Genomic DNA, 200740 nt, shown 5'->3' on the forward strand with positions numbered 1-200740 from the left:
AGGTCTAATTGGCTTGAAAACAGCAGGCATCGTCGTCGAAAACCCAGCAACTTTGGTTTCACTGGGTGACTTCACCAAACCAGAAGCTCTGCTCGCTGCTATTGCATTCTTGATCATTGCGGTTCTGAGTGAACGTAAAGTGTTTGGTGCGGTACTTATCGGTATTTTGAGTGTAACACTCGTCGGCATGATGCTTGGCTTAGTTCACTACGATGGCTTCTTCGCTGCACCACCAAGCCTAGCGCCTACCTTTATGGCAATGGATATCGCAGGTGCACTGAATGTATCCATGATCAGCGTTATCTTGGCTTTCCTTTTTGTAAACATGTTCGATACGGCTGGTACCTTGATGGGCGTAGCTGAGCGTGCAAACCTCACTAACCCTGAAACCGGCAAGATTGAAGGCCTGAGCAAAGCGCTCAAAGCCGATAGTATCTCAAGTGTTGCAGGTGCGTGTGTGGGTTGTCCGCCAGTAACCAGTTACGTAGAAAGTGCTGCTGGTGTTGCTGCAGGTGCTCGTACAGGTCTTTCAGCAATCGTAGTTGGCGCTTTGTTCTTAGCGGCGATTTTCCTATCACCGCTTGCAGGCATGATCCCCGCTTACGCAACGTCTGGCGCTCTTATCTATGTAGCATTCGTAATGATGAGCAGCATGCAGCACGTCGATTGGAAAGACTTTACCAATGGTGCTCCAGCTGCGATTACCGCACTGATGATGCCACTAACATTCTCTATCGCTAATGGTATCGCACTGGGTTTCATCACCTACACCGTGCTTAAGCTTGCGACAGGTAAAACGAAAGATGTCTCCATCTCGATGTACTTCCTAGCGGCTATCTTCATCGCCAAGCTAGTGTTCATCGGTTAATCCTATCTCTCCTGAATGGTTCGGCATGGAACGTTCAGAAACGTTGCTTGGCTCGCTCGCTAGCCAAGCAACGACAACATTTTTAAGAAAGCTAATTGCATTGATGACTCGAGAGCAGAGCTCCCAACGACTCGGTGCACCTTTTTTATGACCCTACGCAGTTTGTAGAAGTCATTATTTGACCGCCAACCGCCTGTAAACGGAAACGCAGGCAGAGGAATATCAAATGAAACTTCTGTACACCCTTAATGAAAGACCGCCCCATGGGCTAACCCTTCTACTCGCTCTACAACACATGCTCGCCTCGATTGGTGGCATTGTCGCTGTCCCCCTTATTGTCGGCGCTTCCATCGGCCTACCCAACACCGAGATCGTCTCACTGATCAATGCTGCGCTCTTGGCGTCAGGTATTGTGACCGTCGCGCAGTGTCTTGGTTTTGGTCCAGTGGGTATTCGACTGCCCGTGGTAATGGGCTCAAGCTTTGCCTTTTTAGGTGTGGCCATTTCGATCGGTAACGAAGGTGGCGTCGCTGCCATTATGGGCTCAGCGCTTATTGGCTCGTTCGTAGTGATTGGTGCCAGCTTTTATATGGACAAGGTCCGTAAATTGTTCCCAACCGTGGTAAGTGGTGTAGTGGTTACCCTAATCGGCTTAACCATTTTACCGGTTGCCATGAACTGGGTTGGCGACTCCCCTGCCAACACGGAACAATTCGCCACGCTACCTAAACTGTTTCTCGCACTGGTCTCTTTGGGGATCGTGATTGGCGTATCGGTTTATTGTAAAGGCGCGGTTGCGGCCTCCGCTATCGTGATCGGTTTAGCCGGCGGTTACATTGTGGCTTTATCACTTGGCATGGTTGACCTTGAGCAGATCGGCTCTGCGGCTTGGATTGGCGGTCCTGAACCTTTTAAATATGGCTTTACCTTTTCAATCAGTGCCATCATCAGTATGAGTTTGGTGTACATCGTGGTTATCGCTGAAGCCACAGGGGACTTCATGGCGTTGGGCAACAACTGTCAAACACAAGTCAGCGGTAAAGACCTAAAACGTGGGCTACTGGGTGATGGTATCGGCAGTACCTTATCGTCGATTCTCACTGCAATGCCACTCGCTTCATTCAGCCAAAACGTTGGTATTGTCGGTATCACAGGGGTAGCAAGTCGCTACGTGGTTGCCGCAACCGGTGGTTTACTAATTTTAGGCGGTTTATTCCCAAAATTAGCCGCTATTGCCGTCACGATCCCTAAACCCGTTTTGGGTGGTGTGGGCTTTGTGATGTTCGGAATGATTGCTTACGCGGGTATCCGCATGTTGATCAAAGCCGCAGACACCAAGCGAAATGCCTTGGTAATCTGTGTAGGTTTGGCATCTGGTTTGGCCGTTACCTTCGAACCAAGATTGCTGCAACACTTGCCACACGATTTAGCGAACTTCCTGCACTCTGGCATTACGACTGGCACCATCATGACGGTTGTTCTTAACCTTGTATTGCCTAAATCTTCACGCGCAGAAGAACAAGAAGCGTTAGCCGAAAGCCAAGCGCAAGTTGAGCTAGAAATGAGAGAACAAGCTGAAGAAGAACTACACTCAAACGAGCAGCTAGAGATTCAACAAGCAACAACAGAAACTGACGTTCAAACGGCATCAGATAACCCTGAGCCAAAAACGAACTAACTGATTCTTGAACTAGCGTAAAACCGATTTCCGTAGAATCACGGGCGTAATGAGAACACTGAATGTTTCATCGCCCTTGATTCGAATTTATCTTTTAACAACAAATACCAAATAAAGACCCTCTTCCCTGAAAAGGCTGAGATGGCTAAGGACTACTATGAATGGAAACCATCTGGATTAAGAATCCTCTCGCAATCTACACTGGCTCACTTGCTGATGCAGAAGGCGGCATTGTCATTAAAGGTAATAAAATCATTGAACTGGTTGGCAAACACAAAGAGCCGACCTCCCCCGTAGATTACAGCGTCGACGCCTCTCGTCATGTTGTGACTCCTGGGCTTATCAATGCGCACCACCACTTCTATCAAACCCTAACGCGAGCCTACCCCGGCGCACTCAATCAAGAACTCTTCCATTGGCTACAAAGCCTCTACCCGGTTTGGGCCAACCTCGATTCTGAGATGATGAGCCTTGCTACAGAGCTGGCGCTGGTCGAGTTAATGATGTCGGGCTGTACCACCGCCTCAGACCATCATTACTTGCTGCCAAACGGGCTAGAACACGCCATCGATTTACAAGTCGAAGCAGCAGAGAAGCTGGGAGTTAGAGCCATATTCACACGCGGTTCTATGAGCCTTGGGGAAGATGAAGGTGGGTTACCGCCACGACACACCATTCAAACCGAACAAACCATCATTGATGACAGCCAACGCTTGATTCGTGATTACCACCAGCGTGATGAAGGGGCGATGATTCAAATTGCACTCGCGCCTTGTTCGCCGTTCTCAGTCACCACTGATTTAATGAAAGAGACTGCCAAGATCAGTGAGCGTGAGAACGTGATGATGCACACGCACCTATGCGAAACGCTCGATGAAGAAGACTTCTGTATTGAGAAGTTTGGCCTACGCCCTGTCGATTATCTGGAAGATGTGGGCTGGCTCAACGAACGCACTTGGCTCGCTCATGGTATTCACTTCAATCCAGAAGAGATCAAGCGCTTAGGTAAAGCGGGCATTGGTATCAGCCACTGCCCAACTTCCAACATGATGTTGGCTTCTGGTATTTGTAAGAACAACGACCTTGAAGCAGCAGGCGTAAAAGTCGGGCTGGGGGTGGATGGTTCTGCCTCGAATGACGGTTCCAACATGATTGCCGAAGTGCGCATGGCGATGTATCTACAACGCCTGCAATATGGCTCGGCCAACGTTTCACACTTCGATGCACTGCGCTGGGCAACATCAGGCTCTGCTGCAGCAATGGGCAGAACCGACATTGGTACGCTAGAGGTCGGCAAACAAGCCGACATCGCGATGTTCAAGCTTGATGACATTCGTTTCTCTGGCAGCCACGATCCACTTGCAGCACTACTACTCTGCGGCGCTCAACAAGCAGATAAAGTGATGGTTGCAGGTAAGTGGCGAGTTAACGATGGCGCTGTGATTGGGGTAGACATGGAGCAGCTAATGCACCGTCACCACACCGCTGCGATGAAACTCGGAAAACTGGCAATGAATAATAACTAACGCCAATGCTTGTCCATCAAACAGTGTGTACCTCACTATGATGGGCAAGCTTCCTTACTACTAATAAAAATTCAATTCTGACTGTTAAATACGCCATCCTATTGGTTGTTCTCCCCCTAAATATTCAACCAAAATCCACTCTATAATTAACATCTCTAATTTAATAATTACTAATTTAAATGCAGCTAATTTAATTAAAGCTAAATATTAAACCTATTATTTATTTGGCACAGGTCAAATTTAAAACGCTCGTTCTAATTATATAAACATCAATTCAATCAACAGATTTAGTAATAATCACAACAATTATGATAATTACATTTCTATCACTTAACTCATTGATGAATAGAATAAAAACCTCCGACGCCTTTCTAGATATAGCCTGAAGAAAGAATAGAAACTAATGATTTAAATATCACTAAATTCAATAGATCAACAAACAAACAATATGGATTCAAATATGTGATCTAAATAGAACTTTTCATTATAAATTTGCTATAGATTGACCAAATCTTATAAAAACAAAAAACATATTAATGGAGAGTATATTTAAAACCCACAAAATAATTACAAGAATAGCAATATAAACAATTCAATAAACCCGCATAAATATATAGGAATACCATTTCATGGTAGGGGATTTTATTGTCTCTAGAAAAGCTAATAACAAATCTAACAGGGATAAAACATGAAAAAAATCACACGAACGCTGGTATTATCTTCGATCTCGATTGGACTGCTTTCCTCTTTTGCTTTCACTTCTCAAGCAGCGCCAATTCAAGTCAATCAAGCGTCAGCCGAACAGAACATACCTCAAATCACCTACGATACGATCACCGGTGAAAATGGCGTTTTTATCGATCTAGAAACCGACAATTTCATCCTCAAACAGCAAGAGTGGTATCAGATTCAAGCGTATGTCGAGGGAGCACTGGCACTGCCCGTCACAGAAGCCAGCATGAAATCGGCTTTTAGCATTCCTAACGACATCCCTTTTTCTAACTTCCAAGCTTTAGTTCAGCAATATTCCAATATCCATGACACCGCTTTCTACTGGAAAAAGGACCTGTATCCAAGCATCGTGAACCTCTCATTGAGCCTAGCGAACTACGTACAAATCAAAGACTACATGCTCAACCCTTTGAGCGACGCCCTTAATGAGATGTTGGCAAAAGCATTTTCACCCTTACCGGAAGATATCGAGGCTGTTGAACGCAACCGAAAAATGGCGATTGCTTATCTGAAAAGCCTGCAAAACTTTTCATTGAGATACCAGCAAGAGGTGTCCGATGTGGGTGACAACTTGTTGGACTTTTCTGCGCAACTAGACACGCAAAAGCTACAACTTGAAGTGTTGGAAGGGACTCATAACGGGTATCTAACGGATGATGGCAGCGTACTTCAACAGCAAGTGAACGATATCAATGCCCGAATCGCACAACTCAACAAAGACTACACGCACTATGTCACGGTTGCCTCTACTGCCGTCACCTACGCGTGGTTCCCTTTAGTAGCCGTACCAATTATGGGTGTCTACGGAGATAAAGCAGAGAAAGCGCGTAAGCTTCGCAACGAACTGCAAAATGAAGTTAAAGATTTAGAAGAACAATTGTCTTACACACAAAAGGTATATAACTCTTACCATCGCTCTTCAGAAAGCATTGATCTTATATCTCATCAAATTGAAGACGCTATCCCACATATTAATAAGCTGAAGTTAAATTGGCAGCAAATGAATACCGACTTCACATCACTGCTTGCTGCATTGGATGAAGCTCAAAACAATGCCGACATCATGAAAGACGACGCAATGCTTGGTGCTATCGGTGCATTAGCCAATACATCGGTTGCAGAAATGAACTGGAATAACATCAGCGAGAAAGCTAAGGCATTTGCAAATAATGCTTATATTCAAGAAATGGAGTAGTCCATACCCATCGACAAATAGCTCGGCAAAGCGAAGCCTCGCTATAAGTTAAACCAGTAAGACCAATAAAAACAAACTAACAACAGAACCCCACGCCTTATGAAAAATAAGGTGTTGGTTTCTGCTACCCAAAATTTGGCTAATACTCATTTCGACAGGACATTAATATGAGAATTCTACCGATTATTATTTCTCTTTCATTATCTCCACAAGCTTTTGCTAGTGACTGGCTAGAGCTTAATAACTTACCTAATTCCATCGAATACCCAACTTGGGTTCAGTCTGCCTATTCAGATGTCGATGTTCTCTCTCGCTCTACTTCGGATCTCCACATCAACCTCAGTGACTGGGTTGCAGAGCAGAACCTTTACGTGACTAAGCCCTCCAAGATCGTCGTTTTTGCCGATATCATTGAGGTTCCAGAAAACTTCAACTTAGTGGTGAATAACCAAAACATTCTCATATTTGCCCGTAAAATTGTCGGTCAAGGTGCACCAACTTTCGTTCTCGGGCAACAAGGCGCTGCGGCATCAGTGACTGTGATTGCAGGAGAGATCGAAACTCCGATTAATGTCCTTGCCTTCCAAAACGATGGTAGCATCACACGAGATGCCCTTTCTGCAGAAGACGGTGATGGAACCTCTGTAGTACTAGCAGGTGAACACTACCGCAGAACCACCATCGACTCGAACATTACTGGGCAAATGAAACTGGCGACTACACCTTTTACCGACATTGTTAACCGCTCTTTTGATATGGCTGCCAGCTTATTCGACACCAACCCAGAACTTAGCCTCGAACTGATTAACTGGATTGAGCAGAGTTTGCGTCACGCAGGCTCTGTGGTGGAAGATGACCCTATCCTTTCAGATCTATACCTCCAAACCGTAGCCTTCAAACAGTTCATTAGTTTCAGCACTAAAGAGAGCAACTATGTGCCTTATCTCGACAAGGTGCTCTACCAAGGCAAATACGAAGCGTACCTGAACGCAATGATCGCGTATCAAGCGCAATGGGATGTCATTCAAGACAGAAGTACGGTGATCGAAGACAAGATTGAAGCTGCGAAGTTAGCACTCGCTAACGTTGAAGACGTTCTCAGAGCGCAAAACTCGATCATCACTCAAACTCAATCCAATATAGACAAAATAGGCGACAGCCTGACCGAAATCGACAGCCAATACAAAGCTCAGGAGCTTGTGACACTGAGTGCAAGAACCACTTACTTGGTCGGCGTGGAAAACTGGAAAACTCAGCAAGAGCTCAATGCAGCGTTGGCTATCTTCAAAGCCATCGCAGAGATTGGCAGTGCCGTCAGTGGCGTATTCACAGGGAACCTATCTGGTGTGAACGACCTCACCGAGCAGTTGGCTAAAACGCCAGAAGCACTGGATAAAGCGAAAAACTTAGTCACCAATATCAAATCAGTCACGGGGATCATTGATAGCGTTACCAAGACCATTTCGGGCATCGCACAGCTCACCGCCGATGTGAAATCGACCATCAAACTTCATAAAATCTCCGAAGCGATGGATGGCTTTGACTTTAATATTCCGACTTTGAATGAGAGCAATCTAGCTTGGGATCTGATGATCACCGAGATCCGCAGTAATTTAAGGCTTGCTGATAGCTTGGGAATTAAAGGCGCAAGACAATATCTAGTCGAACTCGAAAAACAGGTGCTGTTAGGCAAAGCCATTAACACCACTCAACTTAACTTTGCGCAAGAGCAAGCTAAACTCGTCGACCTATTATTGACCAAAAACGTCACCGCTAATCAACAGCAAAGATTGAGTGATGCCATTGAGGGTTATCAGGTAGACAGTGGAAGTTTCGACTCCATCGAGCGTGAGCTTTCGCGAGTGCTAATGCACTTCAAACGTCCAATGTATGTGGCTTTGTCTAACTATGTTCAGGCATACGAATACTGGGCGTTAAAACCAAGTGAGATCACGCCTTCACTGAATAAAAGTTACTTGGACTACCAGTTTGACCTCGCGTCCATCGAAAGTGAGTATGTGAATGCGCTCTCTTCATTCCAGCCAGCACCACAAGATTTCACTATCGACAACTACACCATCTCTAGCCCAGAGCAGCTCGATAGCTTCGCAACCACTGGTGAGTTGAACTTCACTATTCCATTGGAACAGGCACAACTATGTTCATTCGACCGAGTCAGACTCTCTACAGTACGCGTGTTCTTAGAGGGGGAAAACTTACCTTATGGCAAGCAGCTCAACCTAAGAGTATCTAGCTCAGGTAACTATGCTGACCGATACCAGAATCAAGATTACCAATTCAGTTCTAACCCAGTCTCACGTGCGTTTTACTACCGCTTGGATGATCCTACCACCAATGACGTTAGCATCATCACCGATGGTGCAGTGGCGAATAAGTTCGAGTATGCGTACTTCCAACCCACTCCATTCTCGTCGTGGAATGTCACCCTCAACAACTTCGATGAGGCAGACCAAGCCAACAACCAATACCTAAAAGATATCGAACAAATTAGGGTTGAGTTCTTAGGCAGTGGTATCCCGAATGGCAACAGTTGTTCAAACTGAAATGAGAAATAACCAAGCTATCTAATAGCCAGAAAAAGGCCGACATCTTGTCGGCCTTTTTTGTTTTATTCGATTAACTACTTAGCGTTTGGAGTCTAATCCATCAAACTCTTAGACTTAATCGCCTTCTTAGACAGTTCTTTGGCAAACTCGGTAATGTCGGCTTCAAACTCATCGACGCTTTGACGAATCTCATCCAGTTGAACAGTTTGCATCACGCGGTTTTCCATCACGATTTGGCCGTTCACAATCGTCGTATCGATGTTGCTCGGGTTCGCTTGATAAACCAAGGTTGCGTATGGGTCATAGCTCGGCATCATGTTCGCTGACTGTGTTTCGACAATCACGATGTCCGCTTTCTTACCGACTTCCAGAGAACCAATTTGATCTTCCATGTGTAAGGCTTTCGCGCCACCTAATGTCGCCATCTCGATCACTTGCTCAGGAATCATGATGGTGCGATCTGAGTGCTTCAAACGTTGCATGTTCGCTGCGTAGCTTAGGGTACGCATGATATCGACTTGGTTCGAGCTCATAGGGCCGTCTGTTCCCAAACCGATTCGCATGTCAGCACGGTACATATCCCATGCTGGTGCGATGCCAGTTGCGCCTTTAGCGTTCGCCATTGGGTTGTATGAGATCCCTGCGTCAGCTTGCTTGAGAAGCTTTTGATCGTTCTCTGAAAGGTGGATACCGTGAGCAATGACTACACGCTCATCCAGCACACCAATTTCATCCATGTATTCGACTGGCGACGTAGCCTTAGTTTCATCTTTGATGCGCTTTTCTTCATTCGGGAATTCAGCAACGTGAATTAATACCGGCACATCGTATTGAGCAGACAGTTTGTTGATTTCTTGAAGCTTGTCTTTGCTCACTGTGTAGACCGCGTGTGGTGCATAAGCAGGTGTAATCAGCTCGTCGTTTTGGTATTGCTCAATAAAGCCTTTGGCATACTCGATGCCGCCATAAGGTTCTTTAGCGTCTACAACAGGAAACTTAATCACGGTTTCGCCGAGCACAGCGCGCAGGCCAACTTCTTTGGTCGCCTTGGCCATTTCATCCATGTGGTAATACATATCGGCATAAGTCGTGACACCACTTTGTGCCAGCTCGATACTGCCTAGCTTGGTCGCGTTATAAATCAGTTCACGGCTTAGCTTTTCGGCTTCAAGCGGGAAGAAATAAGCGAATAATCGATTGGAAATACCCTCTTCGCCTAAACCGCGAAACGCAATCATAGGAAGGTGGTTATGAGCATTGACCATACCAGGCATAACAATACCGTCTTGAGCATCAATCACCTTTTCAGCGCGATATTGAGTAATCAAATCCTCATTACCTACTGCGATGATCTGGTCGTTTTTAACGACGACAACACCATCTTCAATCACATCCATTTCAGAGTTGATAGTCAGGACTTGTCCATTAGTGATAATCAGATCGGCGTTGTATGTTTGAGTTGCCACTGTCGAACCACAGCCAGCCAGTAAAACTGCGCTAATGGTGCATGCCAAGCTTTTAAGCGTCATTGCTAAACCTATATGTTGTGCGTGTAATATTGTTAGAAGCTTCACTTTAGTGTTCTGCGCTATTCGCGCTTGAGAACGACAGTGCCGCTAATTTTCGCGACACTATAACCTGTTATTTAAATGAAATGGCATACCTAATCGAGCCAGATTCAAGATAAATATGTAATTGCACAACAGGTCACAAAAAGTGGCTTTACGCTTGTCGTCGCTCATGTGAAAAAACAAAAAGGCCTGCAATCGCAGACCTAAATAAACGTTCAAAAAACGTCAACTTTTCACACCACAGCCTTTAATCACCAGTTGAGTGATGAACTCAGCGGCATCGGCATAATCTTGATCATCGAGCTGTTCTTTTTGCATCACGCTACAAATTTGCCAGCCAAAATCGGCGTAGGTTTGAGTCGCTGCCCAGATGGTAAACATTAAATGGTGCGCAGGAACATCGTCCATTAAGCCTTGCGCCGACCATGTCGAGAACTTATCAAGAATCATCTGGGATTGCTTATACAGCTCGTCACCAATCTCTTTCGGCAATACTTTAGCGCCAGACATCACCTCATTGGCAAATACCTTAGAAGCATGTGGATGATCGCGAGAAATGATCAGCTTGGTTTGAATATACTGAGACAAGGCTTCAACAGGATCGCTGAGCTCTTCAATCGGACGAGATGCTTCTAGTAAGGGCTGAGTGACGGTTTCAAGCACAGCGTTGTAGAGCTTATCTTTAGAGCTGAAATAGTAGAATACGTTAGGTTTGGGAATGTCGGCCGCTTTTGCGATATCGGCCATTTTTGTTGCGGCATAACCATGAGTGGCGAATTGTTCACACGCGAATTCGATGATTAAATCTTGATTCTTTTGTCTGATCCTAGACATATTGCATCCTTTACAGCTCGTTACTGAAATCATAGTAATCAACGTGCTTCATTAGTCCAGAAGATAATTTCAGAACTCAAGGTCGCCGCATTGATAACAATAAAATGGCCGCTCTATTTGTTAAGAAGCGACCATTCCATACTGTGTTTTTGAACTGTTCACATTAAAGAATCAATATCGCGCGGAAGTCATTCACATTAGTCAGCGTTGGTCCCGTGGTAAGAAGCACATCAACTTGCTTGAAGAAGTTGTAACTGTTATTCGCATCGAGGTAGTCTTGCGCTTTAAGCGACAGTCTCGAACCTTGTTGCCATGTTTGAGGTGTGATCCACGCGCCCGCATTGTCTTCCACGCCATCAATGCCATCAGTATCAGCGGCTAAAGCGAATATGTTTTCCTGCCCTTTTAACTCGTTATACAAACTTAAAAGGAATTCACAATTACGCCCACCGCGACCATTGCCTTTCACGGTTACCGTGGTTTCGCCACCGGAAAGTATCACGCAAGGCGTCTCAAATGGGTGCTTATGATTAGCCACTTGCTTAGCCAGTGCAGCGTGAACTTTCGCGACATCTCGCGCTTCTCCCTCTATGCAATCACTCAACACATAAGCAGGAATGCCCAAGCCTTCTGCCTCCGCAGCAGCAGATTCCAATGCTGACATTGGGGTGGCGATAATATGGTGCTCGGCGTTTTTCCAGCACTCATCATCTGGTTTCACGGTTTCTGACTCAGGGTTGTTCAACCATTCAAATGCCGAAGGTGGTGTTTCAATTCGATAGCGTTCCAGTATTGCCATCGCATCAAAGCGTGTGGTGGTGTCTGGTACGGTCGGACCCGATGCAATCACACTGATGTCATCGCCCGGCACATCTGAAATCGCCAAAGAGACCACTCTTGCTGGGTAAGCAGCTTTCGCTAATCTCCCACCTTTGATCGAAGATAAATGCTTACGAACGCAGTTCATCTCATCAATAGCGGCGCCCGATTTAAGCAACGCTTTATTGATTTGTTGCTTCTCTGCCAAGCTGATGTCGCCACCGGGCAAGCTTAGTACTGCAGAGCCGCCGCCAGACAGTAGGCAAATCACTGTGTCGTCAGCACTCAAGCCACTCACCAATTGCAACATACGTTGGCTCACTTCTAAACCCATCGCGTCTGGCACGGGGTGCGCTGCTTCAATCACCTCAATATGTTCGCAAGGGGCAGTGTGCTCATAACGAGTCACCACTAAGCCTTCAAGGTCACGCAGTGCTAGGTCTTGTTGTTTCTTTGCCTGCCAAACCGCTTCAAGTTCTGCTGCCATTGACGCGGCCGCTTTTCCTGCTCCTATCACCACAGTACGCCCAGCTTGGTTAGCAGAGCGATAAAAAATGTCTTGAGGAAGAAAAGGTTCGATGTGATTTTTGGGTAGCGCCTGATTAACAGCACTTGAGAAAAGGGTTTGCAGAAACTGCTTAGCATCAATGTCCATCAGCCACTCCTTAGTTGACGGAGAAAAAAAGAACCCCGATACAAGGCCAAAGGGTGCCTGCTAAGATCAAGTTGGAAAGGAACAACTTCAACCTCTGCCTCGTATCAGGAACGCGTATAAAAGGAGACGAAACTACGCGATTTATAAACAAACTGTTTGAAACTGTTGGGCTACGAATCGATAGCAGCCCTAATTAATTAACGGATAATCGGTTGATTGATTAACCACTAAACGGACAAACCGTTAACTAGATTAACGAATCGAGTGATCAGAACGTTTCTCAATCGCTTGAATAAGCGCAGAGTGGTCCCAACCTTCACCGCCCATTTCCGCACACTCGCCAAACAGCTCTTGTGCATTTGCCGTGTTCGGTAGCGCGACACCCAATTCTTGAGCGCCCGTTAGCGCAAGGTTCAGGTCTTTCTGGTGAAGCGAGATTCTAAAACCGGGGTCGAATGTACCTTCAACCATACGCTCGCCGTGTACTTCCAAGATCTTAGAGTTAGCAAAACCGCCCAATAGAGCCTGACGAACTCGTGCTGGATCAGCGCCTGCTTTCGAAGCAAAGACTAACGCCTCAGACACGGCTTCGATATTCAGAGCAACAATGATCTGGTTCGCCACCTTACAGGTTTGACCCGCACCGTTGTCGCCCACCAGCGTAATATTCTTACCCATGATTTCGAAAAGAGGTCGTGCTTTATCAAAGGCGTCTTGCTCACCGCCGACCATGATAGTCAGCGCTGCATTGATAGCGCCTACTTCACCACCCGAAACCGGAGCGTCAAGGTATGACGCACCGCCTTCGTTAATTCGCGCTGCAATTGCTTTGGTCGCGATTGGCGAGATTGAACTCATATCGATCACCAGTTTTCCAGCAGCGCCACCTGCGTTGAGGCCTTGCTCGACGCCGTTATCACCAAACAGGACATCTTCAACTTGAGGTGTATTCGGCACCATTAGGATAATGACATCCGCCGCCGCCGCCGCTTCTGCTGGTGAGTGGCAGACCGTTGCGCCAGCGGCAACGAGATCAGCTGGTGCTGCATTAAAATGATCCGAAAGAATCAAATCGTGACCTGCTTTTTGAAGGTTACTCGCCATAGGTTTACCCATGATGCCAGTTCCGATAAATGCAATTTTAGACATGTTGTTCTCCTTAACGTTTGAGGGTTACCAGACGCAATTAACGGTACTGGTGTAGCCAACCGAGGCCTTCTGTCGTTGTTGTTTTCGGCTTGTATTCGCAGCCAACCCAACCTTGATAGCCAAGCTCATCAAGATAGTTGAGCACAAATGGGTAGTTGATTTCGCCAGTACCCGGTTCGTGTCGGCCTGGGTTATCAGCCAGTTGCACGTGTGTGATTTGGCCAATGTTCTGCTGCATGGTCGGCGTTAAATCGCCTTCCATAATTTGCATGTGATAGATATCGTATTGGATAGAAAGATTATCGCTCGCCACCTCTTTAATGATGGCCTTCGCTTGCTCTGTGGTGTTCAGGAAAAAGCCCGGAATATCGCGCGTGTTAATCGCTTCAATCACTAAGCTAATGCCTTCGGCAGCCAGAGCGTTTGCGGCGTAGTGAAGGTTAATTACAAAAGTTGCCTGAGCGTCTTGCGCAGTCACTCCCTGTGGGACAATGCCCGCCAAGCAGTTAACCTGTTTACAGCCCAGTTTCTTGGCATAAGCTATCGCTTTAGGCACGCCTGCTTGAAACTCTTCAATGCGCGTAGGGTCAACTGCAATACCACGATCGCCTGCATCCCAATCTCCAGCAGGCAAGTTAAATAGCACTTGCTCTAGATTATTAGCATCAAGCTTTTGTTTAATCTCATCCGCATCAAAGGCATATGGGAAAAGGTATTCGACGCCTTGAAAACCTGCCTCTGCGGCGGCTTCAAAACGGTCCATAAAATCAACTTCCGTGAATAACATTGACAAGTTTGCTGCAAATTTTGCCATGATTCTGTCCTTACTCTTTGTTTGATGAAGCTAATGTGGTTTGGTGAAGCCTCGCTCTATTGGAGGCTTTCCGTAGAGCTCAACCTCGCTCTACGGATACACATTACTTCGTGATTACTTGTACGCTAGCGCGGTTGGTGCATCGCTGCTGCTTTCCGCAAGCGGTTCAAATTCGTTGATGGCGTTGATCTCTACACCCATAGAGATATTGGTCACGCGCTCCAAAATCAGCTCAACAACCACAGGCACTTTGTGCTTGTTCATGAGTTCTTTAGCTTGCTCAAACGCAGCTGCAATTTGCTCTGGTTCACGAACTCGAATCGCCTTACAACCAAGGCCTTCAACAACAGCAACATGGTCAACACCGTAGCCCTCAAGTTCTGGCGCATTCTGGTTATCAAATGCCAGTTGCACACAGTAATCGATATCAAACTGACGCTGCGCTTGGCGAATCAAGCCTAGATAGGAGTTGTTCACCAGCACATGGATGTATGGCAGGTTGAATTGAGCACCTACCGCCAGTTCTTCAATCATGAATTGGAAGTCGTAGTCACCAGAGATAGCGACGATATCGCGGTCCGGATCCGCAGCTCGAACGCCCAGTGCAGCAGGTGTTGTCCAACCGAGCGGGCCAGCCTGACCACAGTTAATCCAATGTCGAGGCTTATACACATGAAGGAACTGCGCTGCGGCAATCTGCGACAAGCCGATAGTGCTGACGTAGCAAGTATCACGACCAAATGCTTTGTTCATCTCTTCATAAACGCGCATCGGTTTCATCGGTGCTTCATCGAAATTGGTTTTACGTAGCATGGTCGACTTACGCTCCTGACACTCGCCAACCCAGCCACTTCGGTTTGGTAATTTACCTGCATCGCGCCACTCTTTAGCGACCTCAACCATGAGCTCAAGTGCCGATTTTGCATCTGAAACAATGCCTAAATCAGGGCAGAACACACGACCAATTTGGGTTGGTTCAATATCGACATGAACAAACTTGCGACCTTCGGTGTAAACATCAACAGAGCCGGTATGGCGGTTAGCCCAACGGTTACCAACGCCAAATACAAAGTCAGAGTTCAGCATGGTTTCATTGCCGTAACGGTGAGAGGTTTGTAGACCCACCATGCCCGCCATTAACTCGTGGTCATCTGGGATAGAACCCCACCCCATCAAGGTTGGGATCACTGGCACACCTGTGATCTCAGCAAATTGCTGCAGCAGCTCAGATGCGCCTGCGTTGATAACACCACCACCGGAGACAATCAGAGGTTTTTCAGCTTGTGCCATCATGGTGAGTGCTTTCTCAACCTGTTCGCGCGTCGCTTTTGGTTTGTATGGTTCAAGCGGCTCGTAGGTATCAATATCGAACTCAATTTCGGCTAACTGTACATCTAGAGGTAGGTCAATCAGTACAGGGCCAGGACGTCCTGAACGCATCAAATGAAAGGCTTTTTGAAAAGCGCGTGGCACTTGCGCGGGCTCCAGTACCGTGGTTGCCCACTTAGTAACAGGCTTGGCAATGGATTCGATGTCGACCGCTTGAAAGTCTTCTTTATGAAGGCGAGCACGTGGAGCCTGACCAGTAATACATAGGATAGGAATCGAGTCAGCCGATGCCGAATAAAGGCCTGTGATCATATCCGTCCCAGCTGGACCTGAAGTACCAATACACACACCAATATTATCTTGGTTAGTACGTGTGTAGCCTTCAGCCATATGTGAGGCACCCTCTACATGTCGAGCTAAGACGTGATCGATCCCTCCGAGTTTTTTCATTGCTGCGTACATTGGGTTTATTGCTGCGCCGGGAACACCAAATGCGATGTCTACTCCTTCACGTTTAAGCACTTCAACCGCTGCTTCAATCGCTTTCATAATTGCCATTCGAACCTCCAGTTCAGATTGTATACAATTAAATTAACTTTTGTGTACTATGAATCATCCTCAGCATTTATCAAGCCCAATTTGAAACAATTTTGTTACATCAACCTATCCTATTGAACAGCAAACAAGCTGAAAACCTTACAATTCATTGCTTTACATAAAATATCTTTACGTAAAAATAAATTACAAAAAGATCAAATGATAAATAAATGTTAAATACCATTTGCTTGTTTACAATTTCTACAATATAAATACCGTTAAAAAGAACATTTTGTATACAAAATACCATCGTATTGTGTAAAGGAGACAAGCAATGATGAATGACGTGAAAGAAAGAGAAGAAACACTGTGTATGCAGGTACTTGGGAATATGGACAACCCCGAGTACAAAGAGATCTTGTCTAAAGATGCATTGAAGTTCTTAGAAGCTATCGTTAACAAGTTTGGAGATCGCCGTCATGCCCTGCTAAATGATCGCGACATAAAACAAGCGCAATATGATGACGGTGAGCTACCTAATTTTAGAAAGGACACTATCTCTATTCGTCAGAATAAAGAGTGGAAAGTCGCAACACCGCCACCAGAATTACTGGATCGTCGCGTAGAGATCACAGGCCCTATCGAGAGAAAGATGGTGATTAACGCATTAAACTCAGGTGCGAAAGTCTTCATGTGCTGTTTTGAGGATGCGTCTTCCCCAACTTGGGCCAACATGGTCGAAGGGCAAATTAACTTAAGAGATGCCAATTTAGGCACCATCAGCTATTTCGATGAGAAGAAACAAAAGAACTACCAGCTAAACAGCGACCCTGCGTTGTTAATCGCTCGCCCTCGTGGAATCCATCTCCCTGAACAATCGATTCAATTCAACAATCAGCCTATCGCGGGTTGTCTGATGGACTTTGCGTTGTACTTTTTCCACAACTATCAATCACGTGCACAGCAAGGCTTGGGCGTTTACTACTACATTCCAAAGCTTGAGAGCATGGAAGAAGCACAATGGTGGGACGACATTTTCAGTTTCACCGAGAATTACTTCAACGTAGCAAAAGGCACCATCCGTGCGACCGTATTGATTGAAACGCTGCCGGCCGTTTTCCAAATGGAAGAGATCTTGTACGCCATGCGCGATCACATCGTTGCGATGAACTGCGGCCGTTGGGATTACATTTTTAGCTACATCAAAACACTGAAAAATCATAAAGATCGTATCTTGCCAGACCGTCACGGGATCGGCATGGATCAAGAATTCCTGAACGCTTACAGCCAGTTGTTGGTGCGTACTTGTCACGCTCGTGGCGCACTAGCAATGGGTGGTATGTCAGCCTTCATTCCAGCAAAAGATCCGCAAGAGATGGAGCGTGTTACCGCCAAGGTTATTGAAGACAAACAGAGAGAATCGCAAAACGGCCACGATGGCACATGGGTCGCACACCCTGCCCTAGTCGACTTAGCGATGTCGATCTTCGACAAGCACCTTGATGGCAAAGTCAATCAAATGGATTTCCAAAGCCCAGAGCACACCATCAATGCCGACACCTTACTGAAACCATGTGAAGGCAGCCGCGACGAAGCCGGTGTGCGCACGAATATCCGTATTGCGCTGTATTACATCGAGGCTTGGATCCAAGGCTACGGCTGTGTACCTATCTACGGACTAATGGAAGACGCCGCCACCGCGGAGATCTCAAGAGCCAACATTTGGCAATGGATCCATCACGGCATCTCGCTAGATGACGGCCAAACCTTTACCAAACAACTGTTCCACTCTTGGCTTTACCAAGAGTTAAACACAATAAAACACGAAGTCGGTGACTCGCGCTACGCAGCAGGTCGATTTGAAGAGACAGCCGATCTTTTCTATCAACTTTCTACAGCCGAAGAGTTCGCTGCCTTCCTAACTTTACCCAGCTATGGGCTTTTGCAAGAATCCAGCTAGGCGTCTTGCGGCGATTCAAACAGACCACTAGCACTGATTAGTGCTCTGTTTGAATTAGCCAAGCCCCTGAAAATTAGGAGATAACATGGGAAGTTTGACTCTACAACAAGCGTTAACCATCATAGATGGCACCTTTAAAGCAGGCAAAAAGATTCACACAGAGCCCCTCACTGTTGCTGTGTTAGACAGCGGTGGCAAACTGATTTCTCTGCAACGTCAAGATGGCTCCAGCATGATGCGACCTGACATCGCCATTGCTAAAGCCTGGGGAGCACTCGCACTGGGCTGTTCCTCAAGAAAACTCGCCCAAGATGCTGACAACCGACCAGCATTTATCTCCGCCGTAAACGTACTCGCACACGGAAACATGGTACCAGTACCAGGGGGCTTACTGATTCGAGACAAAGATAAAACGGTACTCGGTGCCATTGGTGTCAGCGGCGACATATCAGACATCGATGAAAGCTGCGCCATCAACGGAATTGGCTGCGCAGAACTGTTTAGCGACGAGATGCTGCAAGCTTAATTCAGAAATAGAGATAACTTAAAAAAGAAAACCGAAGCATAAGGCTTCGGTTTTTTAATGAATCTAAAAAGAGATAAGTGAACCTACTCGTAGGCACTCAACCAAGTTTTTAAAAGTTGGTTAGTGTTTTTCTTCTGGCTAGCCGATAAAGACTTAACGAGCTTTTTCTGCATTTCGACATGCTCAGTCATCATCTCATCAATCAAAACTAAACCATCTTTGGTCAATTTCACGCTGACGCTGCGTCGGTCTTCTTTACTGTGCTCGCGGCTGATTAACCCTTTAGCTTCCAGTTTATCAAGACGATTAGTCATCGCACCTGATGTCAGCATCATTGACCCAATAAGCTCAGAGGGCGTTAGTCGGTATGGCTTGCCAGAGCGTCGCAAGGTCGCCAATACATCAAACTCACCCAATTTCATGTCGTATTTTTTATGAAGGTCGGCAACTTGCGTCTCCATATACTTGGCAATACGCATAATCCGGCCCATCATTGCCATAGGCTCAGTTTCTAATTCGGGCTTTTCCTTTGCCCATTGCTCTACAACGCGGTCGATAGCATCCATTTGCAATCTAGCTCCGTTATTAGTCTGATTACTTTAAACTAGTTTAACATAAAGATACTTTACAACCACTAGTTCTCAGTATACAGTTCACACAATAGTTATCTTAACGTAAAGATATTTTAGATGAACATATTATTAGCAATGATTCCCGCATTCTTTTGGGGAACAACTTATGCAGTGACGCAATTTACGCTACAGGAGTGGCCACCACTATTACTAGGTGCTTTGCGTGCATTACCTGCTGGTTTGTTATTGCTAGCGGTAAAACCGACACTGCCGAAAAAAGGCGAGTGGCAAATCATTTTCACTCTAGGCCTGATCAACATCGCGACCTTCTTTGGTTTGATCTTCGTGATGGCACTGACGCTACCTTCAGCGATTTCGGGCGTAGGTATGATCTCTGTGCCTGTGTTCGCGATGATCTTCCATTGGGTAGTGAAAAAGCAGCGCCCACATTTGATTCAAGCCTTGTCAGGTATCGGACTGGTCACCTTGGCATGGATTCTATTCAACCCAAGCCAAATCGCATTGAACCCTATCGGTTTAGGTGCCATGTTTGCCGCGATCATGTGTATCGTTATCGGCAGCAGCATTACCAAATCACTGGGTAATCGTATGCACTGGTGGAAGGTACTGACATGGCAGCTGATCTTGGGCGGTGTAATCTTGTCTGTCGCGTCTGGCGTTCATGCCTTCATCGACCCGCAGCCTTATGTGAATGCTGTGACTCATTTCGATACTCGCAACGCAATGGGCTTGGTTTGGGTGATTGGGCTAAACACAGCGCTGGGTTACGGCATGTATGTTTGGCTACTACAACGTATGACTGTGGTTGATTTTACCTTTGGTGGTATCGCCAACCCAGTAGCGGGCATCGTGACAGGTATGGTGTTAATGGGCGAATCCTTCACTGCAGTTCAATACTCGCTCATGACAGGCATGATCATTATGTCACTGCTACCACAACTGATTCTTGCAATCCGACAGTCCAAGACAGTCAAACCCGTTACGCAGTAAAAATCTAGATTACGACTCATAAGCCCGCCAAGTGCGGGCTTTGTTTTATCTATAGAACTAATTATTACAGCGTTTCCACACCGATCTGAGAGCCTCTTCCAACCCTTTAGGATTACTCCTCACTTTGAAACTCATTTTTGAGCCTACCGCGTATCAGATATGTTTTTTCGACTAACTTAAAGTAAGTGCATCGAAACGAAACTGAAAGGTGACATCATGATTAAGTCGAAGCTAAAAGCACTTGTGTTGGCGAGCAGTCTCTTTATCTCACATCAAGTACTGGCGACGGAAAACTACAATACTGAGATCCCGCCGAGCATTATGACGGCAGATACAGTCCAAACCAGCATCGGTGAGCTGAACTTTAAAGATGGTGCGCCAACGGCTGAAACCGCACAAAAACTGTATGACAACTTAGATACACTTCGTTCAACAGAGGTGTTCCTCAATGCAATTCCAATGGCTTCGGTTGAAGCACTGCGTGTAGGCCACGCCGAGATAGGTTCAACATCGTCAAACCAAGTGGTGGTATTCGATAACCTGATGGATTCGAATCCGCTATTTCTAACCGGTAACACCGACACGGTTTACGCTTCTGTTTTCCTAGACTTGGAGAAAGATGGCCCAACCGTCATTGAAGTACCTGAGGGTATGGGGCCAACTACGGTGAACGATGCGTTCTTCCGCTTTGTGACTGACCTAGGCATCGTAGGACCAGATAAAGGCAAAGGCGGTAAATACCTGATTTTACCTCCAGGTTATGAAGGCGAAGTGCCTGAAGGTTACTTTGTTTCACAGTCCACCAGCTATACCAACTGGTTTATCGCTCGCGGATTTCTGAAAGATGGTAAAACCGATGCTGCAGTGAAGGCATATAAAGAGAAACTAAAAATCTACCCATTAGCGAAGAAAGATGATCAACCGAAAATGGAGTTCATCTCGGGTAGTGGCAAATCGTTTAATACCATTCATGCGAACGACGAGCACTTCTACTCAGAAATTAAAACCGTGTTAGACAAAGAGCCGGTGTCATTCATCGACCCTGAACTGCGCGGGCTGATGTCGAGCATTGGTATTCAAAAGAACAAACCTTTTGCACCCGATGAGCGCATGAAGAAACTGATGAAAGACGGCGTCGCGATTGGTAACGCAACGGCAAGATCTCTGTACTTCCAGCCAAGAGACAAGAAGGCTTACATTTATGAAGATCGTCTATGGAAGACTGCATTTATTGGTGACGATTACCAATGGCTTGTTGACCAAGGTGAAGGCGGACGCAACCTAGATGCTCGTTCTTACTTCTTCTATGTTGCAACGGTGAATACTCCGGCTATGTCGCTAAAACTGATAGAAAAAGGCTCTAAATACGCATTACTTGATCAAGCGAAAGACGGTGAATATTTTGATGGCGGTAAGCACTATAAATTGAATATACCAGCGAATGTTCCAGCTAAGAATTTCTGGTCGATTGTGGCTTACGACACACAAACGCGTTCAGAGCTACAAACCAGTCAGCCGCTGCCAAGCAAGAACAACCAGCGTGATGATTTTATTGAAAATGAAGATGGCTCGGTTGATTTGTACTTTGGTCCAACAGCACCAAAAGGCAAAGAAGCGAACTGGATAGAAACGGTTCCGGGCAAAGGTTGGTTCACGATTCTAAGACTCTACGGTCCTCAAGAAGCTTGGTATGACCAAACATGGAAGCCAAGTGACATTGAAGAAGTTAAGCTGTAACACTCAGTAGGTTCAATTAGACACCTGCAGACAGTAACTAAAACGCGCCTTAATCGGCGCGTTTTTTGTTGTTGTCATCCATAAAATCAATAGCTTTCTAAGCTCTCACTTAAGATCTGTTCAATACGCTTCACTATAGGGTGCTGATAACAAGCGCGGTGATACTGAATACCTACATCAAAAGTCACCGCTTCTCCATTGAATAAAACAGGTCGTTTGCTCAGTCCACTTGGGATTGAAGCCAAATCCATATCAAAGCCAACGTAGACATACTGGCTGACTTGAACACATTCCAATGCGGAGGATACCGATGCAACAGTCAGTTTCTGTTGCAATACCAAGCCGGTGCGTTTTTTTAGGCGTTCGTAGTAGGAGTTAGCATCCAATGACCCCATCGAAACGCGCACTGTATCAAAGCTCTCTAGTTGGTTAAGGTCAATGGCTTCGTTTTTTGCTAAAGGGTGGGTATCCGCCACATAAGCAAACAATTCCAACGAACCCACTTTACGCTCCACAATGCGGTCGTTGAGTTCATTAGGATAACCCGACACACCAATCGCTAACGTGCCTGCCTTGGGAAACTCAACGCCATCCAAAGACCAGTCCATCATCGATATCTTGGGCTTTGACTCCTCATTAGTCAGCCCTTGCAACAAAGGGACCGTAAACAGTGTGCTCAGCGGGTTGGCTGCGTGAAAAACATATTCGATGTTCGAATCGTTACCGATAAACGACTGCGATATTTGCTGCGCTTGCTCTAGCTTTTCCAGCGGTTCTTTTACCACTAGCATCAATTGCGTAGTGAACAAAGTCGGCGTATAAGCACCTTTGGTTGCAATGAATAACTCATTAGCAAACAAGTCTCGACAATCGGAAAGATGACGATTAAACGTTGCGCGGCTGATATCCAGAATATGGCATACCTTCGCCTGAGATTGTTGCTCATAAAGCAGGTCCAAAAATCGATACAGATTTAAGTCGATTGTGTTCTTCAAATGCCCTACCTCATTTCCATACTATGTCGGTCTTTGTTCAGTATGAACGTGAACCAAATAAACCTTAAACACTTAATACGATAACTTTGCTGCTAGTAACGGTTTACCCAGAATGAGGCGTTAAGGAATCTTGCGAACCTTGGTCATCATCAACCCAAGGGCAGCCAACACTTGAGCCACGAAACAGCTGACAAAGAGTACCGGCAAACCAAACATTGTCACCAAGTATCCAGAAGCAGCCAGACCAAATGGCATCAAGAGTTTAAACAAAGACCCTGTAATTCCAGCAACACGACCAAGGTGCTTTTCCTCGAATGCTTCTTGACGATAGCTCCAAATACAAATGCTGCTATAGACGCCAATCGCACTCACCCATAAGAACGACATCATCAATACGCCTTTTTCAATGACAACCATGTGCGCTGAAGTCATACCTTGCAGTAAATAGCTTTGACTCAGCAATGCAGGGAACAAGAATCCAAACGCCTCTAATACAATAGACAAAATAAGTAGCACGCCAAGCCCAATGCGCTTTCGAACCTTATCCGCGGTAAAAGAACCTAATAAACCACCGACACCGGACGCCGCGATCAAGTAACCCACCTCGATATGACTGAGCGCTAATTCAGCTTTGGCAAAATAGATGGCTTGAATCCAGAAAATTGCACCCGTGGTATTGATCACCATCACGACCAAGGTGATGTGCCACATGTTTTTGTTCGCATATAAGATCAACCAACCCTCTTTAAGCGCGCTCAGCACCGACTGTTGAACCACGGGGGCTGATGGCTTGAATTCCAGTTTATTGAGCTGCCAAAATGCTAGCACATACATCCCCGCAATAAGCAAAAACACGTTATGTAACGCAGACAATAAAAGCAGCCCCCCAGACAAAACCGGGCCAACAGTTTCTAACAAACTGTACAAAGAACTCATTCTCGCGGTGGCGGTATTTTGCATGTGCTGAGGTAAAACATTTTTCATCATCCCAATACGCGCATTGTGGTAACCATAGTTAAACGCCATCATCAGGAATGCGCACGGAAACAGTGCGTACAAAGGGTTCGGCAACCATCTCACTGCAATATAAGAGACGACCAATACTGCTGCTTGCCCGATCAACATGCATTGTGACCACTGCTTTTTATTAAACCTATCAACCCAAACACCGATGAACAGAGCTAATAGTAGGTTGGGTAAAAACTCGACTGCTCTCATCCAACCCATCATCTCTGAAGACTCTGTCAACTCGTAAACCAACAAGGGCAAAGCAAGGTCATAAATCTTGGTACCAAAGGCAACAAAGAACGCTGTTGAGAACAAAACAATAAAGCTTGAGCTTTTCCAAATAGAGGGGGATACCTCTGCACCTTTTATACTTTCCATTTCTCATTCCTTTTAAAAACAATCGAATAACTCTATTATCGAGATTAAAAGATGAAGAAAAATAGAAAGATCAAACAAGGATTTCACCTTTATGCATTACTGGAAGGCTCTAGCATTTTTACGTTCTCGGGTACTCGTTAACCAACCGACCTCACTCTCTTTAACTGAAATAACGAATGCGCTAGGTTGTACCAAACGTAACGCTCAATTGGTGATCAAAAAGCTAGTCAGCGAAGGTTGGGTTGACTGGAAGTCGGGAGTTGGCAGAGGCAACCTACCCACACTCACGCTATTAAAAAGCTTGGACAGTGAGCTTGAGGTACGAATAGATGAATTGCTCTCTGAGAATAAAGTTGACCAAGCATTGGATCTGGTTGATGAATCACAACGGGATCAGTTTCTACTGGGTTATATCAGCCGCTATCAAAGCTTGCCTACTGAACTAGATATTCTGCAAATCCCTTTTTATCGAGGGACACACAGTCTGGACCCGATTGAAGTCACACGACGCACTGAAGCTCACATCACTAGCTACCTTTTTAGTAACTTACTACGTTTCAACAAGTCAACTCACTCGTTTGATGGTGATCTTGCCATTGATTGGTATCAAACAGAGCACCGTTGGCACTTCACGTTACGCAAAGGCTTAGTCTTTCATGACGGTTCACCGATTCTAGCGCAAGACGTCAAAGCACACTTTCAACGTCTGATAGGCAGCAGTCACCACAATAGTCAGCAATTTAAATGCATCTCCGCTATTACTGTTATCGATCCGCTCCACCTCTGTTTCGATATCAATGCCAACACAGGCTACCTTCCATCACTGCTATCGTGCTCCGCCGCAGGTGTTGCCAAAAAAGTAGGAGATAAAATCATTGGTAGCGGCAGCTTTAAATTAGTGGAACAGTCCGAATGGCTAACCAGACTCGAGGTTTTCAGCTCCTACCATGGGCACCGACCTTGGGTAGACGGTATCGAAATTTGGAATGTTGGTGATAAAGCCAAAGACTATGAAATGCACTGCGATATTGTTCACTCACACCCACATTACCAACACTCATCCATCTCAAACGAGCTTGCCGAGATAGAACAGTGGGAAAAGGGGTGCGAGTACGCTTTAATAAACCCACATCGACACACTTGGCTATCAAACCCACAACACCTTAAATCACTGAGTGAATTACTACGTTTGTTAGGGATCGCGAAAGACATACCTCTGGACACCGTCGGCTACGCCGAGGGGATGCTATCGACGTCCAATCAATCAACACAGCCAAAGATAGAAACGGCAAATAACCAAAGCCCATTACAAATGGCTCGACAATTCGCTGACCAGCATAGCAAGCCTAAACAACCGCTAAAGATCCTAACCTATCAGCTTTTTGACCACATAAAAATGGCTCGCCACTATTGTGATCGGTTAAATGAACTTGGTTTTATCTGCGAATATCAAGTGCTCGAGTTCCCTGAATTTTGTCAGCCAGATAACCTAAAAGATGCAGACATATTAATTAGCGGCGAAGTGTTTTCAGATAACCTCGATAGCAGTTGGATGGGGTGGCTACAAAGTTCTATCGCATTAGAAGTGTGCCTCACTGATGAGCAAAAACAGTGGCGAGATGAAAGCCTTGAACGCCTTTGGAAAATCACCGATTACCAGCAACGACAACCTGTCTTCCTAGACATAGAAGCGCAATTGATCGCATTCGGAATCTATCGACCAATTTTCCACGTTAAACAGCAGCTCAATTATGCCAAAACCGTGAACCCAGTGGAGCAGTTGGCGAACGGTTGGATTGATTTTAACCAAATCACTATGCGCCGCTAAATTGGTTAACTCTCAACCAAAACTAAACCTCACAAAGAATAATGACTTTATGAAAATATTAATTATTGAAAATATTTACTTCTTTATGGTTACATTAGAGATTTAATTTCTACATTTCATTTCAATTAGAGACAAAAAGACAATTTTTTTCTCCGACGACCTCCTTATACTGTGCCACGTCATTAAGGCGCTACAAGCCTATGATTTAAAATAATTATTAATGAGTAGTCACCATGAATTCGAAGTCGCTAACTATCTTGCTTTTTGTCTCTGTTTGCTTAATTTGGGGAACCACTTGGTTCGCTATGGAAGTAGCATTGCATTCTATCCCACCTATTTTTGCTACTGCGTTGCGCTTTTTACTTGCAGCACCTCTGCTTGCGGTATTGGCGAAAGTCTTCAACCAACCACTGCTGTTCCCTAAAGGTAAGCGCCAATGGCTGCTTATTGTTGCGCTGATGTATTTCGCGATTCCGTTTACGTTGATGATCTATGGTGAGCAATACATCTCTTCTGGTCTAGCGTCGATCATCTTCGCCAACATGCCCGTCGCTGTGATGCTGATGTCGGGTTTGTTCCTTGGGCTGCGCTTAGCAAGGCATCAAATATTCGGCCTAGTTACCGCGGTTATCAGCCTGTGTTTAATTCTTGGCAACGAAATGCAAATGGGCGGTGATGACTACTTTATCGGTACGGTTTGCCTAGGTCTTGCGGTTGCGATTCACGCGGTAATGTACGTGTTAGTTCAAAAACACTGTAAAGGTATCGAGGTGCTGACTTACAACGCTGTACCAAGTTTCATTGCTGCGATTTTCTTGTTTGCAGTATCGGCAGTAGGTGAGAACGTGAACGTAGAATCTTTCACTTGGGATTCTATCTCAGCGGTCGTGTACCTCGGTTTTGTAGCGAGTGTCGGCGGTATTGTGGCTTACTTCAAACTAGGTCAGGTTTCGACACCGTTCCAAGCATCCATTTGTTTCCTTATCTTCCCAGTGGTTGCGCTGCTGATCTCTTGCTACATCAATGGTGAAGTGCTATCGGAACAGTCTCTGCTTATGATGATCCCTCTGCTTTGTGGCATCTTGCTAACTAAAGCACCAAAGAGCATCTTCAAGCTACGTTCAACGCTTAAAACGGCAAGCAGTAACTAAGCAGCTAAATACTAAGATAAACCGCATTCAAACTGCCCCAGAAGCTCACCATATGCTCCTGGGGTTTTGTTTAGCCCCAACACGCCTTCACAATTTACTGCCCCTTTACAGCCAACCCCTTCTCATATTGAACCGCTTACCAAGCGAATGACTTAAACATCGCAATCAACTACATTAGACTCAGCCATTATTGCCAGCTCTGGTTAATACCCTTAGTTATCTCTCCACAAAGGAATGTCATGAGTAATCCCATCAAACACATGCGTCTTATCAAAGGTCAACCTTGTAGGGTTGAGGAACTGACGAATAACGACGATGCGTTCTTAGAACCGCACAGACATGAATACTGGGAGTTAGTATGGTGCGTGGATAACCATGGCAGTCAGAGCATTGATTTCGTTGACTACGATAATAAGATCGGCCGTATTTTCACCATTGCACCGGGCCAAGTACACCGCTCGGAGCTAGTCGGAGAAAGTGCTCGTTTACTGGTATTTACTCCTGGCTTTGTTAAAACCAATCACCGCAACACTCAGCTGGTCGATACTGTTTTTGCCATGCACCAAAGCCGCCCTCCCTATTTGGATTGCAGTGAAGAAGGCAACCGCTACCTGTTGCCTATTTTCGACATGCTGAAAGAAGAATGTGCACGAGAAGAAAGCGACTGGGACTTAGCAGAATCACTCATGAATAGCTTTTTGCGCTACATCCTGCGCTTTGCTAGCCAATCCTCATTGAAAGGTGAAGTACGCGATAGCCGAGTGAACAAGGTGGTTGATTTAATTGAGCAGCACTACGCCACCCATAAACATTGTGATTTTTATGCGCAAGCTCTGTCGATAACCAACAAACGCATTAACGAGATCGTCAAAGCTGAAAAAGGTAAAACCGTCACTCAATTGATCCACGATCGGATCATTTTAGAAGCGAATCGAGAACTGATCTTCTCAGCCAAGACCATCAAGACCATCGCTTTTGAACTCGGCTTCGAAGACCCGGCCTATTTCAGCCGTTTTTATCGCGGACAGATGAAAGAGTCACCAGCACAGTTTCGAGCTCGATGTGCAGATAGTGCAATATAATACGCAGATAATCCCTTTTTTAGCCTCCATTAAGTTCCGATAATGCTCCCTCTTTATTTCATCCGTTTTGGTACATCCAAATTGTTGGGAGCTTGTTCGAATGGCCATCAACCTAAAAACCGATCCAATATCTAAGTCTTTTTATCAATACCTATGGCCAGCGCTAACCGGCATGGTGATCAAGTCCCTTTTCATAATGGGAGACGCTTGGTTCGTTGGGCATGGTGTCGGTCCTGATGGCTTGGGCGCTATCGCTCTCACCATCCCTGCTTTCTCAATATTCACTGCAATTGCCATGATGGTTGGTATTGGTGGTGCGGCGCTGATGTCTATTGAAGTGGGCAAAGGCAACGTAACCTCTGGGCAAACTCTGTTTAATCAATCGATGTTGATCACCGCTCTATTTAGCACGGTGACCGTCAGCATTGCCCTGTATTGGCTCGATGAGATTATTGCGCTGATGGGGGCTTCTGGATACATGGCTGAGCTCACTCACGACTACCTATCGGTAATGCTGCAGTTCTTCGTGCTCTACTCGTTAGCTTGGGTTATGTCGTGTTTTGTGCGCAACGATACCAACCCAAAACTGGCGACTTACGCCATGTCGATTGGTGCTGTGGTCAACCTCGTATTAGATTACTTCTTTGTCCTAAAATGGGGCTGGGGCATGAAAGGGGCCGCCTACGGCACAGCCATCGCACAGGGTGTCATCGCGTGTATTTTATTGAGTCACTTTGTACGCAAACAAGGCACCTTAACGCTGAGTTTAAAAGGCATTGGTTTTGATAAACTGCCAAGTATCCTGAAGATTGGCACTCCAACTTTCTTCATTGAAGTCACAGCCGCGATGACGATCTTGCTGTTCAACTATGTACTGTTGGATCAGTTTGGTGAGAACCACATAATCGCTTATGGTTTAACAGCCAACATCGGGGTCTTTGCTCTATTTGTGATGGTCGGTATTGCTCAAGCTTGTCAGCCTATCATTAGCTTCAATCATGGTGCGAACCAGCCAAATCGCATCGAAGAAATCTTCCGCTTAGGATTAAAAAGTGCGGTCGGCAGTGGCCTAGTATTTATGGGGATTGTGTATCTGTTCGCACCTCAAATCGCAGCGCTTTATCTGGGAGCTTCAAGTGATTTAATTGGGCTATCCGCGACCGCACTCACTTTCTTTTTCTTTGGTGTGCCGCTGATGGGAATCAACTTGGTGATTGCCAACCTGTTTCAAGCGACAGCCAAACCTAAACAGGCAACACTAATATCTCTTGCTCGCGGTTTTGTGTTCGTAGCTTTGGGTATCATCATTCTGCCAAAGCTGTTCCCAGAACAAGGGATTTGGGCAAGTATTCTGTTCGCAGAAACTCTCACGGCAATCGTCAGCTTTAGCATGTTACGCAGTTATAAGAAGCGCTTTGCTGACTCCTTAGAGCAACAAATCGTTTAGACGAGCGAACAGCAGAAACTAAAAAGCTCCAATATCGCTATTGGAGCTTTTTATTTATCTCGCGTTAGGTGACCGTGACATTAACGCCAGCTAAACATTCGTACTTCGTTGCCCTCTTCTGGCTTCTTCGGAATATTCAAAGACAGCGCCAAAGAAACCGCCGCCATTGCTGCACCAATGTAGAACACAGTCGCAGGCGAAGAGAGCCAAATCACACCGAATACAACAGGAATAACAACTGCCGCAATATGATTGATAGTGAAAGACACACCCGCAGTGGAAGCCATATCAGCAGGGTCGGCAATTTTCTGGAAGTAGGTTTTGATTGCTAGAGCGAGAGCAAAGAATAGATGATCGATCACGTACAATGCTGCCGCCCATTCTGCACTTTGTACCAAGCCGTAACCGACAAACACACCAATCAAACCCACATACTCGAAGATAAGCGCTTTACGCTCACCCACTACACCAATGAACTTACCGATACGCTTAGCAAACAAGAAGTTAAACAGGTAATTAATTAAGAACAGTAGAGTAACGTCTGCCGCCGAGTAACCGAACTTCTCTACCATCAAAAAGCCTGCAAATACCGTGAATATCTGTCTTCTGGCACCACTCATAAATGTCAGCGCGTAGTAAAGCCAGTAACGCTTTCTCAGCACCAACTTCTTATTTTGCTGGGTCTTCGTTTGAAATTCAGGGAAGCCAAAAGTCATCACCAGTACCAGAACAAAACCTATGCCGCCAGTAATGCCATATACCCAAACGAAATCGAGCTTTAACTGCTCCAACATCACCCAGATAGAGCCGTAAGTAAGCAGAGATGCTAACGCACCAACCGAGATCATTTTACCTAGCATCTCTGGCGCTTCTTCTTTACTCAGCCATTGTAGGGATAAAGATTGCTTGAGGGTTTCAAAATAATGAAAGCCCGTCGACATCAAAATGGTGGTAAACAAAAGGCCAGTAAGTGAAGGGAACAAGCCAGTAATCGCCGTCCCGATAGTGAGCATAGCCAGCGATACCAACATGAAGCGCTGCTCGCGGATGAAAGCCAGCACAAACACCACAGTAAAAGCTAAAAAGCCCGGAATTTCACGAACACTTTGTAGTAAGCCGATATCGGCACCGTCAAAGTTCGCTTTCTCTATCACAAAGTTGTTCAACAGAGCCATCCAGCTCGAAAACGCGATAGGTACAACAATCGAAATCAATAATAAAAAGTTTTGCGGCGTTTTCCAGCTCGCCTTCGATGCACTCATAGCAGCCAAATCCTAAATAGTAATCCAGTATCATACTCCGGTTTTATGCCGAGTAACAAATGATTAACTTATTAGGATAAAAGCAACATTACATGACTTTCATCGTTTGCATAGGGGAGCGTGAAAACAGCAATCGACACCTTGAAATGATGAAACATTATGTTACATTTACATCCTACTTGATCACAACCAAGTGACGGGAATGACAACCCTGCGTAACACTCCTCTCTACTACGCGTATCCCAATATCAAAATTTCATTCTAAGCCTACCTGCACTTGCAGCGTCTGCGCTTCTGACTTTTATAATAATAACTCATTGGATTAACTATGTTTCCCATCTCTCATGAGGGGAAGTGGTTTCGATTTTTAATGGTATTCATATTCCTTGGTGCTGCCATGGAGACGGATATCTATCTACCCACATTTCCCGATATATTGAAGGACTTCAACACTGACGCGGTTATGGTGCAGCGCATTCTGAGCTATAACTTTATCGGCATCTGTATTGGTTCCTTACTCTATGGACCACTATCGGATCATTTTGGTCGCCGAAAGATACTAATGTTTGGTTTTAGTGTCTTCCTTGCTGCAAGTATCGGCTGCATTTTTGCTTCAAGTATCGAGCAATTATTAGCGTTTCGACTGCTCCAAGGCTTCGGTAGTTCAGCGTGCGTAATCGTTGGTACCGCAATGATCTTTGATCTGTTCGATGAAGAACCCGCCGCCAAACTGATTGCCGACCTCAACACTTTAGTGGTCAGCTTGATGGCTTTTGCACCTCTTATTGGCGGCTGGATAAGCCTCCATATGGGGTATAAAGCAAACTTTGTCTTTATCGCCATTTTAGTACTGCTGTCTGCGACCAAATGCTTCTTCTTCTTACCTGAATCTTTGAGTAGAGATAAACGGAAAAAGGTCGCGCCAAAGCGAATAGCAAGCGACTACAAAACCGTATTGTCTTCGTCTGCCTTTTGGTACAACACGCTAGTGACGAGCTTAATTCTTGCCGCCTATATGATTTATGTTTCCAACATGTCGTTATTGTATATAGAGCAATTAGACGTCAGCCCCGATCGCTTCCCGTTTTTCCAAATGGCAACACTGGGCACATTCGTCTTGGTGAGTCTGAATAACGCACGCTTAATCGACAGGTTTGGTATCGATAAGTTAAAAAGTACTGGGCTTGGCTTAATATTTACCACCACGCTCATCTTTTTCTTACTACCGTCTGAGCAACTCAACTCACCATTCATCCTAACAGGGACGATGTGCTTATTTTCAATAGGTGCAGGGTTATCGATTGGATTGTTCTTTGCTAAATCGATGCAAGTTTTTCCAGATCTAACAGGAATCGCAGCATCACTGGTGACGGCTATTCGCCTATTTATTGTTTCTGCAGCGATTGATTTAGGCAGTAATGCGTACGAAGGGACATCGGAGTCAGTCATACATGTGATGACCGCCGTCGTTATCTTTTTAGCGGCTATCTCCTCGCTCAATTACTGGCGTCAAAGCCGATTGAAACAGGCTGAGAATATGTAGTAAGTATCTGAGTAAAGAAGGGAGTTAGCCTCCCTTCTTTATTGATTGAATGCCTTTAAAGGGCTTTATAAAAGGTTAACCACTCGCCTCGTTCCAAGCCGCTAACGTTCACTCCAGTGATGCCACTCGAGGTTGTTGCGTTAGAAGGAGAGAATGAAAGGTTAACATTTTTGAATTTATCAGAAATGCTACTTTCTGTTCCTGTTTGAGAAAGAATGTAGCCCAAGTTAGTAGAGTTCCAGCTTGAGTTTCCACTGTCTTCCCATTTTTTTAGGAGCTCTTTTGTTACCAGTTGGCTGCCAACTTTAAGAGCTGGACCACTAATATTTCGGAATTGATAGTAATCTACTCCTGAAGAAGTCAGCGCAATCACTTTTTCAGCCAATACATACAAAGAGTTGATTGCCGAACTGCTCAACACCTCTTTCACTACCAAGGTTCTATTTGTGTTATCAACGATATAGAGAATGTTCGCTGTAGCAACCGCACTTATTTTGCCATCCTTCGATGTTGCTATCTTACTGATGGTGGAATCGACATCCAACTCCCCAAGTACCGTTTGCTGAATCGAGTTTGAAACCCATTCAAGCTTGTTACTGTCTAGCCCCAACAAAATTTGCTGGTTCGCTACAATATTGGCTGCTTTCAGGTTCAACTTATCAATCGTCATCTTGGTGGATAAGTTAGTTGTGTTAATAACCTCAGCCGCTAAATTGGCGCTCGAAAAATAATTCTTATAAACAATCAAAGCTTCACTTTGGTCGTAAGATGGCATGATCTGAGGCGAAGAGGACTTGAGTGCGTGGCGCCAATTATTCATCGCTAACTTGTCAGCACTTAGTAACCTAACCTCTTGCTGCGAGTAAATCGAACTACCAGTATTTTTAACTGCCAATAACGAGCCGCTTTGCAGCAGTGGAATCACTTTTGTAAAGTTATCGTTGATACATGATTGACTAGAATCAGGAGTTTCAGCAGGTTTAGGTTTCGGCGTAGGAATTGGCGGCAGCGTTCCTCCGCTTCGGCTACTGTAGGTATCAATCTTAAACGCCTTTGCACCACTATTATTATTGGTACTCGTTAGACTCGATAAGAATATGCCGTTGGCACCTTTATTATTACAAATATCACTCTCCGTCGGTGAGGCGTAAGACGTAGGCTTATAAACTTTATAGGCTTGGCTACCATTCAATGTAGGTACTAACTGAATGATTTCATTAGACTCTACCGGTATCTCTACGCCACCAGTTCCGCCTCCATGGTGGTCATCATCGTCGTCATCGTCATCGTCATCATGATCGTCGTAATCGTCGTCATGAGAACGAATACTAATCAAGCCAGAATTAGCTTGGGACGCCAAACCATTATCAAGAGTCACTGGCTTATTACGTGAAGAGCTATCGATTTGCATCACGACATCATTCGCCGTTAGAAACACTATCTGACTACTCGCTGGATTCAGAGCGATAGATTTGGCACCAGAGAATTCTGGCACCGATTGTGACCCGCGAACAACCAGAGCATCCTCTATTTGCAAGTGCCTTGAAGCAGTGCCAGCGACATCGACATCTGATAGGTCTAGCGTTTTATGCTCGATCATGAGGTCGAGAGCATGGGCAATATTTGTGTATGCAGCTTGCTTTCCGTCAGTTTGTGCTTTTTTCAGCGATTTTAGCAACACATTAGACTTATCTTTAGGTCCATACGTTGTGTCTAATGAGGCAAAATTCACACCGACATGATCACCTAATTTACTTTGAAGCGATGCTTTAGCCTTTTCTATATCGTTGCTAATCGTTGGATTAAACATCATCTCGCTATGAATCAAAGTAGTGAAAGGCGTCACCAGCTCCATACCAGGAGAAGCGGTTAAAATTGCACCATCATATTGCCTCTGTTGTGCATACCCGGAAACGTCTGTAATGAGTTTTTCTTGCTCACTGCATACACCATTCAGATCTGCATCAGCACATACTAATGAACTTTGAAAAGCATGGCCTGAAGTGGTCGCTCCAACTGGATTCTCTCCATCAGAACTCCCCCCACACCCTGCGACCATTAGGGCACTAGATATAGCTAGTGACAATTTGCATACTAAAAATTTATTGCGCATTTTTTCGACCGATTCACCTAATTTATTGTTGTATGAGTAGTATTTTATTTTGCTATTAAATCACTTAACCAAATAAAAGATCAAATGATATTGATAACTACTATCATTTAAATTAATATTCTCAGCCTTTCTAGCGGGTAATTTATAAATCTTTGGAGTTCAAGTGGTAAGGAATCCATACAAATTGGCGGGTATTTCACTCGTTTCTACAATGCTTGTTGCTTGTGGTGGTGCAGACTCAGATCCCAAGCTTAGCCAGTCACAAACTCAGCCAAAATCCTCGAATATTTCAGGTATAGCGTTAGATGGTTATTTGCACAAAGCCAAGGTCTGTTTAGACAAAAATGGCAATGCGATGTGTGATTCTGCCGATGGAGACATTGCGACAACGGACGCCAAAGGACAATTCCAACTTGATGTCGACGATGATCTGGCTCAATACAAAGTGCTGGTTGAAGCCGTAGCAGGCATAACCGTAGATATGGACTCCCCCAACCAAGCAATTGAGTCTGGGTTTACCTTAGAAGTACCAAGCAACAACTCGGACGTCGTAAGCCCGGTTACCTCACTGATTGCCAGTGTGTCAAAGACCAGCGGTATCAGTTTCGATGATGCAACTGAGCTTGTTGCTAACGACCTAGGGATCGACAAAAGCCTAGCATTGGGTGATTACTCTTCTTCAAATTCAGCAAAAAGCCGTGAAGTGCATATGTTTGCGCGCGGTGTGACTCGCGTACTGCAAGAAGCCCAAAAAGCTTCGGTAGACGCAGGTGTCGACCAAGTTAACGCCCGTAAAGGTGCAATGTATAAACTTGCTGATCTTGATTTGGTCGAGTTCAAAGCCAAAACAGATCGACTTTCACATGGTGCGTCTGGGACAGACAGTGCTCTAGAGCAACTCGGCAAGGAGTACCGAGAGCAGCTCAAAGTCTCGCAAGAAGATATCGACGGCAGTGAAATCGTGGTTAAGCCACCAGCGCCCAAGCACGGTAAAGTCAATGATGCATCAGATACTTTCAACTGGCAGTTTGTGCGTGGATTCAACCAAAACACAGATTACGAATATTCCTTAGATTCCGGTAGCACCTGGTCGACTGTCATTCGCAAACCGATCGTGGTTGGAGAACAGGCATTCGATAAAGGCGCTATTCAGGTTCGAGTCGCAGCCTCTAGTGCACGTAATACCCCGGCAGGTAAACCGCTTCTTTCAAACAAAGCATTTACGCTTACGACAGTCCCAGCAGCACCCGCTTGGGTCACCGTGGACAATGCGGGCAACGAATTCGATTGGGCGCTGGTCGATTCTTTTAATGAATTATCTCTTTACGAGTACTCTCTAGATAACGGTGCTAACTGGGTAAAAGCAACCGAAAAACCTCAACGCATTCAAGACTTAGATATTCCAGTTGGGCATCTAAAAGTACGTATCGCGAAGGACGACTCCCTAGGTCACCCGACCGGCTTAAGTGCTATGTCAGACAAACCGATGACAGTAACCCCGGCGCAACCAGTAAAACCTGTACTGGACTTTGCAAACGACAGCACTAATCAGATCAACTGGCTTTGGGTCTCTGGGTATGATGCGCCATCTTTCTACGAGATTAATCTAGGTAACGGTTGGAATACTGTCACTGAACTTCCCTATGTGGTTGGCAACGTTTCACTTCCGGCTAACAGCATCTCTATCCGTGTAAAATCCAATGTGCAAGATGCTCGCCCCGCAGGCAATCCACTAGTGATTGGTACGGCTTTCACTCGCTCAGAAAACCAGCCTGTTGCGCCAACCCTGCCGATTATTGATGATGCTGAAAACACGTTTGCGTGGACAGAAGTTACAGAGTTTGCAGGCAAAGACTTCTACGAATACTCACTAGACAGAGGTCTTACATTTAGCCCGGTAACTAGCAACCCACAAGCAATCCCAGATGAGACGTTTGCTAAGGGACAAGTCTGTGTGAGAGTGAAAGCAGGAACAGACCCTCAACATGATCCTGGTGAAACGCTATGCTCAGATAAGCCATATTCGGTGACACCTGACAAGCCATCGGCACCAACATCTCCAATCACTCACGATGGGTTAGACACATTTGATTGGGCATTCGTAACAGGCTTCTCAGAAGCTGCGGATTACGAGATCAATGTACTCAACACGGGTTGGGCAACGGTTACTCAGAAACCTTATCAATTAAACGATCAAGCTTACGCTATTGACTCAATTCAAGTGCGAGTCAAACGAGATCCAATTACCGGTCGTCCTAGTGGATCAGAGCTGACAAATGATGCTGCGTTTACCGTTCGTCCATCAGCACCCACTGCTCCAACGGGCCTAGTGGTGAACGATACAGACAACACGCTAGATTGGACATACTTTGGCGAATTCACACAACCAGAGCATTTCGAAATCACGCTCGACTCAGGTTCTACTTGGACTAAAGTCACCGCAAAACCGGTTGTGATCGGTAACGTCGACAAGAGTATCGGTGAGGTTCAATTGCGCGTCGCTCAAAACCCGACGAATGGCATGCCTCATGGCGTAGCAGCATTAACCGCACAAGCCTTCACCAAAGTGTTTGAGATTCCAGCACCAACATCGCCTGAGATAACCAACACTTTTACAGGCTCAAACCCAATCAAGACCAATGGTTTTGAATGGGACTACTTAACGGCTAACGTTGATGGTCAATCTGTTCGCTTTGATGAAGCCGAATACTATGAATTCACCAACGACAAAGGCCTGACCTGGCACCCTGCGGTTTCAAATCCACAGTTCATTGGCCCTGAAGCATATGACAAGGCTAATGTCGGTATCCGACTAAAAGCACATGCGAAAGAAGGTGTCGCAAACTCAACCAGCGACACGCTTTGGGCAACAGCAGCAAGCAGTCGCTTTACCGCCCTAAAATTCGTACCAATGAAAACCCGTTCACAAGCTGCTGATTTTGGTTACGGTGGATCATGGAATACGTACTCGCTCAATTGTATTGCTGAATACGATGATAAAGGGCAAGGGGAGCCGACGTTTTGGGCGGAGCGATTCTCTTCAGAAACCGATACCGCCTTCGATAAAGTCGCTCGACTGATTGCTTGTGATATCACTGGTTGGACGCTTCCAGATACTAGTGAAGTGATCACGTTATCGCAGAGAGATCCTGCAACACTGCCATCAAATCTAAGAAGTGGTTACTTGGTATCGAATCAGTCAGTGAATGTGCTAGCGGATAAAAATGGCGTCGCTGTCACTATCAACAAAGGCCAAGAATCTGTTGAGCAGTATTACTCCAAATACGCATACGCTAAATGGCAATTGCCATCAGGTGCAGAGTTACTCACTGGTGTAGATAGCGCTACGACTGAAATAGCCGCCTTTCTGAGTACACAAGATACGAAGATTAACGCTACGGAGCTTTATTTAGAAACCTGGCTAACCGCCAACCAATCTAAGAGCAAAGGTTACGCTGCATTAGAAACGGAAGCTAAAGCTAAAGTAGCAGAACTGCAGGCTTTGACCCAACCATGGTCAGATGATCTTAAGAATACGAAGCTAAAGCTAAAAGCTCTTGAATTTCAAGCATCTGTTGCTCAAAGCCGAACTGATGCTGAAAGCCTTGAATTCATTAACAAGGTCAAAGCGTATAAGGAGCAAGTCGCTAAATTAGAGCAAAACACCGTTGTACTAAGCGCATTAGTCTCTGGTTCTGAATTTGCTCAAAAGTTGGCGTTCATGCAGCAAAAGTCCGTAACTCTATCAAGCTCAACCAACGCACTAAGCTCAGCGTCATTGGCTAAGGATATTCACCAGGCAAGTTTAGACCTGTACAAGGCTATCTCAGACCTCGAGCATCAATATGGAATGGTTAATTCGTTCGTAAGCGAGCTGAATACATCAACACAAACGCTAGGCTCGGAGTTTGCCACCCTAAGTACATTGTTCCAGAAGTTTGTCACTGAGATGAACACGACGGCCACAATCCACAACCTAGTACAATCAAAAGTGCTAGCAAAAGATGGACTGAAACTAGCAAAAGACAATGGCTTTAGCGTTTCTCAAGCAGATGCGACCGTAAGCAGCCGCTTCGCTAAATTGGACGAATTAGGCAACTACCTACCAAAAAGCACTACCTACCAACAAGGCTGGCGTTGTGTTGAGGACACTAACATCACTGGCAAACGCCGAGTTTGGACACTGCTCAAAGACGGTCGACCAAAAGGTGCTGACGATCTTGCTTATGACGCTTCGGCCTCTGGTGTAGCGAGTGTATTAGGCAGTAACGGCCTGCTAGAAAGCACTAATGATGTGAACTTATGTGGCTTCAATGATTGGAAAGTACCAGCGCTGTCTCAGCTACTTTCACTACAAACTAAAGCAATCTCTAGCTCAAACTCGACCATCACAATCGATACCGATGCATTCCCTCATCACCGAGGGCTGGATCCTGAGTATGACAAATCTAGCTATTACGGTGGCGTGATTTTTTACTACTGGTCGAATCAAACAAAGGGCACCAAACAATACATCACAAACTACAGCTCTGAGCGCAACTACCAAGATGTCCGTCGTTCGGAAGTTGGTGGTACTGAAGATGCAGTCATCTTAGGACGTCTGGTTAGAGAAAAAGCGACAACATACCAGTACCTAGATATGCAAGGGCACGTAGTAGCCGATCGCCAAAATGCAATTTGCGCACAAGACACGGACAGTAAGCTCGTTTGGCAACTGTTTACCAACGGAGACAGCAGTCGTTTCAAGAAATACGTAGAGGTAACACCTTTAATTTCAACACGAAATACACAAAAGGTGTGTGGCAAAGCGAGCTGGCGCTACCCATCGAAAGCAGAGCTGTATGGATTACTTCCTATCAATACGGATGTCTTTGAGTTTAACGAAGTCACTGGTGGAGGTTATTCCAACCATAGCTCCTATATCACCAGCGATCCCGCTCCTTATGGTCGTGTCCTCGGTTTGAATATGACAACCATGGATGAGAGCCAAGTTGGTACTCAAAGTTACGACGGCCGCTACCTATACCGACTTGTTGCCAAATAAGCACTAAAACCTCTTTTTAATTACTACAACAGCCTCTGCTGAGGCTGTTTTCATCTAGGAAACAAGAAATGTTGAACAAGAAAAAGCAACGCGGTGCAGCCGCAATCGAATACGCCATTCTCGCAGCAGCAATGGCAGTTGTACTACTCAATTTTGTTGGCGGTGAGAACGGTGAGCTAACAGAAGCTATCAGTGACGCCTACGGTACTGTAGTCGAAAAACTAAAAGACGCACAACAAGCCTCAGAGTAAGCCCGTTTATTGCAAATTAAAGGAATAGTTATGACTGCCAAGCGACTCATGTTGCTGTCGTTATTTTGCTCGGTGCTCGGAATATCCGTTTTACTGTTGAGCCAAACCAATAGCGAGTCTGCGACCACTTCTTCTAAACAAGCCGTTAAGCAAACGGTCAAAGTGTTGGTTCCAACTCGCACGATAGAGATAGGTCAAGCCTACACACCAAACTCGTTCCGATGGAAAGAGGTTCCACAACAAGAGTTGGAAAACTACATCGACCATGTGACACCAGAAGATATTTCTGCTGATCACTCTATGTCGGGGCTTGCGCGTACCAAGCTTGTCAAAGACTCGATATTGTCGAAAGCGGATATTACCGAGCCAGAAGGCGGCTACTCGCTTTCATTAAAGCTACAACCAGGTTATCGCGCTATCTCAGTGCCTGTTGATCAGGTGACATCAAATTCGGGCTTTATTGAGCCGGGCGACCGCGTAGATATTCTCCTGCTCGGTTCACAAGATGGTGAGCTGCTTCGTTATGGCAATTCATCGCAGGGTTTGTATGTCACAACGATCGCTCATGATGTGAGAGTCTTGGCATTTAATGACAAGCAAACGGCTGAATCTTATCAAAAGGCCCGCGAATCTAATCATTATGAAAACGGTATCCCTGACGACAGCAGTGTCTCTTTAGAGGTAACACCCGAGCAAGCAAACCAAGTTGTTTTGGCTAAGCAATTGGGCAAGTTAACGCTTGTCTTACGCGGACAAAACGAAGACCCAAATCAAACTCAGCACGCAAATTCAGCGACGCTGAAAGCCATCTCACCAGACACAACTCAGGTATTGCCTGACGTTGGTTTGGTGGAATTTAGAGCCGACAACAAAACGATCAACAATAAAACCGGAGCTGATAACAATGGCTAGTACCTGTCGTTGGTGGGGGATTCTCCTGCTATCAAGCCTGTGCCTCTCTTTTGCGTCAGCAGCATCTGCGCTTGATGTGACAATCAATGAGGCAAAAATGATTCGCTTACCAGAAAAAGCGAAGTCGATTTTCATCTCTAGCACCCATATTGCGGATTACCAGACCTTAACCAACACCAAGGTAATGGTATTTGGTAAGCGAGCTGGTAGTGCCACTATCACTGTTTTGAACGAGCAAGAGCGAGTCATTTATACCAATAAGATTCGCGTGACTCACAACAGCCGCGAGTTCAATGACTTGGTCAAAAACAAGTTCCCAGAAGCGTCCGTAAACGCGGAATCTCTGGGTGGAAAGCTATGGCTAAAAGGGCAAGTGCCTTCACCTATGATGGCGCATAATATCGTGTCCTTAGCGAAAGGCTACCTGTCTCCTATTGTTGACCAAACCCAGCAACAAGAAAGCTCAAACACTCAAAACGGTGCAGGTAGTAGCAATACGACCACTAAAGATCAGCCAATGCTATCCAATGAAGATGAGCTGATCAATCAATTGGTTGTCACCATGCCAAACCAGGTCAACATTCGAGTGAAAATCGCTGAGGTATCGAGAAATGTTTCGAACAAATTGGGGATCAAGTGGGGCTCTATCGCAGGTGGTGTTGGACAGTTTTCATTCTCTAAACTGCCGAATGTCAGCAGCTGGGGTAAACCAAGCATTACCGCACTGATTGATGCATTAGCGACAAACGGCATGATGTCTGTACTGGCTGAGCCTAACTTGACGGCGATGTCCGGCGAAGACGCTGAGTTTCTGGTGGGTGGTCAGGTTCCATTGCCTTTGATCACTGCTGATACGACTCAAATCGAGTACAAAGACTTCGGGGTAAAACTCAACTTTACGCCAACGGTGCTCAGCCAAAATCGCATCAGTCTAAAGGTGAACCCAGAGGTCAGTAACGTCTCTATCGAAAACCAACAAGTGGTAAACGGAACTAACTTCCCCTCTTTTACTACCCGTAGTGCAGCGACCACCATCGAATTAGCCAGTGGACAGAGCTTTGCCTTGGGCGGCTTATTGAAGTCAGAAGACATTGAACAACTGCAAAAAGTGCCGCTTATCGCGGAGATACCTGTACTAGGAAGTCTGTTCCGCTCAACTGAATTCACTCGCCGAGAAACAGAGTTGATCATCATTGTCACGGCTTACCTAGTGCAACCAACTCGTTCAGATTCAATGCAGCTACCAACCGACGGTCTCATTCCACTAAGCGATGTAGAACGCCTTCTAGCGTGGCCAAGAATTCAACGTAAAAGAACACACGACCAAGACACATACACCGACAACCACAAGCCTCGCTTGCTGGGTGACAACGGGTTCTATTACTGAGGACATCATGAATAAATTATCTTTATTGCTCCCTGCCCTATTTGTGTTTGCGGGATGCGCACCTACGCCAACCACTCAGCAACCATCTGTCGATGTGGTGTCTGTGACTAACAAGTTCTCTCTAACGCTTGCCGGGAAAACACTGTCGGCTCAGGAAAAGGCGGATCTTTCTGACTTTATCGCTCGTCGAGGCAGCGCGAGTAGCTTGATGATCAAAATAGAAAAAACGACGCCGAAAGGTGAAAAACAGCTCGAGAAAGTAAGGCTTCACCTTATCGAATCAGGCCTCTATCCATCACAAATTTGGGTAGCAGACGAAGCAACAGAAGGTAAAGGCGACATCACTATTTTAGTCGAATCTTACCGCGCTAAAGTCACAGCCTGTGACGCGGGTAAAACGCCAAGAACCACGCTCAACGCCTACCGCACTCAGCGCAATTTTGGGTGTGCAAATGCCAACGCGCTTGCACAAATGGTCGCCAACCCTAAAGACCTAATCGTCGGTCAACCGATCAGTGGTTCTCAAGGGCAGAAAGCCGTGTCTAGTATCGATAACTACTTTGCTCCACCAGCCCAAAGCCAACAGACAAATAATGGTTCTTCGACGACCACGCAAGGAGGTTCGCTATGAATCAAGTACACCAGTTAACGGTACTGATCGCAGCGTCTGAGCAACTTGATACCCTAGCGCTTTCGCACACACTGAATGACTTTGGTATTCACAACATCACTGTCTCTTCAAATCAAGAAGACGACGTAGTGCGACACGTGCTGAAGCATGGCATCAAGACAGTATTTCTCGATGTGTTGAATTGTGAGCTGGCAGAGTCGAAACAAGCCGTGCAGCGCTTGATTAAGCGTACAGGTTGTCAAGTTATCGCTATTGGCCACTCAGATGAAATTTTCATCTACCGTGGCATGCTGGCATCAGGCGCGAGTGACTACCTAGTACCTCCTGTGACTCCACAAGATCTGGAACACGTTTCTTTCGCAGCTTTACAAAACAGCAGCGAAAAACGAAATGAAAAAGTCATCTCGGTTGTCAGTGCAAAAGGTGGTTCAGGCAGCAGCACCATTACTGCAACCCTTGCACAGCAACTTGCGGAGCTCAACAAGAAAGTGGCTTGTCTAGACCTAGACTTTTCAATGGGCGATTTAGATCTGCTACTTAATGTTGAGGGGAACTCAGCATTGATCGAGCTTTTACAATACCCAGAGAGACTAGACCCGTTAGTGTTCGAACGTAGTGGGATCAGCGTATCTGCAAAGCACACCCTCTTTACTGGCTATCTACCTTTAGATGCCACACCATTTTGGCCACAAAAGAGCGCTTTAGACCAATTTACCAAGTTTTGCCTACAAAACTCAGACTACCTATTAGTGGATATCCCAACTTACTCTTTGCGTGATCAAGTGGGCTTTGACGCACTGAAAAGTGCCGATATCCGAGTGATTGTCGTTGAACCTACACTCGGCTCTATCCGCAATGCCGGCCAGATCATCAAACGACTTCAGAATCAAACCGACTCCCAAACGCTTGTTGTGCTCAATCACACCAAGTCTGATTCAGGCTCAATGATTTCAGTTAACGATGTGAAAAAGTCGTTAGGTGTACCGGTAGACGTTGTCATTCCGTTCTCCCCAAACCACTTTTTGAGCAAGTCATCACTTGGTCAACCTGCCCACAAAGGCAACAGGAAAGTGAAAGTGGCATTCAATTCTTTGGTTGAATTAATCACAGGTGAATCGCAGCAAAGCAGCCGCCGTTTTTGGAAGCGAGGTGCATAATGTTTGGTCAAAAAGCAAACACGGTTGATCCGATTGAAGTCAACCAAGCTCGGTTGCATGAAACGTTAACATCCGCTCCTTCGCTACGTGATCATTATCATGTGATTCATGAAGAGATCATCAAGGCAATCGATCCATCAGCGGTTGTGAGTTTAAGTGCGTCCGATCTTGAAGCTCGAATTTCAGAAATGGTATCGGAAATTGTGGTCTCTAAGCAGCTACCACTCGGTCATCAGGATGTGACTCATTCTGTAGAACAGCTCTTAAATGAATTTCTAGGGTTGGGACCACTACAACCACTGATTGAAGACCAAACGGTCACTGACATCATGGTCAATGGTTACCGTGAAGTTTACGTCGAGCGTTCAGGCAAACTGCAAAAAACCACGGTCCAATTTCGTAATGAAGAGCAGCTTCTCAACTTAGCGCGACGCATCGTGAGCAAAGTGGGTCGACGAATCGATGAATCGAACCCATTAGTTGATGCAAGGCTAGACGACGGCAGCCGTGTCAATGTCATGATCCCACCGCTCGCGCTTGATGGAACCTACATCTCTATCCGTAAGTTCAATGAAAAGAAGCTGACACTGAGCCAATTGGCACAGTTTGGTGCGATGTCGAATTCGATGATTAAGCTTATTGATATTATCGTTCGCTCTCGTCTCAACGTTCTTGTCGCGGGTGGTACCGGTGCAGGTAAAACCACCCTGCTTAATGCGATGTCTTTCAGCATCTCGCCTCAAGAGCGAATCATCACCATTGAAGACACAGCTGAACTGCGCCTGCAACAACCCCATGTGGTGCGTGCAGAAACTCGCCCAGCCAATGCAGAAGGTTTAACGCCGATTACTCAAAGAGAGTTAGTACGAAATGCCCTACGTATGCGACCAGATCGCATCATTTTAGGCGAAGTTCGTGGCGATGAAGCCTTTGAGATGATGCAAGCAATGAACACAGGTCACGATGGTTCGCTGTGTACACTTCACGCCAACTCTGCAACGGATGCACTGGTGCGAATGGAAAACATGCTAATGATGAGCCAGGCAACGCTGCCTCTCTTTTCACTACGTCGCCAAATCGCCGACACCATTGATGTGGTTATCCAAGTAGAACGAATGCGTGATGGCAAAAGGCGCATTGTTTCAATAACCGAGGTACAAGGATTAGAGGGCGAGCAATACGTCACTCAAGAACTGTTCGCCTTTAAAACGCTATCGGAAGACCAGCAAGGCAACCTAATTGGTGAATATAAGAGTGCCAAGTGCGTACCAAGCTTCAACGAAAAAGCGAAATATCACCAGCTAGACGCTCAACTAAGGGTGGCAATGGAGCTTGAAGCCGGATGATTCTTGTTCTTACTATTTCTGCGCTACTGGCTACGGTTTGGTTAATAAAGCTCAACTCAAAACAAGCCATTGTTAATAAGCGCCTGTCCTTGGTATCTGGTTCATACAAAGCAAGCCCTGCAGACGTTTCTATCAAAAAGTCGAGCCATCAGCGCACCAACAAACTGCATGCGTTCTTCCTGCGAATCAATGCCTTGCTGCCTGTTTGGGATAAGTATTTCATCGCCTCAATGATTGTTGGCTTTCCAGTTGCTGGTTACCTGTTAGTACCAGAGCTTCCAGTACATCTTCGATTGATTGCAGCAGTTGGGCTGTGGCTCATATGTACCTGTGCCATAGTGTTTTATCGCAGAAAGAGACAAGTAGAAGAGTTTGAAAAAGACATCATCAACGTCCTTGGATTGATTTCTAGAGCGGTTTCAGCAGGGTTATCTATCCCACAAGCGATTGATCAAGTGGCACAAACGCAACCTGGTTTGTTAGGGCGCGAGTTCTCTTACCTTCGCGATAATCTCGCGCTTGGCCTTAGTCTTCGCCAGAGTCTCGATGATGCGTGCATTCGTCTTCCTTACAGCAGCTTTCGTTATTTCTCTGTTGCACTGATCCTTAACCAATCGAATGGTGGTCAACTGCGCGACATTCTTCATAGCTTAAGCCGAACCATGCATGACAACCGAGCGATGAGAAAGAAGGTGAAGAGCTTAACCTCAGAGCCTCGTATCACAGCGTTATTTCTCTCTGTCTTACCCATAGGGTTGCTAGGTGGCATCTATTTAATTGAGCCCTACATGATTAAGCAGCTGTTTAACACTGAACTGGGCCAACGAGTGCTGACCTATGCACTAATCAGCATCAGTATCGGCACCTTAATTTTGAATGCTCTGACTCGCAATAAGAGGTTCTCATCATGATGTATGTTGCCATGTTGCTGTTGGGATTCGCTCTGCTTCTCACGCTGATCGCACACCTATCTTCGTTCAAACGAGACGTGGTAGCTGAGCGACTGAATCACGTATCAAGCTATTCCTCAAAGTATAAAAACACGTCGAGTAAGTGGCGTTTCCAAGGTGAGAAATCTCGACGTCAAAAGCTAGTTCTGATTGGTTGGCTTAACCCAAATGCAGAGATGTACTTTTTAGGGCTTAGATTAATCACCATGACCGTAGGTGCTGTTACTTGGTACGCCACTCGCATTCCAGTGCTAACGATGAATTCGGCGGCAGAGTGTATTGCTATCGGCATCGTGGTCGGCATTCTATTCGATCGCATTCTTGAATGGCGAGTGAACCAAGTTCGAATGCAGATCAGCCGAGTAATACCCGATGCCGTCGACCTAATGGTGGTGTGTGTTGCATCTGGCTTAACACTCGAAGCGGTATTTCGCTGCGTTGGTGAAGAGATGCGTTCGATCTCCCCTGCCTTGTCACGAGAATGGCTGTTAACCGCAACTGAGATCTCTGTTCTCGATTCACCACAAACGGCACTCAACAACTTAGACAAACGTGTCCAACTGTCTGACATCAACAACGTTGTCACTACCATGAACCAAGCGCTGCAATACGGTACGCCTATCGCTGATGCCCTCAAACTGATCGCTTCAGATAGCCGTCAATACCACTTCTTAGAACTGGAAGAGTGGGTGGGGAAAATACCAGCCAAAATGTCATTCCCTTTGGTGGTTTTCATCATGCTACCTGTGGTGGGCATCATCGTCGTGCCAATCATGTTGTCTCTTACACAAACTCTGGGGGGCTTATGAGAACCATCCCGTTATTCTTTTTGTCGCTGATATTGTTCGGCTGTCAATCAACCAACCACGTTGAAAAAGATACCGCCGAAAACATGAAGGTGGCAGAAGTTGCGTTAATGAATGGTAAGCCAGAGAGCGCCATGGATCTCTACCGAAAAATGTTGGTATCGAAGCCCAATGACCCGCAGTTACTGCTGTTGATGGGCTCCGCAGCTAATCAAGCCAGTCGTTATGACGAAGCACTGCATTACTTAAAGCGTGGTATCGAGCTTAATCAATCCAATGCGATTTACCGTGAGTTAGGCCGTTCATGGTTAGCTTTAGGTGAGCTTGAACAAGCGACCTCGGCTCTTGAAGAGTCTGTTCGACTAGAAGCTTCCGATGACGTTGCTCAAAATAGCTTAGGAGTCAGTTACTCGCTCAATAAGCAGTATTCCAAAGCCAGAGAGTGTTACTCAAATGCGCTTAGCTTAATGCCTTCAAGCAACGAATACCGAAACAACCTCGCTATGGCTTGGATACTCGATGGTAAACCAGATCAAGGGATTCGTATTCTGCACCCGATCTTTGTCAGAGGTGAAGCTAGCGTAAAACTCCAGCTCAACCTTGCTTTGGCTTACGCACTTTCTGGTGACAGCGAGTCTGCAAAAGCAATCGCTCGTGAACACTTATCGCAACCGGAATACGCTAACAATAGCTTGTATTACCAAGCCCTAGCCGCTCACGCTGATCGAGGAGAACAATAATGCTCTCTCGTCAGAAAGGTGCGAATAGCGTTGAGTTTCTAATGATCACCCTACCGTTTCTATTGCTGATACTTGGGTTCTTTGAGATCTGCCGCTTGCTGCTAGTCAACATCATCTTCGATGTCGCCGTTCATGCTGGTGCTCGAGAAGTCAAAACTCAACCATTTGGTCCCATATCAAACCAAGTTTTCATCGACACTATCGACAGTTTCCCACTGATCGAACGCAGCAAGATCAAGTTGTCTCAACCTTTGTACGTTGAAAACCTACCGGACTTAGTTAACAGAAAAGCGGCACCGATAAGCAAAGCAGTATTGGGGGAATACACGGTGTCTTACGCATTTTCATTCGCTCTACTGCCTAGCCTTTCAACTCGTTTTTTAGAACGTACCGGCCAAATGACAACCTTGGAAAGAAAGGTATTGGTGAGTTATGACGGTTAATAACACACACACCAAAAAACAAGCGGGATCAGCAGCCGTGGAATTCCCATTTGTCGTACTCGCGATGATGATCATTCTGTGGGGGTTCGTTGCTGTCTACCGCTTATTCAGCCTGCAGACTCAGTTAGACAATGTTACCTACAACCTAGTGAATGCGATTTCTTCAACTCAACTCAAACCTGAGCAAGGTAAGAATGGTTTACCCGAGACTCTAAAAGGTCCATTGATCGTACTCGCTGAAAATTACCTGCCGAGTAGCATTGTCCGTGGCGATATTGGACTTTTACTTGAAAGTCGTGTCTTTGATATTGCTACTTCAACGTGGGAATACAAACATCTGTATGCGGGAAGCGACTGCCAAAGTGATCGATCGATTGAACAGCTTACGGACATGCTCATTGTGGGCAGCGGCGATCCTGCGTTGGATGGAAGACCGTCCACCTTGGTTCAGCTGACCTTATGCGTGGAGACACCATTTAGCTACGAACGGCTCACTCTTCCAAAAAGCTTAAAAAGCTCATCAGTAGTTGTAGGTAAGCACTATGGTTAACTCAATGTTTATCGGCCTGCCCCGTCAGCAAAAAGGTTCGATCACCCTTTCCTTCTTGGCACTGCTGACCCCTGCACTATTTATCGCCGTCGGCACTTTGATGATATCGGCGCAAGTGATGGTTTCTAATCGAGCCGCGCAAGCCGCTGACTCTGCCGCATTAGCTTGTGCTTTTGCTGATGAGGCGACTCTGAGAATGATGCGCGCATACCAAGATTACTATCACCCGACACTAAAAGGTGTAAGTGGATTAACACCGAAAAACCAAGAGTGTCGAATTAGCCTAGGTTACTCCGTTACACCGTTATTGCCTCATTTCAGTTATAGACGCGATGACCAAAAAGTGACTGCAACAGGTGGAGGCTTTAAGGGGGTGGTTGAAAGCAAACACTCTGCGATTCCAACAGAGTTGGTACTAGTGCTCGACGTATCTGGATCCATGGGCTCAAACATGTCGTCACTAAAATCTATTTTGTCCAAGGCATTGAATACGATTCAATCTCAGAGCAATAACGCTAACGATTTAGATTCAGTAAGTATTTCAATCGTTCCTTTCGATTCTGGAGTTGCAACACATCGCCCCCTTTGGTTATCCAAAGAAGCGGCCGGAATCTACTGTATCGATGGACTTAGCTATCGTAATGGCGATTTCTCTGCGGCGCTGACCGTAGATAACCTTGCGACGCTGCATTCAGAGCGACCTGTGAAGTTTACACCGCCAAGTAAGTGGTTAAGCGACTGCAATCAAGACTCACCAATGTTGCCCTTGACCAACGTCTTTTCCCGCGTCCAAAACTCGATAAACAGCCTAACTGCAAATGGCGGTACTCGCTCTTATCAAGGTTTGGTATGGGGAGTAAGACAGCTTATCCCAAGTTGGCAACAAGCATGGGGAATGAAGGTTAGCACTGTCCCCGAGACCAGAAGAAAACTGGTGTTATTCACCGATGGCGCTGACGAAGGAGACGCGTTCAATCAACTGGTAAACGCTGGGTTCTGCACGACGGCTATCAAGCAATACGGCATTGAAATGAATTTCATCGGCTATGGCGTCAGCCCATCTCGAATTACTCAATTCGAGAACTGTGCAGGAAATCCTTTACGCGTATTCAGTGCCACCAACACGACACAACTCGACAAGTACTTTTCCGACATTTTGGCGGTTGAATACTCGGCAAGCATCCGACTCACTCGCTAATTCAAACAAAGCGTTTGATTCAAAAGCATCGAATTTAAAACAGATAAATTAAAAACCATATGGAGAAACACATGTTTACACGAGCCCTAGCGTTATTGGCGCTGTGCCTTTCTTTACCTGCATTGGCTTATCAAGAAGGCGATGCTTTATCGCAAGACGTTATCAAGAAACTGCAACTCAACAACGAGGAGCTCACCATTGTCGACTTCTTTGCTGAGTGGTGCATTTCTTGCCGAGAAGAGCTTCCAGAAGTAAACCAACTCTACAAAGAACTTAAAGGCACCGGAGTGACATTCAAAGGCGTTGATGTCGATGAAGATGTTGAAGTTGGTCTTGAGTTTCAAAAGCAACTCGGATTGGAATTCCCAGTAGTCAACGATCCAGAGCAAGCATTGATCGCAGAGTTTAAACCTATCGGTATGCCTGCACTGTATTACATCTACCAAGGCAAGGTTATCAAGATTCGCTTTGGCGCAATCAACCACATTGGCGACGTCATTACTGATGACCTAGTGAAAATGGGAGTGCAATTGTGATGTTGATGAAAGCCACCCTTGTTGGATTGCTCGCTATTCCAATGACCACAAACGCCGCTCTTGAACTCGACCTGAGTGGTTTAGGAAAAAAGCCCGTTGAACAGCAAACCAGTAACAACAGCACTAATAGCGATGGTCCCATCGTAGAAGAAGAGATCATCTCGAGCACGGTTTACTCCAGTGGCGGCACACACTCAAACCAAACTACCAAGAGCGCAACAAGACGCAACATCGACATGGTTACGCCAAAGGCAAAGCAGCTGGTTATCAAAGAGAAAAAGCCAGAAGAGACTAACAAGCCTTCAGCGTTAGCGTTTGTCGATGAATTTCTTGGCATTGAGCCGGTAAAGCCTTGGGAGAAAGGAACGCTAGCTCAAAAAGAGATGAAACCGGGCGGCCCAGTGCCTGAATTCGATGTGTTCTCCGAAAAAGTCTTTGCCTACAAGCAAGGCTCTGTGGGTGGCAGCGGTGTTGGCGGTGGTGGCTGCGGCTGTAACTAACCATTAAATGGCCCCAAAAAACTCAATCGACAAAAAACACTCAATCAATAAAAAAATATTCAGTACTTCAAAAACAAAATAAGAACAAAATGAAAAAACTACCAATTACGCTGCTAAGTGCAGCGGCAGTGGCTAATGTGGCATTAGCTGAAGATCACGTCTCTGTGCATTACCTGAACTATGAAGAGTATGACGACAGAGTTTCAGCTAAGGACACCATGGTTTCGATTGAAAAAAGTATCGGCTTAGATTGGACCCTAAACGCAGAAATAAGCTACGACAGTGTTTCAGGTGCTTCTCCAGCGTGGGGCCCTACGACGCCTCCTGCTTCGGATGCCGACAAAATAAATCGCGCCCTGAAAACTCAGCAAGCTCAAGACAAAACTAACGAAGTCATCCGTGCGGGTTACGATCCTCACCGTGACAGTTATGAGGTTCAGAAAGTCGGTCTAGAAGACACAAGAAAAGCACTCAGCTTGAGTGCCACCTACCGTGACAGACTGCGTAATGAATGGACCTTTGGTGGCAATATATCTCAAGAAGAAGATTACGAGAGCATTGGTATCAATGGTAAAGGTTTGATTTATGCTGATAGCACTAAAAACCGTTCGTACAGCTTAGGGGGCTCTGCTCTTTTCGACCAAACTCAGGCATTTGGCAAATACGTTATTGGCTCTTCTAATAGCCAGAGCTGGGAAGACATCTTTACTGGCAGCTTAGAAGCGGGGTTATCTCAAACCTTTACACCAAATCTGTACAGCATTTTTACCGCTTATGCAGGCTACCGTAGCGGTTACTTGAGCAACCACTATTTAACGGTGCTTCGCGAAGTCGATATTAACGACGATGGCAAAATCGATGATGACGAAGTGTTCTTGGGGCAAGACTCTAGACCAGATACCCGAGTCTCTGGCGGTATTAATCTTCAGGCCTTTTACTCTTTGTCAGACAGTATAAAAGTCCGACCTCGATACAAATGGTTCATGGATGACTGGGGCGTTATGTCTCATCAGTTGGGCGGAAAATTATCTTGGCGTGTCAGTGAGTGGCTAACCCTTGCACCAGGTTACTTCTGGTATACGCAAGATGCGGCAGATTTCTATCGCGATCCTAGCAGCGCCGATCCTTCTTTTGCTTCGACAGGTTACGCGACTTCTGACCTTCGCCTAGGTAACTTCACTGCGAATGCTTATGAGCTTGGCGCAAGCGTTAAGGTCCATAAAACCGTGCGTTTAAATGCGCTTGCGGCTTACTACGAACAGAGCAACGGATTTGAAGCGCAGTGGTGGGCGGTTGGAGCAACTTATGAATTCTAAGCTGCCCTTTGTCCATCGCTTTCATGCCATGACAGTACCTTGCGAAATACAGATCTTATCGCTGGATTTGACCCACTTCCCAAAGGCGTGCGCAAAAAACATCGCTGATGAGATAGAGCAGAACACACATCGCTTAGAAGGCAAATATAACTTCTACAGCGATGATTCATGGCTAACGCGACATATCAATCAGCGTACAACCAGTGAAGTTGAGCTCGATTCAGAGTCTGCGGAAGTTTTTGAGCATCTCGACCGATTAAGCCAACTGACATTCGACACATTTGATACCACTGTTGGCAGCATCAAACACCTTTTACAACAGAAGCCGAAGATGTCACACAGCCATGCCTTTCAAGCCCTGTCTTCCGTGCTGGGTAAGCAGGCTTGGGAGCTAAAAGAGGCAATAGGTCTAGAAGATACAATGGATCGAGAAGGAACTGTCGATCTACAAAGTGAAGTCGACTTACAAAGGACAAGGCTACACATCCCAGATCCACGCACTCGCTTCGATTTTGGTGGCGTCATCAAAGAGTACGCGGTCGATCAAGCAGTAAAGATAGGCAAGCGACTTGGTGCAACTTCAATGTTGGTAAATTTTGGTGGCGATATCTATGCATTGGGTACAAAGCCAGATGGTTCACCATTCAATATTGCAGTTCTGGATCCAAGAGACAACAAGACGCCATTTTTTGCCGTTCCGATTACCGACGCGGCGCTGACCACATCAGCCCACAGTGAACGTCAGATGCAGTTCGGCGACAAAACCACGTCTCATATTTTGTCGAAACAAGACGTAGAAAAGAAGATTTTGTCTGTTACGGCAATAGCTTCTTCCACTTTGGAAGCGGGTGTACTTAGCACTTCCTTGACGCTCAACCCGAACATTTCAGTACCGGAAGAGAGTGCTGTTATTTACATCGACGATCAATTACACATTCACCAAAGCACGGAGTTTTTGCATTCATGAAAAACTACCTACTCACGTTAATTCTATTGTTTAGCAGCTTTTTGCATGCTCAAGACAGCGAGTTTCTTCCAGTTGAAGAAGCCTTCCCGGTTACATGGGAAGCCATAGACCAAGGCGCGGTTATCCGCTTTGATACACACCCGGGATACTATCTTTACCAATCACGATTCTCGTTTAAAGAAGAGTCCTCATTATCGACACAAGATCCTCAATACTCGCTGCCAGGTGAAGAAAAACAAGACCCTAACTTCGGCAATGTAGTGGTGTTTCACGAACCGCTTACGGTTACCGTGCCTTACACCGGAAGTGGCAAGCTCACCGTCCGCTATCAGGGCTGTGCAGACAAAGGGCTTTGCTACCTGCCACAAAAGCTAGTGTTGGATTTACCTACGCTCAAGGCATTGGCAGACGTCGCTCCTGAGAAGCCATCAAACTCTTTGGTTCAAACGCTAGGTGAGATAAGTGATGATACCAATGACTTGTCGTCGTTTCTCTCTCAAGCAGGCAAATTACAGGCACTACTTGTGTTCTTCTTGCTTGGCTTAGGCCTGTCTCTAACGCCGTGTGTGCTGCCTATGATTCCTATCTTAGCCAGCATCATAGGTGGTGAAAAAGCGATGACAGGCAAGAAAGGTGCAGCGCTTTCTAGCTCGTACGTTCTGGGTATGGCGACCAGTTATGCCATGACGGGAATTCTGGTCACCACATTAGCAAAAGGCATCAATTTACAAGCAGCTATGCAACAACCTTGGTTGCTCAGCATTTTTGCCGCCGTGTTCGTTTTACTAGCGTTAGCTATGTTCGGTTTCTATGAGCTTCAACTCCCTGCCGCACTGCAGCAGAAACTCAACAGTGGCTCAGACAAGTTGGGCGGCGGTAAAATTGCTAGCGTATTCGCGATGGGCGCGATATCTGCACTAGTGGTTTCACCTTGTGTTAGTGCACCACTAGCTGGTGCATTGCTTTATGTATCCACCACTCAAGACTGGATGTTTGGTGGTGCCACCCTGTTTGTCATGGCTCTGGGTATGGGTGTTCCTCTTATCGCGATCGGTGCTAGCGGCGGACGCTTACTGTTAAGAAGTGGCGCGTGGATGGTATCGGTTAAGCAAGTCTTTGGTGTACTGCTGCTCGCGGTGGCTATCGTCTTATTAAGCCGCTTCGTTGACCCATCAATCATTATGATTTTGTGGGCGCTCCTTGCTATTGGTACGGGTGTACACTTCGGCGCGCTAGAAGCGGCACAACCAGGCTGGGCACGCACTCGTAAGTTTTCTGCACTATTGCCACTGAGCTATGGCTTGATTCTATTTGTGGGTTATTTCCTAGGAAATTCCGATCCTCTCAACCCGCTTGCGAACCGAGAGTCCGCACAACCTATGGCCATCACGTCTTTTGAGAAAACCGATTCAGTCACTCACTTAGAGCAGCAATTACAAGCTGCAGCCAATGCTGAACAAAAGGTGCTAGTCGACCTTTATGCAGACTGGTGTGTCTCTTGTAAAGTGATTGAGACCAACGTGTTTAACGATCAACAAATCAGCCAAAAACTGAAAGAGTGGCAGACCATAAAACTGGATGTGACAGAAAGCTCGCCAGAACAAATGGCATGGCTCAACAATAAGAATGTGTTTGGCCCACCAGCTATTTTCTTTTACTCACCCGCTAACGGTGAGTTAGAACCAGCGCGAGTCATGGGGGATATCGACAAAGCTGGCTTTAACAATAAGCTCAAACTTGCTAATCAGCTTGTAGCAGCCCGTACAGCGGAACCCAGCAGCCTGACAAACTAGAGAGTCGTTCAATGATCAAAAACGCCCAATCAATGATTGGGCGTTTTTAAATTTGGTTTGCTGACTGAAGAGGCTTACTTAGACATTTCCAACTGCTGAACCACCGCTTGGGTCAGCTGCTCAGTATACGGGTTAATCTTCCAATGCTCTGGACTCCAGCCTTTTACGAAACGTTGGAAATCAGCCCACGCAACATAAAACAGTGGTCGCCATGCGCGTTCGACGTCTTCAAATGAGAGCTGAGGCTGATAGTGTGCAAGCGCCTCTTTTAAGTGTTGAAAATAAGTATCTAACACCTCATTTTCATACTCTTGGCAATCTCGAGGCCTAATCGCGCTGCTCATGAACAAGGCAACGTCTTTCATTGCACAACCATGACCAACGTATTGAAAATCGACTGCAGCCGCGTTTTCACTTTCAGGATCAAAACAGAAGTTCGCGAGCTTAGCATCGCCGTGCACTAAGGTTGGATACGGGCACTCTTTCAATAAACGATCGATACGTTGCGCTTGTCGTTTCAAAGGTAAGTCCGCCAAGGCACTTAGCTCATCAGGCCGTGTGTCTAAATGCCAGTATGTGCCTACTTGCCACAAGGATGCCAACTGAGCTTGACTGACATTGATGTGCTTTGCGTGAAAGTTAGCCAACCATTTTAAGCAAGCATTTCGCTGTTTAACCTCAACAAAGGTATAAGCATGATGCTGCTCGCCTGAGGCTGATTCATCAGAAGCGGCCAGTACATCAAACTGAGAGGTTAATGGGAAACCGCTATCGGCTAAGTCTTGCATCACGATAAGCCATTCGTTGTCAGCTAATTCGCATTGCAAACCCACAGGCACGGGGCAGCGCTCATCCCATTGTTGAGTGAACGATTGATACCACGCTGTCTCTACTTGATAGGAATGCACTTTACGCTGATGAGACAGCTTAGTGTTCCATCCTTTCGGGTGTTCAGTTTTATCGGGCAACGCGACATGTTTAACGATAACGCTGTTGAATCCAGCATCACCACTATCCGGGAAGACTAAGCGTACTAACTCGCCATAGCCGCCCCACAAGCGCTGAATCACGTGAATATCGAACCCTTGATGGCAACCGAGTGACGTGGCTATTTTTTGATAAAGCTCAGGAGATTGCTGACTGGAATTAACATCGGATTCGACAGACTGTTTTGAAGGTATTGATTGAGACATATAACTCGTTGCTACGCCTTATCAGCTAAAAGATGTGACCATTGTGGCTGTCTATTCATGTAATGAACAACATAACTGCATACCGGGATAATTGTGTAACCCGCACGCTCAATTTCAGGGAGTACCGACTCCATCATCACCTTACCAAAACCCTTGCCTTGCAGTTCATCAGGGATTCGAGTTGAGGTGATATGCAATACATCGCCATCCTTTTTATACTTAACTACCGCAAACTGATCTGGTTCTAACTCAACCGTGATCTGGTTCGCATCTTGATCCCATTTAACTGACTGCATTCTCAACTCCTGCAAATAATGGATACGACAAACAATTAAAGTTTGAAGTATGAATTCCTTGTAATAGACTAACGCAAGTGCATATAAAAAAACTAAGTACTTACAATCAAAGAAAATATTATTATAGCGTGTGGTTATAAATAAAATTCGAGCCAATTAAAAGCACTCTATAAATTGCGTTAGTACACCTACTAAATCTAGCACGTAATAACCCCTTGTTAGCAAGTTATCAATATCTAACAGACGCATGTTGGCACATGGAGAACCTATAATGAACGCACCACTGAAGAAGCCTTTGGAGCATAATCAGGCACTGCAAGACCCTCGAAATCGAACCGTCACCACTATTAATAGCACCGATGCGCTGGCTATGATTGAGCATGGCAGTGAGCTGACATTAAATGTATCGACACCTGTTGGCACCAAGTTTCTCGCTACCACCAAATTTATCGGCACTCACAGTGATAACTGTACCCTAATTGAGGTACCGGAAGTCTCTAGTGATGACCTGCGCTTCTTCTTTCAGGAAGGCTTCTGGATGACGGCACGCGCCTACTCTCTGCGAGGAGAAGGGGCTCTGATCCATTTTAGATCTCAGATTCACCACACCATTGGCGAACCCTTTCCTATCATCGTGCTTTCCACGCCAAGTACCATGCAAGTGACACAGCTGCGTAAAGAAACACGCTATGAAGTGAACCTCAGTTCTCGTGTGATCTTTGATGACCAACGAATGAACTGCGAGATCAGAGACCTCTCGAAAAGTGGCTGTCGCTTTGTCACATCGCCAACCTCTCGTCCAATTCAAGTTGCCGACCGAGTCTCTATCGAAATTACGCCCGAGAACTACAATGGTCCGCTGATTCCGCCACTTCGAGGGATTGTGTGTAATCTGCAAAGATCAACGCACTATGCGCGTTATGGTGTCGAATTTGATGATATCGGTAAGGCCAATGCCAAAAACCTGCTCAGTAAGCTGAAGTTCGACGGCACCAAACTTCGTTTGCGTAACGCTTAAGCGCTAGAGATTGTAAGAATCAAAAAAACAGCCATCGATAATATCGATGGCTGTTTCGTTTAAGGTTAACGGTTATTTAGCTAATCTACTTAAAGCATTAAGCTATTTACGCAGTGCGTTGAGTTTAGCCTGAGCGATACCAAAGATAGTATCGATTGGGTAACTGCCCTCATCACTCGGTTCACCAGCAGCTTTACCCGTGAACAGCTCAATCGCCTCTGTCACATGATCAATCGCCCAGATATTGAACTCGCCCTTTTCCACTGCTTTCACGATGTCGCTACGCAGCATCAGGTTATGAACATTAGAGCGCGGGATGATAACCCCTTGCTCATTAGAACGACCTTTGATTTCACATACATCAAAGAAGCCTTCAATCTTCTCGTTCACACCACCAATTGGCTGAGACTCACCGAACTGGTTCATCGAGCCAGTAATCGCAATGTCTTGACGGTTTGGCTGTTTAGAAAATGCAGATACAACGGCACAGAACTCCGCCATACTCGCACTATCGCCATCAACGCCACCATAAGACTGCTCGAAAGTGATGTTAGTAGTAAGCGGGACTTTAGCCGTCTTACCAAACACAGAAGAGAGATATGCCGACAAGATCATCACCCCTTTCGAGTGAATGCTGCCGCCAAGGTCTACGTTTCTTTCAATATCAATCACTTCACCGTCACCATAAGCGGTGGTTGCCGTGATTCGGTTTGGCGCACCAAACATGTGATCCGTTGTGCTCAATACCGACAGCGCATTGACCTGCCCTACAGCTTCACCATCGACATGAATCAGAGTTGTGCCGTTGGTAAAGGTTTCCATTACGCTGTCTTGCAGTCGTCCAACACGCATCTGTTGGTTAGATAACGCTTGGTCGACGTGCGATGCACGAATCAGATTCGATTTCGAACCTCTCGCCACGTAGTTAGATTCACGAAGCAGATTAGCAATGTGTGCTGAGTGCAGTGACAACTTACCTTGGTCACCCGCCTGACGAGAACTGTGTTCAATGATGCGAGCAATCGCCTTGCGGTCACAGTGGAGCATATTGTTGTCATGGACGATGCTCGAAATGAAGCGCGCATAATGCATTTCAGAATCAGCAGTACGCTTCATCTCATCTTCAAAGTCGGCCGTCACACGGAACAGCTCACCAAACTCTGCATCATAATGCTGCAGCAGTTGGTATGTGCGGTAATCACCAAACAAGATGATCTTAACGTCCAGAGGAATAGGTTCTGGGTCGAGCGACACCGCTCCCGTTAACGTCACCTCTTTCTCTAATGAAGTGAAGCTTAACTGACGAGAACGCAGCGCACGCTTCAGGCCTTCCCATACGTAAGGTTGCTCTAGCACTTTTACCGCGTCCATCAACAGCACGCCACCGTTCGCTCGATGTAAGCTACCTGCACGAATCAATGAGAAATCAGTAAATACAGTGCCTTTAAAGGTTGCCGTTTCTACATAACCAAACAGAGAGTGATAGTTCGGATTCTCCTCGACCACAATCGGTAGAGTGTCTTCCTTCTGGCTCACAATCACGTTCACTTTGTAACGACGCGGCATTTTCTTATCCAAAGAAGCCGTCGCAACTTCGGCCTGCTCAGTGCTCTCTTCTAAGAAAATATCAGCGTTATCGACAATGTCTTTACGCAGTGCAGTTAGATACTTTTTAATGTCTGGGTATTGGCTGTAATCCTTCTTCAATTGCTTGATGAAGTGCGTTATCACATCTCGCGCCGTATCATCATTAAGCTTTTGAATCTTTTCAGTATACGTCTCTTCAAGCTCCGTCAGTTCACGAGAAATGGTTCGCAGTCCAACTTCCAGCGCATCGATGGTTTTATCAAACTGATCTTGCTCTTCAGGTGACAGCAGGTCAAAGCTCTCTTCGGTATGAAGCTCGTCGCCGTTCATCGCCACAAATTGGTAATCACCTTGAGTGGTGATCGTCAGGTTCACGCCGTTCTTTTTTGCTTCTTGGCTGATCGCTTCTAACGCTGCTTGTTGCTTGGCTGCTAGCTGATTCTTTAATCGATCAGCACGGCTGAAGTACATCTCATTGTCGAACGCGAGTGGCATCGCTTTGATGAGTTTGCGCATCAGCTTTTCAATATCTTGCTTTAAACTACTGCCCACGCCACGCGGAAGTTTCAATACCTTAGGTGTGCGAATATCTTCGAAATTCGCGATGTAACACCAGTCAAAAAGCTCCTCAACTTCATGAGTGTGTCGGTTGAGATAACGCAAGATCATGGTGCGCTTGCCCAGACCATTGCGTCCTATCGCATAAATGTTGTAACCCTTTTCCTTAATTGACATCGCGAACTCAACGGCTTTTTGCGCACGTTCTTGCCCGACGATTTCGTCAATTGGAGCCAGTTCTTTGGTCGACTTGCATGGTAGCTTTTCGAGTTCTGCTACCTGATACAGTTGTTCTGTATTAAGTCTTTGAATCGCCATCGCCGCCTCCTTAGTCCTTTATTTCTTGGGTGTAGATAAATTCAGTGTAGATGTAATTGCCTATAAATTTAGTGACTTACGCTACATCGCTGTTCAACCGAACAAATAACACACAATTTAATGCAATTTTACGAATAACAAGCTATTTAATTCACCAAACCTAACATCTGAATGATTTTAATTTGCAATTGATAATAAATATCATTAACATTTTAAAATATTATAAATCGAGGATGTGGATATGGAAATTGAACGATGCTGGATGCACTACCTAAAAGCTGAACAGTTAATGGAGCAAGGTCACTGGCCAGAAGCACAGCGCCTTTATGGTGATGTTCTCAATTCTCTTCCTCACCACATTCAAGATGCGGCATACCAAAGCGATATCAAGCCTTGCCAATTTGCCTGTCTACTTGCGGGACTCAGAGATGCAAGCGTGGCTCAATCTGAGATTCTCAACCGTTTAGGGCAACACCAACAAGCCTTTGATACATTGAATCAGTCTTATGCGTTAATGCAATTTATCTCTCTTGAGAGCACAGAGCTGATTCAACGCACCCACGGGTTACTGGAAAAGCAGAGTGAAGATCTACTTAACCACTTAATCGCATTTTGTAGCGCGCAACGCAGTTCGCATTGGATGCTCGAACTAGAACAAATTCAACGTGCTCATCACCATTTTGGGCAACTTAAAACAACGTCAGAAGTTCAATCTTCACCAAACGTCTTAAATTGATAAGGATATATCATGTCGGACCGGGCTCTTCTTAAAGTCAATAACCTCTCCGTTAGCTTCAAAACCAACGATGGAATCGTTGATGCGGTGAAAAAGGTTAACTTTACCCTTAAATCCAGCGAAACCTTGGCCATTGTTGGTGAATCAGGTTCTGGTAAATCTGTCTCTTCTAACGCACTGATGCGTCTACTTCCAGACAACGCCATTATTGATCCGCAGTCTCAAATTGAGTTTGAAGGCGAGTCTGTTCTCGAAAAATCAGAGCGTGAAATGCAGTCGATTCGTGGCGACAGAATCGGCATGATCTTTCAAGAGCCGATGACATCTTTGAACCCATACCTGCGCGTCGGCATTCAAGTGGCAGAAGCCATTATGTGCCACCGTAAAGTGTCAAAGTCTCAAGCCAAACAGCGAGTTATTGAGCTGTTTAATCTTGTGCACTTGCCAATGCCAGAAAAGTCATACACCAAGTACCCTCACGAATTTTCGGGTGGTCAGCTGCAGCGCATCATGATCGCAATGGCGCTGATTAATGAACCGGATATCCTGATTGCGGATGAACCGACAACAGCACTCGATGTAACGGTTCAGGCTGAAGTGCTTTCTCTTATCAAAGAGATCCAAGGCAAGATGGGCATGGCAATTTTGTTCATCACCCATGACTTAGGTGTGGTGAAGCACTTCGCCGATCGCGTGCTAGTGATGTGTAAAGGTGAACTCGTAGAAGAAGGGATGACTCAATCTCTGTTCGATAGTCCTAAACATGACTACACACGAATGCTCATTAACTCGATACCTAAAGGGGTGAAAGATCCGGTAAGCGCCGCAGCGCCAGAGCTTCTGTCTGCTGAAGATATTCGCGTTAAGTTCTTGGTGAAACCGCACTTCATAAAGTCAAAAAATCAATACTTTGAAGCGGTGAAAGGCATCTCTTTGAACCTAAAACAAGGTGAAACTCTCGGTATTGTGGGTGAGTCTGGTTCTGGTAAATCAACCCTTGGACGTGCGTTAATCGGCTTATTGCCAAGCTCAGGTCGTATTGTTTATAAAGGACAAGACGTCAGCTTACTCAACGACAAGCAGCGTCATAACCTGAAAAAAGATGTTCAAATGGTATTCCAAGACCCTTATGGTTCTTTATCGCCACGTATGACGGTTGGGGAGATCATCACCGAAGGCTTAACGGTGCATCAACCTCACTTGTCAAAACAAGAACGTTTAGAAAGAGCTCGTAAAGCACTGATTGAGGTTCGTCTGGAGCCAAACTCAATCAACCGCTACCCGCATGAGTTCTCTGGCGGACAAAGACAACGTATCGCGATTGCTCGTGCGTTGATTCTTGAGCCCTCTTTCATACTATTGGATGAACCAACTTCAGCTCTCGATCGCTCAGTACAACTGACCGTGATTGACCTGCTCAAAGACATCCAAACTAAGCACAACATCGGCTTCCTATTCATCAGCCATGACCTTTCGGTCGTGAAGGCACTTTCAGATCGTGTACTTGTGATGCAGAAAGGTGAAGTGATGGAAGAAGGGTCTGCAGAAGAGATTTTTAATGCGCCGAAAAACGACTACACCAAGAAACTCATCGCAGCGTCATTCGACTTAGAAAATAATTCGGAAAAAAATGCCGCTTAAAGGGAACTAATCAAGATTAACAGCGTCTTATAAGTACATTCTGAATAATCTCCTAATGGATTGAAATCTAGAATGGATATAGCAAAACTGGTTTGGCCGCCAAAAGAGAAATGTCGCATGGATGCGACATTTTTCGTTTCTGGCGTATATGAAAAATCAACTCAGTGATTATGAAGGTTTGCTAAAATTGACGGACTTTAAACAGGGTTAGCTAGTAGTCGGGTCACAGTCGCCGAGCGGCTTCGCTCAACTCGTTTTTGGACAGAAGTTTGTTAGTAATTTTACTCTAATTTGTAATGCTCGAATGGGTAAAGTATGGAATGGGGGGGCGGGTGTAATCCTTCGTTTCCTTTCAATATCTGGAATACTGATTAGACAACCTGATGTGTGAAGGTTGTGATGAGTTAATAATTATCGCCACCCACGATACCACTCGAGAGAAGCACGAGGTGTTGCTTTTAATTCGTTCCCTCTGGTTACGTAATATTGCGGCCTTCATATCTCCCCCCGTTATCCAATATGCCAGCTCTTCAGAACGGATATCATGCCACATTGATGGCATGATTATATTAGAAGGAGTGAATATTAGTTATATTTAACTTAAAGTTACTTCACCAGATATCCATAAAGAAACTCACTCAATGCCTGATAATGTTCATTTGATTCAGGCGTACCAAAAGCGGCGGCGTAATCTCCATGAGACTGACCTTCATAGACATTCAGTTCTGCGGCTACACCTGTTCTTCTAAGTTCACGGTGTACTCGAACGGTATCACTCAATAACAAATCGCGAGTACCAGTAATTAGATATGTTGGCGGAAAGTTGTTAAAGCTACCGTTGATTACAGATACAACCGGATCGCTCGGCTCTATGTCCCCAACATATACGTCAACCATAGCCGAGGCCATTCCGCGCCAAGCTCCTAGGATATGATCGAGTCCTTCGTTAATATAGCGGCTGTCTCCTGCCATTGTCATATCAACACTTGGTGTTCCGACATATAGTGCGCTTGGTATCGGCAATGCTTGCTTATTCAGCTCTTGAGTTACTGCGAGAGTTAGTGAGCCGCCAGCAGACGAGCCTCCCATAACAATTGATTCAGCGGAATGACTTTTTAATAGCTCGTTCCAGACTGTAATGATGTCATTTCGTGCAGCTGGAGCAGGTGCGTCGATCGATTTAGTGTAATCGATAGCAATCACTGGTATTTGCATTTTCGCTGCAATAATAGATGCCTCTGCTGCAGAAGCTAAACCACTATTGAGCATGTAAGCCCCCCCTTGTATTGCCACAAACAGTTTATCTTTTAACTTTGGTGCTACTGTTTTTGGCGTAACCCAATAGACGTCAACACCTGCAATTGAAGCTTTCTCTATGGTGACTTCTAAAGTATGAGCAATAAACTCAGTTCGCTCTATGGCAGCTTTATCTCGTGATTCAACAACAGAACGCCACTCAGACTCAGTTTTAGGTAAGTTTTCTTGCAATGCTTCAACATTAGCTGCCGGAAAGTTTTTCGAAAACTCGTAAAACTCGGGGCTCACAGCCGTCGTTAAAGGTATTGGTTGAGAAGAGAGAGTTAGCGCATTTTTATCTGCGTTCGCCATTACACCTGCACTAAATAAGCTTGCTGCAATATAAGAAAGAATAAGATTTCGTGATTTCATGTTGTCACCTATACAGTTTGATATAAAAGCACTCCTTGCTGCGATGAACGTAATATAAATAAATTAATTGAACTACTGTATGAATTAGAGAAATTCATTTTTGAAAGATAAGCTCTTAATTGAAAGAGAGTAGCAACTCTCATTTTAGTAAAGAAACGAATTGGCTTTGGTGTTTCTCTGCTAATGTTTAGGACAGTAACAACATAAGGATGTGTGCTATTAATATCAAAGAGTTAGATCTAAATCTTCTTCGAATTTTACGTGCTGTAGTTGAAACTCAGAACTCACATGCCGCTGCAGAAAAACTAGGGATATCACAAACCAGTGTTAGCCGAGCAATGGCAAAGCTTAAAGAGAACTTTGGTGAACAGCTATTTATCCGAAAAGCACATGGAGTGGAGCCATCTGAGTTAGCAGTCATGCTAGCTGAAGCTTCTACTCAGATGCTGCATCCCGTTGAAAGAGTAATTGAAGATTATTCTGCCTTTGATCCCAAACAATATTCAGGAAGTGTCAATATATTAGCCAATACCTTCTTGCTAGAGTTCTTTGGACCACGATTGATTCTTGCATTGTATGCTGCTTTCCCTAACGCAACGTTCAACATATCTCAATGGCAAAAAGACTCACTCTATGAGGTATTACAAGGGAATATCGACTATGTGATTCAATTTGACTCCTATGATATGCCACAAGATATGTACTGTCGTAACCTTGCAACAATGGAAAACGTAATTTTAGCGAGAAAAGATCACCCCTCTCTTTCTCAAGGAAGTGAGTGGTGTTCTATCCATAATCTACCGATTGTTCGACTCTATCTTGACGGCATTAATCCTAGAAGAGGAATATTGGAGCGAGTATATGAGCAGCAAGGTTACCAAGCTAACTTTTTGCTGACCACACACAGTGTTAGGACGGTCGTAGAACTGGTTAAAAACAGTGATGCTATCATTTACTCGAGTGATTATGTTCGTCAAATTGCCCCAGAGCTTGCCTGTTACCCGCTCCCCCCGTTATCTCATCAATACAATGTACTCGACATCAATGGCGCTTACCTTCAAACTCGCCGAGGTAGTCCTTTTAGCCAATATTTGCATCAAACTGTCCAAACATTTTTTGATCAGACTTTATCTGCATAGTGAAACTAGTATGAAGAACAAACTGCAAGAGCTTGACTTAAACTTATTGAAACTGCTTAAAACTGTGGTGGAAACACGTAATACTCACGCCGCAGCAGACAAGCTAGGGATTTCACAAACCAGTGTGAGTCGTGGCCTAGCAAAGCTTCGTGATGTGTTTGGTGAACAGCTGTTTATTCGTAAAGCACATGGGGTTGAGCCTTCCGAATTAGCTGAGAAGTTGGCGGAAGCGAGCGACTTGATGTTAAGGCCGTTAATCAAGGTAGTCGAGTCTTACCAGAACTTTGATCCAGTGGAGTTTAATGGCGACGTTAAAATTGCCATGAATATTTTCTTTTTAGAGCTGCACGGAGAAGGTATTTTTAACGTGTTACGTGGTCAATTTCCAAATGCTAACTTCAGCATGGTTTACTGGCAGGAACACTCACTGGCAGAAGTGCTTAACGGTAGCATTGACTACTTAATTCACTTTGAAGGCTACCCGCTACCTCAGGAAATATACAGCCACACTCTAGAAGAAGTTGAGCTTTGTCTAGTAGCGAGAGAAAACCACCCGGTGCTGAGCAAAAGTTCAGAATGGGCATCAATTCACCATCTGCCATTGGCGCGAGTAATTATTGACGGAATAAACTCGAAGCGCTCTCCCGTTGAAGAAGTTTACCTTGCCAAAGGTTTTCAGCCACGAGTTTCCTTGACGACGCATAGTGTTCGCGTTCTAACCAATAAACTAAGCACGTCTGATGCAATTATGTTTGGTAGCCAGTATATGACTTCACTTGATCGGCGCTTGGCCAGCTACCCACTACCAGAGCTGCCTAAGCAAATGAGAAAGATCAGAGTGAGTGGCGGATATTTGCAATCAAAGCGTGGTTACCCACTCAATCAACACCTTCACCAAATCATCCAGTCTTACTTTGATAGTCTTGCACTCCCTGAGGTTTAAGCTAGATATGGCAAAAATGCATTTCTCTAATTCATAGTTAGCATGTATGAATAGGAATATACTTCTTATCAACTTATGGAATAGTCGTTTACGGATAGCCTGACCTAATAATGTTGATGAGAATGACCAATGAATAAGAAAACTCTTTGCCTTTTTGCCTTACTACCTATTTCTTTTAGCTCTGCTCATGCATTTGATACTTCACGCTTCAGTGGTGAGATCTCTTTAAACTCTGGCTTTAGCACTACCAACTCTAACTTTGATACCAATGGTCCAGAGCAAATCAATCATCTTGGTAAAGGTGAAAGTTCAGAGCAAGGGTTTATTGCCCCTCTAGGCAATCTTTACTACGCCCTAAACGAACAAAATAACCAGCGAGTCTACCTAGGTACTTCACGTGATGACTTAGCCGTTGGAACACTCGCCTTTGAACTTGGATATCAATATGACTACAAAAATGGGACTAGACTCGATATCGGCTACCTTCCGACTGTTGTTGCCGATGAGGTATGGAGCAACCCTTATCTAACCGGACAAAATCGAGCGACTACAGACCGAAAAGGTGACGCCTATCGTCTGAAGCTTTCAAATATTTGGAACAGCGGTGTGTCTTTTGATATGGCCTATGCGACGGCAGATATTGAAAATGAAGAAATTACCTCTTCAGCACTTTTGAGAGAGAGTGATACCTACTATATTAAAGGACAATATCGCTCTATGCTGAATGTGAATTCCGGTTATATAACAGCTTTCAGCTACACTAAACACGATGCAACAGGTGAGGCAAATACGTTTGATGCTTACAAAGGTGAGCTAAGCTATTTTTATGTCACACAAAACTACGGCCTCTCATTGACAGGCAGCTACGCATGGAGAGACTTTTCAGCAAACAACCCGATTTTCAATCAAACAAGAAGCGATGATGTATATCGCCTATTTTTGGCTTATGAGTATAAGAATATTCCGAGTTGGGATAACTGGAGTATCACGTCATTTGTTGGTAGTACGATTAACAGTTCCAACATCGACTTTTACACGAGTGACAGTTTACTGATGTCTATCGGTATGAACTACAAATTCTAACTGTGAAAGTTACAGTGTTGTCGAGCCCGCTTATGCAGCGGGCTTCTTGTAATGAATCCATAACAAATCGTTTTCCAGTAGGAGTAATTTGATGACACGGACACTTATTTGGGCACTGGGCCTATTGGTATTTCTCAGTGGCTGTGGTTCGTTAATCACACTTCAGTCAGACTTGCATCAAGCAGATAAGCTCTATCAAGAGTTTTCAATTGTTACTCCCGACTCTGACGAAAATGCTCGCTACCTCGTGCTGCAACTCTCAACAATAGATAAAAGTGGCGTACTGACCGCACACTCGATGTCGAGTAGCAACAAAACTCGCTTCCCTTCATTCTTCAACCTGACTGAATACATTGTCATTTTTGAAGATAGTAATTTAGATTTTATTTATCAAACTAACGAACCAAGCTATCTGTATCAAAAAACGTTGCTCGCTGACGATCAATTCATCCTTACTTCAAAGAATCGGATTTCAGATGGTATTCCCGCATTAGATGGCCTATTGGTTACTCCATATCTAGAATTCGAGGTAAAGCCAGAGCGAATTGGTAGAATTGTTGAATGGAATGACCCTGCGTTTTCCCATGAGGCAAAAGAAATGGGCATGTGGCAGCCTCTACAGTTTGTTGAGAGTGACTATGTGGGGCTATTTTTTCTTGAACCATACCAAGATGATAAAATCCCCGTCCTTTATATTCATGGAATGGGGGGAAGTGGAAGAGATTTTGAACAGATGATCGATGCGCTCGACCGGGACAAGTATCAACCGTGGATCATTAACTACCCCTCAGCCTTCTCGCATACACTGCTTTCACACTCGATCGCAGGCATTATGCGACAGCTACATCAAGAACACGATTATCAACCAATCCATATTGTGGCTCACAGTATGGGAGGCGTGTTAACTCAAAGATATCTGAATGTGTGTAGTGCTAGCAATCGCTGTGAACTCGTGCGCTCATTTACCTCGATAGCGTCTCCTTTTGGTGGGGTTTCTTCTGCGGAAGCAGGGGTCAAATACTCTCCAGTTGTCATGCCCTCGTGGCGAGATTTAACGCCAAATGGAAAAGCGATTCAAAACCTTTTTTCTCCCCAAGCGCAAAAGAATGTTCCCGCTCACTTGTTAATCTTTGCTTATCAAAAAAGTCCAACGACACGAGGAGAAAGTGGAGATGGAACCATATTGTTGAGTAGCCAATTACGAATAGAGTCGGTAAACCAAGCCCACTCACTTTACGGGGTGAATGAGGATCATATAAGTGTACTCCACAGTAGCGATGTGCAGAATAAAACCCTAACTTTCTGGGAGCTAATTGAAGAAGCAGAACTAGCTAATCGTTAGGAAAGTAACCATATGCATTTGGCCCTTACAAATACCCTAAAATATTGCCTTCAAAATAGTCGGTCTACTTTGGCATTAAAAAAAGGGAGTTTATCTACAAAGCATTGCTTATTTTCACATCTTCCGTTGAGGCTGAAGTTAAGGTAATTATCCAGTCCACAACCTATTGCCCCAAATAACGTTTTATCTCTATCTACACACATTGCGGGGCATTTCTGTGTTTCATACCCCATCAGCAAGCCTCTGGACTTAAGTTTTCCTTAGCATCGTTTCTTTAACGGTCACACAGAAGAGTAATTTTCCATCCACGAATGCAACTGCTGAGCTTTATTTAGAGCGATACTAATTTTTCCAATACTGAGTCAAAACTTTGTTCTGCGATTGATATTTCAGGTAATGGTGTTTCTATGTTTACTGATTTTCCCGACTTTATGATTCGATACCCACTACATTCCAAACCTTCAAATTGACTTTGATATCATCAAAGTTGTCTGCTTGACCTAGAAAATGCAACTTGATGACTTTGCCGTAGATCTGGTGAATGATTCGTATTTTTTTATTTATTGGATCGGGAAAGAAATGAATCCAGTCGCGCCCATTAACTCGGGGTTTTGATGGCTCGGGATTAAATTGAGGAAAATGTTCTGAGACATAAGCTAAGTATTTTGGTGCAAATTCTGTTGTTTTGGGGCAAACCGTCGCAAGGTAAACCATTATTTCTTTATATGAAATGGCAGCGTCGTACGGCTCAGCATTTCAAGCGATATATGCCTTTGGGGCAATGATACATGTTCTAACATCTTGCCAAAGACCATCTTCTAGACCTCTGTTCCCCCTAAGCCTGTATCTCCCTCCTTGTTGAGCCTGAGCTGAAGCATCAATCTTGTTTTCAATAAGTATTGCTTGTGAGGATAAGTCATCTGATTGATAGATATAGACTAAGTCTGACTCGCCTAGGTTAGTATCTACGACAGAGTGCCAAGCACCGAGCGTTTTCACTGAGGTTATTTCTTCTCGAACACGACAAACAAACCATTGAGCAAATGAGTCGGAAACATTAAACTCCTCTAGCACTAACAGAACAACATCACGCTCATTAACACTCTAAAATGTATTTAGTTCTTTCATTAGCCATAGCTTTCCTATAGTTGTTATCTGATAAGCGCCCACTTCCCTAGACATTACATAGATAAAAAAAAGTAGGTCAAATCACCTCACTATCATTTGAGAGGTTGAGCGCGGCTGGCAAGGAATAGGGCAGAAGTGTTTTAGCTTACCTGCCCCATGCCCTGCATTAACATCAATACGAATTATCACGGGCGCACCACCTTGATGCTTGTGTTGAAATTAACGATACAAAGACTTAGTCGACTCCCTGACGATTAAATCGATCGGTGGTAATCGCGCTTCATGCCTCTCACCAGATAACAAGTTCAAGATCGACTGAGCACACACCTCGCCAATCTCTTCAATTGGCTGCCTTAATGTTGTTAACGCGGGTGTGAAATACTTTGACGTTGGCAAGTCATCAAACCCAATCACAGACACATCTTCTGGCACTTTGTAACCGTGATCATGGAGCGCCTTAATCGCCCCATAAGCCGTTTGATCATTGGCGGCAAACAGGGCAGAAAAATGAATCTTAGATTCAATTAATTCCACGGTTTTCTCATAGCCAGTTTCACTACTGAAATCCCCTTGCTTGACGAGCTTTGGCATCACCTTAATGCCCGCTTCTTGAAGCGCTTTCTTATAGCCTTCAAAACGATTACCTGCGTCTGGCTGGCTTGAAAGCCCTTTGATATGAGCAATATTCACATGCCCCTGTTGGAGCAAGTGGAGGGTTGCCATGTAACCACCCAACACATTATCAATGTTAATTGAGCGAACATTATCTGCAACCATGTCATAGCCTACCGCAACCACCGGAATGTCTTGCGCATACTTCGCGATGTCTTCTTTGGTAATGCTGCCTGTCACAATGATCATGCCATCGACATTGCTCTTAGCCAGATACTCTAAAGCGTGTATCTCGAGCTTTTTTTGCCAATGCCCGGTTGCTATCACTAACGAATAGCCTTGAGCTATCAGGGTTTTCTCCATGTCGTTGAGGATACGACTGGTATAAGGGCTATCAGGATGTTGCACCAATACACCTATAGTGAGTGAACGGCGATTAATGTTTTCCTGCATCTGAAAATTGGGCTTGTAGCCGGTGTCTTTGATCGCCTGTTCGATATTCTGGCTTTTATCATCCGACACATAGGTTGTTCGATTAAGAAAACGAGAAACCGTGCTTGGCGAAACGCCAGCTAGCCTCGCTACATCGTATACGGTGGTTTTTTTAGTTTTAGTGCGCATCTCGATACCCTAATCCAGTGACATTTGGGGAGCCCTAGAGCTCCCCATCAGTTTCAACTCAACATTGCTCAAGTTGAAACTCATACTATTTAATTAATATAAGTAAGCGAAAATCATCCCCGGTCTGAAGTAACGACCAGCGGTATATTTCAACCCAGTGCTCAATAGCCATTTATGAAGAACCATCGCTTGATCAGCTGAAATTTCGCCTTGCAGCATACTAACAAATTTATCACTGTCTTTAGTCAGCTCTGGATTAACTCGACCGTCAGACAGCACACACTTTTGCAATTTAAGTGCAGTAAGCCACTTTTTCGCATCATTTTGTGACAATTCAAAAGATTCTGTAAGATCTTGCTCAGTGAAAGAGACAGAACAGTTGAACCCTTCTGGTGCGGCAAATGGAATTTTTGAATAGTCATACAACGCGGTATACACGGTATCCATCAATGTTTCTGCTTGCTGCGATTTACCCGCTAGGCTCAACGCAGTTGCGACACTAAACTGCACGCCGATCCACACGTCTTGCGCCTGAAAAGCCTCATGCGGCGAACCATCGGCGAGCGTCATGTTCGCTACCCCAAGTTTAGGGCTGTTAATCTCGAAGTTATGTTTATAAACATAGTCCAATGCACGCTGAATGCGCTGTTGCGGGAAAATACCCTCTAGGCCAATCAGTTTGAGATAGCTATCTGCAAGCAGTGCATCACCAAAGCTATTGTCTGAATCGGGTACTAGCTCTAGATACTCTTGAGTAAAGGCTTGAGGCGCTGTCTCACTCAATAAGCGTTTCTTAGAGACTCTTTGAGCTACCTTATTGATGTTTATTGAAGTATCGGTTTGGTTTAGATAGTCGTTAAGCATATTCTTATCGGCAATCGCATCACCCGTTAAAACTAGCCCCAGAGTTTCCAAAGCTTGATAACCTTCACCGGTAAGATGCTTGGCTTGGACAGGCGTCACAAAGAAGTGGTAATAACCTTCTTTCTCATCCCACAAGCTCTGCTCAACTGTTGCTAATGCCTTTTTCGAACGTGTTAGGTAACCCGCGCCTAGATCGTGTTCGCCCATCAACTTTGCAAGCTCACTTGCAGCTTGAAGGCCTGCAACCCAGAGGCTCGCACAGTAAATAGAGATACCATGAGAAGCGAGGTTATCGAAGGTGTCGTCTGTACCTCGGGTTAGCGGTAAATCGTCACCTTCAGCAATCAAGTTCGACAAGAAATCGATGCTCTCAGTCACAGCCTGCCAGCACTCTTTAACCACAGACATATCTTGTGTGTTTTGGTAGTGACGGTACACCATTAGAATGTATTTCGGTGCTAAGTCCTTCCATTCCTTAACATTATGCCAGCTATACGCGTCAGGCTGAATGTCGAACGGGCTACCCAAATCGTGGATTACTGCACCTCGAATTGCACGCACACCTTGGTACTTTTCATCAATCAATTCAGCATTCGGTGTCGCTTCGTATTCCCAGTAGCGGCGCTGAGTAAAGTCTTCAGCCAAAATCGCTTTTGAGAACTCTTTCATCACGCAGCCATCAAGCTCCGGCAGCAAGTAAAGCAGTGAAAACGAGCCGTAGAAATACACATCCAGAGAGTTAAAGAATGGGTAATCAACACACTCTTTCACTAGGAACTTATCTTCTTTATCCCATACCGTAGATTCGGCTAAAAACGACAGTGAGTTCATCGCCATCGTCGCATAGCGCAGCGCTGATTCAGGCTGTGATATTTTGCTTTGAGCTTGCTCTAGGAAAGCGGTCTGTTGCTCAATAATCTTCTGCTCAATCACCTCAAGCTTTGGCAAAACATCTTGTAACATCGGTAAGGCAGGATTTGCTTGTGGGTAGAATTGCGTGTAAGCCTTATCTGAGTGCCAGCCATTGAGCATAACTTTACTGTGTGCCATCACCTGTGCGAAACGCAGGTCAACGGATTCATCCGGCTCCAACTCAACCTGAACCACGACCAATGCACTCAAAGCTTCGCGCCCAGTGTAGATCCCAGTTTGGAATTCTGTATTAGTACGGCCTGTTTTCAGTGCGAACTCGGTTTGCTGGGCCACTTTCGAAGTATAAAGCGTTGGCTTAACAGACACCGATACCTTGCCAGATTTAGTCAAACGGTTTTCGGCTTGAACACCAAACACCACCTCACCCTCAATGTCACTTTGATAAGGGGACTGACTAGTGAGCTGAACACCGGTAAAACCGTGGCTTTCATCATTGACCTTCACCGCTTTATGCTGCTGAGCAATCGGGTTTTGAGATAAGGTACACGCCGAATCTTGAATCCCATCACGACCTTTTCGGTAGGTTGAACCAATCAAGTTTTGTAGAGGTTGAGCAAGAGTAATCACGCGTGTTTGCTGTGATTCATTAGTAATCTGGAAGTGGTTCCAGTGCATCGGCATAGAACAGAGGCGCTTATCGTCTTTAACGATCGGCGAGACTACCTTTCGCTTTATATTAATACCATCAAAACTATTATATTTATATTCAGCTAATGGATATAAAGCCTTATATTCGATATCGCTACCATTAACACTTTCTATATCACTATTATTTCCCGCAGTTAGTGATAGCTGTCTCGTTGTATCATTTATTAATAAACCATTAAAGAAATCTAAGGCTACATATAATTGACAATCAATCGACGATGAATCGGATTCAATTAATAATTGAGTCTTATTAGAAAGCTCGACATTCCACTTTATAAAGTTATCTTTATTTTCTTTATAGAAATTACCATTTTTTAATGCGGTACGAATGAGGTTAATCGCATTCGAAATATTTTCTTTATCTATCTTCTTTCCATCGAATAGCGCTGGGTAAAAATTCAGATGAACGCTAAGCTCTTGCTCGTTAAGAACCTGAAGCGTTTCAATGGTCGGCACATCCATCACTGACGCATAAAAATCATTAAAATTAACAACTTGTTCTGAACAATCGACAAATATTCCTGGAATAAAACTGAAGTTTGGCGTGTTACCATTTGGCGTCAGTGTAAAGGTATTACCGATACCACCGATCGCCATACCTGTATTTTCTGGTGTCGTAGAAATTGGCGTGTACCAAGGTTGAATAAATTCAACTGCGTCGCCCTTTTTACACAAGTGTTCTGAATTTCCTGAATAGCTTGAATATGGAATTTTATTATTCATGTTAAACCGCCATTGAATATTTTTTTCTTCTTGTTAATATCTTTCAAAAATGGAGACATCAACATGTTTAAAATTATAAATGAAAAATTTGGAAATATTGACTCTGTCACATTAATAAACCACCAGCATGGTATAGAACTTCAAATAATCAATGGATTTGGTGCTGTTATAAATAAATACATTGTAAATAACAGTCCATTCTCTTTTATTTGTGGTTATCAGAATTATGATGAACTGATCAACCAACATCCGTTCTTTTCCCGCAGTGCTAAATTATTTCCTTTTCCAAACCGTTTAAACTTAGGTCGTTACAGTTTCGACAACCAAAACCATCAACTCCCAGCTAACTTTCCTTGGTCTGATCACGCCGTACATGGCCTTCTCTATAACCAACCTTTTTCAATCGCAAACAGCGTAGCCAATGATCAGTCAGCCAGTGTGACGCTTGAGTATCAAACGTCGTCTTTACATCCAGGTTTTCCGTTTGCTTTTAACCTTGAAACTACCTTCACCATCGACACAACGGGTAAGCTCTCTTGCTCAACAACCGTCTCTAATTGTGGTGATTATGCCTTCCCATTCGGTGATGCTTGGCACCCTTATTTCTCGCTCGGCAATGACCTAGAACAGTGTGAACTGACCATGTCGCCTTGCGCTGAGGTCGTACACGAGAACGACCTCCCCAATGGTGACAAGCGTGCTTTTGATCGTTCCTCTCTGAGTGGAGGCCTGATGAATCAAAGCCTAAATCACTGCTTTGAATTTGAAGCGACTGCGACCAACCAACTGACTTTGACACGCTCAGATTCATCTGCCGCAATTCACTATCAACAAGACGCGAGCTACCCATTTGTTCAGCTGTATACTCCAACGAGTGAACAGAGCATTGCGATAGAGCCAATGACTTGCCCTGCCAATGCATTCAATAACCAGATGGGATTATTGACGCTTAGCCCAAACCAGTCTCAAACCTTCACTTGGCAATGCCAAGCCACCTATCAACCAAAATAACCAAACGAAAGAGCAATAAAGGGCGCATAAAGCGCCCTTCTCTTTGTTAACCTAAAACCACTTCTACCGTGTGCTCACCCGAAGTAAATACCGGTGCTTTGTTGCCTGAAATCAGGTCACCATTTACCTTCATCTCAACCACGCCCTTGCATACGTTATTCGGGTTCGTGACATGAATATGATAAGTCGCACCACGGAACTGACGACGGACTTTGAACTCTGGCCACTCAGCCGGAATACAAGGGTCCACCAGCAAGCCATCAATTTCAGGTCGAACCCCCAGAATCCACTGCGTACCTGCAACGTATGTCCAAGATGAAGTACCCGACAGCCATGCATTACGACCTAGACCGAACTGTTTATGTTCGTCGCCCAAGATGTTTTGCGGGTAGCAGTATGGCTCCGATTCGAAAGTATCAATATCGTCGTTCTTAGAAGCCGGATTAATTTGACGGTAGTACTCATAAGCACGCTCGCCGTTGCCCATTTTCGCTTCCGCGATCATCACCCATGGGTTTGAATGCAGGAAGATACCGCCGTTCTCTTTCGCACCCGGTGGATATGTCGAAACGCCACCAAGTTGTGGATCAAAGCCGTTGTAGCCTGGAGTTGAAAGCTTGATACCATTGGTCGTGTTCAGCTTGTTGTAAACCGAATCTAGCGCTTGTGTGGCACGTTCTTGTGTCGCGAAACCAGAAATCACAGGCCAGCTTTGACCGTTAGTGTAGATCTGCCCTTGTTCATTCTTGTGAGAACCAATTGGCAGGCCTTGCTCATCAAAGTAACGCACAAACCATTCGCCATCCCAACCGCACTCATTCACTGTGCTCTGCATTTGTTGGTATTGCTCTTTGAACTGAGCGGTCAGCTGCTCCTCACCGCGTAACTCACAGAGGTCCAACATATCGAGCAGAGCTTTACCGTACATGTTGGCTACCATCATCGACTCTGCACCTGTTGGCAGGTTCACCGTGTCATTCCAGTCTGCAAAACCTAATAACGGTAGGCCGTGCTCACCCGTATTGGTGTAGGTAAACTCGATCGCGCGGCACAAGTGATCCCAAACGGTGCCTATTTCCACAGGGTTGCCCGCTTTGTCTTTTTGATAGAACGGAATCACTTTGTTCAAGAAATCAGCATTGCCTGTCTCTTTCACATATTGAGTGACTGCGTAGATGATCCACAGATGATCGTCGCCGTAGTAATCCGGACGATCTTCCTCTTCACGTGAGTCACCCGCGTTCGCTTCCATGGTTGAAGGGAAGAACTGGTGCATTGCAGAACCATTGATGTTTTGCACTGATAGTAAGCGCTCAATGAACTCACGCGCCTCTTCTGGCATATGAGTAATCACGCCCAACGTATCTTGCGAAGAATCACGGAAACCGATGCCACGTGCGCCATAGCCAAGCTGGTACAGAGACAGGTAACGAGACCAGTTTTTGGTGGTGTGACACTGACGTGGGTTATGTACGTTAAGCATCGAGTTCATAGCAGGGTCTGGTGTTTCAACCTGAACCGCTTGTAGGTAACCATCCCAATGTTCAGCCAGTTCAGCGAAAGCTGAATCAACCACTTGATGGTCACGATATTTAGCCAGCAGAGGAAGTGCAGCTTCTAGGCTCTGTTCTTGCGCGATTTGTACAATCGTACGTTCTGTCTGCTCTGGAGATAACCAACCCAAACGCAGGTTAAGCGCGCCAATGTTGTCACCACGCAAACACTCAGTATTGCCAAGCTCATCGTTTTCTAACGCTTGCGGGGCAGCCCATGTGCCGTAACCAAATTGACCAAGGAATGATTGGCGGTCTCCGTCAAACGACGTCGCAGGGCGATCCGCTGTCATCAGATTTACCGCGTAGTCGCGCTTCATGAAGGCATACTGCTCAAGCACAGTATGACCCGACTCTTGCTGGTGCGCTTTCAGCGTCATGGTTTGTGGAACCCAATCCGCATTCAATAACTGCTTAAGTGCATCAAAGTGTGTGAATTCATACACAGGAACGACATCAACGTGTAGCGCTTTGTCTGAAATGTTGGTGACTTTGATGTCTTGAAGCAATACTTGGTCAGCTTTTGGTACGAAGAAGGTCGCTTCACAACGCACACCAAACGCTTCTGCAATGATGGTGGTGTAAGACAGACCTGTATGGTTTTCAAACTTGTCGAGCGGCTTGAGAGTGGGTGTGTAGAAAGGAGAGAACACCTCTACGTTGCCCGCTTCGTCACGTACCTTGAGGTACATTGTCGAACCTTTAAAATCTGAGTTTGGCAATTGTGCGATGTACTTGGTGATACGGTTAAGAGCAGGATCCCCTTTACACAACAACACGCCGCCGTTGCTATCGACAATGCCACCGAAATCTAATGTGCCAACATAGTTACACCATTTGATTGGTGTGCACGGCGTGGTTGCTACGTATTCTTTGTTTTTATCGTCAAAATATCCGAATTTCATCATCACTATCCCTAGCCCCTCCCAAATCAGGAGGAGCCAAAACAATTTGTCGTAAGTAGGTTGGTATCAGCTCGTTGGCTGACTTAAGTTGACCGGCTAGCTCGTAATTGACTAGCTCGCTAGCGAGTTCTCGCTCAATGCGTCAAACAGGTGGAAAGCATCCAAATCTAAGTAAAGTGTCAGTTCTTTCACATCCACTTCAGCAGCTTGAGTCTCAACCATCAGCGGTTGGCCGCCGATTTCTGTTTTCAGAAGAATGCTCGCACCCAGCAGTTCCTTGTCTTTGATTTTCACAGGGAATGGCAGCACACGGTCGTGGTCAACTTGCTCAGCACGCAGGTGGATGTCTGTTGGACGAACACCAAAGTGAAGCGCTAGGTTTTTAGACGCCAGAGACTTAAAACGCTCCGGCAGTGGAATATGAACATCACCAAGTTCAACGAAGTATTCACCTTCTTTTTCAATCAGCTTAGCTTCCAACATATTCATTGACGGGTTTCCAATGAATTGCGCGACAAACTTGTTAGCTGGGCGCTGGAACACCTCTGTTGGCGTACCTACTTGTGCAACATAACCATCTTTCAGAATCACGATGCGGTCTGCTAGTGTCATCGCTTCGATCTGGTCGTGTGTAACGTAGATCGTGGTTGTTTTCAGCTCGCGGTGTAGGTGTTTGATCTCTTCACGCATCACGCCACGAAGTTTTGCATCTAGGTTAGATAGCGGCTCATCAAACAAGAACACTTTCGGAGTACGAACCATCGCGCGGCCCATAGCTACACGTTGACGCTGACCACCAGAAAGCTCTTTTGGCTTACGATTTAGTAGTGGATCAAGCTCTAACATTTTTGCAGCTTTGCGTACTTCTACGTCAATCTCAGCCTTTGGCATGCCCTTCAGTTTTAGAGCGAAAGCGATGTTCTCGTAGACCGTCATGTGTGGGTACAGTGCGTAGCTTTGGAATACCATTGCTAAGTCACGGTCTTTTGCATCGACCTTGTTCATCACTTTGCCACCAACCACGATGTCACCAGAACTGATGCTTTCTAGGCCTGCAAGCATGCGAAGGGTAGTCGACTTACCACAGCCAGATGGGCCAAGGAAAACCACGAACTCACCGTCTTCAACCGTAAAATCAAACTCTTTAACTACTTCAACATCACCAAATGATTTCTTGATGTTTTTGAATTCTACTTTAGCCATTATCTGTTCTCCTCAGCGCGCTCTTGAAGCATGTTTCGGTACGCAATCGCGCTCTGTTTCAGTGTTCTTTCTTGGGTGGTGTAATCAACATGGACGATGCCAAAGCGTTGGCAGTAGCCGAATGCCCACTCAAAGTTATCCATCAGACTCCACGCGAAGTAACCATCGACTTTCACACCCGCTTCAACGGCGTTGTGCACCGCTTCGATGTGGCCTTGGAAGTAACGAACACGTTGGTCATCCATCACTTGTCCGTTAACACGCTCGTCGTTACCTGCTGCACCATTCTCTGTGATGTATATAGGCGGCATGTTTTCGTAACGCGCATCCAGTCTTACCAATAAATCGGTTAAACCTTGTGGGTTGATTTCCCAGCCGATGTAAGTGTGTTCTGCGTCAGTCTGTTTTACTGACTCAATGTCGCCATTCTCATTGAAGCGAGCAACATTGCGTGTGTAGTAGTTGATACCAATGTAATCAACCGGTGCACTGATGATGTCTAGATCGCCTTCTAAAATCATCGGCATGTTCATCGCTTGACGGTCGACTACTGGCTGTGGGTATTCACCTTTCAGTACAGGGTCGATGAACCAGTGGTAGTTCTCTGCTTCACAGTAGTCTGCAGCGCCTTGGTCTTGCGGTGTCAGTGGGTAAGCCGGAGTCGCGTTAAATACCACTCCATGCTTAGCATAAGGCGCATTCTTACGCAGAATCGGCATCGCCAAACCGTGTGCCAACATTAGGTGGTGAGACGCTAAGTAACCCTCTTTCTCACCCTTGATGCCTGGTGCGTGTTCGCCCCAACGGTAGCCTAGGAATGCAGACACAAACGGTTCGTTCAGCGTTGTGTAAACATCAATCTTGTCACCGAAGTAGTTACTCACCACTTCTGCGTATTCTGCGAACTTGTAAGACGTTTCACGATTCAGCCAACCACCTTTGTCTTCGAGGTATTGCGGCAGATCCCAGTGATACAGAGTTACGTAAACCTTCATGCCACGAGCATGACATTCATCGATGATCTGCTCATAAAACTCTAGGCCTTGCTGATTCACCACACCGTCTTGCGGCAGGATACGTGGCCAAGCAATGGACAGGCGGTAAGCATCAACACCTAAGCCTTGAATCATCTCGATATCTTGTTGCCACAGATGGTAGTGATCACACGCCACATCACCACTGTCGCCGTTATCTACCTTACCCGGCTTCTTACAAAACGTGTCCCAGATAGACGGTGTACGACCGCCTTCTTCAACGCCGCCTTCAATTTGGTATGAAGATGTCGCGACACCGAATACAAATTCCTTACTGCGTAACTTTGAATCACTTGGAAGTTGAAATTTATTCATTGTTATAACCCTTAAACCTAACCTTTAACTGCGCCGGACGTTAAACCACTGATCATCTGTTTCGATGCGAACAGGTATGTAATCACGAGTGGTAAAATAGAAATTGTGGTACCTAGCATTACCGCACCCCATGGCGTATTAGGAATGCCTTGAACACTTCGTAGTGCTTGTGTGATGACGTAATTATCTGGGTTGTTCAGCACCACTAGAGGCTGCATAAACATGTTCCAGAAGAAGACGAACTGCACGATAGCGAGTGTTGCTAGTGCTGGTTTCATCAGTGGCAGTACCACACTCCAGTACGTTCTAAACTCACCTGCGCCATCCAATTTCGCTGCTTCTAATAGCTCTTTAGGAATCGATGCAATCACGTGCTGACGCATCAAGAAGATGCCAAATGGCGTGGTTGTGAACGGTAGCCATACCGCCATGTGGTTATCCAGCAAGCCTAAGAATTTCACGATCATGAAGTAAGGGATCAAGCTAAGCACAGGCGGAATCGCCATTGAGCCAACCAGCATGCCGAACAACACGTTCTTTCCGCGGAACTTAAACACAGCAAATGCGTAGCCACCCATGCTACAAAACAGCAGCGAGATGGTGGTGCCTAAGAAAGCCACGTAAATCGAGTTAAACATCGCTTTCCAAAACGGCATGATTTCCAGCAGTTTTGCATAGTTCACCATCAGGCTGTCGCCAATCGCAAAGCTGATGCCTGAACCGAAGATCTCCGAACGGTCACGTGTTGAAAGCAGTGCTGACCACACAAACGGGAACACCGTAATGATTGCGGAAACAATCAGTAATATGCCGAGCATGACCATCAAGATCTTGGTCATGATGTACATGGTGCGTTCGCTTGGCATTAGGCCACTTAATGGTGAGGTATTTGTCTTAATTGATGTCGACATCTTAATGTTCCCCTAAGCCTTTCTTACCGAAGAATAAAAATTGAACCAAAGTACAAGACGCGATCAGTGCAAACAGAAGCCATGAAATTGCTGACGCTGTGCCCATTTCTAACCATTCCCAACCCACTTTGTAGAGGTACATAGAGATAGTTAAACCAGATTGCCCCGTACCACCTGTACCACGCGTTAGAACGAACGGTTCTTCAAACATTTGCAGGTTACCGATAATGGTCATGGTGATTGCAAAGAAGATAAATGGACGAATCATTGGTAGTGAGATGTTCCAGAAGCGGCGGAAGGCATTCGCACCATCCATACGTGCAGCTTCTAAAATGTCTTTAGGAATCGTCATTAAGCCTGTGGTGTAAAGGACGATGTTAAAACCGGTGTATTTCCAGAAAACCATGATCGCGATAGACGGCTTCACCATAGTGGCATCGTCTAACCAGCGGATTGGTTGAAAATCGTTAACCCAAGCAAATGCCCAACCAAACAGCGTGCTATCGGCCAATGCCATTAACGTTTGGTTGATAATTCCTGAGTTAGGAGAGTACATGTTGAAGAAAATCAGTGACGCTGCAACCGTTGATGTGATGAACGGTAGGAAGTACGCCGATGTTAGCCAGTGACGCATACGGTCACCCATTGAAACCAACATATAAGCCACTGGAATAGCGACTAAGTGCTGAGCAACACCCGATGTGATTGCTAGCCACAATGTGTTCTTTAATGAACGCCATAGCCATGGGTCAGTCAAGGCAATGTGATAGTTCTCAAAACCAACGAACTCCATTGCATCCATGCCCTGTACTGGGTTCCATTCGTGGAACGACAGATAAACAGAGAACAACAGCGGGAAGATCCCAAATACAGAAAAAATGATCAGAAACGGCAGAAGGAATCCATACGGTGTAAGCGCTTTCAAATTCAGGCGAGAAAAAAGGCTTTTGTCCGCAGGTTCTATCGTTGTGCTCGCTGTATGATTCATAGTAACGACCTCTTAAAAAAGGAAGCGCGTTATCCACGCTTCCTCACTTACTCAAAGTAATAACAAATTAAAGATTACGCGTACGACGCTTGATTAGACGCTCTGCCTCTTTCAATGCAGTCTCGATGTCCTTACCTTCATCAAGCACTTCCATCAATGCGTTCTCTAAAATTATAGAGCGTGCTACGTGGTCGCCTTGAGCTGGAGATACTGGCTTGATGTTCTGTGCCACTTCTGCAAATAGAAGACGTGCTTTCTGACCACCTAGGAACTCCATCTCTTCTTGGAATAACTCATCGTCATACGTCGTTACGTTCGCAGGGAAAGCCGCAATCGTTTCGAAGTGCTTAAGTTGAACATCACGGTCAGTCGTCATGTATTCAATCAGCGCCCAAGCTTCATCTGGGTTGTCAGATTGAGTTGGAATCGATAGGAATGAACCACCCCAGCTGCCGTAAATGCCATCAGGTAGGTTTTCTACTGCCCATTTACCTTTGGTTTCAGGAGCGATCCAGTTGTTTAGGTGACCAAGTAGCCAAGCGCCAGAAAGTTGAGTTGCAAATGTGCCGTTGCGAAAGCCCTCGTACCATTCGTTAGACCAAGCCAGAATGCGGCCGTCTAAGCCTTTGTCGCGAATCTCTTTTGCTACTTCAAAAGCGTGAACAAAACGCTCAGATGTCACAACTGGGTTGCCATCTTTATCGAAGTAAAGACCTTCTCCTTCAGGAACCGTTGTGAAGATGATCGCTTGTGCAACGTCGGCAGCTGAAGCGATAAGTTGTACGTTTTGCTCTTTCAGTTTTTCACCAGCAGCGATGTATGAATCCCAATCTTTGATTGCTTCTTCTACATTGATGCCCGCTTTTTCAAACACGTCGGTGCGGTAGTACATAACACCTGGACCAAGGTCGACAGGGATGCCGTACATGTCACCGTCAGCGCCTTTGCCTTGTGCCCACGCGTAAGGTGCGAATCGTTCTTCGTATTTATCTGCACCGTAGTTTTCAGACAGGTTAACTAGGCCGCCAGAGCCAACGAATGGACCGATTTTCTCTACGTCCACAACAATCACATCACCCGCACCTGAGCCTGTAGCTAGGTTAGTGGTTAGTTTTGTGTGGTGGTCACCGTGGTTGTTCATAAGGTAATCAACTTTGATCCCTGTTTCCTTTTCGAAATCAGGCAGTAATACCTTCAGGCTGCTATCGAAATCCGGGAAGCCGTCGAAACGAATCTCTTTGTCAGCAGCATTTACCGCTGTTGCACCTAGTCCTAAAGCAACCGCGCATGAAAGCGCTAAGGTCTTAAATTTCATGTTCTATCCTTAATATTTTTATAGGGTAACCAGTAAATCCGATACCGAGTTTCTAGTGACCAACGTCGGCAGCAATTTAAAGTTCACGTCATGTTTAATTTTCTTTAGCTTTTGCAGAGTGAGCTGTACTGCTTCAACGCTCATCTCTTCAATAGGGAAATTAATGGTGGTCAAACTAGGGGTCAGATAACGCGCGAAGATGGTGTTATCGAAGCCCACCAGTGATACATCTTTCGGAACTGACAGTCCCTCTTGATGCAGCACCTCAAAGGCGCCGAATGCCATGTGATCATTCGAAGCAAATACTGCTGTGAAATGACACTTACGATTCATCAGCTTTTTCATAGCGCTGATGCCCGTCTCTTCAGTAAAACCCGCTTCCGAGACTAAGGCTTCATCGTATGGCACACCCGCTTCTTCCAAGGCCTTTCGATACCCTTGCAAACGCCCCCTAGCGTCTGCTTTATCTAAAGGCCCGGTAATACACGCGATATCTGTATGTCCCTTTTGCAAAAGATATTGAGTAGCGAGTAGCCCCCCGACTTCGTTATCAATATCAATGCAACTCATCGCCATTTCTGGGATGAAGCGGTTAATTAAAACCACAGGGGTCCCCTGTTCTTCCAATTCAATTAAATAGTCATCACTGAGCAGTTGAGTATGAAGAATCAAAGCATCGACACGACGCCCCAACAGAAACTCCACCGACTCGCGCTGCCCTTGTTCGGTGTTCGAACCCGCTGTAACCACAGCGTGGTAACCGAAGCGGCGTAGGTTTTCCTCTATGCAGTGCAAGATGCCTGAATAGAAAGATCCGCCCAGTTCTGGAACAACAACACCTACACTTCCGGTACGACTTGAAGCCAAAGCTTGAGCGATAGAGTTCGGGCGATAACCCAATTCTTTGATCGCTTTTTCAACCTTTAACTTCTTGTCATGACTCACTCTGCTAGTGCCATTAATAACCCTAGACACTGTCGCCTGAGACACACCTGCATGTTCTGATACGTGTTTAATTGTCGCCACTCGAACCTCGATACTTCATTAGCTTGTAACCGCTTACAAAACGATTATTAAGAAATTACGTTTTAGTTGAAGTGAGTGTCATCACACTAAAGTTGGAGGTAAAAATGCCAGTTGTGGAAATCATGAAAGCGCTTACAGATTCACTTTACGCCATGAAACTGTTTCATGAGATTATTGTTTATATTATCAATATGACGTTCGATTACTTGCTCGTCAGATCAAAGAAGTACGCCAAAATTCATTTTTTAAAGCGTCATTTGATGATGAATCCGCAGCTGACGGCAATATACACGGGGAAAGTGACCTTGTTATTTCAATGGCCTTTCGAAATTGTATGAGAACATTTCCTCTCATGAGCACTCACATTAATGCTTCGTTGACCCGACACAAAAATGCCCAGCAAAAGCTGGGCATGGAAGAGGGTAGAGTCTCCTCTAAACCGTATTTTCTGATTGCTCGGCGAGCTTAAACTCTTGAGTTAGTGAGAATTGCTGCTGCGACATGGTTTCAAGCTGTTGACCATGAGAAAACAAAACCTGAGATCGTTGAGAGTTGTCCTCTGCCAAGGTGTGTATCTGACTGATGTTTTGTGTGACTTGAGAAGCAACCACTTGGTGTTCCGTGGTTGCAGTCGCGATTTGATGACTCCTTTGCTCAACCTCATTAAGCAGATCAGACACCGTTGAAATTGAATGATTCACTTCGCCCGTTTGCTCAACACATTGAACCATCCCCACCACACATTGATTGATTTGTTCCACCGCCAATTTAGAACTGGTTTGCAGCTGTTCAATCTTATTGTGTATCTCTTGCGTTGACGCATTGGTTTTGGCCGCTAACACGCGAACTTCATCAGCCACCACAGAGAAACCGCGCCCTTGTTCTCCCGCTCGAGCGGCTTCAATGGCGGCATTCAATGCCAACAAATTGGTTTGTTCGGAGATCCCAGATATCACATCCAAAATGGAGCCAATGCTGGCACTTTCGCTTTCGAGCTGGCCAATGGTCGCTGTTGATTCTGCCAACTTACGTTCTAAACTGCCCATCAACTCGACGCTTTTATCCATCGTCTTCTGGCCATCACTGGAACTCGACACCGCTTCGGTCACAAGCGTTAGCGTTTGATTCGCGGCTTGAGTTATTTCTGTCACCGAGCACTCGATCTGCTCCATAGCTGTTGCCACCATCACCGTTTGATTGGTTTGGTCTTGCATCGCCTCACTCAAAGAGCGGCTAGTGCTTTGGTTCTCTAAAGACGCCTCTTTTAAGCGTGTAGACGACTGACGCATGTTATCAATCATTTGAGTCAGGTGGCTGATCACTAAGTTGACCTTGTCGCTAACTGAACCGAACTCATTATTGGCTTGATATTGCACCACCGTGCTCAAGTCTTTATTGGCAACTTGGTCGAGTGCACTTTGCAGCAGCTTGCTTGGTTTACGGATCCCTTTGGCAATATTCAACCCAATCAACAGTGCAATAAGTACGGAAGAAAGTGCAATAACGCTCTGCATCACAAGGGCTTGCTGTGAAGAGTCCATCGACTCATGATACAAGCGCGTCGCAGTATCTTCAGCGTACGTAGACAGCTCATCAAAGTGACTTAGATGAACATCAATCGACTGTTCAATTTCCTGCTTTTGGAGGGAGATAGACTCATCGAGTTTAACGGTTTCTTTATGGGTAGATACTGAACCATTGGCTGAAAACGCATGTGAAGCGAGTAGTGATAAAGACTGTTTACTGCGGCGCAGCAAAGATGAATCTAGGTTGTCTAAATCTGCTACCGCTTGTTCGAGTCGCTCTTTGCGACTTTGCAGGCGGCGCTCAACACCGCGTACTTCCGATGACGTTTGCAGTGAAAACGCTTCATTGGCTTCCGATGCGATCAAACTCAATTGCACCAACAGAGCTTCGACTGCCTTTTGTGTCTGCTCCGAATCTGCACTCGCGAGTTGATTCACCAAGGTATTGTTAAGCTGCCCCACCACAGATTGAAATTGCGCCTGCTCCATCGAACCGAGATCTTTGCTATCCAAATACTCAACGTAAAGCTCCAATACCCGCTCTATCTTATCGATCGTCGACACGCCAGTTTGAGTGATGTTGTTGAGCATGACTTCCATTTGCGAACCAGCCTCACCCTTGCCTTCGAACCAGCTCAATTGCTGCTGATATTGCTTGATGTTGTTTAAGAAAGTTTGCTTCAGTGGCTCCAGTTCATCAACATAATTAGCGGACAAGTAGGGTGTGGTGCTGCGATTAATGTCCAGAAATCGGATGGTTAACGTGGAGGATTGAAGCATTAATGGCGCAGCTTGCTGGGTGATGTTTTCGATTCGAGTGGTGATGTCTTTATTGCTACTGATGCTTAACCATGCAGAACCCAGCATGATCACAATCAGTACGAAGAAACCTAAATAAACTCGAGACACGATGGAAGAAAGTCTCATAGTAAATCCCTGATCTAGTGGCGAAAAAAAGGGCACAAAAATGTGCCCAAGAATGGAGTTAATTGAAACGTGCCCTAATCAATCTGCCTTTAGGGCTAAAATGGACAGTATTTACGTACTATTGAAAAGCATGGATATTCGAAAGCATGGCTCTTTGAAAATATGCCGAATTCAAAGAGCCGCTCTTTCTATATCGGTGATTACCACCAAGCTTCAAACATTGCGCCGAACGACAATGTGTCAACATTCGTTGTCTTCACTGTGTTGCCTTTGGTTTCTACATCACCCACGGTTGTGTAGAAACGAAGCATTGGACGACTCCAAGGTAAGCCACCTAGAGAAACGTTTTGAGAAAGCGTTACTTTCCATGCGTTCTCTTCACCGTCGTCATCGTAATCAACCATGCCGTAGCCCGCTTCTAACCATGTAGAATGAACATCATCCCATTGGTACTGTGGACGAACGATACCTGCGTATTCCGTGTTCTCGCGGTCTAGATCAGAACCGGAGTTGTCTTTGTACGACACTAAGTAATCGATGATGAAGTTGTCTGATGCTGCGTAGCTACCTTCAACACTTGCGTACAAAGTTTGGTAATCACCTTTTAGGTCAAATACTGATGAATCCGCACCGTCACCATACTTAACAACCAACTTGTTAGACTCACCCAAGCCTAAGGTTGCACCTACCAGGTATGCCGTTTCGTCACTGACTTTTGGAGCACCCGCTACGTCAGAGTCTGCTTCATCTGAAGCAAAACCATAGTTCGCATATAGGTCTAGTTGGCCGATACCCGCATTAATAGAGTGCAACTTAGAAGTAATTGCGTATCGACCGTTGTCGTTCACTAGGCCGCCTTTCACTTGGCCTACGAAGCCCATGTCTAGCTTGGCACCGCCGAAATCTAGGTTGTTAAAACCAGCACCTTGACCATCGTGTGTCATCCAGAAGTAATCGTTCAAACCTTGTTGCGGACGTTGATGGAAGTCACGACCAGCCCACATGTAAAGCTCAGGCTGGCTTTCAAATACATTGGTTACACCAGCGTACATTTTTTTCATGCTCAGGCCACCGTCATCAGCCCATGCGTCTGCTTCCCAGTGGTCAGCCATGAATACGATGTCCCAGATAGCGCCGTTGTCAGCTTGGAAAAGCTTAGCTAACTGAACTTCACCACCATTCGCTTCGTTACCTAAACGACCAACTGAGCGGCCTGTTGTACCGATGTCTACGTAGCGCTCATCACCACTTTTGTAGTGAGCGCCGTAGCGAGCGTAACCAGAGAAGACGATACCGTCTGGCACAGTTGTTTCTGAAGTTAGAACCGCTTGTTGCTGATCATCAACATACTTGATGTCCCCAACTTGAGATTCCAACTCTTGGATTCGTTGCTCGAGAGCAGCAAGATCCGTTTCTGCAGCAAAAGAAGAGAGTGAAGCAAGCGAAGCCGCCACTGCGACCGTTATTGGCAAAAGCTTAAATTTTTGCATTGTAATTCCCTATTATTTTTTTGAGTTTTCATCGAACAGGGAAATATTAAGCAATGAAAGCGTTGAAAAGTTGGTCGCTGTTCACACTGATAAATTAGGTCGAGAGCCATGAAACTTTTAGAAAAGTCATACCCAAAACTATTAATTTAATATCAGAAACTTAGGACGGGAAACGCGTGAAATATCAGCTTGAAATCGCTTTCATTTCATCAATAATGGCGGGGTCTATCACGGAAAAGTGTATGTAAAAATGAAGGAAATATGGTGCAGTTTTGATAAGTTTTCATATATATGAAAAGCCTCAAAATCTAAGGTCGATTTTGAGGCTATTTGGTCTGAGTCAAACACCCAATTATCTAGAATCAAGCATTATCTAAAACGAATCTAGAGATTCAACGCCCATATTAAACAGCGTAAACGCATAGATATCGGCAGTGAGATCGATCGCTTTACTCAGTGGCATTCCGGCGCCATGGCCCGCATTTACGTCGATACGAATCATCACAGGCGCACCACCTTCATGCTTATCTTGCAGCTCTGCGATAAACTTATAAGAGTGTGCTGGCACCACGCGGTCATCATGATCCGCTGTCGTAACCAAAGTTGCTGGGTAGTCGACACCGCGCACAACGTTGTGAACCGGAGAGTAACCAAGCAGGTATTCAAACATCTCTTTGCTTTGCGCGGAGGTACCATAGTCGTACGCCCAGCCTTCGCCAGACGTAAAGGTATGGTAACGCAGCATGTCTAGCACCCCAACAGCAGGTAGAGCCACTTGGAAAAGCTCCGGCCTCTGTGTCATACACGTACCCACCAGCAATCCACCGTTAGAGCCGCCACGAATCGCCAACTTGTCACTACTGGTATAGTTCTCGGCGATTAAGAACTCCGCAGCAGCAATGAAGTCATCAAACACATTCTGCTTTTGCTGCTGAGTACCCGCTTTATGCCACGCCTTACCGTACTCACCGCCGCCTCTCAGGTTGGGAACTGCGTACACGCCACCCAATTCTAACCAACTGCCCACCGTCCCCGAGAAAGAAGGCGTTAGGCTGACATTAAAGCCGCCATAGGCGTACAACATGGTTGGGTTATTACCGTCCAGTTTTAGTCCCTTCTTATAAGAGATAAGCATCGGAACCTGAGTGCCATCTTTTGAGGTATAAAAGACCTGTTTAGACTCAAACTTATCCGATTCAAACGGTGACTCAGAGCGCTGATAAACTTCTGAACTGCCCGACTCAATATCAAAAGAGAAAATGGTTGGCGGCGTAACATAGTTGGTAAAGGTGTAATAAAGCTGAGTTTGCTCTTTCTTACCACCTAAGCCACTGGCCGTTCCCAACCCAGGTAAATGGATTTCCCGAACTAGGTTGCCTTGGTAATCCAGCTGCTCAATTTTCGACACCACATCCACCATGTAGTGGGCAAACAAGTATCCGCCGCCAGTACTGATGTCTAATGGCTGTGGCTTTTCTGAGATGATATCTCTCCACTGCTCAGTGCCGCTATCAAAGCTCACAATCTTGCCATTCGGCGCATCAAGGTTGGTGTATAGAATGAAGTTCTCACCTTGATTATCGATGAGATACGTATCGCTATCCACATGATCAATCAGTGTGTTCAAAGACTGCTCTGATGATTTTAAATCGATATAGAACAGTCGATTACCTGATGTCGACTCCTTGCCGAGGATGATCAAGTATCGATCGTCTTCGGTGGTGTAGCCGGATACATAGCGGTGTTGCTCATCGTTGCTTTCGCCAAAGATCACCTTGTCGCTAGCTTGCTCTGTGCCCAACTCATGGAAGTACAGCTTGTGTTGTTCTGTACGAGCTGAAAGTTCACTACCGTCAGGCTTATCGTAACTGGAGTAGTAAAAACCGCGATTGCCTAACCAAGAAATGCCAGTAAATTTGGCGTCGGTAATTTCCGTTTCGAGCTGCTGCTTAGTCTCAGTTTCAATCACGAAGATCTTACGCCAGTCACTGCCACCCTCAGAAATACTGTACGCCACTAAGCTATAGTCTTTCGAAAACGACACCGAGCCCAGAGACGTCGTGCCATCTTCCGAGAAAGTGTTCGGGTCTAAGAATACTTCAACCGACTGTCCCTCTCTCTGACGATAGAGAATGCTGTGGTTCTGCAAGCCATCATTCTTATAGAAGTAGGTGTAGTCGCCTCGGACAAACGGCTGCGAGCTCTTTTTGTAGTCTTGCGCTTTTGCCAAACGCTCTCGCAGCTCTGCGCGATAGGGAATTTGAGCAAGGTAATCGAACGTGACTGCATTCTGGCTCGCTACCCACTCTGCAGTTTGGTCACTTCTATCATCTTCTAACCAGCGGTATGGGTCTTCGATTATCTGACCAAAATAGTCATCGCTGACGATCTGCTTATTGGTGATTGGATATTGATACTCTTTTAAATAGCTCATCGTGATCCTTATTAAAAATAGTGTGAAATCGTCAGATAACGAGTTCTGATGTGTTCAATCAATAACTTAATCTTGTTGGGCGGCTGGCGCGTAAAAGGGTACACCGCATAAATACCGAGCTTCTTACCCACTAAGTCAGGGAAGATATCCACCAGCTGACCGTTACGAATATCGTGATAAACCAGACAACGCGGCACGTACGCAACGCCATGTCCACCCAGCGCAGCTTTTCTTAATGCAGTCGCGTTGTCTGTCGAGAAAGAGCCCGAAACACGCACGATATATTTGTCGTTGTCTGTACAACCGTCTTTGCTATGCAGAAACTGCCACTCACTCGCCCCTGTGGTTTGATAGGCGTATTGCAAGCAGTTGTGCTCAATTAAGTCTTTGGGCTGCATCGGTTTACCGTTCTTAGCAATGTACGAGGGCGAGGCACACACCACCCATTGTGAATCCAATATATGTCGCGCAATCAAGCTGGAATCTTCTAGGTAACCGGTACGAATCACCAAGTCCAAACCATCTTCTACTAAGTCAACAAAGCGATTATCCAGTGACATATCGACCGTTAAACCTGGGTGCATATTACAAAACTCGGCAACGGCGTCTGCCAGAATCAAATCTCCAGAGATAGTGGGCACTGACATTTTGATGTGACCGCTGACATTTTCACCAAAGCCTGAAACTGCATCCATAGCCTCTTGGGTTGCCTGCTTCACATTTTTGGCTCCATGCAGTATCGCCTTACCTGCCTCTGTCAGCGTTAATTTACGCGTTGTGCGATATAATAATTGAACCCCTATCTCTTCCTCTAAACGAGCAATTCTTTTACTAACTACCGAATTTGTAAGGTTATTTTGCTCTGCTACCTTACTGAAACTGCCCAGTTCTACTACCTGTGAAAACAGGATCAAATCATCTGCTCGCATCTGATTATGCCAATTTTGGAATTAATTATTTTCATTATTTCCCTATATCAATAAAAAATAAAGGGGTAAATTCACGCCAAATTAACAAAACAATTACAAAAGAGTCATTCCAATTACAAGATTCGCACCCAAATGGTTCCCGCTTAGAGGCCAATAGCGAATCAAAAATGACAACCCATAACGTGTTATCTACTTCAAACATGAACGTTTGAAAACAGTACGAGGAAGTACCCATGAGTGAAACTCTACTAGCTCTATTGGCCTTTTCACCAATAGTTGTTGCAGCGATTCTGCTGGTCGGCCTGAACTGGCCTGCGAAAAAAGCGATGCCAGTGGCATTTGCATTAACCGTTGCTATTGCCCTATTTGCTTGGGATATGTCTGGCACTCGCGTGCTGGCTTCTGTATTTCAAGGCTTCGGCATTACCGTGTCGGTTCTCTGGATTGTGTTCGGCGCCATCTTCTTATTAAACACTTTGAAACACACCGGAGCTATCACCACCATCCGCAACGGCTTCACGGACATATCCGCTGACCGTCGTGTTCAGGCGATCATCATCGCTTGGTGTTTCGGCTCCTTCATTGAGGGCGCATCTGGCTTCGGCACACCTGCAGCTATTGCAGCACCGTTACTGGTTGCGATCGGCTTCCCTGCGCTTGCTGCGGTACTGATGGGCATGATGATCCAATCGACACCAGTATCGTTCGGTGCGGTTGGCACTCCAATTATCGTTGGTGTGAACAAAGGTTTGGACACGCACAACATCGGTGAAAGCCTGATTGCTCACGGTTCTACTTGGGACGCTTACCTGCAACAAATCACCTCAAGTGTGGCACTGATTCACGCCTCTGTGGGTGTGATGATGCCAGTACTAATGGCAATGATGCTGACTCGCTTCTTCGGTAAGAACAAAAGTTGGACAGAAGGTCTAGACATTCTACCGTTCGCACTGTTTGCTGGTGCAGCGTTCACCATCCCTTACGCACTAACAGGTGTCTTCCTAGGTGCTGAGTTCCCGTCTCTAATTGGTGGTCTAGTCGGCCTAGCAATTGTGGTTACTGCAGCAAAACGTGGCTTCCTCGTTCCAAAATCAAAATGGGATTTCGAGAGCGAAGAGAAGTGGCCAGCAGAATGGTTAGGTTCTCTGAAAATCGACCTTGATGACAACAATCAAAGCCATAAGAAAATGAGCATGGCGATGGCATGGGCACCATACGTGCTGCTAGCGGTGACCTTGGTTGCTAGCCGTGTGAGCCCTGAGTTCAAAGGCCTACTGAAGAGCGTTAGCCTTTCATTCAGCAACATCCTTGGTGAGACTGGCGTAAGCACAGCGATTCAACCTCTTTATCTGCCGGGCGGTATCCTAGTATTTGTTGCGCTGGTTGCTGTTCTGATTCAAGGCCGCAGCGCAGCGCCACTAGCGAAAGCATTCGGTGAATCAAGTAAAACACTGATTGGTGCAGGTTTCGTACTGGTATTCACCATCCCTATGGTTCGTATCTTCATCAACTCTGGTGTGAACGCAGCTGACCTAGCGAGTATGCCTGTAACAACAGCCAACTTTGCAGCTGACCTAGTTGGCAGCGCATTCCCAGCATTGAGTGCCACTGTTGGAGCGTTAGGTGCCTTCATTGCAGGTTCGAACACCGTTTCCAACATGATGTTCAGCCAGTTCCAATTCGAAGTAGCGCAGACCTTGACTATCTCGAGTGCAGTCGTCGTTGCCCTACAAGCCGTTGGTGCAGCAGCCGGTAACATGATTGCGATTCACAACGTGGTAGCCGCTTCGGCAACGGTAGGCCTACTAGGACGTGAAGGTGCAACACTACGTAAAACCGTTATCCCTACGTTCTATTACTTGGTGATGACGGGCATCATCGGCCTAGTGGTTATCTACGGTTTCAATATGACAGACGCACTTATGTAGACCATAAGTCGTTACAAAAGCACTTGGCGTTAATACTCAATTCCCCGACAGCGACACCGTCTAATAAGACAGTTGATGAGTTCCGGGATGGATACTAGAACACATCAACACCCACGGGTATTAACGCCATTTTCCCGAATTAAAGCAGCCCAAACCAAGCTCTCAAAGAAGAGCAACATCCCAAGAATTTAGGACTGAAATTATGATCATATCCGCATCGACTGATTACCGCGCCGCAGCAAAAGCGAAATTACCACCGTTTCTTTTTCACTATATTGATGGTGGCTCTTACGGAGAACATACCCTACGCCGCAACACGGCTGACCTTGCTGAGATTGCGCTAAAACAACGCGTACTCAACGACATGTCGGACCTAAATTTAGAAACCGAGTTATTTGGCGAGAAGCTAGCGATGCCAATTGCACTGGCGCCTGTTGGTTTAACGGGTATGTATGCAAGACGCGGTGAAGTACAAGCCGCCAAAGCCGCAGACAACAAAGGCATTCCGTTTACCATGTCGACCGTGTCAGTGTGCCCGATTGAAGAAGTAGCCCCTAAGATTGAACGCCCAATGTGGTTCCAACTTTACGTGCTCAAAGATCGTGGCTTCATGAAGAACGTACTAGAGCGTGCAAAAGCGGCAGGCGTGACCACACTGGTTTTCACGGTTGATATGCCCGTACCCGGCGCTCGCTACCGTGACATGCATTCCGGAATGAGTGGACCAAATGCAGCAGTACGCCGCGTATTCCAATCTATGCGTCATCCTAGTTGGGCAGTTGATGTCGGCTTGCTGGGTAAACCACACGACCTAGGCAACATCTCTACTTACCGTGGCTCTCCTACCAAGCTGGAAGACTACATCGGTTGGTTAGGTGACAACTTCGATCCGTCGATTTCATGGAAAGACCTAGAGTGGATTCGTGATTTCTGGGACGGCCCAATGGTCATCAAAGGTATTCTCGACGAAGAAGATGCAAAAGACGCGGTGAGATTTGGCGCAGACGGTATCGTCGTTTCAAACCACGGTGGTCGTCAGCTTGACGGCGTTCTATCAAGTGCCAAAGCGCTGCCATCGATTGCTGATGCAGTGAAAGGCGATACCAAGATTCTGGTCGACTCTGGCATTCGAACTGGCTTAGATGTGGTTCGCATGATGGCACTTGGCGCAGACTGCACCTTGCTTGGCCGTTCTTTCGTATACGCATTAGCAGCTCAAGGACAAGCCGGCGTTGAGAACCTACTCGACCTTTACGACAAAGAGATGCGCGTTGCCATGACATTAACTGGCGCAAAGACAATCAAAGACTTAACTCGTGAATCTTTGGTGGGGTTAGAGTAAGCCCGTTGATTCACTGTAATGCTTGGGTCTACTTAGACTGAAGTTCAATCGATGTCACAGCAATTCCACTGCCGTTGTGACACCGTTTAAGCACTGGAAAATAAAATAAAAAGCTAGGGCGTGTTGATCTTTCGAGCTGATTTTTGCAGCGAGTTGCTGGGTGTTTATACAAGGCAGAGGCGTCGATGTGTAGCTAGCCTACATGAGAAGCCGATAACGTAGTAGAAATGACCAGCAAACGCTGCCCGAAGGGTTCGGCTAAAAGCGTTTTACTCTTTGTTGAGGGAGATTTGCTTAGAATACTAGGTTACTTCCCCCTCGCCGCGATTAAAACGCTTTTATCTCGAACAAAATTTAACCACGAAAGGTCAACACGCCCTGATCAGTGCCAAATAAGAAGCACAAGGAAGCAAAGATGGAGACAAACACATCCCATGAGCGAGTAGTTGACGCCAAAGCTTATCAGCAGCTTGAGGCGATACTGGCTCAGAAAATAGAAACGGAACGCATTGTCACGCAAGAGGCAAAGCGATTGGCTTACGGCACCGATGCGAGTTTTTATCGCTTGGTGCCGAAAATGGTTCTAAGACTTAAAAACTTAGAGGAAGTGATATTCACGATTCAAAGCTGTCGTGAACTGGGCATTCATTTTACCTTTCGCGCGGCCGGTACCAGTCTTTCAGGACAAGCGGTTTCAGATTCAGTACTTATCACTCTGACCGACGATTGGCGTGGCCATGAGATTGTCGATAACGGCAATCAAATCATTCTTCAACCCGGTGTAATTGGCGCTGATGCCAATAAATACCTTGCCCCGTTCCAACGTAAAATAGGCCCAGATCCAGCCTCTATCAACACCTGTAAGATTGGTGGTATTGCAGCGAACAACGCCAGTGGCATGTGTTGTGGTACTGCGCAGAACTCCTATCGCACGGTCGAAAGCATGAAAGTCGTATTGAGCGATGGCACCCTGCTCGATACCGCAGACAGTGCTAGCGTTGAATCATTCAAGCAGTCACACAAAACGCTGTTTGATGGTATTGCTGAATTACACCGTCAAACCAGCTCAAATCAAGAACTCGCCGACAGAATCCGCCACAAGTATCGCCTTAAAAACACCACGGGCTACGCACTCAATGCATTAGTCGATTACCACGACCCAATCGAAATCATTAAACACCTGATGATCGGTTCAGAGGGCACGCTAGGCTTCATCGCTGAGATCACTTACAACACAGTGATTGAACACCCGAACAAAGCCTCTGCTCTGTTGGTGTTTGCCGATATCGAGCAAGCCAGTAAGGCTGTGACTACGCTATCCAAAACTCCGGTTGCTGCTGTTGAGTTAATGGACGGTAGAGCGCTACGTTCTGTCGCGGATAAACCGGGTATGCCTGCGTTCATGCCAAGCCTAGATCTAGAAGCTGCAGCTATTTTGGTGGAATCACACGCCAGCTCCCAGCAGGACTTAGATTTACAATGTAAATCAATTTTGGATGCATTAGCTGATTACACGATTGTCGAATCTGTCCCTTTCACGTCCGATCCTAAGACTGTCGCTACCCTGTGGGGCATCCGTAAAGGCATGTTCCCGGCCGTTGGCGCAGTGCGTGAAGTCGGCACGACGGTCATCATTGAAGATGTTGCTTTCCCAGTCGAAAATCTTGCAAATGGCATTCGAGAGCTGCAAGAGCTGTTCGATAAATACGACTACAGCGAGGCGATCATTTTTGGCCACGCTCTGGAAGGCAACCTGCACTTTGTGTTTACCCAAGGTTTTGATAGCCAAGAAGAGATCGACCGTTACGGTGGTTTCATGGATGACGTAGCCGAGCTTGTCGCCGTGAAATATCAAGGATCTCTGAAAGCGGAACACGGCACAGGCCGTAACATGGCACCTTACGTGGAGTTGGAATGGGGCAAAGATGGTTACGCCTTGATGCAACAGATCAAAGCGCTGTTCGACCCAGAAAGGTTGCTCAACCCTGGCGTTATCATCAACGACAACCCAAACTCCCACATCACAGACTTAAAGCCAATGCCAGCTGCCGACGATCTTGTCGACCGCTGTATTGAGTGTGGATTCTGTGAGCCAGTCTGCCCGTCTCGCACACTGACCTTGTCACCTCGCCAACGTATTGTGCTGTACCGAGAACTGCAACGCCGACGAGCAGCAGGTGAAGAGATAGAAGCCAGCGAACTAGAAAAAACCTTCGAATACCAAGGCATCGATACCTGCGCGGCAACAGGTCTGTGTGCCGAACGCTGTCCAGTAGGCATTAATACGGGTGACTTGGTGAAGAAGCTTCGTGTTGCCAAGTATGAGAAGTTCACACCAATCGCCAAATGGACAGCGGATCATTTCTCGACCACCACGAAGCTGACCAAAGCCGGCCTCAAAACCAATCAAGTAGCGAGTAAGGTCTTGGGGGCAAACACGGTCGGTAAGCTTACCAATGGCCTGCGCTCAGTGACCAAAGGCGTAACGCCTGTTTGGATGCCTGAGATGCCGCAGTCCAACAGTTACTCTCTCACGGCTTCACCAATGACAGCCGAAACTTCTAATGACGCAAAGAAAGTGGTTTACCTCCCGTCGTGTGCTAGCCGAACCATGGGGCAACAGAGTGATGCGGGCGACCAACGTCCTCTAACGGAAGTGACCATGTCTTTACTTAACAAAGCCGGATTTGAGGTTATTCTTCCGAAGAAGCTAGATGACCAATGTTGTGGCATGCCTTACGACAGCAAAGGAATGAGCGATTTAGCCCAATCTAAAGCGCAACAACTCGAAGAAGTGTTGTGGCAAGCGAGTCGTCAGGGTGAATACCCAGTATTGATGGACACCAGCCCGTGTGCCAAACGCAGTATTGAGCAGTTCACTAAGCCGTTAGAAGTGCTAGAACCGACAGGATTTGTGAACCAATACTTGCTAGAACACCTGACGCTTGAACCACTTAAAGAGACCGTGATGCTGCATGTCACTTGTAGCTCTCGCCGAATGGGCTTAGAAGGGGCGATGTTAAACCTTGCTAAAGCGTGTACTGAAGAAGTGATTGTTCCAGAGCATATTCAATGTTGTGGCTGGGCGGGTGACAAAGGCTTCACTACGCCAGAACTGAATGAAGCAGCGGTGCACCCACTTAAGGAACAAGTACCGAGCAACTGTACTCGTGGATTCAGTAACAGCCGAACTTGTGAGATCGGTTTGTCACATCACAGTGGCATTCCATATCAATCAATCTTGTACTTGGTGGACGAAGTTGCACAGTAGCTTCACTCTCATTACTAGTGACGAGCTCTAGCTTAAAACGAAAAATGGCAGCCTAATCAGGCTGCCATTTCTTTATTCGATTTAAAACGTGCTAATGAGCTAACAGTTAGAGAGCTAAACGCATCAACTCTTCTGGCGAGTAGTGTTCTGCTTCTGCACCTTTGGCAATTAAGTCGATCACTCGGAACGCACTCATATCACCAAATTCTTTGGTCAAGTAATCACGAAACGCTTTTTCGTTCGGCCATTTTCCTCGCACGATATAACCCTCTTCTTTGTCGAAGTCTTCCGTCTCAAAGAAAGAAAAATCAGTCATACCAATGTTGTGGCAATACAAAACGAGATACATGTTGAATCCTTTACACTTAACTAGGGTCTATTGAACTTTCGAGCAGTTCTAAAAGCAGACCTAAGATTACAACATAAATAGCCAACCGAAAACTTAAGCCCCTTGCTGATTCGTTAGTCGTCAAACATCATGTTGATGGCAGCACCCAACAGAATGAGCCCAATAATTGGTCCCATCACAGCCAATGGCGCGCGCTCAATGTATGGCAAGTTCTCTGCAATCATTAAACCCCATTCAGGTGTTGGTGGTTTTGCCCCTAACCCGATGAAACTCAGTGATGTCAGGCTTAGCGTGATGACTGGCAACCTCAACAACGCGTGTCTTAGTAGCGGCGGTAACACATAAGGAAGCAAGTAGAAGCGGAAGATGCTCAGCTTGCTAGTACCCCACAATGGCGCGAGGTGCGTATAAGGCTGAGCCTTAGCTTCCACAATTAAACTTGAACAGTGCGCCGCTAATGGCGCCCAAGATACCAGTACAATCGCGATTAATGCGCTGTTCGGGTTCATCCCAGTTAAGCCCGCAACCAACAGGCCAGCAATGATGTAAGGGATGCCCTTAGTGATCTCGATAAGGCCTTGGCTAAAACGTGTGTTGAAGCCCATGATGATGCCCGTCACCAAGCTCAAGAAGGTTGCCAAGATACCCGCTTGGAAGGTCTCGACCATACCAGAACCGATTCTCGCTAACAGGTCTCTCCCAATGCCATCGGCCCCCAAAGGTGCTTGCCAGCTCGGTGATGCCAAACGTGCAAACTGGCTGGTGTATGGGTCTCGGAATACCGCCCATACCACGATAGCAATTAGGAATGAGAAGATCGCAAAAGCAGTGACACGCTTGGCGCGGCTCTGGGTAAAGCGAAACGAAGAGTGACTACTAATTAGCTTGCCGCTTTTCAGGCTATGACCCAGAATCAACTGCTGAACAAATAAGCTGATGCTGCTTACTGCAATCGAAAACAGCAGCAATACTAATAAGCCGCCTTGCAGCATAGGTAGATCTTGCGCCTTAGCAGCACCAAGAATCATGCGCCCGATCCCCGGAATCGAGAAGATAAGCTCAACTGCGACCGCGCCACCCGTCAAGCCGATCACAATCATCGCGATTTGTGGGATCAGGCTGCTCAACGCTCTTTTCAGCGCAAAGCGAATAATTTGATTAGAGTGAACGTTGGCACTGAGCCAAGTGATCACCCAAGGTTCATTAAGAACGCGTTGTAAACTGTCTCTGAGTAGGCGACTAAATAGGCCGCTAGCGGGCAGTGCGAGTGCTAAACTCGGTAGCCAGATATCTTGCCAGCCTTGCCAACCATACGGTGGTAGCCAGCCTAACCAGATTGAGAACACCAGTATTAATACCGAAGCCACCACGTACTCTGGCAAGGATATTAATACGGTGCTTAAACTGCTGTAACTCTGCCCTAATTTGCCTTTCTTCCAACTACGCAAGGTAACAAGTAAACCTGCACCGCACAGTACGAAAGTCATCAGCAATGCACTAGACATCAAAAACAAAGACGTAGACGCTGTTTTTTGCAGACCTAATGCAACCGAAGAGCCATCTATCCATGATGTACCTAAGTCCCCAGAGAAGGCACTGCCAACCCAGTCGATTAGGCGCTCACTTGCCGAACGATCCAGCTGTAAATCAGCTCGCACCGCGGCTAAAGCTTCAGGCGTAAGCAGGTGTTGTTGCCCCGCCCTCGCTCGCAGGATGGATTGACTTGGGTCGATGCCGGCAATGTCAGGCATCAAGCCAACAAGAATCACCACCACAATTAATGAAGCGATTCTTGATAGCCAAGGCGTCAAGATAAATAAGGTTCGACGCAGAGTCTCAGCAGATAGCATTTATTTAGTTAACCTGTGTCGCTTTTTTGACCTGTGTAGTTTGGTCAACCAAGCGACGCTCACTTGGGTCACGAACTACATTGCTTACACGCTCGCTTTCACCTTGAATCACACGCTCATGAAGCAGCGGAATAGCCGCGACGTCATTAAGTATTTTTTGCTCAGCTTCAATGATCGCTTGCTGACGCAGCGCACCTAGTGGTTGCAGGTCTGCGTGAGTCAATGCTTTGTCTACTTCTTGAGAGCAGAACTGACCAAGGTTGAATGAACCCTTACAGCCAAAGTCACTCATCATGTAAGCCACTGGGTCACCAGAATCCAGAACGGTTGCACGAGAAAGGATGAACGCATCAAACTTGCCAGACAATGCATCGTTTTCAATCTGAGCGTATTCGCGGATATCCAGCTCAACTTTAAAACCAGCCGCTTCGAGTTGCTGTTTAAGTAGTGCAGCGACTTCTGGAAGCTCAGCACGATCAGTAAAAGTACCGATAACAATGCTTTCACCGTTTGCTTTTAACGTTTTGTCTACCGCCTGACCTTCAGGTCGAATCGGCTCAGCCCAAGCAAGTGCAGGACCTAACAGACCTTGCGCGATATCCGCGTGATTTTCGTACACGGTCTTAACGATTTGCTCACGGTCTACCGCAGCAGCAGCGACTTTACGTAGGTTGATATCGCTAAATACACCCGATTTGTTGTTCAGGTAAAGCGTGTTAGTGCGAGGCATTGCCACTTCATAAAGCAGGTTAGAGTCAATGGTCGCGATTTGTGAAACTGGCACCGCTTCAACGACGTCTGCAGTACCCGTTCGTAGAGCTGCGGCACGAGCGAAGCCGTTTGGAACATACTCTGCAATCACAGATTCAATTCTCGCCTTTTCGCCCCAGTAGTCATCAAATCGCTGGAGCTTAGCACTTGTTGTTCCGTTAATTTCAGTCAACTCAAACGGGCCCGTACCTGCGCCAGTTGGGATTACACGACCATCTTCTTGGTAAGCGCTTGCTGCAAGAATCGCTAGCTGAGGGCTTGATAGACGGCTTGGTAAAAGAGGGTCATCAAAGCTGGTTTTGATCTCTACGCGGTAGTTGTCCGTCGCTTTCACTTCTAACTCTACACCATCTAGGATGCGTGGCTTAGGTGCCGCTTCTAGAGCTTTCTGTAGTGAGTTCACAACAGACTCTGCGGTTAATGTCGAACCATCGTGGAATTTAACACCTTGGCGAACCGTGAATTGCCACGTCAGTGGATCCACCTGTTGCCAGTCCGTAGCCAGCATTGGCTCAGCTTCTGAAGCTGGGCTCAGGTTAACTAGCGTTTCAGCCGTGCTCCAACGCGATAACTTAAACGCATCATCAGAAAGTGGCGATAGGCCCGTTCTTGGTGGCTGCATCATCGCGACACGGATTTCAGATTTGACCGCAGCTTCGCTCGACTCTGGTTGAGAGTCAAAACAGCCTGTCAAAGGCAGCGCTAGCGCAAGTGCGCAAGCCAATTTGATTGAATTAAAACGCATAGTTATTTTTCTCTATAGCTGTATTTTATTAATTAGTAAGGTTGTGTTTAACAAGTAGATTTCGACAGAGGCTGAGATTCGATCAACATCTGAGTCGCTGGATGAGCAGGAATGCTCATCACTTGATAGGTCGATCCGTGCTCCACCATTTCACCATGGTCGAGGACCAGAATTTCTTCACAAAGTGCCTTTGCTGCCCCTAGATCATGTGTCACCAAAACTAGGCGCATATCACGCTTCTTTTTCAATGAATTCAATAAGTCGAGTAGCCTCTGACGATTCACCGGATCTAGGCTGCTGGTTGGCTCATCGGCAACTAATACTGCGGGTCTAACGACAAGCGCCCGAGCAATCGCCACACGTTGAGCTTGGCCTGTAGAAAGTTGATTGGGTTTCAGTGATAACAAAGACGCAGGTAAGCCAACGTCCGATAGCGTCTCTTCAATGATGCTTTCATGATTGCCAGAAACATCAAGGTTGCTCAACGGCTCGGCTAAGATCTGTCGAACGGTGTAGTAAGGGTTGAGGCTAGTGTGTGGCTCTTGTGGCACCAGTTGGATAAGGCGACATACTGCCGCTTGCACTTTGCTATCTCGAATTGGCAATGAATAACCAAACAAGCTGATATCACCAACGGTCGGCGATTTCAGTCCAAATAGCAGTTCAATCAGCGTAGATTTACCCGCACCAGAACGTCCAACAATAGCTAGGCTTTTGTCTTCAACATTAAGGTCGATGTTCTGTAGCGCTTTGAACGCCTGGCCACCTAACCAACGAGGAATGGAGTAATAGTGCACTCCGACATTCTCGAACTTAATCTCAATCGGTGTTTGTGTTTCTGAATCAATCACAGGCATTGACGGCGAGACTTCTGAATTTAGTGGAAAGGCTGAGCTCATTCGATGAGATCTCTCAATGAACAACAGAACGCGTGAGAACTCGATTCAAGCGCATGTTTCGGTGCTCCATAAGCCACCACGCCGCCATCATCGATCACCAATAACTTGTCACATGCTAACGCGCTGTGTAGATCATGAGTAATAAGCAAGCCGCCAATCTGGCGCTGCTTAACATTGTCACGAATCAGCTTAAGTATCTCTTGCTCTGTTACCGGGTCTAACGCACTGGTCGGCTCATCGGCAATGATGATGTCGGCGTTACTCAGCAAACCAATCGCAATACACACTCGTTGACGTTGTCCTCCAGAGATTTGGCTTGGGTATAACGGCAAAATAGTTTCTGGATTTGGGAAACCCAGTTGCACCAACAGTTCGTTGATCTTGGTTTTGTCTTTTGACTTAGGTTTTGTGCGAGTCCCTGTCAGTGCCAAACTGAGCTGACCTTCAATGGAAACGAGCGGATTGAGCGCTTGAAGGGCATCTTGGAAAATAACCGCTGGCCTTTGTGCTGCTGTTCTTTGCAGCATTGGTAAGCCACATACCGCCTCACCAGCAAAAGTAATATGACCATCCACCTCGACAGCCTCTGGCAGAAACCCCGCAATAGCGCGAGAAAGCATCGACTTACCAATGCCTGAAGGCCCCATGACCGCCAACAGCTCTCCTCGATCAACATCGAAGTGGATATCTTGGAAAAGTGTTCTTGAAGAAGTTTTGATTGTTAGTCGGTCAACAGACAAAAGTGGGGCGTTCACGAAAATACTCACAGATAAGATGTTATAACATAACAACTCTATCATTTGGCCGACATGATGAAAAGAGAACATTGAACTGTATCGCAGTTTTTTGCTGTTTGATTGACCGATTTTAACTATCTCATCGGATACAAAAAAGCGCCGTCTAAATTTACTGTGTAAAGATAAACAAGCGCTTTCATAAAGTTTTAGAAGTGACTTTAGATAGAGTTAATTCGTCGCCCCATTAAGACCCTCTTTTGCCGGGTAACACTTCTGTTTAACCTGAGTGATGAACGGGTACAGGAAGGCAATACGCCCAAGGTAGAACAGAGTAAACGCTAGCCACAAACCATGATTACCCCATGCACCAACAGCTAGTGCTTGGACAACCAAGAACACCAACAAAGTCGCGATGCTAGAGTCTCGAACCGGACGTGTGGTTCCTGTTCCAGTAAAAATGCCGTAAACCGTTAAGCCAAAGCCTGCCACCAGCGGGAACACAATCAGCCACGGGGCCATCTCTTTATACAAGGCAACCAGCGCTGGAATATCGGTAAACAAGAAAACAATCATGTCTTTGAAAATCAAAGTTAAAAGCGTCAGCGCAGCAATGAAACCTGCGGTCCATTGGAAGTTAAGCCTTAGCACACGATCCAACACCGACGCATTTTTCTGCCCCACCGCTTTACCCGCAAATACACTCGATGCGTTAGCAATACCATCAAACATGTAACTAACAATGAAAGTTACCTGCATCAAAATTGCATTAGCGGCAAGAACATCGGTACCCAGTTTAGAACCGGTACGTGCCATCATATTGAAGAACACTAAGATACAAATTGTACGTAACAGTAGGTCAGTATTCGAAGAGATGATTGTCGACAGGTCTTTCTTGGTCATCTTCGAGCCTTGTAGGAACTCAGAGACCGAGATGTTGCTGGTCTTCATAACCAGCGTCATACCAATCGCAAAGGTGGTGATTTGGGCAATCAAACTTGCGTATGCCACACCCGCAACACCTAAGTCGAAATACAGGACAAACACCGCGTCTAATACAATGTTCAGCACGTTGCCAAACACTTGTGTATAAAGGACTTCTTTGGCTTTCGCCTGCCCCATCAACCATCCAATAATGGTGTAGTTGAGTAGCACAAAAGGTGCGCCATAAATCAAAATACTGAAGTAGATGTGCGCTTGATCAGCCACGTTAGCTTCAGGCTCTATCACCCACATCGCACCTTGCCAGATCAGGGGTTGTATCAAGATAAAGATCACCCCCACCAAACCAGACAACACGAATGGGCGCATCAAGCTGCCTGCCAGTTCCGAGCGTTCTCCCTTGCCTAACGCCATTGCACTTTGCCCAGTGGTGCTGACACGAAAGAAACCAAACAACCAATACATGGTATTCATGATGATGGTGCCAATCGCGACTCCACCTATCAGTTCAGCAATACCAAGTTGCCCAATCAGAGCAGTATCCACGGCACCGAGCAGAGGCTGAGTAACCGTAGAGATAATGAAAGGGAAAGCGATTTTCAGATAATCTTTGTGAGTAATAGTCATGTTTACTAGCAGGTGATATTAAGAACTATTTGCAATAAGAAGGTGATGCTATCGTTTAATCCGTACGTTGTCATCTTTTAATGGAGTACATTATCAACAAAGCGTGTCTATCTTCGTCTACCTGCATAGAATCGTTGGCAGCTATTGGTCGTGCTAATTTGTCCCAACAAAAGAGCAAAGTCTGGTTCAACAAAACAGCACAACCATCGATTAGTAAAAACTCACGGGAAGATAGAAATCAAGTTCAAACACTTCATCACTATTAAGGAAATGATTCTGATGATAATGCACATAGGCGGGAGTTGAACGCTGCTTGAAACCTGATGTAGGTAACCATTTTTCTAATACCATACTGATCTGTGGTAGCAACTCTCCATAACGGCCATTGAGTCGAAACACGGCATGCAAACCACCGGGAATCACCATCTGATTAACCACGCAACGGTACTTAATCGGTTCACTGATCGCGATACACGCCACATAGCGACACTGGTCCATTTCGACCCAAGCAGGGTTTGAATGGTGCAAACCAAACTGGGTCGAAAAATCACGTTGCTCAGAGTTCGCCCACGCTTTCAATATCAACCACGCATTGCGAATAGAACGGTTATAGCCAGTGTGGCGAACATAGGCTGCCATACGTTCAGGTGTTTCCACTATTTTGGGTTCGGGTAGTATCCGCTGTGCGACATTTTGATAACCCGCCGCCACTTCAGGATCTTTCAAATAAGGCTTTTCGGCGATCTGTAAATCGTGTTTGCGCCACTCGCCCGGAGACATATTAAAGGTCGCTTTAAACGCTCGGCTAAACGAAGACACCGAACTGAAACCACATTTATTGGCTATCTCAACCACCGACGAGCGGGTATCGAACATCAACTGATTAGCGGCATACTCCATTCGGGTACGTCGAATGTATTGATGTAACGACTCCCCCACCACACTTTTGAACGTGCGATGAAAATGTTGCTCTGAGTAAGCCGCAATCTCAGATAGCGCTTTGGCAGACAACGGCTGACTGATGTCTTGATGAATATGGAACAGAACATCATTGATTCGAGATATATGTTGACGTGACATCGTTTAAATAGCATAAATGGACATGTTTAAGAGCATAAATGGACACGCTAGTTTTTACAATTGCCGTGTAATATCAAGCGATAGAATAAAAACGGAAAACGACGAGACACAACACATGGAAATCGCACAGTCATTACAAAAAATTCAATCTTCATATATTCGAGAGATCCTCGCTGCAGCAAGCGATCCAAACGTCATCTCACTGGCCGGTGGTCTGCCGGATGAGAAAACATTCCCAATCGATTTAATGAAGCCAACGCTAGAAAATCTAGCGAACATGCCTGAAGTTTTCCAATACGGCTCTACGGCTGGTTACGGCCCATTGCTTGACCATCTAACGCAAAGCTACCAATTGCCAGAAACTCACACAGCGATGATCTGTACAGGCTCTCAGCAAGGTCTAGATTTGATTGCTCGTGCATATGTTGACCCGAATGATGTAGTTGTGATGGAAGCGCCGAGCTACTTAGGTGCGATGCAAGTGTTTGGCTTGGTTCAAGCAAACATTGTGACTGTGTCTCAAACCGAATTTGGCCCTAACCTAGATGAACTAGAAACGTGCTTTGCCGAGCAATCGCCAAAGATGTTCTACGCGGTGCCAGATTTCCATAACCCAACGGGCGTATGTTGGACAACAGAGACTCGCCAAAAAGTGGCAGAGCTGTGTATCAAATACAACGTCGCGTTTATTGAAGATGCACCATACCGAGAGCTACGTTTCACAGGCACAGAGCTGCCGTTGGTTTCGTCTTTCTGCCCTGATAACTCTATCGTTCTTCGTTCATTCTCTAAGATTGCATCACCTGGTTTACGCATCGGTGCGGTAACAGGCAAGCGCAGCTACCTTGAGCCGCTGATTAAAGTGAAGCAAGGCGCAGATTTACACTCAAGTGTTCCGATGCAGGCCCTACTGCTTGGCCTTCTAAAACATCAAGACTTTAACGTGCACATGGAAAGCATCCGTTCACTGTACAAGTCTCGCTATGAAGTGCTGTTTTCAGAACTAGAAAAACAACTACCTGCTAACTGTGTATTGAAAGCCGTAGATGGCGGGATGTTCATTTGGGTTGAGATTCCAGAGTGCGATACTTTTGAATTGGCTAAGACCCTACTTTCAAATGGTGTAGCCGTTGTACCAAGTCCAGTATTCTATCCAAAGCCAGATGGAGCAAAAGCCGCACTGCGCTTGAACTTCACTAACGCTAACCCAGAAGAGCTGACTGAAGCAGTGAAGCGCTTAGCGGAAGTACTTAACCAAGCGTAGTCGCTAATTAAGTAAGACAGATTCAACACAAGCCCTGCTGTATTTGTACAGCAGGGCTTTTTCGTTCCTCAAACCGTAAATCCACAATAAAACAGGTGATAAATAGCCCTACACTTGGTTGGTTTTTGTCCTACATCGCCTTAGTTATACTGCGGCGGATTTTAATAAGCCATCATGACGAGCTAGGCTTCAATGTCCAGCTATGATCAGAATAGGCAACCGCTCTGGATTTACGTTCCAGCTCGCAGAAAGGAAAAACCATGTCTCAATATGTTGTATGTGCTCTGTATAAATTCGTAGCACTTGATGATTACCAAGAAATTCGCCAACCGCTAACTGAGCTTCTAGAAGCCAATAACATTCGCGGTACTTTGTTACTCGCAAGTGAAGGTATCAATGGTACCGTTGCTGGTAAGCGCGAATCTATCGACGCTCTTCTTCAATGGTTCAAGCAAGACACTCGCTTAGCGGATGTTGTTTACAAAGAGTCGTTCAACGACGAACAACCATTCAACCGCACCAAGGTTAAGCTTAAGAAAGAGATCGTAACCATGGGTGTTGAAGGCATCGACCCTCGCCATGTTGTTGGTACTTACGTTAAGCCAAACGAATGGAATGACCTTATCTCTGATCCAGATGTGATCTTGGTTGATACTCGTAACGACTACGAAGTAGATATCGGCACATTCAAAAACGCAGTAAACCCGAATACGGAAACTTTCCGTGAATTCCCTCAATACGTTGAAGATAACCTAGACCCGAAGAAGCACAAGAAAGTCGCGATGTTCTGTACTGGTGGTATTCGTTGTGAAAAATCAACGGCCTACATGAAAGAACAAGGCTTTGAAGAGGTTTACCACCTTGAAGGCGGCATTCTAAAGTACCTAGAAGAAGTACCAGAAGAAGAGAGCATGTGGGAAGGCGATTGCTACGTGTTTGATGGTCGTGTTGCCGTTAACCACCAGCTAGAAAAGAGTGGCTACGATGTATGTAACGCTTGTCGTCTACCAATCACAGAAGAAGACAAAGCCTCTGAGCATTTCGAGAAAGGCGTAAGCTGTCCTAAGTGTTTTGATAAGCACTCTGAGGAGCAGAAAGCGCGTTTCCGTGAACGTGAAAAGCAAGTACAGCTATCAAATGCGCGTGGTGAAACCCACGTAGGTGGCGATGCTGCTCACCTAATCGAACAGCGCAAAAAAGAAAAACTGGCACACAAAGAGCAACAACGTTCTGGTAAGAAAGCTCAGTAATATTTGATTCTGCTGAAATAACAAAGGGCATTAACGTATCCACAATGGAAGGTTAATGCCCTTTTTTGATCCTACTCTCGCTTTGTGTTTAGGGACACATTTATCTTCAAAAATAGGTTCTATACTGAAGTTAATTTGATGAAAGAGGAAGTGCCAATGCTCAATGAAAACCATGCCTTTATCTTAGATTTCCCAGAGCTAAAATTAGACATTGTTCAACTCAACCACGACGACGAAACCTTCAAAGCGGACATGCAGAAATACCATCAACTCGACTACGACATCCGTCAGCTTGAGATCTCGGGTAGTCCAATTGATGACGACAGCATGCACAACCTAAAAGTAGAACGCATGGAGCTCAAAGACTCGCTTCACAAGCAACTCACTCGACATCACGCCCTGAAAATGGTGTAGCCATACAAACACTTAGTGTGGCCGCAATCGTCACACTAAGTGATTAGCTAAACGTTAAGTTACCTTATTCCCATCAGAAAAATTCAAATAGGTATGAAACCTCTCGCCATCATCTCTGGTTTCAAAATGCCAATTCATACGCTCACAAATACGCTGAACAATAATCAGACCACAGCCGTAGCCTGCGTTATAGGTTTCGTTACCATCATGCCTATTGACGATCACCAACTCTTTCTCAATCAATTGAATATCAATGTCGCCGATACTGTAGCTAAATGCATTCTTGATTAAGTTGTTCATGACCACGGTGATGAAGCTTTCAGGCGCATACACGGTAGCTGATCTTGAAACATTAAGGCGGTAGCTCGCATCCTGTTTGGCAAACAAAATTGCCAACTCTTTCAGTTGCTGTCGGACCATGGTTTCTAAATCATGCTCAGAGAAGCGGTGTTCATCGACACTTTCTTTCCCAAGCAGCAAAAACATCTCAGTCAGAACACGCATTTGTTCACTGGCTTCTTGAACTCGATTGATAGCTTTCAACGCCACAGGAGGCTGGTTGTCGACTTTGGCGAGTAAATCTGCAGAACCTTGAATTACCATGATTGGCGTACGAAGTTCATGAGCGGCAAAGCGACTAAACTCCTCTTCTCGCTGAAAGTAGCCCGATATATCGTTTTTAGAATCGAGTAGAGTTTGCTCGATATGACGGGTTTCCGCGTAACCAGTTGTCACCTCAAAAGAGGGCTGGTCGGGCTGCATTAAACTGATTTTTTGCTCTATCTGATTCAGTGGACGTGACAATGAACGCACGACATAAACACTATAAAAAACCATAGCCAAGGAAATAAAGCCCCCCAACAGCATGGTGTAATAGTGGAGGCTCCACTCGTAGTTATCTAGGTAATCATCTGCATCATCTTGAAAGACGATGTACATCATCCCCTTGCCCGAAGGATGCTTCAAAACGATGAAATGTTTGTCCTCCGCCCCCAGAAGGTATTCATAGAAGCCTGGTGTTTTATAGTAACTTAACCAACGGGGTAATTCGTTCTCGCTCCAATAGGTGGAGAACTCATTCGGATTGGGCAATAAGGTATCTTCACCATATAACTCATACTCTGCGGTATAGCGGTTCGCTTCAGTATCTAACCAGTGGTGTAAGCTAATGACTTCCATCTGATTTTCGGCCAAATAAATGGCTGTCCAGAACATGCTGAACATAACAAGTGTCATGATCCCAAAACTTCTACGAATTTTCTTGTAGATACTTGGGTACGTGCTTTCATTGACTGAGCTTTTACGCTTTAAGTCGGTAACCTTGTCCATGAATCGTCTCTAATCTTGAATGCTCAAAACCCTTATCAAGAGCATTACGTAAACCATAAATGTGACTTCTTAATGCATCACTCGATGGCGATTCGTCTCCCCAAACTGAGTCAATCACTTCTCTGCGCGACACTATTGCTGGGGCATGTCGAATAAGCACTTTCAATATTTTCAATTGAATACGACTTAGCTTAATCGGGTTCTCACCACGGAACACTTCATCGGTCTGGGAGTCCATCGTGATATCGGCAAAGCGCACTTTACCAACATCTAGCCTAGGACCACGGCTTGCCAATGCGTGCAGTCGTAAACTCAATTCTTGCATCGCGAAAGGTTTCAGCAAGTAGTCATCACCACCCGCTTGGAATGCTGCAATTTTGTCGTCCAGCTGCTCTTTTGCTGTCAGAAACAGAATAGGAGTACGACATGCTTGCTCTTGTCGCAGCTTTCTGACCGCCGAAATGCCATCTAATTTTGGCATCATGATATCCATAATAATGACATCGTAATGGTTTTCAGCCACTAGCTTTAATGCCGCTTCGCCATGATATGCGCAGTCAATACCAATACCTTCTAACTCGAGATAATCAGCAATGGTTTCAGAGACACTATGGTTATCGTCAACAATCAAAACTTTCATCGATTTATTTCACCTTTCTTCACGAGTGCTTCACGTTCGAGTCTATAAGATAGCGCCTAATTAAAACAAATAAACTTAAATTAATTCTATTAAAGAGTATAAAAATGAGAAAGTTAGCGTTAATTACAGCGATTAGTTTAGTCCTAGCTGGTTGCGGTGGCGGCAGTAGTGACAGCAGCAACACAAACGAAGCTCACACACCTTCATCTATCCAAGGCACGATCGACTCTGTTTCAGGCGATACCATTGTTGTTAATGGTTATAGCTATCAAGTAGGCAGCGCGAACTACGCAGGCGAAGAAGTCGCGATTGCTGACCTAGAAAAGAACATGATGGTTTCCATCTCCTCTAACGCTCGCAGCGCATCCACTCATGCTAGTGGAACCCAAGTTGGTCTTGAACCGACTATCGTAGGTCTGATTGCAAATACCAACCACGTAAATGGCACATTTGAAGTCAACGGCATACCTCTAACTTTCTCAGCGCTTTCGACTGAGATTGAAGATGGCGATTGGGTGATGGTGTCTTCTCTACCGACCGCTAACGCAGGTTACAAAGTACTGTCGGTAGTGAAATTCGAACACTCTAACTTAACAGAATCGGTTGAGGTTGAAGGACTAATCAGTGATTTAAATGAATCAACGTTCAAACTTGGCGCAAACCTCAGCGTTGATTATTCAAATGCTCAAATCGATAACGACGATTACAGCTCTGAGTTATCTAATGGTCTTTGGGTTGAAGTAACAGGTTCAATGACAGGCTCAATATTGAAAGCTGACGAAGTGGAAGTTGAAGACTTTGATGACGTCAGTAGTGACACGGAAATCGAAGGCATTATTACTTGGGTGGCGAACGACCAATCATCATTTGATTTAAGCTATAAAGGTCGCTTTATCGTAAATAACAGCACTCGTTACGAAGACGGCAATAAATCGAACTTAACCGTTGGTGCGGAAGTTGATGTCACAACGAAAAAAGCTAACGGTGACAATGTTGCAACCGAAATCGAATTTGAACACGACGATGATGCACAAGATTGGAATGACAACGATATCGACCTAGAAGGTATTGTTCAGAGCATTGATGAATCAGCATTGAGCTTTGTTATTCAGACAACTTCTGGTAATCAAACCGTCTACGTTAACCACAACACTCGCTATGAAGATGGCTTAACGTTCAACACGCTAACCAATCAACGAGTTGAAGCAGAAACTTATAAGGTAAATAACCAATACATCGCTAGCGAAATCGAAGCTGAAGACAACAACTAAATGTCATGAGTTTAAAAGCCACGTATCTACGTGGCTTTTTCATTTAGTATAAATATCAGCCGCTTATGGTATTGTTTGCTTATCCAAGATTCAGGGTAAGGAAATAGAAGGAATGACTATCATATACGGAGAACTTCGATTAGAAACCGTCTTAAGCTCCGAGTTTGGCGACCTGTTTGATTGCGTTAAGCAAGGTATCTTCGAACACGTCGACAATGTATTTGGCTGGGATGACGAGTTTCAACGTAACCGCCTCTCAAACGACTACCACCGCTCTTGGTTTCATTGGGTGTATAGAGACTCTCAAAAGGTCGGGCTTACCTGCTTCAAACCTTATGACAACGCATATCATATCCACCTTCTGATCATTGACCCTCAATACCAAGGCAAAATGCTCGGTAAAAAAGTAATGTCACTCATCCACACCAAAGCCCTTCGAGAGCAACGAAATCAAGTCACCCTCTCTAGCTTTAGGAGTAACGCTCGCGCCATCAGATTTTATCAGGCGCTTGGCTATAAAGTTGTTGATGATAGTGATGAGGATTTTGTCGGAATGGCTCTCTCCCTAAATAACCATTAATGAGCCATTAGGGAGAGAATAAAACATTAACGAGCTGAAGTAATATCCAACTTATTCAACAATGAAGGGAATCCCCAACCATTCTCGCCTGCTACTACGGGTTCTCCGGTCAAGTACTCATAGAGAGTCGGTGCTAACGAACCATTGGCTTCGATCTTTAATGGTAATGAGTTCTCACCAATTGGGGAGCCCCAGAATCCGATAAATGCATCTTTCTCTAAATAGTCTTCACCAGCGTGACGCCCCGGCACTATTGTGTTGTAACCAATTCCCGCTTTAGGGAACAAATTAATGGTACCGGCTCTATCCTCAAGATAAATGTTAGCCAGTTGATTGACCGAATCAGGTCGAGGAGTCAATTGGGTTAAATCCGTCCACTCACTGCGACTACACCACGTTGAATCATCTTCTTTAACTGAACGGTTTACGCACTTTTCCACCAACCGAGAGTAAACAGAAAAGTCAGCTTTACTCGGTGATGCAAGGTATGGGTTTAACGTTTGTATATTCAGTAAAGTAGGTGCCTGATTTCCCATTAACGACTCATAAAATAGCTTGTCACCGTGTCGAGTGATCAACTCGTCAACGCGCTTAAGATCGCGATTGCCGATCACTCGAACAGAACAAGCTCGCTCGTCACAGGCACTCTCTCTCACCACCATATAATCGAGACTCTCAGGTAAGCGTTTTGCTATCTCGTCAATAACATTAATGCTGTCACCTTTGTTTGCTGCAATGGGCGCCCACTGTAACAACTCTTGATAAACAGGCTGTACAGTCCAACCCTGCTTTGAGTTAAAGAAATCCATCATAAAGTTGCCACCCGCGGTCGAGGCAACCACGACATCAACATGTTTAGAGCTTGGATAATTCAACGCATTCGTTATTTTAGGCCCCTCACCTTCATCCGAAGAAATTTTCTTCACCACAATTGGGTAATCAAGCTCTGTTTGTAACCCATCAAAAACTTGCTTCTCAGGATTCAATGAATAGAACACAGGTGTTAACCCGTGATCCCCTGCCATTCCCCACAACGTTCTATCGTAGACACCTGCGCTTTGGTAAGTCGCCTCAATTTGACGAATCCAATAATCCAAGCGATTTAACTCACCGGTTGGCATCAAAATCTCATCACTAAAAGGCCCTGTAAAATGGGCGAAATGATCGGGCCACGGGTTATACACCAAGGTGTAATCTGGCATCCCGTTGCCATCAAGCTCCGCCAACTGAGTGATCGACTGTTTAACTAGCGCTTTTTTAGAGAGCTTGGTGAACAAGTCAAAGCTGGAGATAGACTGGTAGGCCTCGATGTCTTCTATCAAAGCCGTTCTTTTCTCTCGTAAAGCGACTTCAACTTCAGAGCGTGCCTGAAGCTCTTTTACACAACGTTTCTCACCGTAATCGCGTAATGACTCCCCTAAGCCTAAGTTCACCAGACCATCATAACTTGTATGCGCATTCCAATCGTATTGAGCATTACAATTCAGAGTTTTAAGGTATTCGAGACGATCAAACATCGTCTGTACCTTGTTGTCTGCCATTAGTACATCAAGCTGTAGAGCATCATTCCCAAAGAAGTAATAAGCTCGGTCGATATCCCTGTCGACAAAGTGGAAGTTAGGCACACCTGTACCACCTTCACCAGAAACCTTAGCGCCCGTTTTGATGATAGGCAGGTTACGCACGCTGATGGTTGGAGTCGACGAGATACCGACGCGGCTAATGTTGTCTCGATGATCTTGATAAAGCTTTTTAAAGAAAGGCAGATAATGTGGATCACGGTAGGTTTGTTCAGATAGAACTTCCATGAACCTCACTTGTTGCTGATGACCTGGCTCAATAACACTTTCGAAGCTCGGCTTATATTGACTACGTTGTTTATGATTGTGATAAGCAACCGAAATAAAAGGGGCATTTTCATCAACTAAACCCTCAATCAACCCTTGCTGTAAGCCATCTACCGTCACTTGCACAGCAAAACGTTTATTCTGTTGGGATTCCAAAAACTGGATTAGAGAGTCAGGCTGCTCATCAAAAGCTTGCTGCATCCAATCATCAAGCGCTTCAGCTCGCTCATCTTTATAAACAAATTGTCGGTAGGCTTTGAGTAAGTTCAAGCGAACAAAATCAATAAGCGTGATAGTAAGAGCTTGTGCTTTGTTATTCGACTTATCGGCATTTTCCGGCTTACCATCCTCGGCAATTGCGAGCATTGCCGATTTCATGTCACCCTCTTCCATTCCCGACGCTGCCTGAGCAATTAATTCGACAATAATCGGTTGAATCTGATTAATGATTGCTAAATCTTCAGGACTGTTAGTTAAATAGGTGTAGCTCTCTGGCAATGTGTCCATATCTTGCCAAACGCCAATCTCAAACAGCGCATCGTAGATCACAACCATGTTCGCAATGAAGTGTTCGTCGATTCGAATGCCCTCATGATGTCCGGTTGCTTCTGTGGACGTATCAGGCTCTTTGTAATCAGAATCAGGCGCAGCACCCACATAGTAGAGGCTATGTTCAAAACCTCTTAATACCTCATCATCGTAGATTGTCGATAGGTATGCTTTAAATACATCTTCACTACCCAAGCCCGAATAGCGATCGTAGTAACTATAGAGAAAGTAGCCCAAAGGAATGGAGTAAGTCGGGTTAGACAACTGAGCGATCACCCGCGCTTTCGTTTTAGCATCTAAAGGCAGTGCGAGAATGTACGCATCTAGCGTTACGCCCGCGATCGTAAAGATCGCTGCATCGCGAGTTAGTGTGGCCGAGTAACTCAGGCTTGAAAGCACCTGATTTTTCAAAACCTCACTTGAACTGAATACGCCACCAATGACAGGCGTTGTCGACATATCGGCAACACTAGGCGTTGATACAACCGCTAACGAAAGAGTGCTAAATAAAAAGGCACGGCCACGACTTTGGGAATAGAAACTCATCAAATATCCTTAGTTTAATGTGTTTTTATAAATGTAACTTATTGTTCCAGTTTACTTTAATAACTCAAATATGCCCAATACCGCATATCATCAGTTCCCCCTGAGTAATACTCATTAACTGGTAATAATATCAATTACAAACACCAATCATTCACTAGAGACATGACTCGCATATAAAAATATACAAATTTGATGCGACTCTAGAATAAAAACTCCTGCGGTTTCCGCGCAATCCCTATTTGATACATTCCACATCAATGGCACTCGATTTATAAATAGTCATATTTATCAATGACATTCCGCCAATTGATTCCTGAGTCAAAGACTTTTATCAATAACTTAATAAAGGAGAACTAACATGAATGGTCAACGTTCACTGTTAGCAGTGGCAATAGCCCTAGGGATAGCAGGATGTGGTAGCGACAGTTCGGATAGCTCCACAACTAATACGGGTGGTTCAACGGCAACAACAGCATCTCTTACCGCCAAAGCCGCAGATGGCTATCTGGTAGGTGCTAATGCATGCTTGGATCTAAACAGCAATAAAGTGTGTGATAAGGATGAGCCAAATGCAGTAACCGGCGACAATGGTGAATTTACCATTGAGAACTTAACTCAAGAGCAACTAGAACAGAGCACTCTGTTGATTGAAGTTGTAGCAGGACAAACCATCGACACTGATAACCCTGGTGTTGTGTTGAACAAAAGTTACCGCTTAACGGCTCCGCCACAATCAGAGTTTATTAGCCCGTTAACCACACTTATACAAAATGAAATTGAAAGTGGCGCATCATTAGATGAGGCCAAAGCAACTATTCAAGAAAAGTTAGGTACTACGCTCGACTTAACTCAAGATTACATTGAGGCCAAAAATAACGACAAGCTAGCGGACTCACAAAAAGCAGCTTTTGAGAACCTACACCGCGTTGCTCAAGTAACCGCGTCGGTCATGGCAGAAAATACTGACGCCCTATCAGAAACTGCAGCGAATTCTGGTATTTCTGTAGAAGCGCTCACGGCCTTAATTAATGAAGAAGTGACTCGAGTCCTAGATGAAGTCGTCAAAAATATTGAAGCAGCGGGAGAGAACTTCAACCCGAGCGATATTGCTGGCAGCATTAATCGCGATCACATCGCCATTGATGACTCTAATCTTGAAGATAAAATTAAAGAAAACGAGGCAAATAAAGGCTCTAAGAAAGCCGACCTTGCGAAACTCATTAAAACGGATGGCATCAATTGGTTTGGCGGTGCGAATGAGGAAAATACAGACTTAGTGGTCGCTTATGGGACACTAAAAGCAGATTCCGATAATTCAGTCAGCGAAATCAGCTACATCTATGACTACTTTGCAGAACAGTTTGTTGAAGTTAAAAGCACTCCTGACGCTAATGACATGGTTTTGGGTCAAAGCGGCTGGGAAACAAGTAATGACACCTTAACTAGCATCAAGCCAAATAAAGACGGTAGTGTCATTCTCGAGTCGAACAGCTCAATTTTTAATGTAATTGCTAGCGCTAAGCAGTTGGATATCAGTGGTCTTAATGTTCGCTCAATCATGGACCAAACCGATGGTGAGAACGTTTGGTCTCTAATTATGCCTGCAGGATTAAAATTCCCTGACAACACAACAGCATACAAATTATCTGTAGAAGACATCAATGACAACATTTATACCTTTTACAAGGGTGATTGGTGTGCGGAACACGATCCAGACCGCTACCAAGCACTTAATAACTCGTGTAACGGAATTAGCGCCTTCAAGAATGGCAGCGATACGTGGCTTGCGACTTTAGCATCGACCATCGCTGAAGATGAATCGGATCGTCATGACATGGAATATAACAACCATGCAGATCTAATTCCAATGGCAGGAATAGAGGGTGCTGAAATATTTGCACAGCTTCTGCCCAACGGTACCGTGGTTTATTATTCGAGAGCCTGGGAGCTAGACTCTACATTCTCCAGATTATCTGAACTCGGTTCGTGGGAAGATCAATCAGTGAATGGCGAGGTATTACGTCAAGTAACAATTCCTGAATCCATCCACTCGCAAACCACATGGTCAAACTATCAAAGACAAGATAACTCTGCTTACCTATCTGTTGTCGACGGGTTTGTACGAATTACCTACAAAGAGACCGAAGAGATTGATAGTGAGGCCTATATCTTTGATGAAGCGACTAAGCAGTTCATTTTGGATAACGCATTAACACCACAACCTCTACATCCTCTGAACCTGCAGGCTTGTCTTGACTCGCTACCAGATGCCGGGTTCGCACCAGTAGCCAATGACGTCACGGTTTATGATGTACAGCGCACATCTATGTGGGAAGAGGATCCTGTTACCGAAAATCTAACTTATGAGTTTACCTATCTTGGGAATACTTTCTCTTGGCTGAATAACGTTACGTTGGTCACTGGACTTCCAAATTGGATTTCTGACCTAGAAGGTAGCCTAGAAAAAACGCGTATCGACATTAAGGATTCGGAAGGTATTTTAATCGGGTATGAGTTCTCATATAGCTCTGAAGATCACTATCTAGGTCAAGAAGGCTTTAATTCTGATGACTCACTAGGTTGGGGCTCAGCGAAAGCAGTATTGCCACTAGCGGTTGCTGATAACCAAAAGATCATCAATCAAACGGTAGACTTTGGAACGTCAACTAACGCCCCACTCACCTCTCAGTTCGATTATTGGTGGGACGAAGAGAGCGCTGAGGCAATCGAAATAGAATATCCTGGGGTGAGAACCGTTTCTATGGAAACATCACTGGATGAAATCATCAACGGACGACCTTACTATCTATCTACTTTTGACTACCAACAAACCTATGTAGGTAAAGAAGAAATCACAGTACCTGCAGGTGATTTAGTAGCATGTAAAGTAACAAGTAAGACGCAGTTCGTAGACTATGGACCTACTGATACTCAAACCACCTGGCTTACCAACCGAGGCTCCATCAAGTCTATTAAAGAAGAACAATCTTGGGGTATGTCGATTGTAATGGAGGCAAAAAGCTTACCTTCTATTCAATAATCGATAAATAATATGAACAAGCCAATATCTTATTGGCTTGTTCTTTTTCTTATTAGATCTTCAAGCCAACCTATTAATTTGCCAAACTTGATAGCATTTCCAGCTGACTCCTCCCTTAATTAAACGCTCTAGCCACTCGTCCTTTACTGCTCAATTCATAATGACCAATATAGGCTGGGATAAATACCGATTGCCCTTTGGTGAGTGTTAGGTGTTCACCTTTCTGACTCATCAACGTTAAATCATCATCGATTGCCATTAAGATTTCAGCGCCGCTTGTGATGACTTCTTCTTGCTGAGGGCTATGAAAGATATTGAAATTGAAATCACTGACAGGAATGTCATAACTATCACATCGCCCTAGCTTGGAGGGCACCAATAACAAGTGTTCAAACGAAATTGGCGTAAACTCTGTGCACGCGACTAACTCAGGGACATCAATGTGTTTTGGCGTTAAACCAGCGCGTAACACGTTGTCTGAATTTGCCATGATCTCGAGCCCGGTCCCCTTGATGTATGCGTGCGGAGTGTTTGCATTCAAATACATCGCTTCACCCGGCTGTAGTGTGATCAAGTTAAGCAGCAGAACGCAAAACAAACCGATATCATTCGGGTACTGGTGGCTAAGCTCAGTAACCAAAGCAAACTCAGATTGACCTTGGTGAGCGACTGCGTAAGTCAGAAGTTGTTCTAATGCGCGGTGTTTACGTTGGTCATTCAAGGTTAGCAGATCACGAAAAAACACTTCTAAACCGTGAGAGTCAAGTTGGTTGCCAAACTCTTCAACCAAACCAGCCAGCTCGCTCGAATCCAACTTTTTGAACAAACCTAATATTTCATTGAATTCACGAAAGCCATTCATCGCTTGATATTCAGTGATCGCGTAGACCAATTCAGGTTTGTGGTTCGAGTCTTTGTAATTGCGGTGCCCTGCAGTCAGAGGAATGCTGGCCAGTTCCTCTCTCGCAAAGCCAATTTCAGCTTGGCGCTTGTTTGGATGGACCTGAACCGATAGTGCTTTTTCTGCCGCTAAGATCTTAAACAAAAACGGCAGTTCACCGAACTCCTGCGCAATATCAGTAGACAAATAAGCCGGTTTATTCTTGTTAATCAGCTCAGATAGCGGCACCAAATGTTGGTCCAGCTTGACCATTGAGCAGCCCTTCGGATGCGCTCCCATCCAAACTTCCGCTTGCGGCTCTTGTGACTCATTCTTAAAGCCAAACAGTTCATGTATCGAAGAAATACTCCCCCATGCATAATTCTGGATGGTGTTTTCCATTGGGAAAAATGAGTGTTCTGAGAAATGGCTGAGTGACATGGCGCTTTCCGTAATGAGCCCTTTGAACACAATTCAGAGAGCTAATTCTAATAAGGTAAATAAATTAGAAAGGCTACAGAAGGCGACCAAAACCCACATGAGATGAGGTCTTAGACGTGTTAGGAAAAATTCTTAGAAACAGGGGGGGATAAATGAAAAGCGTGAAAAGAGTCACACTTAAATGTCACGACAACAAAGCACTGAAATAAGATAGCCGCTTGTATCGCACTGGTTAAAGCTGCGATACAAGCATCTTAATATAGACACTAGTGACTATCTTGTTATCGAGAGGCCCCTTAAAAACCAGAGCGAGCCTCTGCATTTTTCTGGGGAGATTGTGCTTGTAAGAAAGGCAGTAGAAGCAGCCCAATAACAGCAGCACAAGTTGAAATGGTAATGAAGAACCCACTCCAGCCGTAAGTTTCTAGAACGAGCGCCAATGGATAACCAGAGAGTGCCGCGCCCATGTAAGCAAACAAGCCAACAAAGCCTGTCGCCGCCCCGGCAGAATCTTTATGCGAACATTCAGCCGCCGCCATACCAATGAGCATTTGAGGGCCAAAAACAAAAAAGCCAACGCAAAATAGCCCAGCCGCTTGAAACACAAAGTTGGTTAAGGGCATAAGCCATAAAGCCGATACCGAAAGGAAGATGCCAATCGCAAACAGGATATTCATCGGTCCGCGGTTACCACCAAACAACCTGTCCGATCCCCAGCCAGCAACAAGCGAACCAACGAAACCGCCAATCTCAAACAGAGACAAGGCAGCGTTGGCGTTGATCAAACTGTAATTGTGTTCTTCGGTGAGATATAAATTACCCCAGTCGTTAACTGCCGTTCTTACGATGTAAACCAACACATAGCTAAAGGCGAGTAACCAAATGTACTTATTGCTGAACACATAGGTTTTCAGGATTTCTCGATAGCTTAGCCCTTGTCCATGGCTCTCCTGCGCCAACTCCAAATGATCACTGCGCCACTTACCTACTGTCGGAAGCCCCATGGTGGTGGGCTTGTCACGTAAACGCCAGCAAACGATAAGACCGATAAAAACACCAATCATGCCTGGCCAGATAAAACCCGCTCGCCAACTGAATTGCAACGTCAGATAGCCCACAAGAATAGGGATAAGCGCTCCACCAACGTTATGTGCTGTATTCCATATAGCCCAACGAAAGCCTCTTTCAGAACGGGAATACCAGGTCGTCAGTAACTTAGAACATGATGGCCAGCCCCAACCTTGAAACCATGCATTCAGCACCCAAAGCGAGATGAAAGCCGCGAGCGAACTCGAAAAGCCAAATGCAATATTAATCAAGCCAGTCGCGATTAGGCCAAGCCCCATGAAGTAACGAGGGTTTGAACGATCCGATATTGTGCCTGAGATAAATTTCGACAAGCCATAAGAAAGATAAAAGAGCGTACCAATTAAGCCAATATCGCCTTTATCCAAACCAAGGTCTGTGATCATGGCAGGCGCAGCGTAATTAAAGGTTTTACGAGTGAAGTAAAAACCCGCATAGCCGACATACATCCCTATCATGATATGAAGGCGCCAATAGCGATAACTCTGATTAACCTCATCATCGGTTAGAGCATGACTCTTTGACGTAGTTGAGCGCAGAAATCCAAACATATTCGTTCTCACACTTTAGGTAATGTAACGCTGATATCGGTACCCGAAGAGGAGCCACTAGCGTTAATTGTCATTTTTCCACCAAGCGCTTGAACACGCTCTTGCATACCGCGAACACCCATTCCTTTAAGAAGATCTTGCGCTGTAAATCCAACGCCATTGTCTGTGATACGAAGATAGGCCAGATCATCTAAAATCAGTTCAATTTTAATCTCGCTCGCACGTGCGTATTTATGGGCATTGTTTAAGGATTCTTGGCACAGCCTGAAGATAGTGACCTTGAGCGTGTCACTCAAACACGAGTAATCACCTTGCCAATCTAACTGGATATCAACGCCGTGATCCGAGAATTCCATTTCCCGAATAAGCTGTTCAACAGAATCTTTTAGATCAAGGTCGTCCAACATCTTAGGTCTTAGTTTTGTAAGTAGACGTTTGGTGGTGTCATAAACATTCAAAGACAATGACTCAATCGTACCCGCACAACGAACACTCATCTCAGCGGCATCGATGCGTTTAATAATGCTTGCCTGCGTCCGAATTGCCGTAATGTTTTGGCCTATTTCATCGTGCAGCTCACGCGCAATATCACGACGAACCGATTCTTCAGCTGTCACTAACTGGCGTGAAAGGTTTTGATTTCTGGAGAGCTCACTTCGTAGTTTCGCATTGAGATCTTTTTGTTTTTGGACCGCAAGGCCAAGCAAAATACCGGTGATGGTTTGAGCAGACAGAGACAAGAGTAAATCGGTAATTTCGAGTTTAGATGTTCCACTGTGAGCAGCAATCAACGCGACACTGTTTAGCATTGTTGCAAGCAAAGCGCCTTGCCATCCGTAACGAACGGCGAGCAAGATAATAGGGATGGCCATACAGAACGGGGCAAAGCGCCTTAGCTCATCAGGCAAACTGGTTTGTATCAAAATACTGGCGACCAACAAGACGCTGTATAAAGCGATGTGACGGATTTTGAACTCAACGACATTGTTGATTAAGTAAGAGCTCAATGGCGCCCACTTGTTCTGGAATAGGTAGTTCCAGACTAGATAACACATCGGCACCAGCATCAGTCCGCCGGTGATACTCACCAACCACACCATGTAAACGGCCGGCGCATGAGAACCCACTACGGCTACATTAATGAATGCTGTGACCATGATTAAGCTAGCCATCACTAACAAGTGACGATTCTGGTCACCAGAATAATAGCGCTTGGCAATGAGAGTGGCAGGAATACTCAATCCACTGGCGATAAGTATCGTCAACCATTGAGGCTCATCAAGTAATAACGCCAAAGCGATCGCAAGCCCCCACTCTGCAATGTAGATAGCAGGCCAATAGTGTGTGCGAGTGTGCAGAGTCATTCCCAGTCGAAGTGAAAATGGGAAAAGCAGAATGGCCAATTCAGGGTCATTGATGAAATAGAAGGCGATAACCCATAAACAAAACCATGCACAGCCAGCCATAAAAGTCCCGCATAGGGAGGTGGCGAGATAGGAACGCATCAATACTGATCTTGAGTGAACAATTTCGCTAACTCAACGTTGTTCTTAACATTGAGTTTGTCCATCGCATTTGCACGATGTACATGCACCGTTTTATGGCTAACCCCTAACTCAACGGCAATAGATTTTACATCGAGCCCCGTAGCCAATAACTGGCACACTTCGCTTTCTCTGCGAGTTAACTGATTTAAAGAGGCTTTATTTTTCATTGGTGTCGCAAGCTTGATAGCGATATCTGGCGTTAGATAGCAGCCACCATTTGCACTCGTGTGTACGGCTTGGATTAACTCATCAGGACTGCAGCGTTTGCTGAGATAACCTTTGGCTCCTAACTCTAACGACTTCTCCACCATCGCCGGAGAGTCATGAACGCTTAGCATTATGCTGGCAATGCCTGATGGAATCTCTTCCAATAAGCTCAGGCCACTTTCATCTTGCATCGAGATATCCAAGATCACGACATCAGGGTGACAACTTGGCAATCCGAGACGCGCTTCTGCCGCAGAGTTGAATTCACCCACTACCGTAATATCAGCTTCAAGACTGAGTAATTGAGCAAAGCCAGATCGAACAATGACGTGGTCATCAACAAGCGCAACATTAATCATGATATTAGCCAAAATTAAGAGTAAGAAAGAAAAATAGCCCCAACAGGAGCTATCTAAAATTAAGTTTATTAATAGAGATGATACTGAATCGAACTAACGATTGGTATGATCTCACGTGCTTTAAACCAATAAAGCACGTGAGACTCGCTACGCGTTTTGAGACGCTAAGTGCATTTTCTTAGCGTGGCGAATCTTCTTCTCTTCGGCAACCGCAACGAATAGCAGCAGTGCGATACAAATAGCAGCTGAAGTATCCAGAGCTGCGAACGTTCCTTTCCAACCTGTTAGGCCAAAGATTGGTGTTCCATCCGCAATCATACCTAGGCCAAGTTTGGCAAAGCTGTCACCGATGAGGTAAGCAAATGTACCTTTTACACCATCCGCAACACTAATCGCTTTCTTAGGAACAAAACCTACCGCAGCAACACCAATTAATAACTGAGGACCGAACACTAGGAAACCAAGCACAAACAGTGACGCTAAGTACATGAACTCACTCGTCGCATGTTGGTAGAACTCTAGAGAAACAATGATCAGAGCTAGCGATACACAAGCAACTAAAGCACGGCGTCCATTTGCAAGGTCTGATAAATAACCCCACATTAGTGTGCCGACCAGTGCGCCAACTTCAAACAGCGTGAAACCTGAAATAGCCGTTTCTTTTGATAGACCGAGTTCTTGATACGCATAAACGGTAGACCACTGATCGATACCGATACGAACAATGTATAAAAAGATATTCGCGAAGCAGAGCAACCAGATCACTTTGTTTTTAAGGATGTATTCAACAAAGATCTCTTTCTTAGTCATTTGATTTTCTTCGGCTGCGGTATCTTCTTCGCTCACTTCTTCATCAAACAGCTCTTCAACCGTACCTAAACCGTATGCTTCTGGAGAGTCACTACCAAAATGCATACCAATAAAACCAACCACAATCGCGATGATAGATGGGAACACGAACATACCAATCACATTGCCATCAAATAGGTAGTTAGCACCAAATAGAGCTACGCCTGCTGCACCTGCGCCACCCACGTTATGTGACATGTTCCAAAGTCCCAAGTATGAACCACGCTTATTACGAGGCGTCCACTTAGTAATGGTCGAATAACTCGATGGACCACCCGTACTTTGGAAAAAACCACTCAACGCGTAGAAAGCAACCATCAAGAATAAGCTAGCGCTGCCGCCGCCCATACTGAAGCTGAAGCCCAGCATCGCAATACCCGAAAGGACAAGCATGAATGGTAGGAACTGCTTAGTGTTTTTACCATCGGCATAATAGGAAACGACTGTCTTACCGATGCCATAAGTAATAGAGAAACCCAGACCGATAAGACCGAGGTCCGTCATCGATAGTCCATAAGTAGAAATCATGTCGTTTTGCGCAACATTGAAGTTCTTACGGATCAAATACATGGTTAGATAACCAATGAACACGACTAGGTAAGATTGTAGGAAGGGCTTAAACCACATTTTTCTTCTAGTTTCGACTGGAAGATCCAGTGTCGGTTTTCGAACCTGATCTAGAAACTTTAACATTGTGAACTCTCTTATTATTTGTGAGGTCTGCACGACGTATTTCCGTCCATGCACTCTTTGTTACTGATAACGAAATAATAAGAAGTCTAAAAATCAACCGCATGAGAGAGCGTCTTAGAACAACTAGGAAATATTCCTAGTTAACAATAGGGAACCCAGAAAGCGTGAACATCATCACTTTGTTTACGGTCTGTTATGCATTGATATTACGATAACAAAATTATCGACTGTCACGCTAACGGACCAATTTCAACACTCTTTCTGAAACACTTCGCAACAAATAAAACACTGTTCATAATTTTATTCTGACAATCCCTTGATAAAGTTTTTGCTCTTTATTTGTACATCTTTTAGGGCCGAACTTATGAACTCGTTGACTAAAGCATCACTGACTGCTGCTATCTCTCTTCCTCTACTTACTGGGTGTGTAACGCCTGGTGAAGATGATCCAAACGCAAGCACTAAACAAGGTGCAGTGGGTGGTGCTCTGTTGGGTTTAACATTGGGCGCGCTAACAGGTGAGGCGGACTTAGCTGTCCAAGGAGCTGTCGTTGGTGGTTTGGCTGGAGGTGTTGCAGGGGCGAGTAACGATATTCAGAACAACCGAGAAAATATCCGCCATGACAGCCGTAACGAGGCAATTGCACAAACTGGTGGTACACAAGTAGCAAACCCAACGAGTGCGGAAACGACGGAGCAAAACTGGCAAGAGCTTAATAACTTCATTGGCGAGTGGAACGTTACTATTCGTAACCATGTTGATACCAACAGCAATATCGACAGTTTACAAGCTACGGGTAGCCTAGCGAGCATTAGCCAAGCGAATATCAACATTGAAAATCCACAAGGCGTAGAGCTATCAGCGCACTTTTCCTACACAGCAGAGCAAGGTTACCAGTTAGATGTAATAAACGATGCAACGGACGTGTCGGTAAACTTCGCTGGCGAACACCAGCCTCAAGCAAACCGTTACAACTTCTACCCAACTAACATTCAAGACATTATTTACCAAGACATAAACAGTGCGGATGTGCGCCTAGAGTTGGCAATGGTGAGTGACAAGTTATGGATTATCGACAGCTATGCATACATCGATGGTTCAGAGACGAAACTGCAATCTATTCGCTTCAACAAAGTGAGTTAACTCAGCTCTATAACAAAGCCAGCATTCTATATTTACTTACTAAGCTCTCAACTGAATGCTGGTTTTATCCATCAAACTTAGCTCCACGCTGATCTTACAAACGCTTTCCGCTACCGTCTTCCCACATCACTTCACATTCTTCTTTAATAGCCGCTTTCAATAGCTCCACCAATGGAAAAGCTCGACTACCGATGTTTACTGGCGCTTCAACAACCTCATCTTTGTTGTCATCATCGATATCATCTTGATCTAGAGCTTGGCTTTGCTCCGCAGCGATCGCGGTGCGCAAATTATTCAACGCTTGAGGAACCTCTGAAGCATCAATCGCTCCCGGGATCGCACCACTATGTCCAAGCATTTTGATAAACTGAAGGCCGACTTCACCAAACATCGTGACGCTAGCGTGTGCCTTACAACTGAACGTAATTAACATAAATGGTCTCTCTTTAATCTGATGGCAAAAGAACTATGTGGAGTAAATCTTTGGAAAGCAAGCACATAATCGTCCGCTTGCTTTTGGCGAGCTGCACCATTAGTGATATCTATCACCATTTAGAATGCGTTAATTAACCTTTCATATGAAATCTTGATAATAGTCACATTAAATGGTCAGCTAAGGCTCTTCGTAGCCCATTATTTAATCTAGTATTAATACCATTATCAAAATTAGTGGCACAAATCACATGAACAGGCTTGTAGGAAGGCACCTTGAAGAGATGGCGGATATCCGCTCTACCCGAAAACAAAAAATCGTCTACTCCTTTTCAATGACTGCAGCCGCACTCTTCATCTTTTACACATGGGCTTACTTTCAGGGGCAGCACTACACCCTATCAATGTTTGAGCTATGTTTTGCTTTTATCGCTATCGCCAATGCGATTTATGTAAGAAAGGTCTTCAATCCTGAGTATTCAGAGTTAATTCTTAGCTGTGTACTGCTTGTGCAAGGCGTCATCCTGTTTTTATACAGCTATGCCATTCCCGATCGCATACTTTGGCTTTACCCGATTTTAGCAGCCGTAATCTTCATCAACGATTTTAGAATTGGCGTCATCCTAAGCACCTCTTTTTGCCTATTCATAAGCACGCTAATTACTGCATTACCCAATAATTTTTCTCTACCTTTTAACAGCACACATCGCTTTATTCTTAGCTTGTTTACCATGAGCTTGGTGTGTCATACCTCCGCTTACTACTACACCAAAGCAGTAAGCTACATTCAGCGTTTGTATAAAGAAGGGATTGAGGACTTGGCTTATCGAGACCAACTCACAGGGCTTGCCAACCGATGGAGCTTTGAACGTTGGGCTATCGAAAAGCTTGCCACTGTCGATAGTGAGCGATCACTTACCGCCTTGGTCTTCTTAGATATTGATGATTTCAAAGGCATCAACGACAGTTATGGTCACGATGTCGGCGACAGTGTTCTACAACACTTTGCTAACCGTCTAAGCAACAATATTCGAACCCGAGATCGAAAAAGCCACGAATACGACTATTCCATCGCACGCTTTGCCGGAGATGAGTTTGTGCTGATGCTCTACGATATTCCCACCAAAAAAGATCTCGATGGTATTCTAGACAGGATCTGTGGATTGTTTGAGAGCGGTTGCCAGACCAACGAGAGAATAAAAGAGCTGACTCTCAGCGTCGGTGTATCACTGTATCCGCAAGATGCTCAAGATTTACATGAATTGACAAGATGTGCCGACAAAGCCATGTATATAGCGAAACATTCAGGCAAGAACCGTTACGCTTATTATCATGACAACCCTGTTTCTACGTTAATAGAGGAGTGTCCGATGGATAAACCTGACTCGACTGAAATTGAACAGGGGCTTGAAGCAGGAATAAAGGGAAACAATGTTACCTTGTTAAAGACTCGCCAACGTTAGCCAGCCATATACATCGCCCATAAGCTGACAAGACCAATAACAATAATCCAAACCACTTGCCTAACTCGGCTTCGGTTTTCCCACTTAGATCTTGTGACGGTTTTCAACGCAGATTCCTTTGCCGAATGCACAAAAGGCGCTTCCACTTCGCGCTTTTTGATGCGACGTTTCACCGCGTTATTCGCAACCTCAGTAAAGCGCTGACCTTGTTCTGTCGTAAAGTCATTCTCAAAGCCCATTCGACCATGCCTTTCGCCATGTTTTTGTTGTACTGCCATAGCGGCCTCCTTGGCGGTCTAACCTATATTGAGTATAGACTTAATTTCATATTGTTACCTGTTCAAAATTTTCGAATAAGTCACTCAACGCAGCACCATCTTCTTTATAAATTTAATTCCATACACTAGACCTATTCAAACTTATGAGGGTTTCAATATGTCGAATGTAAGAACCGTAGAACATGTAATCTCAGCCCATGCCACGTCTGATGGCGATGGAGTTAAAATCCAAAGAGTTGCTGGTTTTAACAACAAACGCTTCTCTCCATTTTTAATGATTGATGAACTCAAATCGGATGAAAGCAAAGACTATGTTGGCGGCTTTCCTCCTCACCCTCACCGTGGGATAGAGACGCTGACCTATATGCTGCAAGGTCACTTCCAACATAAAGATCACATGGGAAATATTGGAGAACTTCGTAGCGGTGGTGCGCAATGGATGGCGGCTGGTCGTGGGGTTATTCACAGTGAAATGCCGATGATGGAGGAAGGTGCACTTCATGGTTTTCAGATTTGGATAAACCAACCATCAACACACAAAATGCAGCCTGCGCAGTACCACGACTTCCAAAGTCAAAGTATTGCTGAACATCAAAGTGAAAAAGGCGGTTTATTACGAGTCATTGCCGGTGGGTTTGAATTACATAAACAAGCTGACTCAGCAACTTTGCGAGCACAAGGTCCACTGCAAAAGACAGGTGTGCCATTAAGCGTCGCAGACTGGCGTTCTCGTTCAGGCCAAGAAGTTTCCTTAGGCACAGAGGCAACGCACAATGCCATGGCTTACGTGTACCGAGGCAGCATTCAGAACGGTGGTAAGGTCATCAACCAAGGTCAACTTGCATTACTGACCAAAGCTGAACTACTTTCTTTGAGTAGCTTAGAAGATTCAGGGGTGTTGATTTTTGCTGGTCAACCGATTAATGAGCCAGTTGTACATTATGGTCCGTTCGTCATGAACTCGATGGAAGAGATTGAACAAACTATTCAGGACTACAACAACGGCGTTTTTGACACTTACTAATGCTTGGGCTTTGGGCTTTGGGCTTTGGGCTTTGGGCTTTGGGCTTTGGGCTTTGAAAAAAGTACTGAAGAGATTGAGCAACGGACAACGAATTTGGTCGTCCATTTGATGACTGTAAAACAAGTGACACTATCCACTGCCGGTTATTATCACTTATTCACCACGCTCCTAGAGCGTGGTTTTTTCTTATTAAGCAGAAGTAAATTTCAGGCTTCTTATAGGTACTCACACAAGTAAGCCGTTGCTTCTTTTACTTGCAGGTCGAAAGAAGAATCGCCCGCAACGTCAAAAGATTCTCCAGATTGGTATGTAGTCCAGTCGTCATCGCCAACACGTTTTACAATCAGAGCGCCTTTAACCACGGTCATCTTTTCAGGAGCAGCCGTACCGAAGGTATATTCGCCAGCCGCCATCACACCAACACTCACATCAGCGCCAGATTGATTAAACGCTAACGATTTAACGCCACCTTCAAAGTATGTGTTTTCTTTAATCATTGTACTTCCTTGTTGTCTTTAAATTGCAGTTTTGGGCTCAACGAATAAGCCTTACGTAAATTTAGGTGATAATTGTTTTAACCAATTCGCGACTTTCCTACAAGAAATAAATACGCATAGCTGAAGATTTACTGAAACCCAAACTCATTTACTCGGTAAATGGCAACAGCAGCACGCTAAGAATCATCAACGCAAGCCAATTTATTTGAACATTGGATCCTGCTTCTAACTCTTATAACAACCTTTGCAAACTAAGATTTTAATTTATAGACTTAAGAACGGTACAAGCGAAGAAATGAAGAGATAATGGCAAAAAAAACCACTAAAAGCAGAGATCTATTTGCCAACTCGTTACTTTACGGATTGCTATTAGTTGGCTTTATGATTGCCGTTACCGCTGGTTGTTTCGCCTATCAAGCTCACCAAAAATCCGTCAGTCCAAGCAATGTGCATGGTACTTGGATAGAGATTGGCGCTCCACCGTACAATACCGATATCCTTACCCTCTCAGATAAAGGTGTGATGATGAATCATCGCCTCATCACGACTTCGTTTGATTTTGACGGTAAAATCGTCACGATAAATACAGGTTCAGGTCCAAGGGTTTACACCATCAGTGGCACCTACGACTCACCTCGCCTAAAGCGACTGGAGCCAAGCACACCCGCCCAGCAATTTATCAAAGAAGGTTTTGAACATACTGCTACCGCTGAAAGTCACAGCGTGATGCAACAAAGACGCGCCTCATTGGCCGAGCAATTCAAAAGATAGCCTTCAGTAGCCCCAATTACTCCGTCAACACTCTTTAAGCTTCCCATCTACTCGCCACTAATTCGTGATCTTGCTTCAACGTCACGATATTTTCATGCAGCTAGTCGCATTTTTACATAACTTCATGTCGTGCAATTTCACATATGAGATTTTCATGCTAGGTGACATTTCATTTTATAAAACATGGACTCGACCTCTCACTCACTAAGCAACAAATTTGTAACAAGATACAATTTTTTAGTTGTCCATCGAAAACAGATTTATTTTCAGTTATGAAATTAAAACTCTCTCGAATACTGACGGGGAAGCTCCTTCAAAAGTGATCGGAGCAACTTATGGGGCCATTTGGCTCTCGTAACCTTCAAGGAATGAGAGAAATAGTATGATTCGTTTTAATACCTGTGCTGCGAGCATTGCTCTAGCGCTATCTGGTACAGCATTAGCTGCTCCAACAGCACCTAGCATCGATATGTACGGTTCCAACAACCTACAGTTTTCTAAAATTGAACTCGCGATGGAAACCACTTCTGGCTACAACCAAATGGTTAAGTATCACGACAAAGCAAAGGTCGACGTTAAGTTTAATCAGTGGAGCGGAACGTCAGGAAACACGTACAACATCTACTTTGATGGCGTTAAGGTTGCAACCGGCCCAATCACTGGCAGCCAAACTACCGCTTCATTCGAATACGGTCAGGGCGGTTTGTTTGATATGGAAATCGAAGCATGTGACGAAACGGGTTGTAGTAAAAGCGCACCCGCTAAAATCACGATTGCCGATACGGATGGTGCGCACTTAGCACCACTAGCAATGAATATCGATCCAAATAACAAGTCCTACAACACCGATCCAAACACAGTAGTGGGTACTTACTTTGTTGAGTGGGGTATCTATGGTCGTGATTACACCGTTGATAACCTACCCGCTGATAACTTGACCCACATCCTTTATGGCTTCATCCCAATTTGTGGTCCTAACGAATCAGTGAAATCGGTAGGTGGAAACAGCTACAACGCACTAATGACAGCTTGTCAGGGTGTTAATGATTACGAAGTGGTGATTCATGACCCATGGGCCGCTTTCCAGAAAAGCTTCCCTCAAGCGGGCCACGAATACAGCTCACCGATCAAAGGTAATTACGCAATGATGATGGCGCTAAAACAGCGTAATCCTGATTTGAAGATCATCCCATCGATTGGTGGTTGGACGCTGTCTGACCCATTCTTCGATTTCACAACCAAAGCGAACCGAGACACCTTTGTGGCATCGGTTAAAAAATTCCTGAACACATGGAAATTCTATGACGGTGTAGATATTGACTGGGAATTCCCTGGTGGTGGCGGTGCAGCGCCAGATCTTGGTGACCCAGTAAATGATGGCCCAGCTTATATCGCATTGATGGCAGAGCTACGTGCAATGCTAGATGAACTAGAAGCTGAAAATGGTCGCACTTACGAACTCACCTCAGCGATCGGTGTTGGTCACGATAAAATTGAGGATGTGGACTACGGTGATGCTATCCAGTACATGGACTACATCTTTGCGATGACTTACGACTTCTACGGCGGTTGGAACAACGTGTTAGGTCACCAGACAGCATTAAACTGCGGTAACTTCATGCGTCCTGGTCAGTGTGATGGCTCAGGCATTGATGAAAATGGCAAACCATACACAGGCCCAGCTTATACCACTGACAACGGTATCCAATTACTGCTTCAGCAAGGTGTTCCAGCTAACAAACTTGTCGTAGGTACAGCAATGTACGGTCGTGGTTGGGAAGGCGTATTACCATCAACACTTTCTGATCCAAGCGACCCTATGACAGGTGTCGGAAATGGCAAACTGAAAGGCAGCACCACACAAGGTGTTTGGGAAGATGGCGTTATCGACTACAAAGGCATTAAAGCGAACATGCTTGGCGCCAACAACCAAGGCATCAATGGCTTCGAATATGGCTACGACGAAATGGCAGAAGCGCCATACGTTTGGAACCGTACTTCAGGTCAGTTGATCACGTTTGATGACGACCGCTCGGTTAAAGCAAAAGGTGCGTACGTGCGTAGCCTTGGTCTTGCGGGTCTGTTCTCTTGGGAAATTGATGCGGATAACGGCGACATCCTAAATGCAATGCACGAGGGTTTAGCAGGTGGCACTACAGAACCTGTGAACAAGAAACCAACCGCATCAGCAGGTGCAGACCAATCTGTTGAAGGCCCTGCTTCTGTTTCTCTAGATGGCAGCGCTTCAAAAGACAGTGATGGCATAATTGCGAGCTACGCTTGGTCTCAAGTAAGCGGCACAGCAGTAACACTGACTAACGCGAATGCCGCGGTTGCAAGCTTCGATGTTGTTGAAGTTACTCAGCAAGAAACGCTGACCTTCAGTCTAACAGTAACGGACAACGAAGGCGCAACGTCAACGGACACGGTTGTTGTAACGGTCAACCCAAAAGATACAGGTCCAGTTAACACAGCACCAGTTGCAGTGGTTACGGCTCCGGCTGAAGTCAATGCGGGTGACGTTGTGGTCGTGGATGCATCTGCGTCTAGCGATGCCGATCAAGACACACTAACCTTCACATGGGATGTACCTGCAGGTATCGATGCAACAGTACAAGGCGCTTCAGTAAGCTTTGTTGCAGCAGAATACACGCAAGACACTATTCTGAACTTCTCTGTGACCGTAAGTGACGGTACAGATTCATCAGTCGCAGCTGCATCAGTGAAAGTTCTTAAGAAAACCACAGACGGTGGTACGTGTACTAACGCTTGGGATTCAAGTGCAGTATACACTGGCGGCGACCAAGTGACTCAAGCCGGTAAGGTTTGGGAAGCAAAATGGTGGACTAAAGGTGATGACCCAGTTAACTCTGGCGAGTGGGGCGTATGGAAAGAGATTGGCCCAGCAAACTGTGCTAACTAAAAATAGGCTTTAGCTGAATACTTACTAAACACCTAAAAGCAAAGGCCAACCAGATATATCTGGTTGGCCTTTTTGTTGTTTGTTTTCTAAACCTACGTATTACCGAATTGATTAACTAAACCTAGCCAATCAAGGTATCAAAGCTCTCAAACACTTGCGGGCACTTCATTACTCGCCCATGACCTTGCCCTCGAGTAGCAATCAAAGCAACGCGATCCATTTCATTCGCTGCACGCTGCGACACATCGAACTTAGTAAACTTGTCTTGCTCATCATGCACAATGATTGTCTGAGACTGACGCAGCGCGAGCTTGCCATAGGGATCGACAGACTGGATTGGGTAATTAAACTGTTCTTCTACTTCTCCCACTACCGCCTCAAACAACTTCATTGAGTACCCTGAACGAGCAACGCTGCCGAACAGGTTATCGAGGTAATCCAATACAGGTGCAATCAGCAACAATGGTTTGTTTTCCAATTTAACGTGCTTACATTCCAACGCAGAAGCGGTACCCATGCTGTGACCAACTAAGCCTGCCACTTCACCCACCGAGTCAAGAATCGCCTCAAGGCCGTTCACAAACGCCGGAATATGACCATGCACGCCATCGCTGCCGCCATGCGCCGGGTGATCGTAAGCCAGAGCGGTAAAACCTTTAGCTGCGATGTGTTCCATCAAAGGAAAGAACTGACTCGCAGTCCCTGACCAACCATGAGTTAATACCCAAACTGGCCCAGTACCTAGAGAGTAAGTTTTTAGAACGCCATCGCGGCCTTTGACTTCACTCTTGATCAACCCTTGTGGATCTGCATTTTTCTGCTCGGTACGCATTGGCGTGAGCAATAACTTACGCGCTGTTTTCTTTGCATGGCTCGGCGCTAAGATGTAGTGCAGGTTGGTTGTTGCACCAATCAGGCTGCGCTTGAAGCTGAATTTGTTCGATGTATTAAAGTAGATTTTGTCACTCATGACCATTCCTTGTATCGCCATCTTCATTGGCGGATCGAGCTCGGCCAGAAAAAACGAACGACCGTGCTATTTGTTAGTATAAAAAATGGGGCAAAGCTGTGTACACGTGCTTGCCGCCACTTCTCTTAAAATTGTTAGACGCGAGTTAAGCCGCTTTCCAGCTAGCGATTAAGCGCTCTACACCGCTCCAAAAATGCGTGTGGCTCGCTTGTTGGCCTCGTAACGAGTAAAACAAGTTCGCGCTCAGATAAAGACCATATAGCTCAAAAGTTGCCTGTTTTGGATCTAAGTCGGATCTGAACTGCTGACTCTCAACCGCTTTTGCTACCTGAATCGTCAAGTAGTCAATCCAAACCGAAATGGTTTTCTGCAGCGCTTTCTGAATCACAGACGTTTCACTACCAGCATCTTTCCACGCATCAATAAACATGCAGCTGCCTTGAAACGAATGGTTCCAACCCAGCCAGTTATCGAGCAACTGTTTTAACTTCGCTTCAATGTCAGCATCACCAAGCTCTCTTGCTGGAATGATGACCCGCTCAGTGAATATAGCGTTGGAATATTCGAGTACAGAGAGCTGCAGGTTCTCCTTAGAGTTGAAGTGCGCAAACAGGCCACTCTTAGACATGCCACACTGTTTGGCTAATTCGCCAATCGTCAAACTCTCAAGCCCGTTTTCACTCGCAAGTGCGAATGCATGACTCAAAATATACTCTTTGGTTATCTTTCCTTTACTCATTATTCACCAAGGATAAATCTGATGCGTTATTTTTAGCACGTTCGTTCTTTTTTTCAAAGATTTTTACTTATCTATTGGGATTCAATTTCTCTTCTCAAAAAATTGTGGAAAAATGCGACAGTATTCAAAGGATATTGAAGTTGGCTAAATTTAAGGAAAAATAATGAACACACTTTGGGAACAGTTTGCGTTTTCGGCGTCAGTAACAGGCCCTATTTGTTTGATGTTGTTTCTTGGTGTGATGCTCAAGCGAATTGGCTTAATCAATGACAACTTCATTGATGTCGCCTCTAAAATTGTTTTTCAAATCACCTTACCTGCAATGCTGTTCTTGAGTATTGTTCAGTCCGAACATGACTTCTCTGCAAGCAGCACCTTAGTGTTATTTGCTTTAGCCGCTAATTTCGCTTTTTTCTTGATTGCTACCCTCTCGACCAAGCTGTTGTTTAGAGATTCGAAGGACCAAGGCGTCATCATCCAAGGTGGCTTTCGGGCTAATACGGGCATCATAGGTCTAGCGTATGTCGCCAATATCTATGGCAACCAAGGCGTGGCACTGGCCGCTATCTATGTTGCATCCATTACAGTGCTCTACAACATTCAAGCGGTGATTGCCCTAACTCCTAAAGGCACAGACACCGGCGATAAAGCCATTCAAGCTATCGCCAAATCGATAACCAAGAACCCTCTGATTATCGCCATTTTCCTCGGTGTTTTCTGTTACGCATTGTCTATTCCAATCCCTAAGATGGTCACTGACGCTGGGCAATACTTGGCAAAAATGACATTGCCTTTGGCTTTACTTTGTACAGGTGGTTCATTGGATATCAGCTCTCTCAAACAAGAGAAACTCGCGACTTGGTTTTCCTCAAGTTACCGACTCATTGTTTCACCCTTGCTTATTACTGTAGCAGCACTGGTCTTGGGCTTTGAAGGGCTCGATCTTGGTCTTATTTTCCTGATGAGTGCAGCGCCAACCGCAGCCGCGAGTTACGTCATGGCACGTGCAATGGGTGGAAATGCAACGCTCGCTGCCAATATTATCGCACTCACAACAATGGGATCGCTTATCACTTGTACGCTTGGTATTTTTGCACTTACTGCAATGGATTTAATATAGCTGCGACAGGCTTCAAAAAATCAATACAAGCCTTCATATAAAGGTCGCAACCCTTGATTTAGCGCTAACTGGCTCAACAGAAAGGCTGCTAGATTCTACGAAAATTTTCTTAGAGATCTGATATGTCTTCCGTTCAAAATACGCCTTCACAACGCATCGCCAGTATCGAGTTGGGTCGAGTGATTGCTATCTTGGCGATCATTGGCTTACATGGCCAAATGGCCCTTACTTATTGGCAAATTAATGACGTGCCATGGATTGGTTACATTCTTAATCAAGCCGCGCGCTTTGCAGTACCTCTGTTCTTTCTAATTTCAGGTTATCTGATTCAGCCCAAGCTGACTGCCTCCCCGTGGCAAACCGTCATTAATTACTCTAAACCACTGCTTAAGGTTTGGTTGGCATGGAGCATCATTTGCTTAGTGATGCCATTCAACCTCGCTAGGGTTGAAGAGCTCGGTTATCTGGGCGAACGTCAAGGTTACTGGGGCTTTTTAATGAGCACACCGCTCAACTCTTTCTTAGAGGGCGGTTTAGTGCACTTGTGGTTTATTCCAGCTTTAGTGTTTGCAGTTTTGATCATCGCTTTGATGGTTGAGATGAAGCTCGATAGACTTTTATTGCCTCTCGCAATTGCACTCTACATCTACGGTGTTTTAGCGGGAAGTTATACAAGCCTGACTGGACTGGAAGCACCTTTCTTTACCCGTAACGGCCCGTTCTTCAGCACATTGATGGTCACCTTGGGTTTCCTTATTCGTCAGCATCAATGGAAAGTGTCGTCGGCTAAGGCGCTAGGATTAATATTGTTAGGCATGGGCATTCATTTTGCTGAAGCAGCATGGCTGTCTAAATTCGACATCGCATTCAACATCCATGATTTCTTGTTTGGTACTGCGCTATGGGGAATGGGCACGTTTATGTGGCTTCTAGCCAATCCAAACGTGGGCAATTATGGATGGGTTCGTGCTATCTCAAATCGCATGTTGGGTATCTACGTTAGTCACCTATTAATCATCATCTTGTTGTTCAATATCTGTGGTGTATTGGGCATTACGGAGCTAGCAAAAGACGTAACCGTATTCTTTGGCACCGTATTACTCAGCTTTGGACTGGTCGTTGCGATTGAAAAAAGCCCACTGCGACACGTACTGCTTCGTTAGCACTAACAGAATGACAATAACCTTCTTGGTTTAACTAGCCACAAAAACGAAAGGCAAGATAACTTAGTATCTTGCCTTTTTTTGTTCTGATAGAAAGTGAACTTGCGTCACCCGTGAGATGTTATCGGAACGCCATCGCGCCTTTACCTACGCCTTCATAAGCCACAATTTGTAGTGACTGGTTTTCTGCCAAACTTGGGGCAACTTGATCGGCGATATAGCCTGCCAATAGTTCCACTGTAGTATCCGTTGGCAAGATCTCTGTTTCACTCTTAGCAATCGCTAGCTCAAATTCACCTTGTGGCGCCGTATAACGGAAACCATAATGGCTTTCGTCATTCGCACTCTTAGCGTGCTCACTTAGGTTTAATGATGGAACAGAAACTTGGTCTTCTTTAGAACCTAGGTAGATGTCTTCCCAGCGCTTAGCAAACGCTAGTTCACGTTGTTCATCACGCTGGTCATCAACCACAATTTCAACCGGAGAACGGTGGCCATGAGCGATGCGCTGACAGTTACCATCGTGCTTTTTCAAACCATGGGTATAGTGGTAGAACGCGCCATTAATATTCTCATGACGTAGAGTGATCTCTAGCCCTGTGACGTTGCTTGGTAGGTTGTCGCGAAGAATGTCATAAACGTGAGCGGTCACACTCTCGATAGTGATCGCTTCAGCATCAATCAAACAGTAGGCTTCATCAGGGCAGTGCAGGTGCAGGCTCTTGTCACCACGCAGCACATCTACCTTAGAGTAACCCGCTTTGCTTGCTTGATGTACGATTGCAGCGTTTTTCATTGGCAACAGTAAGCGGTGGTCAACATGCTGATCAACAAGGTTTTTGATCTGTTTTTTGACTCGGCTAAAGTCCAGCACCATGCTCATTTCGTTCAGTTCACCAGACATGGTGACATCTAAAATCCAACTATCTCCTACGACCCCTCTGTGTTCACAGATGTATGAAGAATCGATAACGGTAAGGTCTCTTACAAATAGGTTCAAGTGGAACTCCTTAGTGCTTTAATGAGATACGGGAGGCTGAATAATGTTCAGCAGGCACTTCGTCTCATTGATGTCTGATAAAATAGGACGGGCAGGATGTTACAACGAGCTTATAAAGTCCACCTTTTTACACCGTCATTCGAGAAATGAACAAACTACGCTCAATTTCCGCTAAAACATAGGCCAGTCTCATGCCAATAGCCATATTATAGGTAGGGCTGCCAGTGCTTTACGACACATTTTGCTTTAGCCATAAACGTGGCGACATTCCGGTTACGTGCTGAAACGCACGAGAGAAGCCGGAGTAACTGTTGTACCCCACTTCATCCGCGACCCAGTTGATGGGCTTGTTTTGCAACAGCAACGATTGAGCCACAGACACACGCCACTTTTGGACATAATCACCCGGAGTTTCGCCCACCTCGCGCTTAAATGCTTCGATGAACTGGGTGCGAGACATCGCCGCCAATGAAGCCATTTTCGCTATCGAAAAGTGTCGAGCTGGCATTAGGTGAATGGCGGTCACTACCGGAGCAAGTCGTGGGTGAGCAAGCGCAGAAAATACGCCTTGATTGATTTGCTGTTGTTCAATGAGATGGCGGAAAATCAAAGCCATTAGCGCGTCACTCAACTTATCCATTAAGTATTGCTGGCCTGATAACTCTTGGTTCGATTCTCGAAACAGCACCTCAATCACCGGCATAAGGTTAGGTGCGTCTTCAAACGGAATCACGATCACGTCAGGAAGAGCAGACAACAGAGGATTCATTTGCCCTGAACGGTATTCCACACTCGCACACACAACTTCTGCACCGTCTCCAACCCCTTCAATCGCGTGTGGTGTGCTATTGGGTAAGTAGACGATACAAGGCTGAGAGAGCTTCCTGTGTTCCATACTAGAGCTCGATAGAGTCAACTCACCGGCACTCAATACATGAAGGTGCCCTTCTTTACCCTGTTGCGCGTTGAATGACGATACCCCACACAAGTTCCCAGAATAGAAAACACCGGTGCGTATCGAGAAATGTTCCATTAGTTGTGACAGCAGATCCATGCATCCTCCGAACGATTCGCTTACTTTTTAGTTCTTTTGTCCCTCTATAGACCGGACTAGTCGGCTAATTTATTTCATACAAGTTAACTAATACTGACAAGGAACTTGATATGTCACATTTAAAATCGACCAGTCAAAAAATCACTCTTACAGCCGCGTTACTAGGCGCGAGCTTTTCACTAATGGCAGCTGACCTTGATATGAGCGTTGATAGTAACGACCTCGCGATTAAAGGCTACGACCCGGTTGCTTATTTCGACAGTAAAGGGCCAGTGAAAGGCACGCCAGAGTTCACAGCTACGTACAAAAATGCCATTTATCAGTTTGTAAGCAGTGAAAACCGAGACCAATTCCGCGAAGATCCACAAGCCTATGCGCCTCAGTACGGTGGTTACTGCGCCTTTGGTGTGGCAATGGGTAAGAAGTTCGAAACCGACCCTTTAGCTTGGAAAGTAGAAGATGGAAAGTTGTACCTGAACTTAGACAAGTCAGTGCAAAAACGTTGGTTGGAGAACACACAAGAGTTCATCCAAGACGCCAACAACAACTGGACGACAATCAAAACTGTCGAAGCCTATAAGCTCTAGATAAATTGCCACTGCACTCCCTGTCTATAAACGGAAGACCCTCTGTCTTCCGTTTTTCCCAATATCATAGTAACCATATTCAATACGCAGCATCTTACGACGCGAATCCAACCTATTTTTATTCTATACTCATGGCAGATAAGCTTTTCATTTCATGGAAGAATAATGATATTACCTAGGATTTTGGTACTTGGACTCTGCCTGTTTTCATCCCTCTCTTATGCGACTCCGTGGCAGTTCGTTAAAAGTGATGGTGGCATCACTATACATAAGCGTAATCACGGAAATGGTCTTGTTGAAGTTCGAGCGCAAATGCAGGTCGAAACCAGTTATTCAGGCTTTCTCTTATTGTTGGAAGACAGCGATAACGTACCGAATTGGATCGACAATGTGTCGCACAGTGAAGTGTTAATGCAAATATCTAACAATGAGAATATCGTCTACACCCAGTTCAAAGCTCCTTGGCCTGCTCGCGACCGAGATATGGTGACGTATTCGAAATATGAAGTAGAAGACGGTCAATTCACCTTAACCATCAAGGATGCGTCCAATTACATGGCTAAAGAGTCGGGGTATATTCGAATCAACGAGGTCGATGCGCTATGGGTTTTGCAGCCTCTAACCAATGGCCTGACCCACATCACCTATACGGCATATGCGAATGCGGGTGGTATTTTGCCTGACTGGTTAATGAATCGCTTGTCAGCTAACAACGCATTCAGTACCTTCAAAAAGCTTAAAGACCAGCTTCCAAAGTACCAAGGGCAACAGCACCCTAACCTGGGCCAATAACTCGACATCAGGTCTGGCTTAAGGCATGCGACGGTTAATTTCGTCTCGCCAGGTCACGCGCAAGGATCAATGCTAAGCCAAAGATCTGAAGAAAGAGCGCAATATTTTTATAGAGGGTCATCTGCTCTTCAAGAGCTTGGAGGAGTTCAGATAAGGTTAGATTATCAAGGTAGAAGTCATCGATACGTGTACGTTGTGATTGCTGAGCTTGGTTAATCAACATCATGATCTGAGAAAGGTTTTCGACGGTAATCTCTGGGACTTCGCCACTGACCCACGCACCAAGCTGACCACGCATTGCTTCTTCTAATTCCGGTGTCACCGCTGAATTTGAAGAGGTACTGATATCCATGTGCAGCAACATAGATTCACGCTTACGTTCTAAGGTTTCAATCGTATTCCAAGCCAACTGAATCGAGTATACATTGCCCTGTTGACGCTCTCGATACTGAGCTTGTTCAACCACCATTTTGTCGAGCACTAGGCTCGACACAACAATAGCCAGAATATTCAGCACTAAACCTGTTAATACAATCATCCATGGTTGAGGGAGGCGTAACGCCATGCATGTCCTTATATAAGCTTATCAAAAGGAAGATAAATCAAGTTTAGAACAACTAAAGACACCATGCTGGCAAAGGTCAAATACATGCCTTGCTTTCTTCCCTTCAGACTACGAGCGAGGATGCTTTTCCCATGAATAATACGACCAGCAACAAAAGCAACACCAATAACGTGGATCAGCCATACATTGGCGCCGTTGAACTCGAGCAACACCATCAGTATCACGGTAATCGGAATATAGTCCATAGCATTACTTTGAGCGGAACGAGCCACTTGTAACGATTCAACACCACCATCTGCGTGTGCCACTTGATTCTTTCTTCTTTGCTTAATCACTTCAATAGAAAGCCATAACATGACCAAAGTGAGCAACGAAGCATATAACGCTGTAACCATTATCATTTCCTACTGGTTAGTTTATTCGGCGGACTACCTCAACGTATCTGTATTCAGCAAACAAAGAGCATTCACGCCCGCACATGTGTAAGAGATCTCTCACAACAAACGTAAGAGATTACAATCAAGCTTCGCAGAAAAATCCTAGATTACAAACCCAAGCCCTTGTTTTGTATGAGTCCGCACAGTTTTTCTTAGCTTTGCCTTGAGATTATTTGCTTGAGGTAGATTGTGGGAGAAGCCTCCAGAGTGTTTAATATACGTGTCGACAGGGAGTTGGCAGGAACAGGAAAAAGCCTAATGGATTAGGTATCTTCAGGATGAAGATTTGATGACTTAGGATGAGTTATCAGCAAGGAAGTTATTGCTCTAGGATAGAGTCACTTGTCAGGATGATGAGTTTGCAAGGACACCGCTAGGAAGGCGATGGATTGGATAGGTTAAAGGATTTAGCCACGTCAAGGAACGATGCAGGGAGCACCAGTTACCTATTGAAAGATAAGTAACGCGCAGTAGCAGGATGGCTACAAAAAGAATAGACCCCGTTTGGTGAAAGCCAAACGGGGTTTCCTTTTTCTAAAGCCCAAGAAACTTCAAAAGCTAGGCTACAGAATAATGTTCATTAGGAACATCGCACCAAACGCATTCAACACTGAAATAGCGATCATCACTGGAATGTAACGGCCTTCAGTACCAATTGGTCCCATGATACGGCCCATGTATTGAACCTGTGAGCCCATCAAGTAAATAGCTGGCGCTAAGATCGCAATATGATTGCCATTCAAGATACCTTGGTCAAACAGCGTGATGACCACACCCACTGCACCGCCCATCGACATCCACGCACCGATCAATACTGCAGCTGCTTCACCCGGCAAACCAAACACCGCCATGATTGGAGCAAACACACTGCCCATCAGATCCAACGCACCCGTAATCTGCAATGCTTTGATGATTACAAACGCCATCAGAACGTTTGGCACTGTCGAGGTGGTCGCAATAACCCAGCCTTTCTTAGCACCTTCAACGAAAATATCAGTCACCATTGGTTTCTTTGCTTTTACTTCGCTCATTATGCTACTTCCTCTTCCAGTTTTTGTTCTTTGTCTGATTTTGGTTTGTCTTCTTTACCTTCAGTAATATTGAGGTAGATACGGAACAGGTTCGCGCCGACAAACTTAAAGATGAACATCACCGCCACAGCAAGACCAATAGATGATGTTACCGCGAGAGAACCGTCCATTGCGGTTAGAGTAAATAGCACAGCGCCAGACGAGAAGAAGTTAACGATCGCCGCACCTGCTGTGAATTGGAACATGGTAAAGACATCGGTTTCGCGCTTGGTTAGATGCCCTTCATCTTTAAGCTGACGTGTCATCGCGGCACCTGCATCGGTACTTTGTAAAGAAGCGATCAGTGCCAAGCCTGAGTTACCAGGAATACCCATAAGAGGACGAAGTAGTGGAGTAAGCAGTTTACGAGCCGCATCCAGTGCACCGTAGTGCTCAAGTACGTTGATCATACCCAAAGCAAACATCACGGTCGGAATAAGTGTCAAAGCAAAAATGAAACCGTCGCGAGCACCGCTACCGCCTTTACCACGTAAAGAAGTGGTAGCTGCTTGGATACCATCGGCGGATTCACTCACATCGTAAGCGACTTTACCAAATGAACCGTTAAGCGTCGTAAAATCGAATACGCCATACCATTCATTGGACTGCATTAAGCCGGAAAAAAACACAACCGCGAAGGCGAGTGCGATGTAACTACCGATCGTGACTTTACGATCGGTTTTCGTTGGATTAGTCATAAGGACCTCTATACATCTGGTTTGTATGGAACAGAACACGCATAGATAGTGCAAACTAATGAGAAGAAGGTTAATGACCAAAATCAAACAGAGTATCGGTTTAAATTAAAGATGATAGGCAACATATAAAACTGTGACTATGGTTTAGATATCGAAATATAAACTGACAAAATCCTCATATTTCACATACAAAACTAAATAAATTTTGCTGCAATGGCGTAACTGAAAGCATACAGAAGAGACACAAAAATCAGCGCCAACGGATAAGAACCTGGATAGTCCGATCTCTGATAATAATGTGAGAGATCTCTTACATAAATTTTTAGTTAAAATTTTATTTGATTATAATACAGATACTTAAATCATGACTTTTCTTCCAAAGCGCAACCGTTTTCATTCTGCTGATTGAGTTTTAATCCAAGCCGAATTCATGAGCCATTTTATAAAGGATTTGAGCTTGATTCGAAATTCCAGCTTCAAGAGGTGCTATAGACTTCGCGCAGCCAATATAGAAGGAAAATGGTGACAAAAATGGAAATGAGAACACTCAAATATCAGGTAATGGGTAAAGGCATGTGGATCACTGCCACGGTATCTCGCGTAGTTGCGGACAAACTTGCGATGGAATACCAATCCTATGGCTGGCCTGTTGAGATATGTGCTGCAGAACAAACAATGACGTTTGATCTTAATGCTGCATAATATTGGCGACACAGAATAAGCTCTATCGGCCCTAAATCCGGTAGGGCTTTTTCTTTATCCGCTTCTACATGCACGACCATATTTCGTTTGCATCACAGTCTCTTGCATCCCCTGTAATCGATTGAATTATTAAGATATCTATCACACTCCATGTGGTTATTTAGGTCTACGCTTTTACGCGTGTTAATAACTTATTAACTTTGGAGCGTAATCCATGCTAGGTATCCAGCTTTCTGTTGTCCTCTCTTTGCTGTTTTTTTCTACGGTAGCAAGTGCCGCCACTTCTCAGTTGGGAGAACCACTCAAGCTCACTAGCTCATTTGCTGGCTACCTATCACTGACCATTTTCGTTGTCGCCTACATCGTGGTGATGATGGAAGAGTATCTAAAACTCCGAAAATCTAAACCCGTTCTGCTAGCTGCTGGTCTGATTTGGATCATCATCGGTTTCACATACCAAGAACACAATCTGACTGAGGTCGCTAAACAAGCACTCGAACACAACTTATTGGAATATGCCGAACTGCTACTCTTCCTGCTCGTCGCCATGACCTACATCAGCGCTATGGAAGAACGAAGACTGTTTGATGCGCTGCAAGCCTGGATGGTCGGTAAAGGCTTTAATTTTCGTTCGCTGTTTTGGTTAACCGGCATTCTGGCGTTTTTTATTTCTCCCATTGCCGACAACCTCACCACCGCTCTGCTGATGTGCGCCGTGGTGCTTAAAGTAGCGGGTTCTAATCCTAAGTTCGTTAACCTTGCTTGTGTGAATATCGTTATTGCCGCCAACGCTGGCGGCGCATTCAGTCCATTTGGCGACATCACAACCCTAATGGTGTGGCAGGCTGGCTATGTTAGCTTCAGCGAATTCCTCCCGTTATTTATCCCTTCCGTAATGAACTATGTAGTCCCTGCGGTAATCATGTCTTACTTTGTACCCACCACCCAGCCCGACACAGTACATCAACACGTTGAACTCAAGCGTGGTGCAAGACGGATTGTGTTGTTATTTATCATGACTATCGCGACCGCAGTGGCTTTCCACGCTGTGCTGCACTTCCCTCCAGTGATGGGGATGATGATGGGACTCGCTTACCTGCAGTTCTTCGGATACTTCTTGCGTAAAACTCTGCCCAACTCGCTGGCGAAGAAAAAAGCAGTGGCGATTGCCAATAATGACGAAGGTGCGTTAAAACGACTCGGGTCTGTGGTGCCGTTTGATGTATTTCGAAGAGTGTCTCACGCAGAGTGGGATACATTATTGTTCTTCTACGGTGTGGTAATGTGTGTGGGCGGTTTGAGCTTGCTCGGATATTTAGAGCTGGCTTCGATTTTGATGTACAGCCAGTGGGACCCAATTTTTGCCAACATTATGGTGGGCATCTTATCTGCGATTGTCGATAACATTCCAGTGATGTTTGCTGTGCTATCGATGGAGCCACAAATGTCGATGGGGAACTGGTTACTGATCACCTTAACCGCTGGAGTTGGGGGGAGCTTGTTATCGATCGGTAGTGCTGCTGGTGTGGCCTTAATGGGCGCGGCGCATGGTAAATACACCTTCTTTGGTCACTTAAAGTGGATGCCAGTCATCATGGTTGGCTACGCCGTCAGCATCGCGGCTCACTTATGGCTTAATGGTGGGTTATTCTAGTTAGATGAGCCTTCTTGCTGCGGGGTTTCGACTCGTGTCCAGACATTGCTCAATTGCATCGCTGGGCATTGGTTGCAAGTGAGCACCTCACCTTGACGTTGAATTCTCATCACCAAATCAGAATCCGTTCGGCTGCTTCCTGAATTCAGCTCAATGGTTATCAAATCGTCTTCAACGCTGTAGCTACGTGTCACTGTGTTATCCGTTGCCTGATAAGTAACTTGCCCCGACTCAAAAAGCAAATAGCTGTTGTTATCAGTACTTTCATACATACCTTTAAATAGAACCAGCTGTGGAACTTCAAAAGGTTGACTGGTGTCGCTTAAACAACCTGTCAGTAACAGCGTACTACTGCAACTGAGTAAGAAAGGGATTTGACTATTCATTTGGGCATCCTTGCCTAGAGAACATGATTAAAGAATATGCAACCAAATAGGTATTTTCCACAATGTGACGATTTTATTGCAAAGTCACACTTTTAAGGTCCCCAGGCTAAGTTCAACATTGCGAGGCATCACTTAACCCAAAAACCAAGCGCTCTATTCTTGGCCAATTCCCTCAATCGCCAACAAGCGCTGTTTACGCTCTACTCCACCCGCGTAGCCCGTCAACTTGCCATTTTTACCAATAACTCGATGACACGGAACAATCACTGATACCGGGTTCTTGCCATTGGCTAACCCCACAGCTCGCACCGCTTTTGGATTACCGATTGCGTCGGCTAACTGAGCATAGCTCCATGTTTCTCCGTAAGGAATAGTAGTAAGTGCGTGCCAAACCGATTGCTGAAACGGAGTGCCTTTGGCAGCGATCGGTACATCAAACTGAATAGCTTCTCCTGCAAAATAACGATCGAGCTGGTCTTTGACCGATTGGAAAATCGGAAAGCTATCTTCTTGTATACCTAAGTCTTCCGGTTTCGTTGTGTGTGTTTCAAACCAAACTCCGAGTAAGCCTTGCTCATTCGCCTGCAGAGTCACAGTACCTAACGGGCTGTCATAATATGTAAAACGGTTCGCCATGATTGCTCCTAACTTTGTATTGCGGACGTTCGCAAGTTACTCTTATTAAGACTGATTCCAACAGTGGAACGTAGCGTAACTGCCCCACGGTGAAACACTCTCTATATTGATAGCCGGTCGGTGCTCAATAAACTTCTTCACCACTAAATCACCCACTAGCAAATGATTCGGCTCACTCAAGCCACGAAGTAATGCGTATTGTATGGTCCAAGGGCCAATGCCTTTTAGGTCAATCCATTTGGAAGGGTGCTCGGCTTGGTTGTCGACCATGTATTCGGCAAAACGTTTTAGGGTTTCCTTTCGGCTTCCCGGCATTCTTAAGAAGCTTAAATCCGCCTCAGCTATTTGCTTTGGAGTCGGAAAGTATGTTTCCTCGTCTGCACCAGACAGCTCTCTAACCAACAGGTTCAGCTGACCAATCGCCGCAGTGACCGAAACTTGCTGACCGAGGATCGCCCTAACTCCGGCCTCCCAAGCACTCCACACCCCAGGGATACGAATGCCACTTCTGGCGACTAAGTTAGTATCTATCGTCGCAAAAAAGGCTTCAACTTTAGCGATGTCGACATCAAGGTCGAACATACGTCGAATATGAGCAATCAAACTTCGCAGCTGATTGATATCATCCAACTCAAACTCAATATCCAAGCTATTATCTTTGACTAAGGTCGCCTTGAACCAGCCCTTCGAGCCATTCACCTTAACCGTACGTTGGTAATAGTCCTCGCCGACCTCTTCTATTCCCTCAATCATTCTTCGTCGATAAAAGTCCAGCAAATGACTCCAATCTAATGGGCCATGAAAAGTCAGTTGGACGTGATTACTCAGACTGTCATCAGGTTTGGCTCGTCGAATCTGACTGGGTGAAAGCTTCAGCTCTTTTTGAAAGGCATCATTGAAACGACGCGTACTATTAAAGCCACTCGCAAAGCCGACATCCGTAATACTCATACTGCTGGTATGCAGTAACTGCTTGGCAAACATCAACTGGCTGTACAGGCTATATTGCTTAGGTGACACACCGATATAAGTATCGAACAAGGTACGTAAGTATCGATCAGATATCCCCAAACGCTCTGCGAGATCGGTGATTGAGCCTGAACCCAATGCGCCGTTATCGATCAGCTGCATCGCTCTAAGAAAAGTGGTTTCAACCCCTTTCCATGCTGGTGAGAAAGGAGCACTGTCTGGTCGACAGCGTAAGCAAGGTCGGTAGCCTGCTTTTAATGCCTGAGCCTGATGAGAAAAATATTCGACGTTCTCTTCTTTCGGTGGTGTTGCGGGGCAGATAGGGCGACAGAAAATACCCGTCGTTTTTACCGCAGTGAAAAACATACCATCAAAACGCGCGTCTCGCGCATAGCGAGCTAAGTGGCACTGCTCATTAGTTAACGTACTGTTGTGATGGATATTTTTCGACATACTCTATTCTTCCCTTTGGCCATAATTTTGGCTCCGATAACAAAAAGTTTACCGTGAATAACCACTGTCGCTAGCCACTTTCGGAACTGAAGGTTAGATAAATCACAAAAAAGGGTTTTATTTTTATCCAATTCGACTAAATTTAATCAAGAGAAGTCAATCTTCTCACAACGTCAAACGATAGGTACTTAGCACGCCAAAGATGCAGAGACCTATCGAATATAAAAAGGAAAAGGCTATGGTTCTTCACACGTGTCGTATTGTTTTATCAAACCAACAGGTTCTCACCAGTCAATCAGTCGAGCAATCACTTGGCTTTCTTGAAGAAAAAGCGGATCATGGGATTACTAAAATTGAGATAGACGCAACGGACGGACACACCATCCATTCGTACATGTCACACTCTCTTGAAGAGTCTATTGAAAACCTAATGAACCTATAAGTGTCCTGATAAATCTCTACGTGTTCTCACGCGATAGAAATAGGGATACGCGTACCAGGCTTAAACAGTTTTCCGACTTAGAGCTTTCTCTAAATTGGGCAATATGAATATATCTGGTTTAAACAAAAAATGGCTCCCCAACTGGGAGCCATTTTTTATCTCATCAACACTATAAGTTGGTGGCAGATTGTAACTTTATTCTGGCGCTTGCTCAGCTGCTTGTTGCAATGTGTACGCTGTCGATGGGTCGATCTCATTAACCAACTTCTCGACCTGCATGATCGCATCGACCGAGGTGCTGTTTTTACGGTAGCTCAGATAAATCGGGCGATACCAATCTTCCACCCCTTTCACCTTATGCAACTGACCCGACTCGATAAACGGTTCAACAAGAGAAACAGGTAAATAAGCACTACCGCCTTTCTCTAAAATGAAATCAAGGGCGATACGAGCGGTAGAAGTGCGTAAGTACGGTGCTGGTACTTTTGGATGACGCTCTGCGTGCTCAGAACCAAAACGCGTTCCCCAATCGACATAAACATATTTATGTTGGAACACGGATTCCAGATCATCAGGCTGTGTCGACACCAAAACGAGTACTAAGTCAGCGACTTTTTTACAGTTCAGCTCTTCTGCTTTGATCTGGTCAAAAGCGAAAGCCATATCTAAGGTACGTTCTAGCAAGTTTCGGTTCAGTTGCTCACGCCCCATCACCTCTGCCATAAAGCCGTAACCACCAAAAGAATCGGTCACGACGCTCAAACAGTTTTGCAAATACGCATCCCAAATATTCGGCGTGCCACCCAGTGTTAACTGCAAGGCTTTTCCGCTCTCTAATGACAGCTCAAACTTGGCCTGCTGTAAGGTTGAAACCATCACCTCAGCGTAACCAATCAAACGCTCACCGGAAGAAGTGAGCTTTATGTTATTGCGGTCACGAATGAACAACTGAGTATCAAAATAGCCTTCCAGCTGTTTGATTCGCGCACTCACCGCCGCTTGTGTTAAATACAAGTTTTCAGCAGCACGCCCAAAGTGGCGCACCCTTGCAACCTCAAGAAAGGTTCTAAAGACTTTCACATCCATCAAATACATCTCTGTAATAAATCTGCTAACAAGCGGATCTAGGATTGTTTATCGTAAAGGCAAAAACGTTTTGTTTCCTATTTTAGCCTTTTAACAATATTTTCGCGTGAGCAATAAACACTAATTTCTATCTAACCACATTACTGAGGCTGATATGTCTGAGACCGAATTCCGTCACGGAAAAAAACGTTTTTATGACACCATTAAATTCCCACGAGGGTTCGCTAAGTCGGGTGATTTTACTCTTTCAGAAGAGGAAATCCTAACCTTGTTTGGTGACACTATGCTTGCACTTGAGACTGGCGAACTTACGCCAACCAATGCAGAAGAAAAGCACTTCATTAAAGTGTTGTCTCACCCTCATAAGGCAAAGTCCAAGTTAGAGCGTGTTTGGTTGAAGTACATTCAACTGGCTCGTGGACGCCGTCGCTTTCATACCCTAAACGGCTGCAAACGCGGCGAAGTGCCTAGGGAAGAATACGACAGTGAGTTAGTGTTAGAAGATTAGTAAAATCGCTCAAAGTGATACCTCATCACTTTGGGCTTTTTTTTACCTTCAAGGTTTACACTTCAAACTCGCCTTTTCTCCGTAATTGGTAAGTTTAGCTAACCTAGTCAGTTTTACCAATATTTATAGATAATTCATAACGATAGCGTGAACAAAACGCTCATATTACTCAATCGAGTGAGTTTCTAACCCAACCCAGTTTATCGTTCACCATCTGAATCTTCCTTTTATCACGATAGTGTCACGTTGCCATCATTATTTTTCTAGGCTCAACTATACTCACAAGGCTCGCCAATAGACCGACTGTTTCAGAGCCTGAATTGAATCAACATCGCTGTATATGACAAGCGTATTAATCTTGTTTAACGCCACCAAATATCCATACAATTATTGTGCAATTTTGAGAGTTCTAGTCACAGATACGATGAAAAAAGTAAAAACTTGACCTAAAACAATAGCAGAACTCGATAACTTATTTTATAATGCGAATTAATGTTTCAGAACACTATAAAATTTAATTTCTAGGGGCAAAATCAATGAGACTTATTCCATTAAGCAACAAAGCTAAAGTAGGTAAATGGGCTGCTCGTCATATCGCAGATTCAATCAACAAGTTCGCTCCAACGGCTGAGCGTCCATTTGTACTAGGTCTTCCTACTGGTAGCACACCTCTAACTACTTACGCTGAGCTAATTGAACTTTACAAAGCTGGCGAAGTTAGCTTCAAGCACGTTGTAACATTCAACATGGATGAGTACGTTGGCATCGACCCTAACCACCCAGAGTCTTACCGCACATTCATGCACGAGAACTTCTTCAACCACGTTGATATCCAAGCAGAAAACATTAACCTGCTAGACGGTCAAGCTGAAGACATCGATGCTCACTGTGCAGCATACGAAGAGAAAATCCGTTCATACGGCAAAATCAACCTATTCATGGGCGGCGTAGGCATCGACGGTCACATCGCATTCAACGAACCAGGTTCTTCTCTATCTTCACGCACTCGTATCAAAACGTTGACTGAAGACACTCGTATCGCGAACTCTCGTTTCTTCGATGGCGACATCAACCAAGTTCCTAAATACGCACTAACTATCGGTGTTGCTACTCTTCTAGATTCTGAAGAAGTAATGATCCTTTCTCTAGGCCACAACAAAGCACAAGCGCTTCAAATGGCTATCGAAGGTTCTGTAAACCACATGTGGACTGTTACTGCTCTACAAATGCACCGTAAAGCTATCATCGTTGCTGATGAGCCAGCTCAACAAGAGCTAAAAGTTAAGACTCTACGCTACTTCCAAGAGCTAGAAGCTGAAAATATCCAAGACCTATAATCTCAGGTTTTGTTGAACAAAAAGCCACATCATGTGGCTTTTTTTGTACCTGAAATTTGCGGTCGATATGCTGAGTTGCTTATTAGTTTAGGCAGTCAGAACGGACGACAATCTAGAGAATCATTTCCCATATAAGTCATGCGCAAATCAAAAGAAGTGTTGGTTGGAGTGAATACAAAAAAGCGATTCCTCAATAACAGAAACCGCAATCAATATTTATTCTAGGATGGGTAAAACAAGTTGTCGCGAGTTGTTGTGTCGCTAAGAAAGCGCCCAATAACGAAATCTAAGAACTCAAGGCGTTGTCGCGACATAAGGTGTTAATAATGTCTGTGATAGCCAAAACAATGGTCGACTTCACTTTCTGATGGTGTCGCCCTAAGAACATTTGAAGCATCGGGCCAGACATGGTTTCAACCATCTCTGCATCGTATTCGATAGGCATAATACGCTGAATCGCGTGCACCTTATTAAGCTCAAAGATCACGTCAACTTCAGTAAAGCTGGTGTCGTCGCCTTGTAATTTCGCCCACTCTTTCAAGGTAACGAAAACCTCTAAATCGTCATAGAGCTCTTTACTGATAACCCCAAGACCCAAGAGTAACTTACCACGAACCATTATCTCGCCTAATGGCCCACCGCTGTTGAGTAGCGGTTCAACAACGAATTTAATCGCCGTGTCGTCTTTCTTAAAGATGTTTTTTAAAACCGCATCCACCGTGTCATCCAATGCATCATAAGCTGCCATCAAGCAGGCGCTAGCACTCTCAGCTTCAGATAAGGCTTCGAGTAATTCAGTTTCATGACTAGGATGTATTGGCATAACGGCTCGGCAATAAGAAAGTGCCACAGGTGTGGCACTTTGATGATTTATCATTTCAATGCTAGATAAGCTTGTTCCGCTAGTTTAACAACTTCTGAGTCGATATTCAGCTCAGAATAATGCGTTAATGTCTCAGCAAAACCTTTTTCTGCGAACATTGCCTGAAGTTCAACCGCTTGAGGGTCATCTTCATTCTTGTAATGGAACGCAGCAGCGATTGCTTTTACAAGGTGCGCATTCGGTAGACCATACTCTAATGTACCGTTTAAAGGCTTAACCAGACGATCCTGTGGGCTCAGCTTGCGAATTGGCTGACGGCCAACACGGTCCACTTCATCACGTAAGAATGGGTTAGCAAAACGACCTAGAATTTTTAGGATGTAAGCCGCGTGTGCTTCTGGATCAAAGCCGTAGCGCTTAATAAGAACTTCACCGCTCTCTTCCATGGTTGCTTTTACTTCAGCATAAATCGCTTGATCTTCAATCGCATCTTTGATTGTTTCGTGACCCGCTAGCACGCCAAGGTAAGCGGTAACCAAGTGACCTGTATTAAGCGTGAACAATTTACGCTCAACGAAGGCCATTAGGTTGTCAGTGCACTCCATACCTGGGATGTTTGGAATCTCACCTTTAAATTGTGTTTGGTCTACGATCCACTCGCTGAACGTCTCAACCGTCACTGCTAGTGGGTCTGTTTCGCCTGCTTCAGCTGGCGGTACGATACGGTCAACCGCTGAATCAACAAAGCCAATATGCGCTTCAGTGAACGCTTTCATTTCATCAGAAAGGTGCTCTAAAACCGCAGCTTTAAGCTGGCTAGTACCACGAACCATGTTCTCTGCTGCGATGATGTTCATTGGTGCAGTGTTGTTTGCTGCTGCACGCTTTTCAATACCTTGAGCAATAGACTTAGAGATAATCTTAAGAACGGTTGGACCAACCGCCGTGGTCACAATGTCAGACTCAGCAATGCAATCGACCACTGCGCTTGTTGCCGAGTTTACTGCTGTCACGTTCTTAACGATCTCAACAACGGACTCTTCACCCACAATCTTCACTGGGTATTCTTGGCGTTCAATTAACGCATTAACAACCGTTTCATTTACGTCAGCAAAAGTAACCTTCATACCAGCGTCAGCAAGAAGCTTACCAATGAAACCACGACCGATATTACCTGCACCAAAATGTAACGCTTTCATAATTTTGACCTTATAAATATTTGAATCTAGATAGCTAACTGCTCAACCACATGCCTGATGATTAACTAAAGACATTAAGCAGTAAGCTATTCAGACTGAATCTTGTTAAGACAGATTAAGACCGAAAATGAGGCCAGTAGGGGGATACCGGCCTCCTTCACTTAGGAGCTTGACTAGAGCTTTTTAGTTTCCGTTGAGAATGCGTAGAACATCAGCAGGGTTTGTTGTGTTCTGTAGGCATTCCACAGCGTCTTCATCATCAAGTGAATTGGTAATAGCCATCAGCACCATGTTGTGCTCATCGCCTTGTGCGGCAATACCGATAACCATCTTCGCGATATCGTCTTCATCTTCACCCCACTGAATACCTTCAGGGTACTGACAGAATACGATGCCGGTTTTTTGTACATATTGTTTCGCTTCGATTGTGCCGTGTGGTACTGCGATAGACTCGCCTAGGTAAGTAGATACAAGCTCTTCACGAGCAAACATGCCATCTACGTATTCTGGTGATACATTGCCAAGCTTCACTAATTGGTCGCCAGCAAACTTGATAGCGTCTTCTTTCTGAGTCGCTTTAAGGCCAAGGAAAATGCTGTCATTAGTCAGTGCAAGCTTGTTGCCTTCTTGAGTTGGTGCTGCTGCAGGAGCCGGAGCTTCTACCTTCGCTTCACCACTTTGAGCATCGACAAGTTCTGCTACTAGGTTGTCGTATACTGCGCCATCTAAGAAGTTGTTCAGAGACATGTGCATTGCACCAGGAATGGTTTTACGTGCACGGTCTGTTAAATCTTTATGCGTAATAACAATTTGTGAATCAGCTGGTAGGTTGTTGATTGCATAGTTAGTTACCGTGATATTTAGGCCCGCTGCATCGACTTTCTTACGAAGTAGACCAGCACCCATTGCACTTGAACCCATACCCGCATCACATGCTACGTATACTGCTTTCACGTCAGCTAGGTTGATGTCTGCACCCGTTGCTGCACCTTTAGAAGACGCTTTCATGTCTTTCATTTGTGCTGATGCTTTCTCTAGTGAATCTTCCTCATCATCTTGCGCTGATGTTTTAAGAAGGATTGACGCTACAACAAACGATACTGCCGTTGCTGCGATAACCGATAGAATCACGCCGATGTAAGAGCCTTTTGGTGTCATCAACAGAATCGCGAAGATAGAACCAGGAGATGCTGGAGAGATTAGGCCAGAGCTGAACATTACGTTAGTGAATACACCAGCCATACCACCTGCGATTACCGCAAGGATTAGACGTGGGTTCATAAGAACGTATGGGAAGTAAATTTCGTGGATACCACCTAGGAAGTGGATAATAGATGCACCCGCAGCAGATTGTTTCGCGCTGCCTTTACCAAATACCATGTAAGCAAGTAGTAGACCTAGACCAGGACCTGGGTTTGCTTCGATTAGGAAGAAGATCGAGCGACCCATCTCTTCAGATTGCTGGATACCTAGTGGAGAGAAGATACCGTGGTTGATTGCGTTATTTAGGAATAGAATTTTCGCCGGTTCAACAAAGATAGATGCTAGAGGTAGTGCACCCGCTTCTACCATTGCGTTTACACCAGCCGCAAGTCCGCCAGACAGAATCTTAACCGCAGGACCAATCACGATGAACGCGATGATCGCACAGATCATGCCGATGATACCCGCAGAGAAGTTGTTCACTAGCATTTCGAAACCACTCTTCACTTTACCGTGAACAGCTTCATCGAATTTCTTGATTGCGATACCACCTAGTGGACCAACAATCATTGCACCCATGAACATAGGGATGTCAGTACCAACGATAACACCCATTGTTGTGATGGCACCTACTACCGCGCCGCGGTCACCACCAACCATCTTACCACCGGTGTAACCAATCAATAATGGCAGCAAGTAAGTGATCATAGGACCAACCATTGATGCTAACGTTTCGTTAGGCCACCAACCTGTTGGGATGAATAGTGCTGTAATGAAACCCCACGCAATGAATGCGCCGATGTTTGGCATTACCATATTGGATAAGAAACGACCAAAGTTTTGAACCTTGATTTTTGCTTCTGGTGATAACATAGGTAGAACCCCGTAGTGTATTGGTTGGTCAAATGACCGAAAGTGTGTGCTCAAAAGTTGATTAAAATGTATCACAACATTTCCAAAATGCACTCCAGCCCAACTTTAGTGACAAGCATCACACACAAAAAACACTTTCGGGTTAATGGTGATGCTTTAGATCACAAAAATGTCATGAATTTAAATTACAAAGCAAAATAAGTGAGAACAATTATCATTAACTCACGATCAAGATCACACTCCATGGTTCGACCGATAAAAATAAATAGTGATATAAATCACATTTAATAAAAGATACATCTTAAAAACTATAAACCATGTATGAAGGAACGCCATTCCTAGTGGGATTTATATGCAACCAGAGGGGTTAAACCTCACTTTCTGTAATTTAATTACAGAAAGTATTGAAGGACTTTCTTGATGCTGTTTTGGAGAACGCTTCCCCCAATTAAACTAAAAACACATGGGCAATCAGAAAAGGAATTACGCGAAGTAGATGTGTTATTCTAATCACTTGTTTTGGTTGAATACCTACCCCACACCATCTAGTTGTCAGGTGACGACTTAAGAGAAGGCTATGTCAGACAAGATCTCCACATCAGCTCTCGCTAAACAAAAAGGCATAGAAGCCAAAGTCCTGTTTAGTGATCTAAAAACGGCCGGCTATATTGTACGTTCACAGGATCGCTGGATACTGACAGAGCGAGGAGAAAGCTTTGGTGGGGAGTATGTACAACACAAAAAGTTTGGTGTCTTTATTGTATGGCCAGAAAAACTGCTTATCGACTTGGACTCCTTCTCTGGAAAAACACTCACCGCGACTCAGCTTGGCAGTGCTTTCAAGCTCAGTGCAAAAAAGATCAATCTCTTGCTCAATGAACTTGGATGGATAACAAGAGAAGAAGACGGTTGGCATGTCACCTCTACAGGTTTAAAAGCGGGCGGGGAACAGAGAGAAGATAAAACCACACAGAACCTATTTGTGGTATGGCACGACTCATTGATTCGCAATAAACGTTTAAAGCAATCTGTTGTCGAGTTCTTGGGACACGATGCAGAAAGCCATTCTACCGATGTGTCGTTTTCTAGCTTTCGCCAAAAGTTCGAGGCCAAGCACAGAACCTTGGATGGGCACTATGTTCGTTCAAAAGGAGAGCTGATCATCGATAACTGGCTTTATATGGCGGGTGTAGTTCATGCATACGAGCGTCCGCTGCCAATATCAAAAGAAGTGATCAGTGATTTTTATCTGCCAAGTGGCAAGGTGTACATTCAATTTTGGGGAACCGACTCTGCACCAATCGCCGAGGAAAAGCGTGAAGCTACGAGAAAAATCTATGCCGAGTATGGTTTTGGCTTAATCGAAATCACACCAGAAGATATTCCAAACCTAGACAGCGTACTTCCACCATTATTGCGTCAATATGGCATAAAGGCGTACTAAGCAACTGATCTTAGCGCGCCATAACACATCAAGATCACACTTAATCACTTATTATGGACATTATTTACCATAGTGATTTGATATGTTCGCTATTTTTCCCAAGTCATTCTTCTATTATCTTACCTCCATCGACTTGAGCTACCGCAGATACTCGATTAATTGGGGCATGTTCGATAACTATTTAGACGTTCAATCTATTGAGATTCGTTTAAATGCGTTATCTGTTTATTGTTGACGTTACCGAACATAACACCCTACGACATTTATTATTAATAGATATTAGGATTCAACATGACTCATCCAATCATTACTGATCTAAACACTCGTTACACAGCTAAAAAATACGATGCAGAAAAACGCATCTCTGCGGAAGACATGGAAGTAATCAAAGAAGCACTTCGTTTGTCAGCTTCTTCTATCAACTCTCAGCCTTGGAAATTCATCATCATTGAGAGCGACGAAGCAAAACAGCGCTTCCACAATACTTTCGAGAACATGTTCCAGTTTAACCAGCCACATGCGAAAGAAGCGTCACACACAATCCTGTTTGCTCACGATCCTAAATACACTAAAGAGAAATTCGCGAAACGCGCAGATACAGAAGTAAGCTCTGGTCACCTACCAGCTGAAATGTACGAGCAATTCTTAGGTGCTTACGCATTCGCAGAAATGAACACTGACGAAACAGGTTTCAACGGTAACTGGACTAAGTCTCAAGTGTACATTGCACTGGGTAACACACTACACACACTTGCTCGTCTTGGTATCGCTTCAACGCCTATGGAAGGCGTAGACGCAGCGATGATCAGCGAAGAATTTTCGGAAGAGCTAGAAGGTCACGTTGTTGACGTAGCCTTGGCTATCGGTTATCACAAAGACGGCGAAGACTACAACCACGGTAAACCAAAAGCGCGTCTAGCTCTTGATGAAGTCGTGACTACGCTTTAAAAACTAACAAATAAATTGCACTGCTTTATTTGGCCAGACTTTCGTCTGGCCTTTTTTATGCGCGCCTTTTAGCGATTAATCTGCATTTGATTAACCACAGTGTTAAATAGACTCTTAAGTTTCATATTGATTACAGGAGCAAAAATGTCATAAAGACACAATATTAAACTCAAAAACCAAACAAGCGCATTAAAAACAACAGCTTAAAAATACGGCACAACTAGTGCAATGATGACCTTAGATATTAAAATAAGGTACTATCATTATGACTATTCACGTTAAATCAAATGTTCACTGGGTTGGCATTCACGACTGGGAAACCGAGTACTTCCACGGTAAGGAATACCACATGAATAAAGGTACCAGTTATAACTCATACCTGATCCGTGAAGAGAAAACGGTGCTTGTAGATACCGTTGATCACCGCTTTACGGAACCATTCCTTGCAAACCTTGAGATGGAAATCGACATCAACGACATCGACTACATCATTTGTCAGCATGCCGAAGAAGACCACTCAGGTGCCCTTGCCGCGCTACTTGCTAAGATCCCTAATACGCCTGTCTACTGTACAGAAGCGGGTGTGAACTCGATTGTCGGCCATCATCACCAGCCAGACTGGAACTTCAGAACGGTAAAAACTGGCGACACACTGGATATCGGTAATGGTAAGCAACTTATCTTTGTTGAGATGAAAATGCTGCACTGGCCAGACTCAATGGCCACCTACCTGACTGGCGATGAAATCCTATTCAGTAATGATGCATTCGGTCAACACTACTGTGATGAGAGCCTATTTAACGACCAGCTAGACCAAGTTGAACTGCACGAACAATGTCTGCGTTACTTCTCGAACATCCTGACGCCGTTTGCACCACTAGTGAAAGCTAAGATCGAAGAAGTATTGAGTTTAGGTGTACCGATCGATGTTATCGCCACTTCTCATGGCTGTATTTGGCGCGACAACGCCACCCAGATCGTAGAGCAATACTACGAATGGTCGAAAGCCTACAAAGAAGACCGAATCACGATTGTGTACGACACCATGTCGAACAACACTCGCATGATGGCCGATGCCATTGCGAAAGGGATTCGTAAAGGCAGCCCAGAAACAGCCATTAAAGTGTTCAACGTTTCAAAGCACGATAAAAACGACATCCTAGCTAATATCTTCCGCTCAAAGGGCGTGCTCGTTGGCTCATCAACCATGAACAACGTAATGATGCCGCAGATCGCAGCCTTGCTTGAAGAGATACACGGATTACGCTTTGCAGAAAAAAGAGCCGCAGCCTTCGGGTCTTCAGGTTGGACAGGTGGCGCAGTAAAACGCATCGATGCGCGCCTACGTGAAGCCAATTTCGAAGTCAGTGCACCACAACACATCCACTGGAAACCAGACACAGATGCCCTTCGTCAGTGCATCGATTACGGCATGACACTGGCTGAGGTTTGGCGCGCCGATGAAACCGAGGTTAGCCAACCTAAGCAAGTGGAGCGCAACGTTCAGCCCATAGAATCAGCACCAACAATCTCCCCAACAGAGCTAAAAGACACAGCAGAACAGAACCTAGAACAAACGCAAGATAAGCCTGTCCACAGTGCAGACTGCACATGCTGGCGTTGCACGGTTTGTGAATGGGTATACGACCCACAATTAGGTGAACCGTACCAAGGTGTTGAACCAGGGACACCTTGGGCAAAAGTACCTGATGACTTCCTTTGCCCTGAGTGCCATTTAGGCAAAGAAGTATTTGTGGAGAAGTAACATGTCGAACATTGTGATTGTGGGTGGCGGTTTCGCTGCCCTACAAACTATAAAGATGGTACGTAAACTCGACCAAGATATCGCGATCACCATGATCACGGCAGATTCGGGGGTTGAGTACAGTAAGCCAAATCTTTCGCATGCGTTTAGTCAGGCGCAAACGCCAGAGACACTCTCAATGCATAACGCTCAACAGTTGGCTGAGCAGTACAACTTGGTTATCAAGACCAAAGCACTGGTCAGAGAAATCGATATTGAGCAACAATGTGTTCATGTCGGCGATGACACCATTCACTATTCGAAGTTGGTATTAGCAACGGGAGCAACACCATTTATTCCACCAGCAAAAGGGCTAAAACACGATGCGACAATTACGCTCAATAGTCTGGAGGAGTTTGAAAAGCACAAAGCGAAGATCGATAATGCTCATCGTGTCACTGTGATTGGTGGCGGCCTAATCGGAGTCGAGCTTGCCTTTGACCTCCAAATCGCAGGAAAAGATGTCACGATCATCGAACCCGCGAGCTATCTATTGAGCAGCTTGGTGCCACCTTTCGTTTCTCTAGAATTGGAGCAAGTGTTAAGAAAAGCAGGTGTGACAGTGGAAACAGACTCTGCCGTTTGTCGAGCGACTTACCTCGAAGAGGATATAAGGTTACAAACCACCTCTTCTCGATTGTTACGAACGGATGCAGTGATTGCAGCTGCAGGGCTGAAACCGAACACGACATTGGCGACACAAGCCGGAGTCACCGTCAACAAGGGGATCGTTGTCGACCAAACCATGAAAACCAGTGCTAACAATGTGTATGCGATTGGTGATTGCGCCGAAATTGAAGGGCGTATCATGGCTTATCTCCAGCCCGCGATCTTGTCTGCTAATGTGTTGGCAAAGCAGCTCATTACGAGTGATGACATGCCCGAGGAAGCTGGCATCAAACTCAAGTTGCCTCATATCATTACAAAGGTGAAGACCCCAAGCTACCCGATTCAGCTTGCAGGCCGAGATCTGCACACAGCTCAAAGCTGGGAGACTCGCTTTGACCCGAAAGGCATTATCGCAAAAGGCTTCAATGTAGATAATCAATTGGTTGGATTTATCGTCACCGGAGAGCACACTAAAGCTGCATTCCCGCTGCTCAAAGAGCTACAGACAAGCTCACCCGCTTAATCTCAATGACATAAGCTCAATAGCTCAAGCTCAATAACATAAGCGGCGTCCTACAAAACGAAAAAAGCCAGTCAATAGACTGGCTTTTTTATGCGTTAAGCGAGGTGTTCACATTAACCGATAAACGAGATGTAACCTTGCAGGATAATCAGGTTAACGATATCAATGAAGAATGCGCCGACGATTGGCACCACCATGAACGCCTGTGGTGATGGACCGAATCGGTTCACCAAAGAGCCCATGTTCATTACCGCTGTAGGTGTTGCGCCTAGGCCGAAACCACAGTGACCGCCCGACATAACAGCTGCATCGTAGTTTGAACCCATCACTTTAAACGTCACAAAGTAAGAGAACAGACCAAGCACCACTGCTTGAACACTCAAGATCACCAAAAATGGGATCGCAAGGTCGAAGATGTTCCACAGTTTCAGGCTCATTAACGCCATCGCTAAGAATAGAGACAATGACACAGTACCCAAAATATCAACGGTTTCGCTGTCGGTTTTATGCAGCTTCGTCACTTCAAAAACGTTCGTGATGAACACACCGATAAACAGAGCATAAACAAAGTCAGGAATCATCAACCAAGAAATTTCAAAGGTTGATACCCACTCTTCAAGATATCTTGCACCCGTAATACAGATAAGAAGAATGAACAAAACTTCAATTACCTTCTTGGCTGTCACTTTATCTTCTTCGTACTCGTTATAAGTCACCAGTTCAGGGAAGCGCTCGTGCGTTTGTGTGCCCGTGCCGTACTCTGATTCAAGATTGTTTTTGTCGATCAGTTTTTGCGCTACAGGGCTACCAATGATACCGCCAATGATCAAACCAAAGGTTGCCGAAGCCATCGCGATTTCTAGTGTATTGGCAATGCCGTAGGTATCAGCAAAGGTTTGCGACCAAGCCGCTCCTGTACCGTGACCACCAGACAGCGTAATAGAACCTGCGATCAAACCCATTAGTGGCTCTAGGCCAAGCGTCGTTGCCAGCGTCACACCCACTCCATTCTGGATAATGATGTAAACGGAAGCGACCGCTAAGAACAAAAAGACCTTTGCGCCGCCTTTTATTAGCTGAGTGTAGTTAGCCGCAAGGCCTACAGTCGCGAAGAACATCAACATGAATGTGTTCTGCAAAGGCAAGGAGAACTCAAGATCAACGCCGTTAAAGTGCAGGGCTGTAATAGCAAAAGCGACAATCAAGCCACCAACAATGGGCTCTGGGATATTGTACTTTTTGAGAATCGGTAGCTTTGCGTTTACAAAATGACCTAGAAACAAAACGCTGATCGCGATTAAGAAAGATTCTAGTGGCCCTATTGAAATTAATTGATTCATATAACCTCTATTGTTTTACGTTCTCATCTTCCCTAATGAGTCTAGTTTTATCTGTAAATATTTGTGTTGCTCTGCCTATATTTGTGCAAATTGGTGAGAAATTGTGGATTAGAAAACCAAACACACTAGCGTGTCAGCTGAATGTCATGTTAGCAACAAGTTAACTTTAGTAGGAGATGAATGGTTTTGTGACCAGAATCAACACCTATCCATTTACCTCACCGCTAATGCGATCGCCGATTTAACCCTTTCTATATGCCTAAAAAAGCAAAAAGGAGCTATTACTAGCTCCTCTTTTATTACCATCGCTGGTAATTAGAATTTTTTCGGGGCATAACCCGTCATAACCTCAATGCGAAGCTCTTTACCAATCTTCGTCATTGGGTGAACAACGACTAATCCTTTTACAGACTTTTTCAGTTTACCCATATCCGCTTGCTCAGCTTTAGTAATTTCGCGGCTAAATGGCATATCAAGCAACGACTTACGTTCTTGATTCACATCGTAGCTTTGTTTGTGCTTAAGCTGGGCAATCTTCTTTGTTAGCTTTTTGATTTCTTCTTCAAATTGACGAACAACAGGACGATCATTACGAGCTTTAGCAGCCGCTAACTTATGGCGACACTTGTCTAAACGGTTGTTAATTTGTTGAAGTTCGTTTTTAGCACTCATAATAATTTCCTAAGATTAAGCAAGCCAATTCGGATTGGGGCGCGGAGTATAGCACAAGGGTTTACCTGAACCGAAATTTATCTGATAAATAGCCTTTGGAATCAAAAACAGCCTAAACTGTCTATCAGCCCATCGATACAAAAATGCCACTAATCCGCCGTTCAGACATCAACCACAAGGAAGCGTAATGACATCACCGAAACAAAGAGTATTGACCTACAGCCTAGTCCTTGGCTCTGTATTTGCCACAAGTTATGCATCCAGCGAAGTCTCTAATGAAAGCATGCTCGACAACAATCTGATTATTGAATATTCAGCGCCTCAAGACGAAGCAGAGAGACAGCTTAAGCAAGAGATTGAACAGAGTGGCGTTAATGACACCATGGTAGACCTATCGAATCAGTTGTTCCTGTTCAAACAGCCTTTGGTCATTCAATACGGTGGCGATGAGGGCCCGCTCTACGACCCGCAAACTCATCATGTACTGATTCCTTACAGCTTCTACGCCGAATCACTCAACTATTTTGAAAAGAACCAATATGAAAAAGAGTATGGGAAATCCGCGCAAACTGGCGCCATCGATACCTTGCTCCATACACTGATTCACGAGGCTGGCCATGCCTATATTGAAGACCAGCAAATTGCCATTCTGGGTAAAGAAGAAGATGCGGTTGATAATTTAGCTACCATCCTACTTATCAACTATGTCGAACACGGTACAGATGCAGCGATAAGCGCAGCTGATATGTTCGCCTTCGAATCAGAAGACCGCCCTGAGTATTACGATTTGGGTGAATACATCGATGAGCACAGCTTCGACCTACAGCGCTACTTCTCAACCTTATGCTTGGTATATGGCAGCGACCCTGAGGCCTACAAAAACTTACTTGATGAAGTAGAAAACGACTACCTGAAAGATAGAAAGGAGTTTTGCGTAGAGCATTTTGATGTCATCAACGCGAATTGGCATCGATATTTAAAAGAGAGCGACGATAATTAACAGCTTCGCTATCACAGTTCAGAGCTTTACCCACTCAACAGCGGCTTCAAACTTTAAAGCCGCTGAATGTTGTTTGGGGAACGCAAAATGAGACGTCAGACAAAACCTAGACGTTCACTTTGTACTTCAGATCTTGTGCTTCATCGCCAGTCATCCCTCGGAAACCCCAACAATGTGAAGGCTGCTCTTTAATGGTGATTTCAATATCGATCGGAGAAATAGAGAGCTGCTTTTCAATCTCAGAAAAGATCTTCTTAATTAAGCGCTTTTTGGTGTTAACAGCGCGTCCTTCCATCATATTAATCTCGATAACGGTATAAGCCTGCGTTCGCCCTTCTGGGTAAAAGAAGTCATCTCGTTCTAATGGCACAAAACGATGCGCACGCTTGTCATCTGGCAACCCCATCTCACTATTTAAGCACTGCTGCAAAACATTTGAGAGCTCTAGCTTAATCGGGTTTAAGCACTCTTTGATACCATAAATAACAATCATGACCAGTCCTTCGATGTGATGTTAAGTAAAGAAGAAAGTTAGAAAGAAGCAGCTATTCACCCTTTCTGCTCGCTCACTATTTATCCATATACTACCTAATGACATCGACTAAAGAAGAGACGAGCGATGAATTTATGAACAAGTGCAACAAAAAACATATCCTTCTATTGCAGCTGGTTTGCCAAACAACTTCGATTAATAAACAACCACCTTCTAACCTAGATTGATCGAACCTCTCAAACAGTCCGTATACCCTCCTAAATCATCTTTGAACTAAGGAGTGCTATGTGCCGAATTCAACTGGGAAGATCACGCGGACAGAAGCCAAACCAGACAAACCCGTAGAGTCTTCTCTAGAGCTTGCTGTGTTCCCCCTACCCATCTTTCTTTTGCCAGGAGGGAGACAAAGGCTAAGAATCTTCGAACAAAAATATCTCACCATGGTGGCGCACGCTGCCAGAGGCGAAGGTTTTATCATCGCGACGCAAGACAACACAAAGTCCGAACATCTTAGTACGTGGGGAACCAAGGTAACGATTGTCGATTTCAATATGTCGGATGATCAGTTGTTGGAGATCGACGTTGAAGGGCAAAACTTGGTGCAGTTGCACTCCTCACATCGCCAAAGCGACGGCCTGATTAAAAGCCAATTCCATGATTTACCCCATTGGCCAGCGCTCGACTATGATGTGCCCAATGTCTTTACTGCATTTCTCGTACAGTTGTTCCGTGACCACGACTCAATCAGAACGCTCTACCCGACCCCAGATTTTGATAGCCCGCAGTGGATTTGTGCGCGGTTGCTCGAGATGATGCCAATCCCGTTAGAAAAGAAATCAGAATTTACAGAACCTGCGAGTTTTCCTTCACTAGTTCCTTTTTTGAATCAAATCATTACGGGGCAGTGAACACTTTTTTTCACTATAATTCTGTATAGTAAAAATTAATTCAAACAAAAGTGATCCCTACTTATGCTGTGCGCGTAGTGCCAATCAAATTCGCATGATGGTTACTGACTATGCAAGTGGAAAGCAGAAGTAAAGGGAAGGGTAAGGAGCATGTCATCATTCCCGACAACAAATTGCCGAGTGAAAACAAGGTACCTACAGAGCTCTCAAGCTGGTTGATTTCAGTGGGAGAAAAACGAGACAAGCAGGCATTCACCTGTTTGTTCAAGTTCTTCGCACCCAAAATCAAACGTTTTGGAATCAGCAAACTTGGTGGCGAAGCCGCTGCTAATGAATTGGTTCAAGACACCATGACCAATGTTTGGAAGAAAGCGCACCTTTACAACGAAGAAAAAGGCGCTGCGACCACTTGGGTCTACACCGTAATGCGAAATGCAGCCTTCGACATGTTACGCAAGGTCAAAGCAAAAGCAGAGCAAACGATAGCCGACGATATTTGGCCGATAGACGCTATGGTAGCGGAATCTCAAAATGAAGATTTGCCGTTTGGTGATCATTTAATGAGTCGCCACGTCATGACGCAAATCGAGAAGCTACCTCTTGCTCAGAAAACCATAGTAAAAGGCGTTTATTTTCAAGAGCTCTCTCAGGAGCAACTCGCCCAACAACTCGGTGTCCCGCTTGGAACCGTGAAATCTCGTCTAAGACTCGCTCTAGCCAAACTTAAGGTTCACATGGGGGAACAAAGCCATGATTAAACATCACCCAAACGAAGCAATATTGAAAGACTTTGTTGATGGCACACTTGCTGACTCTGTGTCCTTAATCGTGTCTAGTCACGTAGAGCTATGCGAGCACTGCCAAGAGCAAGTGAGACAACTGACAGCTGAAGCAGCGACTAACGTATTTGACGAGCAACAAGCCGCTTCAAATGACGTTACGAATAGTTTCTTAGATGACGATATCGACTTTGACTTCGATGCGGTTGAGCAAATTACTGCTGACTTGTCTCAGGCGGTGGAAGTTGAACCCAAAGTAGAACAAGTTACCGTGTCTGACACCACGTTCACTATCCCTCGTGCTTTGAATTCAATCGCAAGAAAAGATTGGATGAATCTTGGCAAGATTTCTCGCGCACGACTCGATTTTGAGGACGATGCTCACCACACAAGTCTTTTGCACATAGACAAAGATGGTCAGGTGCCTTGCCACACTCACAAAGGCTTCGAGATAACACTGTTGTTAGAAGGCAGTTTCGAAGATGAGATGGGTGTCTACAACAAAGGCGATTTCATCTGGTTAGACGGCAACCATACCCACCAACCTGAAACAAAAGAGGGGTGTGTATGTTTGACAGTGTCAAGTGATGCCTTGTACTTCACTAAAGGGGTAAGCCAATTGTTTAACCCGTTAGGTAAGTACATTTACTAGTTTAAAATGATTTACCGAGTAGATCACAAGATGCACAGCGTTGGCTAGGTAGAAAAGTAACAACCGGACTAAAGTAATCTGGTATAAGCAATAAATCACATAATATAAAAACAATAATGAGCAACGAGCGTAAGGAATTGACCAATGGATAAAAAAATAAAAATAGGCATTAGTGCATGTGTCGCCGGTCATAAAGTACGGTTCGATACTGGTCACAAGCGTTCTCGCTTCTGCACGGAAGATCTTGCAGACTATGTTGAACTAGAACCAGTATGCCCTGAGATGGCTGTTGGATTGCCAACGCCGCGCCCAACTATTCGTCAGACACGGATGTTAGACGATATCATTCACGTTTCCCGCCCAGACGGGTCAGGTGACGTAACTCAAGAACTGATCGAGTTCGGACAAAGTTACTCAAAGAACAGCCAGCATATAGCTGGTTTCATTGTTTGCCAGAAGAGTCCAACTTGCGGCATGGAGCGCGTTAAGGTGTATCACCACCATGGCCGCGGCTCTGAATCCACAGGTATTGGTATGTTCACGAAGCAGGTTATGGAAGGCAACCCGTTGCTGCCTGTGGAAGAGAATGGTCGTCTGAACGATCCGATTTTGCGCGAAAACTTCATGACTCGTGTGTTCACATACCAGAAGTGGCTAGACCTAGTAGATGAAGGAATTACTAAACACAAGCTTATCCAGTTCCATAGCGCCCACAAGTATCTAGTAATGTGCCATCACGTTGAGGGCTATAAAAGCCTTGGTAAATTACTAGCTGGCAATGAGCTAGAGATAAATGAGCTTGCAGATAAGTATATCGAAGGACTGATGACGGCATTATCGCACCATGCAAACCGTGGCACGCACGCCAACACGCTTCAACACCTTCAAGGTTACTTTAAGAAGCAGCTCAGCAGTGCTCACAAGCAAGAGTTATCTAACCAGATTGCTTCTTTCAGAGAGGGCGTGATTCCGTTGTTAGTGCCACTCACACTGATCAATCATTACTTGATGGAATACCCAAATGAGTACCTGCAGTCACAGGTTTACTTAAACCCTCACCCGCAAGAACTTAAATTGAGATACGGATATTGAGCGATATTCTATGGATAAGACGAGACCTGCGTATTCACGATAATCCAGCCCTCGTCTCAGCAATCGAAAACGGCGTTTCAATCGCCGTTTTTATTTCAACACCACAAAAGTGGCATCAGCATCACCTTGCTCCGATTAAAGCAGACTTTATCTTCCGTCATTTAAAGCAACTGGAAGCTGAACTCGCCGACTTGGGCATAACCCTGCTGCACCTCAAAGCGACCGATTTTGATGATCAAGCCAAGCAGTTGACCGAGCTGTACCAACAACTCGGTTCTCAGGTTGTTTTCGCCAATTCAGAGCCAGAGGTCGATGAACAAGCTCGTGACCAACAACTGATATCGAGCGGTATAAACCTTCAGGTCAGCGACTGTGACGTAATGCTGCCATTAGGCAGTGTGCTCAACCAGCAAGGTGAGATGTTCAAGGTTTTCACGCCATTTAAAAACGCTTGGTTAAAAGAAGTGCAAGCAAAAGGCATTCAATGCAGCCCTACTGCGGCGCCTTCTAAAGCAAGCCCTAACACTCAATTGTCTGAAGCTCTGGCAGGGTTTAAGCTCGTCAGTGACTATGACTTCGACTTTCCGCGTGTCAACTCAAGCCGTTGGCCACTAAGCCAAGACGTACTTGGCAATGTGATACCTAACTTTCTAGCCAACAAGGTCAACGACTACGCTCACCTGAGAGACATACCTTCAGTAAAAGGGACTTCAGGCTTATCGCCTTACTTAGCGATTGGTGCGGTAAGCCCAAGATGGTTAGCCATTCAGCTCATCCAACAGCAACCCGATTTACTGTTTGATACCCAACTGCCCGCTTTTTCTTGGCTCAACGAGTTAATTTGGCGAGATTTTTATAAGCACTTGATGTTCCACCATCCTAAACTGGTTAAAGGGGCTAACTTCCAGCAGAAATACAATGGCTTAGATTGGTATAAAGATCATCCGAGCTTCAAAGCTTGGTGTGAAGGAAAAACGGGGTATCCATTGGTTGATGCGGCCATGCGTCAACTGGTCGAAACCGGCTGGATGCACAACAGGCTAAGAATGGTAGTCGCTAGCTTTCTAACTAAACACTTGTTGATTGACTGGCGTTGGGGTGAGCGCTTCTTTATGGATCACCTAATTGACGGTGATTTTAGTGCTAACAATGGTGGCTGGCAGTGGGCTTCAAGTACCGGCTGTGATGCACAACCTTACTTCCGAATCTTCAATCCGATCACCCAGAGTGAAAAGTTTGATCCGAAAGGAATTTTTATCCGTAAGTACATACCAGAGCTGCAAAATATTCCGGACAAGCATGTGCATTTCCCACATGATTACATAGCAAAAAACGGAATAAACAGTGAATACTGGCAACCCATCGTTGAACATAAAGAAGCACGATTGAGAGCCTTAGCCTTTTTCAAATAATTAGAGTGAATATTATGGATAACTCTCTATGGCTTGATAACTTTCTCAACATGTATCGAGAGCTCGGAACGGACAATTTCGACGTGCTAAAGACGGTTTATCACCCTAATATCGAATTCCAAGACCCGCTGCATCATGTCAGCGGGATTGCAGCGCTAACTCACTACTTCGACAACATTTACACCCAAGTGACTAGCTGTAACTTTCACATCGAGCACACGTTTGAAGTCAACGGAGAAGCATCGGTATATTGGACAATGCACTTTGTACACAAGCAACTTAATGGGCAGAAGCCAATTGAGGTGCAAGGCCACAGCCACCTAAAAATGCTCGATGATCAAGTGATTTACCATAGAGACTATCTCGATGTCGGCTCTATGTTGTATGAACATATTCCGGTATTAGGCTGCGCCATCAAATCCATCAAGAAAAGAGCGAGCCGATAATGCATATTATGATAACAGGCGCGACCTCAGGTATCGGCCAATCACTCGCTCTCGATTATGCCCAGCAAGGACATCACGTCATTGCTTGTGGTCGTAGCCAAGAGAAGTTACAGGCTCTAGTCGATTCGCACGAAAGTGACATCGCGGAGTCGACGATCACACCACTGTGCTTTGATTTGACGGATTTCCACAATTTCCCAGAGCTTGACCAAGACAAACCTCTCGACCTGCTGATACTCAATGCGGGTGACTGTGAATACATCGATGATCCAGTCAACTTTGATGCAGAGCTTTTTGAGCGCGTCATCAACATTAACTTAATCTCTATTGGTTACGCTCTAAAGTCTTGGTTGAAAAACATCAAACCCGGAGGACGCTTGGTTTTAGTTAGCTCTAGCGCTAGCTTTTTGCCTCTTCCACGAGCTGAGGCCTATGGCGCTTCAAAAGCGGCACTCACTTACTTAGGCAGAACACTTTCGGTTGATCTCGCCAAGCACAATATTCATGTCACAATTGTGCACCCTGGCTTCGTTGAAACGCCATTAACCGAGCGAAATACCTTCGCTATGCCTATGATTATTAGTAGTGAGGCCGCAACTCAACGAATAGTTAATGGAATTGCTCAAGGAAAGAGCGAAATCGATTTCCCTAGACGATTCATCATGTTGATGAAGCTATTAAGAATGCTTCCAACTTCAGTTTGGCAAAAACTCGCTTCAAGGATGGTATAACAATGAAGAAAATCGCCATTATTGGTTCAGGCATTTCTGGACTCACTTGCGCGCACATATTAGACAAACACCACGACGTAACCGTATTCGAGAAAAACGACTACGTTGGGGGACATACCGCCACCGTTGATATTGAACATCAAGGCTCGGCGTTCTCGATTGATACTGGCTTCATCGTGTTCAACGATCGAACCTACCCAAACTTCAATCAACTACTCGAACAGTTGGGTGTAGAGAAGCAACCAACAGAAATGAGCTTCAGTGTACACAACACAACCACTCAGTTTGAATACAATGGTCACAGCATTAACTCGCTGTTCGCGCAGAGGAGCAATATCTTCAAGCCGCAGTTCTGGTCATTAATCTCTGACATTCTGAAATTCAACAAGTTGTGTAAGGCTCAATTCGAAAGCAATGTGTTTACACCTGACGTTACCCTTGGCAGTTTCCTCCGTGATAACCAATTTTCAGACTTCTTTAGCCAACACTACATCCTACCGATGGGTGCCGCTATTTGGTCAACAAGCCTTGAAGAGATGGAAGAGTTCGAACTTAAGTTCTTCATTCAGTTCTTCTACAACCACGGCCTGCTAGATATTGCTAATCGCCCTCAATGGTATGTGATTCCAAAAGGTTCTCGCTCTTATGTTGAGATCATCCTTTCTCGCCTAAGCAAGCCGGTGGCATTGAACACATCGATTCAGCAAGTCACTCGTCATGAAACAGGTGTGACTATCGAATTTAAAGACGGTGCAACAAAGCACTTTGATGAAGTGATTTTCGCCTGCCATTCAGACCAAACGTTAGCACTGTTAGGCGATGCAACGCCTGAGGAGAAAGAGGTATTAGGTGAAATACCTTACAGCCGCAATGAAGTGGTTCTTCATACCGATACCAGCTTGCTACCAGACAGAAAACTGGCGTGGGCAAGTTGGAACTACATGCTGGATGGTAATAGTAAGCGACCAGCTTGTGTCACTTACAACATGAATATTCTGCAGGGAATAGAGAGCAAAGACACTTTCTGCGTGACCTTAAACCAGAGTGAAGCCATCGCTCCAGAAAAGATCATTCGAAGCTTTGTGTATCACCACCCAGTATTGAACTCCAACACAGTCAATGCACAACAACAGCGTGACCGCATTTGCGGTAAACAGAATACGCATTTCGCAGGCGCGTATTGGTACAACGGGTTCCACGAAGATGGTGTGCATAGCGCATTGGATGTAACCAAGCGCTTTGGTCTGGATCTCAGCACGAGCTCAGCACAATGAACACCGAGACCCTAGCATCCAACACAGAAATAGCATCTGAACAGAGTGAAGAGTTCAGCGGTATCTATTGGGGAAACGTCAGACATCGCCGCTTTGGTGATATCCCTCATGAGTTCAGCTACCAGCTCTACATGATGGGGCTAGATCTCGATGAGCTGCCTAAGACCACTGAGCGAAGTGCGCTGTTTGGGACTCGCTGGTACAACCCGATTCGCTTTGTCGAATCGGATTATCTTGCTGAAAAAGAAGAAAATACAGTTAGCGATGAACCTAAATCTCTAAAACAACGTATAGCATCCAAAGTACAAAAACTTGGTGGCGATTGGTCTGATGAAAACCGAGTAACAATGCTTGCTCAATGTCGATGTTTAGGTGTTTACTTTAGTCCAATCAACTGCTTTTTCTGTTACGACGAAGCAGACGAGTGTCGATATATGTTGGCCGAGGTTAGCAACACACCTTGGCGAGAGAGGCACTATTATCTGATCGATATGCGCCAAGAGTTGAAAGTTAAAAAAGATTTTCACGTTTCGCCGTTCATGGATTTAAACATGACCTATTTTTGGAAAATTAAGCCACCAGCGAAACGAACGCTCGTTCACATCGAAAGCCGCAGAAGCGAACGAATATTCGATGCGACACTAGCTTTGACTAAACAGTCAGTAACGAAAACAAACATTAGACGAACGGTTTTTAAGATCCCGGCAATGACGGTGAAAGTTGTGATGGGGATTTATTATCAGGCTCTTAAGTTATTCCTGAAAAAAGTACCGTTTGTGGCGCATCCGGACTCAACACCTTAAGCGCCAAAACCAATATTCGATTATGTTGTGAGTGTGCTCAAATCAACGAATGCCACCCAACTTAGTTGGCAAAAAAGTCAGAATGAATTCTCAGCGAGGTTGACATGGAACAGCTTGCAAAACAAAACAACAACATTGAACAACAAGCTAAAGCCGTTGCTGTTTCAAGCAACTGTAAGTATCGAGCTTTAATCTTTAAGGTCCTAGAGCGCCTGCAATTTGCAACGCTAGAAATCATCGAGCGAGACCAGCATTCGGTGTTTGGAGACAGAGAAGCAGATTTGAAAGGTCGAATTGTGATTCATGATGCGACCTTTTTTAGAGACGTGGTTGTCAACGGCAGTATCGGGGCATCCGAAGCCTATATAGATGGTAAATGGACCAGTCCAGACTTAACCCGCGTTATCCAGATTATGGCTCGCAACCAAGCCCAGTTAGATGAGCTAGACGACAAAACTCAGTGGATTTCTCGCATTAAGAATCTCCTGCTTCGTCGCAAAAACGCCAACACCGAGCAAGGCTCCAAGAGAAACATTCTGGCCCACTACGACATCGGTAACGAGCTGTACGAGCGATTCCTTGATAGTTCGATGCAATACTCGTCGGCGATCTACAGCGATGAAGCGCTGACTTTATCGAAAGCACAGCAGAACAAAATGAGAACGATCTGTGAGCGTTTGGAACTTTCAGAATCGGATAGCGTGGTCGAGATTGGCACTGGCTGGGGTGGTTTAGCAATCTTCATGGCACAACATTATGGTTGCCACGTCACCACCACAACGATTTCAGACGCACAACATGAGCTTGCAGAGCAGCGGGTAAAATCGCTCGGCTTAACCGATAAAATTACTCTACTCAAAGAAGACTATCGCAACCTAACGGGTGAATACGATAAGCTGGTTTCCATCGAGATGATAGAAGCGGTGGGACATGAATACCTGCAAACCTTCTTTGAGAAATGCTCTTCATTGTTGAAGCCTTCCGGAAAAATGCTGATTCAAGCGATTACCATCGCTGATGGGCGTTATGAAAAGTACCGTAAAGGCGTCGACTTTATTCAAAAATACATTTTCCCTGGAGGCTGCTTACCCTCTGTCTCAGTGATGACCCAACACCTTGCGACCAGCACCGACCTTGTCGTACAAGAGATCGACGACATCGGTCTACATTACGCACGCACACTGAACGACTGGAATATTGCCTTTCAAAACAGCTGGGAAGAATTACAATCACTGGGCTATTCAGAAGAGTTCAAGCGCCTTTGGACCTTCTACTTCTGCTACTGTGAAGGTGCATTCAAAGAGCGAGTGATCAGTACTCACCACTTAGTCGCAAGAAAACCTCGTTACTTTGGAGCGAAAGATGAAACGGTTTTGGATTATTAATCTCATTCTGTTTCAAGCGACCTGGGTTTGCAGCGCGTTCTTCACCGCTCAAGCCCCGTTCGTAACACCGCTGCTGGTGATCATTCACTTCCTATTATCACCGACTCGCCACAGCGACCTTAAAATACTCGTTTTATTACCATTGGGGCTACTGCTTGATAGCCTCATGCTTCACTTCGGCGTCTTCGCCGTCGACCCTGCCATTGCCAATCAATCATGGTTCCCTGTGTGGCTCGTCTGCCTATGGATCATGTTCCTGATTAGCTTCAACCACAGCCTTAATTGGCTCTTAAAATGCTCAAAAGTGATCTTGTTCGCCTTAGGGTTCGTAGCGGGTACTAGTAGCTACTGGGGAGGAATCAAAGCGGGCGCCCTCCTCGCTACTTGGCCAGATGCATCGGTAGTTGCTGCCCTTGCGTTGAGTTGGGGGATATTTTTGCCTCTTCTTGTGGCCGCCTACTCCAACTTAATGAAACCGACAATGGCAAGGACAACGAGGTGACTTATGGCTTACTCACTCAAACGGACACAGGCGCTCCACTCAAAGAGCACTGAGAGTCACGCGTGTGCCCAATCTAACACTCAAACGACTGCAAACAACCACTACACAATAGCATTTCTAGGTGCGTTCACTCTCTCTCTATTAATCGCAGCATTACTGTTTGCTGGGCAAGCGCGCGCCTCTGCTGTCGACGATTTAAACAAGCGCGGACAAGGGGAAATGAGTTACCTATTTTGGACCCTCTACTCTGCTGAATTCTACACCGCACCTTCTAGTTCAGAACGCGCATTGAAAATAGAGTACTACCGTTCAATAGACAGTAAGGATCTGGTCGAAGCGACCGAAGATCAATGGAACAAACTTGGCTACCCTAACAGCAACATCGAACGCTGGTTGAAGCCACTCTATTCGATGTGGCCCAACGTAGAAGCAGGAAGCACACTAACGATTCGTGTAGCAGAAGATAACGTCAGCCGCTTTTACTTCGATGAGCAGCCTATCGGTGTCATTCAAGACAAACAATTTGGCGATGCCTTCCTTGCTATCTGGCTCTCTGAAAACACCTCCGAACCGGGCCTACGCAAACAACTATTAGGTTTGAATAAATGAATCCAAAAACAACAATAATCAAAATTGCTCTAGCAATACTGTCTCTTAGTTGGCTAACAGGTTGCGGCTCTGCCAGCCTTGATAATCATGTCGACACAACACCAGAGCTCAAACTTGAGACCTTCTTCAATGGCGAGTTAATGGCTTACGGTATGGTACTCGACCGCTCCGGCAACTTGCTACGACGTTTTGATGCCAAACTGATCGCTACGTGGGAAGGCAACAACGGTGAAATCAAAGAGTGGTTCTCATTTGCCGATGGTGAACGCTCAACCCGAATTTGGAACCTGATAAAAACCGGCGACAACACCTACTCAGGTACCGCTAACGACGTGGTAGGAACCGCATATGGCGAAACACAAGGCTCTGCACTGTATTGGAAGTACGATTTAGAAATTGAAGTCGACGGCAGTACCTATGAAGTTACATTGGATGATTGGATGTTCTTGATGGATGAAAAACGATTGTTCAATAAGACCGAGATGTCTAAGTTTGGCTTTAAGGTCGGAGAGGTCATCCTGTACATTGAAAAGATTTAGACAACTCGCCCTTCATTCGATCTGAATCGCCCACTTTAGAATCCAGCCCACGACGACACGTTGTGGGCTGTTTCGTTTAATCCCTAGAATAGCATGCCTACATGCTCCTCCACTGTGCTAAAATGCGCCACCAGCGTACAAATGGCCGATACCTCATACTGATGAATGCCCCTTTGTTTCGCCACGTGTAGATTCCCTACCACGATAAATTAAAAAGGCTTTAAAGCATGAGCAAGTTAACCTCAGCGGAGCGTAAAGCTCGCGACAATGAACGTTTCTCACAACGCGTAAACGAGCGCAGAGAAAAAGGTGAAGACGTAGTTGCTTACGCATTAACCAACAAAAAAGCCGTTAAGTTCCTGACCAAGTCAGAGAAGAAACGTCTCAATGAGATGAAAACAGCTCGCCAAGAAGAGCTTCGTCAGAAAGAACAAGAAGAGCTGAACCGAATCGAAGACGCCTTCACCATCAAACAGTTCGACGACGAATAATCACACCAAACAACTCAAAGTGCTGTCGCAGATTTTGGCTACCCAAACAAATGAGATCTTAAATTATTTTGTAAGGGTGACCTTCAAAATGTGCGACAATGCGCGACGTAAATTCATATTCAAGGTTCATTATGAAACTTCTAGTTCGTAACCTATCTCGCTCAACAACAGAGCAAGACATCCGTGTACTATTTTCTGAGTTCGGTTCAGTAAAAGCATGCAACCTAGTATTAGACCAAGAAACTGGCTACTCAAAAGGTTTTGCTTTCGTTGAAATGCCAGAGCAAGAAGAAGCGAAAACTGCACTAGACAAGCTGCACATGACCAAGCTTGGCAAAAACACAATTCGTGTAAAAGTAGCGAACTCTTAATCGAGTCAATGCTTCATAAGCCACATGGCTTCGCTTAACAGCAACACAGATGATAAAGCCCGTAACGATATCGCGCTGAAATAACGCCATATCGTTACGGGCTTTTTGCTGCTCGGTACTTTTCTAATTATCTATAACCCTTCATAGTCATCAATGGCTCGTCGTGCTTCAGCCATTGAACATCCAGACTCCATCACCAATTGAGCGACCGTCATCGAAGGTGTTGCCGCTAACAGCGACGCCAAGCACACCACAGGTTTAGGCAGCACCTTGTCTATGGCTACTGTTATCCAGCCGTCTTTCTCATGAGTTAACAAAGCTTTGAATTCGATCAATTGATGCTCCTGAGCCACCAGTAACCAATTGCGTGAGCGACGAACTCGCTTCAACTGACATCCACACTCAGCAGCGTTCGCCATTACTTGGCTCTTATCACTCACACGATGTACAAAACTATTCAGTGGGACGCTAAACATAACCTATATCAGATAATCGACAGATGGTCGTAGGATTACACAGCCTTTACGAAACTGCTAGAGCCAGCATGAATAACAATGCAGAGCCGTTAAAGCTTAACAAACAAGCCCAAGAAAAAAAGCCACCACTGAATTCAGTGGTGGCTTTCCGATTACTCACACACTCTCTTACTGCTCAGGATAAAAGCGGGTGTGCTGATTAGTTTTAATCCTGATAAGACTGGGAAGCCAAGCGAATAAAGGCGTTGGTTTCACCGTATTTCTTATACTCACCCACTCGCTGTACCACTTCAAAGAATAGGCCATTCACTTCTTTGGTGTAGAAATGGAAGAACGCCCCCGTGTCATCTTCGGTGTAAAGAATATTGTTCTTCTGTAGCTGCTCAATCGACTCATCTTCCAGGTCGAATTGTGCCTGAATATCTAGGTAGTAGTTGTTCGGGATCTTCAATTGATAGATAGGCGATAGGTTCGCCGCCGCTTTAAAGATATCTCGGCACTCAATTGCAATCTGATTGATGCTCGCGCCATTGGAATCATTTAAGAATCGCTGAGCCGAAGTACGCTTAGCGCTGGTACTGTTAAGTGCGATCTTAATGTTCTCATTAGGACTCTTGATAGTACGACTAGTTATCAGGCCGTTGATGTCTGGCAGATCAAAGCTATCTTCAGGAACAAAACCAAAGATCGACTTATAGAAGAACATGTTCGACAGCAAAGTCTCTGGCGACACTACCTGACCAATGTGGTCAACGCGAATCAAGTTATCGTTCACTGCCGGTTGCTGCTCTACTGGCTTGAAATCTACGTCGTAAAACTTGTCTGCTTGGTTCTCATCCAAAAGATGAATCATCAAGTTACTAGAGCTCTTAAGTGTTGGAATATCCAGCTCATTTTCTTGGCGAGCTTGGAAAATCGCTGGACTGTTATAGCGTTTTGCCAGTTCAACCAAACGATCCGAATCTTTGGTTAACACGCCTAGCGCACACACAGATTCACCATGACCTTCTAAGTAAGTCTGAGCGTTGCTGTTTTTCTCGTAGTTAAAGACGAAGTTAATATCACCCACTTGGTATAGGTCGACATTCTTACTCTTATGACTATGTGTTTTGCTAAAGCCCAATGACTCAATCACATCGGTAAATGGATTGTCTTCACGCTCTTTCACGGCAAATTCAATGAAACTCAAATCAGACACACTTGGCATCTCAAACAAGTTGTTGGTCTGATCTTCGAGCCATTTCAGTGAACGTACGCCATCCACCGCTTTCTCTCTTGGAGAAGAAGCGCGAAACTCATCGTTAAACACTTCATGAGAGAGGTAATCATCGTAGCCTTTATCTTTAAGTGTTTTCACAAAGTCGATCACTGGGAAATCGCCTTGACCCGGGAAGCAACGGTAGTGACGGCTGTATTGCAAAATATCCATCTGCATTTTCGGCGCATCAGCGACCTGCACCAAAGCAATCTTTTCCACTGGAATATCTTCACGCAACGTATCGAGTGTGTTGCCACGCGCAAACATGTGGAAGGTGTCCAATACCACGCCAAGATTCGGATGATCGACCATCTTCACTAAATTCCAAGCGTCATCGTAATCGGCAATGTGACGACCCCATGCCAGCGCTTCGTAACCCAGCTCCATATCTTCGCGTTTGGCCAGTTCTGCCAAGGCATGCAGATCTTCAGCGCAGCGGTCAAGATTATTGGTCGAAAGTGGGTTCACGTTACTGCACATCATTAGGCGTTTTGTGCCCAGTTGATGCGCTAGATCCATCTTGCGCTCCATCATCTTGTATTTCTTTTCGCGCAAGCCATTTGGCATCCCTTCCATGTCTCGAAAAGGTTGTAGAACCAAGATCTCAAGCCCCATGCTATCAGCGATGCGTTTAACATCGGCGGCAGAACCACGGTACTGAGTTAAGTCATTTTCAAAAATTTCGATGGCATGAAAACCGGCTTTTGCCGCTGCATGCATCTTCTGTTCAAGAGTGCCAGATAGACAAACGGTCGCGATTGAATACTTCATCCTAAACTCCCTTAATTAACCAGTGCAGTAACATCTTGAACCGGAACGTACTGCTCCGTTTCTGTCGCTTTGATGATGGCGTCGATCACCAACAGATTTTGCAGGCCATCGTAAATGCTGACTTTTGGTGTCTGTTCTTCGCCACGAATTAGGGCGCAGAAATGCTCAAGTTGACGCTTAAGTGGGTCTTCACGCGTTACTGGTTCTTGGCGCTCTTCCATCGCATTCCACCAAGAAGGTGTCACACCCTCTTTAAAAGACTTAATCTGCATTGTCGGGATCGATAGCGAGCCATTGGTGCCAGCCACGTGGTAGCAATCCTCGGTTTCGTAAGTCGCGTAGGTTTTGTTTTCTTGCGAGGTTTGCTCCCAGCTTCGTGGACTTGCCGAGGCATCTGACAACATGAATGAGCCCAGTGTGCCATTGGCAAATCGCAGCGAGATTGCGGTTGTATCTTCAACTTCGAACTCGCGAGTCGCATTCGAATTCAGAGCTTGAACACCAACAATGTCGCCAACCAAATGACGCAGGTTACCAATCTCATGAATCATGTTAATTAAGATCGGGCCGCCGCCTTTAACTTTTCGCCACTCGCCTTCGTTGTAGTAGTAATCAGGTTTGTAGAACATCGCGCTGCCCATGATAGATACCGTCTTGCCCAGTTCGCCGTTGTCGATGATCGACTTAGCTGTCTCTAGCAGTGGGCTGTAAGCACGGTGGTGACCAACTAGCATTTTTGCTTCTTCACGATTTGCGTGTTTAAGAAGCTCAATGGCATCTTCGATCGAGTCGGTAACAGGCTTCTCGACAATGGCAGGCACGCCAGCGTTGATACACTCGTGCGCTTGAATAGCATGCAGACGATTTGGTGTCGCCAAGATCACACCGTCCGGCTTATCTTGTGCAAACAGCTCTTCTAGGCTGGCGTAGACCTTAACGCCATACTCTTCCGCAACCTCTTTAGCACCCGGAGAAGGATCAACAATCGACGCCAACTGACATTGCGCGTTTTCAGAAACCAGTTTGATGTGTGTTTTTCCGATCAGACCAGCCCCAGCGACAGCAATTTTAACTTGTTCCATGTTATGACCTTATTTTTCATTCACGCTCTACAGGCGTCTATTTTTATGATGATGTTGTGATAGCAATAACGACGGACAGCGAGAGTCCAGAGGCCACCGTCGTAATAATTAGAGTGTTTAAACAGAAGCGTTGTTGTTGATAGAGCCCACCTAAAATCGGGTAGATAGACAACATAGGAGACGCAGCAAAAATCAATAAGACATACTTGAGGTCACCTTCAACGGGTAGCGTCATCAGCAGTGCAACAACAACCAATGGGAAGAACACCAGCTTCATCGACGTCACAAAAGCGATTCGTCTGAACTGCTCAAATTTCAGTGACTGACCTAGTGCCCCACCGATAGCAAATAGCGCCAATGCGACCGATGTTTTTGCAAAAATGGATACCCCTTCAGTCACGAATTCTGGCAAGCGAATCCCCGTGATATTCACGACTAAAGCAAAGCTGATCGCTAAGATAATCGGGTTGCGACTAATACGGCCCGCAACAATCTTTAGCTGCTCACTGATGCTTGACGAACGACCTTGAGCAAACTCCAGTGAAATCAAACTCAATGGGATAAACACCAGATTCTCAATCAGCACACACATTAAAAATGCTTCAATGAACTGACCGTCGTACAGCGATAACACCACTGGAAAGCCAACGAACGCACTGTTTGGCATACCGCTGCCCAAACCATTGATGAAACTTTCCGTCCAAGTGAATTTGAGTAAGCCTTTGCTCACCAATATCGCCACGGTCATTGCACTCAAGCCAGCAATGGCGTACACCAACATGAAGTTGACTTGGATGACCTGCCCTAACTCGATGCTACTCAAGCTGCTGATGATCACTGCTGGCAGCGATACATACAGCACGAACTTGCTTACCTCAGCGACGAATTGTTGGCTAAAAAAGCCTTTTTTGGTCGAGAGGAACCCTACTGCCACGATAAAAATCAGCGGCAGCAACACTTCAAATACAAACATTGTTTTTCTCTAGTAGCCGAATAACTTCGGTAGGAAAAGCACGCTTTGTGGTACGAAAGTAATGAAGAACAGCACCACAACTTCCAGTAGGAATAGAGGAATAACTTGCTTAGATATCGCAGCAATCCCGACCTTGGAAATGGTATTGGAGACAAACAGACAGATGCCCATTGGTGGTGTAATCAAACCAATCATTAGGTTGAAGATAACCACAATGCCAAAGTGAACAGGGTCGATACCAAAGCTCATCGCAATCGGATGGAAGATTGGGATAAGGATTAGCATGGCTGCAATGCCTTCAAGAAACAGGCCCACCGCCAGTAGGATTAGGTTCACCATAATTAGGAACATAATAGGATCTGAGATAGTGCTAAGCACCTGTTGGCTAATGTATTGCGGGACACGCGAAAATGTCAGCAGCCAGTTTGCTACAGAGACAACAGCAATCAGAATCAATACGATAGAAGAGTCGCGCATTGAACGCATAAACACTTCAGGTAAGTCACTGACTTTGATTGATTTGTACATGAACATGCCGACCGACAGCGCATAGAATGCAGCAAAGGCAGCCGCTTCAGTCGGCGTCACGATACCCATTAGAATTGAGCCAAGGATAAAAATTGGCATCGTTAGCGGTACAAAGGCTTTAACCAATGCTTTGCGACGGCTTGTTCTCACGCCGGTATTCACAATCTTATGTTTGGTCGCATAGAAGAAAACAAACACTGACAGGGCAATTGCCGACAAGACACCCGGAACAATACCCGCTAAGAACAGAGCCGGAACCGAGACACCACTGGCAATAAGCGCGTAGATGATCACAGGAATGCTCGGTGGAATCATAGGACCAATCACCGAAGAGGCAGCGGTCAGTGCTGATGCAAATTCTTTGCTGTAGCCCTCTTTTTCCATTTGAGGGATAAACACTCGGCCCAGTGCAGAAGTGTCTGCTACCGCTGAACCTGAGATCCCGGCAAACATCACCGAAGACCAGATGTTTACTTGTGCTAAACCACCACGGAAGTGCCCCACCAAGGCGTTAGCAAAGTCGATAATGCGACTAGTAATACCACTCTTGTTCATCAGCTCGCCAGCCAGAACAAACAGTGGAACAGCAAGAATAGAGTATGAGTCTAGTCCGCTAAAAATTCGTTGTGCAACAAGGCTGATTGAGATTGGAGTGCTCGTTACGTAGAACGACATAGCCAAAATAATGGCAAACACTAGCGGAACACCAAATACGAGCATACCGCCCATTAAAGCTATTGATGGCATAGTAGATCCTTATACATCGCCTTGAGTGAGAGAAGAGACTGGCGCATTGGCGCGTCGAGATAGCGTGACGTGTTGTGCTAAACGCAATAGAGCGGCCACAAACAGACAGATACCACCAACAACTAACGCAGACTGAAAGTAGTACATACTCAAGCCAATACCTGGTGATTCGATACCACCGCGTTTCATGACAAATAGGTAACCTGAGTAAGTCATGATGCCCGCTGATACAAGCACTGCGATATCCACCACAATCGCCAAAACCTTTTGGAAAGTCGCCGACTTGACTGAATCTAGAACCGCAAATTTAATGTGTAGTCCCTCTAGGTAACAAAGAGACGTACCAAACATCACACCGTAGATCATTGAGTACTTACATAACTCTTCACCCCATAGGATTGAGGTATTGAAGAAATAGCGCGAGATGGTAGTGACTAGCATGACTGCAAACAGTACAAACAGAGACGAACCTGCGCAGAAAGCCAATAGTTTTTTATATTGTTCCATCATAGTTCCCTATCTCCTTGGGAAAGCGCAGCATTGAAACCATCAATGCTGCGAACATCAGAGTTACTTCGTTGCAGTTTCAACCGCTTGAAGTGCGCCATCGATCCATTTCGAATCTACGGTACCTTCAAGCCACTTGATTACTGCAGGCTGAGTTTTGTCGCGGAATTGCTTCTGCTGCTCTGCTGTCAATGATGTAATCTTCATGCCTTTCTTACCTAGCGTTTCTAGGCCTTCTGCAGAGTTAACCTGCTGAACAGCTCGGCCAACCGTACCTGCAACTTGCGCTGCACGATCGATGATCGCACGGTCTGCGTCAGATAAACCTTGGTAGAAATCGTCGTTCATTAATAAGAAGTCGGTGCCATACACGTGACCATCCAGCGTGATGTACTCTTGCAGCTCGTAGAACTTATTCGCGCTGATAACGCTCACTGGGTTTTCTTGACCATCAATAACACCGGTTGTTAGAGCGGCTGGTACTTCTGGGAAGGCAATAGGTGTAGGCTCGGCACCTAAAGATTTCAGCAGCTCAACATAAAGCGGGGTTGTCATTACACGAATCTTCAGACCTTTTAGATCATCAGGAGACTTGATTTCGCGTTTTGAGTTAGTGAAGTGACGGAAGCCTGTCTCACCGTAAGCTAGGTTACGTAGACCTGTTTGTTTTAAACATTGCTCATTAAGTTGCTGGCCAAACTCGCCATCTAGCACTTCCCAAGCAACAGGTGCAGATGGGAAAAGGTAAGGAATTTCAAGAACATTGGCTTCTTTACACAGTTTAGAATAAGCACCAGACACCATCGTCATGGTCAGCATTCCCTCTTGTGTAGACTGAAGCAGCTCTGTTTCACCACCAAGTTGACCTGATGGGTAGATGTTAACCGCGATACGACCGCCAGATTCCGCTTCTACGATATTTTTGAATACCTGTGTCGCAGCCCCTTTCTTAGAGATCGTCCAATCCTGAGAGTCGACATGACCTATTGTAATATCGATATCCGCAGCTGATGTATTTGCAGCAAATGCCAGTGATACAGCCAGTGATAGTGTCTTTATAGTTTTCATTCTATGGAACCTCCTGTTTCATTGCCGATAAAACTAACACTAGGAATTAACAAAACAAAATTCACTTACTGAAAGCATTATTCAAAAATTAGATAACCCTCGCTCTTCAAGGGTCAGAGATAAACAGAAATAATCACAAAAAATCATAAACTTAAGAATGAAAAATAAACATAATCACCATCAATAAATGGTCAAATTTGATATTTTACAAATTGGTTAATTTTGGAGAATTAAGTCACACTTTAGAAACAATATATCATTCCCTACTTCATAGAGTGTTTGAATTCCGTTACTAATATGTCCATTGATAAGGGAGTCGACTATTTCGAGCCAGATCATTAATAGAGTTTAAGCTCTAAAAACCCAAACTGTGATTTATTTCATATTTCGTACTGTAACCAACGTTCAGTGGTAAGGAAACCGTATGTTTAACATCCCAAATTTGCGCCACCTTAGGGCGATATCTGAAGTCGTTCATACAGGAAGTATTAGCAAAGCATCTGACACGGTTTTCCTTTCTCAACCCGCAATAACACAAGCTATCTCCAAGCTTGAAAAGAATATGAACAGTGAGCTGTTTGAACGCACCAGTGATGGCATGACGCCAACGAAACAGGGTGAAGCCTTCGCTTTTCGAATTGACCGTGCGCTGGAAAACATCAGTCAAGGCATCTCTAATGCGCTAAAGATTGCCACGAAGCAGCGCAAAAATAGTGTGCAGCGTTATCTGTTTAATATCACCACCACACAACTAAAAGCGCTAGTTGCCGTCGCTAACGGACAAAGCTTTACCGAGGCGAGCCGGTTACTTGAAGTGTCTCAATCATCGGTTTACCGAGCATCAAAAGATCTTGAAGAAATTCTCGGGTTTACCTTGTTTGAAAAGACCAGTACAGGCATCGCACTATCTAAAGCAGGGGCTGCATTAGACAAAGCAAGCAAACTCGCTTTTGTTGAGATAAAACAGGGGCTTGATGAGGTTAACCTTCTAAGTAACCGACACAGTTCAGTGATCACAGTAGGCTGTTTACCTCTTGCGAGAACCTGCTTGCTTCCAAGTACCATTAATGAGTTTTCTAACGCCTATCCTGACTGCCAAATACACGTCATTGATGGCCCTTATAAAGACCTGCTCAACCACCTAAAATATGGCGAAATTGATATTCTAATTGGCGCTCTACGCTTTCCCGTTCCCAGCACCGATATTCGTCAAGAAACCTTATTTGAATCGAAGAACACCATTTTATCGCGTGCTGACCATCCTTTAGCAAACCGAGAAAAAGTCAGTATCAAAGAGCTTCAAGAATCAAGCTGGGTTGTCTCCTCTAGTGCAACACCTGCGCGTAAAATGTTCGAAGATATGTTTACCAAAGCCTCACTGGAAGTACCAAATCGTTTAATTGAGGCAAGCTCGCAAATGCTAGTTAAAGAGCTATTACTGGGCAGTGATCGATTAACCCTTCTTTCCCAACATCAAATCAGACGCGATCTCGATGAGGGGCATTTAGTTGCTCTTCCTTATGAAGGTGAAGAACAATCCAGACCCATTGGTTTGACGGTCCGCAAAAACTGGTTTGCCACTTCTGTACAGACTCACTTCTTACAATTATTGCGAACAAACGGAGTTAAAATGTCGCTGTAATAACCCTATTATTTTCAAAATTGAATACCCTTTGAATTAAATTGATTATCCGCACTCAATACCAAATGATAGTGTTTAACCATAGCCAAAGATAATTAACAAACAAAAAGGTGGTTATGGTGAAAATCAGTAGGATTGCATTTATTGGTTTTGGCGAAGCAGCAAAAACATTTATTTCTTCTTGGAATGATCGAGCACCTGAAATAATTAATGCCTTTGACATAAAGACGAACAATATATTTACCCGAGAGAAAAAACTTCTCGAATATATTGATCAAGGTGTGCAAGGGACATTTCGTCCTGAAGAAGCAATTCACGGCGCACAACTTATTTTTTCCCTAGTCACCGCTGACCAAGCTGAACAGGCACTGCAGCAGATAGCAGGCTCTCTGACTGAAAAACAGATTGTACTCGACTGTAACTCTTGTTCCCCGCAAGCCAAACAAAGACTTGCAAAGCTGGTTAAAGCGCAAGGCGCTGAGTACATCGACATTGCCATCATGGCGCCAGTATTGACATCACAGCCTAATATTCCGCTCTACTTATCCGGACAAAAAGCCGACAAGGTCGCTGAATACCTAACTCTACTGGGTTTCGATATTGAGGTTATCTCGGAAAACGTAGGCGATGCATCAAGCATAAAAATGATGCGCTCAGTACTGGTAAAAGGCTTAGAGGCGCTAACCACAGAGTGCGTTCTGGCAGCACGTAAATCAGGTGTTGAACATCACGTACTCAAATCGCTAGGTCACACCTACCCGGGGTTAGATCTGAGTCACCTAAGTCGTTATCACATAGAGCGGATGCTCAACCATGGTCAAAGACGCCACGCAGAATTAAAAGAGGTTGCAGCGACCTTAAACGAGTTAGGCATGAGTCACTCGATGGTCGAAGGGGCAATGAACTGGCATCAATCGCTAGGTGAACTCAACATCGAAGCGTCAGATCAACCTCTCGGTCAACTATCTGACCAGATCATAGAACAACTGCAGGTCGAGGATACTGAATCGACCGCAACGAAATTACAAAATATCCAATAATTTAATCGCTTGAATACAAAAGGAATGATTATGAAAGTGTGTGTAGTAGGCGCTACGGGTGCATTCGGCCAAAAACATTTAGAGGCACTACGTAATATCGACGACGTTACCGTTACTGCGATGGTTGCCCCTGAAGCGGACAAACTTGATCAACTCATTACAGATTACAATCAAACAGCTCAAGGTTTCTCTTCACTTAAAGAAGCACTGAAATCTGACAACGTCGATGCTGTGATTCTAGCAACACCAACTCAAATGCATGCTGAGCAAGCTATCGCATGTATGGAAGCTGGCAAGCATGTTCTGGTTGAAATCCCAATGGCAGACAACATTGAAGACAGCTACAAAGTGGTTGAGACTCAAAAGAAAACTGGCGTTGTCGCTATGGCTGGTCACACTCGCCGATTCAATCCAAGTCACCAGTGGATCCACAACAAGATTGCTGCTGGCGAGCTAAACATTCAACAAATGGATGTTCAAACCTACTTCTTTCGTCGTACTAACACCAACGCGAAAGGTGAGCCACGTACTTGGACTGATCACCTACTATGGCATCACGCTTGTCACACTGTTGACCTTTTCCAATACCAAACCGGTGAGAAGGCATCAAAGATTCAAGCGCTGCAAGGCCCGATTCACCCAGAGCTCAACATCGCAATGGATATGAGCATTGGTATGAAAACGCCATCTGGCGCACTATGTACGCTATCACTCTCATTCAATAACGACGGTCCATTTGGCACCTTCTTCCGCTACATCTGTGACGAAGGTACCTACATCGCTCGCTACGACGATCTATTCGATGGCAAAGAGAATCCGATTTCACTGGAAGGTGTCGCGGTTTCAAACAACGGCATCGAGCTAATCGACCGTGAGTTCTTCGATGCGATTCGCACAGGCCGCGAACCAAACTCAAGTGTCGCAAGCTGCCTACCAGCTATGGAGACACTGCACGCATTAGAACAACAGCTAGAGCAAGAGTAAGGAGCCCGGCGATGATTACTATAGGTGAGCACTCACTCGCGCCAGTTGCCCTTGGATGTATGAATGTATCTCACGCATACGGAACACCCCCAAGTGAAGAGCACAGCATCAAGCTACTCAATAAGGCGCTTGATCTTGGCTACAACATGCTCGATACCGCAGCTCTTTATGGGTTTGGTAACAACGAGAAACTACTCGCCAAAGCGGTAGGTCATCGCCGTAATGAGTTCTTTCTTGCTAGCAAGTGCGGCATGTTTAAAGGCCCTGATGGTAAACGCGCTATTGATGGTTGCCCGCAAACCATTCGTCAAACCTGTGAAGATTCGCTGCAGCGTCTCAATACCGATGTGATTGACCTCTACTATCTGCACCGCTGGGATAAATCAGTGCCGATTGAAGAGAGCATTGGTGAACTTTCTAGGCTGGTTGACGAAGGCAAAATCAAACACCTCGGTCTATCTGAGGTATCGGCAACCACGCTGGAAAAGGCACACCAGATCCACCCAATTGCAGCGGTTCAGTCAGAGTATTCATTGTGGTCACGCAACGCAGAGATCGCAGTGATTGATAAATGCCAAGAGCTGGGAAGTACCTTCGTGTCTTTCAGCCCTGTAGGGCGCGGCATTCTTAGTGGCGAGCTGCAAAGCAATCAATTCGTGGATGGTGATATTCGCAATGCGATGCCGAGATTTAATGCAGAAAATTTTGAATCTAACTTGTCGGCTGTAAACAAGTTCGCTTCTCTGCTGCCGATTTTTGCTGAAGAGAATGTATCACTACCTGCGCCAACTCTGGCTCAATTTTCCTTGGCATGGACGCTGGCTAAAGCGCCTCATTCAATAGCACTACCAGGCACCACTAACCTTAAGCATCTAGAAGACAACTTAAATGCGCAGCATTACTCGGTTTCGAACGCCCTGCTAGAACTGGTTGAGCGCACTGTACCGCAAAAGGCATTTGTTGGCAGTCGCTACAACGCGCCCACTCAAGCCGAAATCGATACCGAACAATTTTAGCCGAATAAAGAACATAGAAGACACGCTCATCAGAAGAGCTCAAGAGTAAATAAAGGATTAATAACATGACAACAAAGAAAACAGCTTTAGTAATCAGTGCCCATTCAGCAGATTTTGTCTGGCGTTGTGGCGGTGCCATCGCCCTTCACCAAAAGCTGGGCTACGAAGTGACCATTGCATGTCTTTCATATGGTGAGCGTGGCGAGTCTGCAAAGCTATGGAAACAAGAAGGCATGACACTTGAAGACGTTAAGCGTATTCGTCATGAAGAAGCGACAGCAGCAGCGGCAGCTCTTGGCGTAAGTGACATTCGTTTCTTTGACTTCGGTGATTACCCACTGGAAATCGACAAAGAAGGTAAGTACCAAATCGTCGACCTGATCCGTGAGATTCAACCAGAATTCATCATGACGCACTCTAAATGGGACCCATACAACACAGACCACATGTACGCCACTGAGATCACTCTGCAGTGCCGTATGATCGCACAAGCTTGGGGTCATAACCCAGGTGAGAAAGTGCTAGGTGCACCTCAGGTTTACCTATTCGAACCACACCAAAGCGAGCAGATGGAATGGAAACCAAATACCTTCCTAGACATCTCTGAAGTATGGGAAAGCAAGAAAGCCGCTATTGAGTGCATGCAAGGTCAAGAGCACCTGTGGACCTTCTACGAAAACCTAGCAGAAAACCGTGGCAACCACTTTAGACGTAATTCAGGTGGCCAGGCGGGCGGCAGAAGCTGTCAACACGCTGAAGGTTTCCAAGCTATCTTCCCACAGTGTGTTGATTCGCTGTAATTAACCATTAGCACACTCAAAGTTGCTTCAAAAAAAAGCCCTATAACGATGAAACGTTATAGGGCTTTTTCATTCAACGATAGAAAGAATCAGTTATGCTGTTGCCGCAGCTGCTTTCGCTTTTTCTTCTTCATCCGCTTTACGGATAGCCGCTACTTTCTTACCGAAAGCGAGTTGGCAGATAGCAAGCGCACCAAATGCAACACCTAGGCAAAGAGCAGCCGGTAAGTCAGCAGCACCTTTAATTAGCATTGCACCAGAAGCAATCAGTAGTACAAATACCATTAGGCGGAACACAGATGTTGGGATGCGTTTATGAACGTACTGACCAACAACAGAACCAAGAATCATAGTCGGGATAGCGAACATTACTAGCTTCACTGTATCGACAGTCAGAATACCGCTTGTTGCCAAACCACCAATGATTGTTAGGTTGTTTGCAGTAAAGAACGCGTTCAGTGTGCCACGGAAAGCCGCAGGACCAAGGTTACGAAGCATACCGTAGATAACAACCGGTGGACCATTCGTAGAGAACGCCGCACCTAACGCACCCGCTACTGCACCCATTGGCGCTGCAATCCAGTTTTTATCGTAAACCGGTAGGCGTGGAACAAATAGGCTGTAGAAAGAGTACACGATTAGGAAAATACCTAGGCCCATTTTCATGATGCTGTCTGGAAGGTAAGACAGTGCGTAGATACCTACTGGTACACCTAAGATAGAGAAACCAATCAGAACCATTGCTGATTTCCAGTCAGTCTCTTTACGAGATAACCATGTCGCGTAAAGAGCTGTTGCGGTACCAACCATAACGGACATCGGTGCCGCCATTTTTACTGGTAAAAGCATTGATACCAAAGGCATCGTCGTTAGGCCGCCACCAAAGCCCGCACAAATGCCAACAAAGGTGTACATGAACATAAGACCTACAACAGTGATTACCGTTGTACCGCTTAGTGCATCTCCATCTGGAGTTGTTAAATCAAAAAATGACATTGCTAAAAATCCATTTAATTATAATTAGTTAAGAGTTAGACCTGCATCCACTACGAAGTCTTGACCAGTACAACCACAAGATTCATCCGAACCTAGGAACAGCGCTAGTCGAGCACAGTGAGTGCCATCTAAGCGGAATTTAAGCGCTTGAAGTTCTACGAATTGGTTTACTGCTGATGGGTCTAGTTTTGCCCACATTGCGTCTTGCTTAGGTGTACGAATTGCGCCTGGAACAAGGCTGTTCACACGAATACCACGCTCACCTAGTTCTTGAGCTAGAGTACGAGTGAAACCGTGGATAGCCGCTTTAGACAGTGAGTAACACACACGACCTGGACGGCCACGCATCCAGTTGATTGAACCCATGTTGATGATTGAGCCCGCACCTTTTTCTGTCATGCCATCAATAACGCTTTGAATCGCAAACAATTGGTGACGTAGGTTCATGTTGATGCGGTTATCGAAGTATTCTTCTGTTAGATCATCGATAGTGTGGTGATCATCAGAACCAGCGTTGTTCACTAGAATATCAACCGTGCTGTAGTGCTTAGACACTTCTTGGAAACAGTTTTGAAGCAGTTCAGTGTTGGTCACATCACAGAACAGGAATAGGCAACCAAGTTCTTCAGCCAGTTTCTCACCTGCTTCTTTGTCGTAATCTAGGAAAGCAACTTTAGAGCCTTGGCTTACAAAGCTGCGTACCAGCTCTTCACCGATACCACTTGCACCACCCGTAATTACAGCAACTTTGCCTTCAAGAGATGCGTATTTTACATTTTCTGCGTAATTCATTTTCTTTTGCCTCGATTGGAAATTACCTCCAGCCGATAGCCGGAGGTCAAATTAGTTATGCTTTTGAATTTTGTTGAACAACTTTATAAGTTGCACAAAAGTCTTCACCGCCGATACCGGCTTCTAGGCCTTGGTCGTATACCGCTTTAACGACGTCTGCACCTGGAAGTGTCAGGCCTGACTCTTCCATCATTGATTTCATGATGTGAACGTCTTTTGCCATGTTCTCTAGAGAAAACGCAGTGGTGTAATCTTGTTTAGCGACAGCAGGAAGCTTGCCTGTCATGTAAAAGTTTGACGCACCACCGTAAGAACATGCAGTACCAAAGTCGTCTTTTTCGATGCCGTAGTGCTCAGCGGCTGCAACCATTTCGTTCATCGCGTTTTGAATGCCACCAACTAGGTTGTTGTGAAGGATTTTCATCACAAGACCACGGCCATTATCACCAAGGTGGATTTGGTTTGAACCCATCATTGCCAAGATGTGTTCTACTTTTTCGTATGCAGCTTTGTCACCACCGATGTAGATACCTAAGTCCGCAGCGATGGCTGCCGGTACTGATTTAACTACTGGTGCATCTAGCATGATTGCGCCTGTTTCAGCCACTTGCTTCGATACTTCGATAGACACGCTTGGATCGATAGTCGACATGTCGATGGTAATATGGCGCTCAGATAGTTCAGGGATAAGCTCTTTGTAAACGGCTTGTACGTGAACTGACTTCGGTACCATTGAGATGATAACGTCAGCTTTTTTCGCAACTTCTGCGATGCTGTCTGCTGCTGTTGCGCCAGCGTCCACGAGCTTAGCGACTTGCTCTTTGTTTAGGTCGTAAACAAAAACTTTACCTTCGTGTTTTTGAACGATGTTCTTTGACATCGCTTCACCCATAAGACCTAGGCCAATAAATCCAATAGTTTGCATATTATTCGTTCTCTAAAAATGTTGGTTTGACCATACCGGCCACGTTGGTTCTCATTGTGAAGATCGCACCGGAAAGTGGGCGCTCTTCAAGTTCTTCCTGTTCCATGTTTTCACGAGTAGTTGTAATGAAGAGTGTCTTCATATCGTCACCACCAAAGCAGACCATGGTTGGGCAGCGCACTGGCAATGGGTACTCTTCAAGGATCTCGCCTTCAGGGCTGATTCTTGCGATACGGTGACCATCAAACAGTGCCGTCCAGTAACAACCTTCCACATCAACTGCCGCACCGTCAGGACGACCATTGCCTTGAGGGAAAGTCTTAAACACTTCACGCATTCCCAGCTCACCGTCCGCCAGTAGAGGGGTTCGGTACATCACATGGTTAGGAGTGTCAGTGGTGTACATCCACTTTTTGTCAGGGCTGAATGCAAGGCCGTTAGCGCCAAGAATGTCGCACTGCACAACCTTTGGTGTAAGCGATGCATCAATACGCATCAACATTGCACCGTTGAACGTTCTTGGGCCCCAGTAAGTGCCCGCATAGAAGCGGCCATCTTGGTCAACACCGCCGTCATTGAAACGCGCAACAAACGGGTTGTTTGGGTTTTCACATACTTGCTTTTCGATCTTGCCGCTGTCATCAGTAAGGAAGATGCCTGTGCGCATAGCTGCAATAAAACCGCCTTTTTCACGTAGAGCAAAACAACCCACTTCTTCTTCGAAGTTCAATACCGTGTGAGCTTTGCTCTCGGGGCAGAAACGATGGATCTCGTGTTCTAGAATGTCTGTCCAAAGTAGAGTTTGGGTCTTGGCATCCCAAGTTGGACATTCAGGTAAATGCCCGATGTAATCGAATAAGACTTCTGGGTTACTCATAGTCTGAAACCTTAATAATCATTGTCATTGATACGGACTGACCAGCATCGACGAGCTTCATTGCCTGGTCACTTTCACCACTGGTGAGGTCATTAATTGCGTTGTTCACATTCGTTACTGGCTCGATCGCAACGAAGTTTTTCTCAGTTCCAGGCACGAACACAATCACATTGCTTGCATCCGGAGAACTCATTTCCGCTCTGATACCTTGTTCAGGCCAAATCACATTGGCGTGACCATCCCAGCCTGAGAAACAGTTGTCGACTGACTCTGGTTGAGGGCGTCGTAAAGTACTGAAATCCCACTCTTTAGGCACATCAACAGTGGCACATGGCAAGGTGTTTTCATCGTTGAGTAATACCTTGTCTGCGTTAAGTTGAATCAAGCTTCGATCGGCATTGGCAAAGTAAGGGTGGAAACCAAGGCCAACAGGCACAGTGCGCTCTGCTAGATTGAAATATTTCAGTGTCACTCTCAGCTCATTTTCAAGCAGTTCAAAGGTTTGAGTTGCTTGATAAGGCCAAGGCCAGTGGTGGTACTCTTCCAAATCAGCTTGGTGTAAAAACTTGAGGACACACCCTGTCGCAGACTCTTCTGCCACTACCCATTCGCCTTTCCAAGCGTTCCCATGAATGGAATGTGGGTGGTCCCCAAAGTTTTTAATTAGTTCATAACGCTCGCCACCAAACTCAAATTTACCCAGCCCGATTCGGTTGGAGTAAGGCACAAGAGGAAAACTGCCTGACTGATTCACAATCACATCATCTTGATTGGGTAACGGTCTTAAAATATCGATACCTCGATAGGTTAAGCCTGCGATTGCACCGCCAAGTTGTGGAGCGACTTTAAGTACAAGTTCGCCTTGAGTTTTAGTGACGACATTAAGCATTAGTAAACCTCACCGCCTGATACTGTGATTTCTTCACCGCGGATAGCTGCTAGCTGCTCTTTTGCACGAGCCATTAGGTAGCTCATATCAGAACCTAGCGCGACGAATGAGAAGCCCATTTCTTGGTATTTGTTCGCCAGTTCAGGTGTACCGCCAACGATCCCGCAAGGTAAACCCAGTGTTTTCGCTTTATCTAAACCTTGTGCGATTTTTGCTTGTACCTCAGGGTGAGACGGGTTACCCGTATGGCCCATTGCCGCAGACATATCGCCAGGGCCGATGAAGAAGCCAGTCACACCTTCAACCGCTGCAATCTCTTCCATATTGTCGATCGCCTCTGGTGTTTCCATCTGTAAAATGAAGCATAGCTCTTCGTTTGCTTCACGTAAGAAATCAGAGTTTGAACCGTACATAGAAGCACGGTGAACAGCTGCAAAACCACGTTTACCTAGTGGTGGGTAGTAAGCCGCTTCTACTGCAGCTTTCGCTTCTTCTGCTGTGTTAATGAATGGCACCATTAGTGAGTTTGCACCACCATCAAGAGCACGCTTAATCAGCACCACGTCATTCCACGCTAGGCGGTAAAGCGGTACTGTTTTGTTTGATGCGTTGCGAACAGCGCGGTCAATGCGGACTGCATCGAGTGAATCTACTGGCACGTGTTCTTGGTCAAGAACCAAGAAGTCAAAACCCACTGTCGCCATCGCTTCAGCAACGGTATCGCTGCCCGTCATCATCCAAGTACCAAGCTGTACGTCACCAGCTTCAATTGCGTTTTTAAATTTGTTCATTGTTTATACCTTAGTGAATTGGTGGTTCTGGAACGTCGCTGCCCGCTTGAAGGAAATCGAAATCACACCCTTCGTCTGCTTGAGTTACGTGTTGCTGGTATAGCGCAGCGTACGAACGCTCGAATGTTTTGTGTGTTGGCTTCAGGTTCTCACGGCGATTTGCTAGCTCTTCTTCAGACACCAGCATGTTCAGTGTGCCTGCTTCAATATCGAGCTCGATGATGTCGTCAGTTTTCACCAATGCGAGTGGGCCACCTACTGCTGATTCTGGCGCAACGTGTAAGATACAAGTGCCGTAGTGTGTGCCTGACATGCGTGCATCGGTAATTCGAACCATGTCAGTAACGCCCTCTTTAAGAAGTTTCTTAGGAATTGGAAGGTTGCCCCATTCCGGCATACCCGGAGCACCAACTGGCCCTGCGTTTCTTAGGATGATGACTGTGTCTTTAGTCACATCTAAGTCTGGTTGATCGATGGTGTCTGATAAATCTTGATGGTTATCGAACACAAGCGCACGACCACGGTGCTTACGCAGTTCAGGCAGTGCCGCTGAAGATTTCATTACCGCACCGTTCGGGCATAAGTTGCCTTTAAGAACAGATAGTGCGCAGCCTTGAGAGAGTGGCACTACCGGGTTTTCTAGGTCACGGATAACGTTGTCATCGTAACAATCAGCGTATTCTAACCAGCTACTCATTGGCGTGTTGAGCACACCCGTTACGTCAAGGTGTAAGAATTGACTGATTTTCTTCAGTTGAGCCATTAGGCCGCCAGCAAAGAAAAACTCTTCCATAAGCTGATCACCCGATGGAAATAAGTTCGCAAGTACAGGTACTTTACGAGCAATTTCTTCCATATCATCAAGCGTGATCTTAATTTTCGCTCGGTTAGCCATCGCAATCAGGTGAATGGCTGCGTTTGTTGAGCCACCTACAGCCATGTAAGCAACGATGCCGTTCAGGAAGTTTTCACGAGTTAACCAAGAAGACGGCTTATGGTCATACCAAACCATGTCGACAATCGTTTTACCGCACTGCGCAGCCATTTGTGTATGGCGAGAATCTGCAGCAGGAATAGAAGAGGCACCTGGAATCATAAAGCCGATTGCATCAGCAATAGAAGTCATCGTTGATGCAGTACCCATAGTGTTACAAGTACCGATAGAACGGGTCATGGCACCCTCTAACTCAACCCAATCGTGCTGAGTAATCGCGCCTAAACGAAGTTGGTCCCAGTATTTCTTAGTGTGAGTACCTGCGCCTGTTGTTGTGCCACGCCATTTGCCTGAAGACATAGGCCCTGCTGGGCAAAATAGCATCGGAATATCCATTGAAATTGCGCCCATTAATAGAGCAGGTGTCGATTTATCACAGCCACCCATCAAAATTGCACCATCAATTGGGTGCTGACGCAGTAGTTCTTCTGCTTCCATAGCAAGGAAATTGCGGTATAACATCGTCGTTGGTTTGACCAGTACTTCACCTACCGAAAGCGCAGGGAGTTCTACTGGGTAACCACCTGATGCCCACACTGCTCGTTTAACTGCTTCTGCGCGCTCTCTCAGGTGAGAGTGGCAAGGGCTTAGGTCACTCCACGTATTGATAATGCCAATAACGGGTTTACCCATGAACTCTTCGCGATTAAGGCCCATCTGCTGGCTGCGTTGACGATGAGCAAACGCTCGAATCGTATCTGGTGCGTACCAACGTTGGCTTCGTAGTTCCGAAATATCGCGTTTCTTCAAATTCGCTGTATTAAACATATTTTCCAACTTGTTATTCGTATCTCTTGGGGTGAACTTTATTTTCGTAGCGCTACGATCGCAACGACAAAAAAACAATAATGAGATCTCTATCAAGAAACCTAGAATGTGAACTCACTTTTATTGTTTAAAGTCAATTTTCTATCAAAAATAGGGTGAGAAGCCCAAAGAATGTAGGTATTTTCCACGGAAACGCTATCAAATTGGTACTTTTAATGAGTCAGTCACTTTTTATTACATTTAGCTTTTTGCTCTTTACAGTAATTGTAGCGCTATATTCTTATCGTAAAACGAAAGGAATAAGTGAAGAGGGTGTGTCCGGTTTTTTCTTAGCTGGCAGGGGGTTATCCGCCTACTTCATTGTGGGTTCGTTGTTGTTATCTAATTTATCTGCCGAACAACTGATTGGGCTAAATGGCAACGCATATCGATTTGATATCAGCGGTATGGCTTGGGAGAGTACAGCCGCAATCGCCACGATCATCATGGCGCTGTTCTTTCTGCCTAGGTACTTGAAGCGAGGGCTAACAACGATTCCTGAATTTTTGGAAGAGCGCTTTGACGCCCACACCCGCCGTATGATCAGCATGATGTGTCTTATTGGCTACGTCATCATGGCCAACCCTGTGAGCCTCTACCTCGGCTCAATCACCATTGAGAAAATGTTTCACATACAAGAGATGGTCAATATCGATTACTTCTGGGTAATCGCAGGGTTGTCATTGGCCATGGGTGCTGTAGGTGGGTTATATGCCGCAATTGGCGGGCTAAAAGCAGTCGCAATTTCAGATACGATTAATGGCGTTCTGTTACTACTCGCCTCTCTGCTTATTCCTGTTCTGGGTTTAATGATGCTAGGGGATGGCAGTGCGTTAACTGGAATAGAAGAACTAATAAAAAGTAACCCAGAACAACTCAACGCCATTGGTGACGAAGATAGCAGCGTCCCATTCTCAACCATCTTTACTGGCATGATTGCGGCGAACTTATTCTACTGGTGTACCAACCAGATGATCATTCAACGTACCCTTGGTGCTAAGTCTCTTTCTGAAGGTCAAAAGGGCGTGTTATTCGCAGGTTCTATCAAACTGATTGTGCCTATCGTTATGGTGCTGCCGGGGTTGATCGCTTTTAAGATCTACGGTGACAGCTTAGAACTACCTGACTTAGCATACCCAACGCTGGTGAAATTGATTCTTCCTTGGTGGTTAACAGGCCTATTTGCTGCAGCGTTGTTTGGTACGGTGATTAGCCACTTTAATAGTATTGTGAACGCGAGTGCGACCTTATTTGCACTCGATTTCTACAGCCCACTAATGAAGTGTAATGATGAGAAGAAGCTGGTTAGAGTCGGTAAAATGACGTCACTGGGTTTCGCGCTAATCTCTATTATTATCTCTCCTTTATTGTTGGAGTTCCCAAGCGGTATCTTTGATCTGCTGCGTCGATTCACCGGCTTCTATAATATTCCGGTTATCGCGATTGTGTTAGTTGGCTTTTTAACGACTAAGGTGCCAGCGAAAGCAGCGAAATTTATCTTACCTTTCCATATCGTTGTTTACAGTGCTTACAACTTTATCTTCAAGGATGTGATTACCGTTCACTACATCCACCTAATGGGGATATTGTTCGTACTAGAAATCTCAATTATGTTGCTGATCGGCCATTTCTCACCAAGTCATGCTTATGTGGAGAAGATGAGCAAACCTCAGATTCCGATGGCAAAATGGCGCTACGCAGAAGCTTATAGTGTATTTATGGTCGCGGCATTAGTTCTCATTTATGTTACGCTATCGCCTCTTGGTATTGCTAACCCTAACGGGGTACCAGTAACCTACCCATATTTGGTTGCAGCTATCGTTATTGGCGCGACTATGATTATTGTTAAACTCGTTAAGTCTTCAGGTTTACGTTCTTATGCGAAAAAAAGCCACTCAAACTGTTAAGATTGACGACGTTGCGCTTCACGCGAGCGTCTCACCATCTACGGTTTCTCTCTATATCAGAAAGCCTGAAAAGGTCTCTAAAAAAACTGGCGATAAGATTCAAAAATCAATTGATGAGCTTGGCTATGTTTATAACAAGATTGCGAGTCAATTTACCGGGAGCAAGAGCAAAAGCATCTCTGTCATTGTCCCATCCATTGCCAATGAAGTGATCAGTGACATTCTGCAGCAGTTAGAGGAATTAGTTAGTCCAAAAGGCTTCCAACTAAAAATAGCATCCCATGATCACAACTTAGATAAAGAAGAAGAGCAAGTTCGCTCAATGCTCGAGTGGTCCCCTTCCATTCTAATCATCACAGGTCAAGAGCATACTGATGCGACCAATAAGATGCTAAAAGGAAGCTCTGCGACTGTCATCCAGTTACTCGATTTAGGTGGTGATACCGATATTCGCGTGGGGCTTGATCACGAAAAGTCTGGCTTTGATACAACACAATATCTTATTGATTCTGGTTGTAAAAAAATCGCTTATTTTTCAACGCGCTACAAAGATGATATACGTGCTCAAAAGCGATACATCGGATACTGCGAAGCTCTTCGTAATGCAGGGCAACAAGAACCGGTGCTTATTGATATCCCTTATACGCGAAACTCTTACGAAGATACGCGACGCCATCTATCGCAAGCTCTAGCAAACCATCGAGGCATTGATGGTATCGTTGCAACCAATGATGCAATCGGTATCGGAGTCATCTTGGAAGCAACACAAAGAGGTATAGCAATCCCAGAGAAACTCAGTGTTATTGGCTTTGGTGATTTCTCAATAAGCTCATGTTTGACTCCAATAAGCCTATCTAGTGTGAATCTTAATAGCCAAATCATCGCTGAAGAGCTGGCTAACTTAGCTTTCGAAAGCTTTCACGATGAGAACTTTGTACCAAGAGCGGTCGACACGGGCTATAGCATTGTCCCAAGAGATTCAACAAAGTTAATCTGCTAATAATAAAAAGCCCCCAGAGCATGACACTCTGAACTGACCCCCAATAGTTGGACACCAATTATTGGGGGTCTTTTTATGTCCAAATATAGCCGAGAGCTAAAATGTATCATTGCTAAGCAATATTTAGATGGC

Annotated in this window: 169 protein-coding genes (1 of these 169 running past the window's edge); 90 read left to right on the top strand and 79 right to left on the bottom strand. The window is 45.3% G+C overall.

From position 1 onward, the window contains the following. From F0228_RS02245 to F0228_RS02265, 5 genes are all read left to right on the top strand, one after another. Positions 1-868, top strand: partial view of an NCS2 family permease gene (locus F0228_RS02245; protein WP_171761827.1) — the 3' portion only. The gene continues 476 nt to the left of window position 1, outside the view; only the last 868 of its 1344 coding nucleotides appear in the window; its start codon lies off the left edge, out of view; the stop codon is at positions 866-868. A gap of 226 nt (positions 869-1094) precedes the next feature. Further along, the gene (locus tag F0228_RS02250) at positions 1095-2546 is read left to right on the top strand and encodes a nucleobase:cation symporter-2 family protein (protein ID WP_171761828.1); all 1452 of its coding nucleotides are present in this window, start codon (positions 1095-1097) and stop codon (positions 2544-2546) included. 161 nt (positions 2547-2707) lie between these two features. Continuing rightward, on the top strand, positions 2708-4072 hold the full coding sequence (locus F0228_RS02255; RefSeq protein WP_171761829.1) for an 8-oxoguanine deaminase: 1365 nt from the start codon (positions 2708-2710) through the stop codon (positions 4070-4072). A gap of 688 nt (positions 4073-4760) precedes the next feature. Continuing rightward, positions 4761-5999 (top strand): alpha-xenorhabdolysin family binary toxin subunit A, encoded by a 1239-nt coding sequence (locus F0228_RS02260; protein WP_171761830.1) that lies wholly within the window; start codon positions 4761-4763, stop codon positions 5997-5999. Positions 6000-6166: 167 nt separating this feature from the next. Then, positions 6167-8563 carry a hypothetical protein gene (locus F0228_RS02265; RefSeq protein ID WP_171761831.1) on the top strand — a complete coding sequence of 799 codons (2397 nt, stop codon included), beginning with the start codon at positions 6167-6169 and terminating at the stop codon, positions 8561-8563. A gap of 95 nt (positions 8564-8658) precedes the next feature. Here F0228_RS02265 and F0228_RS02270 read toward each other — a convergent pair whose 3' ends face one another. The 6 genes from F0228_RS02270 to gcl form a co-directional block, all read right to left on the bottom strand. Continuing rightward, positions 8659-10095 carry an amidohydrolase gene (locus F0228_RS02270; protein WP_171761832.1) on the bottom strand — a complete coding sequence of 479 codons (1437 nt, stop codon included), beginning with the start codon at positions 10093-10095 and terminating at the stop codon, positions 8659-8661. Between the two features lie 267 nt (positions 10096-10362). After that, positions 10363-10971 carry a TetR/AcrR family transcriptional regulator gene (locus F0228_RS02275; protein ID WP_171761833.1) on the bottom strand — a complete coding sequence of 203 codons (609 nt, stop codon included), beginning with the start codon at positions 10969-10971 and terminating at the stop codon, positions 10363-10365. A gap of 163 nt (positions 10972-11134) precedes the next feature. Beyond that, positions 11135-12445 carry a glycerate kinase gene (locus F0228_RS02280; protein ID WP_171761834.1) on the bottom strand — a complete coding sequence of 437 codons (1311 nt, stop codon included), beginning with the start codon at positions 12443-12445 and terminating at the stop codon, positions 11135-11137. Between the two features lie 252 nt (positions 12446-12697). Next, positions 12698-13594 carry a 2-hydroxy-3-oxopropionate reductase gene (locus F0228_RS02285; RefSeq protein ID WP_061032998.1) on the bottom strand — a complete coding sequence of 299 codons (897 nt, stop codon included), beginning with the start codon at positions 13592-13594 and terminating at the stop codon, positions 12698-12700. Between the two features lie 37 nt (positions 13595-13631). Then, positions 13632-14408: a hydroxypyruvate isomerase gene (hyi, locus tag F0228_RS02290; protein WP_061032997.1), complete on the bottom strand. Its 777-nt coding sequence runs from the start codon at positions 14406-14408 to the stop codon at positions 13632-13634. 114 nt (positions 14409-14522) lie between these two features. After that, on the bottom strand, positions 14523-16295 hold the full coding sequence (gcl, locus tag F0228_RS02295; protein ID WP_171761835.1) for a glyoxylate carboligase: 1773 nt from the start codon (positions 16293-16295) through the stop codon (positions 14523-14525). Between the two features lie 313 nt (positions 16296-16608). Here gcl and aceB point away from each other — a divergent pair, with 313 nt between their 5' ends. Together aceB and F0228_RS02305 are read left to right on the top strand one after the other, a co-directional pair. After that, positions 16609-18234 (top strand): malate synthase A, encoded by a 1626-nt coding sequence (gene aceB / locus F0228_RS02300; protein ID WP_171761836.1) that lies wholly within the window; start codon positions 16609-16611, stop codon positions 18232-18234. A gap of 85 nt (positions 18235-18319) precedes the next feature. Further along, positions 18320-18760: a heme-binding protein gene (locus tag F0228_RS02305; RefSeq protein WP_017631066.1), complete on the top strand. Its 441-nt coding sequence runs from the start codon at positions 18320-18322 to the stop codon at positions 18758-18760. 83 nt (positions 18761-18843) lie between these two features. Here F0228_RS02305 and F0228_RS02310 read toward each other — a convergent pair whose 3' ends face one another. After that, complete coding sequence (locus F0228_RS02310; RefSeq protein WP_004737459.1) at positions 18844-19326, bottom strand: MarR family transcriptional regulator; 483 nt, start codon at positions 19324-19326, stop codon at positions 18844-18846. A gap of 123 nt (positions 19327-19449) precedes the next feature. On the opposite strand from F0228_RS02310, the gene F0228_RS02315 reads away from it, so the two are divergent. Continuing rightward, positions 19450-20343 carry a DMT family transporter gene (locus tag F0228_RS02315; protein WP_171761837.1) on the top strand — a complete coding sequence of 298 codons (894 nt, stop codon included), beginning with the start codon at positions 19450-19452 and terminating at the stop codon, positions 20341-20343. A 216-nt stretch (positions 20344-20559) separates the two neighbouring features. After that, positions 20560-22080, top strand: a complete 1521-nt coding sequence (locus F0228_RS02320) for a DUF1254 domain-containing protein (RefSeq protein ID WP_171761838.1) — start codon at positions 20560-20562, stop codon at positions 22078-22080. Positions 22081-22166: 86 nt separating this feature from the next. Here F0228_RS02320 and F0228_RS02325 read toward each other — a convergent pair whose 3' ends face one another. Both F0228_RS02325 and F0228_RS02330 read right to left on the bottom strand, forming a co-directional pair. Then, the gene (locus F0228_RS02325; protein ID WP_171761839.1) at positions 22167-23075 is read right to left on the bottom strand and encodes a LysR family transcriptional regulator; all 909 of its coding nucleotides are present in this window, start codon (positions 23073-23075) and stop codon (positions 22167-22169) included. Positions 23076-23195: 120 nt separating this feature from the next. Beyond that, complete coding sequence (locus tag F0228_RS02330; RefSeq protein ID WP_105058755.1) at positions 23196-24461, bottom strand: MFS transporter; 1266 nt, start codon at positions 24459-24461, stop codon at positions 23196-23198. A 91-nt stretch (positions 24462-24552) separates the two neighbouring features. Between F0228_RS02330 and F0228_RS02335 the strand changes: the two genes are divergently transcribed. The 4 genes from F0228_RS02335 to F0228_RS02350 all read left to right on the top strand — a co-directional run bounded on the left by F0228_RS02335 (position 24553) and on the right by F0228_RS02350 (position 29969). Next, positions 24553-26289, top strand: coding sequence for an SgrR family transcriptional regulator (locus tag F0228_RS02335; protein WP_061032991.1), 1737 nt, complete (start codon positions 24553-24555; stop codon positions 26287-26289). Positions 26290-26522: 233 nt separating this feature from the next. Then, positions 26523-27440, top strand: coding sequence for a DMT family transporter (locus tag F0228_RS02340; protein WP_171761840.1), 918 nt, complete (start codon positions 26523-26525; stop codon positions 27438-27440). A 239-nt stretch (positions 27441-27679) separates the two neighbouring features. Then, positions 27680-28522 carry a helix-turn-helix domain-containing protein gene (locus F0228_RS02345; protein WP_171761841.1) on the top strand — a complete coding sequence of 281 codons (843 nt, stop codon included), beginning with the start codon at positions 27680-27682 and terminating at the stop codon, positions 28520-28522. Positions 28523-28622: 100 nt separating this feature from the next. Beyond that, on the top strand, positions 28623-29969 hold the full coding sequence (locus F0228_RS02350) for an MATE family efflux transporter (protein ID WP_171761842.1): 1347 nt from the start codon (positions 28623-28625) through the stop codon (positions 29967-29969). Positions 29970-30049: 80 nt separating this feature from the next. Here F0228_RS02350 and F0228_RS02355 read toward each other — a convergent pair whose 3' ends face one another. Then, the gene (locus F0228_RS02355; protein WP_061032988.1) at positions 30050-31231 is read right to left on the bottom strand and encodes an MFS transporter; all 1182 of its coding nucleotides are present in this window, start codon (positions 31229-31231) and stop codon (positions 30050-30052) included. Positions 31232-31559: 328 nt separating this feature from the next. Between F0228_RS02355 and F0228_RS02360 the strand changes: the two genes are divergently transcribed. Beyond that, a complete protein-coding gene (locus F0228_RS02360) occupies positions 31560-32774 on the top strand; it encodes a multidrug effflux MFS transporter (RefSeq protein ID WP_081090342.1) in 1215 nt (404 codons plus the stop codon). Positions 32775-32829: 55 nt separating this feature from the next. Here the strand turns inward: F0228_RS02360 and F0228_RS02365 are convergent, their stop codons facing one another. After that, positions 32830-34833, bottom strand: a complete 2004-nt coding sequence (locus tag F0228_RS02365; protein WP_171761883.1) for a hypothetical protein — start codon at positions 34831-34833, stop codon at positions 32830-32832. A gap of 265 nt (positions 34834-35098) precedes the next feature. On the opposite strand from F0228_RS02365, the gene F0228_RS02370 reads away from it, so the two are divergent. The 18 genes from F0228_RS02370 to dsbD all read left to right on the top strand — a co-directional run bounded on the left by F0228_RS02370 (position 35099) and on the right by dsbD (position 55414). Then, positions 35099-39931 carry a DUF1566 domain-containing protein gene (locus F0228_RS02370; protein WP_171761884.1) on the top strand — a complete coding sequence of 1611 codons (4833 nt, stop codon included), beginning with the start codon at positions 35099-35101 and terminating at the stop codon, positions 39929-39931. A 68-nt stretch (positions 39932-39999) separates the two neighbouring features. Further along, the gene (locus tag F0228_RS02375) at positions 40000-40182 is read left to right on the top strand and encodes a Flp family type IVb pilin (RefSeq protein WP_060980966.1); all 183 of its coding nucleotides are present in this window, start codon (positions 40000-40002) and stop codon (positions 40180-40182) included. A 30-nt stretch (positions 40183-40212) separates the two neighbouring features. Beyond that, positions 40213-41094, top strand: a complete 882-nt coding sequence (gene cpaB, locus F0228_RS02380; protein ID WP_060980965.1) for a Flp pilus assembly protein CpaB — start codon at positions 40213-40215, stop codon at positions 41092-41094. Continuing rightward, on the top strand, positions 41087-42481 hold the full coding sequence (locus F0228_RS02385) for a type II and III secretion system protein family protein (RefSeq protein ID WP_061032985.1): 1395 nt from the start codon (positions 41087-41089) through the stop codon (positions 42479-42481). Before cpaB ends, F0228_RS02385 begins: the two co-directional genes overlap by 8 nt. Before the next feature lie 7 nt (positions 42482-42488). After that, positions 42489-43112: a CpaD family pilus assembly lipoprotein gene (locus F0228_RS02390; protein WP_116871038.1), complete on the top strand. Its 624-nt coding sequence runs from the start codon at positions 42489-42491 to the stop codon at positions 43110-43112. Continuing rightward, positions 43109-44269, top strand: a complete 1161-nt coding sequence (locus F0228_RS02395) for a P-loop NTPase (RefSeq protein ID WP_171761843.1) — start codon at positions 43109-43111, stop codon at positions 44267-44269. Before F0228_RS02390 ends, F0228_RS02395 begins: the two co-directional genes overlap by 4 nt. Next, positions 44269-45615: a CpaF family protein gene (locus F0228_RS02400; RefSeq protein WP_105058745.1), complete on the top strand. Its 1347-nt coding sequence runs from the start codon at positions 44269-44271 to the stop codon at positions 45613-45615. Before F0228_RS02395 ends, F0228_RS02400 begins: the two co-directional genes overlap by 1 nt. After that, the gene (locus tag F0228_RS02405) at positions 45612-46526 is read left to right on the top strand and encodes a type II secretion system F family protein (RefSeq protein WP_061032982.1); all 915 of its coding nucleotides are present in this window, start codon (positions 45612-45614) and stop codon (positions 46524-46526) included. Before F0228_RS02400 ends, F0228_RS02405 begins: the two co-directional genes overlap by 4 nt. Further along, positions 46523-47374, top strand: a complete 852-nt coding sequence (locus tag F0228_RS02410) for a type II secretion system F family protein (RefSeq protein ID WP_061032981.1) — start codon at positions 46523-46525, stop codon at positions 47372-47374. Before F0228_RS02405 ends, F0228_RS02410 begins: the two co-directional genes overlap by 4 nt. Then, complete coding sequence (locus F0228_RS02415) at positions 47371-48111, top strand: tetratricopeptide repeat protein (protein WP_061032980.1); 741 nt, start codon at positions 47371-47373, stop codon at positions 48109-48111. Before F0228_RS02410 ends, F0228_RS02415 begins: the two co-directional genes overlap by 4 nt. Further along, positions 48111-48554: a TadE family protein gene (locus tag F0228_RS02420; protein ID WP_061032979.1), complete on the top strand. Its 444-nt coding sequence runs from the start codon at positions 48111-48113 to the stop codon at positions 48552-48554. The genes F0228_RS02415 and F0228_RS02420 overlap by 1 nt, the downstream gene beginning before the upstream one ends. Next, a complete protein-coding gene (tadF, locus tag F0228_RS02425) occupies positions 48544-49104 on the top strand; it encodes a tight adherence pilus pseudopilin TadF (RefSeq protein ID WP_061032978.1) in 561 nt (186 codons plus the stop codon). Before F0228_RS02420 ends, tadF begins: the two co-directional genes overlap by 11 nt. After that, positions 49097-50302 carry a hypothetical protein gene (locus F0228_RS02430; RefSeq protein WP_061032977.1) on the top strand — a complete coding sequence of 402 codons (1206 nt, stop codon included), beginning with the start codon at positions 49097-49099 and terminating at the stop codon, positions 50300-50302. Before tadF ends, F0228_RS02430 begins: the two co-directional genes overlap by 8 nt. A 71-nt stretch (positions 50303-50373) precedes the next feature. After that, a complete protein-coding gene (locus F0228_RS02435; RefSeq protein ID WP_061032976.1) occupies positions 50374-50838 on the top strand; it encodes a TlpA disulfide reductase family protein in 465 nt (154 codons plus the stop codon). Next, positions 50838-51338: a DUF4266 domain-containing protein gene (locus F0228_RS02440; protein ID WP_171761885.1), complete on the top strand. Its 501-nt coding sequence runs from the start codon at positions 50838-50840 to the stop codon at positions 51336-51338. Before F0228_RS02435 ends, F0228_RS02440 begins: the two co-directional genes overlap by 1 nt. An 89-nt stretch (positions 51339-51427) precedes the next feature. Then, on the top strand, positions 51428-52654 hold the full coding sequence (locus F0228_RS02445; RefSeq protein WP_171761844.1) for a DUF3570 domain-containing protein: 1227 nt from the start codon (positions 51428-51430) through the stop codon (positions 52652-52654). Next, complete coding sequence (locus tag F0228_RS02450) at positions 52644-53621, top strand: FAD:protein FMN transferase (protein WP_171761845.1); 978 nt, start codon at positions 52644-52646, stop codon at positions 53619-53621. The genes F0228_RS02445 and F0228_RS02450 overlap by 11 nt, the downstream gene beginning before the upstream one ends. After that, positions 53618-55414: a protein-disulfide reductase DsbD gene (dsbD, locus tag F0228_RS02455; protein ID WP_171730989.1), complete on the top strand. Its 1797-nt coding sequence runs from the start codon at positions 53618-53620 to the stop codon at positions 55412-55414. Before F0228_RS02450 ends, dsbD begins: the two co-directional genes overlap by 4 nt. A 74-nt stretch (positions 55415-55488) precedes the next feature. Here the strand turns inward: dsbD and F0228_RS02460 are convergent, their stop codons facing one another. Together F0228_RS02460 and F0228_RS02465 are read right to left on the bottom strand one after the other, a co-directional pair. Further along, a complete protein-coding gene (locus tag F0228_RS02460; RefSeq protein WP_171730990.1) occupies positions 55489-56607 on the bottom strand; it encodes a phosphotransferase in 1119 nt (372 codons plus the stop codon). Between the two features lie 11 nt (positions 56608-56618). Then, entirely contained in the window at positions 56619-56903 is a 285-nt protein-coding gene (locus F0228_RS02465) for a GNAT family N-acetyltransferase (RefSeq protein ID WP_171730991.1), read from the bottom strand. 271 nt (positions 56904-57174) lie between these two features. Here F0228_RS02465 and F0228_RS02470 point away from each other — a divergent pair, with 271 nt between their 5' ends. Beyond that, positions 57175-57921, top strand: a complete 747-nt coding sequence (locus F0228_RS02470) for a flagellar brake protein (RefSeq protein WP_171761846.1) — start codon at positions 57175-57177, stop codon at positions 57919-57921. A gap of 102 nt (positions 57922-58023) precedes the next feature. Here the strand turns inward: F0228_RS02470 and F0228_RS02475 are convergent, their stop codons facing one another. Continuing rightward, entirely contained in the window at positions 58024-60384 is a 2361-nt protein-coding gene (locus F0228_RS02475) for an ATP-binding protein (protein WP_008218113.1), read from the bottom strand. A gap of 241 nt (positions 60385-60625) precedes the next feature. Between F0228_RS02475 and F0228_RS02480 the strand changes: the two genes are divergently transcribed. Together F0228_RS02480 and F0228_RS02485 are read left to right on the top strand one after the other, a co-directional pair. Beyond that, entirely contained in the window at positions 60626-61120 is a 495-nt protein-coding gene (locus tag F0228_RS02480) for a hypothetical protein (RefSeq protein ID WP_008218112.1), read from the top strand. A gap of 12 nt (positions 61121-61132) precedes the next feature. Continuing rightward, the gene (locus F0228_RS02485) at positions 61133-62761 is read left to right on the top strand and encodes an ABC transporter ATP-binding protein (RefSeq protein ID WP_171761847.1); all 1629 of its coding nucleotides are present in this window, start codon (positions 61133-61135) and stop codon (positions 62759-62761) included. A gap of 606 nt (positions 62762-63367) precedes the next feature. Here F0228_RS02485 and F0228_RS02490 read toward each other — a convergent pair. Next, entirely contained in the window at positions 63368-64429 is a 1062-nt protein-coding gene (locus F0228_RS02490; RefSeq protein WP_171761848.1) for an alpha/beta hydrolase, read from the bottom strand. A 209-nt stretch (positions 64430-64638) separates the two neighbouring features. Here F0228_RS02490 and F0228_RS02495 point away from each other — a divergent pair, with 209 nt between their 5' ends. From F0228_RS02495 to F0228_RS02510, 4 genes are all read left to right on the top strand, one after another. After that, complete coding sequence (locus tag F0228_RS02495) at positions 64639-65568, top strand: LysR family transcriptional regulator (protein ID WP_171761849.1); 930 nt, start codon at positions 64639-64641, stop codon at positions 65566-65568. A 10-nt stretch (positions 65569-65578) separates the two neighbouring features. Next, the gene (locus F0228_RS02500; RefSeq protein ID WP_061032963.1) at positions 65579-66511 is read left to right on the top strand and encodes a LysR family transcriptional regulator; all 933 of its coding nucleotides are present in this window, start codon (positions 65579-65581) and stop codon (positions 66509-66511) included. Positions 66512-66640: 129 nt separating this feature from the next. Then, positions 66641-67594: a DUF2860 family protein gene (locus tag F0228_RS02505; RefSeq protein ID WP_061032962.1), complete on the top strand. Its 954-nt coding sequence runs from the start codon at positions 66641-66643 to the stop codon at positions 67592-67594. Between the two features lie 91 nt (positions 67595-67685). After that, positions 67686-68936: an alpha/beta fold hydrolase gene (locus F0228_RS02510; protein ID WP_061032961.1), complete on the top strand. Its 1251-nt coding sequence runs from the start codon at positions 67686-67688 to the stop codon at positions 68934-68936. Between the two features lie 429 nt (positions 68937-69365). On the opposite strand, the gene F0228_RS02515 is transcribed toward F0228_RS02510, so the two are convergent. The 3 genes from F0228_RS02515 to F0228_RS02525 all read right to left on the bottom strand — a co-directional run bounded on the left by F0228_RS02515 (position 69366) and on the right by F0228_RS02525 (position 74465). After that, positions 69366-69650: a hypothetical protein gene (locus F0228_RS02515; protein WP_116871045.1), complete on the bottom strand. Its 285-nt coding sequence runs from the start codon at positions 69648-69650 to the stop codon at positions 69366-69368. Positions 69651-70283: 633 nt separating this feature from the next. Continuing rightward, positions 70284-71297, bottom strand: a complete 1014-nt coding sequence (locus tag F0228_RS02520; RefSeq protein WP_050643642.1) for a substrate-binding domain-containing protein — start codon at positions 71295-71297, stop codon at positions 70284-70286. 93 nt (positions 71298-71390) lie between these two features. Then, positions 71391-74465: a GH116 family glycosyl hydrolase gene (locus F0228_RS02525; protein WP_171761850.1), complete on the bottom strand. Its 3075-nt coding sequence runs from the start codon at positions 74463-74465 to the stop codon at positions 71391-71393. A gap of 63 nt (positions 74466-74528) precedes the next feature. Here F0228_RS02525 and F0228_RS02530 point away from each other — a divergent pair, with 63 nt between their 5' ends. After that, positions 74529-75476 (top strand): aldose 1-epimerase, encoded by a 948-nt coding sequence (locus F0228_RS02530; protein ID WP_171761851.1) that lies wholly within the window; start codon positions 74529-74531, stop codon positions 75474-75476. A 46-nt stretch (positions 75477-75522) separates the two neighbouring features. On the opposite strand, the gene F0228_RS02535 is transcribed toward F0228_RS02530, so the two are convergent. The 11 genes from F0228_RS02535 to F0228_RS02585 form a co-directional block, all read right to left on the bottom strand. Continuing rightward, positions 75523-77937, bottom strand: a complete 2415-nt coding sequence (locus F0228_RS02535) for a glycosyl transferase (protein WP_171761852.1) — start codon at positions 77935-77937, stop codon at positions 75523-75525. A gap of 108 nt (positions 77938-78045) precedes the next feature. Then, on the bottom strand, positions 78046-79137 hold the full coding sequence (gene ugpC / locus F0228_RS02540) for a sn-glycerol-3-phosphate ABC transporter ATP-binding protein UgpC (protein ID WP_105058728.1): 1092 nt from the start codon (positions 79135-79137) through the stop codon (positions 78046-78048). After that, positions 79137-80486 carry a GH1 family beta-glucosidase gene (locus tag F0228_RS02545; RefSeq protein ID WP_171761853.1) on the bottom strand — a complete coding sequence of 450 codons (1350 nt, stop codon included), beginning with the start codon at positions 80484-80486 and terminating at the stop codon, positions 79137-79139. Before F0228_RS02545 ends, ugpC begins: the two co-directional genes overlap by 1 nt. A 17-nt stretch (positions 80487-80503) precedes the next feature. Beyond that, complete coding sequence (locus F0228_RS02550) at positions 80504-81352, bottom strand: carbohydrate ABC transporter permease (protein ID WP_017061568.1); 849 nt, start codon at positions 81350-81352, stop codon at positions 80504-80506. A gap of 46 nt (positions 81353-81398) precedes the next feature. Then, on the bottom strand, positions 81399-82385 hold the full coding sequence (locus F0228_RS02555; RefSeq protein ID WP_017070431.1) for a sugar ABC transporter permease: 987 nt from the start codon (positions 82383-82385) through the stop codon (positions 81399-81401). A 67-nt stretch (positions 82386-82452) separates the two neighbouring features. After that, complete coding sequence (locus F0228_RS02560; protein WP_017068576.1) at positions 82453-83700, bottom strand: extracellular solute-binding protein; 1248 nt, start codon at positions 83698-83700, stop codon at positions 82453-82455. An 18-nt stretch (positions 83701-83718) separates the two neighbouring features. Continuing rightward, entirely contained in the window at positions 83719-84726 is a 1008-nt protein-coding gene (locus tag F0228_RS02565; protein WP_105058726.1) for a LacI family DNA-binding transcriptional regulator, read from the bottom strand. A gap of 434 nt (positions 84727-85160) precedes the next feature. Next, the gene (locus tag F0228_RS02570; protein WP_171761854.1) at positions 85161-87179 is read right to left on the bottom strand and encodes a methyl-accepting chemotaxis protein; all 2019 of its coding nucleotides are present in this window, start codon (positions 87177-87179) and stop codon (positions 85161-85163) included. A gap of 200 nt (positions 87180-87379) precedes the next feature. Next, positions 87380-88669, bottom strand: a complete 1290-nt coding sequence (locus F0228_RS02575; protein ID WP_105058724.1) for a carbohydrate porin — start codon at positions 88667-88669, stop codon at positions 87380-87382. Between the two features lie 373 nt (positions 88670-89042). Then, positions 89043-91103, bottom strand: coding sequence for a prolyl oligopeptidase family serine peptidase (locus tag F0228_RS02580; RefSeq protein ID WP_105058723.1), 2061 nt, complete (start codon positions 91101-91103; stop codon positions 89043-89045). 11 nt (positions 91104-91114) lie between these two features. Further along, a complete protein-coding gene (locus F0228_RS02585) occupies positions 91115-92032 on the bottom strand; it encodes a LysR family transcriptional regulator (protein WP_061032952.1) in 918 nt (305 codons plus the stop codon). Positions 92033-92265: 233 nt separating this feature from the next. On the opposite strand from F0228_RS02585, the gene F0228_RS02590 reads away from it, so the two are divergent. From F0228_RS02590 to F0228_RS02600, 3 genes are all read left to right on the top strand, one after another. Further along, positions 92266-93960, top strand: a complete 1695-nt coding sequence (locus tag F0228_RS02590; protein WP_061032951.1) for an L-lactate permease — start codon at positions 92266-92268, stop codon at positions 93958-93960. A gap of 202 nt (positions 93961-94162) precedes the next feature. Next, complete coding sequence (lldD, locus tag F0228_RS02595) at positions 94163-95302, top strand: FMN-dependent L-lactate dehydrogenase LldD (RefSeq protein ID WP_171730364.1); 1140 nt, start codon at positions 94163-94165, stop codon at positions 95300-95302. 415 nt (positions 95303-95717) lie between these two features. Continuing rightward, positions 95718-98573 (top strand): FAD-binding and (Fe-S)-binding domain-containing protein, encoded by a 2856-nt coding sequence (locus tag F0228_RS02600; protein WP_171730363.1) that lies wholly within the window; start codon positions 95718-95720, stop codon positions 98571-98573. Between the two features lie 106 nt (positions 98574-98679). On the opposite strand, the gene F0228_RS02605 is transcribed toward F0228_RS02600, so the two are convergent. The 7 genes from F0228_RS02605 to F0228_RS02635 form a co-directional block, all read right to left on the bottom strand. Next, positions 98680-98922: a hypothetical protein gene (locus F0228_RS02605; RefSeq protein WP_171730362.1), complete on the bottom strand. Its 243-nt coding sequence runs from the start codon at positions 98920-98922 to the stop codon at positions 98680-98682. Positions 98923-99035: 113 nt separating this feature from the next. Further along, entirely contained in the window at positions 99036-100772 is a 1737-nt protein-coding gene (locus tag F0228_RS02610; RefSeq protein WP_171761855.1) for an ABC transporter permease subunit, read from the bottom strand. Positions 100773-100776: 4 nt separating this feature from the next. Further along, positions 100777-102288: an ABC transporter substrate-binding protein gene (locus F0228_RS02615; RefSeq protein WP_171761856.1), complete on the bottom strand. Its 1512-nt coding sequence runs from the start codon at positions 102286-102288 to the stop codon at positions 100777-100779. A gap of 47 nt (positions 102289-102335) precedes the next feature. Continuing rightward, positions 102336-103187, bottom strand: a complete 852-nt coding sequence (locus F0228_RS02620; RefSeq protein WP_116871054.1) for an ATP-binding cassette domain-containing protein — start codon at positions 103185-103187, stop codon at positions 102336-102338. Then, positions 103184-103942 (bottom strand): ATP-binding cassette domain-containing protein, encoded by a 759-nt coding sequence (locus tag F0228_RS02625; protein WP_116871543.1) that lies wholly within the window; start codon positions 103940-103942, stop codon positions 103184-103186. The genes F0228_RS02620 and F0228_RS02625 overlap by 4 nt, the downstream gene beginning before the upstream one ends. A 210-nt stretch (positions 103943-104152) precedes the next feature. Then, positions 104153-105490 carry an MATE family efflux transporter gene (locus F0228_RS02630; RefSeq protein ID WP_171761857.1) on the bottom strand — a complete coding sequence of 446 codons (1338 nt, stop codon included), beginning with the start codon at positions 105488-105490 and terminating at the stop codon, positions 104153-104155. Between the two features lie 210 nt (positions 105491-105700). Next, entirely contained in the window at positions 105701-106570 is an 870-nt protein-coding gene (locus F0228_RS02635; protein ID WP_171761858.1) for an AraC family transcriptional regulator, read from the bottom strand. Between the two features lie 115 nt (positions 106571-106685). On the opposite strand from F0228_RS02635, the gene F0228_RS02640 reads away from it, so the two are divergent. The 3 genes from F0228_RS02640 (at position 106686) to F0228_RS02650 (ending at position 109498) form a co-directional block, all read left to right on the top strand. After that, positions 106686-107834: a PLP-dependent aminotransferase family protein gene (locus tag F0228_RS02640; RefSeq protein WP_171761859.1), complete on the top strand. Its 1149-nt coding sequence runs from the start codon at positions 106686-106688 to the stop codon at positions 107832-107834. Positions 107835-108094: 260 nt separating this feature from the next. Then, positions 108095-109084 carry a rhodanese-related sulfurtransferase gene (locus F0228_RS02645; protein WP_171761860.1) on the top strand — a complete coding sequence of 330 codons (990 nt, stop codon included), beginning with the start codon at positions 108095-108097 and terminating at the stop codon, positions 109082-109084. 156 nt (positions 109085-109240) lie between these two features. Next, on the top strand, positions 109241-109498 hold the full coding sequence (locus tag F0228_RS02650) for a YdcH family protein (protein ID WP_032498145.1): 258 nt from the start codon (positions 109241-109243) through the stop codon (positions 109496-109498). 54 nt (positions 109499-109552) lie between these two features. Here the strand turns inward: F0228_RS02650 and F0228_RS02655 are convergent, their stop codons facing one another. Both F0228_RS02655 and F0228_RS02660 read right to left on the bottom strand, forming a co-directional pair. Continuing rightward, on the bottom strand, positions 109553-110827 hold the full coding sequence (locus tag F0228_RS02655) for a HAMP domain-containing sensor histidine kinase (RefSeq protein WP_171761861.1): 1275 nt from the start codon (positions 110825-110827) through the stop codon (positions 109553-109555). Further along, on the bottom strand, positions 110799-111467 hold the full coding sequence (locus tag F0228_RS02660; RefSeq protein ID WP_061032939.1) for a response regulator transcription factor: 669 nt from the start codon (positions 111465-111467) through the stop codon (positions 110799-110801). The genes F0228_RS02655 and F0228_RS02660 overlap by 29 nt, the downstream gene beginning before the upstream one ends. 104 nt (positions 111468-111571) lie before the next feature. On the opposite strand from F0228_RS02660, the gene F0228_RS02665 reads away from it, so the two are divergent. Together F0228_RS02665 and F0228_RS02670 are read left to right on the top strand one after the other, a co-directional pair. Then, on the top strand, positions 111572-112738 hold the full coding sequence (locus tag F0228_RS02665; RefSeq protein ID WP_171761862.1) for a DUF5666 domain-containing protein: 1167 nt from the start codon (positions 111572-111574) through the stop codon (positions 112736-112738). Between the two features lie 112 nt (positions 112739-112850). After that, positions 112851-113318 carry a GNAT family N-acetyltransferase gene (locus F0228_RS02670; RefSeq protein ID WP_171761863.1) on the top strand — a complete coding sequence of 156 codons (468 nt, stop codon included), beginning with the start codon at positions 112851-112853 and terminating at the stop codon, positions 113316-113318. A gap of 26 nt (positions 113319-113344) precedes the next feature. Here the strand turns inward: F0228_RS02670 and F0228_RS02675 are convergent, their stop codons facing one another. Next, on the bottom strand, positions 113345-116260 hold the full coding sequence (locus F0228_RS02675; protein WP_171761864.1) for an alkaline phosphatase family protein: 2916 nt from the start codon (positions 116258-116260) through the stop codon (positions 113345-113347). 358 nt (positions 116261-116618) lie between these two features. Between F0228_RS02675 and F0228_RS02680 the strand changes: the two genes are divergently transcribed. Next, on the top strand, positions 116619-119300 hold the full coding sequence (locus F0228_RS02680) for a hypothetical protein (RefSeq protein WP_171761865.1): 2682 nt from the start codon (positions 116619-116621) through the stop codon (positions 119298-119300). A 115-nt stretch (positions 119301-119415) separates the two neighbouring features. Here F0228_RS02680 and manA read toward each other — a convergent pair whose 3' ends face one another. The 5 genes from manA to uhpT form a co-directional block, all read right to left on the bottom strand. Continuing rightward, on the bottom strand, positions 119416-120621 hold the full coding sequence (gene manA / locus F0228_RS02685) for a mannose-6-phosphate isomerase, class I (RefSeq protein WP_171761866.1): 1206 nt from the start codon (positions 120619-120621) through the stop codon (positions 119416-119418). A 296-nt stretch (positions 120622-120917) separates the two neighbouring features. Continuing rightward, on the bottom strand, positions 120918-122258 hold the full coding sequence (locus F0228_RS02690; RefSeq protein ID WP_105058707.1) for an MFS transporter: 1341 nt from the start codon (positions 122256-122258) through the stop codon (positions 120918-120920). An 8-nt stretch (positions 122259-122266) separates the two neighbouring features. After that, positions 122267-123763: a signal transduction histidine-protein kinase/phosphatase UhpB gene (gene uhpB / locus F0228_RS02695; protein ID WP_105058706.1), complete on the bottom strand. Its 1497-nt coding sequence runs from the start codon at positions 123761-123763 to the stop codon at positions 122267-122269. After that, positions 123763-124371, bottom strand: coding sequence for a transcriptional regulator UhpA (gene uhpA, locus F0228_RS02700; RefSeq protein WP_017061545.1), 609 nt, complete (start codon positions 124369-124371; stop codon positions 123763-123765). Before uhpA ends, uhpB begins: the two co-directional genes overlap by 1 nt. A 147-nt stretch (positions 124372-124518) precedes the next feature. Then, on the bottom strand, positions 124519-125913 hold the full coding sequence (gene uhpT, locus F0228_RS02705) for a hexose-6-phosphate:phosphate antiporter (RefSeq protein ID WP_105058705.1): 1395 nt from the start codon (positions 125911-125913) through the stop codon (positions 124519-124521). 364 nt (positions 125914-126277) lie between these two features. On the opposite strand from uhpT, the gene F0228_RS02710 reads away from it, so the two are divergent. Then, positions 126278-127057 (top strand): hypothetical protein, encoded by a 780-nt coding sequence (locus F0228_RS02710; protein ID WP_105058704.1) that lies wholly within the window; start codon positions 126278-126280, stop codon positions 127055-127057. A gap of 94 nt (positions 127058-127151) precedes the next feature. On the opposite strand, the gene F0228_RS02715 is transcribed toward F0228_RS02710, so the two are convergent. Beyond that, positions 127152-127490 (bottom strand): DUF1840 domain-containing protein, encoded by a 339-nt coding sequence (locus F0228_RS02715; protein WP_061032929.1) that lies wholly within the window; start codon positions 127488-127490, stop codon positions 127152-127154. Positions 127491-127773: 283 nt separating this feature from the next. Between F0228_RS02715 and F0228_RS02720 the strand changes: the two genes are divergently transcribed. Continuing rightward, positions 127774-128952 (top strand): GGDEF domain-containing protein, encoded by a 1179-nt coding sequence (locus F0228_RS02720; protein WP_061032928.1) that lies wholly within the window; start codon positions 127774-127776, stop codon positions 128950-128952. Here the strand turns inward: F0228_RS02720 and F0228_RS02725 are convergent. Further along, positions 128949-129230 (bottom strand): hypothetical protein, encoded by a 282-nt coding sequence (locus F0228_RS02725; protein WP_008216740.1) that lies wholly within the window; start codon positions 129228-129230, stop codon positions 128949-128951. The two genes, F0228_RS02720 and F0228_RS02725, sit on opposite strands and share 4 nt — an antisense overlap. Before the next feature lie 157 nt (positions 129231-129387). On the opposite strand from F0228_RS02725, the gene F0228_RS02730 reads away from it, so the two are divergent. Continuing rightward, the gene (locus tag F0228_RS02730; protein ID WP_171730353.1) at positions 129388-130254 is read left to right on the top strand and encodes a pirin family protein; all 867 of its coding nucleotides are present in this window, start codon (positions 129388-129390) and stop codon (positions 130252-130254) included. A gap of 215 nt (positions 130255-130469) precedes the next feature. On the opposite strand, the gene F0228_RS02735 is transcribed toward F0228_RS02730, so the two are convergent. Continuing rightward, positions 130470-130751 carry a pyrimidine/purine nucleoside phosphorylase gene (locus F0228_RS02735; protein ID WP_017057600.1) on the bottom strand — a complete coding sequence of 94 codons (282 nt, stop codon included), beginning with the start codon at positions 130749-130751 and terminating at the stop codon, positions 130470-130472. Positions 130752-131057: 306 nt separating this feature from the next. Between F0228_RS02735 and F0228_RS02740 the strand changes: the two genes are divergently transcribed. Both F0228_RS02740 and F0228_RS02745 read left to right on the top strand, forming a co-directional pair. Next, complete coding sequence (locus F0228_RS02740; protein WP_105058702.1) at positions 131058-131522, top strand: DUF2850 domain-containing protein; 465 nt, start codon at positions 131058-131060, stop codon at positions 131520-131522. Between the two features lie 382 nt (positions 131523-131904). Next, positions 131905-134445 carry a glycosyl hydrolase family 18 protein gene (locus tag F0228_RS02745; RefSeq protein WP_171761867.1) on the top strand — a complete coding sequence of 847 codons (2541 nt, stop codon included), beginning with the start codon at positions 131905-131907 and terminating at the stop codon, positions 134443-134445. Positions 134446-134566: 121 nt separating this feature from the next. Here F0228_RS02745 and F0228_RS02750 read toward each other — a convergent pair whose 3' ends face one another. Together F0228_RS02750 and F0228_RS02755 are read right to left on the bottom strand one after the other, a co-directional pair. After that, complete coding sequence (locus F0228_RS02750) at positions 134567-135415, bottom strand: alpha/beta hydrolase (RefSeq protein ID WP_116871065.1); 849 nt, start codon at positions 135413-135415, stop codon at positions 134567-134569. A gap of 145 nt (positions 135416-135560) precedes the next feature. Further along, on the bottom strand, positions 135561-136154 hold the full coding sequence (locus F0228_RS02755) for a TetR/AcrR family transcriptional regulator (RefSeq protein ID WP_105058700.1): 594 nt from the start codon (positions 136152-136154) through the stop codon (positions 135561-135563). 163 nt (positions 136155-136317) lie between these two features. Between F0228_RS02755 and F0228_RS02760 the strand changes: the two genes are divergently transcribed. Both F0228_RS02760 and F0228_RS02765 read left to right on the top strand, forming a co-directional pair. Beyond that, the gene (locus F0228_RS02760) at positions 136318-137274 is read left to right on the top strand and encodes an AEC family transporter (protein ID WP_105058699.1); all 957 of its coding nucleotides are present in this window, start codon (positions 136318-136320) and stop codon (positions 137272-137274) included. A gap of 122 nt (positions 137275-137396) precedes the next feature. Further along, positions 137397-138437 (top strand): acyltransferase family protein, encoded by a 1041-nt coding sequence (locus F0228_RS02765; RefSeq protein WP_105058698.1) that lies wholly within the window; start codon positions 137397-137399, stop codon positions 138435-138437. Between the two features lie 121 nt (positions 138438-138558). Here F0228_RS02765 and F0228_RS02770 read toward each other — a convergent pair whose 3' ends face one another. Both F0228_RS02770 and F0228_RS02775 read right to left on the bottom strand, forming a co-directional pair. Continuing rightward, on the bottom strand, positions 138559-139437 hold the full coding sequence (locus F0228_RS02770) for a 6-carboxytetrahydropterin synthase (RefSeq protein WP_171730351.1): 879 nt from the start codon (positions 139435-139437) through the stop codon (positions 138559-138561). A 229-nt stretch (positions 139438-139666) separates the two neighbouring features. Beyond that, entirely contained in the window at positions 139667-140491 is an 825-nt protein-coding gene (locus F0228_RS02775; RefSeq protein WP_105058696.1) for an AraC family transcriptional regulator, read from the bottom strand. Between the two features lie 110 nt (positions 140492-140601). On the opposite strand from F0228_RS02775, the gene F0228_RS02780 reads away from it, so the two are divergent. Continuing rightward, on the top strand, positions 140602-141078 hold the full coding sequence (locus F0228_RS02780; RefSeq protein ID WP_061032918.1) for a YHS domain-containing (seleno)protein: 477 nt from the start codon (positions 140602-140604) through the stop codon (positions 141076-141078). Between the two features lie 165 nt (positions 141079-141243). Then, on the top strand, positions 141244-141870 hold the full coding sequence (locus tag F0228_RS02785) for an START domain-containing protein (RefSeq protein ID WP_105058695.1): 627 nt from the start codon (positions 141244-141246) through the stop codon (positions 141868-141870). A 34-nt stretch (positions 141871-141904) separates the two neighbouring features. Here the strand turns inward: F0228_RS02785 and F0228_RS02790 are convergent, their stop codons facing one another. The 4 genes from F0228_RS02790 to F0228_RS02805 all read right to left on the bottom strand — a co-directional run bounded on the left by F0228_RS02790 (position 141905) and on the right by F0228_RS02805 (position 144640). Beyond that, positions 141905-142435: a DNA mismatch repair protein gene (locus tag F0228_RS02790; RefSeq protein ID WP_105058694.1), complete on the bottom strand. Its 531-nt coding sequence runs from the start codon at positions 142433-142435 to the stop codon at positions 141905-141907. Positions 142436-142443: 8 nt separating this feature from the next. After that, the gene (locus F0228_RS02795; protein ID WP_105058693.1) at positions 142444-142830 is read right to left on the bottom strand and encodes an MAPEG family protein; all 387 of its coding nucleotides are present in this window, start codon (positions 142828-142830) and stop codon (positions 142444-142446) included. 605 nt (positions 142831-143435) lie between these two features. After that, positions 143436-143903: a YjiG family protein gene (locus tag F0228_RS02800; RefSeq protein ID WP_004737023.1), complete on the bottom strand. Its 468-nt coding sequence runs from the start codon at positions 143901-143903 to the stop codon at positions 143436-143438. After that, the gene (locus tag F0228_RS02805) at positions 143903-144640 is read right to left on the bottom strand and encodes a nucleoside recognition domain-containing protein (RefSeq protein ID WP_004737022.1); all 738 of its coding nucleotides are present in this window, start codon (positions 144638-144640) and stop codon (positions 143903-143905) included. Before F0228_RS02805 ends, F0228_RS02800 begins: the two co-directional genes overlap by 1 nt. A gap of 531 nt (positions 144641-145171) precedes the next feature. Here F0228_RS02805 and F0228_RS02810 point away from each other — a divergent pair. Beyond that, complete coding sequence (locus F0228_RS02810) at positions 145172-145342, top strand: hypothetical protein (RefSeq protein ID WP_171730350.1); 171 nt, start codon at positions 145172-145174, stop codon at positions 145340-145342. Between the two features lie 214 nt (positions 145343-145556). Further along, on the top strand, positions 145557-146996 hold the full coding sequence (gene nhaD / locus F0228_RS02815; protein WP_061032914.1) for a sodium:proton antiporter NhaD: 1440 nt from the start codon (positions 145557-145559) through the stop codon (positions 146994-146996). Here the strand turns inward: nhaD and F0228_RS02820 are convergent. From F0228_RS02820 to F0228_RS02830, 3 genes are all read right to left on the bottom strand, one after another. Beyond that, positions 146993-147382, bottom strand: a complete 390-nt coding sequence (locus F0228_RS02820) for a hypothetical protein (RefSeq protein ID WP_061032913.1) — start codon at positions 147380-147382, stop codon at positions 146993-146995. The genes nhaD and F0228_RS02820 overlap by 4 nt on opposite strands. A 153-nt stretch (positions 147383-147535) precedes the next feature. Further along, on the bottom strand, positions 147536-148018 hold the full coding sequence (locus F0228_RS02825) for a methylated-DNA--[protein]-cysteine S-methyltransferase (RefSeq protein ID WP_105058691.1): 483 nt from the start codon (positions 148016-148018) through the stop codon (positions 147536-147538). A 45-nt stretch (positions 148019-148063) separates the two neighbouring features. Further along, the gene (locus F0228_RS02830) at positions 148064-149440 is read right to left on the bottom strand and encodes an AlkA N-terminal domain-containing protein (RefSeq protein WP_105058690.1); all 1377 of its coding nucleotides are present in this window, start codon (positions 149438-149440) and stop codon (positions 148064-148066) included. A gap of 238 nt (positions 149441-149678) precedes the next feature. On the opposite strand from F0228_RS02830, the gene F0228_RS02835 reads away from it, so the two are divergent. Then, positions 149679-149882 carry a hypothetical protein gene (locus F0228_RS02835; protein ID WP_008216777.1) on the top strand — a complete coding sequence of 68 codons (204 nt, stop codon included), beginning with the start codon at positions 149679-149681 and terminating at the stop codon, positions 149880-149882. A 195-nt stretch (positions 149883-150077) separates the two neighbouring features. Here F0228_RS02835 and F0228_RS02840 read toward each other — a convergent pair whose 3' ends face one another. Next, positions 150078-150968: a LysR family transcriptional regulator gene (locus F0228_RS02840; RefSeq protein ID WP_008216778.1), complete on the bottom strand. Its 891-nt coding sequence runs from the start codon at positions 150966-150968 to the stop codon at positions 150078-150080. A gap of 154 nt (positions 150969-151122) precedes the next feature. Between F0228_RS02840 and F0228_RS02845 the strand changes: the two genes are divergently transcribed. Beyond that, the gene (locus tag F0228_RS02845; protein ID WP_008216779.1) at positions 151123-151476 is read left to right on the top strand and encodes a DUF413 domain-containing protein; all 354 of its coding nucleotides are present in this window, start codon (positions 151123-151125) and stop codon (positions 151474-151476) included. Between the two features lie 536 nt (positions 151477-152012). Next, the gene (nagB, locus tag F0228_RS02850) at positions 152013-152813 is read left to right on the top strand and encodes a glucosamine-6-phosphate deaminase (protein ID WP_008216780.1); all 801 of its coding nucleotides are present in this window, start codon (positions 152013-152015) and stop codon (positions 152811-152813) included. Between the two features lie 286 nt (positions 152814-153099). Here nagB and F0228_RS02855 read toward each other — a convergent pair whose 3' ends face one another. The 3 genes from F0228_RS02855 to F0228_RS02865 form a co-directional block, all read right to left on the bottom strand. Continuing rightward, positions 153100-153636, bottom strand: a complete 537-nt coding sequence (locus F0228_RS02855; protein ID WP_193777311.1) for an MltR family transcriptional regulator — start codon at positions 153634-153636, stop codon at positions 153100-153102. A 50-nt stretch (positions 153637-153686) separates the two neighbouring features. Then, complete coding sequence (locus F0228_RS02860) at positions 153687-154835, bottom strand: mannitol-1-phosphate 5-dehydrogenase (protein ID WP_171761868.1); 1149 nt, start codon at positions 154833-154835, stop codon at positions 153687-153689. Between the two features lie 183 nt (positions 154836-155018). Next, a complete protein-coding gene (locus F0228_RS02865) occupies positions 155019-156911 on the bottom strand; it encodes a PTS mannitol transporter subunit IICBA (protein ID WP_105058689.1) in 1893 nt (630 codons plus the stop codon). Between the two features lie 577 nt (positions 156912-157488). Here F0228_RS02865 and F0228_RS02870 point away from each other — a divergent pair. The 4 genes from F0228_RS02870 to norW all read left to right on the top strand — a co-directional run bounded on the left by F0228_RS02870 (position 157489) and on the right by norW (position 162239). Next, the gene (locus F0228_RS02870; RefSeq protein WP_171761869.1) at positions 157489-158355 is read left to right on the top strand and encodes a glycerol kinase; all 867 of its coding nucleotides are present in this window, start codon (positions 157489-157491) and stop codon (positions 158353-158355) included. 291 nt (positions 158356-158646) lie between these two features. Next, positions 158647-159303: an NAD(P)H-dependent oxidoreductase gene (locus F0228_RS02875; protein WP_171761870.1), complete on the top strand. Its 657-nt coding sequence runs from the start codon at positions 158647-158649 to the stop codon at positions 159301-159303. Positions 159304-159568: 265 nt separating this feature from the next. Beyond that, on the top strand, positions 159569-161068 hold the full coding sequence (norV, locus tag F0228_RS02880; RefSeq protein WP_171761871.1) for an anaerobic nitric oxide reductase flavorubredoxin: 1500 nt from the start codon (positions 159569-159571) through the stop codon (positions 161066-161068). 1 nt (position 161069) lies between these two features. Further along, on the top strand, positions 161070-162239 hold the full coding sequence (gene norW / locus F0228_RS02885; RefSeq protein WP_171761872.1) for an NADH:flavorubredoxin reductase NorW: 1170 nt from the start codon (positions 161070-161072) through the stop codon (positions 162237-162239). Between the two features lie 113 nt (positions 162240-162352). Here norW and gltS read toward each other — a convergent pair whose 3' ends face one another. Next, the gene (gene gltS, locus F0228_RS02890; protein WP_061032903.1) at positions 162353-163579 is read right to left on the bottom strand and encodes a sodium/glutamate symporter; all 1227 of its coding nucleotides are present in this window, start codon (positions 163577-163579) and stop codon (positions 162353-162355) included. Between the two features lie 315 nt (positions 163580-163894). Further along, complete coding sequence (locus F0228_RS02895; RefSeq protein WP_061032902.1) at positions 163895-164251, bottom strand: YibL family ribosome-associated protein; 357 nt, start codon at positions 164249-164251, stop codon at positions 163895-163897. 187 nt (positions 164252-164438) lie between these two features. On the opposite strand from F0228_RS02895, the gene F0228_RS02900 reads away from it, so the two are divergent. Beyond that, complete coding sequence (locus F0228_RS02900; protein WP_116871075.1) at positions 164439-165251, top strand: DUF4344 domain-containing metallopeptidase; 813 nt, start codon at positions 164439-164441, stop codon at positions 165249-165251. A 106-nt stretch (positions 165252-165357) separates the two neighbouring features. On the opposite strand, the gene F0228_RS02905 is transcribed toward F0228_RS02900, so the two are convergent. Further along, entirely contained in the window at positions 165358-165744 is a 387-nt protein-coding gene (locus F0228_RS02905) for a tautomerase family protein (RefSeq protein ID WP_004736999.1), read from the bottom strand. 287 nt (positions 165745-166031) lie between these two features. On the opposite strand from F0228_RS02905, the gene F0228_RS02910 reads away from it, so the two are divergent. The 15 genes from F0228_RS02910 (at position 166032) to F0228_RS02980 (ending at position 177738) form a co-directional block, all read left to right on the top strand. Then, a complete protein-coding gene (locus tag F0228_RS02910) occupies positions 166032-166652 on the top strand; it encodes an LON peptidase substrate-binding domain-containing protein (protein WP_105058683.1) in 621 nt (206 codons plus the stop codon). A gap of 110 nt (positions 166653-166762) precedes the next feature. Further along, entirely contained in the window at positions 166763-167410 is a 648-nt protein-coding gene (locus F0228_RS02915; protein WP_171761873.1) for a sigma-70 family RNA polymerase sigma factor, read from the top strand. Further along, positions 167403-168083 (top strand): ChrR family anti-sigma-E factor, encoded by a 681-nt coding sequence (locus F0228_RS02920; protein WP_061032898.1) that lies wholly within the window; start codon positions 167403-167405, stop codon positions 168081-168083. The genes F0228_RS02915 and F0228_RS02920 overlap by 8 nt, the downstream gene beginning before the upstream one ends. 144 nt (positions 168084-168227) lie before the next feature. Continuing rightward, positions 168228-169175, top strand: a complete 948-nt coding sequence (locus tag F0228_RS02925; RefSeq protein ID WP_171761874.1) for a DUF1722 domain-containing protein — start codon at positions 168228-168230, stop codon at positions 169173-169175. After that, positions 169172-170587, top strand: a complete 1416-nt coding sequence (gene phrB / locus F0228_RS02930; protein ID WP_171761875.1) for a deoxyribodipyrimidine photo-lyase — start codon at positions 169172-169174, stop codon at positions 170585-170587. The genes F0228_RS02925 and phrB overlap by 4 nt, the downstream gene beginning before the upstream one ends. 14 nt (positions 170588-170601) lie before the next feature. After that, complete coding sequence (locus tag F0228_RS02935) at positions 170602-171033, top strand: nuclear transport factor 2 family protein (RefSeq protein WP_004736993.1); 432 nt, start codon at positions 170602-170604, stop codon at positions 171031-171033. Next, positions 171033-171764: an SDR family NAD(P)-dependent oxidoreductase gene (locus F0228_RS02940; RefSeq protein WP_171761876.1), complete on the top strand. Its 732-nt coding sequence runs from the start codon at positions 171033-171035 to the stop codon at positions 171762-171764. The genes F0228_RS02935 and F0228_RS02940 overlap by 1 nt, the downstream gene beginning before the upstream one ends. Positions 171765-171766: 2 nt before the next feature. Beyond that, entirely contained in the window at positions 171767-173038 is a 1272-nt protein-coding gene (locus F0228_RS02945) for an FAD-dependent oxidoreductase (protein ID WP_105058681.1), read from the top strand. Next, the gene (locus F0228_RS02950; protein WP_171761877.1) at positions 173035-173841 is read left to right on the top strand and encodes a DUF1365 domain-containing protein; all 807 of its coding nucleotides are present in this window, start codon (positions 173035-173037) and stop codon (positions 173839-173841) included. Before F0228_RS02945 ends, F0228_RS02950 begins: the two co-directional genes overlap by 4 nt. 104 nt (positions 173842-173945) lie before the next feature. Beyond that, complete coding sequence (locus F0228_RS02955; RefSeq protein ID WP_171730339.1) at positions 173946-175226, top strand: cyclopropane-fatty-acyl-phospholipid synthase family protein; 1281 nt, start codon at positions 173946-173948, stop codon at positions 175224-175226. Then, positions 175204-175728 (top strand): DUF2878 domain-containing protein, encoded by a 525-nt coding sequence (locus F0228_RS02960; RefSeq protein ID WP_102424274.1) that lies wholly within the window; start codon positions 175204-175206, stop codon positions 175726-175728. The genes F0228_RS02955 and F0228_RS02960 overlap by 23 nt, the downstream gene beginning before the upstream one ends. Before the next feature lie 3 nt (positions 175729-175731). Continuing rightward, positions 175732-176337 (top strand): chalcone isomerase family protein, encoded by a 606-nt coding sequence (locus F0228_RS02965; RefSeq protein ID WP_171761878.1) that lies wholly within the window; start codon positions 175732-175734, stop codon positions 176335-176337. After that, positions 176334-176876 carry a DUF3833 domain-containing protein gene (locus tag F0228_RS02970; protein WP_171761879.1) on the top strand — a complete coding sequence of 181 codons (543 nt, stop codon included), beginning with the start codon at positions 176334-176336 and terminating at the stop codon, positions 176874-176876. The genes F0228_RS02965 and F0228_RS02970 overlap by 4 nt, the downstream gene beginning before the upstream one ends. 227 nt (positions 176877-177103) lie before the next feature. Continuing rightward, the gene (locus tag F0228_RS02975) at positions 177104-177367 is read left to right on the top strand and encodes a DNA polymerase III subunit epsilon (RefSeq protein ID WP_171761880.1); all 264 of its coding nucleotides are present in this window, start codon (positions 177104-177106) and stop codon (positions 177365-177367) included. A gap of 131 nt (positions 177368-177498) precedes the next feature. Next, positions 177499-177738 (top strand): RNA-binding protein, encoded by a 240-nt coding sequence (locus F0228_RS02980; RefSeq protein WP_004736983.1) that lies wholly within the window; start codon positions 177499-177501, stop codon positions 177736-177738. A gap of 131 nt (positions 177739-177869) precedes the next feature. Here the strand turns inward: F0228_RS02980 and F0228_RS02985 are convergent, their stop codons facing one another. From F0228_RS02985 to F0228_RS03015, 7 genes are all read right to left on the bottom strand, one after another. Beyond that, complete coding sequence (locus F0228_RS02985; RefSeq protein ID WP_061032887.1) at positions 177870-178214, bottom strand: ribosome recycling factor family protein; 345 nt, start codon at positions 178212-178214, stop codon at positions 177870-177872. Between the two features lie 205 nt (positions 178215-178419). Beyond that, positions 178420-180243, bottom strand: coding sequence for a sugar phosphate isomerase/epimerase and 4-hydroxyphenylpyruvate domain-containing protein (locus tag F0228_RS02990; RefSeq protein ID WP_171761881.1), 1824 nt, complete (start codon positions 180241-180243; stop codon positions 178420-178422). An 11-nt stretch (positions 180244-180254) separates the two neighbouring features. Beyond that, a complete protein-coding gene (locus F0228_RS02995; protein WP_105058677.1) occupies positions 180255-181325 on the bottom strand; it encodes a Gfo/Idh/MocA family oxidoreductase in 1071 nt (356 codons plus the stop codon). A 43-nt stretch (positions 181326-181368) separates the two neighbouring features. Then, positions 181369-182298: an AEC family transporter gene (locus F0228_RS03000; RefSeq protein ID WP_105058676.1), complete on the bottom strand. Its 930-nt coding sequence runs from the start codon at positions 182296-182298 to the stop codon at positions 181369-181371. A gap of 9 nt (positions 182299-182307) precedes the next feature. Beyond that, positions 182308-183573, bottom strand: coding sequence for a TRAP transporter large permease (locus F0228_RS03005; protein ID WP_105058675.1), 1266 nt, complete (start codon positions 183571-183573; stop codon positions 182308-182310). Positions 183574-183582: 9 nt separating this feature from the next. Further along, positions 183583-184083 carry a TRAP transporter small permease gene (locus F0228_RS03010; RefSeq protein WP_061032882.1) on the bottom strand — a complete coding sequence of 167 codons (501 nt, stop codon included), beginning with the start codon at positions 184081-184083 and terminating at the stop codon, positions 183583-183585. 60 nt (positions 184084-184143) lie between these two features. Then, a complete protein-coding gene (locus F0228_RS03015; protein ID WP_032553664.1) occupies positions 184144-185148 on the bottom strand; it encodes a DctP family TRAP transporter solute-binding subunit in 1005 nt (334 codons plus the stop codon). A gap of 424 nt (positions 185149-185572) precedes the next feature. Between F0228_RS03015 and F0228_RS03020 the strand changes: the two genes are divergently transcribed. The 5 genes from F0228_RS03020 to F0228_RS03040 all read left to right on the top strand — a co-directional run bounded on the left by F0228_RS03020 (position 185573) and on the right by F0228_RS03040 (position 190630). Then, positions 185573-186790 carry a LysR family transcriptional regulator gene (locus tag F0228_RS03020; protein WP_105058674.1) on the top strand — a complete coding sequence of 406 codons (1218 nt, stop codon included), beginning with the start codon at positions 185573-185575 and terminating at the stop codon, positions 186788-186790. 116 nt (positions 186791-186906) lie between these two features. Continuing rightward, on the top strand, positions 186907-187830 hold the full coding sequence (locus tag F0228_RS03025; RefSeq protein ID WP_216610886.1) for a DUF1932 domain-containing protein: 924 nt from the start codon (positions 186907-186909) through the stop codon (positions 187828-187830). Positions 187831-187860: 30 nt separating this feature from the next. Beyond that, entirely contained in the window at positions 187861-188814 is a 954-nt protein-coding gene (locus F0228_RS03030) for a Gfo/Idh/MocA family oxidoreductase (protein ID WP_061032880.1), read from the top strand. Positions 188815-188825: 11 nt separating this feature from the next. Then, entirely contained in the window at positions 188826-189830 is a 1005-nt protein-coding gene (locus tag F0228_RS03035) for an aldo/keto reductase (protein ID WP_105058673.1), read from the top strand. Positions 189831-189895: 65 nt separating this feature from the next. Then, entirely contained in the window at positions 189896-190630 is a 735-nt protein-coding gene (locus F0228_RS03040) for a PIG-L deacetylase family protein (RefSeq protein WP_032553670.1), read from the top strand. A 93-nt stretch (positions 190631-190723) separates the two neighbouring features. Here the strand turns inward: F0228_RS03040 and F0228_RS03045 are convergent, their stop codons facing one another. From F0228_RS03045 to F0228_RS03075, 7 genes are read right to left on the bottom strand one after another with little or no spacing between them, the layout of a single operon-like run. Continuing rightward, the gene (locus F0228_RS03045) at positions 190724-191626 is read right to left on the bottom strand and encodes a sulfite exporter TauE/SafE family protein (RefSeq protein ID WP_105058672.1); all 903 of its coding nucleotides are present in this window, start codon (positions 191624-191626) and stop codon (positions 190724-190726) included. Between the two features lie 24 nt (positions 191627-191650). Then, positions 191651-192418 carry an SDR family oxidoreductase gene (locus F0228_RS03050; RefSeq protein WP_105058671.1) on the bottom strand — a complete coding sequence of 256 codons (768 nt, stop codon included), beginning with the start codon at positions 192416-192418 and terminating at the stop codon, positions 191651-191653. A gap of 55 nt (positions 192419-192473) precedes the next feature. Continuing rightward, on the bottom strand, positions 192474-193343 hold the full coding sequence (locus F0228_RS03055) for an NAD(P)-dependent oxidoreductase (protein WP_105058670.1): 870 nt from the start codon (positions 193341-193343) through the stop codon (positions 192474-192476). 1 nt (position 193344) lies between these two features. Beyond that, the gene (locus tag F0228_RS03060; RefSeq protein WP_105058669.1) at positions 193345-194220 is read right to left on the bottom strand and encodes an SMP-30/gluconolactonase/LRE family protein; all 876 of its coding nucleotides are present in this window, start codon (positions 194218-194220) and stop codon (positions 193345-193347) included. Beyond that, on the bottom strand, positions 194213-195109 hold the full coding sequence (locus F0228_RS03065; RefSeq protein WP_105058668.1) for an aldose 1-epimerase: 897 nt from the start codon (positions 195107-195109) through the stop codon (positions 194213-194215). The genes F0228_RS03060 and F0228_RS03065 overlap by 8 nt, the downstream gene beginning before the upstream one ends. Continuing rightward, on the bottom strand, positions 195109-195900 hold the full coding sequence (locus tag F0228_RS03070; RefSeq protein ID WP_020197708.1) for an aldolase/citrate lyase family protein: 792 nt from the start codon (positions 195898-195900) through the stop codon (positions 195109-195111). Before F0228_RS03070 ends, F0228_RS03065 begins: the two co-directional genes overlap by 1 nt. 10 nt (positions 195901-195910) lie before the next feature. Then, the gene (locus F0228_RS03075; protein WP_105058667.1) at positions 195911-197662 is read right to left on the bottom strand and encodes an IlvD/Edd family dehydratase; all 1752 of its coding nucleotides are present in this window, start codon (positions 197660-197662) and stop codon (positions 195911-195913) included. Between the two features lie 215 nt (positions 197663-197877). On the opposite strand from F0228_RS03075, the gene F0228_RS03080 reads away from it, so the two are divergent. After that, the gene (locus F0228_RS03080) at positions 197878-199608 is read left to right on the top strand and encodes a solute:sodium symporter family transporter (protein ID WP_105058666.1); all 1731 of its coding nucleotides are present in this window, start codon (positions 197878-197880) and stop codon (positions 199606-199608) included. Next, entirely contained in the window at positions 199580-200608 is a 1029-nt protein-coding gene (locus F0228_RS03085; protein WP_105058665.1) for a LacI family DNA-binding transcriptional regulator, read from the top strand. Before F0228_RS03080 ends, F0228_RS03085 begins: the two co-directional genes overlap by 29 nt. The last annotated feature ends 132 nt before the right edge of the window (positions 200609-200740 follow it).

Source organism: Vibrio sp. 99K-1, from assembly GCF_013114585.1.
Classification (GTDB): Bacteria; Pseudomonadota; Gammaproteobacteria; order Enterobacterales; family Vibrionaceae; genus Vibrio; species Vibrio chagasii_B.

Coding starts and splice junctions, on each gene's coding strand:
- F0228_RS02575 (WP_105058724.1), bottom strand. CDS start 88,669: ATGCAAAAATTTAAGCTTTTGCCAATAACGGTCGCAGTGGCGGCTTCG.
- F0228_RS02780 (WP_061032918.1), top strand. CDS start 140,602: ATGTCACATTTAAAATCGACCAGTCAAAAAATCACTCTTACAGCCGCG.
- F0228_RS02410 (WP_061032981.1), top strand. CDS start 46,523: ATGATGTATGTTGCCATGTTGCTGTTGGGATTCGCTCTGCTTCTCACG.
- F0228_RS02430 (WP_061032977.1), top strand. CDS start 49,097: ATGGTTAACTCAATGTTTATCGGCCTGCCCCGTCAGCAAAAAGGTTCG.
- F0228_RS02315 (WP_171761837.1), top strand. CDS start 19,450: ATGAACATATTATTAGCAATGATTCCCGCATTCTTTTGGGGAACAACT.
- F0228_RS02415 (WP_061032980.1), top strand. CDS start 47,371: ATGAGAACCATCCCGTTATTCTTTTTGTCGCTGATATTGTTCGGCTGT.
- F0228_RS02355 (WP_061032988.1), bottom strand. CDS start 31,231: ATGAGTGCATCGAAGGCGAGCTGGAAAACGCCGCAAAACTTTTTATTA.
- F0228_RS02645 (WP_171761860.1), top strand. CDS start 108,095: ATGTCTCAATATGTTGTATGTGCTCTGTATAAATTCGTAGCACTTGAT.
- F0228_RS02590 (WP_061032951.1), top strand. CDS start 92,266: ATGAGTGAAACTCTACTAGCTCTATTGGCCTTTTCACCAATAGTTGTT.
- F0228_RS02970 (WP_171761879.1), top strand. CDS start 176,334: ATGAATCCAAAAACAACAATAATCAAAATTGCTCTAGCAATACTGTCT.
- F0228_RS02375 (WP_060980966.1), top strand. CDS start 40,000: ATGTTGAACAAGAAAAAGCAACGCGGTGCAGCCGCAATCGAATACGCC.
- F0228_RS02785 (WP_105058695.1), top strand. CDS start 141,244: ATGATATTACCTAGGATTTTGGTACTTGGACTCTGCCTGTTTTCATCC.
- F0228_RS03080 (WP_105058666.1), top strand. CDS start 197,878: ATGAGTCAGTCACTTTTTATTACATTTAGCTTTTTGCTCTTTACAGTA.
- F0228_RS02730 (WP_171730353.1), top strand. CDS start 129,388: ATGTCGAATGTAAGAACCGTAGAACATGTAATCTCAGCCCATGCCACG.
- F0228_RS02530 (WP_171761851.1), top strand. CDS start 74,529: ATGTTTAAAATTATAAATGAAAAATTTGGAAATATTGACTCTGTCACA.
- F0228_RS03070 (WP_020197708.1), bottom strand. CDS start 195,900: ATGAACAAATTTAAAAACGCAATTGAAGCTGGTGACGTACAGCTTGGT.
- F0228_RS02725 (WP_008216740.1), bottom strand. CDS start 129,230: ATGGCAGTACAACAAAAACATGGCGAAAGGCATGGTCGAATGGGCTTT.
- F0228_RS02285 (WP_061032998.1), bottom strand. CDS start 13,594: ATGTCTAAAATTGCATTTATCGGAACTGGCATCATGGGTAAACCTATG.
- gltS (WP_061032903.1), bottom strand. CDS start 163,579: ATGAATCAATTAATTTCAATAGGGCCACTAGAATCTTTCTTAATCGCG.
- F0228_RS02600 (WP_171730363.1), top strand. CDS start 95,718: ATGGAGACAAACACATCCCATGAGCGAGTAGTTGACGCCAAAGCTTAT.
- F0228_RS02555 (WP_017070431.1), bottom strand. CDS start 82,385: ATGAATCATACAGCGAGCACAACGATAGAACCTGCGGACAAAAGCCTT.
- F0228_RS02310 (WP_004737459.1), bottom strand. CDS start 19,326: ATGGATGCTATCGACCGCGTTGTAGAGCAATGGGCAAAGGAAAAGCCC.
- F0228_RS02690 (WP_105058707.1), bottom strand. CDS start 122,258: ATGTTTGGATTTCTGCGCTCAACTACGTCAAAGAGTCATGCTCTAACC.
- F0228_RS02835 (WP_008216777.1), top strand. CDS start 149,679: ATGGTTCTTCACACGTGTCGTATTGTTTTATCAAACCAACAGGTTCTC.
- F0228_RS02935 (WP_004736993.1), top strand. CDS start 170,602: ATGGATAACTCTCTATGGCTTGATAACTTTCTCAACATGTATCGAGAG.
- cpaB (WP_060980965.1), top strand. CDS start 40,213: ATGACTGCCAAGCGACTCATGTTGCTGTCGTTATTTTGCTCGGTGCTC.
- F0228_RS02900 (WP_116871075.1), top strand. CDS start 164,439: ATGACATCACCGAAACAAAGAGTATTGACCTACAGCCTAGTCCTTGGC.
- F0228_RS02345 (WP_171761841.1), top strand. CDS start 27,680: ATGAGTAATCCCATCAAACACATGCGTCTTATCAAAGGTCAACCTTGT.
- F0228_RS03065 (WP_105058668.1), bottom strand. CDS start 195,109: ATGCTTAATGTCGTCACTAAAACTCAAGGCGAACTTGTACTTAAAGTC.
- F0228_RS02250 (WP_171761828.1), top strand. CDS start 1,095: ATGAAACTTCTGTACACCCTTAATGAAAGACCGCCCCATGGGCTAACC.
- F0228_RS02810 (WP_171730350.1), top strand. CDS start 145,172: ATGGAAATGAGAACACTCAAATATCAGGTAATGGGTAAAGGCATGTGG.
- F0228_RS02875 (WP_171761870.1), top strand. CDS start 158,647: ATGACTCATCCAATCATTACTGATCTAAACACTCGTTACACAGCTAAA.
- norW (WP_171761872.1), top strand. CDS start 161,070: ATGTCGAACATTGTGATTGTGGGTGGCGGTTTCGCTGCCCTACAAACT.
- F0228_RS03085 (WP_105058665.1), top strand. CDS start 199,580: ATGCGAAAAAAAGCCACTCAAACTGTTAAGATTGACGACGTTGCGCTT.
- F0228_RS02760 (WP_105058699.1), top strand. CDS start 136,318: ATGAACACACTTTGGGAACAGTTTGCGTTTTCGGCGTCAGTAACAGGC.
- F0228_RS02755 (WP_105058700.1), bottom strand. CDS start 136,154: ATGAGTAAAGGAAAGATAACCAAAGAGTATATTTTGAGTCATGCATTC.
- F0228_RS02405 (WP_061032982.1), top strand. CDS start 45,612: ATGATTCTTGTTCTTACTATTTCTGCGCTACTGGCTACGGTTTGGTTA.
- F0228_RS02735 (WP_017057600.1), bottom strand. CDS start 130,751: ATGATTAAAGAAAACACATACTTTGAAGGTGGCGTTAAATCGTTAGCG.
- F0228_RS02585 (WP_061032952.1), bottom strand. CDS start 92,032: ATGCGAGCAGATGATTTGATCCTGTTTTCACAGGTAGTAGAACTGGGC.
- F0228_RS02545 (WP_171761853.1), bottom strand. CDS start 80,486: ATGAATAAATTTCAACTTCCAAGTGATTCAAAGTTACGCAGTAAGGAA.
- F0228_RS02750 (WP_116871065.1), bottom strand. CDS start 135,415: ATGAGTGACAAAATCTACTTTAATACATCGAACAAATTCAGCTTCAAG.
- manA (WP_171761866.1), bottom strand. CDS start 120,621: ATGTCACTCAGCCATTTCTCAGAACACTCATTTTTCCCAATGGAAAAC.
- F0228_RS02485 (WP_171761847.1), top strand. CDS start 61,133: ATGTCGGACCGGGCTCTTCTTAAAGTCAATAACCTCTCCGTTAGCTTC.
- norV (WP_171761871.1), top strand. CDS start 159,569: ATGACTATTCACGTTAAATCAAATGTTCACTGGGTTGGCATTCACGAC.
- F0228_RS02340 (WP_171761840.1), top strand. CDS start 26,523: ATGAATTCGAAGTCGCTAACTATCTTGCTTTTTGTCTCTGTTTGCTTA.
- uhpB (WP_105058706.1), bottom strand. CDS start 123,763: ATGCGTTCCTATCTCGCCACCTCCCTATGCGGGACTTTTATGGCTGGC.
- F0228_RS02915 (WP_171761873.1), top strand. CDS start 166,763: ATGCAAGTGGAAAGCAGAAGTAAAGGGAAGGGTAAGGAGCATGTCATC.
- F0228_RS02350 (WP_171761842.1), top strand. CDS start 28,623: ATGGCCATCAACCTAAAAACCGATCCAATATCTAAGTCTTTTTATCAA.
- F0228_RS02270 (WP_171761832.1), bottom strand. CDS start 10,095: ATGACGCTTAAAAGCTTGGCATGCACCATTAGCGCAGTTTTACTGGCT.
- F0228_RS02825 (WP_105058691.1), bottom strand. CDS start 148,018: ATGGCGAACCGTTTTACATATTATGACAGCCCGTTAGGTACTGTGACT.
- F0228_RS03030 (WP_061032880.1), top strand. CDS start 187,861: ATGAAAGTGTGTGTAGTAGGCGCTACGGGTGCATTCGGCCAAAAACAT.
- F0228_RS03045 (WP_105058672.1), bottom strand. CDS start 191,626: ATGTCATTTTTTGATTTAACAACTCCAGATGGAGATGCACTAAGCGGT.
- F0228_RS02860 (WP_171761868.1), bottom strand. CDS start 154,835: ATGAAAGCGTTACATTTTGGTGCAGGTAATATCGGTCGTGGTTTCATT.
- F0228_RS02320 (WP_171761838.1), top strand. CDS start 20,560: ATGATTAAGTCGAAGCTAAAAGCACTTGTGTTGGCGAGCAGTCTCTTT.
- F0228_RS02960 (WP_102424274.1), top strand. CDS start 175,204: ATGAAACGGTTTTGGATTATTAATCTCATTCTGTTTCAAGCGACCTGG.
- F0228_RS02365 (WP_171761883.1), bottom strand. CDS start 34,833: ATGGTCGCAGGGTGTGGGGGGAGTTCTGATGGAGAGAATCCAGTTGGA.
- F0228_RS02995 (WP_105058677.1), bottom strand. CDS start 181,325: ATGGAACAAGTTAAAATTGCTGTCGCTGGGGCTGGTCTGATCGGAAAA.
- F0228_RS02505 (WP_061032962.1), top strand. CDS start 66,641: ATGAATAAGAAAACTCTTTGCCTTTTTGCCTTACTACCTATTTCTTTT.
- F0228_RS02855 (WP_193777311.1), bottom strand. CDS start 153,636: ATGCCAATACATCCTAGTCATGAAACTGAATTACTCGAAGCCTTATCT.
- F0228_RS02465 (WP_171730991.1), bottom strand. CDS start 56,903: ATGCAGTCAGTTAAATGGGATCAAGATGCGAACCAGATCACGGTTGAG.
- F0228_RS02775 (WP_105058696.1), bottom strand. CDS start 140,491: ATGGATCTGCTGTCACAACTAATGGAACATTTCTCGATACGCACCGGT.
- F0228_RS02395 (WP_171761843.1), top strand. CDS start 43,109: ATGAATCAAGTACACCAGTTAACGGTACTGATCGCAGCGTCTGAGCAA.
- dsbD (WP_171730989.1), top strand. CDS start 53,618: ATGAAAAACTACCTACTCACGTTAATTCTATTGTTTAGCAGCTTTTTG.
- F0228_RS02550 (WP_017061568.1), bottom strand. CDS start 81,352: ATGCCAAGCGAACGCACCATGTACATCATGACCAAGATCTTGATGGTC.
- lldD (WP_171730364.1), top strand. CDS start 94,163: ATGATCATATCCGCATCGACTGATTACCGCGCCGCAGCAAAAGCGAAA.
- F0228_RS02680 (WP_171761865.1), top strand. CDS start 116,619: ATGAATGGTCAACGTTCACTGTTAGCAGTGGCAATAGCCCTAGGGATA.
- F0228_RS02635 (WP_171761858.1), bottom strand. CDS start 106,570: ATGTCACGTCAACATATATCTCGAATCAATGATGTTCTGTTCCATATT.
- F0228_RS02480 (WP_008218112.1), top strand. CDS start 60,626: ATGGAAATTGAACGATGCTGGATGCACTACCTAAAAGCTGAACAGTTA.
- F0228_RS02620 (WP_116871054.1), bottom strand. CDS start 103,187: ATGAGCTCAGCCTTTCCACTAAATTCAGAAGTCTCGCCGTCAATGCCT.
- F0228_RS02515 (WP_116871045.1), bottom strand. CDS start 69,650: ATGGTTTACCTTGCGACGGTTTGCCCCAAAACAACAGAATTTGCACCA.
- F0228_RS02360 (WP_081090342.1), top strand. CDS start 31,560: ATGTTTCCCATCTCTCATGAGGGGAAGTGGTTTCGATTTTTAATGGTA.
- F0228_RS02475 (WP_008218113.1), bottom strand. CDS start 60,384: ATGGCGATTCAAAGACTTAATACAGAACAACTGTATCAGGTAGCAGAA.
- hyi (WP_061032997.1), bottom strand. CDS start 14,408: ATGGCAAAATTTGCAGCAAACTTGTCAATGTTATTCACGGAAGTTGAT.
- F0228_RS03000 (WP_105058676.1), bottom strand. CDS start 182,298: ATGTTTGTATTTGAAGTGTTGCTGCCGCTGATTTTTATCGTGGCAGTA.
- F0228_RS03005 (WP_105058675.1), bottom strand. CDS start 183,573: ATGCCATCAATAGCTTTAATGGGCGGTATGCTCGTATTTGGTGTTCCG.
- F0228_RS02710 (WP_105058704.1), top strand. CDS start 126,278: ATGAACTCGTTGACTAAAGCATCACTGACTGCTGCTATCTCTCTTCCT.
- F0228_RS02450 (WP_171761845.1), top strand. CDS start 52,644: ATGAATTCTAAGCTGCCCTTTGTCCATCGCTTTCATGCCATGACAGTA.
- F0228_RS02985 (WP_061032887.1), bottom strand. CDS start 178,214: ATGTTTAGCGTCCCACTGAATAGTTTTGTACATCGTGTGAGTGATAAG.
- F0228_RS03010 (WP_061032882.1), bottom strand. CDS start 184,083: ATGATGGAACAATATAAAAAACTATTGGCTTTCTGCGCAGGTTCGTCT.
- F0228_RS03025 (WP_216610886.1), top strand. CDS start 186,907: ATGGTGAAAATCAGTAGGATTGCATTTATTGGTTTTGGCGAAGCAGCA.
- F0228_RS02940 (WP_171761876.1), top strand. CDS start 171,033: ATGCATATTATGATAACAGGCGCGACCTCAGGTATCGGCCAATCACTC.
- F0228_RS02605 (WP_171730362.1), bottom strand. CDS start 98,922: ATGTATCTCGTTTTGTATTGCCACAACATTGGTATGACTGATTTTTCT.
- F0228_RS02640 (WP_171761859.1), top strand. CDS start 106,686: ATGGAAATCGCACAGTCATTACAAAAAATTCAATCTTCATATATTCGA.
- F0228_RS02490 (WP_171761848.1), bottom strand. CDS start 64,429: ATGAAATCACGAAATCTTATTCTTTCTTATATTGCAGCAAGCTTATTT.
- F0228_RS02795 (WP_105058693.1), bottom strand. CDS start 142,830: ATGGTTACAGCGTTATATGCTTCGTTGCTCACTTTGGTCATGTTATGG.
- F0228_RS02675 (WP_171761864.1), bottom strand. CDS start 116,260: ATGAGTTTCTATTCCCAAAGTCGTGGCCGTGCCTTTTTATTTAGCACT.
- F0228_RS03060 (WP_105058669.1), bottom strand. CDS start 194,220: ATGAGTAACCCAGAAGTCTTATTCGATTACATCGGGCATTTACCTGAA.
- F0228_RS02965 (WP_171761878.1), top strand. CDS start 175,732: ATGGCTTACTCACTCAAACGGACACAGGCGCTCCACTCAAAGAGCACT.
- F0228_RS02920 (WP_061032898.1), top strand. CDS start 167,403: ATGATTAAACATCACCCAAACGAAGCAATATTGAAAGACTTTGTTGAT.
- F0228_RS02525 (WP_171761850.1), bottom strand. CDS start 74,465: ATGAATAATAAAATTCCATATTCAAGCTATTCAGGAAATTCAGAACAC.
- F0228_RS02255 (WP_171761829.1), top strand. CDS start 2,708: ATGGAAACCATCTGGATTAAGAATCCTCTCGCAATCTACACTGGCTCA.
- F0228_RS02840 (WP_008216778.1), bottom strand. CDS start 150,968: ATGGATGTGAAAGTCTTTAGAACCTTTCTTGAGGTTGCAAGGGTGCGC.
- F0228_RS02905 (WP_004736999.1), bottom strand. CDS start 165,744: ATGATTGTTATTTATGGTATCAAAGAGTGCTTAAACCCGATTAAGCTA.
- F0228_RS02670 (WP_171761863.1), top strand. CDS start 112,851: ATGACTATCATATACGGAGAACTTCGATTAGAAACCGTCTTAAGCTCC.
- F0228_RS02560 (WP_017068576.1), bottom strand. CDS start 83,700: ATGAAATTTAAGACCTTAGCGCTTTCATGCGCGGTTGCTTTAGGACTA.
- F0228_RS02820 (WP_061032913.1), bottom strand. CDS start 147,382: ATGAATAGTCAAATCCCTTTCTTACTCAGTTGCAGTAGTACGCTGTTA.
- F0228_RS02895 (WP_061032902.1), bottom strand. CDS start 164,251: ATGAGTGCTAAAAACGAACTTCAACAAATTAACAACCGTTTAGACAAG.
- F0228_RS02330 (WP_105058755.1), bottom strand. CDS start 24,461: ATGGAAAGTATAAAAGGTGCAGAGGTATCCCCCTCTATTTGGAAAAGC.
- F0228_RS03020 (WP_105058674.1), top strand. CDS start 185,573: ATGTTTAACATCCCAAATTTGCGCCACCTTAGGGCGATATCTGAAGTC.
- F0228_RS02800 (WP_004737023.1), bottom strand. CDS start 143,903: ATGAGCGAAGTAAAAGCAAAGAAACCAATGGTGACTGATATTTTCGTT.
- F0228_RS02720 (WP_061032928.1), top strand. CDS start 127,774: ATGGCGGATATCCGCTCTACCCGAAAACAAAAAATCGTCTACTCCTTT.
- aceB (WP_171761836.1), top strand. CDS start 16,609: ATGATGAATGACGTGAAAGAAAGAGAAGAAACACTGTGTATGCAGGTA.
- F0228_RS02870 (WP_171761869.1), top strand. CDS start 157,489: ATGTCAGACAAGATCTCCACATCAGCTCTCGCTAAACAAAAAGGCATA.
- F0228_RS02790 (WP_105058694.1), bottom strand. CDS start 142,435: ATGGCGTTACGCCTCCCTCAACCATGGATGATTGTATTAACAGGTTTA.
- F0228_RS02420 (WP_061032979.1), top strand. CDS start 48,111: ATGCTCTCTCGTCAGAAAGGTGCGAATAGCGTTGAGTTTCTAATGATC.
- gcl (WP_171761835.1), bottom strand. CDS start 16,295: ATGGCAATTATGAAAGCGATTGAAGCAGCGGTTGAAGTGCTTAAACGT.
- F0228_RS02805 (WP_004737022.1), bottom strand. CDS start 144,640: ATGACTAATCCAACGAAAACCGATCGTAAAGTCACGATCGGTAGTTAC.
- F0228_RS02980 (WP_004736983.1), top strand. CDS start 177,499: ATGAAACTTCTAGTTCGTAACCTATCTCGCTCAACAACAGAGCAAGAC.
- F0228_RS02470 (WP_171761846.1), top strand. CDS start 57,175: ATGAACGCACCACTGAAGAAGCCTTTGGAGCATAATCAGGCACTGCAA.
- F0228_RS02740 (WP_105058702.1), top strand. CDS start 131,058: ATGGCAAAAAAAACCACTAAAAGCAGAGATCTATTTGCCAACTCGTTA.
- F0228_RS02765 (WP_105058698.1), top strand. CDS start 137,397: ATGTCTTCCGTTCAAAATACGCCTTCACAACGCATCGCCAGTATCGAG.
- F0228_RS02950 (WP_171761877.1), top strand. CDS start 173,035: ATGAACACCGAGACCCTAGCATCCAACACAGAAATAGCATCTGAACAG.
- F0228_RS02830 (WP_105058690.1), bottom strand. CDS start 149,440: ATGTCGAAAAATATCCATCACAACAGTACGTTAACTAATGAGCAGTGC.
- F0228_RS02260 (WP_171761830.1), top strand. CDS start 4,761: ATGAAAAAAATCACACGAACGCTGGTATTATCTTCGATCTCGATTGGA.
- F0228_RS02580 (WP_105058723.1), bottom strand. CDS start 91,103: ATGAGCTATTTAAAAGAGTATCAATATCCAATCACCAATAAGCAGATC.
- F0228_RS02570 (WP_171761854.1), bottom strand. CDS start 87,179: ATGAGACTTTCTTCCATCGTGTCTCGAGTTTATTTAGGTTTCTTCGTA.
- F0228_RS02865 (WP_105058689.1), bottom strand. CDS start 156,911: ATGTTATCACCAGAAGCAAAAATCAAGGTTCAAAACTTTGGTCGTTTC.
- F0228_RS03075 (WP_105058667.1), bottom strand. CDS start 197,662: ATGTTTAATACAGCGAATTTGAAGAAACGCGATATTTCGGAACTACGA.
- F0228_RS02435 (WP_061032976.1), top strand. CDS start 50,374: ATGTTTACACGAGCCCTAGCGTTATTGGCGCTGTGCCTTTCTTTACCT.
- F0228_RS02500 (WP_061032963.1), top strand. CDS start 65,579: ATGAAGAACAAACTGCAAGAGCTTGACTTAAACTTATTGAAACTGCTT.
- F0228_RS02745 (WP_171761867.1), top strand. CDS start 131,905: ATGATTCGTTTTAATACCTGTGCTGCGAGCATTGCTCTAGCGCTATCT.
- F0228_RS02305 (WP_017631066.1), top strand. CDS start 18,320: ATGGGAAGTTTGACTCTACAACAAGCGTTAACCATCATAGATGGCACC.
- F0228_RS02390 (WP_116871038.1), top strand. CDS start 42,489: ATGAATAAATTATCTTTATTGCTCCCTGCCCTATTTGTGTTTGCGGGA.
- F0228_RS02370 (WP_171761884.1), top strand. CDS start 35,099: ATGCTTGTTGCTTGTGGTGGTGCAGACTCAGATCCCAAGCTTAGCCAG.
- F0228_RS02715 (WP_061032929.1), bottom strand. CDS start 127,490: ATGTTAATTACGTTCAGTTGTAAGGCACACGCTAGCGTCACGATGTTT.
- F0228_RS02655 (WP_171761861.1), bottom strand. CDS start 110,827: ATGGACAAGGTTACCGACTTAAAGCGTAAAAGCTCAGTCAATGAAAGC.
- F0228_RS02445 (WP_171761844.1), top strand. CDS start 51,428: ATGAAAAAACTACCAATTACGCTGCTAAGTGCAGCGGCAGTGGCTAAT.
- F0228_RS02925 (WP_171761874.1), top strand. CDS start 168,228: ATGGATAAAAAAATAAAAATAGGCATTAGTGCATGTGTCGCCGGTCAT.
- F0228_RS03015 (WP_032553664.1), bottom strand. CDS start 185,148: ATGAAAACTATAAAGACACTATCACTGGCTGTATCACTGGCATTTGCT.
- F0228_RS02265 (WP_171761831.1), top strand. CDS start 6,167: ATGAGAATTCTACCGATTATTATTTCTCTTTCATTATCTCCACAAGCT.
- F0228_RS02845 (WP_008216779.1), top strand. CDS start 151,123: ATGTCTGAGACCGAATTCCGTCACGGAAAAAAACGTTTTTATGACACC.
- F0228_RS02335 (WP_061032991.1), top strand. CDS start 24,553: ATGCATTACTGGAAGGCTCTAGCATTTTTACGTTCTCGGGTACTCGTT.
- F0228_RS02665 (WP_171761862.1), top strand. CDS start 111,572: ATGAGAAAGTTAGCGTTAATTACAGCGATTAGTTTAGTCCTAGCTGGT.
- F0228_RS03055 (WP_105058670.1), bottom strand. CDS start 193,343: ATGCAAACTATTGGATTTATTGGCCTAGGTCTTATGGGTGAAGCGATG.
- nhaD (WP_061032914.1), top strand. CDS start 145,557: ATGCTAGGTATCCAGCTTTCTGTTGTCCTCTCTTTGCTGTTTTTTTCT.
- F0228_RS02460 (WP_171730990.1), bottom strand. CDS start 56,607: ATGTCTCAATCAATACCTTCAAAACAGTCTGTCGAATCCGATGTTAAT.
- ugpC (WP_105058728.1), bottom strand. CDS start 79,137: ATGGCTAAAGTAGAATTCAAAAACATCAAGAAATCATTTGGTGATGTT.
- nagB (WP_008216780.1), top strand. CDS start 152,013: ATGAGACTTATTCCATTAAGCAACAAAGCTAAAGTAGGTAAATGGGCT.
- F0228_RS02400 (WP_105058745.1), top strand. CDS start 44,269: ATGTTTGGTCAAAAAGCAAACACGGTTGATCCGATTGAAGTCAACCAA.
- uhpT (WP_105058705.1), bottom strand. CDS start 125,913: ATGTTAAAGTTTCTAGATCAGGTTCGAAAACCGACACTGGATCTTCCA.
- tadF (WP_061032978.1), top strand. CDS start 48,544: ATGACGGTTAATAACACACACACCAAAAAACAAGCGGGATCAGCAGCC.
- F0228_RS02615 (WP_171761856.1), bottom strand. CDS start 102,288: ATGCGTTTTAATTCAATCAAATTGGCTTGCGCACTTGCGCTAGCGCTG.
- F0228_RS02280 (WP_171761834.1), bottom strand. CDS start 12,445: ATGGACATTGATGCTAAGCAGTTTCTGCAAACCCTTTTCTCAAGTGCT.
- F0228_RS02955 (WP_171730339.1), top strand. CDS start 173,946: ATGGAACAGCTTGCAAAACAAAACAACAACATTGAACAACAAGCTAAA.
- F0228_RS02440 (WP_171761885.1), top strand. CDS start 50,838: ATGTTGATGAAAGCCACCCTTGTTGGATTGCTCGCTATTCCAATGACC.
- uhpA (WP_017061545.1), bottom strand. CDS start 124,371: ATGATTAATGTTGCGCTTGTTGATGACCACGTCATTGTTCGATCTGGC.
- F0228_RS02520 (WP_050643642.1), bottom strand. CDS start 71,297: ATGCGCACTAAAACTAAAAAAACCACCGTATACGATGTAGCGAGGCTA.
- F0228_RS02975 (WP_171761880.1), top strand. CDS start 177,104: ATGAGCAAGTTAACCTCAGCGGAGCGTAAAGCTCGCGACAATGAACGT.
- F0228_RS03035 (WP_105058673.1), top strand. CDS start 188,826: ATGATTACTATAGGTGAGCACTCACTCGCGCCAGTTGCCCTTGGATGT.
- F0228_RS02630 (WP_171761857.1), bottom strand. CDS start 105,490: ATGACTATTACTCACAAAGATTATCTGAAAATCGCTTTCCCTTTCATT.
- F0228_RS03040 (WP_032553670.1), top strand. CDS start 189,896: ATGACAACAAAGAAAACAGCTTTAGTAATCAGTGCCCATTCAGCAGAT.
- F0228_RS02385 (WP_061032985.1), top strand. CDS start 41,087: ATGGCTAGTACCTGTCGTTGGTGGGGGATTCTCCTGCTATCAAGCCTG.
- F0228_RS03050 (WP_105058671.1), bottom strand. CDS start 192,418: ATGAATTACGCAGAAAATGTAAAATACGCATCTCTTGAAGGCAAAGTT.
- F0228_RS02510 (WP_061032961.1), top strand. CDS start 67,686: ATGACACGGACACTTATTTGGGCACTGGGCCTATTGGTATTTCTCAGT.
- F0228_RS02945 (WP_105058681.1), top strand. CDS start 171,767: ATGAAGAAAATCGCCATTATTGGTTCAGGCATTTCTGGACTCACTTGC.
- F0228_RS02990 (WP_171761881.1), bottom strand. CDS start 180,243: ATGAAGTATTCAATCGCGACCGTTTGTCTATCTGGCACTCTTGAACAG.
- F0228_RS02495 (WP_171761849.1), top strand. CDS start 64,639: ATGTGTGCTATTAATATCAAAGAGTTAGATCTAAATCTTCTTCGAATT.
- F0228_RS02660 (WP_061032939.1), bottom strand. CDS start 111,467: ATGAAAGTTTTGATTGTTGACGATAACCATAGTGTCTCTGAAACCATT.
- F0228_RS02610 (WP_171761855.1), bottom strand. CDS start 100,772: ATGCTATCTGCTGAGACTCTGCGTCGAACCTTATTTATCTTGACGCCT.
- F0228_RS02650 (WP_032498145.1), top strand. CDS start 109,241: ATGCTCAATGAAAACCATGCCTTTATCTTAGATTTCCCAGAGCTAAAA.
- F0228_RS02535 (WP_171761852.1), bottom strand. CDS start 77,937: ATGATGAAATTCGGATATTTTGACGATAAAAACAAAGAATACGTAGCA.
- F0228_RS02275 (WP_171761833.1), bottom strand. CDS start 10,971: ATGTCTAGGATCAGACAAAAGAATCAAGATTTAATCATCGAATTCGCG.